The organism is Levilactobacillus brevis (genome assembly GCA_021383565.1).
In the GTDB taxonomy this organism is placed as follows: domain Bacteria; phylum Bacillota; class Bacilli; order Lactobacillales; family Lactobacillaceae; genus Levilactobacillus; species Levilactobacillus brevis_B.
The window spans coordinates 1,960,833-2,191,518 of record CP079699.1; the positions used below are offsets into that span (position 1 = coordinate 1,960,833).

General features: G+C 51.3%; 188 protein-coding genes, 1 tRNA gene, 6 rRNA genes, 4 pseudogenes and 1 CRISPR repeat array (2 of these 200 only partly in view). Of the genes and pseudogenes, 113 read left to right on the forward strand and 86 right to left on the reverse strand.

From position 1 onward, the window contains the following. Together KB236_09180 and adhE are read right to left on the reverse strand one after the other, a co-directional pair. A protein-coding gene (locus tag KB236_09180; GenBank protein ID UIF28708.1) for a hypothetical protein crosses the window boundary here: on the reverse strand, nucleotides 1-408 show its 5' portion. It extends 63 nt beyond the left edge of the window; the window shows 408 of its 471 coding nt (coding positions 1-408); the start codon lies at nucleotides 406-408; the stop codon falls past the left edge of the window. Nucleotides 409-545: 137 nt separating this feature from the next. Next, nucleotides 546-3,164 carry a bifunctional acetaldehyde-CoA/alcohol dehydrogenase gene (gene adhE / locus KB236_09185; GenBank protein UIF28709.1) on the reverse strand — a complete coding sequence of 873 codons (2,619 nt, stop codon included), beginning with the start codon at nucleotides 3,162-3,164 and terminating at the stop codon, nucleotides 546-548. Between the two features lie 424 nt (nucleotides 3,165-3,588). Between adhE and KB236_09190 the strand changes: the two genes are divergently transcribed. After that, nucleotides 3,589-5,382 (forward strand): glycerophosphodiester phosphodiesterase, encoded by a 1,794-nt coding sequence (locus KB236_09190; GenBank protein ID UIF30335.1) that lies wholly within the window; start codon nucleotides 3,589-3,591, stop codon nucleotides 5,380-5,382. A 56-nt stretch (nucleotides 5,383-5,438) separates the two neighbouring features. Here KB236_09190 and KB236_09195 read toward each other — a convergent pair whose 3' ends face one another. After that, a complete protein-coding gene (locus KB236_09195; GenBank protein UIF28710.1) occupies nucleotides 5,439-5,963 on the reverse strand; it encodes a DUF1836 domain-containing protein in 525 nt (174 codons plus the stop codon). Nucleotides 5,964-6,108: 145 nt separating this feature from the next. Beyond that, complete coding sequence (locus KB236_09200) at nucleotides 6,109-8,448, reverse strand: cation-translocating P-type ATPase (GenBank protein ID UIF28711.1); 2,340 nt, start codon at nucleotides 8,446-8,448, stop codon at nucleotides 6,109-6,111. A 172-nt stretch (nucleotides 8,449-8,620) separates the two neighbouring features. Between KB236_09200 and KB236_09205 the strand changes: the two genes are divergently transcribed. Both KB236_09205 and KB236_09210 read left to right on the forward strand, forming a co-directional pair. Beyond that, complete coding sequence (locus KB236_09205) at nucleotides 8,621-8,782, forward strand: hypothetical protein (GenBank protein UIF28712.1); 162 nt, start codon at nucleotides 8,621-8,623, stop codon at nucleotides 8,780-8,782. Between the two features lie 108 nt (nucleotides 8,783-8,890). After that, the gene (locus KB236_09210) at nucleotides 8,891-9,739 is read left to right on the forward strand and encodes an aldo/keto reductase (GenBank protein ID UIF28713.1); all 849 of its coding nucleotides are present in this window, start codon (nucleotides 8,891-8,893) and stop codon (nucleotides 9,737-9,739) included. Nucleotides 9,740-9,879: 140 nt separating this feature from the next. Here the strand turns inward: KB236_09210 and KB236_09215 are convergent, their stop codons facing one another. After that, on the reverse strand, nucleotides 9,880-10,305 hold the full coding sequence (locus tag KB236_09215) for an Hsp20/alpha crystallin family protein (GenBank protein UIF28714.1): 426 nt from the start codon (nucleotides 10,303-10,305) through the stop codon (nucleotides 9,880-9,882). Between the two features lie 344 nt (nucleotides 10,306-10,649). Further along, a complete protein-coding gene (locus KB236_09220) occupies nucleotides 10,650-11,015 on the reverse strand; it encodes a hypothetical protein (GenBank protein UIF28715.1) in 366 nt (121 codons plus the stop codon). Between the two features lie 215 nt (nucleotides 11,016-11,230). On the opposite strand from KB236_09220, the gene KB236_09225 reads away from it, so the two are divergent. Beyond that, nucleotides 11,231-12,598, forward strand: a complete 1,368-nt coding sequence (locus KB236_09225) for a hemolysin family protein (protein ID UIF28716.1) — start codon at nucleotides 11,231-11,233, stop codon at nucleotides 12,596-12,598. 47 nt (nucleotides 12,599-12,645) lie between these two features. Here KB236_09225 and KB236_09230 read toward each other — a convergent pair whose 3' ends face one another. Next, nucleotides 12,646-12,825 (reverse strand): hypothetical protein, encoded by a 180-nt coding sequence (locus KB236_09230; protein UIF28717.1) that lies wholly within the window; start codon nucleotides 12,823-12,825, stop codon nucleotides 12,646-12,648. A 568-nt stretch (nucleotides 12,826-13,393) separates the two neighbouring features. Here KB236_09230 and KB236_09235 point away from each other — a divergent pair. Then, entirely contained in the window at nucleotides 13,394-14,317 is a 924-nt protein-coding gene (locus KB236_09235) for an AEC family transporter (protein ID UIF28718.1), read from the forward strand. A 123-nt stretch (nucleotides 14,318-14,440) separates the two neighbouring features. Next, nucleotides 14,441-15,775, forward strand: a complete 1,335-nt coding sequence (locus KB236_09240; GenBank protein ID UIF28719.1) for an MATE family efflux transporter — start codon at nucleotides 14,441-14,443, stop codon at nucleotides 15,773-15,775. Between the two features lie 98 nt (nucleotides 15,776-15,873). Here the strand turns inward: KB236_09240 and KB236_09245 are convergent, their stop codons facing one another. Then, nucleotides 15,874-17,307: a DHA2 family efflux MFS transporter permease subunit gene (locus KB236_09245; GenBank protein ID UIF28720.1), complete on the reverse strand. Its 1,434-nt coding sequence runs from the start codon at nucleotides 17,305-17,307 to the stop codon at nucleotides 15,874-15,876. 128 nt (nucleotides 17,308-17,435) lie between these two features. Further along, on the reverse strand, nucleotides 17,436-18,956 hold the full coding sequence (locus tag KB236_09250; protein ID UIF28721.1) for an ATP-binding cassette domain-containing protein: 1,521 nt from the start codon (nucleotides 18,954-18,956) through the stop codon (nucleotides 17,436-17,438). Between the two features lie 365 nt (nucleotides 18,957-19,321). On the opposite strand from KB236_09250, the gene nrdI reads away from it, so the two are divergent. From nrdI to KB236_09270, 4 genes are all read left to right on the forward strand, one after another. Continuing rightward, nucleotides 19,322-19,795 (forward strand): class Ib ribonucleoside-diphosphate reductase assembly flavoprotein NrdI, encoded by a 474-nt coding sequence (gene nrdI, locus KB236_09255; protein ID UIF28722.1) that lies wholly within the window; start codon nucleotides 19,322-19,324, stop codon nucleotides 19,793-19,795. Continuing rightward, nucleotides 19,788-20,540 (forward strand): NADPH-dependent oxidoreductase, encoded by a 753-nt coding sequence (locus KB236_09260; protein ID UIF28723.1) that lies wholly within the window; start codon nucleotides 19,788-19,790, stop codon nucleotides 20,538-20,540. The genes nrdI and KB236_09260 overlap by 8 nt, the downstream gene beginning before the upstream one ends. Before the next feature lie 237 nt (nucleotides 20,541-20,777). Next, nucleotides 20,778-21,065, forward strand: a complete 288-nt coding sequence (locus KB236_09265) for a type II toxin-antitoxin system RelB/DinJ family antitoxin (GenBank protein UIF28724.1) — start codon at nucleotides 20,778-20,780, stop codon at nucleotides 21,063-21,065. Continuing rightward, nucleotides 21,058-21,339: a type II toxin-antitoxin system YafQ family toxin gene (locus tag KB236_09270; GenBank protein ID UIF28725.1), complete on the forward strand. Its 282-nt coding sequence runs from the start codon at nucleotides 21,058-21,060 to the stop codon at nucleotides 21,337-21,339. The genes KB236_09265 and KB236_09270 overlap by 8 nt, the downstream gene beginning before the upstream one ends. A gap of 86 nt (nucleotides 21,340-21,425) precedes the next feature. Here the strand turns inward: KB236_09270 and KB236_09275 are convergent, their stop codons facing one another. Together KB236_09275 and KB236_09280 are read right to left on the reverse strand one after the other, a co-directional pair. Then, nucleotides 21,426-22,625 (reverse strand): AAA family ATPase, encoded by a 1,200-nt coding sequence (locus KB236_09275; protein UIF28726.1) that lies wholly within the window; start codon nucleotides 22,623-22,625, stop codon nucleotides 21,426-21,428. A gap of 215 nt (nucleotides 22,626-22,840) precedes the next feature. Continuing rightward, on the reverse strand, nucleotides 22,841-24,004 hold the full coding sequence (locus KB236_09280) for an MFS transporter (GenBank protein ID UIF28727.1): 1,164 nt from the start codon (nucleotides 24,002-24,004) through the stop codon (nucleotides 22,841-22,843). Between the two features lie 299 nt (nucleotides 24,005-24,303). Here KB236_09280 and KB236_09285 point away from each other — a divergent pair, with 299 nt between their 5' ends. Further along, nucleotides 24,304-24,531: a heavy-metal-associated domain-containing protein gene (locus tag KB236_09285; GenBank protein UIF28728.1), complete on the forward strand. Its 228-nt coding sequence runs from the start codon at nucleotides 24,304-24,306 to the stop codon at nucleotides 24,529-24,531. A gap of 28 nt (nucleotides 24,532-24,559) precedes the next feature. Then, nucleotides 24,560-25,123 (forward strand): DNA starvation/stationary phase protection protein, encoded by a 564-nt coding sequence (locus tag KB236_09290; GenBank protein UIF28729.1) that lies wholly within the window; start codon nucleotides 24,560-24,562, stop codon nucleotides 25,121-25,123. 152 nt (nucleotides 25,124-25,275) lie between these two features. Here KB236_09290 and KB236_09295 read toward each other — a convergent pair whose 3' ends face one another. Further along, nucleotides 25,276-26,259 (reverse strand): LacI family transcriptional regulator, encoded by a 984-nt coding sequence (locus tag KB236_09295; protein UIF28730.1) that lies wholly within the window; start codon nucleotides 26,257-26,259, stop codon nucleotides 25,276-25,278. A 234-nt stretch (nucleotides 26,260-26,493) separates the two neighbouring features. On the opposite strand from KB236_09295, the gene KB236_09300 reads away from it, so the two are divergent. The 3 genes from KB236_09300 to KB236_09310 all read left to right on the forward strand — a co-directional run bounded on the left by KB236_09300 (nucleotide 26,494) and on the right by KB236_09310 (nucleotide 32,746). Then, nucleotides 26,494-27,918 (forward strand): SLC45 family MFS transporter, encoded by a 1,425-nt coding sequence (locus tag KB236_09300; protein ID UIF28731.1) that lies wholly within the window; start codon nucleotides 26,494-26,496, stop codon nucleotides 27,916-27,918. A gap of 30 nt (nucleotides 27,919-27,948) precedes the next feature. Next, nucleotides 27,949-30,255: a glycoside hydrolase family 31 protein gene (locus KB236_09305; protein ID UIF28732.1), complete on the forward strand. Its 2,307-nt coding sequence runs from the start codon at nucleotides 27,949-27,951 to the stop codon at nucleotides 30,253-30,255. Between the two features lie 589 nt (nucleotides 30,256-30,844). Beyond that, nucleotides 30,845-32,746, forward strand: a complete 1,902-nt coding sequence (locus tag KB236_09310) for a heavy metal translocating P-type ATPase (protein UIF28733.1) — start codon at nucleotides 30,845-30,847, stop codon at nucleotides 32,744-32,746. Nucleotides 32,747-32,849: 103 nt separating this feature from the next. Here KB236_09310 and KB236_09315 read toward each other — a convergent pair whose 3' ends face one another. Together KB236_09315 and KB236_09320 are read right to left on the reverse strand one after the other, a co-directional pair. Further along, nucleotides 32,850-33,665, reverse strand: coding sequence for a hypothetical protein (locus KB236_09315; GenBank protein ID UIF28734.1), 816 nt, complete (start codon nucleotides 33,663-33,665; stop codon nucleotides 32,850-32,852). Nucleotides 33,666-33,868: 203 nt separating this feature from the next. Beyond that, nucleotides 33,869-34,714 carry a hypothetical protein gene (locus KB236_09320; protein ID UIF28735.1) on the reverse strand — a complete coding sequence of 282 codons (846 nt, stop codon included), beginning with the start codon at nucleotides 34,712-34,714 and terminating at the stop codon, nucleotides 33,869-33,871. Nucleotides 34,715-35,031: 317 nt separating this feature from the next. Between KB236_09320 and KB236_09325 the strand changes: the two genes are divergently transcribed. The 4 genes from KB236_09325 to KB236_09340 all read left to right on the forward strand — a co-directional run bounded on the left by KB236_09325 (nucleotide 35,032) and on the right by KB236_09340 (nucleotide 40,028). Then, entirely contained in the window at nucleotides 35,032-36,282 is a 1,251-nt protein-coding gene (locus tag KB236_09325; protein UIF30336.1) for a right-handed parallel beta-helix repeat-containing protein, read from the forward strand. A gap of 78 nt (nucleotides 36,283-36,360) precedes the next feature. Continuing rightward, complete coding sequence (locus KB236_09330; GenBank protein UIF28736.1) at nucleotides 36,361-37,203, forward strand: aldo/keto reductase; 843 nt, start codon at nucleotides 36,361-36,363, stop codon at nucleotides 37,201-37,203. 470 nt (nucleotides 37,204-37,673) lie between these two features. Further along, nucleotides 37,674-39,161 carry a glucose-6-phosphate dehydrogenase gene (gene zwf, locus KB236_09335; GenBank protein UIF28737.1) on the forward strand — a complete coding sequence of 496 codons (1,488 nt, stop codon included), beginning with the start codon at nucleotides 37,674-37,676 and terminating at the stop codon, nucleotides 39,159-39,161. Nucleotides 39,162-39,281: 120 nt separating this feature from the next. Beyond that, complete coding sequence (locus KB236_09340; GenBank protein UIF28738.1) at nucleotides 39,282-40,028, forward strand: lysophospholipase; 747 nt, start codon at nucleotides 39,282-39,284, stop codon at nucleotides 40,026-40,028. A 10-nt stretch (nucleotides 40,029-40,038) separates the two neighbouring features. Here KB236_09340 and KB236_09345 read toward each other — a convergent pair whose 3' ends face one another. Beyond that, a complete protein-coding gene (locus KB236_09345; protein ID UIF28739.1) occupies nucleotides 40,039-40,494 on the reverse strand; it encodes a GNAT family N-acetyltransferase in 456 nt (151 codons plus the stop codon). A 79-nt stretch (nucleotides 40,495-40,573) separates the two neighbouring features. Here KB236_09345 and KB236_09350 point away from each other — a divergent pair, with 79 nt between their 5' ends. Together KB236_09350 and gndA are read left to right on the forward strand one after the other, a co-directional pair. Continuing rightward, nucleotides 40,574-41,008 carry a MarR family winged helix-turn-helix transcriptional regulator gene (locus tag KB236_09350; GenBank protein UIF28740.1) on the forward strand — a complete coding sequence of 145 codons (435 nt, stop codon included), beginning with the start codon at nucleotides 40,574-40,576 and terminating at the stop codon, nucleotides 41,006-41,008. Between the two features lie 145 nt (nucleotides 41,009-41,153). Further along, complete coding sequence (gene gndA, locus KB236_09355) at nucleotides 41,154-42,593, forward strand: NADP-dependent phosphogluconate dehydrogenase (protein UIF28741.1); 1,440 nt, start codon at nucleotides 41,154-41,156, stop codon at nucleotides 42,591-42,593. Between the two features lie 426 nt (nucleotides 42,594-43,019). On the opposite strand, the gene KB236_09360 is transcribed toward gndA, so the two are convergent. Continuing rightward, nucleotides 43,020-43,283 carry a hypothetical protein gene (locus KB236_09360; GenBank protein ID UIF28742.1) on the reverse strand — a complete coding sequence of 88 codons (264 nt, stop codon included), beginning with the start codon at nucleotides 43,281-43,283 and terminating at the stop codon, nucleotides 43,020-43,022. Nucleotides 43,284-43,377: 94 nt separating this feature from the next. Next, on the reverse strand, nucleotides 43,378-44,019 hold the full coding sequence (locus KB236_09365) for an SDR family oxidoreductase (GenBank protein UIF30337.1): 642 nt from the start codon (nucleotides 44,017-44,019) through the stop codon (nucleotides 43,378-43,380). Between the two features lie 260 nt (nucleotides 44,020-44,279). Here KB236_09365 and KB236_09370 point away from each other — a divergent pair, with 260 nt between their 5' ends. Together KB236_09370 and KB236_09375 are read left to right on the forward strand one after the other, a co-directional pair. Then, nucleotides 44,280-44,624, forward strand: a complete 345-nt coding sequence (locus KB236_09370) for a hypothetical protein (protein UIF28743.1) — start codon at nucleotides 44,280-44,282, stop codon at nucleotides 44,622-44,624. A 192-nt stretch (nucleotides 44,625-44,816) separates the two neighbouring features. Next, on the forward strand, nucleotides 44,817-45,821 hold the full coding sequence (locus tag KB236_09375) for an aldo/keto reductase (GenBank protein ID UIF28744.1): 1,005 nt from the start codon (nucleotides 44,817-44,819) through the stop codon (nucleotides 45,819-45,821). A gap of 63 nt (nucleotides 45,822-45,884) precedes the next feature. Here the strand turns inward: KB236_09375 and KB236_09380 are convergent, their stop codons facing one another. From KB236_09380 to KB236_09425, 10 genes are all read right to left on the reverse strand, one after another. After that, nucleotides 45,885-46,448 carry a redoxin domain-containing protein gene (locus KB236_09380; GenBank protein ID UIF28745.1) on the reverse strand — a complete coding sequence of 188 codons (564 nt, stop codon included), beginning with the start codon at nucleotides 46,446-46,448 and terminating at the stop codon, nucleotides 45,885-45,887. A gap of 1,181 nt (nucleotides 46,449-47,629) precedes the next feature. Further along, a complete protein-coding gene (locus KB236_09385; protein UIF28746.1) occupies nucleotides 47,630-48,916 on the reverse strand; it encodes a cation:dicarboxylase symporter family transporter in 1,287 nt (428 codons plus the stop codon). 365 nt (nucleotides 48,917-49,281) lie between these two features. After that, nucleotides 49,282-49,398: ribosomal RNA gene (gene rrf, locus KB236_09390) — 5S ribosomal RNA — on the reverse strand. Between the two features lie 72 nt (nucleotides 49,399-49,470). Then, a 23S ribosomal RNA gene (locus KB236_09395) occupies nucleotides 49,471-52,389 on the reverse strand. Nucleotides 52,390-52,606: 217 nt separating this feature from the next. Then, nucleotides 52,607-54,169: ribosomal RNA gene (locus tag KB236_09400) — 16S ribosomal RNA — on the reverse strand. The 16S, 23S and 5S rRNA genes sit together here, the layout of an rRNA operon. Nucleotides 54,170-54,806: 637 nt before the next feature. Beyond that, nucleotides 54,807-55,091, reverse strand: a complete 285-nt coding sequence (locus tag KB236_09405) for a hypothetical protein (protein UIF28747.1) — start codon at nucleotides 55,089-55,091, stop codon at nucleotides 54,807-54,809. A 1,901-nt stretch (nucleotides 55,092-56,992) separates the two neighbouring features. Beyond that, nucleotides 56,993-57,109: ribosomal RNA gene (gene rrf, locus KB236_09410) — 5S ribosomal RNA — on the reverse strand. A 72-nt stretch (nucleotides 57,110-57,181) separates the two neighbouring features. Continuing rightward, nucleotides 57,182-60,099 (reverse strand): 23S ribosomal RNA (locus KB236_09415). Nucleotides 60,100-60,316: 217 nt separating this feature from the next. Further along, nucleotides 60,317-61,881: ribosomal RNA gene (locus KB236_09420) — 16S ribosomal RNA — on the reverse strand. A 490-nt stretch (nucleotides 61,882-62,371) separates the two neighbouring features. Beyond that, nucleotides 62,372-63,556 (reverse strand): MFS transporter, encoded by a 1,185-nt coding sequence (locus KB236_09425; GenBank protein ID UIF28748.1) that lies wholly within the window; start codon nucleotides 63,554-63,556, stop codon nucleotides 62,372-62,374. Between the two features lie 255 nt (nucleotides 63,557-63,811). Between KB236_09425 and lysS the strand changes: the two genes are divergently transcribed. Further along, nucleotides 63,812-65,323 (forward strand): lysine--tRNA ligase, encoded by a 1,512-nt coding sequence (gene lysS, locus KB236_09430; protein ID UIF28749.1) that lies wholly within the window; start codon nucleotides 63,812-63,814, stop codon nucleotides 65,321-65,323. Nucleotides 65,324-65,342: 19 nt separating this feature from the next. Continuing rightward, entirely contained in the window at nucleotides 65,343-66,854 is a 1,512-nt protein-coding gene (locus KB236_09435) for a UDP-N-acetylmuramoyl-L-alanyl-D-glutamate--2,6-diaminopimelate ligase (GenBank protein UIF28750.1), read from the forward strand. 63 nt (nucleotides 66,855-66,917) lie between these two features. Here KB236_09435 and KB236_09440 read toward each other — a convergent pair whose 3' ends face one another. The 3 genes from KB236_09440 to KB236_09450 all read right to left on the reverse strand — a co-directional run bounded on the left by KB236_09440 (nucleotide 66,918) and on the right by KB236_09450 (nucleotide 69,309). Then, nucleotides 66,918-67,811, reverse strand: coding sequence for an IS3 family transposase (locus KB236_09440; GenBank protein ID UIF30338.1), 894 nt, complete (start codon nucleotides 67,809-67,811; stop codon nucleotides 66,918-66,920). Beyond that, a complete protein-coding gene (locus KB236_09445; protein ID UIF28751.1) occupies nucleotides 67,784-68,266 on the reverse strand; it encodes a helix-turn-helix domain-containing protein in 483 nt (160 codons plus the stop codon). The genes KB236_09440 and KB236_09445 overlap by 28 nt, the downstream gene beginning before the upstream one ends. A 77-nt stretch (nucleotides 68,267-68,343) precedes the next feature. Next, nucleotides 68,344-69,309, reverse strand: coding sequence for a hypothetical protein (locus KB236_09450; protein ID UIF28752.1), 966 nt, complete (start codon nucleotides 69,307-69,309; stop codon nucleotides 68,344-68,346). Between the two features lie 298 nt (nucleotides 69,310-69,607). Between KB236_09450 and KB236_09455 the strand changes: the two genes are divergently transcribed. Together KB236_09455 and KB236_09460 are read left to right on the forward strand one after the other, a co-directional pair. Next, nucleotides 69,608-70,777 carry an acetyl-CoA C-acetyltransferase gene (locus tag KB236_09455; protein ID UIF28753.1) on the forward strand — a complete coding sequence of 390 codons (1,170 nt, stop codon included), beginning with the start codon at nucleotides 69,608-69,610 and terminating at the stop codon, nucleotides 70,775-70,777. A gap of 59 nt (nucleotides 70,778-70,836) precedes the next feature. Further along, entirely contained in the window at nucleotides 70,837-71,028 is a 192-nt protein-coding gene (locus tag KB236_09460) for a hypothetical protein (GenBank protein ID UIF28754.1), read from the forward strand. A 55-nt stretch (nucleotides 71,029-71,083) separates the two neighbouring features. Here KB236_09460 and addA read toward each other — a convergent pair whose 3' ends face one another. Continuing rightward, a complete protein-coding gene (gene addA, locus KB236_09465) occupies nucleotides 71,084-74,908 on the reverse strand; it encodes a helicase-exonuclease AddAB subunit AddA (GenBank protein UIF28755.1) in 3,825 nt (1,274 codons plus the stop codon). Next, nucleotides 74,892-78,512 carry a PD-(D/E)XK nuclease family protein gene (locus tag KB236_09470; protein ID UIF28756.1) on the reverse strand — a complete coding sequence of 1,207 codons (3,621 nt, stop codon included), beginning with the start codon at nucleotides 78,510-78,512 and terminating at the stop codon, nucleotides 74,892-74,894. The genes addA and KB236_09470 overlap by 17 nt, the downstream gene beginning before the upstream one ends. Nucleotides 78,513-78,804: 292 nt before the next feature. On the opposite strand from KB236_09470, the gene KB236_09475 reads away from it, so the two are divergent. Beyond that, complete coding sequence (locus KB236_09475; GenBank protein ID UIF28757.1) at nucleotides 78,805-79,947, forward strand: ArgE/DapE family deacylase; 1,143 nt, start codon at nucleotides 78,805-78,807, stop codon at nucleotides 79,945-79,947. Nucleotides 79,948-79,999: 52 nt separating this feature from the next. Here KB236_09475 and KB236_09480 read toward each other — a convergent pair whose 3' ends face one another. The 3 genes from KB236_09480 to KB236_09490 all read right to left on the reverse strand — a co-directional run bounded on the left by KB236_09480 (nucleotide 80,000) and on the right by KB236_09490 (nucleotide 82,202). Beyond that, nucleotides 80,000-81,019: a polysaccharide deacetylase family protein gene (locus KB236_09480; protein ID UIF28758.1), complete on the reverse strand. Its 1,020-nt coding sequence runs from the start codon at nucleotides 81,017-81,019 to the stop codon at nucleotides 80,000-80,002. Between the two features lie 126 nt (nucleotides 81,020-81,145). Then, nucleotides 81,146-81,511, reverse strand: a complete 366-nt coding sequence (locus tag KB236_09485; GenBank protein UIF28759.1) for a hypothetical protein — start codon at nucleotides 81,509-81,511, stop codon at nucleotides 81,146-81,148. A gap of 88 nt (nucleotides 81,512-81,599) precedes the next feature. Next, the gene (locus tag KB236_09490) at nucleotides 81,600-82,202 is read right to left on the reverse strand and encodes an SDR family oxidoreductase (GenBank protein UIF28760.1); all 603 of its coding nucleotides are present in this window, start codon (nucleotides 82,200-82,202) and stop codon (nucleotides 81,600-81,602) included. Nucleotides 82,203-82,370: 168 nt separating this feature from the next. Between KB236_09490 and KB236_09495 the strand changes: the two genes are divergently transcribed. Together KB236_09495 and KB236_09500 are read left to right on the forward strand one after the other, a co-directional pair. Then, on the forward strand, nucleotides 82,371-83,354 hold the full coding sequence (locus tag KB236_09495) for an aldo/keto reductase (GenBank protein UIF28761.1): 984 nt from the start codon (nucleotides 82,371-82,373) through the stop codon (nucleotides 83,352-83,354). A 216-nt stretch (nucleotides 83,355-83,570) separates the two neighbouring features. Next, on the forward strand, nucleotides 83,571-84,872 hold the full coding sequence (locus tag KB236_09500) for an NCS2 family permease (GenBank protein UIF30339.1): 1,302 nt from the start codon (nucleotides 83,571-83,573) through the stop codon (nucleotides 84,870-84,872). A gap of 143 nt (nucleotides 84,873-85,015) precedes the next feature. Here the strand turns inward: KB236_09500 and KB236_09505 are convergent, their stop codons facing one another. Beyond that, nucleotides 85,016-88,111 carry a YfhO family protein gene (locus tag KB236_09505; protein UIF28762.1) on the reverse strand — a complete coding sequence of 1,032 codons (3,096 nt, stop codon included), beginning with the start codon at nucleotides 88,109-88,111 and terminating at the stop codon, nucleotides 85,016-85,018. A gap of 258 nt (nucleotides 88,112-88,369) precedes the next feature. On the opposite strand from KB236_09505, the gene KB236_09510 reads away from it, so the two are divergent. Then, on the forward strand, nucleotides 88,370-88,846 hold the full coding sequence (locus tag KB236_09510) for a QueT transporter family protein (protein ID UIF30340.1): 477 nt from the start codon (nucleotides 88,370-88,372) through the stop codon (nucleotides 88,844-88,846). Nucleotides 88,847-89,256: 410 nt separating this feature from the next. Here KB236_09510 and KB236_09515 read toward each other — a convergent pair whose 3' ends face one another. From KB236_09515 to cls, 4 genes are all read right to left on the reverse strand, one after another. After that, the gene (locus tag KB236_09515; GenBank protein UIF28763.1) at nucleotides 89,257-90,915 is read right to left on the reverse strand and encodes a glycoside hydrolase family 43 protein; all 1,659 of its coding nucleotides are present in this window, start codon (nucleotides 90,913-90,915) and stop codon (nucleotides 89,257-89,259) included. Nucleotides 90,916-90,964: 49 nt separating this feature from the next. Beyond that, nucleotides 90,965-92,449, reverse strand: coding sequence for an MFS transporter (locus tag KB236_09520; GenBank protein ID UIF28764.1), 1,485 nt, complete (start codon nucleotides 92,447-92,449; stop codon nucleotides 90,965-90,967). A gap of 425 nt (nucleotides 92,450-92,874) precedes the next feature. Continuing rightward, nucleotides 92,875-93,780 carry an AraC family transcriptional regulator gene (locus KB236_09525; protein ID UIF28765.1) on the reverse strand — a complete coding sequence of 302 codons (906 nt, stop codon included), beginning with the start codon at nucleotides 93,778-93,780 and terminating at the stop codon, nucleotides 92,875-92,877. Nucleotides 93,781-93,935: 155 nt separating this feature from the next. Beyond that, nucleotides 93,936-94,514: direct repeats of the CRISPR family, unit length 28 nt; unit sequence GGATCACCCCCACACCTGTGGGGAATAC. Between the two features lie 205 nt (nucleotides 94,515-94,719). Next, entirely contained in the window at nucleotides 94,720-96,162 is a 1,443-nt protein-coding gene (gene cls, locus KB236_09530; protein ID UIF30341.1) for a cardiolipin synthase, read from the reverse strand. A 127-nt stretch (nucleotides 96,163-96,289) separates the two neighbouring features. On the opposite strand from cls, the gene KB236_09535 reads away from it, so the two are divergent. Next, entirely contained in the window at nucleotides 96,290-96,445 is a 156-nt protein-coding gene (locus tag KB236_09535; GenBank protein UIF28766.1) for a hypothetical protein, read from the forward strand. A gap of 54 nt (nucleotides 96,446-96,499) precedes the next feature. Here the strand turns inward: KB236_09535 and KB236_09540 are convergent, their stop codons facing one another. Further along, nucleotides 96,500-97,327 (reverse strand): DNA/RNA non-specific endonuclease, encoded by an 828-nt coding sequence (locus KB236_09540; GenBank protein UIF28767.1) that lies wholly within the window; start codon nucleotides 97,325-97,327, stop codon nucleotides 96,500-96,502. Nucleotides 97,328-97,564: 237 nt separating this feature from the next. On the opposite strand from KB236_09540, the gene KB236_09545 reads away from it, so the two are divergent. From KB236_09545 to KB236_09555, 3 genes are all read left to right on the forward strand, one after another. Then, the gene (locus KB236_09545) at nucleotides 97,565-98,107 is read left to right on the forward strand and encodes a hypothetical protein (GenBank protein ID UIF28768.1); all 543 of its coding nucleotides are present in this window, start codon (nucleotides 97,565-97,567) and stop codon (nucleotides 98,105-98,107) included. 182 nt (nucleotides 98,108-98,289) lie between these two features. Beyond that, nucleotides 98,290-98,457: a hypothetical protein gene (locus tag KB236_09550; GenBank protein UIF28769.1), complete on the forward strand. Its 168-nt coding sequence runs from the start codon at nucleotides 98,290-98,292 to the stop codon at nucleotides 98,455-98,457. Nucleotides 98,458-98,534: 77 nt separating this feature from the next. Further along, nucleotides 98,535-98,831, forward strand: coding sequence for a hypothetical protein (locus KB236_09555; GenBank protein UIF28770.1), 297 nt, complete (start codon nucleotides 98,535-98,537; stop codon nucleotides 98,829-98,831). Between the two features lie 440 nt (nucleotides 98,832-99,271). On the opposite strand, the gene KB236_09560 is transcribed toward KB236_09555, so the two are convergent. Further along, nucleotides 99,272-100,603, reverse strand: coding sequence for a C1 family peptidase (locus tag KB236_09560; protein UIF28771.1), 1,332 nt, complete (start codon nucleotides 100,601-100,603; stop codon nucleotides 99,272-99,274). Nucleotides 100,604-100,763: 160 nt separating this feature from the next. Then, complete coding sequence (locus KB236_09565) at nucleotides 100,764-101,945, reverse strand: NADH-dependent flavin oxidoreductase (protein ID UIF28772.1); 1,182 nt, start codon at nucleotides 101,943-101,945, stop codon at nucleotides 100,764-100,766. A 137-nt stretch (nucleotides 101,946-102,082) separates the two neighbouring features. Between KB236_09565 and KB236_09570 the strand changes: the two genes are divergently transcribed. Further along, on the forward strand, nucleotides 102,083-103,003 hold the full coding sequence (locus KB236_09570; GenBank protein ID UIF28773.1) for a LysR family transcriptional regulator: 921 nt from the start codon (nucleotides 102,083-102,085) through the stop codon (nucleotides 103,001-103,003). Nucleotides 103,004-103,064: 61 nt separating this feature from the next. Here the strand turns inward: KB236_09570 and KB236_09575 are convergent, their stop codons facing one another. From KB236_09575 to lepB, 7 genes are all read right to left on the reverse strand, one after another. Next, the gene (locus tag KB236_09575) at nucleotides 103,065-103,709 is read right to left on the reverse strand and encodes a TetR/AcrR family transcriptional regulator (GenBank protein ID UIF28774.1); all 645 of its coding nucleotides are present in this window, start codon (nucleotides 103,707-103,709) and stop codon (nucleotides 103,065-103,067) included. A 1-nt stretch (nucleotide 103,710) separates the two neighbouring features. Then, entirely contained in the window at nucleotides 103,711-104,910 is a 1,200-nt protein-coding gene (locus tag KB236_09580) for an ABC transporter permease (GenBank protein ID UIF28775.1), read from the reverse strand. Next, entirely contained in the window at nucleotides 104,888-105,631 is a 744-nt protein-coding gene (locus tag KB236_09585) for an ABC transporter ATP-binding protein (GenBank protein UIF28776.1), read from the reverse strand. The genes KB236_09580 and KB236_09585 overlap by 23 nt, the downstream gene beginning before the upstream one ends. 169 nt (nucleotides 105,632-105,800) lie before the next feature. Then, the gene (locus KB236_09590; protein ID UIF28777.1) at nucleotides 105,801-106,253 is read right to left on the reverse strand and encodes a MarR family transcriptional regulator; all 453 of its coding nucleotides are present in this window, start codon (nucleotides 106,251-106,253) and stop codon (nucleotides 105,801-105,803) included. 67 nt (nucleotides 106,254-106,320) lie between these two features. Beyond that, on the reverse strand, nucleotides 106,321-106,971 hold the full coding sequence (locus KB236_09595; GenBank protein UIF30342.1) for a hypothetical protein: 651 nt from the start codon (nucleotides 106,969-106,971) through the stop codon (nucleotides 106,321-106,323). 7 nt (nucleotides 106,972-106,978) lie between these two features. Then, entirely contained in the window at nucleotides 106,979-107,665 is a 687-nt protein-coding gene (locus KB236_09600; protein ID UIF28778.1) for a hypothetical protein, read from the reverse strand. Between the two features lie 176 nt (nucleotides 107,666-107,841). Beyond that, on the reverse strand, nucleotides 107,842-108,441 hold the full coding sequence (gene lepB, locus KB236_09605; GenBank protein UIF28779.1) for a signal peptidase I: 600 nt from the start codon (nucleotides 108,439-108,441) through the stop codon (nucleotides 107,842-107,844). A gap of 334 nt (nucleotides 108,442-108,775) precedes the next feature. Between lepB and KB236_09610 the strand changes: the two are divergent. Both KB236_09610 and KB236_09615 read left to right on the forward strand, forming a co-directional pair. After that, a pseudogene (locus KB236_09610) lies at nucleotides 108,776-109,984 on the forward strand (multidrug effflux MFS transporter). A gap of 237 nt (nucleotides 109,985-110,221) precedes the next feature. Further along, entirely contained in the window at nucleotides 110,222-112,462 is a 2,241-nt protein-coding gene (locus tag KB236_09615; GenBank protein ID UIF28780.1) for a glycoside hydrolase family 3 C-terminal domain-containing protein, read from the forward strand. 61 nt (nucleotides 112,463-112,523) lie between these two features. On the opposite strand, the gene KB236_09620 is transcribed toward KB236_09615, so the two are convergent. After that, a complete protein-coding gene (locus KB236_09620; protein ID UIF28781.1) occupies nucleotides 112,524-113,735 on the reverse strand; it encodes a hypothetical protein in 1,212 nt (403 codons plus the stop codon). A gap of 159 nt (nucleotides 113,736-113,894) precedes the next feature. Here KB236_09620 and KB236_09625 point away from each other — a divergent pair, with 159 nt between their 5' ends. Then, complete coding sequence (locus KB236_09625; GenBank protein UIF28782.1) at nucleotides 113,895-114,422, forward strand: acyl-CoA thioesterase; 528 nt, start codon at nucleotides 113,895-113,897, stop codon at nucleotides 114,420-114,422. A gap of 31 nt (nucleotides 114,423-114,453) precedes the next feature. On the opposite strand, the gene KB236_09630 is transcribed toward KB236_09625, so the two are convergent. Beyond that, nucleotides 114,454-115,032 carry a GNAT family N-acetyltransferase gene (locus KB236_09630; protein UIF28783.1) on the reverse strand — a complete coding sequence of 193 codons (579 nt, stop codon included), beginning with the start codon at nucleotides 115,030-115,032 and terminating at the stop codon, nucleotides 114,454-114,456. A gap of 122 nt (nucleotides 115,033-115,154) precedes the next feature. Between KB236_09630 and KB236_09635 the strand changes: the two genes are divergently transcribed. The 4 genes from KB236_09635 (at nucleotide 115,155) to KB236_09650 (ending at nucleotide 118,594) form a co-directional block, all read left to right on the forward strand. Beyond that, nucleotides 115,155-115,802 (forward strand): NAD(P)H-binding protein, encoded by a 648-nt coding sequence (locus KB236_09635; GenBank protein ID UIF28784.1) that lies wholly within the window; start codon nucleotides 115,155-115,157, stop codon nucleotides 115,800-115,802. A 95-nt stretch (nucleotides 115,803-115,897) separates the two neighbouring features. After that, on the forward strand, nucleotides 115,898-117,241 hold the full coding sequence (gene brnQ / locus KB236_09640) for a branched-chain amino acid transport system II carrier protein (GenBank protein ID UIF28785.1): 1,344 nt from the start codon (nucleotides 115,898-115,900) through the stop codon (nucleotides 117,239-117,241). A gap of 153 nt (nucleotides 117,242-117,394) precedes the next feature. Next, the gene (locus KB236_09645) at nucleotides 117,395-118,078 is read left to right on the forward strand and encodes a YjjG family noncanonical pyrimidine nucleotidase (protein ID UIF28786.1); all 684 of its coding nucleotides are present in this window, start codon (nucleotides 117,395-117,397) and stop codon (nucleotides 118,076-118,078) included. A 246-nt stretch (nucleotides 118,079-118,324) separates the two neighbouring features. After that, nucleotides 118,325-118,594 carry a hypothetical protein gene (locus KB236_09650; GenBank protein ID UIF28787.1) on the forward strand — a complete coding sequence of 90 codons (270 nt, stop codon included), beginning with the start codon at nucleotides 118,325-118,327 and terminating at the stop codon, nucleotides 118,592-118,594. 34 nt (nucleotides 118,595-118,628) lie between these two features. Here the strand turns inward: KB236_09650 and KB236_09655 are convergent, their stop codons facing one another. The 8 genes from KB236_09655 to rpmH form a co-directional block, all read right to left on the reverse strand. Continuing rightward, entirely contained in the window at nucleotides 118,629-118,859 is a 231-nt protein-coding gene (locus KB236_09655; GenBank protein ID UIF28788.1) for a type II toxin-antitoxin system Phd/YefM family antitoxin, read from the reverse strand. 64 nt (nucleotides 118,860-118,923) lie between these two features. Further along, a complete protein-coding gene (locus tag KB236_09660) occupies nucleotides 118,924-119,304 on the reverse strand; it encodes a hypothetical protein (GenBank protein ID UIF28789.1) in 381 nt (126 codons plus the stop codon). A gap of 461 nt (nucleotides 119,305-119,765) precedes the next feature. Beyond that, complete coding sequence (gene mnmG, locus KB236_09665) at nucleotides 119,766-121,676, reverse strand: tRNA uridine-5-carboxymethylaminomethyl(34) synthesis enzyme MnmG (GenBank protein UIF28790.1); 1,911 nt, start codon at nucleotides 121,674-121,676, stop codon at nucleotides 119,766-119,768. A 66-nt stretch (nucleotides 121,677-121,742) separates the two neighbouring features. Then, the gene (gene mnmE / locus KB236_09670; protein UIF28791.1) at nucleotides 121,743-123,137 is read right to left on the reverse strand and encodes a tRNA uridine-5-carboxymethylaminomethyl(34) synthesis GTPase MnmE; all 1,395 of its coding nucleotides are present in this window, start codon (nucleotides 123,135-123,137) and stop codon (nucleotides 121,743-121,745) included. Between the two features lie 234 nt (nucleotides 123,138-123,371). Beyond that, nucleotides 123,372-124,148 (reverse strand): protein jag, encoded by a 777-nt coding sequence (locus KB236_09675; protein ID UIF28792.1) that lies wholly within the window; start codon nucleotides 124,146-124,148, stop codon nucleotides 123,372-123,374. A 529-nt stretch (nucleotides 124,149-124,677) separates the two neighbouring features. After that, the gene (gene yidC / locus KB236_09680) at nucleotides 124,678-125,511 is read right to left on the reverse strand and encodes a membrane protein insertase YidC (GenBank protein UIF28793.1); all 834 of its coding nucleotides are present in this window, start codon (nucleotides 125,509-125,511) and stop codon (nucleotides 124,678-124,680) included. Nucleotides 125,512-125,513: 2 nt separating this feature from the next. Next, complete coding sequence (gene rnpA / locus KB236_09685; protein UIF28794.1) at nucleotides 125,514-125,870, reverse strand: ribonuclease P protein component; 357 nt, start codon at nucleotides 125,868-125,870, stop codon at nucleotides 125,514-125,516. 104 nt (nucleotides 125,871-125,974) lie between these two features. Continuing rightward, nucleotides 125,975-126,109, reverse strand: coding sequence for a 50S ribosomal protein L34 (gene rpmH, locus KB236_09690; protein ID UIF28795.1), 135 nt, complete (start codon nucleotides 126,107-126,109; stop codon nucleotides 125,975-125,977). 536 nt (nucleotides 126,110-126,645) lie between these two features. On the opposite strand from rpmH, the gene dnaA reads away from it, so the two are divergent. The 13 genes from dnaA to KB236_09755 all read left to right on the forward strand — a co-directional run bounded on the left by dnaA (nucleotide 126,646) and on the right by KB236_09755 (nucleotide 145,123). After that, nucleotides 126,646-128,013, forward strand: coding sequence for a chromosomal replication initiator protein DnaA (gene dnaA, locus KB236_09695; protein ID UIF28796.1), 1,368 nt, complete (start codon nucleotides 126,646-126,648; stop codon nucleotides 128,011-128,013). 268 nt (nucleotides 128,014-128,281) lie between these two features. Beyond that, nucleotides 128,282-129,421: a DNA polymerase III subunit beta gene (dnaN, locus tag KB236_09700; GenBank protein ID UIF28797.1), complete on the forward strand. Its 1,140-nt coding sequence runs from the start codon at nucleotides 128,282-128,284 to the stop codon at nucleotides 129,419-129,421. Between the two features lie 526 nt (nucleotides 129,422-129,947). Then, nucleotides 129,948-130,175: a S4 domain-containing protein YaaA gene (gene yaaA / locus KB236_09705; protein UIF28798.1), complete on the forward strand. Its 228-nt coding sequence runs from the start codon at nucleotides 129,948-129,950 to the stop codon at nucleotides 130,173-130,175. Continuing rightward, on the forward strand, nucleotides 130,175-131,329 hold the full coding sequence (gene recF / locus KB236_09710; GenBank protein UIF28799.1) for a DNA replication/repair protein RecF: 1,155 nt from the start codon (nucleotides 130,175-130,177) through the stop codon (nucleotides 131,327-131,329). Before yaaA (KB236_09705) ends, recF begins: the two co-directional genes overlap by 1 nt. 3 nt (nucleotides 131,330-131,332) lie before the next feature. Next, on the forward strand, nucleotides 131,333-133,279 hold the full coding sequence (gyrB, locus tag KB236_09715) for a DNA topoisomerase (ATP-hydrolyzing) subunit B (GenBank protein ID UIF28800.1): 1,947 nt from the start codon (nucleotides 131,333-131,335) through the stop codon (nucleotides 133,277-133,279). Between the two features lie 21 nt (nucleotides 133,280-133,300). Continuing rightward, on the forward strand, nucleotides 133,301-135,841 hold the full coding sequence (gyrA, locus tag KB236_09720; protein UIF28801.1) for a DNA gyrase subunit A: 2,541 nt from the start codon (nucleotides 133,301-133,303) through the stop codon (nucleotides 135,839-135,841). A gap of 178 nt (nucleotides 135,842-136,019) precedes the next feature. Then, nucleotides 136,020-138,788: a BspA family leucine-rich repeat surface protein gene (locus tag KB236_09725; GenBank protein ID UIF28802.1), complete on the forward strand. Its 2,769-nt coding sequence runs from the start codon at nucleotides 136,020-136,022 to the stop codon at nucleotides 138,786-138,788. Between the two features lie 344 nt (nucleotides 138,789-139,132). Further along, nucleotides 139,133-141,103 carry a BspA family leucine-rich repeat surface protein gene (locus tag KB236_09730; GenBank protein UIF28803.1) on the forward strand — a complete coding sequence of 657 codons (1,971 nt, stop codon included), beginning with the start codon at nucleotides 139,133-139,135 and terminating at the stop codon, nucleotides 141,101-141,103. A 328-nt stretch (nucleotides 141,104-141,431) separates the two neighbouring features. Then, complete coding sequence (locus KB236_09735; GenBank protein ID UIF28804.1) at nucleotides 141,432-142,286, forward strand: helix-turn-helix domain-containing protein; 855 nt, start codon at nucleotides 141,432-141,434, stop codon at nucleotides 142,284-142,286. Between the two features lie 376 nt (nucleotides 142,287-142,662). After that, nucleotides 142,663-142,959 carry a 30S ribosomal protein S6 gene (gene rpsF, locus KB236_09740; GenBank protein UIF28805.1) on the forward strand — a complete coding sequence of 99 codons (297 nt, stop codon included), beginning with the start codon at nucleotides 142,663-142,665 and terminating at the stop codon, nucleotides 142,957-142,959. Between the two features lie 41 nt (nucleotides 142,960-143,000). After that, the gene (gene ssb, locus KB236_09745) at nucleotides 143,001-143,567 is read left to right on the forward strand and encodes a single-stranded DNA-binding protein (GenBank protein ID UIF28806.1); all 567 of its coding nucleotides are present in this window, start codon (nucleotides 143,001-143,003) and stop codon (nucleotides 143,565-143,567) included. A gap of 28 nt (nucleotides 143,568-143,595) precedes the next feature. After that, the gene (gene rpsR / locus KB236_09750; protein ID UIF28807.1) at nucleotides 143,596-143,832 is read left to right on the forward strand and encodes a 30S ribosomal protein S18; all 237 of its coding nucleotides are present in this window, start codon (nucleotides 143,596-143,598) and stop codon (nucleotides 143,830-143,832) included. 181 nt (nucleotides 143,833-144,013) lie between these two features. Further along, nucleotides 144,014-145,123 (forward strand): glycerol dehydrogenase, encoded by a 1,110-nt coding sequence (locus KB236_09755; protein UIF28808.1) that lies wholly within the window; start codon nucleotides 144,014-144,016, stop codon nucleotides 145,121-145,123. Between the two features lie 280 nt (nucleotides 145,124-145,403). Here KB236_09755 and KB236_09760 read toward each other — a convergent pair whose 3' ends face one another. Next, on the reverse strand, nucleotides 145,404-146,588 hold the full coding sequence (locus KB236_09760) for an amidohydrolase family protein (GenBank protein UIF28809.1): 1,185 nt from the start codon (nucleotides 146,586-146,588) through the stop codon (nucleotides 145,404-145,406). 194 nt (nucleotides 146,589-146,782) lie between these two features. Next, nucleotides 146,783-148,384 carry a peptide ABC transporter substrate-binding protein gene (locus KB236_09765; GenBank protein ID UIF28810.1) on the reverse strand — a complete coding sequence of 534 codons (1,602 nt, stop codon included), beginning with the start codon at nucleotides 148,382-148,384 and terminating at the stop codon, nucleotides 146,783-146,785. Between the two features lie 725 nt (nucleotides 148,385-149,109). On the opposite strand from KB236_09765, the gene KB236_09770 reads away from it, so the two are divergent. Beyond that, on the forward strand, nucleotides 149,110-149,799 hold the full coding sequence (locus KB236_09770) for a hypothetical protein (protein ID UIF30343.1): 690 nt from the start codon (nucleotides 149,110-149,112) through the stop codon (nucleotides 149,797-149,799). A gap of 226 nt (nucleotides 149,800-150,025) precedes the next feature. Here KB236_09770 and KB236_09775 read toward each other — a convergent pair whose 3' ends face one another. Continuing rightward, nucleotides 150,026-150,787 carry a MerR family transcriptional regulator gene (locus KB236_09775; GenBank protein UIF28811.1) on the reverse strand — a complete coding sequence of 254 codons (762 nt, stop codon included), beginning with the start codon at nucleotides 150,785-150,787 and terminating at the stop codon, nucleotides 150,026-150,028. Between the two features lie 295 nt (nucleotides 150,788-151,082). Here KB236_09775 and KB236_09780 point away from each other — a divergent pair, with 295 nt between their 5' ends. The 4 genes from KB236_09780 to KB236_09795 all read left to right on the forward strand — a co-directional run bounded on the left by KB236_09780 (nucleotide 151,083) and on the right by KB236_09795 (nucleotide 156,800). Beyond that, complete coding sequence (locus tag KB236_09780; protein ID UIF28812.1) at nucleotides 151,083-153,098, forward strand: DHH family phosphoesterase; 2,016 nt, start codon at nucleotides 151,083-151,085, stop codon at nucleotides 153,096-153,098. 71 nt (nucleotides 153,099-153,169) lie between these two features. Further along, on the forward strand, nucleotides 153,170-153,628 hold the full coding sequence (gene rplI, locus KB236_09785) for a 50S ribosomal protein L9 (GenBank protein UIF28813.1): 459 nt from the start codon (nucleotides 153,170-153,172) through the stop codon (nucleotides 153,626-153,628). A 253-nt stretch (nucleotides 153,629-153,881) separates the two neighbouring features. Then, the gene (gene dnaB / locus KB236_09790) at nucleotides 153,882-155,273 is read left to right on the forward strand and encodes a replicative DNA helicase (protein ID UIF28814.1); all 1,392 of its coding nucleotides are present in this window, start codon (nucleotides 153,882-153,884) and stop codon (nucleotides 155,271-155,273) included. A 528-nt stretch (nucleotides 155,274-155,801) separates the two neighbouring features. After that, nucleotides 155,802-156,800, forward strand: a complete 999-nt coding sequence (locus KB236_09795) for an IS30 family transposase (GenBank protein ID UIF28815.1) — start codon at nucleotides 155,802-155,804, stop codon at nucleotides 156,798-156,800. A gap of 51 nt (nucleotides 156,801-156,851) precedes the next feature. Here KB236_09795 and KB236_09800 read toward each other — a convergent pair whose 3' ends face one another. Continuing rightward, a complete protein-coding gene (locus tag KB236_09800) occupies nucleotides 156,852-157,388 on the reverse strand; it encodes an NAD(P)H-dependent oxidoreductase (protein ID UIF28816.1) in 537 nt (178 codons plus the stop codon). Nucleotides 157,389-157,540: 152 nt separating this feature from the next. On the opposite strand from KB236_09800, the gene KB236_09805 reads away from it, so the two are divergent. The 4 genes from KB236_09805 (at nucleotide 157,541) to KB236_09820 (ending at nucleotide 161,662) form a co-directional block, all read left to right on the forward strand. Further along, complete coding sequence (locus KB236_09805) at nucleotides 157,541-158,719, forward strand: MFS transporter (protein UIF28817.1); 1,179 nt, start codon at nucleotides 157,541-157,543, stop codon at nucleotides 158,717-158,719. Nucleotides 158,720-158,790: 71 nt separating this feature from the next. Then, the gene (locus KB236_09810; GenBank protein ID UIF28818.1) at nucleotides 158,791-159,066 is read left to right on the forward strand and encodes a hypothetical protein; all 276 of its coding nucleotides are present in this window, start codon (nucleotides 158,791-158,793) and stop codon (nucleotides 159,064-159,066) included. Between the two features lie 463 nt (nucleotides 159,067-159,529). Continuing rightward, a complete protein-coding gene (locus tag KB236_09815) occupies nucleotides 159,530-161,140 on the forward strand; it encodes a peptide ABC transporter substrate-binding protein (protein UIF28819.1) in 1,611 nt (536 codons plus the stop codon). Nucleotides 161,141-161,425: 285 nt separating this feature from the next. Further along, nucleotides 161,426-161,662: a hypothetical protein gene (locus tag KB236_09820; protein UIF28820.1), complete on the forward strand. Its 237-nt coding sequence runs from the start codon at nucleotides 161,426-161,428 to the stop codon at nucleotides 161,660-161,662. Between the two features lie 39 nt (nucleotides 161,663-161,701). Here the strand turns inward: KB236_09820 and KB236_09825 are convergent, their stop codons facing one another. The 4 genes from KB236_09825 to KB236_09840 all read right to left on the reverse strand — a co-directional run bounded on the left by KB236_09825 (nucleotide 161,702) and on the right by KB236_09840 (nucleotide 164,040). Next, entirely contained in the window at nucleotides 161,702-162,304 is a 603-nt protein-coding gene (locus KB236_09825; protein UIF28821.1) for a hypothetical protein, read from the reverse strand. Between the two features lie 168 nt (nucleotides 162,305-162,472). Further along, complete coding sequence (locus tag KB236_09830; GenBank protein UIF30344.1) at nucleotides 162,473-163,228, reverse strand: matrixin family metalloprotease; 756 nt, start codon at nucleotides 163,226-163,228, stop codon at nucleotides 162,473-162,475. A gap of 476 nt (nucleotides 163,229-163,704) precedes the next feature. Beyond that, nucleotides 163,705-163,777: transfer RNA gene (locus tag KB236_09835), tRNA-Lys, on the reverse strand. Further along, nucleotides 163,768-164,040: a hypothetical protein gene (locus KB236_09840; GenBank protein ID UIF28822.1), complete on the reverse strand. Its 273-nt coding sequence runs from the start codon at nucleotides 164,038-164,040 to the stop codon at nucleotides 163,768-163,770. The genes KB236_09835 and KB236_09840 overlap by 10 nt, the downstream gene beginning before the upstream one ends. 355 nt (nucleotides 164,041-164,395) lie before the next feature. Here KB236_09840 and KB236_09845 point away from each other — a divergent pair, with 355 nt between their 5' ends. The 7 genes and pseudogenes from KB236_09845 to rlmH all read left to right on the forward strand — a co-directional run bounded on the left by KB236_09845 (nucleotide 164,396) and on the right by rlmH (nucleotide 172,689). Continuing rightward, nucleotides 164,396-165,112, forward strand: a complete 717-nt coding sequence (locus KB236_09845) for a response regulator transcription factor (protein UIF28823.1) — start codon at nucleotides 164,396-164,398, stop codon at nucleotides 165,110-165,112. Nucleotides 165,113-165,159: 47 nt separating this feature from the next. Next, a complete protein-coding gene (gene walK, locus KB236_09850; GenBank protein UIF28824.1) occupies nucleotides 165,160-167,016 on the forward strand; it encodes a cell wall metabolism sensor histidine kinase WalK in 1,857 nt (618 codons plus the stop codon). Further along, nucleotides 167,003-168,304: a hypothetical protein gene (locus KB236_09855; GenBank protein ID UIF28825.1), complete on the forward strand. Its 1,302-nt coding sequence runs from the start codon at nucleotides 167,003-167,005 to the stop codon at nucleotides 168,302-168,304. Before walK ends, KB236_09855 begins: the two co-directional genes overlap by 14 nt. 26 nt (nucleotides 168,305-168,330) lie before the next feature. After that, nucleotides 168,331-169,188, forward strand: a complete 858-nt coding sequence (locus KB236_09860) for a two-component system regulatory protein YycI (GenBank protein UIF28826.1) — start codon at nucleotides 168,331-168,333, stop codon at nucleotides 169,186-169,188. Nucleotides 169,189-169,341: 153 nt separating this feature from the next. After that, a complete protein-coding gene (locus KB236_09865) occupies nucleotides 169,342-170,169 on the forward strand; it encodes an MBL fold metallo-hydrolase (GenBank protein UIF28827.1) in 828 nt (275 codons plus the stop codon). 251 nt (nucleotides 170,170-170,420) lie between these two features. After that, a complete protein-coding gene (locus tag KB236_09870) occupies nucleotides 170,421-171,674 on the forward strand; it encodes a trypsin-like peptidase domain-containing protein (protein ID UIF30345.1) in 1,254 nt (417 codons plus the stop codon). A gap of 536 nt (nucleotides 171,675-172,210) precedes the next feature. Beyond that, nucleotides 172,211-172,689, forward strand: a pseudogene (gene rlmH, locus KB236_09875) (23S rRNA (pseudouridine(1915)-N(3))-methyltransferase RlmH). Nucleotides 172,690-172,932: 243 nt separating this feature from the next. Here the strand turns inward: rlmH and KB236_09880 are convergent. Then, nucleotides 172,933-173,343: an Rrf2 family transcriptional regulator gene (locus KB236_09880; GenBank protein ID UIF28828.1), complete on the reverse strand. Its 411-nt coding sequence runs from the start codon at nucleotides 173,341-173,343 to the stop codon at nucleotides 172,933-172,935. Between the two features lie 498 nt (nucleotides 173,344-173,841). On the opposite strand from KB236_09880, the gene KB236_09885 reads away from it, so the two are divergent. From KB236_09885 to KB236_09900, 4 genes are read left to right on the forward strand one after another with little or no spacing between them, the layout of a single operon-like run. Further along, nucleotides 173,842-176,472: a hypothetical protein gene (locus tag KB236_09885; protein UIF28829.1), complete on the forward strand. Its 2,631-nt coding sequence runs from the start codon at nucleotides 173,842-173,844 to the stop codon at nucleotides 176,470-176,472. A gap of 3 nt (nucleotides 176,473-176,475) precedes the next feature. Then, a complete protein-coding gene (locus KB236_09890) occupies nucleotides 176,476-177,936 on the forward strand; it encodes an LPXTG cell wall anchor domain-containing protein (GenBank protein UIF28830.1) in 1,461 nt (486 codons plus the stop codon). 21 nt (nucleotides 177,937-177,957) lie between these two features. Further along, nucleotides 177,958-178,740 carry a class C sortase gene (locus KB236_09895; protein ID UIF28831.1) on the forward strand — a complete coding sequence of 261 codons (783 nt, stop codon included), beginning with the start codon at nucleotides 177,958-177,960 and terminating at the stop codon, nucleotides 178,738-178,740. Continuing rightward, the gene (locus KB236_09900) at nucleotides 178,741-179,430 is read left to right on the forward strand and encodes a class A sortase (protein ID UIF28832.1); all 690 of its coding nucleotides are present in this window, start codon (nucleotides 178,741-178,743) and stop codon (nucleotides 179,428-179,430) included. Nucleotides 179,431-180,183: 753 nt separating this feature from the next. Here the strand turns inward: KB236_09900 and KB236_09905 are convergent. Beyond that, nucleotides 180,184-181,353: a DUF2075 domain-containing protein gene (locus KB236_09905; protein ID UIF28833.1), complete on the reverse strand. Its 1,170-nt coding sequence runs from the start codon at nucleotides 181,351-181,353 to the stop codon at nucleotides 180,184-180,186. 493 nt (nucleotides 181,354-181,846) lie between these two features. Further along, nucleotides 181,847-182,086: a hypothetical protein gene (locus tag KB236_09910; GenBank protein ID UIF28834.1), complete on the reverse strand. Its 240-nt coding sequence runs from the start codon at nucleotides 182,084-182,086 to the stop codon at nucleotides 181,847-181,849. A 167-nt stretch (nucleotides 182,087-182,253) separates the two neighbouring features. Here KB236_09910 and KB236_09915 point away from each other — a divergent pair, with 167 nt between their 5' ends. Continuing rightward, a complete protein-coding gene (locus tag KB236_09915) occupies nucleotides 182,254-182,847 on the forward strand; it encodes an NAD(P)-binding domain-containing protein (protein ID UIF28835.1) in 594 nt (197 codons plus the stop codon). Nucleotides 182,848-182,931: 84 nt separating this feature from the next. Here the strand turns inward: KB236_09915 and KB236_09920 are convergent, their stop codons facing one another. Together KB236_09920 and KB236_09925 are read right to left on the reverse strand one after the other, a co-directional pair. Further along, nucleotides 182,932-183,378, reverse strand: coding sequence for a GNAT family N-acetyltransferase (locus KB236_09920; GenBank protein ID UIF28836.1), 447 nt, complete (start codon nucleotides 183,376-183,378; stop codon nucleotides 182,932-182,934). A 21-nt stretch (nucleotides 183,379-183,399) separates the two neighbouring features. Beyond that, the gene (locus KB236_09925) at nucleotides 183,400-184,755 is read right to left on the reverse strand and encodes an FAD-dependent oxidoreductase (protein ID UIF28837.1); all 1,356 of its coding nucleotides are present in this window, start codon (nucleotides 184,753-184,755) and stop codon (nucleotides 183,400-183,402) included. A gap of 94 nt (nucleotides 184,756-184,849) precedes the next feature. On the opposite strand from KB236_09925, the gene KB236_09930 reads away from it, so the two are divergent. The 7 genes from KB236_09930 (at nucleotide 184,850) to KB236_09960 (ending at nucleotide 193,163) form a co-directional block, all read left to right on the forward strand. Then, a complete protein-coding gene (locus KB236_09930; GenBank protein UIF28838.1) occupies nucleotides 184,850-185,542 on the forward strand; it encodes an EAL domain-containing protein in 693 nt (230 codons plus the stop codon). Between the two features lie 411 nt (nucleotides 185,543-185,953). After that, entirely contained in the window at nucleotides 185,954-187,840 is a 1,887-nt protein-coding gene (locus tag KB236_09935; GenBank protein UIF28839.1) for an Ig-like domain-containing protein, read from the forward strand. Nucleotides 187,841-188,033: 193 nt separating this feature from the next. Further along, nucleotides 188,034-190,031 (forward strand): TetM/TetW/TetO/TetS family tetracycline resistance ribosomal protection protein, encoded by a 1,998-nt coding sequence (locus KB236_09940; GenBank protein ID UIF28840.1) that lies wholly within the window; start codon nucleotides 188,034-188,036, stop codon nucleotides 190,029-190,031. 143 nt (nucleotides 190,032-190,174) lie between these two features. After that, nucleotides 190,175-190,633, forward strand: coding sequence for a hypothetical protein (locus KB236_09945; protein UIF28841.1), 459 nt, complete (start codon nucleotides 190,175-190,177; stop codon nucleotides 190,631-190,633). Nucleotides 190,634-190,758: 125 nt separating this feature from the next. Further along, nucleotides 190,759-191,424 carry a type 1 glutamine amidotransferase gene (locus tag KB236_09950; GenBank protein UIF28842.1) on the forward strand — a complete coding sequence of 222 codons (666 nt, stop codon included), beginning with the start codon at nucleotides 190,759-190,761 and terminating at the stop codon, nucleotides 191,422-191,424. A 192-nt stretch (nucleotides 191,425-191,616) separates the two neighbouring features. Next, nucleotides 191,617-192,165 (forward strand): DUF1097 domain-containing protein, encoded by a 549-nt coding sequence (locus tag KB236_09955; GenBank protein UIF28843.1) that lies wholly within the window; start codon nucleotides 191,617-191,619, stop codon nucleotides 192,163-192,165. A gap of 110 nt (nucleotides 192,166-192,275) precedes the next feature. Then, the gene (locus tag KB236_09960) at nucleotides 192,276-193,163 is read left to right on the forward strand and encodes a proline iminopeptidase-family hydrolase (protein UIF28844.1); all 888 of its coding nucleotides are present in this window, start codon (nucleotides 192,276-192,278) and stop codon (nucleotides 193,161-193,163) included. Nucleotides 193,164-193,215: 52 nt separating this feature from the next. On the opposite strand, the gene KB236_09965 is transcribed toward KB236_09960, so the two are convergent. Then, nucleotides 193,216-193,656, reverse strand: a complete 441-nt coding sequence (locus KB236_09965; GenBank protein UIF28845.1) for a MarR family winged helix-turn-helix transcriptional regulator — start codon at nucleotides 193,654-193,656, stop codon at nucleotides 193,216-193,218. A 150-nt stretch (nucleotides 193,657-193,806) separates the two neighbouring features. Here KB236_09965 and KB236_09970 point away from each other — a divergent pair, with 150 nt between their 5' ends. Together KB236_09970 and KB236_09975 are read left to right on the forward strand one after the other, a co-directional pair. Then, nucleotides 193,807-194,244, forward strand: a complete 438-nt coding sequence (locus KB236_09970) for an OsmC family protein (protein UIF28846.1) — start codon at nucleotides 193,807-193,809, stop codon at nucleotides 194,242-194,244. 15 nt (nucleotides 194,245-194,259) lie between these two features. Beyond that, entirely contained in the window at nucleotides 194,260-194,673 is a 414-nt protein-coding gene (locus KB236_09975) for an OsmC family protein (protein UIF28847.1), read from the forward strand. A gap of 175 nt (nucleotides 194,674-194,848) precedes the next feature. Here KB236_09975 and yaaA (KB236_09980) read toward each other — a convergent pair whose 3' ends face one another. Beyond that, nucleotides 194,849-195,595, reverse strand: coding sequence for a peroxide stress protein YaaA (gene yaaA / locus KB236_09980; protein ID UIF28848.1), 747 nt, complete (start codon nucleotides 195,593-195,595; stop codon nucleotides 194,849-194,851). 150 nt (nucleotides 195,596-195,745) lie between these two features. Further along, on the reverse strand, nucleotides 195,746-197,296 hold the full coding sequence (locus KB236_09985) for a glycosyl hydrolase family 30 (GenBank protein ID UIF28849.1): 1,551 nt from the start codon (nucleotides 197,294-197,296) through the stop codon (nucleotides 195,746-195,748). 224 nt (nucleotides 197,297-197,520) lie between these two features. Here KB236_09985 and KB236_09990 point away from each other — a divergent pair, with 224 nt between their 5' ends. After that, a complete protein-coding gene (locus KB236_09990; GenBank protein ID UIF28850.1) occupies nucleotides 197,521-198,384 on the forward strand; it encodes an AraC family transcriptional regulator in 864 nt (287 codons plus the stop codon). 70 nt (nucleotides 198,385-198,454) lie between these two features. On the opposite strand, the gene KB236_09995 is transcribed toward KB236_09990, so the two are convergent. Then, entirely contained in the window at nucleotides 198,455-199,432 is a 978-nt protein-coding gene (locus tag KB236_09995) for an aldo/keto reductase (GenBank protein ID UIF28851.1), read from the reverse strand. Between the two features lie 95 nt (nucleotides 199,433-199,527). Here KB236_09995 and KB236_10000 point away from each other — a divergent pair, with 95 nt between their 5' ends. Further along, nucleotides 199,528-199,944 carry a MerR family transcriptional regulator gene (locus KB236_10000; protein ID UIF28852.1) on the forward strand — a complete coding sequence of 139 codons (417 nt, stop codon included), beginning with the start codon at nucleotides 199,528-199,530 and terminating at the stop codon, nucleotides 199,942-199,944. A 686-nt stretch (nucleotides 199,945-200,630) separates the two neighbouring features. On the opposite strand, the gene KB236_10005 is transcribed toward KB236_10000, so the two are convergent. Next, the gene (locus KB236_10005) at nucleotides 200,631-202,010 is read right to left on the reverse strand and encodes a DHA2 family efflux MFS transporter permease subunit (GenBank protein UIF28853.1); all 1,380 of its coding nucleotides are present in this window, start codon (nucleotides 202,008-202,010) and stop codon (nucleotides 200,631-200,633) included. Nucleotides 202,011-202,261: 251 nt separating this feature from the next. On the opposite strand from KB236_10005, the gene rbsK reads away from it, so the two are divergent. Together rbsK and KB236_10015 are read left to right on the forward strand one after the other, a co-directional pair. Then, nucleotides 202,262-203,185, forward strand: coding sequence for a ribokinase (gene rbsK / locus KB236_10010; GenBank protein ID UIF28854.1), 924 nt, complete (start codon nucleotides 202,262-202,264; stop codon nucleotides 203,183-203,185). A 153-nt stretch (nucleotides 203,186-203,338) separates the two neighbouring features. Further along, nucleotides 203,339-203,593, forward strand: a complete 255-nt coding sequence (locus tag KB236_10015; GenBank protein ID UIF28855.1) for a CsbD family protein — start codon at nucleotides 203,339-203,341, stop codon at nucleotides 203,591-203,593. Nucleotides 203,594-203,703: 110 nt separating this feature from the next. Here KB236_10015 and KB236_10020 read toward each other — a convergent pair whose 3' ends face one another. Then, the gene (locus tag KB236_10020; protein ID UIF28856.1) at nucleotides 203,704-204,894 is read right to left on the reverse strand and encodes an AraC family transcriptional regulator; all 1,191 of its coding nucleotides are present in this window, start codon (nucleotides 204,892-204,894) and stop codon (nucleotides 203,704-203,706) included. Between the two features lie 334 nt (nucleotides 204,895-205,228). Here KB236_10020 and KB236_10025 point away from each other — a divergent pair, with 334 nt between their 5' ends. Together KB236_10025 and KB236_10030 are read left to right on the forward strand one after the other, a co-directional pair. Continuing rightward, nucleotides 205,229-206,119 (forward strand): DMT family transporter, encoded by an 891-nt coding sequence (locus KB236_10025; GenBank protein UIF30346.1) that lies wholly within the window; start codon nucleotides 205,229-205,231, stop codon nucleotides 206,117-206,119. Between the two features lie 101 nt (nucleotides 206,120-206,220). Beyond that, complete coding sequence (locus KB236_10030) at nucleotides 206,221-206,817, forward strand: pentapeptide repeat-containing protein (protein ID UIF28857.1); 597 nt, start codon at nucleotides 206,221-206,223, stop codon at nucleotides 206,815-206,817. A 54-nt stretch (nucleotides 206,818-206,871) separates the two neighbouring features. Here KB236_10030 and KB236_10035 read toward each other — a convergent pair whose 3' ends face one another. Both KB236_10035 and KB236_10040 read right to left on the reverse strand, forming a co-directional pair. Then, a complete protein-coding gene (locus KB236_10035; protein ID UIF30347.1) occupies nucleotides 206,872-207,765 on the reverse strand; it encodes an IS3 family transposase in 894 nt (297 codons plus the stop codon). Next, complete coding sequence (locus KB236_10040; protein UIF28858.1) at nucleotides 207,738-208,220, reverse strand: helix-turn-helix domain-containing protein; 483 nt, start codon at nucleotides 208,218-208,220, stop codon at nucleotides 207,738-207,740. The genes KB236_10035 and KB236_10040 overlap by 28 nt, the downstream gene beginning before the upstream one ends. Before the next feature lie 132 nt (nucleotides 208,221-208,352). Here KB236_10040 and KB236_10045 point away from each other — a divergent pair, with 132 nt between their 5' ends. Beyond that, nucleotides 208,353-208,517: a hypothetical protein gene (locus KB236_10045; protein ID UIF28859.1), complete on the forward strand. Its 165-nt coding sequence runs from the start codon at nucleotides 208,353-208,355 to the stop codon at nucleotides 208,515-208,517. Nucleotides 208,518-208,555: 38 nt separating this feature from the next. On the opposite strand, the gene KB236_10050 is transcribed toward KB236_10045, so the two are convergent. Further along, on the reverse strand, nucleotides 208,556-209,455 hold the full coding sequence (locus KB236_10050; GenBank protein UIF28860.1) for a hypothetical protein: 900 nt from the start codon (nucleotides 209,453-209,455) through the stop codon (nucleotides 208,556-208,558). Nucleotides 209,456-209,859: 404 nt separating this feature from the next. On the opposite strand from KB236_10050, the gene KB236_10055 reads away from it, so the two are divergent. The 3 genes from KB236_10055 (at nucleotide 209,860) to KB236_10065 (ending at nucleotide 211,634) form a co-directional block, all read left to right on the forward strand. Continuing rightward, complete coding sequence (locus KB236_10055) at nucleotides 209,860-210,237, forward strand: nuclear transport factor 2 family protein (GenBank protein ID UIF28861.1); 378 nt, start codon at nucleotides 209,860-209,862, stop codon at nucleotides 210,235-210,237. Between the two features lie 68 nt (nucleotides 210,238-210,305). After that, nucleotides 210,306-211,163 (forward strand): NAD(P)H-binding protein, encoded by an 858-nt coding sequence (locus KB236_10060; protein UIF30348.1) that lies wholly within the window; start codon nucleotides 210,306-210,308, stop codon nucleotides 211,161-211,163. A gap of 39 nt (nucleotides 211,164-211,202) precedes the next feature. Continuing rightward, nucleotides 211,203-211,634 (forward strand): Rrf2 family transcriptional regulator, encoded by a 432-nt coding sequence (locus tag KB236_10065; GenBank protein UIF28862.1) that lies wholly within the window; start codon nucleotides 211,203-211,205, stop codon nucleotides 211,632-211,634. A 54-nt stretch (nucleotides 211,635-211,688) separates the two neighbouring features. On the opposite strand, the gene KB236_10070 is transcribed toward KB236_10065, so the two are convergent. Continuing rightward, on the reverse strand, nucleotides 211,689-212,219 hold the full coding sequence (locus tag KB236_10070) for a TetR/AcrR family transcriptional regulator (protein ID UIF28863.1): 531 nt from the start codon (nucleotides 212,217-212,219) through the stop codon (nucleotides 211,689-211,691). A 74-nt stretch (nucleotides 212,220-212,293) separates the two neighbouring features. On the opposite strand from KB236_10070, the pseudogene KB236_10075 reads away from it, so the two are divergent. The 14 genes and pseudogenes from KB236_10075 (at nucleotide 212,294) to KB236_10140 (ending at nucleotide 224,925) form a co-directional block, all read left to right on the forward strand. Beyond that, nucleotides 212,294-213,069: pseudogene (locus KB236_10075) on the forward strand (IS5 family transposase). A gap of 167 nt (nucleotides 213,070-213,236) precedes the next feature. Next, nucleotides 213,237-214,012: pseudogene (locus KB236_10080) on the forward strand (IS5 family transposase). A gap of 159 nt (nucleotides 214,013-214,171) precedes the next feature. Then, on the forward strand, nucleotides 214,172-214,801 hold the full coding sequence (locus KB236_10085; GenBank protein UIF28864.1) for a GNAT family N-acetyltransferase: 630 nt from the start codon (nucleotides 214,172-214,174) through the stop codon (nucleotides 214,799-214,801). A gap of 145 nt (nucleotides 214,802-214,946) precedes the next feature. Beyond that, nucleotides 214,947-216,833 carry a beta-galactosidase gene (locus tag KB236_10090; GenBank protein ID UIF28865.1) on the forward strand — a complete coding sequence of 629 codons (1,887 nt, stop codon included), beginning with the start codon at nucleotides 214,947-214,949 and terminating at the stop codon, nucleotides 216,831-216,833. After that, on the forward strand, nucleotides 216,817-217,764 hold the full coding sequence (locus tag KB236_10095) for a beta-galactosidase small subunit (GenBank protein UIF28866.1): 948 nt from the start codon (nucleotides 216,817-216,819) through the stop codon (nucleotides 217,762-217,764). Before KB236_10090 ends, KB236_10095 begins: the two co-directional genes overlap by 17 nt. A 312-nt stretch (nucleotides 217,765-218,076) precedes the next feature. After that, nucleotides 218,077-218,634 (forward strand): hypothetical protein, encoded by a 558-nt coding sequence (locus KB236_10100; protein ID UIF28867.1) that lies wholly within the window; start codon nucleotides 218,077-218,079, stop codon nucleotides 218,632-218,634. A 190-nt stretch (nucleotides 218,635-218,824) separates the two neighbouring features. After that, entirely contained in the window at nucleotides 218,825-219,478 is a 654-nt protein-coding gene (locus tag KB236_10105; protein ID UIF28868.1) for an NAD(P)H-binding protein, read from the forward strand. Between the two features lie 22 nt (nucleotides 219,479-219,500). Further along, entirely contained in the window at nucleotides 219,501-219,938 is a 438-nt protein-coding gene (locus KB236_10110; GenBank protein ID UIF28869.1) for a MerR family transcriptional regulator, read from the forward strand. 56 nt (nucleotides 219,939-219,994) lie between these two features. Beyond that, nucleotides 219,995-220,444 (forward strand): NAD(P)H-binding protein, encoded by a 450-nt coding sequence (locus tag KB236_10115; protein UIF28870.1) that lies wholly within the window; start codon nucleotides 219,995-219,997, stop codon nucleotides 220,442-220,444. 309 nt (nucleotides 220,445-220,753) lie between these two features. Next, entirely contained in the window at nucleotides 220,754-221,236 is a 483-nt protein-coding gene (locus KB236_10120; GenBank protein ID UIF28871.1) for a flavodoxin, read from the forward strand. A 15-nt stretch (nucleotides 221,237-221,251) separates the two neighbouring features. Beyond that, complete coding sequence (locus tag KB236_10125; GenBank protein UIF28872.1) at nucleotides 221,252-222,295, forward strand: zinc-dependent alcohol dehydrogenase family protein; 1,044 nt, start codon at nucleotides 221,252-221,254, stop codon at nucleotides 222,293-222,295. A 204-nt stretch (nucleotides 222,296-222,499) separates the two neighbouring features. Next, a complete protein-coding gene (locus KB236_10130) occupies nucleotides 222,500-223,840 on the forward strand; it encodes an MFS transporter (GenBank protein ID UIF28873.1) in 1,341 nt (446 codons plus the stop codon). An 85-nt stretch (nucleotides 223,841-223,925) separates the two neighbouring features. Then, nucleotides 223,926-224,528 carry an NAD(P)H-binding protein gene (locus KB236_10135; GenBank protein ID UIF28874.1) on the forward strand — a complete coding sequence of 201 codons (603 nt, stop codon included), beginning with the start codon at nucleotides 223,926-223,928 and terminating at the stop codon, nucleotides 224,526-224,528. Between the two features lie 34 nt (nucleotides 224,529-224,562). Beyond that, complete coding sequence (locus tag KB236_10140; GenBank protein ID UIF28875.1) at nucleotides 224,563-224,925, forward strand: nuclear transport factor 2 family protein; 363 nt, start codon at nucleotides 224,563-224,565, stop codon at nucleotides 224,923-224,925. A gap of 133 nt (nucleotides 224,926-225,058) precedes the next feature. On the opposite strand, the gene KB236_10145 is transcribed toward KB236_10140, so the two are convergent. Both KB236_10145 and KB236_10150 read right to left on the reverse strand, forming a co-directional pair. Then, a complete protein-coding gene (locus tag KB236_10145) occupies nucleotides 225,059-226,030 on the reverse strand; it encodes an AEC family transporter (GenBank protein UIF28876.1) in 972 nt (323 codons plus the stop codon). A gap of 212 nt (nucleotides 226,031-226,242) precedes the next feature. Then, nucleotides 226,243-227,901 carry an NAD-dependent malic enzyme gene (locus KB236_10150; protein ID UIF28877.1) on the reverse strand — a complete coding sequence of 553 codons (1,659 nt, stop codon included), beginning with the start codon at nucleotides 227,899-227,901 and terminating at the stop codon, nucleotides 226,243-226,245. 115 nt (nucleotides 227,902-228,016) lie between these two features. Here KB236_10150 and KB236_10155 point away from each other — a divergent pair, with 115 nt between their 5' ends. Further along, nucleotides 228,017-228,901, forward strand: a complete 885-nt coding sequence (locus tag KB236_10155; GenBank protein ID UIF28878.1) for a LysR family transcriptional regulator — start codon at nucleotides 228,017-228,019, stop codon at nucleotides 228,899-228,901. A 113-nt stretch (nucleotides 228,902-229,014) separates the two neighbouring features. Here KB236_10155 and KB236_10160 read toward each other — a convergent pair whose 3' ends face one another. After that, nucleotides 229,015-229,695: a hypothetical protein gene (locus KB236_10160; GenBank protein UIF28879.1), complete on the reverse strand. Its 681-nt coding sequence runs from the start codon at nucleotides 229,693-229,695 to the stop codon at nucleotides 229,015-229,017. A gap of 107 nt (nucleotides 229,696-229,802) precedes the next feature. Between KB236_10160 and KB236_10165 the strand changes: the two genes are divergently transcribed. Beyond that, a complete protein-coding gene (locus tag KB236_10165; protein UIF28880.1) occupies nucleotides 229,803-230,399 on the forward strand; it encodes a sugar O-acetyltransferase in 597 nt (198 codons plus the stop codon). A 109-nt stretch (nucleotides 230,400-230,508) separates the two neighbouring features. Continuing rightward, on the forward strand, nucleotides 230,509-230,686 hold the start of the coding sequence (locus KB236_10170; protein ID UIF28881.1) for a LysE family transporter. 437 nt of this gene lie beyond the right edge of the window; 178 of the gene's 615 nt are visible here — the first part of the coding sequence; the start codon lies at nucleotides 230,509-230,511; its stop codon lies beyond the right edge, outside the window.

Below are 230,686 nucleotides of genomic sequence, written 5' to 3' on the forward strand. Positions count from 1 at the left end.
ATCACTAATCGTAAAGTGACCGGTTGCTGCCCATTTCTCCAGATACGGCAAGCTCTCACTCACCCGACTACTAGCGCTGGTGACAAATGGAATCACCGTCACCCCCGTCAAGTCAGTTGTGGTCAGAAAATTGTGGACAATCCGAGGCGGCTGATGGTACCAGGTCGGGAAACCCAGGTAAAGTGTCTGGACGGTATCTAACGTCACGGGGTTAAATTCAGGGAGTTGTGATTTTAGGTTCTCAGCATCGGTTCGCGCGACCAATTGCTGGAAACCTGTAGTAGGATACGGTTGCTTAGCGGTTAGCGCCACAGGCGTTAGCTGGAGATACCGTCCGACGGTTTCCGCTGCCGTTTGCGTACGGCCTGAGACTGAGAAATACACCAAAGCTGTTTTCGATTGTGCCATCATGATTCCTCCTTAGATTAATTTACCACCTTAAGCATACGCCTTATCTCGGCTACTGGTCAGCATAATCCGTATACTATAGAAGAAACCGACAAAAAACGGCCGCTCTTCGCAGAGCGACCGTCGCGGGTTAACCGTTATTTTTCAACGTTTTTCCCGTCATATTCATCAATCATAATCTGTTTCAATTCTGAAACTAATGGTTCCTTCGGGTTAGCAGTCGTGCATTGGTCTTCAAAGGCCAATTCTGCCAAGTGATCAACGGCCTTATCGAAGTGGGCCTTGTCCACACCGTTAGCCTTCAAGCTCAGAGTCACGCCAACTGAATGGGCCAGGTCAATCACCTTCTTGACTAAGGCCTCCTTCAATTCTTCCTTGGTGTTCCCTGGCAAGCCGAGGTAACGGGCAATTTGCGCGTAATCTTCGTCGGCACGGAAGTACTCGTACTTCGGCCACATCGCCAGCTTCGTTGGTTCCTTGAAGTTGTACCGGATAACGTGCGGCAAGGTAATGGCAATCGCCAAACCATGAGGCAGTCCGAATTCACCACCTAATTTGTGGGCGATGGAGTGGTCTACTCCCAGAAAGGCGTTGGCAAATGCCATCCCAGCCAGCGTTGAAGCGTTATGCATTTCTTCACGTGCTGTCACATCCCCATTGTAGGAGTTGGTCAGGTTGTCCATCACCAGCTTGATAGCTTGTAAGGACCATGGCCGCGTGTAATCGGAAGCCATTGCCGAAACGTAGGATTCGATGGCGTGCGTCAAGACATCCAACCCAGAGTAAGCCACCGTCTTCTTCGGTACCGTTTGGATAAATTGAGAATCCACAATCGCAACGTCTGGCGTCAAGGCGTAGTCGGCCAGTGGGTACTTCACGTGCGTCTTGGAATCCGTGATAACGGAGAACGGCGTCACTTCTGAACCGGTCCCGGAAGTCGTCGGAATGGCCACGAATTGGGCCTTGTGTGGCTTGTGGAACTTGTAGGTCCGCTTACGAATATCCAAGAACTTTTGCTTGGCCCCAAAGAAGCTAGCATTCGGATCTTCGTAGAATAGCCACATGTTCTTGGCGGCATCGATTGGTGAGCCCCCACCTAAGGCCACGATGGTGTCTGGCTTAAACGTCCGCATCTGCGCAACCCCACGGTTAACCGTATCCGTAGTTGGATCGGGTTCAACGTCAGAGAACAGTGAGTATTCGATCCCATCCGGTTGGCGTTTCAATTCGTTTAAGACCGTGTCAACGTAGCCCAATTCAACCATAGATGGACTCGTGACCAGGAAAACCCGCTTAACACCTGGCATATCATCGAGGTAACGGACCGACGTCTTTTCAAAGTAAACTCGAGGTAATTTAATCCATTGCATATTATTTCGCCGCTTTGCAATCGTTTTGATGTTTAACAGGTCAAATGAGGAGACGTTGTGGGAAACGGAGTTCTTGCCCCATGATCCAGTCCCCAAAGTTAATGAAGGAATCATTTCGTTGTAGAGGTTCCCAATCCCACCAATGGCGGATGGCGTGTTCACCAGAACCCGGCTAGCTTTCATCTTAATTCCAAATTCGGTTGCCAGATCATCGTCCATCGTGTGGATGCCGGCCGTGTGACCCAGCCCACCAAAGTGGAGAAGTTCGTCACAAATCTTGAAGGCATCTTCGTGGCTCTTGGCCTTGAAGACGGACAAGACGGGTGACAGCTTTTCTTGGGAAAGTGGGAACTTAGGACCCACACCCTTCAATTCAGCTGCCAAGACCTTCGTCGTTGCGGGAACCTTAATCCCGGCAATCTCCGCAATCTTCTGCGCGGACATCCCAGCGATAGGTCCCTTCACACCGCCCTCTGGCCGGAACATGGCGTCGGCCAAAGCCTTTTCGTCACTCTTCTTAATGAAGAAGACGCCGCGATCTTCCATTTCTTTCTTAACCGTGTCGTAGATTTCTTGATCAATCACGGCACTGTTTTCAGAGGCACAGACCATCCCGTTATCGAACGTCTTCGATAATACGATGTCGTAAACGGAACGTTTGATGTTGGCGGTCTTCTCAATGTAAGCGGGGCCGTTACCAGGTCCCACCCCTAAGGCTGGCTTCCCGGTTGAGTAAGCGGCCTTAACCATGCCAGGACCCCCGGTAGCCAAGACACTAGCAACCATTGGGTGATTCATCAGTGCGGTCGTTGCTTCCAGACTAGGCTTGTCGATCCATTGAATCACGCCCTCTGGTGCTCCGGCAGCGATTGCCGCATCCCGGACTACCTTAGCAGCCATCACAGAAGACTTCTGTGCTTGCGGGTGAAAGGCAAAGATGATCGGGTTCCGCGTCTTTACGGCGATTAACGACTTGAACATGGCCGTCGACGTTGGGTTGGTGACGGGTGTAACCCCGGCCAAGATCCCCAGTGGTTCTGCGACGGTAATCAATTGCCGCTCGCGATCGTCCTTGATGATGCCGACCGTCTTGTCATGCTTGATGGAGTGCCAGATTTCTTCCGTGGCGAACATGTTCTTCACGGCCTTGTCTTCCATCACGCCACGGCCAGTTTCTTCGTAAGCGGCCTTGGCTAGTTCCATATGCTTGTCCAAACCAGCAATCGCCATCTGGTGCACGATGTGGTCAACTTTTTCTTGGGTAAAGTCATCCATGGCGCACAGGGCGTCGTGGGCCTTAGCGGTTAAACGGTCGATCATTTGGTCAACGGTTTCGCCGCTTTCTTCTTTTTTAGCTTTTGGGTTTTCTTTCACGTTTTTTAACATTCTTATGCCTCCATTTGAAAACATCTTGTTAAGTTCTTCACGAGTTAAATCATATCACCTTTTTAAAATTCTGCAAGAGGTTTATGTTAAAAAAATCACAACTAGTTGGGCTGACAAACAAACCCGCTAATATCACGGCTTACAGCCGTCAGTGATGTAAGCGCATACATAGGTATACAAAATTTTTTCAATTATTTTTTACGTGTGTTTTAAATCACAACCCTAGTGTTTTCTTTCATAATTCCCAGCCGAACCATCCATAACACTTGTCATTGCCAAGTTTTTCGCGCGAACCGACCGTTTTTCCGCCCCCGATCCACGCAGACTATGCTAAAGTAGGCTTATATTAAACTTTTGTTGGGCGCGTACTGCCACTTGTCATCTACATAAGCGCCCACTTTATCAATCAGAAAGCGTGATTTTTATGCGACCTTGGGCCTTTTGGCGCGACGCTACCCACCATTTCTTCAGCCACTGGGGAAGTTACGTGACCTTGGTTTTCCTGACCAATCTCGTGGTCAGCTACCTCGCTGTGCCCCTCTTTACGTGGCTGACCTCAGCCTTGATGCGTTGGCAACACGTGCCCTACGTCTCTTATACCAATATCGGTTCGTTAGTCCTGAAGCACCCGCTGGCCATCGTGGGGCTCGTCTTGATCCTGCTCGCCATCGTCACCCTGATTTATTGGCAATTCGCCTATCTTCTCCTGGGCATCACCAACATTCGTCGGGGACGACCCCAAACCATGTTCAACATTCTGGGGGACACCATCCGCAGCCTCGCCGGCGCCTCGCCCAGCACCTTTCTCTTCTTTATCGGCTACTTCATCGTCATCATGCCATTTGGGAGTGAATTATTTACGACGCCTCTGCTCAACAAGGCGAAGATTCCGGCTTTCATTACGAGTTATCTGATGGACAACAACCTTTTTGCCGTTCTGCTCGGCCTCTTCTACATCGGCGCGGCCTACCTCGGAATTCGTTTGATTGCCGTCCTGCCGCTCATGATGATCGACCATTACCACAGCCGTGAGGCCATTCGCCTCAGTTGGCAGCGCACACGGGGCCATTTCTGGAACTACTTCTTAAAGATTATCGTGACGTTGGTCGTTGTCAGTATCGTGGTCGCCTTCATCTATGCCGCACTGTATGTCGGCCAGGTACTCTTCGACAAAACCCACGTGGCGTTGGTCGCCGCAACCGTCAACCTCTTCTTGATGGAAGTCATCACGGAATTCATCGTCTGCTACGCCACCGTCATCTTCATGATGGTAATTCTCAGCAGTCACGATGTCCACCAGACCACACCATCCATGCTCTTTAGCTTCCGTGAACCGGCGAAGACACGACTTCGGACGCGGCTATTGATTGTGAGCGGTCTGGCCGTGATTAGCGCCGCACTCGTTGGGTTTAACCTGATTTATTTAAACGGACTCGCCATGAGCCGGCCGCTAACCATCGCCCACCGTGGCGTGGACAACGGCAACGGCGTCCAGAACACGATTCCCGCCATGGTCAAGACCAGCCGTGAGAAACCGGACTACGTGGAAATGGACATCCGGATGACCAAGGACCACCAATTCGTGGTCATGCATGACGGTAACCTGAAGGCTCTGGCTGGCATTAATCGCAAGGTCTCATCGCTGACGCTCAAGCAGCTCACCAACATTACCGTGACCGAGAACGGTTACCAAGCCAAAATTCCCAGCTTCAATCACTATCTCAACACGGCAATCCAGCATCACCAAAAATTACTGATTGAGATTAAGACCGGGGGCGCCGACACTCGGGACCTGCCAGAACGCTTCTACCGCCAATTCGGTGCTCGCATTCTGGCCAATCATGAGCAGGTTCATACCCTAAGTTATACGATCATGAACCGACTAAAAGAAGAGCACCCCGACCTGTTCGTGAGCTACATCATGCCGTACAATCTGACCTTCCCCCATACGCGAGCCAACGCCTACACCATGGAGGAGACCACGCTCAACGACACCTTCATCGAGCAGGCGGATCGCGAACACAAAAAGGTCTACGCCTGGGACATTGACGATGTCACCAGCATGGATCAGATGATGTTCATCGGCGTCAACGGCGTCATCACGAACAACCTGCACCTGATTCAGCAGGAAATTAAAGACAACACGGACCATCCGAGCTACGCCAACCTCTTACTCACGTTTATGAATGATTTGACGTTGGAAACGCAGACTCAATAATAATCCAATAACGCTAAAAGGCGCGCCAACACAATTGTGCTGACGCGTCTTTTCAATTACTTCTTTTCAATCTTTCGAATCGGTCGCTTGATCAAGTGTAGTAGCTTTTCGGATTGCAGGCGGGCAACGACGGCATCCACCGCAACCTGCATTAACTTTTCGTTGAGATCCTTGGCCGCTGGTTGGACCTGTTCCTCGCCTAGATGATGAAGGCGGTCTTCCAGTTGACCAATGAAGTTGTCATAGGCCTGCTTCGGATAGTCGCCGGCCGTGATCTGGTCGATTCCCGAGCGCACCGTATCCGTTTGGAACATGGGTTTCAGGAGGCTGATCATCAAAATATCCGTTAACTGCATGGTCTGATACTTCTTCTTGACGGGTGCCAAAATGACGTGGTGTTTCACGTAGTTATTAATCATCGCCGGGGTGATGGTATCAATCCCCAATGGCCCCAGAATATCATTAATCAACGCGGTTACCTGGTCCATATAGAGGTCAAACTTCGGTAAATCGTCCCATCGTGGTAACTTCGCCTTGTGCATCTGGTTCTCCCAGCGGGTGTATTGATTATAATCAGCCATATTTCTTCCCTACCCTTCCGTTTCTAGTTCTCATTATAGCATATTACCTAGTTACAATGACTAGATACGATTGAATATCATAATTTCAGCTAGCGTGCTGACGAGTTTCGATCGATTGGCTGATTATTTTGTGACTGAACGGCCCCTAACGCCAGCGAATACGACTGAGGATGCGTTTACCCAGGATTTCTTGCACCAGGATAAAGACCGGCTGCACGCTGACCATCAGCGGCAAGTAAATCAGCGCCAACTTCCAATTAATCAGACTGACCAACGAGAAGATCGGCCCCAAGAACAGGAAGATGACCGCAAATAACCCCGCCATCAGTGCGATCAGACCAATCTTGAACCGGTTGAGTGGCCGGGCCACCATAATCAACGCATTGAGACTGATCAACCCAGTCATTAAGACACTCAGCGTCGAGGTTGTCGCGAAGCTCAGGCTAAATTGCGTACCTAGCCCCATAATCACCAGAATATAGCCCACCACGCAGACTGCGGCCGGTGCGGCAATCTCCATCACTTGTTTCATAAATCGGTCGGCAATCCGCGCATAGTTAGGCTGTAGCGCCAGGAAGAATGTGGGAATCCCCACCATGAGCGACGAGATAGGCGTTAATTGAATGGGTTCGAACGGATAGCTACGACTCATGAAGATAAAGATCAGTGTCAGAACCACGGAATACATGGTCTTAATCAGGTAGAGCGAGGCCACCCGCTCGATGTTATTGATGACCCGGCGCCCCTCATTGAGGACGTTAATCATCGCGTCAAAGTTCGAATCGACCAGGACAAAATCGGCCAGACTCTTCGTGGCCTCACTCCCGGAAGCCATGGCAATACTGCAGTCCGACTGGCGTAGGGCCAGCAAATCGTTCACGCCGTCTCCCGTCATGGCAACGGTGTGCCCCGCCGTTTGATAAGCCTTGATGAGGCCCTGCTTCTGTTGCGGCGTGACTCGACCAAAGACGTTATAGGTTGCGACAAGCTGGTCATAATCTGGTTCAGCGCCGACCTGACTCATATCGACTAACCGCTTAGCGCCGGCGATACCCGCCCGATCGGCAATACTAGCCACCGTGACCGGATTGTCCCCGGAAATGACCTTCAAGGCCACGTCCTGATTGGCAAAGAAATTAAAGGTATCCTTGGCCCGTGGCCGTAATTCGTCGGTGATTAAAATGAGGCCTAGGGCTTGCGGGTCGGTCGGCTTGGGCGTGGTCAATGCCGCCACCTTAGCCAGCAGCAAGACCCGATACCCCTGCGCAGCCAGCGTGTGAATTCGCCGCTGAATCGTGACAGGCACCGTCTCAAAGATGAACTCCGGTGCCCCCATCACGTAGGCACCGTCCGCGAGTTGGGCGCCACTCCATTTACGACCGGACGAAAACGGCAACACCTGCGACGCGTCCACGGTGGGCGTTCCCAACGCCGTCTTGATAGCCGTGGCCGTTTCGTTATCGTCTCCCGTGGCAGCAACGAGTTGCGCCAAGATGGTATTCAACCGCTCCGGCGACTGGTCGCTCAGCGCTTCGACGTTTTCCAAAACCAATTTACCATTCGTGATCGTTCCAGTCTTGTCCAGACACAGAACGTCCACGCGCGCCAAGGCTTCAATCGCGGGTAGTTCCCGGACGAGGACGTGGCGGCGGCCCAGGGTAAATGCTCCCGCCGCCAAGGCGACCGAGGTCAGCAACACGAGGCCTTCCGGAATCATCCCCACCATCGAGGCTACTGTCCCCAAGATGGCCCGATTTTGGTCCTGCCCCCGCATCAACGCCGAGATAAAGAGTCCGGCCCCTAGCGGAATAATAGCGAACGTTAACACCTTGATGATTCGATTAATAATGAGCAGGAGTTGGCTAGCTGACCGCCGTTTTTGCTTAGCGGAATGGGCCAACTGCTTCACGAAGCTACCGCTACCCACCGTGGTCGCCTGGACAATTGCCTTGCCCCCCAAGATGACGCTCCCGGAAACCAATTGATCGTTCGTATTCTTCACGATTGGCGTCGACTCCCCAGTAATCTGGGATTCATCGACCTCCATGCCGGCCGTCTCTCGGATGAGCCCGTCCACCGGTAACTGATCGCCCCGACCAATGGCCAAGAGATCGTCCTGCACAATCTCATCCTGATGGCGCGGTGTTAGCTGGCCCTCACGCAAGACGTCCAGTTTACCTTCCGACAAGAGCGCTAGCTTATCGACTTGGCGTTTAGAACGAATTTCCTGGAAGATCCCGATCCCCGTGTTGAAAACCACGACCCCCAAGAATAATAAGTTTTTATAGCTTCCCGTAAACAGCACGAGGCCGCCCAGGAGCACGTTAATTAAGTTAAATAGCGTTAATAAATTATCCCGAAAAATCTGTTTGACACTCCGCGTTAGGGGTGGCAACGGGTCGTTCTTTAAGCCAGCCGCCGCCCGTTGCTGCACCTCGTCTTGCGTTAGGCCTTGGTCTAACGGCGGTAGGTAACGGTCTGTCATTTGGGCGTCCTCCTTTACCGATTCGTTACCCATATTGTAACCGATAATCCGCTTTCATAACGACTAATCTATTGTCTTTTTCGTGATTCTTAAGTGAAACGCTAGTAGTTCACAGATGCCGCCACTCGTGGTTAAATGGAGGTGGACCTAATTATCCAAGGGAGGCTTTACGATGAATCATAAATCATCTGCGGTTATTCTATTCATTCTTTACATTATCTTGTTGGGGTGCATGTTGGCGCATCAAGACATGCTGGCCATGTGGCTCATGACGTTGGGCATGCTGATTGAGGCGTCCATTAACCTGTATGATCAGTTCAAAACCAAAAAGTAAGCGTTGCCAGTTCCGCCAAATTGGCCTACCATATTCTTTATAGGCAGGATAACGGCTCGGTCCGCAACGCCACCGTTACCCGCACGAGAACGCCAAGGAGGAAAACTAATGACACTTACTAGTCTTGCAGATACGCTTAAACTCGCCGATGGCCACGAGATTCCCGGCTTCGGCTTTGGGACTTACCTCATCAGTGACCAAGCAGCCATGGATACCACCATTAAGACGGCTTGGGTTCAGGGCTACCGGCTATTTGATACCGCCATGCTCTATCGCAACGAGGATCTTTTGGGCGAAAGCCTACGCCGCCTTGAGATTCCACGTCAGGAACTCTATCTGACGACCAAGGTCGCCGAAGAGGTCCAGGGTTACGACCAAACGTTAAAATCCGTCGAAGGCTCGCTGAAACGCTTGGGCTTAGATTATCTGGATCTCTTGTTGGTTCACTGGCCAGTTCGCGAACACTTCTTCGACACCTGGCGCGCCTTTGAAAAGCTCAAGGCGGATGGCAAGGTAAAGTCCATCGGGGTCTCGAACTACACCGCCGCGCACTTAGACCTGCTGGCCACCAAGGCTCAGGAAATGCCCGTAATTGACCAAGTGGAATATCATCCCTACCTCAATCAGCTAGCCCTGCTGGCCTACAATCAGGAGCATCACATCATCACCGAAGCCTGGAGTCCGCTGGGGCGGCGTGCGGTGCTGGGAGATCCCATGATTGCTAAGATTGGCCACCACCACGACAAGACCGTCGCACAGGTCATTCTCCGCTGGGAACTGCAACACGGGATCTTACCGATTCCCAAGTCCCAACACGCCGAACGTATTGCGGAAAACGCGCAGGTCTTTGATTTCACATTGAGCACAGATGAAATGTCCATGATCGACCTATTAAACAAGTATCAACGCACGGGAAACGAACCGGAAATTGTGTACGAAACCGGCAAACAATATTAACACTTTCAGACTCACTAACCCCTCGCCCTTGGGTGCCTAGTGGGTCTTTTTGCGTTCTCCCATGTCTCACCGCCAACTCACACAAAAACGCGCGTTCCGGAATCCGACCAGAACGCGCGCCACAGTATGATTGATTGAAATTAGTCGATATTGATTTCGTGATGATCCGCAACATCAGCTTGCTTTGGCAAGGTCAACGTCAAGACCCCATCGGTAAAGCCAGCCTTAACTTGCTTCAAGTCAATGTTTGGCAGGTAGAAGGAACGTGCCACATTTTGGCTGTGACGTTCTTGCCGCAAGATCCGGCCGTCGTCATCCTTGGCAGCTTGGCTAACTTCGGACTTCCCGGTGATCCGCAACGTATTATCGCGGTAGTCCACGTGGATATCATCCTTCTTAAAACCCGGTAATTCAGCCGTAACGACATAATCCTTGTCGTGTTCGACAACATCCGTCTTCATTTCGTTATCACCACTGAACATATCGTGACCTAAGTTACCCACTTCATTAAAGAAATTCATTGGATCAAAGAAATCAAAGTTCCGATTCATAACATCATTAGCCATAATCAATTTCCCCTTTCTGCTGTACTGCTTTACTTGATTACATTTTCTATATTAGTCAGTATTGGTCAGAAATGCAAATAATTAGCACTCAATTTTTAGAGTGCTAATTTAGCCACTTGATTCCTATCATATTGGCATTCGCTTTTGCTAGCAGTCTAGTCGTTAAATTTTCAAAGGTCAAAGAATTCATTTAAAGGTCAAACACTTTTTATGCCCCGATACTCCTACTAATGTAAAAATCGGCCATTTAGTTGCAGGATTACCGCCGGCTTAATCAAATCTTTAATTGTCAAAAAAGACTCCCAACATTTCTGCTGGAAGTCCGTAACCATTGAAACATGGTCTTAATAAGTTGTCTGGTCATTATCCTTAGGGACAACCACCTTTTCACCTAACGCATCGGCCAAGTCTTGCAAAGCCTCTTCACGCGTGGGCACAATGTCCATGTTGAAGAGAATCGAGTCGATGTCACCACCGGCGAAGTCGAATTGTTCGAAGTAAACGTAAGGATCGTGATCATCGTCATTTTCCAAGAAATGCTTAGTCACGGCCTGTGAAAGTGCGGTTGCCCAGCCTAAATCGTTCATCTTTGGTAGATCGCGCTTTGTCACATACCCCGTCGTCAATATTAACTTTGCCGCCTTTTCCACGTCATCCGTTGGAATCTCAATAGTCGGTTCAATCTTTTCGTCCTTTGGTGTATCTGCCATAATTCAAATCTCCTTTGATGTTACTACTTTTAGTCTAGTCCTTTTTGCCAAAAACGTTAAGTAACTCATTCCCCAAAGTTAATCCAATTATTTTCCGTTGTTCGGTTGCCAGATAGCCGCTTTGAGCGTAGAATTTGATTCAATCTACTCACTATAAAAAGGCGCGCAGACGCGCTATAATAAAGATATAGAATTAATGAAATGAGGAATGATGTGTGGATAGCGGTCAGATAGTTGTGAACCTAATTATTATTTTAATTACCTTCTTCTTTGCAGCTTTCTTTGTTGCTTGTGAGTTTGCCTTAGTCCAGACGCGTCCCAGTGCCCTCGAAGAAAAGATCGAGGAACTGGACAAACCGTCGACTAAGCTCAATCGGGCCATGAAAATGGTCACCAATTTAAATGAATATTTATCAACGACGCAGGTTGGGGTTTCTCTGGCCGGGATTATCTTAGGGTGGATCGGTGAATCTTTCTTCGTCGATCTCCTGTTGGATGGTCTCGCACCCGCCCACCTGAATACGGCAACCACGCACACGATCAGCGTGATTGTCGGGGTCTTACTTTTGACCTATCTCGAAGTGGTCTTCACGGAAATTGTACCGAAGAACATTTCGATCGATATGCCAATGAAGGTCCTGATGCTGATCGTCACACCGCTGCACTACTGCCACATCTTGTTCTACCCGTTCGTCTGGTTACTCAACACCAGCGCGTCCGGCGTTGTTCGCCTGATGGGCTTGAAGGTCGCCAACGAAAGTGACGAGGTCTTCTCCCAAGCCGAAATTCTCAACCTTTCACGGAGTGCCGTGGAGGGTGGCGAACTGGAAAAGAACGACTTGGTCTACATGCAGCGGGCGTTCGAGTTAAACGATAAGGTCGCTAAAGACATTATGATTGACCGAACGCAGCTGGAAGTCATCGACATCACGGCTAACGTCAAGGAAGCATTGAACGTTTACCTACAGGAACGCTTTAGCCGGTTGCCGGTGGTCGCAGATGGGGATAAGGATAAGATCCTCGGCTACGTCTACAACTACGACTTGATTCGCCAACAACAGGTGGATTCCAAGGTGCGGGTCGACAAGTTGATTCGGGATATCTCGACGACACCGGAGACCACGCCCATCACCGAAGTGCTCCAACAGATGATTAAGAAACGTACGCCAATCGTGGTGGTCGTCGACGAATACGGGGGAACTTCTGGGATCATCACCGATAAGGACATCTACGAAGAGCTCTTCGGGACCGTCCGCGATGAGATTGACGATGCCAACGATCAATACATTTTCAAACAACCGAACGGCACTTTCCAAGTCAACGGGAAGATGACCACCTACGACTTTGAACGGTATTTCAATACCGATATCAAGGGCTTCGAGACGACAGAAACGGTCACCATGGCCGGGTTTATCATCGACAACTACCCGAACGTCAAGGTCAACGACGTCATTCACCTGAAGAACTTCGATCTAAAAGTGCTAGACTACGAGAATTCATTTATTAACTGGTTGGAAGTCACGGTCAATCCGCCCCAAAAGCAGATTGCCACGACCGAAGCCCATTCTGACGATAGCAAGTAAAACTGGTACGAGAAAAGCCGCCGCCCATTTCGGGTGACGGCTTTTTCCTACGAACGCTTCACAAAGCCAGCCAGTGTGTAGCCCACGCCACCCACTAGGCAAGCCAACGAAACCCACCAGAAGACACTGGTGAAGCTCACCGACAGGACATTAGGCAACATTAGGCCAATGACTACTAGCCCGCTCCAGAAGCGTACAGTGCGGTAAAAACGATGGTTCCAGGACATCAGTTTTCCTCCTACAACTTTTTCTCCACTATTGTAAGCCCGTGACGAGACAATTGCACTGGCCAGTTGACAGCACGCAACGACTATTCCCATAATAGGACGGTAAATTTATTTATCTAAAACTTGAAAGTTCGCGAACACGCTCTAGACCCCAGCTGGCAAAGTTTACCGCCATTAAACGAGTCATCAACACCACCTGCGGCTGCGATGGTTGAAAGCCACTAAACACACGGTGAAATCGCTGGCGTGGTAACGTTCAGCCAGCTTAATTGGATACCCTTCACGTAGCCGTGAGTGAGTCAAATTTGGTCTCAGCCGTGGGATTTTCCAAGTGTTCTACTTTGAAAATGGCGTCTTTAAGACGTGGGTCATCAGCTCAAAGCGAGGAAAGAGACCGCCCTTTGGCTTTTTCCGATCCTGCCCACAGCGATCCAGACCAAATTTGGCGAACGGTAAGGCGGCCAGTACGCGACTAGCATATTATGATGGATGGTATCCTTGTCACACTACGGATTCTAGCTGTTTTATAGCTTTCAAGCTTTAGTTATTTAGAAAGGAAGCGCCCAACATGGCTATGGGGCAATTAGCGAGTCAAATTATCTTAATGTTTCTTCTGATGGGGGTCGGCCTGCTGACCAATAAATTGGGCTTCATGCACGCCCAGACCGCCACCGATCTCACCAACATCTTGCTCTACATCGTCTCGCCCTGCTTGATCGTCAACGCTTTTGAGCAGCGCTTCTCAACCAGTCGTCTCCAGAGCCTCGCCCTCGTTTTGCTGGGGATTCTCCTCACCTATGGATTGATGGTGCTGATCACCAAGCTGGCGTTTAACCGCGTCGCCGACCCCAACTTAAAGCGCATCATGCAATTCGGCGCAGTCTACTCTAACGCCGGCTTCATGGGTGTTCCTTTGGCCAGTGCCCTCTTTGGGAGTACTGGGGTCTTCTTTGCGGTCGCCTCACTGGCCGCCTTCAATATCTTCTGCTGGACCCACGGCATCGCCCTCTTCACACCGCACCAGAAGGCCGACCCCATCAATTGGCGACAGATTCTGCTAAATCCCAACATCGTCGCCATCGTGGTTGGTCTGGCAATTTTTATCAGCGGCTTTCACCTCCCCGGCCTGCTTGACCACACGGTGACCGCTGTCAGTTCCATCAACACACCGCTGTCCATGATCGTCATCGGAAACAGCCTCGCCGCAGTGAAATTCAATCGCCAGGCGTTCAATTCGCAGCTGTGGTGGCCGCTACTCTGTCGTAACCTTCTCTTTCCCGTAATTGATATCGTAATTCTCCGCGCCTTTGGTATCAGTGGGATTCCGCTATACACGACGGTCTTGATGGCCGCCTGCCCCGTCGCCGGAAACGTGGTCCTCTTCACGCTGAAGGCCCACGGTGACACCAGCCCAGCCGTCACGCTGATGAGCATCTCCACCATCTTTAGTGTTGCCACCATCCCCATGGTCTTCGCCCTCTGCACGCTCTAACCACGTACGAAAAAGATGGTGGGCCAGTGAATAGCCAAAAACTAGCCACTGATCGGTTACTTATTCACCATTTAACTGATATACTAGTTGGTAATGAAAACGCTATCAAGTAGGAGGACATCTATGGCACCCCTGAAATTAACCGAGGGCCGCCCCATTAAGCAGATTATTCTCTTTTCACTGCCTCTAATCGGTGGCTCCCTCTTCCAACAGCTCTACAACTTCATTGATACCCTGATCGTCGGTCGTCTAATTGGCGTGGACGCCGTGGCCGCGATTGGGGCCTACTATCCGCTAAGCTTCCTGATTATGGGCTTCGTCCAGGGAACCTGCATCGGCTTCAGTATTCCCCTGTCTCATAGCGTGGGTGAGGAAAATCACGCAGCCGTCCGCCAATATCTGACTAACGCGGTATGGCTCTGCGTGGTCCTCGCAGTCGTCCTGACACCGCTGATGGTGGTGTTGACACCGACTCTCCTGACCGCCCTACATACGCCCCACCAGATTTTACATTTGACCATCATCTTCACGGCCATTTCGTTTCTGGGGATTCCAGCTAACATCCTCTTCAACTACTCAGCCGATGCGCTACGGTCCTTCGGTGATGCGGTCCATCCGCTCTACTTCCTAGTGGCTTCCCTCGTCGTCAACGTGATTCTCGACCTAATCTTTATTCTGGTCTTTCACTGGGGCATTGCCGGGGCGGCCATCGCTACGGTCATCAGTGAATTCATCGGTGGCTTGCTCAACCTCACCGTCTTTCCAAAATTCCATCTCGGCCTGACGCGTAAGGACTGGGCCATCAACTGGACGCGGATGAAGAAGATGAATCTGATTGGCCTACCGATGGGCTTTGAATACTCGGTCTCCGCCATCGGGGCCATCGTCATGCAAGACGCCATCAACCTACTGGGAACTAGCATCATTGCCGCCCAGTCGGCCGCCGAGAAGATCCGCCAACTTTTCACGTTACCAATGGAAAGCGTGGGGGCCGCCATGGCGACCTACCAGGCCCAGAACTTCGGGGCTAAGCAACGCAATCGGATGAAGCGTGGAATCGTCGATGGGGTCTGGATTCAGGTCATCTATTCTGCGGCCGCCTTCATCATCATTAATCTAGCGAAGACGCCGCTGGTGACCGCCATCATCGGACCGGGCCACCCCGACATCATCCGTGAAGCCAATTACTACATCATCATTATCAGCTGTTATTTCCCAGTTCACGGCATCCTGATGATCTTCCGAAATACCCTGCAGGGCTGGGGACACAGCTTCTACGCCATCTTCTCCGGGATGGGTGAGTTGATTGGCCGGACTGCGGCCGGTTGGTTGTCCATTGCTGGGCTGGGCTTTACCGCCATTGCCTACGCTAACCCCCTGGCTTGGGGCTTAGCCTTGGCCTACTGTATCTTCATGGTTGTCCGCGTGTTTCGGCGTAAGAACTTCCTAGATGAATAATCCGCGCGACATGAACGCATGAAAAATGGGTCGCAAGTCCACTTCGGATTTGCGACCCATTTCATTAGCAATTAAATTGACTGTTTCACATGAAACAATTACCGGTTCGCCTTAGGAATCCGTAAGGCCAGTAAGAAGCCGACCACGGCCAAAGCAAAGGTGAAGAAGAAACCGTAGTGGGCCCCGTTAACGAAGGCCCCCGCTGCGTGATTGGCGCCAGAAGCCATGTAGGCTGCTTGACCAATCCCCAACAGGCTGGTCGCAATCGCCGTGGCAATCGCGCCGACAATCTGTTGTAAGGTGTTCATGATGGCACTCCCATCGGCCGCAATTGGACCGGTCAGGGCGTTCAACCCGTACGTTTGTGAGGGTGACATGGCCAGTGGTGCCCCAATCATCAAGATGACGTGGGCTAAGATGACGTACCAAACCGCACTCTGCGTAGTGGTGAAGGCCAACATTAAGGCCCCAACCATTGAGATGATAAAGCCGATCCGGGCTGGCATTTGTGCGCCCACGTGGTCATACATCCGGCCAGAAACGGCGGAAACCACAGCGTTCATCACCCCACCGGGGAACATGATGATCCCGGTCAAGGCAACGGGAACCAACAAGCCCTTTTGAATGTACATTGGTAAGAGGTACATTGCGGATAGGATAATCCCAAAGTTAATCATGACCAGACTGGCCCCAATCCGGAAGCCCGGAATGGCAAAGGCCCGCAGGTTCAAGATTGGGTTGTCCATCGTCAATTGCCGATGGGTGTACCAAGCCAAGACGATAATACCGACGACTAAGGCACTAATGACAGCCGCTGAGCCCCAGCCACGGTCACTGGCCAGACTAACACCGAGCACTAAACTTCCGAAGCCGACCGTTGACAGGAGAATGGATAAGAAGTCTACCTTAGGACGGGAGACTTCCGCAATGTTCTTCAAGGATGTCACGGCAAAGATAAAGGCAATCAGTAAGAATGGCACGAACAGCCAGAAGATCCACCGCCAAGAAGCAACCCCGAGCACGATACCGGCTAAGGTTGGGCCAACGGCAGGGGCGAACATGATAACCAGTCCGACCATCCCCATGGCAGCGCCTAGTTTGTAAGGCGGGAAGATTTGCATGGCAACGGTAAACATCAGCGGCAGGATCAGCCCAGTGGCAATCCCTTGAATCATCCGCCCGAAGAGTAAGACACCGAAGCCCGGTGCGATGGCCGAGATAACGGCCCCGACCATGAAGTCAACTAACGCAAACAGGATGACCTGCCGTGTAGTGAACCATTTCGTAATAATACTGGACAATGGCAGGACAATCCCGACCATCAACATATATCCGGTGACCAACCACTGAACCGTGGCGGTCGTGACGCCTAACTGCGCCATCAACTGTGGTAAAGCAATATTTAAGGATGTTTCAGAGAACATCCCGACAAAGCCCCCGATTAGCATCCCCATCATGGCTAGCATTGGGTGAGCAACTTGTACTCGAGCTTTTTTAGCCACATTAGTTTGGCTACTTTGTACAGAATCCATTTTGTTTTCACACTCGCTTTCATTTCAAACACAATGGATTACTCTACCAGAAAAAAACAGTCTTCGTAAGCGAAAATTATCAAAAAATTAGAGGTAATCGTTTTCATGACCAAATTCTTACCGATTCATTAGTTTTGACCTTGTTTTAGCGCCGCAATCTGTTCACGTAGCTCACGTAAGCGCTGGGTATCCAGCTCCGGAGCCAGCATTAACTGATCGTATTCAAACTGTAGCCGCGGAAGGTCCGTTGCCGGTACGCCTTGGGCCGCTTGCTTTGGATCGCGTAAACGGCGGTCGGTGAGGGTCAAGACCCGGGTGGCAACCTTTTGCCGGAACGTCTGGTCATGGGCAACGAACAACACGGTCCCAGGATAACCTATCAGAAAGTCTTCCAGAGCTTGGAGAGCTGGCAAGTCCAAGTAGTTCGTGGGTTCATCCAGCACCAATAGATTACTGGCACTCACCAGAATGGCGAGTAGTTGTACCTTCACCCGTTCGCCACCGCTGAGCTCCCCGATGAGTCGGTCGTAGAACTTGGCTTTGAGACCAAACGCTCCCATTAATTGCCGCGTTCGGTTGTCATCTAGGGCCGTCACGTGCCGCATCACCTGCCAAACTGTCTGCGTTATCGGCAACGTCGTCATGTCTTGATGGAAGTAACCGACCCGGGCACTGGGGGCTAGTCGAATCCCCGCGCGTTGGGCGAGAATCGCTTCAATCAAGGTGGACTTGCCACTGCCGTTGGGTCCGGCCAAGGCCACTCGCTCCCCTGGCTTAACGTGAAGTTGAACGTGTTCCAACAGATCGTGGCGGCCGCGTTGCAGGTGTAAATCCGTCACACTAATCACGTACTTTCCGGTCACTGGGGGAAGATCCGTCGCGACTAATTTGAGTGGTGCCACCTCATGCGGCTTGGTCGCGACCTTCTCACGGTTCATCCGATCTTTGAGGGCCCGCGCGCCCCGCTCCATCTTGGCGGCGTTCTGCTCACGCATGCTCTTAGAGTTTGCGCGTTCAGCCTCGCTCATGTGCCGACTCCCCTTGCGAATCCGATCGGCCTTTTCATGGCGGGCCTGAATGGCCGATTGTAGTTGCCGTCGCTCCTTTTGTTCCTGCCGGTAGCGGTCTTGGTCGTTGTGCCGTTCTTGGTCACGCAGGGTGATGTAGTCCGCAAAATTTCCGTTATACGGTATATAAACGTGGTCGGCCAGCGCCCAAATCTGGGTGGTCACGGCCGTCAGGAGTTCCCGGTCATGTGAGATGACAATCAGTAACCCCTTAAAGCGCCGGAGCTGACCAATTAGCCAGCGTTGGTGTTGGTCATCCAGGTTGGCCGAGGGTTCATCGAGAATTAAGATTTCCGGCCGTTGCGCCAAGGCGGTGCGCACCCGATCCAACATGCTCTGGCCCCCGGAGCGACCTTTCGTCGGCGCAATCTGGGGAACCAGTATCACGGGCGCCGTAACCGTCCGCTGACCGGTAAAGTCCGTGTCCGTCCCGGCAATAATGTGGGCTAACGTGGTCTTCCCCGTTCCATTGGCGCCAATGATGCCAACCCGTTCCCCTGAATGGGCGGTCAGCTGGTCCAAAGTAAATAGTGGTTCTCCCGCGACCGTTTTTGTGAGTTGTTTTAAGTTAAGTTGTGTCAAAGAGTCGTCCCCCTTTTGAAAGCAGGGATCGATGGCTGGCAAATAAAAAAGTGGCCGCATTTCCCATACGGAAATGGCGCCCACTGCTTACCTTTGGCAAGTCAGTCGGCGTAACCATCAATCCCAATTGCAGGCCCACTCCACCCCTCAACGGTGGTGAAGCTGACAAACATTTGAGAGTGATTAGTTACGCATCGGCTGAATACCTCGTTCTTTCTTAAAGTACGACTAGAATAGCATACCGCCGAGGCTTTGACAAGCGACCCCCGCAATTTGTCTAAATTGGGAAGCTAAACTTAAGAGCATTCCCGCGCAAATCCGAGTACACTAAAGGTAAATTAACCATCGAAATTGGAGGGAAATCCATGCAACCATTACGTATTTTATTTATCTCTATTGAAGGGAATACCCGCAACTTTGTGGAAAATCTGACGGCCTATGCGGCTAAGCAACACGCCCAGAATGCCGAAGCTCCCGAAATAACAGCCACCGAAATCAGCGAAGCCAGCGATTTAACGGCCGAAACACAACCGTATTTCTGCTTCGTCCCCACTTACCTCGATGGCGGTAACGGGATTGACAACGGCGTCAAGGAACTGATGACTAACGTCTTGGGCGAGTACATCGATTACGGCGCTAACGCGCAACACTTGATTGGCGTCGTCGGTAGCGGTAACCGTAACTTTAATGAACAGTACTGCTTGACTGCCAAGCGCTACGCCGAGAAGTTCAACGCCCCCTTCATCGCCAACTATGAACTCCGCGGGGTGCCGCGCGATGAACAGCGGGTCTACGATGCCCTCGTGGCGCGTATGAAGGAAGTGATCAGCCATGACTAATCCGACGTTAAAGACATTGCTGAATCACCGCAGCATTCGTCACTTTACCGACGAAAAATTAACGGCGGCCGAAATTACCACCTTGGTGGATGCCGCACAACACACACCGACCAGCACCTTTTCTCAGCAGTACAGTATCATCAGCGTGACCGATCCGCAAAAATTGGCGGTCTTGAGCAAGATTACCGGGCACTCCTGGCTGGAAAAGTCCAGCCACTTCTTCTTATTTCTGGCCGATCAGTACCGTAACGCCCAATTGATTACGGCCACGCCAACCGCTGTGGCCAACCTTCACAGTACCGACAAGTTACTCGCCGGAATCTTTGATGCTAGTATCGCCGTCGAGGCCATGGTCGTGGCCGGCGAGAGTCTCGGCTTGGGGAGCACCATCATGGGGAGTGTCCTCAATGATGTTCCCCAACTGATTGACCTCTTCCATTTGCCCGAACTCACCTTCCCCGTCTTCGGCCTCGCCATCGGTCATCCGGCAGAGGAACCTGAGCAAAAACCGCGGATGCCGCAATCACTGATCCACTTCACCAACGACTATCAACCACTTACCGTGGACGACCCGACACTAGCCGCTTACAACCAAGTGATTAACGACTATTACCAGGCCCGCGACAGTCACCAGCGGCCGGAGACCTTCTCTCACCACATTGCGACCGAACTGGCGCGGGACCCGCAACAACGGGCCAAGTTAAATCAGGCGCTGGAGTACCAAGGCTTTTTACAAAAACGCTAAATACCACTTTACTAAGGTCGTCTCAAGCACTTGCTGAGGCGGCCTTTTTAACCCACACTAAATCAACTTGCGTTAACTTTTAAACGTCAACTAAGCCTTGGGTGTAAGATTCGCCACAAATATCTTACAATCGGACTTTATTCAGTGGATCCGCGCGAAATTGTTATTTCTTTATTTTTGTGACTACTGGTGATAAAATCATCACCATAGGACACAGATTGGAGGTGAAATTAAGCTATGAAAAATCTTGAAAAAACCCGGGTTACTATTCGAATGGATATCGAGCGCAAGCGCAAGGCCGAACAGGTGGCCAATGGATTAGGCATCGACCTAACATCGGCTGTCAATTTATTTATCTCTCAAATGATTAAGGAGAATGGCCTACCATTCAAGCCAACCAACAATCCCCTAGAAGCCAATTTGCAACAAGCCTTGGACGATGTCAAGAATGGCGATACTACTGACTATTCTCTCGACGACTTCATCAAACATGTCGAGGATTCGGGTGAGTCGACCGATGATTAAAACTGTCAGAACCACAAAAATATTTGAACGTAACCTGAAGAAACTCAAGAAAAAACACTACGATACTTCACGACTCACCCAAGCCGTTTCACTCATTACTCACGGCGATCAAGAGGCCCTCATCCGCAAATACAAGTGGCACATGCTCAAGGGCGATAAAGCAGGTATCAACGAAATCCATCTAGATAGTAACTGGTTGCTACTATACAAAATCATCGATGACGATGTCGTTACCCTTTTATTGTTAGCCACTGGTCCACACGACCTACTTTAATCACCAATCTACTGGCTTCCGCAACTGGGAGGCCTTTTTAATTTCCGCAATCATCTGGTCGCCAAGAAACGCTGTCCGCCGCCTACTTACAAGCTCGGATCAAACGCCACCAACAAATCATGTGCGTCCACTTGAGGCATCGCACCGAAGCGACCGGCCAAGTAGTCCTCCAGCCACCCCGTCGCCGGCACCTCCGCCAAGTCAAACAACGAGACGAGCTGGCTCTCACCACGATAGTTCTTCTCGGCTAAGTAGACCTGATCGACGCGTAGGTGTTGGCTCATCAGCATGGGTTGATTGGTCGTCATCACGATCTGATTCGTGTTGGCTACCGAATTAAATAGCGTCAGCAGTGCGGCCAGTGCCGTCGGGTGAATGGCGGCCAACCGTTCATCGGTCAGAATCGTCTGGGGGTGGGCGGCGTGCTGAGCCGTAATCAGGGCCAGTCCTAAGGCGACCAGCTGGCGCATTCCCGTCGACGCATTACTCAACGGCAGTTCCTCACGCCCCGCGACCGCCCCCTCTTCATCGTATTTTTCATAAATGAGGTACAGATCGGGTCGCGTGAAAGCCGAGCCATCCAAAAACTGAATGGCCACCTTGCGCTGGGTGAGACCCGCCACCTCACTGCCGACGGCCCGTAAAAACTGCGTTAATTGGCTATGAACCCACTCGTCATCGAGTCCCGTGCCACTAGGATGGTCATTTAAGATCACCAGATCCTGGCTGAACCATTCAAAGACGGTAATCGCAGGTTGATAGTTCCAATTCTGAAAGGCATACAACATTAAAGCGTTGGGTCGGACCCGTTGTGCCGCTGTGACCAGGCCCTCGGGGATCACCGTCATGACGCCCTTCTCCCGGGCAAAGAGGACGTCGTAGTCATCACCCACGGCGACACTTAGCATCTCATCCATGATGCGCGTAGCCGTGTAGCTGAAGGAGTAGCGGTACTGGTGACCATCCCGATTGAAATTCACCATAAACGTCGTCCGCTGATTGGCAGATTCGTGGTCAAATTGAAACGGTTCGTAGGGAAGGTGGTCGGTAATCTGCTCAGTCGGTCCCGTCACCATTTGCCGCATGCGCTCTAGTCCGGCTAAAACGGCACTCTTACCCGCTCCGTTGGCGCCAAAGATGGCCGCACACTTGAGGACACTCAGGTCATCCGTCACGGGTACCGTGTTCTCGTGCTGCCACTGGTGAACGCCACCGCCACTCTCCAATGACAGTGTCGCGGTATCCTTGTACGATCGAAAATTGGTTAACGTAAAGTCGATTAACATCACACAACCTCCCCTTTTTCTAGCATGTTACGCTAGTTCAGCGGATAAGCAATCACTTAGATTCGAATTGGCTAAATCCGCTATTATAGAGTTTATAAAAGCGGTAACAATATGATAATACCAACCTCGATACCCCTATCCAATTACCGGTTAACCCCCCTCACGAAATGCATAAAAAAAGCAACTCCTCGAAGAAGTTACTCCCTAGGCTCGTCTTATTTCAGGCGCGCCTGATTGACCCGATTCCGAATCATCACGGCAGCCAAGGCCAACAACATCAGTAAGGTGACCGACCCGAACAGGTCGCGATAACTGCCATATTCAATCAATAGACCCCCGTACAACGGCCCAATCGCCCGGCCAAACGAGATGGCCATGTTATAGATACCTTGAAACTTCCCCTTGTCGTTATCGCCGGCCAGCTTATCAATCCATGCCGGAATGCCGGGGAACCCGATCATTTCACCAATCGTCAGGATGACCATGGTCAAGACAAACATCGCGTAGGTCTTGGCGAAGACCAGAATTAAAAATGACAGGATAAAGATCAGTGACCCCGCCGCAATCTGCGAGCTCATCTTGAAATACTCACCCAACCGGTTGGCAATTGGTTGGCCAAACACGATCATCAAGCCATTGAGCGTCCACAACAGACTGTAGTGCTCAAAGGAAATCCCCAGGTTAGTCATATGAACGGAGATGACACTTTCCCACAGCGTGTAGCTCATGTACAGGCAGAAAACCATGACGGCAATCAGCCAGATTAGGTTGAGTTGCGCCGGTTTGGCCGCCTTTTGCTGATGATGCTGGGTCTTGGTGGTAATCTTCATGCGGAAGTCCGCCAGAATAATCAGAAGCAACGCCGTATAACAGATGCTGGCGGCGATGAAGACCAGTTGGACCCCGTGATCCATCAAATAACCGACCATTAGCGTTCCCACGACGACCCCTAAGTTCATCCCAATATAGAGATAGTTAAAGACCTTCCGACTGCTGATGGACGTCACGTTGGCCGCAAACGAATTGACCACAGTCATGACGATCCCATCGCCCAGGCCAATAAACAGGAGCATAATCCCAAAGATTGGCCAACCGTGAAAGAAGATCAGAATCAGCATGGGGATAAAGGAACACAGCGTGCCCATGATGGCCGATTTAAAGGGCGACCAATTATCAAAGAGCCAGCCGCCCAACCAATTTCCTAAAATCATACATAGAGACATTCCCAATAGGGCAATTCCCGCCAGCGTCAGGGTCTGATGTAATTCATTATGCATGTAGACCGTGGTGAGTGGCCACATACACGCTGCGGCTGCGTTAAGCAGGAGCGTTGCCGAAAGAATTCCCACCAAACTGACTTCCTTATTGTTTTTCCACATTTCATGTCCCTCACTTGTTTGAATTCTGCTCTTCATTGTCGCATATTTCCTAGTGAAAGAAAACAACGACGCTCGCTAGCCTCCACTAATCCGCGGTTTTGTTTTTGAGGTTTATTCATTTTATGTATATTTCAAAAAAGATTTGTCAACTTGATTTGAGTCAAGTTTTTCTCGACCGCCTGCCCGTATACTAAGTTATGTAATCAAGGCAAGGAAGTTGCCAGCGATTAAGTCTACGGCGTCCGTGAGAGGTCGTATTAAACCGTAACGTTAAGTAAACCACTTAGGAGGTTTTTATAATGAGTAAAGTAACGATGAAGTTAGATGCACTGACCTGCCCGTCCTGCATGACCAAGATTGAAGGCGCACTGAGCAAGAAAGATGGCGTGGAAAACGTCAAGGTTCTCTTCAACGCCAGCAAGATTAAGGCCGAATTCGATGACAGCCAAGTCACCGCTGAAAGCCTAGCCGACACGGTCACTGACCTCGGTTACGTTGTCAAGAGTTCCAAAGTCAAAGCCCTCTAATCCCCCAAATACGAAAGGAAGTTACCCCATGACCACATCTACGATGACTGTTGAAGACCGCTACGCTGCCGAACAAGCCCAAACCGACCACGACCATCACGTCCCCACGGCCGGTGCCATGACCAACCACATCCTGGCCAATCTGCACATCTCAATTGTGAAGTTCCACCAAGTTCGCTGGTCAGTCAAGGGGCCGTTAGCCCTGAGCGTCCGGCAATTACTCAGCGATTACATCGCCACCTACCGGCAACAATTCGATGCCCTCGGCGAACTCCTGTTGGATGAAGGCGAGATCGTTTCCACCACGACTAAGGAATTCCACGACTACAACATGCTGCAGGAAAGTGGCGCCAAGAAGTATCTGACCGCCGAAGAACAAGTCAGTGAGCTGGTTCGCGACGCGGATACCCACAACCTCTTCATCGACCGGGCTATCAAGCTCGCCGAAAAGGAAGAACGTCCTGCCTTAGCCAGCTTCTTAACCACGCTACGGGGCACCAACAACCACATCATTCGTGAACTCCAAGCCGTACTGGGCAACGACGCCCGCGACGGTCTGGACGAAGAAGACGATGACGATGATGAAGACTAATCTTTAGCATTTTAAAGCCGTGATTCCACACTGCGAGGTGGAATCACGGCTTTTCATTTTGGGCGCGTTACCAGCACACCACCCAAGTTTTTGCATAAATATTTTTTCACCGCGACGCTAATTTTTTTAGAACGCCTTCGTCAACTAGTGACTTATGAGTGCACCAACCACCTCACACTGTCCCGCTCCGTCACGGTCACCGGCACAAAATCCACGGCCGGTTGTCCCAACACCCGGTTGACGCTCTGACTTCCTATTTGATAGAAGTCCTGCGTCATGCTGGTCAACGCGGGCGTGGTGATTTGGCAAATGATGGTCCCATCGATACTCATAATGGACAGGTCTTCTGGCACTCGAACGCCCTGCTGGTGAGCCGCCGTCAGTAAGCCCGCCGCCACCATGTCACTGGCCGCAATCACGGCCGTGGCGTTCTGGTCGCGGACCGCTTGCAGCAGGCTCACGCCGGACTCGTAACTATAATCGCCGGGCAAAACGGCCGGTGCGCTTAACTGGCTAGCCGCCATGGCCTCCCGATAGCCCGCCTGCCGCTGACTTCCCGTGTGGTAGTCGTCGATACCGGCTAGACTAATCCGCGTGTGTCCCCGGTCGATCAGGTACTGAGTGGCTTGGTAGGCCAGATCCCGGTTGTCCGAGCTGACGGCCAGAATGTCTCGCGTCCCCAAATAGAGTGATACGAAACAAAACGGAATCCGCGAGTCCTTCAACAACGCCAGATCTTCTTCGTCCGGCTCAATCGCCGCCAGCAAGATTCCCGTGACCGACCGTTCCAGGGCCGTGATGATGGCTTGGTGCTGGAGTGTGTGGTCCCGGTTACCGGCGTAAAGAATCATCACGCCCTGCCCCAACTCACCGGCGCGCTGCTGAATGCCGTCGATAATCTGCGTGGAGAAGTTTGTGGGCGTGGCGTTAATGATTAGGGCAATCACGTCCGTTCGTTTTCTGACGAGATCCACAGCTGCCGAATTCTTCCGGTAGCCCAGCTCCTTCGCAATTTTCAAAACTTTCCGTTGGGTCTTCTGACTGTACGAGCCCGTCTTATTGCCCAGCACCCGCGACACGGTGGCAATCGACACCCCTGATTGGGCCGCAATATCTTTAATCGTTGGTTTGGTCACGACTTCCACCTGACTTTCTTTATTTCCGTCGGGGCCTTCCCATTCACCATCGAAGGTCCTCTACCGAATTCACAATGATTAGTTCAATTATAGCGTTATTCGCGCTATTTTCCCAATAAAAAGAGTAAACGTTTACTTTACTGTTAAATAGGCATTGTAAACGTTTACTTAAAGTGATAGGCTATAGGCGTTGAAAGAAATTAGGTTTAAACTTTATCAAGGGGATGGCATACCATGAATCAACCAACAGCGCATGCAGCTGGGGTCGCCCAACCGACCGGAACTGCCACTAAGAAAACGGCACGGATCTCAAACTCCCTGCCAAACTTACCATTGAAGACCATATTCGCGATTACGTTTGGGTTTTGCGGGGTTAACATGGCCTTCTCACTACAATCGTCACAAATGAGTCGGATCTTCCAGACCATCGGGGCCGATCCAACCAATCTGGGGCTCTTCTTCATCCTGCCCCCACTCGCCGGTTTAATCGTGCAACCGCTCGTTGGGAAATACTCCGACCGGACGTGGTCACCACGCTTTGGGCGACGGATGCCGTACCTGTTGTTCAGTGCGCCCATCGCCGCATTAGTCATGGTGCTTCTGCCAAACGCGGGGTCCTTTGGCTTCGGCTACGCCTCACTGGCCGCACTACTCTTCGGGGCCATTGCCATTCTATTCATGGACCTGTCCAGTAACGTCTGCATGCAGCCGTTCCGGATGATCATTGGCGACATGGTCAACGAAAATCAAAAGGATAAGGCCTGGTCTTGGCAACAAGCCTTCAGTAACTTAGGCGGCGTGCTGGCAACCCTATTGCCGTTCGTCTTAACTTACTTCGGCGTTGCTAATACCGCTAGAAAAGGGGTTGTCCCCCTGTCCGTACGGTTAGCCTTCTATATCGGTGCCGCCATTCTACTGGGGATTTCGGCTTACACCATCCACTCCGTTAAGGAATACGACCCCGAGACTTACGCCAACTACCACCAGATTGATCCGCAAGCGCACAAGAATCATAAGTCCATCTGGCAACTCATCAAGGAAGCGCCCAAGGCCTTGTGGGAAGTCGCTTTAGTCCAAATGTTCGCCTGGATTGGGATTCAATACATGTGGACCTACACGACCGGCGCTATTGCCCAAAATGTTTGGAACACCACCAACGCCACTTCTGCTGGTTATCAAGCCGCCGGCAACTGGTACGGGATCTTAACGTTTATCCAGTCCATGGCCGCTGTGCTCTACGGCTTTCTGGTGTTGTCGCACACGAATCCCTTCAAGCGGAAGTTCTGGTACCGCTTCGGGATTGCCTGCTTTGCCATCGGCTTAATCTGGGTCTTCTTCATCCACAACCAATACTTACTGATCCTACCATTCTGTTTAATCGGGATTGGTTTCTTCACCGTTCACGTGGAACCCTTTAACATCTTCACCTCTTCGCTAAATGGGTCCAACGAAGGCTCCTACATCGGAATCTTCAACGGGACTATCTGCTTGCCACAAATCATTGCGTCCGTGGCTAGTTTCTTGGTCTTCCGCCTGGTCGGCAAGTCTATGCCCGGCATGATGCTGGTTGCCGGTGTTTCCATGCTGATTGCGGTTATCGCTATCAGCGTCTTGAAGCAGGACAAGCCACAAAAAGATTTGTCCGAAGATGTTCACTAGTTTTAACTTCTTAATGAGGAGAGAATTTCTATGACATTACCAACCTATACGCAAAATAAACAGACGGTTACCTTCGATTATCCGCAGCATTCCCTGCAGCTGACCGTGATTACCCCGGCCATCGTGCGGGTCTTTGAGAATCGCGGTGACAGCGGCCAGTCCTACGCCATCGACGGCAATAAGGAACAGCCGACCGACTACACCCTGACGGATGCCGGCGACCACTACGACTTAAAGACCAGTGCACTGACCTTAAAGTTAGATGCTGAGGGTCACGTGGACGCTTATGACGCCGCGGGCCATGCCTTGGTCACGGATTACCGCGGCGAACGTCACCTGCTGGACAAGGGCATCGACAAGGTCCACGAACGGTTAGTCGAGGCTGAGGGTCACAGCGTTACCAAGTCAACCGTTAAGTCCGCCACGGGCTATTATGAGGTCGTCAAAGCCTTAGCTCCCGACGAACATCTCTACGGTTTGGGCGACAAGACCGGCTACCTCGATAAGCGTGGCTTCGAATATGACAACTGGAACGTCGATAATCCGGCGCCCCAATTGGAAAACTTCCCCAATCTGTACAAGTCGATTCCTGTCATGTTGGGCTTGAAAAACGGCCATCCGTATGGTCTATTCTTTGACAACACCTACAAGAGTCACTTCGACATGGGTAAGGAAAACGACCACTACTACTTCTATTCCGCCGTTCAGGGTAACCTGGACTATTACATCATCGGCGGTCAACATTTGAAAGACGTCGTCACCAACTACACCTACCTCACGGGACGCGTGCCGTTACCGCAGAAGTGGACGCTGGGCTATCAACAATCACGGTGGGGCTACAGTGCCAGTCAGGCCGAGGTCCAATCGATTGCGGATAATCTGAAGAAATACGATCTCCCCTGCGACGCGATTCACTTCGACGTGGACTATATGGATGGCTATCGGGTCTTCACCTGGGATAAGCACAAGTTCGCTGGCGATCCGAAAGCCTTTGTCGCGAAATTAAAGCAACGCGGCATCAAGGTCATTCCGATCATCGATCCCGGTGTCAAGCAGGACCCCAACTACCAGACTTACGCGGACGGCGTGAAGCACAACTACTTCGTCAAGACGCCGGACGGTAAGGTCTACATCAACAAGGTCTGGCCCGGCGACTCCGCCTTTCCAGACTTCGGTCGCCCAGAAGTTCGTCAGTGGTGGGCCACGAACAATAAGTTCTTAACCGACATGGGCGTCGGCGGGGTGTGGAACGATATGAATGAGCCCGCCACCTTCGAGGGTGAAATTCCAGACGACGTGGTCTTCAGCGACCAAGAGACGCCGGCCACCCACGCCAAAATGCACAACGTTTACGGCCACAACATGGCCAAGGCGACTTACGACGGGCTGAAGGCCCAACAAGGCCGGCGACCATACGTCATCACCCGAGCGGCCTACGCCGGTACGCAGAAGTATTCGACCGTTTGGACCGGCGACAACCGGAGTATCTGGCCACACATTCAAATGATGATCCCGCAGCTCTGCAACCTAGGGCTCAGTGGCTTCAGCTTTGTCGGTACGGATATCGGGGGATTTGCCTCCGACTCCAATGCGGAATTACTGACCCGCTGGATCGAAGCCGCCATCTTTAGTCCGTTACTGCGGAACCACGCGGCGATGGGCACGCGCCGGCAAGAACCCTGGGCCTTCGGTGAACCGACGCTGTCGATTTACCGGAAGTACCTCAAACTACGCTACCGCTTCATCCCCTACCTGTACGACCTCTTCGCGCAGGAGAGTCAAAACGGCCTGCCCATCATGCGGCCCTTGGTCTTGAACGATGACGATGACCCGCGGGTTCGCGACCTCAACGATGAATACATGGTCGGCGATAACGTGCTGGTTGCCCCAGTTGTGCAAAAATCCCAGACCAAGCGACTCGTCTACCTGCCGGCCGGTAAGTGGATTGACTTCTGGAATAACCGCGAATACGACGGCCAACAAGATATCGTGGCCGATGCGCCGTTGGATAAGTTACCGCTGTTTATTAAGCAAGATACCCTCTTGCCTTGGGGCGCGGCGGTCGACCATATCAGCGAGGAACCCGATACGACAATGACCTTTAAGCTCTTCGGAGATACCGGCACCTACGAACACTATCAAGACGATGGTTTGGACTTTAACTACCAGAACGGCGAATTTAACCGCTACGAAGTGACGGTCCAAGACGGTCAAGTTGGCGTCAAGCTCCTGCACCATGGCTTCGCACCGGCCTATCGAACCATCACCATTGAATTACCAGACAGTAGCGTCACATTGGCTTACGATCAGGCTAGCGATGGCTATAAGTTGAAATAGGTCTAACGATTATCGAAGTATCTGGTGGTTGGTGCTGGTCGCCTTACCGTTCACCAAATTTGGTCTGGAACGCGGTGGGGAGGACGGCAAAAGCCAAAGAACGGGCTTTTGCCTCGCTTTGAGCCGATGAACCACGGCTGAGACCAAATTTGACTCACTCACGGCTACCTGACAAATAACGTGTTACCATGGTTAAACATCACCATACCAACAATGCGACTGTCACAGCTTCTCAAGCCATGGGTGATCCCCATAGCGTCGAAATCTCTGGCAGATACAGGTGGCCAGCAACAACTAATCTAGATGCCTTCACCCCCTGCTAGCTAGAAAATTTTCACTAGTTTGAATTTCTCGTCTTTAATTGCCATCAAAAAAATTAAAGCGCGCCATCATCGGCTACAAAGCCAGTGGTGGTGTGCTTTTTGTATTCCGTGAGATGGGCTAAATTCCTTATTTTACCAAGAAAAGCCAAATAAATCGGCCAACTTGATTCGCATCAAGTTAATCATTTCCGCTTCCAGGCATAATGGATACATAAACAAGGAACGAAACAGTTAAACCAAGCAAACAAAGAAAGGATCGTTATCTTATGGCATTCCAACGTTATATTTATGCTCACACTAATCCCATTACCTTCTGGTCGGCCGGGCTCATCATCCTCGGTTTTCTCAACACCTGGTTCACCAAGGTACCTTATGTGACCGACACCGCCTGGATCATTGCCTCCGTCATCGCCGCAGCCCCCATTGTTCTACGGGCTATCAGCGCGTTGAAGGCCAAGGTCTTCAGTATTGAATTATTGGTCGGCATCGCAGTTATCGGGGCGTTTGCGATTGGTGAGTTCGAAGAATCAGCTATTGTTACTTTCTTATTTCTCTTCGGATCTTACCTGGAACAAAAGACGCTGGCCAAGACACGGGGCGCCATCCAATCCCTGACCGAAATGGCACCAACTACAGCATTGCTGGTCAACGATGACGGCGAAACCGAAGAAGTCGACGTCGATGATTTGGAAGAAGGTAACGTGGTCCTGGTTAAGGCCGGGGGCCAAGTTCCCGTCGATGGTAAGGTTGTCAACGGTACCGGTTACGTCAATGAATCCTCCATTACTGGTGAGTCTCGGCCCATCAACAAGGCTAATGGCGATGGCGTCTACTCCGGTGCCATGGTTGAAAGCGGCACGCTACAGATTGAAGCCACACAAGTTGGGGACGAAACGACTTTCTCCAAGATTATCGAATTGGTCGAAGAAGCACAGGATACCAAGTCACCCGCTGAAAAGTTTATTGATAAATTTGCCCAATACTACACGCCAGCCGTTCTGGTGATTGCTATTCTGGTCTTCGTCTTCTCTCGTGACCTGCGCTTAGCCATCACGGTACTGGTTCTGGGTTGCCCTGGAGCCTTGGTTATCGGTGCTCCCGTCTCCAACGTTGCGGGGATCGGTAACGGGGCAAAGAACGGGATTCTGATTAAGGGGGGCGACGTGGTCGATAGTCTCTCCAAGGTTGATACGATTGTCTTTGATAAAACGGGAACACTGACCACGGGGAAGATGGACGTGGCCGGCATGAAGCAGTACACGGACGATGACAGCCTACTAGGAGCCGTCGCTCAGGTTGAACAAACCTCCGATCACCCACTGGCAACGGCGATTACGACACATCTGGCCGGTAAGATTGCAAGCGACGCGCCAACCATGACGACCGACACCATCAAAGGCCGCGGCATGATCGGCCAGTGGCACGACGAACCCCTCTACGTTGGGAACGCCGCTCTACTGAAAGACAACGGAATTACCCTAACCGATGCGCAATTGGTTGATTTACACGAGCTGCAAGACGATGGTCAATCCACGGTTCTAGTCGGCTATCAAGGTAAGTTGGCCTTCATCCTCGGGGTGGCCGATACGGTTCGGACCGAAGTCCCCGCCGCCCTCGCTGCTCTGAAACGCCAAGGAATCAAGCACCTGGTTATGTTAACGGGGGACAACCACGCAACTGCTCAAGCCGTTGCGGAATCACTGGGAATCGATGAAGTTCACGCTGATTTACTCCCAGCTGATAAGGTAACCTTCGTCAAGAAGTTCCAGGACATGGGACGGAACGTGGCCTTCGTTGGTGACGGGATTAACGATAGTCCTTCCCTCGCGACGGCCAGTGTCGGTATCGCCATGGGTGGCGGGACCGACGTCGCCATCGAAACGGCGGATGTGGTCCTGATGCAATCTAGCTTCACTGCCTTGAATCATGCGGTTGGTTTAGCCAAGAAGACGGCGGCCAACACCAAAGAAAACATCACCATCGCCATCGCCACCGTCATCTTCCTGCTGATTGGTCTAGTCTACGGTTACATCTACATGGCCAGTGGGATGTTCGTCCACGAAGCCTCCATCCTGGTGGTTATCTTCAACGCGATGCGCCTGATTGGGTACCATCCCCACGTTGACAAGCCAACGAAGCAACCCGTTCAGCAGTTGGCCACGAATTAAAACAGTTGAATAGAAGCCGATAAATTATCGAAAAAGAGTCCACCAAACGTTGGGTTATCAACGCTTGGTGGACTCTTTGGGTTTACCTGTTTAATGTTTCATTTTAGCCATAATCGTTAATGATCCCGGAGAAGTAGGGCTTGCTGTTGACCGTGTAATTATCCCAACTACCACCCCAATAGTCATCACCAAAGTAGCGGCGACCGGTGGTCTTCAAATTCTTAATCTTAATCTGATACGTATGCTTGCCAACCTTTTTGCCGGGTAGTCCCTTGATGTACTTGTTGTAGCGAACCGTGGTGGTGTTGCCCTTGACCGTGGTCTTGGTCATCTTGGCCGAGGCGGTCGGCTTGTAGACTTCCATCCCATTGCCAAACTTAACTTGCATTTCCCCACCGCTATCGTACTTACTCATCGCCGCACGACTGTAGTATTGGATGTAGTTGTCCAGCGTCAGATAAAACATGGGTGACGCAAAGCCACCGTGGCGATCTTCTTTGAATCCATTTCCTTGTCGCAGGACGGTACCGCGAATCGGCGCCTTTAGACTGACCTTCTTGAAGTTGGCCTTCGTTAAAGGTACCGAGTCCGTCATGGTAAAGGCCAATTTTTTCAGCCGATTGTAGTGCACCGCACCGGACGTAAACGAGGCCTTAACGACCGAACTTCCCTGATTCTGCGTAGAGCTCATCACAAACAGCAAGGATCCCTTCTTCTTGAGCAACGGACGATAGGTCCGCCCATGCTTCTGCGAGATGCCCACGTAAACGTTGCGTTTAGCCCGGACGTACGTGCCAAACTGTGGAGTCAAATACTTGCTGGATGCCTGTGCAGTAGTGGCTGTCGTGGCGATCCCCATCCCCACGAACGCACCAACCAGCGCGACCCCCGCAACTAGCTTACCTCTAAGATTTAACAAATCTAATTACCCCCTAGAATATATGTGTTACACAAGTATTATACAACGAATGGAAAGGGCTCACACAACCCAATTTAAAGAGCGAGAGTCACTCTTATTTTTTTCCGAAAGTGGACGCTCGCTGGTTAAACCCGAATAAAAACTGGCGATTTGTGAAAACACAAATCGCCAGTTTTTATTAATATACTATATAAAGCCTAAGCTTACTTCGTAAAAGTCCACTTAGCAGCTGGGGCAACGCCGGCCTTAACGGCAACGACCTTGTTCTTGCTGTTAACGATCTTGAACTTCTTAGCAGAAGTGAACCGTAAGTAAAGCGTCTTAGAAGTCTTGGAACCCTTAGGTGTGTAAGTGATCTTCCAGAACGTTGGGGTCTTAGCATTTACGCTGTACTTTGCGTAAGAAACTAACGTCTTAACCTTCTTACCATTCTTGTAAAGGTATTGGTTAAAACCAGTCTTTTGGCTGAAGACGATCTTTTGTGAATACTTGTTAGCCGTGTTGGACTTCCAAGTACCAGTAGGCGTCTTTACCGTAAAGCTAGCAGCCTTCTTGGTTGAAGCCTTTTTAGCCGTGGCCTTTTTGGCAGTCGTCTTTTTAGTTGTTGTCTTTTTAGTTGTTGTCTTTTTAGTCGTCTTCTTCGTAGCGGTCTTCTTAGTCGTGGCCTTCTTCGTAGCAGCGGCCTGAACCCGAATAATCCGGTAGAATGACGTCTTCGTCTTTGGATTTGTTGCGTAAACGTAGACGTTGGCGTTCTTCTTCAACGTCTTAGCTAACTTAACCGTGTATTTTCCAGTCTTCTTAGAAGCCGTTGCGCTCCCCAGATTAGCCTTAGCGTTCTTGCTCTTCTTGACCGTGATCTTAGACCCTTTAGTGGCCGTCCCCGTGATCGTCTTCGAATTGCTGTAGATCGCCTTTACACTCAAGTTTGGACCCACGTGCGTTGCGGCATGTGCCGTCGTAGCTGGCGTAATCGCCGTAGCGGGAACCGTAGCACCGATAGTAAATAAAGTGACCAAACCAGTCATCGCAACCATAAATTTCTTCATTGTTTTCCTGACCCCTTATATTAACCGACCAAAACGCCGGTAAATTATTTTCTAACCGCCTTGTAGTATAACAGATTTTTGACAAACTGGTGTCAATTTTATAACGAGGTTGGGGCTTCTTTAACAACACTTAAAACAAATTAACGACTTATCCATTCTTTAGCCGCTGATTAGCCGATAACGACCGCCATAACGGCCATAAGCGACGATTGTCCTTTAGTTCTGGTACCGTTTCCAAATTGTGGTAAGCTAAAGCTGAAATCTCTCCATTTCCACCCTAACGGAAACGAAACCTGCCAGAAAAGGAGTGTGGTTCTCTGATGAAAATTAATATTCTCGACACCGCCGTTTATGCTGAAATCAAGTCGAACGCTACCGCCACTATTCAGGCCGCCATTGACCAATGCGCCGCTACAACTGGCGGTGAGGTCACCATCCCCAGCGGACAATACGTGATCGACGGCCTCCAGCTCAAGAGCGGCGTCACCTTAAACCTGGAGGCGGACGCCATTCTACGGGGCAGTGGTCACGAGTCTCAGTACATCCATCGCCCAGGTCCCTTCGAGCTGAACCGCAATCAGACGCCAATCTCGGCTCTGATTCACGCCAAGGGCCAACGCAACATCGGCATCACTGGTGAGGGACAGATTGACGGTAATTATCAAGCTTTCATTTATCCCAATCAGCATGACGCCGTCCATCTCAAATTCTACAAATACCCCCGCCCCATGACCGTTTACTTTGAAAATTGTACCAATGTTACGCTGCAGCAGCTGACCATCACGAACGCCCCCTTCTGGACCATTCACCTCGTGGGCTGCCACAATACGGAGATTAGTCATATTGCCATCCACAATGAATTACGAATGCCCAACACCGACGGCATCGACATTGACCGGAGCCAGAACACCTACATCCACGATTGTGAAATTATCACCGGTGACGACGCTATCTGCCCCAAGTGTACCGAGGAGACCGCCCAATATGGAGATTGCACCGGCCTATTGGTTAACCATTGCTTCCTAAAGTCCCAGAGCGCCGCCGTAAAATTTGGGAGCAGTAGCTTCGGCAACTTTGAAAATTGTCAATTCCACCACCTGACCATCAAGGATACCAACCGCGGGCTGGCTTTCCAACTCCGCGATCCCGGTAGCGCCAGCAACATTCGGTTTGAAGATATTACCATTGTGACGAAGCCCTACAGTCAAGAATGGTGGGGCGCCGGCGAACCCATCTACATCACCCTCCTACCGCGTGATACGGCTACGGACCTCCGCCAGCAGTCCATTCGCAACGTCATCTTCAAAAACATCATGTGCGAAGCCGACAACGGGATTTTGGTCGCCGCCGACGTTCCCGCCGCCTTTAGTCAGATTACCTTCGAAGACGTGACCCTTAATCTCCGCCACAACGTCGACACCCCCGTGTCCGTTGACCTCCGCCCTTGGCAAGGTGCGGCAAAGCTTCAACGTCCCCTACGCTTGGTGACCAACTTGGCTGGTGCCGACTTAACCTTTAAAAACGTTCAGGGACGATTTCCGAACCGACTGACAGTGACGTTACCGTAACGGAAAATCAAAATGTTTGTATCTTACTTACAAAAAGTCTATCTTTATCATCAGACAAAAAAGGTGGTTCGATACTTAATGGAAAAAACATTTACTTTCGATAACGATTTAACGGTCAATCGCTTAGGCTACGGGACCATGCAGCTCCCCGGCAAGGGTGTCTGGGGGCCTTCCGCCGATCCCGACAATGCGCCTAAGGTCATTGAGACAGCGATCGACAACGGCGTCAACTTCATTGATACTGCCGATGCCTACGGGCCGTTCTACTCTAACCTTTACCTTCGAGAGGCTTTGCAAGCCCGTCCCGACAGCCACGTCATGGTAGCCACCAAGGTTGGCCAAACGCGGCAAGGTCCCGACCAATGGACCCCAACTGGTGTGCCCGCCTACCTACGTCAACAAGTGGAACTCAACCTGTTCACGTTAGCCCTCGACCATCTCGACTTGCTTCAGCTCCACCGGGTCGACCCCACGGTACCTTTTGAAGACCAGATTGGCGTCCTCAAAGACATGCAGGACGAGGGTAAGATCAAGCATATCGGGCTCAGCCAGGTCTCTGTTGACCAACTCAAGGCTGCCCAAAAGATTGCCCCGATTGCTTCTGTTCAAAATATGTACAACCTCAGCAACCGCAAGGACGAAGACGTCTTAAACTACGCCGAATCCCAACACATTGCCTTCATTCCGTGGTTCCCACTAGCTACCGGACAACTCATCACAAACCCAACGCTCACCAACATCGCCAAGAAGTACGATGCCTCACCCGCTCAAATCGCCTTGGCCTGGTTACTGAAGCGTTCCGACGTGATTCTGCCAATTCCTGGCACTAAGTCCAGCGAGCATGAATTGCAAAACATTCACGCCCAATCCATCGACCTTAGCCAAGCTGATTTCGATGCTTTAAAGGCCTTAGCCGACTAGTCCGCAAACTCAGATAACTTACTCGGCTGTCCTGTTGGGCCGTGACTTCTGTTGCCCAACACTAATTTTTCATGAAACTATTTTACTGATCTCAACTCGTCTAACGTTACTTAGGCGAGTTTTTTTGTTAGACTACTGGTGATAGCGATTTCATAAGCAAGCCCGGTATGGCCTGCTTCCATCCATTTTCAAGTAGGCTAATTTGGCTTTCATGAAAACGTAGAAATCGTGAAATCATTGTTTTCATAGCAATGCAACCGGTTGTCTAATTTTTAAATTCTTGGTTTAAAAAGGTCGCATTTCACGACAAAGGGGCGTATAATAACTTCCGAAGTGGTCTAGACATACTTTCTGGGCAACTCGCGGATTCCCGAATGGTTGCCCCCATTCGTGGATAACCGATGCAACAGTCAATTTTTGGTAGACACTGCTCATATAACGGATTTAAACATTTAAGGAGTGACGATCTCGTGGCAACTGAACGTAAAGCTGTATTTCTATTCTTCGGGGGTACCGGTGATTTAGCTTACCGGAAACTCTATCCCAGTCTTTTCAACCTGTATCGCAAGGGTAACTTACGATCCCATTTCGCCGTCATCGGGACTTCCCGAGCCAAAATGGACGACGACAAGTTCCGTGCTGCTATCAAGAAATCCTTGGCAGACAGCGGGAACCGGACCGACTCTAAGGAAGCTAACGACTTTATTTCCCATTTCTACTATCAAGACCATGATGTGACCGACACGGCCCACTACGCCGTCTTGAAGGACTTGATGGACAAGTTAGACAAGAAGTACAAGGCAGAAGGCCACCGGATTTTCTACCTATCAATGGCACCACAATTCTTCGGCACGATTGCCCAAGACCTGAAGACTCAAGGCTTACTGTCCGACGGCAAGGACGCCTTCAACCGTTTGGTCATCGAAAAGCCATTCGGCCGAGACTACGATTCCGCCAAGCTCTTAAACGACGCCTTAAGCAAGTCCTTCGACGAAAACCAAATTTTCCGGATCGACCACTACTTGGGTAAGGAAATGATTCAAAACATCGAAGCACTACGGTTCGGCAACACCTTGGTCGAATCTCTGTGGAACAACCGGTACATCGACAACATTCAGGTCACGTTATCTGAAAAACTAGGTGTTGAGGAACGGGCTTCCTACTACGACAACAGTGGGGCACTGCGGGATATGGTCCAAAACCATATCATGCAAATTGTCTCCCTGTTAGCCATGGAACAACCCGTGGCCTTCACGGATACCGATATCCGAGCTGAAAAGGTCAAGGCCTTACGGAGTCTACGCGTCTACAACGTGGCCGACGCCGCAACCAACTTTGTCCGCGGCCAATACGGTTCGATCAACGAACAAGCCGACTATCGGCACGAAGACAACGTCCCTCACGATTCAACGACTGAAACATTCGTTGCCGGGAAGTTGTTATTCGATAACTACCGTTGGTCCGGCACCCCATTCTACATTCGGACGGGGAAGATGTTGGCCGACAAGTTCACGCGGGTTGACGTCGTCTTCAAACGGCCACTCGTGGACATCTTCGCCTTCCCACAGAGTCAAAACACGCCGCTGGCCGCCAACGTCTTGACGATCTTCGTTGAACCGCACGCTGGGTTCTCCCTGCAATTGAACGCCAAGACCAACGACACTGGCTTCTCCACGGAACCAATCAAGTTGGACTACCTGGTTGACGCCCAAAAGTCTAAGGATACGCCAGAACCATACGAACGCCTGCTTCATGACGTCTTGAAGGGTGACGGGACCAACTTCTCCAGCTGGCCAGAAGTTTCCTACGCTTGGAAGTTCGTGGATCAAATTCGCCGTGTTTGGGACTTACAAGAACCACAATTCCCTAACTACACGCCACATTCCATGGGTCCAGCCGCCGCTGAAGAACTTATTCAACGCGACCACCGGGAATGGGTTTACCGCTTAAACAACTAGAACTTTTAACCAAAACTAAGAAGCCGGACCACGTCATCTCAAGCGATGTTGTGGTCCGGCTTCTGCTTTACTAATATCTACTACTTATAACTCGTAAATTCACTCACGGAGGTCTTTCATATGGAATTTAATGTTCAACGCGACGGCTTAACGCTAGCCGGCATTTACCAACCCGCACCCCAACCCAACGGCACCATCGCCATCCTCATGCACGGTTTCACCGGTAATCGGGGCTACACACCGACCGAACTGCTGGTCCAACTGGCCGAGCGGTTGCGTGCCGTAGGCGTGGGGACCGTTCGCTTTGACTTCAACGGTCACGGCCACAGCGACGGACGGTTCGCCGACATGACGGTTCTCAACGAGATTGCCGACGCCCAGGCCGTTTTAACCGCCGTCCAAACGCGCTTGCATCCCCAACAAATCGACCTGTTAGGCCACTCTCAGGGCGGCGTGGTCGCCAGCATGCTGGCCGGCTACTATCCTGACCTGATTCATAAGCTGGTCCTGCTGGCCCCCGCCGCCACACTCAAGGACGACGCGCTGGCCGGTCACACCCGCGGACTGGACTACGACCCCCACCACATTCCGGCCACCTTACCGCTATCCGCCAGTCAAACGCTCGGCGGGTTCTATCTCCGCACGGCCCAGCTTCTACCAATCTATGAAACCGCGCAGGCCTTCACCGGTCCCGTCTGCTTAATCCATGGCAAGGCGGATAAGATTGTCGCGCCCCGCGCCTCTCAACGCTACGCCGATGTCTACTCCAACGCGACGTTCCATTTGCTACCGGGGGCCAGTCACCGACTCGACGGCGATGCTCGACCGACCGTTTTGAAATTAGCCACCGACTTCATTCAAGACTAATTCGCCACAATTATTGCGCTAACCGTAACGCCGGCTTGTCCATGCGGACGTGCGGTGTCCCGTGAAAGTTAAAGCTTGCCCCCTGAGCGCGATACCCAAACTTTTCATAGAAGCCTTGCTTGTCGACCTGAGCTTCGATACTGATGGGTAGTCCCGGATAATCGCGACGAATCTCCGCTTCAATCTGGCTCATGAGCTGGCGCCCCAAGCCCTGACCCCGTGCTTCTGGAATCGTCAGTACCCGACCAAACGTCACGTGGCCCTGTTCCGTGAAAATTCGGGCGTATGCGACCAGTCGCCCGTCCCGAAAACCCATCACGTGATGGGCAACGAGATCGGTCTCGTCAACTTCCTGGTACACCCGATTTTGGGCAATCACAAACGTTCTAATACGTTCATATGCAACTTTATACAAATTTTCTGCGGATAAATCCGTAAACGTATTTATTAACCATTTGACTGTCATAATAAGCCTTCTCTGTGTTAAAATATGCTTATTAGCATCCCACATTTTAAATTCAAATGCAACTAAAAAAGGAGAAAACATGCCCAATTCTTTTCGGAGCATCGGCCTGATTGCCCGCGCCACCTCGGAGATTGGTAATCAACTTTTCCAACGGGCCGACCTTCAAAACAACCAATTCATCTATCTTATGCGGATCGTTGAAAATCCCGGTATCACCCAAACCGACCTCGCCACCCAACTCTACGTGGACCCGTCGACCTGTCTCCGAGCCGTGCGCAAGCTCATCGACCACCAGTACGTGACCCGCCAGACGGACGCCCACAACAAGAAGGCTCGGCCATTGATGGCAACCGCCAAGGGACGGGCCGCCTATCCCGAATTGCAGGCGTATGAACAGCAGATTCTAGCCATTGGAACCCACGGTCTATCGGCAGGAGAAGCCCTCCTACTAGAGGAATTACTGGCTAAAGTTGCGACCAATGTTCAGGAGTATCAAGCCACGCAGGACGACTAGGTGACGGAGCAACGAAATTTTTTTACAAAAAGATTAATTATTTTGAAAAAAACCAGTCAAATCAGTTCCTTTTTAAATTGTTCAATGCTACACTAGGAGTTGGTAAAACCGAAATCAATCTTAACAAAGTAAAGGAAGGTTTCTAATGGCAGAAAAAGCTAATATTGGTGTTGTTGGTATGGCTGTCATGGGCAAGAACTTAGCCCTGAACATTGAAAGCCGCGGATACACGGTTGGGATCTACAACCGCTCCGCCAACAAGACGGAACAAGTTATGAAAGACCACAGCGAAAAGAAGTTAGTTCCAAGTTACACGGTGGAAGACTTCGTTAACTCTTTGGAAACGCCACGGCGGATTCTTTTGATGGTTAAGGCTGGTAAGCCAACTGACGCCGTTATTCACGAATTGCTTCCTCTGTTGGACAAGCACGATGTCCTCATTGATGGTGGGAACACGAACTTCCACGACACGATGGCTCGTAACGCCGAACTGGACAAGTCCGGTATCAACTTCATCGGTATGGGTGTTTCCGGTGGTGAACTGGGTGCCTTACAAGGTCCTTCCTTGATGCCTGGTGGCCAAAAGGAAGCTTACGACTTAGTTGCCCCAATCTTGGAAAAGATCGCGGCTAAGGCTGACCAAGACGGCAAGCCATGTGTATCTTACATCGGCCCTAACGGTGCTGGTCACTACGTTAAGATGGTCCACAACGGTATCGAATACGGTGATGAAGAGCTGATCGATGAAAGCTACAACATCATGCGTAACGTTGCCGGCATTTCCATTGACAAGATGGCTGACATCTTCAAGGAATGGAACAAGGGTGAACTTGACAGTTACTTGGTTGAAATCACCGCTGACATCTTAACCCGTAAGGATGACTTAGGTGACGACAAGAACTTATCTATCTTGGACGCTATCTTGGACCGTGGTAACAACAAGGGTACTGGTAAGTGGAGTTCTGAAGACGCCTTAGACGTTCAAGTTCCACAATCAGTTATCACTGAAGCCGTTTATGCCCGTTACATCTCCATGTTGAAGGACGAACGGGTTAAGGCTTCTAAAGTCTTAGCACCTGCTGAAAAGCAAGGTAAGGTTGACACCGGTGACGAAACTGAATTCGTTGAAAAGGTTCGCCAAGCCCTCTTCTTTGGTAAGTTAATGAGTTACGCTCAAGGCTTCGAACAACTCCGGTTTGCTTCTGAAAAGAACAACTGGGACTTGAAGTTCGGTGAATTAGCACAAATCTGGCGTGCCGGCTGCATTATCCGGGCCCAATTCCTGCAAAACATCACGGATGCCTTCGACAAGGATCCTAACTTGACCAACTTACTCTTTGATGACTACTTCAAAGAAGTTGCTGCTAAGTACCAACAATCAACGCGTGACGTTGTTGCGATGGCCGTTCAAGCTGGTATTCCTGTACCTAGCTTATCTGCTGCTATCACTTACTACGACAGCTACCGTGCTGAAGTCTTGCCAGCTAACTTGCTGCAAGCACAACGGGACTACTTCGGTGCCCACACCTACGAACGGCGTGACCGCCCTGGTGACTTCCACTACTCATGGTACGAAGAACAATAAATCATTAAACCTGATTGAAAAAGACGCCGTTATGGCGTCTTTTTTTAGTTGCATCGCTGAAGGTTGAAAACCAGAGATGGAGACGCTGTAAGCTGACGTTTTGAGTCAACTTACAGCGTGGGACGTGTTTGGAGACTGGCGGATTTTGCCAGGCTTCGAACCGAGCCGGAGGACCGCTTCTCAGGCCACAGGCAGTCCCCACAGTGCCGGAATCTCTGGCAGCCGCAGGTGGTGTTGATGACTAGTTTGATGACGATTATCCCTGTCAGCTGAGGATCGCGGCTTGTTCGCAAACTTTCAACCTTCAGTTGTATAGCTGAAAGTCTCTTCAGCGCATAAAAAATGGGCCTGCCCTTTCCATCTGGAAAGAAGCAAGCCCGTTTTAGCTTTCACGATTCATTTTATCAACTACCACTTATTGGAGGCTCACTGCCGCGTGTGGCCGCGGTAAGTGGTCCCGGCAAGATTATCCGTCAACGCCATTTGAAGTGCGTGGAGGCTCTCCCAGTGGTCTATTTCGGCAGCTAGGCCAGCTTCCCACTGAGCCTTCTGCCGGCTCTTTTCGATGAACCGGTCCCAGTCGCGGTCCGCGGTCGTGGCATCAGCTGTCTGTCGCCACTGAGCCCATTCATTCAAGTGTTCAGCCAAGATTTCAGCTTGAGGTGGTGCGATCAGCAATTTATCAGTCATGGTCGTCGCCTCCTTTGGCAAAAAACTAAAGGACAGGTATCTTCTACTACGTCTTAATTATAGCATATAGAGTAAATCATTACGACTAATATCCTTACAACTGCTGCAGGACGGTCGCAATGGGCGTGTCCCCCTGCAAGAGTGGGATTGTCTTACCAATCGCCTGCGGAGCGTGGAGTGCAGCCACCAGGAAGCTCGCCAGATCGGCCCGTGGAATACTGCCCACGGCGAGCGGATCACTCTTGACCTTCCCCGTTCCCGGGTGAAAGGATAGCGCTCCCGGCTGCACGATGGTGTAGTCCAGCGTGGTCTGATGCACCAACCAGTTGTCCGCATAGAACTTCGCGGCGTACAGCGGCTTGAGTGGATCGGCCCAGCGATTTCGGTCCTCAGCGAAGAGCATGCTAATCATCAAAAATCGTGACACACCAGCAATTTCTGCGGCCTGCATGGTCTTAACGGCCCCATCTAGATCAATCAGTAAGGTCATATCGTCCTTGGTCCGCCCACCAGAACCCGCAGCAAAGATAATCGCGTCACTGCCCATCAGCGCTCGGGCAATCTTTTCTGGCTTACGGAGCAGATCGAGCCGGCGCACCGTAACCCCTTGATCTTCCCAGTCTTCACCATCTTCATCAGGGCGTAACCCGGCAATCGGTTCATCCCCCCGCGCCTTCAGTTGGGTCACAATCTTTCGGCCGGTCTGACCGTTGGCTCCCACGACAAACACCCGCATCACGCGTCACTTCCTTCGTTATCTTCTAGGCTTAGTATACACTAGTTTGTCGTCCACCTTGAGCCACTGAACAACCGCGTTAATTTTTTCATGACGGCGACCGTGAAAAATGACAATGGTAGCGCTTCAATTGATTTACACCGAAAAAATTTAGGTGAGTTTCCTTTACGCACGGCCAAAATGTGCCATAATAAAAAAGGGGCACCGATCGACTGACGACCGATACTCGCAGCAACACAGAATTTGAGGAGGTCTCCACTTTGCAAAACGATTTAACGATTACCGATCTGGACGAACACGCCCAATTAACCGCGCTTACTGATTTCGTCCACTTCTATCTTGAACATTATCGGACCAACGATCTCGAAATTTTATCACAGTTCAAAGTCGACTACGCCATGAACGACATTAACATGTACCTTTACGCAAACCGAAACTTCAGCCCAGACCAACTGGCCGCTGGCGTTCTGGCTTACAAGAAGGGACTCTTCGTGGAAATTATGAAGACCATCAATCTACCCTTTAACGAAAATGGCACGCTCAAGGAAAACACTTGGGACGGCTGGTATCAACAAGAATACGCTAAGATTCCTCAGGGCAAGTAACGCCTGCGGAATCCCCGCTCCCCACCAAACGCGATGAGTACCTCCGGGTGCTGGCCGCGTTTTTTCGTGGGTTTAATGAATTCGTTTTCAATTGAACGGGAAGACCCGTATACTTAAGAGTGACAACTTATGGTGTATGCAGGTAGTCATAACGTTCGACCATACACCTAATTGACTAATGGAGGTATTTATATGTACTTAGCAGATGCACACCGCTACGACGCCATGCAATACCGGCGCAGCGGCAATAGTGGCCTCAAGCTTTCGGCCATTGGCTTGGGTTTCTGGCACAACTTCGGCAGCGTCGATCCGTTCGATAATCAACGGGCCATCGTTCACACGGCCTTTGACGCCGGGATTACTTATTTCGACCTGGCAAACAACTACGGTCCGGAACCCGGTAGCGCGGAGACCAACTTTGGCCGGATCATGGCCAGAGACATGCGGCCCTACCGTGACGAAATGGTGATTACGTCCAAGGCCGGCTACCTGATGTGGCCCGGACCTTACGGCGAATGGGGCTCCCGGAAGAACATCATCGCCAGCGCCAACCAGAGTCTGAAACGGCTCCAATTGGACTACGTGGACATCTTCTACTCCCACCGTCCCGATCCCAACACGCCACTGGAGGAAACGGCCTTGGCCCTAGACCAACTGGTGCGGCAAGGTAAAGCCCTCTACATCGGCATTTCTAACTATGATCCCCAACAGACCCAAGAGATTAAGGCCATCTTCGACGACTTGCATACGCCGTACATCGTTCACCAAAGTCGCTATAGTCTGTTCGACCAGCACATTGCAGACAACGGGCTGTTAAAGACATTGGCCGAAGACCAGACCGGTCTAGTCACCTTTAGTCCCCTCGCACAAGGTCTATTGACCGACCGCTACCTGCACGGCATTCCCGCCGATTCACGGGCGCACCGGTCGTCTAGTCCTTTCCTCCACGAGGACAACGTGGAACACACGATTACCACAGTCAAGGCCCTCAACGAGATTGCTCAGCAACGCGGGCAATCCCTCGCGCAAATGGCGATTGCCTGGCTGCTCAGCCAGCCCGTGGTCACCTGTGTCCTAGTCGGTGCCAGCCGGCCTAGTCAATTGCAAGACAACCTAAAGGCCTTTACCAACACGACGTTTAGCCCTGCTGAAATCAAGCAGATTCAGCAATTACTCGCAAAAATGCCCAAAGCTTAATGGGTCTAAAACGAAACGCGGCCGCCTCAATGACGAGACGGCCGCGTTTTTATTTTAGAATCGTTAAATCTTACCAACCAAATCCGTCCCGGGCTTCAAGGTTTGTTCGCCCTTGTGCCAGTTGGCCGGGCAAACCCGGTCGCCGTGTTCCGCGACAAATTGGGCCGCGGTCAACGTCCGGAGAATTTCCGCGGCATTGCGGCCAATTCCCATGTCATTGATGGTGTATGACCGCACCTTCCCCGCGGGATCGAGGATGAAGACCCCCCGGTAAGCCTGTCCGGCGTCGGCATCCAGAACCTCGTAGTGCCGGGCCAAGACACCGGCTGGATCGGCAATCATGGGATAGGCCACCTGCCCAACCTCTGGACTCTGTTCGTGCCAAGCCTGATGAACAAACTCGGTGTCTTCAGAAACACTATAGATTTCCGCATTACTTTGTTTGAATTCTGAATAGTGGGCGGCTAAATCGCCTAACTCAGTCGGACAAACAAAGGAAAAGTCGGCGGGATAGAAGAAGAGCACCGACCAGTGACCCAAGAGGTCATCGCGGGTTAAAGCCTTCACTTCGCCGTTTTGAAACGCATTTACAGTAAAATCGGGTAACGCTGAACCAATAAAATTCATGATACTAACTCCCCTCATTTGGCAAATTTCGAATCATCCCTAGCATACCCGCTTATTCAGTCAAAATCAAGAATGATTCTAAACTAGGCGTTAATATTAGACGGTTTAACATTTTATTAATAGTTTGTTATTATAATTATTATTCGTTTTCCCTGAGCGTTTATGGTTGCTTTTTTTCAGAAAATCCGGTAAACTATGACTATAGAATAAATCAGAAGCTGTTAGGTGAGGCTCCTATACGGAAAATGCTACTGCTCAGAAACGTCGAGAAACGCCAATGAGTCAGCTGTTCAGGTCAGATTAAGGCCTGTTCTAATGTAGCTGTTAAAGAAACACTAACTACGCCGTATAGTGCTAAAACTCAACGACTGGCTATCAGTTCACAAACGCTTTTTATTGTGCGCTTAGCTAGTCGTGGCTAAGCGCTTTTAATTTATTCGCAGTTGTCACTGTCGACTAAATTATTGGAGGTGATTGAACATGACAACGCAGCATATAGATGATCCTGGAGCGTGTTATCACTCGCCGGTGGGAAAGTTGCAGTCAGTTCACGCCTCTTGGTTGACGCTTTGAGGAAAACTGCCCTCTAGCTTTCCCTTTCCCGGACCCCGTAGCTTGATGCGGCGGTTCGACTGGTAGACTTTAAACCGAATCAACCGGCCACTTTAACTCAGCCGCTGTCGGCGTTGTACCCGACTTAATCACGGCTGACCTTCCCGAATTCGTTCGTGCGCCGGTTGGATTCAAACCACTTAATGGAAAACGCAAGCTAGAGTTACCCAGTTTTTCTCGGCCCTATGACAACTATGATGCATTGACGTGCTAGTTCAATAGCCGCTTCACCGTTGGGGGAACCCAGCTGGGGAGGAAGACATTCGTAACTGACGCCGATTCAACTAGGCTGGTTTTTAATCTCTAATAGTCGATACGAAGACACACAATCCCAAAAACTTAATCCTGATTATCGCTGTTGAGGCAACACCATGGGCTGATGGGAATCACCCCGCAAGGTTACCCGCACACCGCTAATCTGGTTTCTGCAATTATCAATAACCCCCGCCGTTCGCGAAGAATGACGGGGGTTATTTTGAGGTTCTTTCAGCAACGTCTCCCACCGGGAGGGTTGCTTTTTTATTTTTGGCAGTAAAAAAGCCACTCCTTAACGAGTGACTTAGCCTAACCTATTTCGTTTTCGCAGCGCGTAGTTCCGTCAGATAATTCTGACTCTTCTCTTCACTGAATTCGTGTTCGGAACGACCGATAACCACCGTAGCCAACGAGTTTCCGACCACGTTAACCGCAGTCCGACCCATGTCCACCAACCGGTCAATTCCGGCGATAAACGTCAGCCCACTCATCGGAACCCCAATGGTAGAAACCGTCGCTAGCAGAACAACGAAGGACGCACCAGGCACCCCAGCCATCCCTTTACTGGTAATCATCAGCACCACCAGCAGGGTGATCTGTTGTCCCAGGCTCAGGTTGATATGGTAGGCCTGTGCCAGAAACAGTGCGGCCAGTGACTGGTAAATGGCGGATCCATCCAGGTTAAACGTATAACCGGTTGGAATCACGAAGGACACGATCCCCTGGCTGACGCCGAACTTATCCATTTTATCAATCAATCGTGGCAGGGTCGCTTCGGAACTAGCCGTGGAGAAGGCCAAGACTGCTTCGTCCTTAATGACGAACAGCAAGTCCTTCAGATGGAACTTAAAGAGCCGAGCCACCAAGCCCATGAAGACTACGATGAACAGTGCCATCGTCCCGTAGGCTAATAGGATGAAATAGCCCAATGGTGCTAACGCGGAAATCCCCATTTGCGCAATGGTTACCCCGATCAAGGCACAGACCCCGATTGGCGCCGTATGCATGACCCAGTTGGTCACACGGAACATCACCTGCGAGACGGCATCCAGGAAGTCGATGATGACCTGTCCCTGCTTACCAATTGCCGCGGTACCCAGTCCAAAGAAGACGGAGAAGAAGATGACGGGCATCATATCCCCCTCGGACAGTGACTTGAAGAAGTTGGTCGGAATAATCCCGAGCAACGTTGCCCAGATGCCTGAATCCTTGGCAGATTTGGCCGAGGAGACGTATTGGCTAATGTCTGAACTATGTAGTTGATGGATGTCGATAAACGTCCCAGGATGGAAAATATTCCCGATTAGGAGCCCTAGGGCAATGGCGATCGTGGTCATCACTTCGAAGTAGATGATGGTCTTACCACCGATCCGCCCCAACTTATGAATATCGCCCATATTGGCAATCCCAACCGTTAAACAAGATACCACGATTGGCAGCACAATCATCTGAATCAAGCTGATAAACATATTCCCGATGTTTTGCATCGCAGTGATGGCGAGCTTATTCTCGTAGAAAACGACCCCCAGCACGATCCCTAAAATCAATCCAATTAGAATTTGCCACCCCAGACTCAGGCGATAGCTCCGATATTTTTTCATAATTACTTTCCACCTATTTTCTAAAGATAGTCATTGATTGTCTTTTTCTCTTAATCTGCTTATACCTTGTGGTAACTCCACAACACTAACTATGATAGCACAAGCTATTCTGCTAACCAAGGCGGTTATTGCAAAGATATTCGAACTTCTTTCAATAATATGTTAATAATGTTCGCATAACGTATTCTAACCTGGTTTTAATAGAGTGATTAAATAACCCATGAGCGGCCAAATTAACCGACATGGTAATCATTATGGTCACTTACCGAATGTACGGGTCATCACTGACTAATTGTAAGCAACTAAATTTGGGGTAATTAAAAATTTATGTAAAAAAAGAACCCAATCACTGGGTTCTTTCGTTCGCGTGGCAACGTCCTATCCTCGCAGGGGGCGATCCCCCAACTACTATCGGCGTGCTAAAGCTTAACTTCCGTGTTCGGCATGGGAACGGGTGTATCCTTTAGGCTATCGCCACCACACTACTGAGAGCTTATTCTCTCAAAACTAGACATCATCAATTACTTTCCAACGGAAACAACCACGTTTTCAACTTGGTTAAGTCCTCGACCGATTAGTACTGGTCCGCTCCACGCCTCACGGCGCTGCTACTTCCAGCCTATCTACCTGATCATCTCTCAGGGGTCTTACTTCCATATAGGAATGGGAAATCTCATCTCGAGGCGAGTTTCACACTTAGATGCTTTCAGCGTTTATCTCATCCATACATAGCTACCCAGCGATGCGCCTGGCGGCACAACTGGTACACCAGCGGTATGTCCATCCCGGTCCTCTCGTACTAAGGACAGCTCCTCTCAAATTTCCTACGCCCGCGACGGATAGGGACCGAACTGTCTCACGACGTTCTGAACCCAGCTCGCGTACCGCTTTAATGGGCGAACAGCCCAACCCTTGGGACCGACTACAGCCCCAGGATGCGATGAGCCGACATCGAGGTGCCAAACCTCCCCGTCGATGTGGACTCTTGGGGGAGATAAGCCTGTTATCCCCAGGGTAGCTTTTATCCGTTGAGCGATGGCCCTTCCATACGGTACCACCGGATCACTAAGCCCGACTTTCGTCCCTGCTCGACCTGTCTGTCTCGCAGTCAAGCTCTCTTCTGCCTTTACACTCGACGAATGATTTCCAACCATTCTGAGAGAACCTTTGGGCGCCTCCGTTACTTTTTAGGAGGCGACCGCCCCAGTCAAACTGCCCACCTGACACTGTCTCCCACCACGATTAGTGGTGTGGGTTAGAGTGTTCACACAGCGAGGGTCGTATCCCACCAGCGCCTCACTCGAAACTAGCGTTCCGAGTTCTACGGCTCCGACCTATCCTGTACAAGCTGTGTCAACACCCAATATCAAGCTACAGTAAAGCTCCATGGGGTCTTTCCGTCCTGTCGCGGGTAACCTGCATCTTCACAGGTAATATAATTTCACCGAGTCTCTCGTTGAGACAGTGCCCAGATCGTTACGCCTTTCGTGCGGGTCGGAACTTACCCGACAAGGAATTTCGCTACCTTAGGACCGTTATAGTTACGGCCGCCGTTTACTGGGGCTTCATTTCTGGGCTTCGCCGAAGCTAACTCATCCACTTAACCTTCCAGCACCGGGCAGGCGTCAGCCCCTATACGTCATCTTACGATTTTGCAGAAACCTGTGTTTTTGATAAACAGTCGCCTGGGCCTTTTCACTGCGGCTACACTTGCGTGTAGCACCCCTTCTCCCGAAGTTACGGGGTCATTTTGCCGAGTTCCTTAACGAGAGTTCACTCGCTCACCTTAGGATACTCTCCTCGACTACCTGTGTCGGTTTGCGGTACGGGTAATTAATCACTAACTAGAAGCTTTTCTCGGCAGTGTGACATCTGGCGCTTCCCTACTAAAATTCGGTCCTCGTCACGCCTTGTCCTTAGCGATAAGCATTTAACTCATCGCCAGACTTGACGCTTGAACACACATTTCCAATCGTGTGCACACCATAGCCTCCTGCGTCCCTCCATCGTTCAAACATGATTAACTAGTACAGGAATATCAACCTGTTATCCATCGCCTACGCTTCTCAGCCTCGGCTTAGGTCCCGACTAACCCTGGGAGGACGAGCCTTCCCCAGGAAACCTTAGTCATTCGGTGGATCAGATTCTCACTGATCTTTCGCTACTCATACCGGCATTCTCACTTCTAAGCGCTCCACTAGTCCTTGCGGTCTAGCTTCGTTGCCCTTAGAACGCTCTCCTATCACGCGACCTATTGGTCGCATCCACAATTTCGGTAACATGCTTAGCCCCGGTATATTTTCGGCGCGGGATCACTCGGCTAGTGAGCTATTACGCACTCTTTAAATGGTGGCTGCTTCTGAGCCAACATCCTAGCTGTCTATGCAACTCCACATCCTTTTCCACTCAGCATGTATTTAGGGACCTTAATTGGTGGTCTGGGCTGTTCCCCTTTCGACGGTGGATCTTATCACTCATCGTCTGACTCCCGGATATAAATCTGTGGCATTCGGAGTTTATCTGAATTCAGTAACCCATGACGGGCCCCTAGTCCAAACAGTGGCTCTACCTCCACGATTCTTAACTCCGAGGCTAACCCTAAAGCTATTTCGGAGAGAACCAGCTATCTCCAAGTTCGTTTGGAATTTCACCGCTATCCACACCTCATCCCAGCATTTTTCAACATACACGGGTTCGGTCCTCCAGTGCGCTTTACCGCACCTTCAACCTGGACATGGATAGGTCACCTGGTTTCGGGTCTACGTCAATTTACTGAAACGCCCGTTTCAGACTCGCTTTCGCTACGGCTCCGGTCTTTCCACCTTAACCTTGCAAATTAACGTAACTCGCCGGTTCATTCTACAAAAGGCACGCTATCACCCATTAACGGGCTCTAACTAATTGTAGGCACATGGTTTCAGGAACTATTTCACTCCGCTTCCGCGGTGCTTTTCACCTTTCCCTCACGGTACTGGTTCACTATCGGTCACTAGGGAGTATTTAGCCTTGGGAGATGGTCCTCCCGGATTCCGACCACGTTTCACGTGTGTGGCCGTACTCAGGATACTGAACTGAGGGTCAACGATTTCATCTACGGGGGTATCACCCTCTGTGCCGAGCCTTCCCAGACTCTTCGATTATCATTGACTTTGGTAACTCAAATGTTCAGTCCTACAACCCCAAAGAGCAAGCTCTTTGGTTTGGGCTATTCCCCGTTCGCTCGCCGCTACTTAGGGAATCGATTTTTCTTTCTATTCCTGTGGGTACTTAGATGTTTCAGTTCCCCACGTCTGCCTCAACTCAAGTATGTATTCCCTGAGTTGTAATTACTGATTAAAGTAATTGGGTTTCCCCATTCGGAAATCTCCGGATCAAAGCTTACGTACAGCTCCCCGAAGCATATCGGTGTTAGTCCCGTCCTTCATCGGCTCCTAGTACCAAGGCATCCACCATGCGCCCTTCATAACTTAACCTAACGATTACGTCGTAATCGCTGATTAATTGAGTATTAGCGATATAAACTAATTAAAAAACTCAAAAATACGCAGTTGTTTCTCGGTTTAATTATCTTAATAATTAAAGGAAAATAATTGATAATATCTAGTTTTCAAAGAACAAGTTTGAGAGGTAAGCCCCTCAAAACTGACCATTGTTTCGACAAAGTATGTGTAGCCTCCGTATATTCCTTAGAAAGGAGGTGATCCAGCCGCAGGTTCTCCTACGGCTACCTTGTTACGACTTCACCCTAATCATCTGTCCCACCTTAGACGGCTGACTCCGAAGGTTATCTCACCGGCTTTGGGTGTTACAAACTCTCATGGTGTGACGGGCGGTGTGTACAAGGCCCGGGAACGTATTCACCGCGGCATGCTGATCCGCGATTACTAGCGATTCCAACTTCATGTAGGCGAGTTGCAGCCTACAATCCGAACTGAGAACGGCTTTAAGAGATTAGCTTGGCCTCACGACTTCGCGACTCGTTGTACCGTCCATTGTAGCACGTGTGTAGCCCAGGTCATAAGGGGCATGATGATTTGACGTCATCCCCACCTTCCTCCGGTTTGTCACCGGCAGTCTCACCAGAGTGCCCAACTGAATGCTGGCAACTGATAATAAGGGTTGCGCTCGTTGCGGGACTTAACCCAACATCTCACGACACGAGCTGACGACAACCATGCACCACCTGTCATTCTGTCCCGAAGGGAACGTCTTATCTCTAAGATTGGCAGAAGATGTCAAGACCTGGTAAGGTTCTTCGCGTAGCTTCGAATTAAACCACATGCTCCACCGCTTGTGCGGGCCCCGTCAATTCCTTTGAGTTTCAACCTTGCGGTCGTACTCCCCAGGCGGAGTGCTTAATGCGTTAGCTGCGGCACTGAAGGGCGGAAACCCTCCAACACCTAGCACTCATCGTTTACGGCATGGACTACCAGGGTATCTAATCCTGTTTGCTACCCATGCTTTCGAGCCTCAGCGTCAGTTACAGACTAGACAGCCGCCTTCGCCACTGGTGTTCTTCCATATATCTACGCATTCCACCGCTACACATGGAGTTCCACTGTCCTCTTCTGCACTCAAGTCTCCCAGTTTCCGATGCACTTCTCCGGTTAAGCCGAAGGCTTTCACATCAGACTTAAGAAACCGCCTGCGCTCGCTTTACGCCCAATAAATCCGGACAACGCTTGCCACCTACGTATTACCGCGGCTGCTGGCACGTAGTTAGCCGTGGCTTTCTGGTTAAATACCGTCAACTCCTGAACAGTTACTCTCAGGAGTGTTCTTCTTTAACAACAGAGTTTTACGAGCCGAAACCCTTCTTCACTCACGCGGCATTGCTCCATCAGACTTTCGTCCATTGTGGAAGATTCCCTACTGCTGCCTCCCGTAGGAGTTTGGGCCGTGTCTCAGTCCCAATGTGGCCGATTACCCTCTCAGGTCGGCTACGTATCATTGTCTTGGTGGGCCTTTACCTCACCAACTAACTAATACGCCGCGGGTCCATCCAGAAGTGATAGCCGAAACCACCTTTCAAACAAAAACCATGCGGTTTTTGTTGTTATACGGTATTAGCACCTGTTTCCAAGTGTTATCCCCTGCTTCTGGGCAAGTTACCCACGTGTTACTCACCAGTTCGCCACTCGCTTCATTGTTGAAATCAGTGCAAGCACGTCAATCAACGGAAGCTCGTTCGACTTGCATGTATTAGGCATGCCGCCAGCGTTCGTCCTGAGCCAGGATCAAACTCTCATCTTATAGATGATGTGCTTGAATAGCTCATCGATTGTTGTTACATTTTTAAAAGCGAATTGACTTCGCAAATATTGTTTGGGTTCGATATAAATATCAAACCGCCCTACACATATTTGGTTTGTCGAAACAATGTTCAGTTTTCAAAGGTCTACCCGTTATCCGCTCTCGCAGACAACTTAATAATCATATCATTTGAACTATATGATGTCAACAAGAAATTTTAAATCATTATTTCTTATCGGTTGCCGCTCTAATGAAGCAGCTCAGTTAATATACCATTTTGTTAACCTGCCTGTCAACAAGCAATTTAACTTTTCTTATTAATGAGTCGTCTTCGCCAATCGACAACTTTAATAATATATCATACGAAACTGATCACTGTCAACAAATATTTCAAAATAATCTAAAGTCCTGTGAAAGCTTGTGAAAAGGCTACCCTACTTAGGGCTTAGAATTCCGCCGATACGTGTTAACTCAGTCGTCACCCAATTCGACCGCTTCCGGCTAACGTTATCCGCAGCTTCATCATTATACCCAATATCTCGCTATCAGTAACTACACAGAAACTCAAGGCTGAACTAAACCACTGACCTTCTCTGATAGGTATTCATACCCCAACAACCCAGCATATAAAGCTTAATTACCGGATTCCTTCGACCACCTCAACTAAACTTGTCGCTTGGAAAAGATCAACTACCCCACACCGAGGAAGAACGGTATCCTCCCCCAAGGTCAACTGCTGGGCCTTCAAACGGAGCGTCGTATAATAACTAAGATTTCCATATTTCCACCGTAGAAAAAGCATATTAACCGGATCCCATTTTACGATCAGCAATAGAGACTTAAATGCCCGTATCAGGCTACTGGAAAAGCCTTCTCCCATAAGGAAAATACCAATTTCAATAGCAATGGCTGCACTCGTCATTTTGGCGACAACTTGCTAATAGAAGAAAGATGCTGATCACTAAGCGTCCACCGTATAAAACTAACAACACATTCGTCCCTAGATTGCCTAACCGGTGTTGATGATACACATAGGCCGTTTGCCAATGAATCGCTGGGTTCCCGACAGATTTTAAAGCGAGGACTATTGCCCACATGAGGAGGAAGGCACTATAGTTGAGAATTAATAAGAACTTCCCAACCTAGCTCTTGTGCCGTTGATTGATCCGAACCACTAATGGTTTAATCGTGCCGTAGTCAAATTTCATGGCCCTCCAGAACACACTAACGACAGACAATAACAGCGTGGCCCGCTGAAAACCAACACAACCCGACGAAACATACGATTCTTATTTGTCGAGTACAGTGCGACACGTGGCTAAAGCGAGGATTCCCATGAGAAGTCCTAGAACGATGAGGGCACCCAGGTCAGGGGCTAACATCTAACTTTAAAAATCTCTTGTTGTCGTAACCGCCACATAGTTACTCCCCCTCCTGGGTCAATAGCCGTAGTAGAATCGTTTCAAATTTTCCGTTTTAATAACAGGGGTAGCTCCACACTGTGTGATTTCATACTCCGTGCTTAGGATGTGCTGGCCAAGCTGATTATCCGTTGTCCGAAATGCCAGGACTAGGTGGGTCGATGTCTTAACCTGTACGCTGGTTTGCGGTAGTTGAACCTTTCCTTGCTCAATCTAAGTCACCCGATCAATGATCTTTTCCCGTTCACTTAAAATGTGACTGGAAATTAAGTAAGAAGGTTATTCCTACGTTTGCCAATCAGACAATTAAATCTCGTGGCCGCTTCACCGATTGTGAACCCAACTCACTAAATAACCCGTGATGGTTACCTTACTGGCACCATGGCGATTCCCAACTTTTGCTTCATTCCCAATGAATACCGTTTGACGGTTTGCTGAATAAGTCGTTACTTGCAGTGTCTGTGTGTTCTAAGCCAGTTGCGTTAATTCATTTGTCATCAGCTATAGGGGGTGTCCCCCATTCGAAATGGATAAATCACTGACCGCTCAATCAGGGATTCCACCTTCTGAGTGACAACTGTGTGATCACGAATCGAAACAGGCTAACCCGCGATGCAAAATGTGCTCAGCATCAGCTGAGATCAGTCCGAGTAGTGTTTTCATAATTGTCATTTTCCCAGCATCATTGTGCCCAACTAACCCTACAATTTCCCCTTAGAAAAGAAAAGTTGATAGCTTGTAAAATAACCTGATGACAAAAGAACTTTACGTAAATCACCCGGACATCACCACTATTATGGCGTCGACCTGACCACATTCCATACCGTTCCGGTGGCAACATAAGTCCACTGGTGGGGATTGGCTTTCTTTGCAATCATCAGTTTTATCAACGGGTACTTAAATGCTTTCCCAATGGACTTTGACTTCGCACCGACTTGTTAGGCCGTGAAAATCCGGTTACATATTGCTTAGAGAGTTGTGGCTGCCGCGATTCGCTAGATCATAATGCTTTAACATCACACAAGACCCCAGTCACATTCTCTAAACATCGGGAATATAACCGGGTTTGTTTGTTAGCATTAACCACTTGATTGGCCCTGAAGCAGTTTCACAGACACGGACTTGCAACCATTCAATCGTAGATGGCCAGTTACTCATTACTTACGTTTAAACTCAATAACTACTGCTTAAGGCCATCACTTTTTAGTTTACAGTTCGCTACAACAATCATTATGGGAGTACAGTTATTGAGCACCTAATGTTCCTTGCTTCAAATGATCTCCGCAATGAGTGGCCTCCGAATGACTTTCGACCAAATCCGATTTTTCTTACAGTTCTTATCTGTTCGGTAGCTTTTAAAAATCTACACAAAAAAGAACCCAATCACTGGGTTCTTTCGTTCGCGTGGCAACGTCCTATCCTCGCAGGGGGCGATCCCCCAACTACTATCGGCGTGCTAAAGCTTAACTTCCGTGTTCGGCATGGGAACGGGTGTATCCTTTAGGCTATCGCCACCACACTACTGAGAGCTTATTCTCTCAAAACTAGACATCATCAATTACTTTCCAACGGAAACAACCACGTTTTCAACTTGGTTAAGTCCTCGACCGATTAGTACTGGTCCGCTCCACGCCTCACGGCGCTGCTACTTCCAGCCTATCTACCTGATCATCTCTCAGGGGTCTTACTTCCATATAGGAATGGGAAATCTCATCTCGAGGCGAGTTTCACACTTAGATGCTTTCAGCGTTTATCTCATCCATACATAGCTACCCAGCGATGCGCCTGGCGGCACAACTGGTACACCAGCGGTATGTCCATCCCGGTCCTCTCGTACTAAGGACAGCTCCTCTCAAATTTCCTACGCCCGCGACGGATAGGGACCGAACTGTCTCACGACGTTCTGAACCCAGCTCGCGTACCGCTTTAATGGGCGAACAGCCCAACCCTTGGGACCGACTACAGCCCCAGGATGCGATGAGCCGACATCGAGGTGCCAAACCTCCCCGTCGATGTGGACTCTTGGGGGAGATAAGCCTGTTATCCCCAGGGTAGCTTTTATCCGTTGAGCGATGGCCCTTCCATACGGTACCACCGGATCACTAAGCCCGACTTTCGTCCCTGCTCGACCTGTCTGTCTCGCAGTCAAGCTCTCTTCTGCCTTTACACTCGACGAATGATTTCCAACCATTCTGAGAGAACCTTTGGGCGCCTCCGTTACTTTTTAGGAGGCGACCGCCCAGTCAAACTGCCCACCTGACACTGTCTCCCACCACGATTAGTGGTGTGGGTTAGAGTGTTCACACAGCGAGGGTCGTATCCCACCAGCGCCTCACTCGAAACTAGCGTTCCGAGTTCTACGGCTCCGACCTATCCTGTACAAGCTGTGTCAACACCCAATATCAAGCTACAGTAAAGCTCCATGGGGTCTTTCCGTCCTGTCGCGGGTAACCTGCATCTTCACAGGTAATATAATTTCACCGAGTCTCTCGTTGAGACAGTGCCCAGATCGTTACGCCTTTCGTGCGGGTCGGAACTTACCCGACAAGGAATTTCGCTACCTTAGGACCGTTATAGTTACGGCCGCCGTTTACTGGGGCTTCATTTCTGGGCTTCGCCGAAGCTAACTCATCCACTTAACCTTCCAGCACCGGGCAGGCGTCAGCCCCTATACGTCATCTTACGATTTTGCAGAAACCTGTGTTTTTGATAAACAGTCGCCTGGGCCTTTTCACTGCGGCTACACTTGCGTGTAGCACCCCTTCTCCCGAAGTTACGGGGTCATTTTGCCGAGTTCCTTAACGAGAGTTCACTCGCTCACCTTAGGATACTCTCCTCGACTACCTGTGTCGGTTTGCGGTACGGGTAATTAATCACTAACTAGAAGCTTTTCTCGGCAGTGTGACATCTGGCGCTTCCCTACTAAAATTCGGTCCTCGTCACGCCTTGTCCTTAGCGATAAGCATTTAACTCATCGCCAGACTTGACGCTTGAACACACATTTCCAATCGTGTGCACACCATAGCCTCCTGCGTCCCTCCATCGTTCAAACATGATTAACTAGTACAGGAATATCAACCTGTTATCCATCGCCTACGCTTCTCAGCCTCGGCTTAGGTCCCGACTAACCCTGGGAGGACGAGCCTTCCCCAGGAAACCTTAGTCATTCGGTGGATCAGATTCTCACTGATCTTTCGCTACTCATACCGGCATTCTCACTTCTAAGCGCTCCACTAGTCCTTGCGGTCTAGCTTCGTTGCCCTTAGAACGCTCTCCTATCACGCGACCTATTGGTCGCATCCACAATTTCGGTAACATGCTTAGCCCCGGTATATTTTCGGCGCGGGATCACTCGGCTAGTGAGCTATTACGCAATCTTTAAATGGTGGCTGCTTCTGAGCCAACATCCTAGCTGTCTATGCAACTCCACATCCTTTTCCACTCAGCATGTATTTAGGGACCTTAATTGGTGGTCTGGGCTGTTCCCCTTTCGACGGTGGATCTTATCACTCATCGTCTGACTCCCGGATATAAATCTGTGGCATTCGGAGTTTATCTGAATTCAGTAACCCATGACGGGCCCCTAGTCCAAACAGTGGCTCTACCTCCACGATTCTTAACTCCGAGGCTAACCCTAAAGCTATTTCGGAGAGAACCAGCTATCTCCAAGTTCGTTTGGAATTTCACCGCTATCCACACCTCATCCCAGCATTTTTCAACATACACGGGTTCGGTCCTCCAGTGCGCTTTACCGCACCTTCAACCTGGACATGGATAGGTCACCTGGTTTCGGGTCTACGTCAATTTACTGAAACGCCCGTTTCAGACTCGCTTTCGCTACGGCTCCGGTCTTTCCACCTTAACCTTGCAAATTAACGTAACTCGCCGGTTCATTCTACAAAAGGCACGCTATCACCCATTAACGGGCTCTAACTAATTGTAGGCACATGGTTTCAGGAACTATTTCACTCCGCTTCCGCGGTGCTTTTCACCTTTCCCTCACGGTACTGGTTCACTATCGGTCACTAGGGAGTATTTAGCCTTGGGAGATGGTCCTCCCGGATTCCGACCACGTTTCACGTGTGTGGCCGTACTCAGGATACTGAACTGAGGGTCAACGATTTCATCTACGGGGGTATCACCCTCTGTGCCGAGCCTTCCCAGACTCTTCGATTATCATTGACTTTGGTAACTCAAATGTTCAGTCCTACAACCCCAAAGAGCAAGCTCTTTGGTTTGGGCTATTCCCCGTTCGCTCGCCGCTACTTAGGGAATCGATTTTTCTTTCTATTCCTGTGGGTACTTAGATGTTTCAGTTCCCCACGTCTGCCTCAACTCAAGTATGTATTCCCTGAGTTGTAATTACTGATTAAAGTAATTGGGTTTCCCCATTCGGAAATCTCCGGATCAAAGCTTACGTACAGCTCCCCGAAGCATATCGGTGTTAGTCCCGTCCTTCATCGGCTCCTAGTACCAAGGCATCCACCATGCGCCCTTCATAACTTAACCTAACGATTACGTCGTAATCGCTGATTAATTGAGTATTAGCGATATAAACTAATTAAAAAACTCAAAAATACGCAGTTGTTTCTCGGTTTAATTATCTTAATAATTAAAGGAAAATAATTGATAATATCTAGTTTTCAAAGAACAAGTTTGAGAGGTAAGCCCCTCAAAACTGACCATTGTTTCGACAAAGTATGTGTAGCCTCCGTATATTCCTTAGAAAGGAGGTGATCCAGCCGCAGGTTCTCCTACGGCTACCTTGTTACGACTTCACCCTAATCATCTGTCCCACCTTAGACGGCTGACTCCCGAAGGTTATCTCACCGGCTTTGGGTGTTACAAACTCTCATGGTGTGACGGGCGGTGTGTACAAGGCCCGGGAACGTATTCACCGCGGCATGCTGATCCGCGATTACTAGCGATTCCAACTTCATGTAGGCGAGTTGCAGCCTACAATCCGAACTGAGAACGGCTTTAAGAGATTAGCTTGGCCTCACGACTTCGCGACTCGTTGTACCGTCCATTGTAGCACGTGTGTAGCCCAGGTCATAAGGGGCATGATGATTTGACGTCATCCCCACCTTCCTCCGGTTTATCACCGGCAGTCTCACCAGAGTGCCCAACTGAATGCTGGCAACTGATAATAAGGGTTGCGCTCGTTGCGGGACTTAACCCAACATCTCACGACACGAGCTGACGACAACCATGCACCACCTGTCATTCTGTCCCCGAAGGGAACGTCTTATCTCTAAGATTGGCAGAAGATGTCAAGACCTGGTAAGGTTCTTCGCGTAGCTTCGAATTAAACCACATGCTCCACCGCTTGTGCGGGCCCCGTCAATTCCTTTGAGTTTCAACCTTGCGGTCGTACTCCCCAGGCGGAGTGCTTAATGCGTTAGCTGCGGCACTGAAGGGCGGAAACCCTCCAACACCTAGCACTCATCGTTTACGGCATGGACTACCAGGGTATCTAATCCTGTTTGCTACCCATGCTTTCGAGCCTCAGCGTCAGTTACAGACTAGACAGCCGCCTTCGCCACTGGTGTTCTTCCATATATCTACGCATTCCACCGCTACACATGGAGTTCCACTGTCCTCTTCTGCACTCAAGTCTCCCAGTTTCCGATGCACTTCTCCGGTTAAGCCGAAGGCTTTCACATCAGACTTAAGAAACCGCCTGCGCTCGCTTTACGCCCAATAAATCCGGACAACGCTTGCCACCTACGTATTACCGCGGCTGCTGGCACGTAGTTAGCCGTGGCTTTCTGGTTAAATACCGTCAACTCCTGAACAGTTACTCTCAGGAGTGTTCTTCTTTAACAACAGAGTTTTACGAGCCGAAACCCTTCTTCACTCACGCGGCATTGCTCCATCAGACTTTCGTCCATTGTGGAAGATTCCCTACTGCTGCCTCCCGTAGGAGTTTGGGCCGTGTCTCAGTCCCAATGTGGCCGATTACCCTCTCAGGTCGGCTACGTATCATTGTCTTGGTGGGCCTTTACCTCACCAACTAACTAATACGCCGCGGGTCCATCCAGAAGTGATAGCCGAAACCACCTTTCAAACAAAAACCATGCGGTTTTTGTTGTTATACGGTATTAGCACCTGTTTCCAAGTGTTATCCCCTGCTTCTGGGCAAGTTACCCACGTGTTACTCACCAGTTCGCCACTCGCTTCATTGTTGAAATCAGTGCAAGCACGTCAATCAACGGAAGCTCGTTCGACTTGCATGTATTAGGCATGCCGCCAGCGTTCGTCCTGAGCCAGGATCAAACTCTCATCTTATAGATGATGTGCTTGAATAGCTCATCGATTGTTGTTACATTTTTAAAAGCGAATTGACTTCGCAAATATTGTTTGGGTTTGATATAAATATCAAACCGCCCTACACATATTTGGTTTGTCGAAACAATGTTCAGTTTTCAAAGGTCTACCTAAGTGATTACCAACGTAATCAGCTTAATTATCATATCATGTTGCTGATGTGATGTCAACAAGAAGTTTGATTTAACAACGTTTCTTGCTGGTGCGTCGTTTTAAACGCGACAACTTAATTACTATACCATTTCATCAACATCTCTGTCAACAAGTAATTTCAATGTTTCAAATTGGTCTAGCTAAGTGGCTCACATGACAACGGATATAACTATACCAAGCCAGACGCCTGTCGTCAATGGAAATCATGAATAAATTGCGTCTTTTTTTCAAAAGCGAATGACCCTAGTGAAAGCTTCTAACTTGGTACGGATAGACCGTGTGTTTCGTGGCAAAAAGACTACGATGGTTCGTCGGCCTTTCGTAAAGCCGGCCGGACAACCACCACCAAAACAACGACAATGACCACATTAACAACCCCACACAAGAGAAATAATCGTGAAAAAGCTTGCGTCGAGCCAATAACAAGCCCCCCCAGCACCGGACCCGCCGCCTTTCCCAGCGAAGAAAAAGCATTAACTAAGCCTTGATACTTTCCCTCATTACCGATCGTATAGGCGTTAATCAGGGCCGGAACCCCCGGAACATAGATGGCTTCACCCAAGGTCAATAGCGTCATCGCCAAAAAGAGGACGGACACACCCGTTGCACTACTTAATAGAAGAAACGAACCACCAATGGCCACCAATCCGAGGACGATCTGTACCGGTAAAGTCTTGGTACGACTGACTTTGGTCATCAACGACTGCACCACAATGAGGAGCAACCCGTTGTACACCCACAAGTGACTGTACAGCCGAATCGGCAAGCCCTGATCCTGAATATAGACGGAAACATTACTCATCCACTGAGCATACGTTAGCCACATCAGCGTCAGGCTCAACAAAATAATTGCAATCTGAGTAGCTCCCAACACGGCGGGCTTGGCTCCCGTCGTTGTGACAGCCGCCGTGGCCCCAGTTCCCCTAGCTGGTTGAACCAGTCGATCGGCGTAGTTTAGCCATAAGACTGTCGCCAACACATAGCACCCAATCAATAGTAAGAAAATCGGTCGCAGGCTACGATGAAACAGAATGCCAATGCTAGCCGTCCCCACGACCAAGCCTAAGTTAATGAAGATGTAGAGGACGTTAAAGAGCCGGCCACTCCCCCGACTGAGGTGCGCAGCCATGGCCGTAATTAGCGTGAGCATTCCGCCCGTCAGCAAGCCAAAAATCACCAATACAATGGGATAGGCCACACGACCGTTCCAAATTAACCCGGCGACGGCATCAACGACTAGACCCAGCAGCATCATCAGGCCTACGCGTTTCACCGGAAAACGGTCCGTCAGCACCCCACCGAGATAGCCACCTAACACGTTGAAGCCGGAGTAAACCGCCAGAATCAAGCCGCTCATGACTAGACTGAGTTCCAAATTATTATGCAGATAAATCGTCGTTAGTGGCCACATCACGCTATAGGCCGTGTTCACCAACAACCCCAGTACCAATAGCGGCCATAACGAACGAACCATTTTCCCCATCATCAATTCCTCCTAACAGTAACCATCAGTCTATCATGTTTCCCCGGTGGTCCGAAACCGTCGCCGGCCGAATAATTAAACAATTTGTATTAAACCGTTTTCATTGTCAGTGCGAGCCGATTTTGCGTTTCTAGTTTCGCTTTTTTCCTTATTTAACGGGCGATTAGGCTTGCTTATTGACCGAAAATCAACTAAATTTAAGGGAGGTCTGGATTCATAGAACTTTTGAATCAATACTTAATAGGAGGACACAACATGGGTAACAGCAAAAATAATAATGCCGCACCGACCGATCTGAATGATCAGATGCAGGTCCGTCGGGATAAAATGAACAAGCTACAAGAACAGGGCATCGCGCCTTTCGGTCACCGCTTCGATAGAACTGACGACAGCCAGTCACTCACTGAAAAATACGATAAGTACGATAAAGAAGAGCTGATGGAAGACAAACATTATGTTGCTGTTGCGGGTCGGATTACCGGTAAGCGTGGTAGTGGCAAGGCTGGCTTTATCGATTTGCTCGACAGAACTGGTGTGGTCCAAGGTTACGCCCGTCAAGACGAACTGGGCGAAGACAAGTACGCCCTCTACAAGACGTTAGACTTAGGGGACTTTATCGGTGCCAAAGGTTACGTCATCAAAACCAACACCGGCGCCTTAACGTTACGTTTCACTGACTTCGAATTCTTATCCAAGTCATTACGGCCATTGCCTGACAAGTACCACGGTCTGACGAACCCTGAAACTATCTACCGTCAACGCTACCTGGACTTAATCTCTAACCGCGACAGCTTCGATCGCTTCGTCAAGGTTACCCAGGTCAAGCGGGCCATTCGTGAATACCTTGACAATGCCGGCTATCTCGAAGTCGACACCCCGGTTCTTCAAACGGAAGCCGGTGGGGCTGAAGCGCGGCCATTCGTGACCCACTCCAACGCCTTTGATATTCCTTTATACCTGCGAATTGCTACGGAACTTTACCTGAAGCGCCTGATTGTTGGTGGGATGGAAAAAGTTTACGAACTGGGCAAAGACTTCCGGAACGAAGGGACCGACTTACGGCACAACCCTGAATTCAACATGGTCGAAGTCTACACGGCCTACGCCGACTACACCGACGTCATGGACTTAACGGAAAACATCTTCCGCTACGTGGCCAACAAGGTAAATGGGTCCGGCAAGTTGACGTACCAGGGCAAGGACATCGACCTAGACAGCGACTTCAAGCGGGTTCACATGGTTGACGCCGTTAAGGACGCCACTGGTATCGACTTCTGGCAACCAATGTCTGACGAAGACGCTCGGAAGTTAGCCGAGGAAAATGGTATTCACTGCGAACCTTATTGGAAGGTTGGCCACATCATCAACGCCATCTTCGAAGAAAAGGTTCAAGACAACTTGATCAACCCAACGTTCATCTACGGTCACCCGGTTGAAATCTCACCACTGGCCAAGAAGAACCCGAAGGACCCGCGTTTCACCGACCGGTTCGAACTTTACATCAACGGTAATGAATTTGGGAATGCCTTCACGGAATTAAACGACCCTATCGACCAACGTCAACGGTTCGAAGCCCAAGACGCCGAACGGGCAGCTGGTAACGAAGAAGCTCACGGGATTGATTCCGACTACATCGAAGCCATGGAATACGGAATGCCGCCTACTGGTGGTCTGGGAATTGGTATCGATCGGATGACAATGTTAATGACCGACTCCGCATCTATCCGTGACGTCATGCTTTTCCCAACGATGCGTCCAAACGACTAATCTGAAAAGAGGCAATTGTATGCGCGTAAATCAGCTGATTGCTCTACTTCAAGAGCACAACCTGTATCAAGGCACAACACTGTCTGACGACGTGACGTTCGAAGGCCTAGCCTATGATTCACGCAAGGTTAGCGCCAACAGTCTCTTCGTGTGCAAGGGGTTCAACTTCTCCGTGGACTATCTTCACCAGGCCATTGAGAACGGGGCGATTTGTTATCTCGCTGAACAGGATTATCACCTAACCACGCCCGGCATCTTCGTGACCGACGTGCGTAAGGCACTGTCTCTGGCGGCACAGCTGTACTTTGGCTTTCCACAAAACGACCTGTTCGTGATTGGCTACACCGGCACCAAGGGGAAGACGACCTCCACCTATTTCACGCGAAATATCTTGGAACAGACCTTCCCACACCAAGTGGCGATGTTCTCTACAATTAATCACATCTTGGGACCCAAGCCCGAAGACCAGTTCAAGGCCCACCTGACCACGGCGGAATCGTTCGACATCTTCCGTGAGATGCGGCAGGCTGTGGAAAATGGCCAAAAGATCTTGGTCATGGAAGTCGCCTCGCAGGCCTATTTGCTGGACCGCGTTTATGGTTTGAAATTCAATGTGGGCCTGTTTCTGAATATCACGCCCGACCACATCGGAATTAATGAGCACCCCAACTTCGCCAACTATCTCTTCTGCAAGCAACAGTTGATGATTAACTCAGATAACTGCATTATTGATGCGGATATGAATCATTTTGACGACGTGTTAGCGGCGGCCAAGGTCTCCACGGCTCCCGACCATATCTTCACGTACGGCGTCAACCAGCCCGATGCGACCGTCTCACTGACCAGTGAAGCGGCCACCCTGACGGATAGCGAATTTCGCCTGACCGTGAACCATGCGCAAGACCGCTTCGCCGATTTGGCGACCACGTACAACGTCTCGGTTCCTGGCGACTTTAACCAGAGTAACGCCACCGCGGCGATTCTGGCCAGTTCACTAGCCGGCGCTCACGTGGCCGACATGCAAACAGGGTTGGCCAACACCACGATTCCCGGTCGGATGGAAGTCTTGACGACGCGCCAACACGGGACCGTCTACATTGACTACGCCCACGACTGGGGTAGCATGAACGCCCTCCTCCATTTCTTACACGCGCAGTTCCCCGATCACCAGATTAAGGTGGTTCTGGGGAGTACCGGCGATAAGGGTGAAGACCGCCGCGAAGGCTTTGCCAAGGCGCTCAACGATTACGCTAATGTTGCCTTTCTGACGACGGACGATCCCGGTCACGAGGACCCAATCGCCATCGCCAAGGAGATTGACAGCTACATTGACCACACCAAGGTGCACACCACCTTAATCCCACAACGGGAGGAAGCCATCCAACACGCCATTGCCTCCGCAACCAATGACGATCTCGTTATTCTTGCCGGCAAGGGGCAGGATGCCTACCAAAAAATTAATGGCGTCGACACCCCCTACGCAACGGACCCTGTCGTTGCTCAGGAAGCCATCGACGACCTTGAAGCTTAATTTGTATCTAAAAAGGAGATGTCCGGACCACTTGAAGTGAACCCCATAAATTGGAGTGAATTTCTAAGCTACTAATTGGCTGGCATGTTCCCGGTATTTTACCGGGGACATGCCGGCCAATTTTGTTTTTATCCGGTGGTAATTGTAATAACCTACGTATTCGGTTATTGCTGCCGCAAGCTCTTGATAACTGCTATAACTGTGATTATGAACAGTCCCTACCTTGAGAATGTGGAAAATACTCTCTGCTACGGCGTTATCAAGGCATGTGGCCTTGCGGCTCATGCTTTGAAAGACTCGAGCTTCTTTGAGAATACTGATATATCGACAGTTCTGGTACTGGAATCCTTGATCCGAGTGAATAGTCATTCGATAAGGCACTTTGGGTCTTCTTACTATAAGGCGTTCTAAGGGATCAGTGACGAATTTAACTGTTGGATGCTGACTAATTGCCCACTCAAGAATTTCTCCGTTATAAAGATCAATGTAGGCAGTGAAGTATGCACGTTCATTGACGGTCTGATGACCCCAACGCACTTCGGTGACATCAGTCACGATTTTTTGAAAAGGGCGATTGGTCTTAAAGTTGCGATTTAGACGGTTTCTAGCGATTTTACCGACAGTACCTTTATACGAGTTGTACTTCTTTGTTTGCCGTTTAAAGGCAGTGCACAATAAATTATTTTCGCGCATGATTCTCAAAACCGCCTTATGATTGACCAGTATGCCTTTATTCCTAAGTGCTAAGGTTACAGTGCGATAACCATAGTCTGGATTGTTTTGTCGAATCTTTTTGACCTCTTCAATTAACGTTGAAGAGGTGTTTTGATACTTACGATGACAAGCATCATGATAGCTACTGCTCGACATCTTGGCCGCTTTCAATACCACAACTAATTTGACGTTGAATTTACACCTTAGCTCAGTGATTAGCTGGGCTTTTTCTTGGTTTGAGATTTTTTCTGTGCTAAGGCTTCGAGTTTTTCCAAGTAGGCTACCCGAATGCGTAAAATTTCATTCTCTTCTTGAAGTTGTTTGAGTGTTTTAGAATCCTTTGATTTGCCTGTCACTTTTAAAGACCGTCCTTTGAATGGCTTCAAACGTCCCTCAATCAGCTTTCGCTCCCAATCCCATATTGTAACTGGGTTCTTTAGGCGGAAGTGGCTTGCTGTAGCTGGATATGAGGCATGATGAGTCTGTCGCCATTTGATGACTTTAATTTTAAAGGAATAGTCGTAAAAAGTCTTCTCTGAATGGTTCTCCAAGCCCGGAATACCAAACAATTTAAAATTGGCTAACCATTGATAAATGGTCGCGGAGCCTTTGATCCCATACTCTTGCATTAATTTTTGTGGCGATTTTCCTTGAAGATATTTAGTTAAGACTTGTTGTTTTATTTTAGCTGAAAACATAGTAAAACCCCTCGAGTTGGATTTACTCCAATTCGAGGGGTTCACTTCAACTTGGGTCTGGGACATCTCCTTTTGGTTTACCGTTTTTTCCGTCGGTTGCGCCGGCGTTTTTGACTGTATTTTAAGTGCTTCGCTGGCCGCTTCTTCGTCAGTTGTTGATCCGTCGTGAAAAGCGAACGGCCCATGGCGGGATGTGCGTTCAAATAGTCCTGCGTAAAGGCATCTACCGCGGCATGATCATTGGCATCAACGTTGGCCCGCCGCATGGCCGAAGCCAACTCCTCGTAGAAGCTCTCAAGTTTGGGATTGTACATGGTGACCAAGGCCGTATGATTCTTAGCGACCCAGGCCAGCAGTTGATCGGCATCCTTAAGCTGATGCTGCGTTTTCAAATAATTGAAGAGCGTGGTCAGCGCAAACGGCACCAGATTAAACAGTGCAGGAACCCGGTCTTGTTCATCCAACAGGTGAGTAAACGGCCCAAACATGATCGATGAAATTCCCGCCACATCCCAGTCAGCGGGCTGGGCTTGTTTCCCGGTAATCATGAGTTCGGCCGTTGTATGTACGATGGTCACGAAGTGCTGACGGTCCTGTTCGCTAAGGTTGGTCACTTCGGGTTGGGTTCCCATGGCTTGGAGCCACTCTTCGACCAGGGCCACGACACCCTCGTAAGCCTGCTGGGCGTCGTCGGCCGCCGCGTGTTTTTCGACCAACGCCGGCCGAGCTTGTTTCAATGCCGCCAGCAGATCCTTGAGGTTGACCGCGGCCTGCGCTTTAAAGTACGCCGTAAGCACGGGCGTCACCGCCACGTAGTAGACGTGCGGACGCTCAACCAGAGTTGGCAATGCGGCCAAGGTCCCGATGAGTTGTTGCGCGGACCACGCACCAGTTCCCAAATCGACCGTCTGCCGGGCGTGAGTCACGTCGGCCAAGATGGTCTGGGCGTATTTTTGCTGGTTGACGGATAACCGTCCTAAATGCTCCGGGGTCAAGAACTCCGTGGGTGTCATTAGTTCGGCTGATGCTTCAGTTTCTTCCATAACTACAATTCCCCTATCTGTCTTGAATTCCACCTTCCATTATAAGCGATGACCGCGCGAATGAAAAATAAGAATCGACGGGGTGGCGGACTGTGGCGCTCGCACCCGTCATTGCTACCGGTCAATTATTAATTATTATTTTAGGAATTAAATGAACTTCTAGCACATTCACAACGCGTGGCGATTCCTTAAGAAATGCCGAAATCTATGGGTAACTACGGCTGAATCCAAGACAAAATGGGTAAAGTCGGTTATATTTAAGGTTCGGAGACTTATCGGAAAAGGAGAAAGAATTTACATGGCAGAAGAAGTTGTAATTGTTAGTGCAGTGCGGACCCCGATTGGCAAGTTTGGCCGTGGGCTCCGTTCAGTTTCCGCCGTCACCCTGGGCAGTATCGCCGCGCAGGCCGCCGTCACGCGCAGTGGCCTCGATCCCGCCATGATCCAGCAGACCATCTTCGGGACGGTCTTGCAGGCCGGGGCGGGCCAGAACATCGCCCGGCAAATCGAACTCAACGTTGGCCTCCCAGAGACCAGCACCGCCATGACCATCAATCAAGTGTGCGGCTCGAGTCTCAAGGCGATCCGGCTGGGCCAAAGCGCCATCCTCATGGGAGACGCCGACGCCGTGCTAGTCGGGGGAACGGAGAGTATGAGCCAGGCGCCCTATTTGAATCATCAATCACGGTGGGGCCATAAATTCGGCGACGTGACCCTGACGGATAGTCTGACCCGCGACGGGTTGACTGACGCCTTCACCAACGTGCCCATGGGCATCACCGCGGAAAATGTGGCGGAACGCTTCAACGTCAGCCGCGAAGACCAGGACGCCTTCGCTCTGGCCTCACAACAAAAGGCCGTGCAAGCCCAAGCTAACGAACAATTCAACGACGAAATCGTGCCGGTCCCCGTGGGTAATGACCTGGTTACCCAAGACGAAGCGGTGCGGGCCAACACGTCGCTGGCTAAACTCGCAACACTTCCACCGGCCTTTCGCGAAGATGGAACCGTCACGGCAGGCAATGCCGCGGGCTTAAACGATGGTGCCGCCGCGATGGTGCTCATGCGTAAATCAGCCGCCCAGGCGGCCCACATCCCGTATTTAGCCACGCTGACGGGCTATCATGAAAACGGGATTGACCCCGACATCATGGGCTACGCGCCGGTCTACGCCATCCAAGATGTCCTCGATCAACACCACCTGCGGGTTAACGATATCGACCGCTACGAAGTCAATGAAGCCTTCGCGGCACAATCGGTGGCTGTGGCTCGCGATCTTAAATTACCCAGCGAGCGGCTCAACGTCAACGGCGGTAGTATTGCTCTTGGCCATCCCCTGGGCGCGTCCGGTACCCGCATCGTGGTCACGTTACTCCACGAACTAATTCATAGCGACAGCCACCGGGGCTTAGCGGCCATGTGCGTCGGCGGTGGCATGGGGATTGCGTTACTGATCGAACGGGATTAACCGCGGTCCAGACTCCTTTCTGGTATAATGACGACAACGATTAAAAAAGGAAGCGCGCCATGTTAACTACGGATTTCGACGTCAAACTTAAACTCATTATCTTAGCGGTCGTCGGCCTACTTGCCTTGGCCGGCGTCCTAGGTTACGTCTACCACCTCGACCACCACTTCACTCGCCGCCTCATTGGCGTGCTGGCAGTCATGGTGGTGCTGGTTTTTATTTTAATTTCACTACTCATGATTCATCAATAGCTAGAAAAGGGGTTCTCGCAATGGCCGGTTTGGCGTTGTGAGAACCCCTTTTTCATTACATTTTTAATGGTCGTGCCGGCACGGCAACCAGGTTACCCGTCGTTAAGAGATAGAGATACTGCGCCGTTACCGGTTGGCCGGTCATCTGGCTTAAGGCGGCGGCATACAGGTTCACCTGACCGCTGTACCGGTCCACAATCTTCGCGGTGCTTTGCGCCACCGCTTGGGCATTCACGTGATCGGTCTTGTAATCGAACAGAATGATCCCCGCCGTCGTTTGCAAATAGCCATCCACAATCCCGTGGACCAACACCTGCGAGTCGGCTTCCTTGAAGTCCTGAAAGAGGCTCTTGGCCGGCATCAGTAACGAGAACGGCACTTCCCGATGAAGTTGCGTCGGGTGCGCTAGGATTTGCTGCCCCAGCGGCGTGGCAAAGAATTGAAGGATCAGATCGGCCCGGACCTGTTGTGCCACCGCACTCGTCAAGACTTGGTTAGTTACCAATCGGTCAATGACGGCTTGGATGGCTGTCAAAGTCGGCGGTACGGTCACATCCAGTTGTTGGAGCACCAGATGCGTGGCCGTTCCAATTTCAGTGGGCAACGGCGCCCGCACGGTTTGCAAGAATTCCGGTCGCGCAAAATCGTGGGTGACAAACCGATTCCCGTGTTGGCCATTTCCCACCGGTTGATATTCGCCAATAGCGGCGTTATCTGGATCCTCAAATAGTCGCTTGGCTTCCGAAACGGATTGATAGGCCGTGGTCTGTGTGGCCGCCTGATGAGGATATTGGAAGTCCATAATCTGATGAAGTGTCGCCACGTCACTGTCGGTGGCCGGCGTCATCGGCGTCGCCGGCTGATTGGCCTCAAGCCAGTCGGCCGTTGCCTCCTGGGTGGTCGTAATGGCGCCCAAATCAGCGGTCGTCACGAACTGAACCTCAAAGTTTGCGGGATCACCGGCCAAAGCCGGTAAGGCGTCTCCCATCGGTTGGTCGTCCACCTTAAACTTCGCGTCACGAACCAAGCACATCCCCACCCAATCCAGGTAATTGGCCGCCGTAGACTTTTCGCGTAAGGTGGCGTTTAGAACTAGATCAGGGCTTTGAAAGGCCTGTTGCCAGGTGCTCAGCGCCTCTTCTTGCGTCTTGTGTGAGCCCACAATATAGATCTGAGATTCCGCGCGCGTCAGGGCAACGTACAGTTTTCGCATTTCTTCGGCAAGACTCGCCCGGGAAATGGCCTGCGCCGTCACCAATTTCTGCAGACTCGGCGCCTTAATCCGACTAGCGGCATCTAGGTAATCAATCCCGATACCCTGCTTGCCGCTCATGACGTAACTTCCCTGTTGGTCCTGCCGGTTGAATTGGCGCGAGGCATCCATCAGAAAGACGACGGGAAATTCCAAACCCTTGCTTCCGTGAATGGTCATCACTGAAACGACATTTTCGGCCGCCTGTACCGGTGCACCAGCTAAGTCATCGTCCCGCTCCTGCAGCCGCTCCACGAAGCGAACAAACTGGAAGAGCCCTTTGAAACTACTGTGTTCATAGCCTTGGGCCCGCTCGTACAAGGCATGCAGATTGGCCTGACGCTGCTCACCGGCTGGCATCCCCCCGACATAGTCCAAGAAACCCGTGTCCTGGTAAATGCGCCAGATCAGCGTCACCAATTGATTCTGGCGCGCAATGTCTCTGAAGGTAGTCAGCTGTTCCAAAAAGTGATTAACCTTATCGGCGAGTTCCTGCTGGAAATCACTGGCACTATCGGCCGCATAACGCTGCTGGAAATGCAGCAGGGCTTGATAATAGTCGCCCGTTCGCTGATTGATCCGTAACGCCGCCAACTGATTTTCATTCAACCCCACAATGGGCGAACGCAATACTGCGGCCAACGGAATATCCTGATAGGGATTATCAATAATCTTCAAGAGTGCCATCATAATCTGAATTTCGGTCGTCTTAAAGTAACTCTGGGCGTCATTCACAACCACGGGAATTCCAAGTCGCCGTAGCTCATCCGTGATAATCAGATTATTAGTTCGCGTGGGCGTCAGTAGTGTAATGTCCCCGTACTGCATGGGGCGAACTTCATGGGCATCCCGGTCATAGATCGGTGTCTTCGCCGCAATCAATTGCTGAATTTTCTGCCCCGCAACCAGGACTTCCCCTTGATGCTTGTTGTCGACCTGAAATTTTTCGTCCATGGCCTCCTGGTCTGAATCGGGCTGGTCCGAATCAGTCGCGTCGGCGTCATCACTCAGGTAGACCAGCAGTTCAGCCTTACTCTTCACGTCTTCGGGGTAATACGTCGCACCAAACTTGAGCTGCGCGGCACCGGTATAATCAATCTCACCCAGCTGACGGTCCATCAGTTGTTTAAAGATCAAGTTGGTAAAATCATCGACATTTTTCATGGATCGGAAATTATCGGCCAAAACGATGAGCTTACCGGCCTGCTGATCGGCCGTATAGCGGTCGGTCTTATTCATAAACAGCGTGGGGTCGGCCTGCCGGAAGCGGTAAATGGATTGTTTAACATCCCCCACCATGAACAGATTCCCGGTTGGAGCCGGTTGGGCAATCGCCGTTAAGATGGCCTCCTGCAGCCCGTTGGTATCCTGATATTCATCGACCATAATCTCGGCATACTGTTGCCGTAACTGAGCCGCTACCTGCCGCGATTGGTCCGTGTCACGCGTCAGAATTGCCAACGCCGCATGCTCCACGTCGGCAAAATCTAAGACGTGACGCCGTTGCTTTTCAGCAGCATATGCCTGGCGGAAGACCTTAACCACACGCGCTAATTCACCCACGAGTGCGCCGGACTTCTTGATGGTGGTCACCGCCAAGTCTTCGGGCTGGATGAGATATCCCTTCTGTAAGGCCGCCATTTGCTTCCGCGCCGGATCGTAGTACGTGGTCTTCAAGCGATTGTAGACGGGATAGTCTTCATTCGTTTTTCGAATGCTAGGCATCCGCCCCCAGTTAAAGTCACTGACGGCCGCTCTAAGCGCATTCCAGCTACCATGGTCCACACAGTCAAGAACGGCATTTAAGTCGCTCAAAATGGGTTGAAGATGGTCAAATTGCTTGGTGAGATTGGCCTGCTCAGCTAGTTGCTGGGCACTGGTTAAATCCGCCTTAATCTGCTGAAGCTGTTCCGTGAACAAGGGTTGGAGTTGCTCATGATAAAACGTTGTGTCGGTCAAATTGAGACTGTCCAGTTGATAGGGTGCGGTTAGGCCATCCAGCCAGCCCTCGGGATCGGCCGTGGCGTTGGCAAACGTATTGGTCCGCTGAACCAACTCGGCTAAGCCGTCATCCCCCCGGTCACCCGAAAAGTTTTCCGTTAATTGCGCAAACAGGCTGGGTTCACCCGCGGCCAAGAGGGCCCCCTTAGCCGGAGCCTGTTCTCCCGCCGCGTAGAGCTCTTCGCGGACGTCCGCCCACACCTCATCACGGAGTAAGCCATTCTCCGTTTCATCGGCTAGTAACCGGAAGACCGGATCAAAGTCAATCACGTAGTAATAATGCTGGAGAATCCGCAAACAAAAGGCATCGAGCGTACTGATGTCGGCAACCGGTAATTGATTGAGTTGCCGCAAGTAAAATTGCTGTCGCTCACTATCACCCTGACTAGCCGCTAACTCCTGCCGTAAGGCGGTTTGAATCCGATCGCGCATTTCAGCGGCCGCGGCCTTGGTAAAGGTCACAATCAACACTTCATCAATGCCTGTGCCAGCCTTAAGCTTCTCAATCACGCGCTGCACCAGCACCCGGGTCTTTCCGGAACCGGCCGAGGCCGATACCAATAGATTATGGCCAGAATCATGAATCGCCTGGTCTTGGCTAGGGGTAAAACTAAATTTTGCGCTCATTAGGGTCCTCCTTTGCTAACTCGTTTTTGATCCGCGTCATAACATCATCCTTCTTCAGCGGTGGTAAATCCCGATAGTTATTTTCGGTCAATAAGGGGTCAAACTGCATGATCGACTTGTACGGCGAATACTGTAAGGCGGTCTTGTTCTGCTCCCGTGTTGGTGCCAAATCAACCTTACCATCAAAGATTTCGTTAGCCGCTCGCTTAATCAATCCTTCCGTATGCTGAAGCAGGAGATCCAATTCGGTCGGATTCACCAGCATCTTGCTATACGAGGTGTAATTGCCCTTAACACCGCGCCGTAAACCACGGAAAAGAAGGGAACTGCCGTGATAATCTGGTGAGGCAAAGAGAGAGTCTAAGTTCTCCAGTAAGTCGGGGTCGTCGAGCAACAGCCCCTGGTACTGTTCTGCCTTTAAAAGCGCCAGCATGGGGTCATCGTCCAAGACGTCCGCTGCCCGCAGAATTGGATTTTGTAAATGCAGGTACACGGCTCCCGCCAATTCGGCTTGCTGGACATCCACCTGTGAATCGGCCAACAACTCCGGCAGGTTTTTCTTAACCGCGTCCAAGTACGTCAGCATCTGCATGGCTTGACCATAATAGGCGTCTTGATAACTGAATTTATGTTCAGAACTCTTGTAATCCACGATGCCCAGGTAGGCCTTCGGGCTGTCCTTGAGCTGCAAGGCATCCAACCGGTCAATCTGGCCACGAACCGTCACCTTGTGCTGGTCGCCGAGATCAAACGACAATGGTTCTAAGCCGTTCGGGTCTCCCAGTCCAAACTTCAATTCCATTTGTTTGGGCCGCAAATGGGTCCGACCGCTCTGTTCGCGCAAAGTCTTGGCCATCTGGCGCATCGTCTTAATCAGTTGTGCGCGGATATATCGCATCCGTGCCGACCGCTCCAGAATCGCAAATTGCGGATTAACCGTCGGGTCCAGCACCCGTTTAACCGCGTCATCCGTGAGTTCTTGTAATTGCTGATCGTCAAATTCGGCCAGGTCCAAATGCTCAGCCTTTACCTGATTCATCAACCCCTCTAGCGTGGCGTGGAAGAATTCCCCGGTGCTAGCCGGCGTCAGGTCAAAGACCTCCCGTTCCTGTAGCCGCAGGCCATACTTCAAGAAATAGGCGTACGGATTGGCATAGTACTCCTCTAGCTTTGAAATGGACGTACTGATCTTACGCCCGTATAGCTGAATAACCGTGTCCTTCGTCAACTTCGTCGGCACGTTCTTGTAGGATAAACTGCCCATCAGCCGCTGGGTTAAGCGACTATAGTTTGGATCTCGCCGGAGCATTTGCCAAACATACTGCCACGGCTTTGACAGCGCAACTTCCCGTAACTGGCCGTCGTGACTCGCCTGAACCAGATGCCGGAGAGTTGTCCGCCGTGTTCCGACAAACGGTAGGATATCCGTATCCTCGGCCGCGGGCGTGGCTGCCGCCTGAATAATTGGCAAGTTAAAATGCTGCCGAATCCGTTCAACGTAGGGTGAAATTTGCAAGCCATTGTGGTTGTCGTCGCTCGTGGCCGGATAACTGAAGATCAAGCGCTCACTACCACTCAAAAAGGCCAGGTAGTTGAGGTACGGCTCGCCCGCCAGTTGGGTCGCGGCATCGTCTCGCAAGTAACTATCCTCATCCACGGTCTGAAGCTGCTCGCTAAGGTCGTGGCGATCGTTGTCGGCTAACAAGCTCGTCGGTATCTGATCATCGGGCATCTCATCGGCCGTGGCTCCCATCAGGAAGGTCACCTTGCGATTGTTGGCCTGTACAATACCACTTTCGGTAATCGTCACCTGGTCGAGCGTGGATGGAATCTGACTGAACTTAGCTCCTTCGAAGCCAGACTGTAGCAATGCCTGAAAGTCTGGCTGCTTAAAGGCCATCGGGCCCAAGATGCTGTGACATTCGTCTAACATCTGACAGAAAGTGGCCCACGTCTGTTCCGGTTGGCCGGCACGCATCAAGTCACCATCCGCGATGGCTTGATCACGCCAAGCCATCAGCTGCGCACTCACCCCCGCGTGATCGAGGAACTGATAGAGTACTGTCGCCGCGTCCGTATACGTCTTGGCCGCCTTCAACCGGGCAAAGAATGGCGGCAAGGTATCTTTCACGAAGCGACGAATCGTATTAATCTGCTGAGACATCTGGTCATTGTGCGTCGTTTGAACCTCGTCATCTCCGGCCGAAAAGCGCAGATAAACCCAGTCGTCTTTTTGGGTCCACCAGTGCTGCCCCTCAAAGCCATTCTTTAAGACGAAATTCTCGGTCAACGCGAGTGCCTGTCGGTAGGCGGGCAACGCCATCGGTTCACCCGCCGCATCCCGTGGTAGTAGCAACTCCGACTTTAAGACACGGAAGACATCGGCATAACGATAATTCCGTCGGTCAACGTCGAAGAGTGCATTGATTAATTCCACAAAGGGATGGTCGGCCATCTGAACATCCGCATCATCAAAATACGGAATCTCTTGGGCCTTAAAGATGGGATCAATCACCGTCTGATAGTGGTCCAGATGCCGCGCCATCACCAGAAAATCTTGATAACGATATTGACCACTGGCGACCAACTGGCGAATCTGAGTCGCCACCCGAGAAACCTCCACGTACCGATTGGTGGCCTGGACGACTTGGATCGCCGTCGGCACTTGGTCTACGGGTTGTGGTTGCGGACTCATGGTATTCGAGGCTTGCCAAAACTCATCCAGCGCAACCAAATCGGCGGTCACCCGCGGCTGCTGGGTTCGTTGGTCGGTCAGCACTGGTACTGATGCTGCGCGCGCAATACTATACAGCTGATGGTAGAGCTTACCCGACTGGAAGAAGAGACTGGTGGCCTCGGGCAAGTCTTGGGGGTAACCCTTATCCAAGTTCAAGGCGACCGTAACGCTGGCTGCACGTTCAATGAGTGCGGCCGTTAATTTACGTTCCTGCGCACTTAATTGCGAGAAACCCTCAAGATAAAAATGGGCGTGGCTCAAATCCACCTTGCTGATTAAGAAATCCGCCAACTGATTCAGCAGGTCCGTATTTTCGACGTATTTGCCTAACATTTGCTGCTCAAAGGCATCGTAAATCACCATGAGATCGTGAAGCTTGGCTTGGAGATCCGCGTTCGTCGTGGATAATTTATCAATTGCCGTCATCAGATCGGCGGCCGTCACCTGACCGACCTTCAATTCCGCCAATTGTGCCGTTAATTGACTGACGAACCCCGGCCGATCCACCTCACCCCGAAAGATCGTCAATTCATCGGCATGGCTCTGAACAATTTGATAAATCAGCATATTTAATCCCGCCGTCGAAATCCGTGGGACCTGATAAATGGGTTCATTCTTCATGAAGAACCAGGCTAACCGCGTAAACGAAAAGATCTGAACCCGCGTCTGGGCAAACAACGCCTGGTCCGGCGCAATCTGGTCCTTCAATGCCGCGAGCACATCCACTTCCGTTTCAAACTTAATATGATTGGGAACTATGTAATAACATTGGTCCGTGGGCTGTGCCGTGACTTGTTGCGCCATGGCCGTCACCATGGGGGTTCGATGGTCCTGCCCCGCACTTCCCAGAATAAATTGTAGGCTCACTCTGCCAACCTCCTATTATCTCTGACTTCACTGCTCACTCATCGTATCCGCCATGAGCGGCATCATGTCCATCGTTCAACCGCTGACAACAAAAGCGACGCTTTCTTTTTAAACCAACGGGTCATCTTAACTTGATTATATTCTAGCATAGATTTAAGCAAAAGCGAACATATGTTTGCTACAAATTTTATTGTATTGGACCTCTTTCCCACAGATTAGTCGCCATCCGAAACAGACCGTGCTACACTAATATCATGATTAGAAATCAATGAGAAAGCGAGTTGTTTACCTTATGGAAGATAGCGAAAAGATTCAGATTCTCCAGCATTTAATTCAAATTAATTCCGTCAATGGTAATGAAGCCGCGGTAGCCGACTACATTCAAAAACTCTTCAACGCTCACGGCATTAGCGCGAAACAGATTCCTTATGCCCAGGGACGCAGCAACCTCGTCGCAGAGATTGGCAATCCATCGAGTGACAAGGTCTTCTCGTTGTCTGGCCATTTAGACACGGTGGCGACCGGTGACCCTGACGATTGGCAATTCGATCCCTTCGCCGCGCACATTGAAGACGGCAAACTTTACGGCCGTGGTAGCGCCGACATGAAGAGCGGCCTAGCCGGAATGGTCATTACCTTCCTCACGTTGGCCGACCAAAAAACACCACTGAACGGCCGTCTCCGGTTTATCGGTACGGTGGGCGAAGAAAATGGGGCCATGGGGTCGCGGATGTTGACCGAACAAGGTTTGGCCGACGATCTGAGCGCGATGGTCATCGGTGAACCGACGGGAGGAAACATTGTTTACGCCCACAACGGATCGCTGAACTACCACGTTTATTCCCAAGGACGGGGCGCCCACAGTTCAATGCCGGAGAAGGGCATCAACGCCGTCACGAATTTAGCGAAATACATCGCGGCCGAGGCCACAGCCTTCGACGACGCACCGGTTAGCCCAGAACTCGGGCCACTGGTTCACAGCGTGACGGTCTTTAACGGTGGCGAACAGGTCAACAGCATCCCCGCCAAGGCCGAACTCCAAGGCAACATTCGTCCGATTCCAGAGTTCGACAACGCCGCCGTCATCAAACGGCTCAACGAAATTGTCGACCGGCTCAATACCGAAAAGGACCAGCACCTGGCCTTACACGTCGACTATAGCTTCAAACCCATCATTAGTCGGCAAGACTCCCCACTGGTCCAGTTAACCAAGCGCATTGCCGACCAAGAGTTCGATCGGGAGACGCAATTACAAGTCATTCATGGCGCCACCGACGCCTCTGAGTTCACCAAATCGACGAATGACTTCCCCGTCATCGTCTACGGAGCGGGCGAGTGGAGCGAAGCCCATGCCACCAATGAGTTTGTGGACCTCGATCAATTCATTCACGTCCAGCACGTTTACCAAAAACTTGCGCAAGAATTTTTAGCCTAAATAAAACGATTGATTCTGCGATAGACGCGTGGAACCAATCGTTTTTTGATCGTTATTTACCGGCCGTGCGGTAGTCGTGCGCCCCGAAATACTGTAGACCCGGCAACGCCTGATAGTTCAGCAATTGACTGACCGTGACCAGCTTGTAGCCCTTCGCCTTGAGTCGTTTGATAATCGTCGGTGCCGCAGCGACAGACTGCGAGTGGATATCATGCATCAAAATAATATCACCACCGCGTGTATCCTTCATCACTTCATTGATATCTTTGTTCTTGTTCAGGTAAGCCCAGTCACGTGAATCCACGGACCACCGCACGATTGGCTGTTCAATCGCCCGACCCTCGGCCGCAGTGATATTGCCATAAGGTGGCCGCACGTACTGTGGTAGGATACCCGTAGCCTGATAAATTGTCCGGTTCGTCCGCGTGACTTGGTTGACCGTCTTAGCCGTTCCAATGCTATTGAAGTTGGGATGGTTCCAGGAATGATTGCCAATTTCGTTACCCCCAGCAACAACGGCCCGCGAAATCTTTGGATAGCGGCTGACATTTTGTCCCGTTTCAAAGAAGGTCGCGTGTACCTTATATTTCTTCAACGTCTTCAACAATCGTAGCGTCAAGGTCTTGTCCGGCCCATCATCAAAGGTCAACGCCACCATTTTGGTGGTCTTAACACTCTTGGTCCGGTTAGCCTTAGGCAAGTAGCGGTTCAGGACCTTCCCCTTCAGTTGGGTGTACGGAATCGTAATCTGTTTAACCTTAAACGAATTCGCTAATAAATTCATCCGCAACCCTTTAGGCGTCAACGTCGCCTTCTTGGTCATGTGCGTCGGTAATTTCACCTTATACACGGCCGTGACCTTACTACTCTTAGCCTTGGTCTGCTTTAAGATCTGCTGCCGCGCCGCCTGCCGAATGGCCGCTAAGCGGTGGGTATTTTTATTCGTCAACTGACCGAACGTAACGGTCTTATTCGTCGACTTCGCCTGTGCCGGTAGGGCGCCCATCCCCGTGACTAAAGCCAATACCGCAACTAATAGGCCTACGTGACGCCATTTTCCTTGTCGCATCATAAATCCCTCCTCAAATGTTACTCCCCTGAAACTACCTTAATTTTACCAGTTGGTCGGCAAAACTGACCACGAAACGCCTTACAAATTTGCCAATAAAAAAGCAGCCTAACGTAAACGTTAAGCCACTTAATTTTCGTCGTCATCCGGTGGATTAACGGCTTGTTTGTTTTCCTTTAAAACTTCGTTGGTATAGTATTCCAGATCGGCCAAAACGGATTCATTATTGGTCTGCTGCGCGGCCATATTTTCCGCAATCGCCCACCGTGCAAGCGCGTCAGAGATCGGCACAATGTCTTGAATGATTGTCATATCGGAATCGGCGGCGTGTTGCTCCTGAATGGCCCGGAAACTCTCGATATCCGTAATCAACCGCAGGACCTTACCCGTTCGTTTCTCAATGGATTGAAAAATAACGAAGTGGGCGCGCTGGTTCGCTTCATCCATCCGTTCTCGAATCGCTTGTAGTTGCTGATCGTCTATATTTAATGCCAATGCCTTCACCCCACTGTCCCTATTCTAACAAACAATTGCTGACAACAGGCAATAATTTACGGGCAAACGGTAATCTTTGCCCAAGATTTTAGCAAATCGCTAGGGATTGATAGTCATAACCCCCGTTGACTAGAATTTGGGCCGCAACGGTGGCGACTGTTTCACGTGAAACACGACCTGCAGGGACGGCTGCTCCCTCGGCAATAATCCGTGGCGTCGTCGCTGGTGCATCTGCTAGCGTTACCGGGCGCAGAATGGTGTAGGGAAATTCCGCTTCATCGACTAATTTTGCCGCATACCGCTGCTGGTTCAAATACTCCTTAACATCGGTAATCTCGGGATAGTCCAAATCCCCCGTGACCTCGTGATCGACCCCCGCGGTACTCAACATCACGAAACGTGTTAACACCAGGCGCTGGTGATATTGGGCGTCAAACAAGGCCTCAAAGGCTAAGTCAACATCCATCCCCGTCAACGCCGAAAAGATAACCGGTTGATCCTGCAAGGCCGCTTGATAGGTGGCCTCCTGCGTCAAATCCCCGGTCAGTTCCGTAACCTGTGCCGCTAACGCAGCGGGAATCGCTTCATCCGGGGCATGTAGTAAACGGACGGGGCCCGCCGCCTGGTCCAGCAAACGTTGCGCCACGCTTCGTCCCAGCGGATTGGCGCCAATCACTAAATAAGTTGTCATTGTTGATTTCGCTCCTTTTTTCTTTGCCTCCCAGTGTACCAGAAAGTCGCCGTCTACCGATAGTCGACTGGCAAACTTTACCGTTTTTTGCCCCCGATTTCCGGCAAAATCCAGTATAATGGAAGCGTAATTGAATCCGGTTCCACGATCTATATTAGGAGGTAAATGATGACACACACAAACGTAAAAATTGGCAAGACGGACGTTGTCGCCACACCCTTAGGCCTAGGGACGAACGCGGTCGGTGGGTACAACCTCTTTCCTAATTTGAAGGACGAAGACGGGATCAATCTGGTCAAGGCCGGGCTGAACCACGGCATCCAGCTACTGGACACGGCCTTTGTCTATGGGTTGGGCCATTCCGAAGAACTGGTGGGCCAAGCCATGCACGACTTCGACCGCCACAGTTTTGCTCTCGCCACCAAGGGCGCTCAGGACTTCTCGACCGGTGAACAGGTGATTAACAACGATCCGGCCTTCCTGACCCAGCAAGTCGAGGCCAGCTTAAAACGGTTAAACACGGATTATCTCGACATCTACTACATTCATTTCCCAGATAAGCAAACGCCTAAGGCCGAAGCCGTGGGTGCCCTCCAACGCCTGCGCGAACAGGGAAAGATTCGAGCCATCGGTGTTTCCAACTTTAGCCTCGATCAGGTTAAGGAAGCCAACGCTGACGGCTACGTGGACGTCGTCGAAGACGAATTCAGCCTGCTTCACCGGGATCACGAGGCCGACCTGATGCCATATCTACGTGACCATCAGATTAGCTTTGTTCCCTACTTCCCGCTGGCTTCGGGCCTATTAACCGGAAAGTACGATCAAGACGTCACCTTCCCTGCCGACGATATTCGCAGCCAGATCAGCGATTTCCAGGAACCCCGGTACGGACAAGCACTCAAGGCCCTTGCCCAGGTTAAACCGATTGCGGCAGCCCATCACGCCACCGTGGCACAGACCGTGTTGGCGTGGTATATGCAAAATCCACTGGTCAGTGTCGTCATCCCCGGTGCCAAGCGAGCCAGTCAGGTTGAGGCTAACGCCCAGTCATTAGACGTAACGCTCAGCTCTGCCGACTATCACACCATCGACGACGCCTTTGCGGGCTTTAAAACCACGGCTAACGGCAAGTCGTTGGCCGATCCAGACTAAACCTTTAGAACTCATCCGATCAAAGTAGTGGTGCTGTTGGCGCCACTGCTTTTTTATTTACGAACTTTATATTTATAAATTAATTTCTAATTCGTGATTGCAATCGTTTAAAAATGATGTTAAGCTCTTTTAGTAGTGATTAGAGAGAGAAACCCGAACGATATGTGTGAACGTTCGGGTTTAATATGTTTTAAGGGAGCGCATAAGATGCAGAGAATTGCCAAGTTTTTTCAGTTTGAGGAATTAGGAACCAACTATAAAACAGAAATTTTAGCCGGGATTACGACCTTCGTGTCAATGGCCTATATCCTGTTCGTGAACCCCCAGGTATTAGGCGCTTCCGGCATCAGTCAGGGGGCGGTCTTCACCGCCACGGCCTTTGCTTCCGCCTTCGGGTGTGCCCTGATGGGAATTCTGGCCAACTACCCCATCGCCATTTCCGCAAGTCTAGGGATTAACGCCTTCTTCGCCTACTCCGTCGTCATCGGGATGAAGGTCCCTTGGCAAACGGCCCTCGCCGGTGTCTTCGTGGCCTCGATTCTCTTCATGATTTTAACGGCCTTCAAGTTGCGGGAAAAAGTCGTTGACGCCATTCCCCGTGATCTGAAAATGGCCATCAGTGCCGGAATTGGACTATTCATTGCCTTTATCGGCCTGAGCCAAGGCGGTCTGGTAGCTGCCGACAAATCCACGGTGGTCACACTGGGCTCCTTGCAAGTCGGGAGCACCTGGCTAACCATCTTCGGTTTACTGGTCACTTTAATTCTGATGAGTGCCAAGGTTCCCGGTGCCATCTTCATCGGGATGGTTGCCAACTCCATCTTAGGGTTGATCACCGGATTGATTCCCATGCCCGCACACATCGTTGCCGGCATTCCTAGCATTAGTTCCACGTTTATGGTGGGCTTAACGCACGTTGGTAGCATCAATTCCCTACAGCTAATCGTCGTCGTATTGACCTTCCTGCTGGTGACCTTCTTCGACACGACCGGGACCTTGGTCGGGTTAGCCGAACAGGCTGGCTTGGTCAAGAACAACAAGATTCCGCGTATCGGTAAAGCCCTGATGGCCGATTCGACCACGATGGTTGCCGGTTCCTTACTGGGAACGTCTCCAATGGGGGCCTTCGTCGAGTCTTCCGCCGGGATTGCGGTGGGTGGTCGTTCCGGCTTCACTGCCATCGTCACGGCGATTCTGTTCGTGCTGGGGGCCTTCTTCTCCCCACTGCTGGCCGTGGTAACCAACCAAGTGACGGCACCAGCCTTGATTATCGTCGGGGTGCTGATGGCCCAATCTTTGAAGAATATTCACTGGGAAAAGTTTGAGGTAGCCGCCCCAGCCTTTCTAATTGTCCTGGGCATGCCCCTGACCTACAGTATTTCCGATGGGATTGCCTTAGGATTTATCACCTACCCACTGACCATGATTGCCGCCAAGCGCGGCAAGGAAGTTGGCCCGATGATGTACGGTTTAGCCGTCGTCTTCATCCTCTTCTTGTGGATCTTAAATGCCGACTAAGCAATCAAAATAAGCGCGTTGAACGCGGTCTCTCAATGAGGACCGGTTCAACGCGCTTTTCGTTTGCTCATATTTTTTTGAAATATAACCCGGGTTAATCTCAAAATTCTCTGAAAATTTCCCGGGTTATCATGACCTGCAATTTAGTGCCGCCGTTGCGGATGATGCCACCATCGCCAGCTTCCAGCAACGATTAGGCTGACCAGTCCCACGGCCGATAACCAACTTCCCAGAATAAAGCCCGGGGTATGGTAGGTTAACTGAATGTGGTGTACCCCAGCCGGTAACCGGGCGCCGACGAAGCCATCATTCACCCGTTGCGTATTTGTTTTCCGGCCATCAACCTTCAACTGCCAGCCAGTGGAATAAGGAATCGAGGTCGTCATGACACTCGTCTGGTCCGTCGTCAGATTCCCCGTCACGCGATTGGCACTCACCGTCGCGTTCTGTAGGCCGCGACGTTGAATGGCGTGAATCTGGCGGTCGTACGTCGGACGGTACGGCATCGCGACGAGCTTAACGGACTTGAAATCAATCTGCCGGGTCGCGTTAAAGGTGATGTCAATCGTCTGTCGCCGTTGTTTGGAATAACCCAGATTCAAGAGCATGCGATGCTTGGGTTCATAGTCCGAGAGATTATCAATCCCGAATTGTGAAAAACTATTGGTGGCATTCCGGGTCTTGGCCTTAATCCAGTAGTCGCCCATATCGGGATTCCGCACGGCCGCCCGCCAATCATTGAACTTGGTCAAATTCGACCGCGGTGTATTGCCCAAGATACTCGTATTATCCTGATCCTTCAGTTGATCGGCGGTCGTCAACCGTTGCGCGCTAATACCATCCAAGACCAAATACAACTCCGTTCCCTGGGCCTGCTTGGGCCGCTTAAGGGTTAACGTGTATTTGAGCTGATGACCCTGAACATCGCTGGTTAGTTGCCGCAGGCCATGTTGGTTCGCCGTTTGGGTATCCTGTAAGACCTGTTGGTTCGCCGTCAAAACGCGGTCCAACGCCGTGCGATTCCGGTTCAGTTGGACTTGTTGTGCATACTTTTTAACCATCTTCTGGCTGATGAGGCCCTGCTGATCAACGGTAAGATCTGGCAATTTCACAGAGTTTCCGTAGAGATCGACCTGCTTATCGTTCAGCCCCTTCTTCTGGCCGGCCAACGACTGTTGTAGGCGATACTGAACGACTTTATTGGGACTATCCAATACCGGTACCGCGTCAGCCGCCACGGTATAACTCAAGTTACGGGCCGGTGAATGATACGTCGCCGATTGCACCCCGGCCATTTTACGAGACGTCACGGCAGCCTGCGTCAGACTGCGCTCACGATCGACACTCGACAAGCGCCGCCATTGTTGCTCCGTCAAGGCTTGCGGCTGACTATAGACCAGCGGCAAGGCTAACGAAGTCGTTAGCTTCTGCGTGCCTTCCCCGTTGGATAACCCATAAACCGCCTGCTCTGGAAAGACTTTCTTCTCAGCGTGATAACCGTAGGGCAACGCCCCATGATTGGCGACTTGATCCTCACGCGCGAAGATCGTCTTAACACCTAACACATGGTTCAACGTCGACCGATCATCCCCCTGACCCACGGGCGAATTCATGGCGTAGGCCGAGTTTTGAATATCACGGTTAAATTTCCCCACCGCCCCATTTTGAACAGAGAAATAAGACATTACTCCGTGCAGGCCGTGAGCCATTTCCATATTGTTCCCCACCGTTCGAAAGAGGTTAAAGTATGGTGACGTGTTAACTCGGGAGAAGGTCTGCTCATCTTTGACCGACCGATCGGCACCATCATAGTAATCCTGAATATAGCGGGTCGCATCCCCCTTGCGTAGTTGCTGGGTGGCCTGTTGGCTGGTATTGGGATTGTAATACCCCCAGGCATTGTTGATGAGATTCAACCCTACCAAGACGCTCACCAGCGTCAGGGTCACGCGAGCAGGCTGCTGCGCACTTCCGACTAACACCACCGTTGTGGCGAGCAATAACCCATACGTAATCAGGTTGCGGGCCGGATTACTGAAGACGAAACCATTGCTAAGATACACGACGGCTAGTAACGCCGCCGTACCACCAGTTAGCCACCACCGATCCACTTGGGTGAGGACCGTTACGTGATCCAGCAACACCATGGTCGCTAGGCTAAAGGGAACGGTGGCCAGCAGTAGCCACCGATTCGAAGGCGTCGACAAGACATTGAAGAAGGCCGCTACCGCGGGAAAGGCGAGGCCGATGGCGATTAACACCAGCGTCCCGGCTAACGGCCGATATTTTCGCCAATGAACTAGCGTGTAGACACAACCGAGAAAGGAAAATCCTGTCATCCCCAGGACCGCCCAGTAGCTCAAGGCGTTCCCCGTGGTCAAAACGGCATTGCCCAGCTTGAGGTAGTAGCTGAGTGGATAGAGCCACAGACCGTTAGCGAAGATAGTCCCGGTACGTGTGGAGTCTAGCATCATCAGAATGGAGGGTAATAATAAAATTCCCGCCAGTAGAATCCCCGTAACCGCAGCCAGTAGCAATCGTCCAACCAACCGACCGCGTTTAACGGTCACGACTCCTCGCTCCCGTAACGTCCAGTAATGGATGACCGCATAGATCAGACTCCCCAATCCCAATATGTATGCAAAATAAAAGTTGCTGAGGATGGTCAGCCCCGTCAGGACACCTAGCGCCGCCCACCCCTTGCCCCGCAGAACCCGATCGATTCCCCAAAACAGTAGCGGCAACCAAATCATGGGCATGATGAAGAAAGGATGGTGGACGCCAATCATCAAAGCATACCCGGCAAAAGCGTACGTGAGCGCCCCGAGTAGCTGACTGAATGGCCGAAAGGTATAACAGCGGGCCCAAAGCAAGAAGGCCAGACCAGAGGCATACAGCCTGAGAATGATGAACCACCCATACCCGGCTTCCATGAGATGCGTGGGCAATAACGCTAGCAAATACGCAAAGGGATCACCCAGAACGTAGTACGCCAGCGTCGTGAGCTTATCTGCCCCTAGCCCAAACGTCCAGGACCACCCCGTCACGCCGGCTAGGCCACCCTTGGCTAACAGCCGATGAAATTCTAACATTAACGGATAATGCTGGGTCACACCATCCATATTCCAAATCAACGTGCGATTAGCCATCACAAATACCCCAAAGCTAAACGCCGCAATCACCATGAACGCTGCGGTATACAGCACCCACAACGGCCACCGGTGGTTTGCGATTTTCATGATGAGACCTCCAGTAAATTTCGAAATTAAGGATTCACGAATGAACCACTATGCTTCCAATTTACAAACCTACGCGGGCGGTGTCAATCATTCTCGGCAAACGATACGGCATTGTAATGTTTCATGTGAAACAAGTTTTGCCAAACCCGCCAAATTGCGGTAATCTTACAACAGCGTCAAAAATCGAATCATTAGCAAAGGAAGGAATTTCTCGTGAATTCTAAGAAAAGTTTTCTAGGCATCGATGGCACCCGTGGCATGGTGCTAGCGGCCCTAGTTGCTGCACTCTACGTCGTTGTCACGACGGTCTTGGCGGCCTTTAGCTTTGGTGTGGTGCAAGTCCGGCTATCCGAGATGTTCAATCATCTGGTAAGCTTCAACAAGCGCTATATCGCTGCCGTCACGCTAGGCGTCTTCATTGCCAACGTTATCGCGTCACCGTTGGGTATTTTAGACATTGCAACCGGGACCCTGCAAACTTTACTGGCCCTACTGGTCATGTACGGGCTAAGCCGCGTGGTCCACAATCGCATTGCCCAAATGGCCCTGAACACGGTGGTCGCCGTCTTCTTTATGTGCATGATTGCCTGGGAGATTGCGATCGTTGCGCAGACGGCTTTCTGGCCGACTTTCTGGGCCAACTGGTTGTCAATCGGTATTGGCGAACTGGCCAGTATGATTGTTGGTGGGATTATCGTCTTTTTGCTTAGTCTCAAGATTGATTTCACCAAGTAGTCTTCAAAATCCTCTGGCACTCATCTAAATGGTGGGCCGCCAGAGGATTTTTGCTCATCTCGCCCTTTTCGATTCGCTGATCTCAGCCTACCAGATGGCACCGTCACGACCTAAACAAACGACTTGCGATTAATTTAACCCTCTATTCATCCGCCGAAACGACCACTTATGGGGCGGCAACATCCTCGCTTTCTCCTAACCACTCCTGTAAAGTCAAAACTAACCTTAAACGACAGAAAAAGTCCCACCGATTGCTCGATGGGACTTTCGCTACATATTCCATACTTTTTCTGTTGCTAGCGCCAGGTTAAGCGCCGGTGAACTGACCGCCGTGGCGGCCTCAATCCAGTTCAGCGTCTCTTATTCTCAGCGCCATCATCATACACCCTACTACGGGAGCTGCCAATCAATTAGCTTTCAGAGACTAACTGACTTTCTGAAGAAACTTTATCTGGCAGTTCTTGGTAATCGAAGTGATCAAACGTTGCGGTTTGGCCGTAACCGGCATAGTCGACGGCGTACAGTCCAACGAAGGCCCCCGTGAAGAAACCACCGGAAGTTTGCAGAACGTAGTCGTCAGAGAGAATGGCAGCATCCAGTTCAACCGGAACCGTTTCCCACTTCTTACCGTCGAATGAGTATTCGTAAGTGTATGACTGCTTGCGAACCTTCGTCCGGAACCAAACATATTCCGTACCTTCAGGAATGGCAATTGCGTCATCTTTCAGGTAAGACGTGTAGTTGTTGTTGTCATTTTGGGCAACTTCGATGACGTGGCCCTTCTTCTCATCCCAAGTAATGAAGATGGAAGAATAGTGCTTGTCGTTGTAGAAGTTAGCCAAGCCGGCCATTTGTTGATACGTAAATGGATCGAATTTGACCTTCGTTTCTGCATCGAAGTTGAAGGCTTGCCAACGACGAGCAACATAGGAAACATCGAAGGTGCTGGATAAGGATTGGTTACCCACTAACTTCAATTCACCGTTGCCAACCGTTCCCAATTTCTTGGTAAATGGTTGCCGTAAGGTGTTCCAGTTCAAGTCTAATTCTGGTTTGTCGAATTCGTCGTGTTGCGAGTGATCCTTAGGGGCTTTCGTTAAGATGGCATCCTTAGGGGCTTCAACCTCAACTTGGCCACCATGACCGCCGACAACGCGTGGCCAGCCAGCATCGTCCCATTCAACCTTTTGAATAGACGTTTCCCGGCCAAGTGTACTCCACCCGCGAGGATCATAAGCGGATTCGTTCTTGTGGTTCCAAGGACGAGAGACCAATGAAGCGTAGTACCATTCGCCACCTGGCGTGTTAACCAGAGCACCATGACCTTGCTTCTGTAAGTAGAAGTCCGGCGTGTCCATGTTGGTGATGAATGGACCATCTGGTTCGCTTTCGAAGGATAACTTGTCAAGCGTCTTGGAACGTGCAACCACTTCTTGGTGAGTAAAGACTGTCCCACCTTGGGCAGCGAACAGGTAGTAATACCCATTGATCTTGTACAGATGTGGCCCTTCAACCAATTTAACATCGGTCCCATTATACAGGTTCCGTGCCGTTTCTGGCTTCAATTGCATCGTATCCGTATCGAATTCAGTCAAGGTAATCCCGTCAAATGGGTGGTGGTATTCACGGTGATCCCAGGTTTGTTGAACCAGGTACTTGCGACCGTCATCATCGTGGAAGAGGGAAGCATCGAACCCAACACCGTTAACTCTGATTGGATCGGTCCATGGTCCCCGGATATCCGTCGCCGTCGTCAAGTAGTTGGTCATGTCCTTGAAAGGACCATCCGTAATCTTAACATCGGTGTAAATCAACCAAAACTTACCGTCAGCGTAGCTCAGATCTGGTGCCCAAATCCCACCAGAAGCTGGGTTACCAACCATGTCCAGCAATTTCGTCGTGGATAGCGGTGAAGGTAACAAGTTCCAGTGAACCATGTCCTTGGATTCATGCAGCCGAACACCAGGGAACCATTCAAACGTTGAGTTCGCAATGTAATACGTGTCATCAACCCGAATCATGCTAGGATCCGCGTTAAAACCAGGTAAAACGGGGTTTTGAATCTTCATAAAAGAATCTTCCTTTCCTTAACAAAATGTATGAATAGAAGCTTGTAACCTAGACTTCGTTTGCCTTCCGTTCAGCGTTAAGCTCTTCGTTCATCTTCTTAACGTCGTCGTCAGACAAGGTGTACTTGCTCATGATCCACATCGCAACCAGAGCCAAGATGATTGGTAACCAAACCATTGACCATTGGATACCCATCAAAGCACTAGAGGTTTGGGTCGTTTTAGTCCCATCAAACTTGAAGAAGGCGTTGATGTAACCAGGGATGATCCCACCAAGAGCCAGCCCAATCTTGAAGAACAGTCCCATGATGGCGTTGATAATTCCGGCAACCCGCTTCTTGGACTTGTATTCGCCGTAAGAAACAACTTCTGGAACCAATGACCACATGTAACCAGTAGCAGCCGTAATCCCCCATTGTTGTAAGAAACGACCAATGTAGCCCAGAGCCGTTGAATCTTTGAAGGAAGGCATTGACCATACCCACAGAACCAACGTCCCAACAATGAACAGCGCCAAGAAAGCGTAGAAGAATTGACGTTTCCCGATCTTCTTACGGATGATTGGCCATAAGAATACCAAGAAAATACCAGGAATAGAACCAACCAAGTTAATGGAAGCCATCCATTCGGAGTGACCAATGTTGTATTGCATGTAGAATGGCCATACGGTGTTCCCGAAGAACATGAAGGTAAAGCCAATCAGGAAGAAGGAACCTAACACTTGCAGTGGCTTGTTTTGCTTGAATTCATACCACAGGTCGGAGTATTTAACAGCAGCGGATTCCTTTTCAGTAGGTAAGACCCGTTCCTTGATTCCGAAGTACGTGCACATCAGCATAATGAAACCAATGATCATGTAAATTCCCATGACCAGGAAGTAAGCCTTCCCAGCCTTTGGTGAGGTGTAATCCCCTAAGTTCATGTGAATCCCGAAGAACCCAATATCTTTAGATTGTGGGTTAGGAGAAGCCATCTGAACAAATAATGGCAAGAACGTGTAAACCAGTAAGTTCCCGATGTTAGCTTCCGTCATCCGGACGGTCGTTAACGTCGAAACTTCATCGTTATCCCGCGTCAGTGAGGCGTTCAAGGCCCCATAAGGGATGTTAACGAAGGAGTAAATCAAGGCCGTTGCCAAGTAGGTGATGAAGGCATACATAACGCTGCCTCGAACCGCATCGATTGGCAGGAAAAGCATGGCGGCGAAGATTGTCATTGGAATCCCACAGTAAACCAGGTAAGGCCGGTATTTTCCGGACTTGAAGTTGTGCTTATCGACGAAGGCACCAACCCACGGATCCCAGAAAACATTGACCCAACGAACAACTAAGAAAATCGTGGCACCGACTGCGGCGGAAATCCCGTAAACAGTGGTTAAGTAGAAAAGTAACATGGACCCAATCGTACCAAAGATTAAGTTTTGCGCTAAATCCCCAGCACCATAACTAATTCGCTCACGCCAAGAAAGCTTGGCGAACTCGTCATTGGCATTGTCTTGAGTCTTTACGGCATCAGCCTGACTATTTGAGGCCATATGCGAAAACTCCTTTCGAAGGAAAAAGTTTGTAACGTCTTGGTAAAGACATTTGCCTTACGAAGACGTCCGCTAAAGTATGTGATCTGGTTGGTAGAAGCAACCAACCAAGGTAGGTAAAAAATTGCTGAATCTCAACAATGTTTCGAACAACTGACTCATTTAGGTCCCAGCGCTAAGTGGTCTTAAATGAATCCCACTCTCCTCTCCTTTTACCGAGTTGAGAGCTACGAGCTTAGTATGGCCAAACACTAACCCGCTGTTTTGTTTCGTTAGCTAACTACAATTGCATTGTAATCGCTTTCAGATAGAATGGCTATCTTATTTCGTGACTGTTTTTAGTTATTTTGTGACCTCCTCCACAAAATAAAAGCCCGGTAAATTAACCTTTTACCGAGCCGACCTGTCGCTTTGTGCACGTTAAACTACTCGAAGTAGCCGCCTTCCTTAACTGTTCGTACCCGCCGTTTTTGCTTCATCTGTCGCTGGTATTTACTAGGCGTTGTGCCAGACCATTTTTTAAATTGTTTGCTAAAGTTGGAAACGCTACTGGCGCCCATTAAATCCGCTACATCCTCGATAGAATGCTCCGGTGAGCCCAGCAGCATTTTAGCCTTATTGTACTTTTGACTTTCGATGTAATGAAGCGGCGTGACACCATAAACTTTCTTAAACGTCCGGTGGCCGTAACCACTACTGATTCCAATCTTTTGACAGATATCCCCGAAGGTAAAGTTAATTGCCTCGTCCTGCTCAATACGTTCTTTAATCAGCGTCGCAATTTGTCGGCTCGTCTTCGCTTCATTTTCCGTATACCGTGCCCCACGCCGCGTATCATACTCCTGTAAGCCCTCCGTTAAATCATAGAAGAATTCCAAAACCGCAATCTGAATTTTCAAATTGACCTGTTCCTTGCTGAGCTTCTGGTTGGCACTGTAAGCCACCATGCGTTTGGCAGTACGCACCGCAGATTTGGCAATCGGCTGATCGGCTGAAATGACCGTGTTCGCAATCTTACCAATGATTTCCGACTTTAGCGCTAGATTTTCAATGTTGAAATGGAAACAAATATAAGTCATATCCTGCTCAGCACTGCTATTTTGATTTGTGTGTACCGTTCCTGGCGAAATGATGATGGCTTCACCGGCGCCATAATCATAAGTCACCAAATTTTTTATTTCCGTCGTTTGATGACCATCAATGACCACCATCAATTCAAACGCTTGATGCTTCTGCTCAAAGAACTGCCAACCACCGGGAACTGTTCGCATGTGTCCACCGAATAAATATAGACTAGAATCCACGACCGGCAACGAAACAAAGCGTTTCATGCTAAAACCTCCTCACATCGTCGATCTACCGCTCTCGTGTAACCGCTTCACACTCTAACTATTATTATAATCAACGGGTTGGTAAAAATAAACAACCAACTTCTGGGATCTATGTAATGATCTAGTTATACGATAATTTATATTTTTCCATAATCGGTTCATCCCTACACTTGTGGGGAATACTTGACACACATCACCAGCCGGTCATCAGCGTTGGGATCACCCCCACACCTGTGGGGAATACCTGAACAAACTAAAGAAACAGAAGCAACTGAAGGGATCACCCCCACACCTGTGGGGAATACGATTCGCTGAAAATAATAGTCACCCAGCCACGGGGATCACCCCCACACCTGTGGGGAATACTTACGTGTAGCCCTGCCTTAACCGCATTGGCGATAGGATCACCCCCACACCTGTGGGGAATACGGGTTGAATGAGATGTTCGAATGAACGATTTAAGGATCACCCCCACACCTGTGGGGAATACATATCGATGATCCGCCATTTGCGGCGGCTGATAGGATCACCCCCACACCTGTGGGGAATACCCCAGCGGCGGTCCACATCTCCTTGCCACCTTTGGATCACCCCCACACCTGTGGGGAATACGCTCCCTACTCGCCCGGCTTGATACTTCCCGCGGGATCACCCCCACACCTGTGGGGAATACCATGAGACGGGGCGTAGTGGTCACTGATCCCAAGGATCACCCCCACACCTGTGGGGAATACACTAAACAATCCCTGTCACACCGGCATTCTACTTTTCCAAATACCTCTATTTTAGTCAGTTTGTTATTTCCAGCATACAGCAGTCATCCGTGATTCACAATAAAAAGGCCCGTCATTTTCACTACCCTATCCGCCATAAAAAAATACCAAAAAACGCCTCTCAATATTAAGCAAAATTGCTTCAATCAAGAGACGTTTCTCGCCACTATAAAATTGGGGATAGCAACCGCGAAGCCGTCTGTTTGAACTTCAAATATAGCGACTGTTGGTCAAACATTTCCGGTGTAATCAGCTCGCTATGGGCCATATCCTGTTCAAAGATATTCTCCAACTGGCAAGCGATGCCCTCGTCATAAATGAAGGCGTTAATTTCGAAATTTAACTTGAAACTCCGATAGTCCATGTTAGCCGATCCCACCGAAGCAATTCGGCCATCGACAACGATGGTCTTGGCGTGAATAAAGCCATTATGATAGTAATAAATCTTCACACCATCGTCGGCCAGTTGCCGCGCGTAATACTGCGTCGCCCGGTAAACAAACGCGTGGTCTGGTTTATCCGGAATCATAATCCGCACGTCAATCCCCGCCATCGCGGCAATCCGCAGGGAGTCCAACACACTATCATCGGGAATCAGATATGGCGTCTGAATCCACAACGTTTTTTCCGCCGTTTGAATCAAGCGCATATAGCCCATTTTGATTTGCTGCAGGTCGGAATCCGGCCCACTCGACACAATCTGTAGACTGGTATTCCCCTTCACCTTGCTGAGTGGGAAGTAACGCGTATCAATCTTCCGGTCATTGAAGGGATGGTCCTTATCCGTGGCATTCCAATCCAGCATGAAGCGCGCCTGCAGGGAAAAGACACCGGACCCCACGATTCTCAGATGCGTGTCACGCCAGTAGCCGAATTTTTCCTTCCGGCCGAGGTACTGGTCGCCAATGTTAAAGCCGCCAACGTAACCTACTTGGCCATCAATCGTCACAATCTTTCGGTGATCCCGGAAGTTCAGTCGAAAGTCAATGACGGCCGAACGGGTGCCCAGAAATGGCTCAACGTGGCCACCGACCGCCATCAGCGGCTTGAAGAAACTCTTCCAAGTGCCCATCGACCCCCAAGGATCGTAAATCACCCGAACTTCCACACCCGCGGCGGCCTTTTTAACCAGTAAGTTTAGAACCTCATTTCCAATCTTATCGTTATAAAAGGTGTAAAATTCAATATGAATACTGGAATGGGCACGTTCGATGTCCTCCAGCATGGTATGAAATAACGCGTGGCCATCGGTAAAAATTTTCACTCGATTCTGTCGAGCCAGAAACGCCTGATCCGTTTCCATAAACATGTTTACCATATTGATAACCGAGTGGCTAATCTTATCAGCCGGCATAATCTCGGTCCCTAACTGCTCGCGCTGCTGGGTCAAGCGTTCATTTAGCTGAACGGCCACTTGATGCTGCAGGCGAAACATCCGGCCTTTCGGTAATTTTCGACCAATAAAGGCGTAGGCAATGAAGCCCACCACCGGCAGTAAGACGAGCACCAACATCCAGGCCCAGGTTGCGGCAATATCGCGCTTTTCCCGAAATACCGTCACGAAGGCCAAGGCCGCGTTAATCACGACGACAATTTCAAAGATTAGCATGTAGTTCACGCTCACGGGAAACCCTCCTCTACTCTCTGTCTTTTTTATCATACCCCAATTCATTCAAATGTCTTTACTTTTTTTTAATTTTTCCTGATAATCACTATAAATCATTTGGAGGCCAGCTATGTTTACTCAGTTTTCTTCTTTAATTGGCGGCTTACACGGTCTACATTCCGTCCGCATCTTTCACTGGATCTTTCGTGAAAACCCCATGATCGGGACCATTTTAATTGTCGGTCTCGTGCTGTACCTGATCTACCGCTACATGAATCGTCGTTAGTCCCCAAAAGGACGCCACCGCCTCACTTGTGCGGTGACGTCCTCTTTGTTGGCCTTAAAAGGCTGCGGCCGGGTTCCCATACTGACTGGTTCCCGTACTGTAATTAATCTTCACGCCGGCCTGAATGTTAAAGATATAGACGTTATAGGAAACGCCCCGACTGCCGACGGATTTGGCCTGCATGTGCACGCCCCGTGCGACGAGTTCATTGCCCCGGAAGACGGGCTCAACCTGGTAACGGACATAATCGTTAGGATGGCTCTTCAAATAACTCGCTACCGGATTCTCGTACGCCGTCATCCCCGGGTCGTTCAACGACCGGGTCCCGGTCATTAGATTCTTCAAATTATTGTTCTGACCGGTCAACTGGTAGCCAATCAAGTGACTCCGGTTGTAGAGATACCCCCGTTTGCCATTAACCGTATAGGGCTTGTTTTTCCAACCGGTTGGGCTCACGTAGAGCGGCTCGCGCTTGGCGGTGGGCATCAACTTCTTATTCAACAACGCATTAGCCGTGGTCACCCGGTTCAGGTTATCCAGCGCACCGTACGTTGCCCAGCCCCCCTTCTTCGTTGACAGCTGAGCTGCGGTAAACGTCGGTCGGTTGTGGTTGACCGCCACAATCTGTGTCCCCGTATATTTCTGCTGGGCCAACGCCTTAGTCGCGACCGACTGCTTGGGCGTGCTGACCGCCGAACTACTGGCCGACCGGTCACTAGACGACGTCCCAACCACCTTGTTGACGGCCGTGGTCAAATGCCGCGCCGTTGAGTTGCCTTGACTGCCCATACTTCCAATGGCGCCAATCGCAATCAGTAAGATCGCCGCATAAATAGATAGGCGACTCCCCCGCCGGCCACGCCGATAGTGCCGTTTACTCATGATCAAACTCCCCTCTCAAATCCGTAAATCTTCTGGCTTTCATTTTACCAAAAGAACATGTGTTTGTCTTTAACTTTTTTAACGTTCGCGACCTTTGTTACCGGAACTTAACGTTTTTTTAACGCCAGCCGACGGATTTTGCTGCGGTCAACATGCTATACTGTGGGGAGGATGGGGAGCACGCTATTTGTACGCGGACTCTAAAACTGTTATCATTTTTGATGAGGTGATTGGATTATGAAGAAAACCCGGACACTGACTGTCGTCTTTAGCCTTTTGGCCATCTTGACCATCGGCTTAGCCGGCTGTAGCAGTAAGAGTAGCAAATCGGGGAATACGCAACAGGCTAGTTTTAAAAACAAAACGACGAAGAAGGCTGACGTCAAGTCGACTTTGACCAATTCAAAGCAACTCTGGTACGTCACCGGCGCCGTTAACGCCAAGAGTAACTCTGGCATGGAAGCTTACCGCTTTAACAAGAACGGCAAGGTCACGGTCTACAACGTCAACAAGTTCTACAAAACTTACAACGCCGCTAAGAAGGCCAAGGCCTTGAACAAGTCTGGCATCTTGAACACCACCTTTAAGACCAAGGGTGACGATACCGTCATCAACTTTAAGGGGAAATTGTCTGACATTCCAATGACCCAAAAGTTCACGGTTAAGAAGACCTTAACTGGGACCAACAAGGCCACAAAGTTGAAGGTCGCCGGTTACCACATTGCCCGCGACATCGATAAAGATGTTACCCAGGCCGTTCTGGTCAAGGTAGCCAACTAAGCTTTGGTAGTCATGTAATCCGAAACGAGGCCGATTCACGGTCTCGTTTTTTATTTGAGTTTGGGACAAAACTTCCCCAACTCTGGTGTTCCAATTTAGCTAGCCGAAACGTGCGCCAAAAGGTAGACGGTTCCGACTAATCGCCTTTTGGCCCACTCTCTTTTATTTTGGAGGCAGTCCCCATGAAAAATTTTCTCCCGGCACTCGGTGGTTTGGTCGTGATTGGCGGCGTCCTACTTTACCAGCAATTTCGCCACGTTAGCGGCATCGCCATGCTTGAGACAGCCATTCTTGGTATTGCGGCCGTATTAGGCGTGCTACACCTGATCAGTCACTGGCGGAACCGTTAGTTTGTTTCACGTGAAACACAACGACTGACAGCGCTCTCGCTTTGGGTTATGATAGGGCCTAAAGGAGCGTGATTCTGATGTTAAAACATAAATGTCTAACAGCTGTCGCCACCCCACTCGATCAAGACGATGTTCACCGCTTTGCCGACCTCATTGATGAGAATCCCTGGCTGATTCCGGCCACGGTGATGCTCGAGATTATTCCGATTACCGTCGTGGCTCACGGATTCTGGAAGAACCGCCAACTCAAGAAGCAATTACAGATTGAACGTGAACGGACGAAGCAATTACAAATCAATCGCTTCCGGCCCGGCCACCATGACGGTCAACCACGCCCTCTCACCGAACATCTCCACGGACCCTTTCATCATTAATCTTTAAAACCAAGATCGTTGCCGAAAAAAGGCGACGATTTTTTATTTTCTGTCATTTTGTTTTTTGTTATGATATGCATAAAATCTGGCTAAAGTTCACGGATTCGGCCGGTACTTTTCCCCCAGATTTTGTCATTATCCCATCCTAACGATTAGTAAAAAGTAATCGGAACGCTGATTTAGCCGTATTTTTACCAATGCCAAGATTAAGCTTATGGTTTACATTCAAATTGAATAAATCATCTTCATAATTTCTTCACATTTTCGTTTTATGATAACGGTAACTCAAAAATCGTTTTAACCAACCGATTTTGTCATTAACGATGACCCCGTTACCCTAACCAAGTAGCGGTCGCCGCCTCCTAACCAGGGGCGGCTTTTTTTATGCTGACCGCAAAAAACGCGCGGCTCAAGAACACCACGCGTTTATAATCACTTTTCTATTGTAAGGAATCCCAAGCAGGCAATGCTTGCGGTTGCGTTGCCAGCACGGCTCGTTGGTCAGCCGTTAAGAACCGTTTGTGGACGACCACTTCGTAAACGAAATCATCCATCCAATCGTCCGTCATCACAAAGTAGCCTTTCTCACCGTTCTTTTCACCCCAGCTGTTCTCAACCTTCCAGCGGGTAGGTTCGTCGGCGACCAGGTCGACCCCCGTCAACGTCATGGCGTGGGAAACCTCGGCCTCCCCCGTTGCCAGGCGTTGAGCCTTCGTCAAGCTCAGATCGATGCCAAATAAATCCGCGGTCTTGTACAACTGGCTGTCCAAGAAACCCCGTTCCCGGCTCATCTGCTGGAGGACATCGTTGCCGAACCACACGGCCTCGCCGCTCTGCAGCTGGGCAATCGCCGTACGCTTTAAGTCCGCCATTGGCAGATTCAGGAAGGTAATGTGCTTCCCGCCCACGATATTATCCTGACTAGGCAAGCTGTACAGGCGATCAAACGGCTTATCCGGTGAATTGGAAATCACCACGTAGTCATCCAAGTCAATCTCGAAGTATTTCTCGAAAAAGCCTTGCGGTGTCAGGCCGGCATCGCGGTGGTACTGGTGCTGATCGTCCTTATATTCCAAGTCAAACGTTGCGGGCGGTTCACCAAAGGAATAGGCCGCCATCCGATAGACTTCCTTTAGAGCCTGAGCTCTGGTTGTGGCAATCTGCTCCTCGGTAGCCCCCGCTGCAACTAACGCCCGCAGTGCCAAGGCGTCCTTGCGTAATTTCAGATTCAACGTGGCCGCAAAGCCAGTCGTATCGTTGGTGTTAAACGATTCTGGCATGGCACTGGCCGGGACAACCCCGTACTTCTGAACCAGCGCTGCCCCCATGGCCCACTGTCCGCCATCGTCGCCGGGGCGACTCAGATAAAAGGCCACTTCGCGGTCGTCGAGCGGCTTATCCGCCGTCCGTAAGATGTTGTCGTAGAAGATATTCGCGCGCTCGACCTTATCCCAGAAAAACAGGTAACTCTGCGAGAGCTCAAAGTCTTTGACGTGATACTTGGCAGCAAACTGATGGCGAATCGTATTCAACGTCGAAAATAGCCAGCACCGGCCGGAATGCTTCTGGTTGGAAACTTTCCCCGTATCCAATTCCACGGAGAAGGTCCGGTTCAACCGGACGGCGGCTTGGGGATCTTCGGCTGCGGCTAACACCCCATTCTTGATGACCGCACGACTCACGACGTCGTGAGCGGGTTGCTGCTGCAGATCCGCGTGTAAGGCCGCCGTTTCAGCCGCAGTTAATTGATGTTCAGTCTGTGTTTCTGACATAAAGTGCGCCTCTTTCTTCCTCAAATGAATAATCTCATTAAAATCTCATATTTTAATTTAAATTTATTCTAACTCTTTCAGGGGGTAGGTGCAATTTTTCCGGTAAACTTTTGTTTAAAAAAGGATCGGTCCCGCGACCGATCCTCCTGCTACCCACAACCTAGGCCCCTTCGTGCGGCGCTAGTTTGTGATCAAACTGATCTTTATCATAATCTGGTTGATTGGAGATGTGCATGGCTGACTTCAACCGCACCGTCAAGAAGTGCCACATCGCCGGCGTAATGCCCAGTTCGTCCAGATCTTGTTCGGAAATCGTGTACCGAATGCCGGCTTCATCATGGGCGGCAACCTTCTGAACCCACTTGGGGTCACGCAGCAACTCACGGCCCAATGCCACGAAGTCGATGCCTGCCGCCATCACCTTTTCAGCGTCCGCTGGCTTCTCAACCGAGCCCACCGCAATCAATGGTAACCGGCCCGCAACCTGCCGCTTAATCTTCAAGATTAACGGCTCCTTGTCGCTGTCATCGTTCAACGAGGTTCGCCAAGCGTAGCCCATCGAGATGTGCAGGTAATCAAGGGGCTGACCACACAGAACATCAATGAATTTCAACGTATCTGCCAACCGAATCCCCGGTGTTTCAATCTCTTCCGGTGAGAGTCGGTAGCCCAGGATAAATGGTCGGTCGGCATACTGGTCAATGACGGCGTGACACCGCGCAATCACAGCCAGTGCGAACCGCATGCGGTCGTTGACGTCGCCACCCCATTGATCGGTTCGGCGATTGGAATGCGGGGAGAAGAATTGCTGCAACAGGTAGGTATTGGCCCCGTGCAGTTCAATCCCATCGAAGCCCGCCTGAATTGCCCGGCGAGTGGCTTCCCCAAAGTCGGTAATGATCTGCTCAATCTCGTCTTCGGTCAACTCCCGCGGCGTTTCGGCGTGGGGACGTTCGGCCGCCACCGCACTGGCGCTCACCGTCTGTTCACCCCGCAGAACGTGGGAGTTGGACATCCGCCCGGCGTGGAAAATCTGAAGAATCGCCTTGGTTCTGTTTTGCTGCATGGCATTAGCCATCTGCGTCAATCCCGGTAAGAAACGGTCATCCGTGATGGACAGTTCACCTTCGAAGCCCTTGCCACTGGCCGAGACGTTGGCTACCGGCGAGATAAATAGGCCCACGCCACCGCTGTGAATCCGGAAGTACCGGAGCTCATCGTGGGTGATAGACCCCTCTTCAAAGGCCGAGGCCTCAGTCATTGGTGGAATCACCACGCGGTTCTTAACGGTGACGCCGTTCGCAAAGGTATAGGGTTGTAAAAATTGATAATCTGCTGCCATTTCTAACGCACCTTTCTGTTTGCCCGCCGTAACACTGACGGTTTACCCTTAGTATAGTTCGGTAAATCACAAAGTCGAATACTTTTCTGATAACGTTTTCAGAACAAAATGGTTATACTATTAGTGAGGTGATTCCTATGGCATCCAGCACCAACCGACTGGCCGAAATCCTATCGGCCGTCAACGACCTGGGCAGCATCACGGCTGCCGCGCAACGCCTATTCGTCTCGCAACCCTATATCAGCCGGACGGTTAAGGAGACTGAACAGCAACTCGGTATCCAACTGATCGATCGTACGGCGAAACCCACCCGCTTAACTTATGCCGGGAGACAATACTTGATGGGCTTGGAAAAGATTCACCGGCAACTCACGGATCTCGACCAGACTATGCGCGAGCTTGCACAATCTAAATCAGGCCACATTTCCATTGCCCTCTCCGAAAGCATGGCCACGCAGATTCTCCCTGAACTGGGCAGTCGCTTCCTTCAGCAGTATCCTCAATACCACTTGGATATCCACGAGATGCCCTCTGCGGCGGCAGAACGCGCCGTGACCGACAACCAAAGTGACGTCTACATTGGCCCCAAGTCTCCCCATCGTCGGGACTTTTTCTATCGCATCATGCGCGCCCAGTCCTTCAGCGTTTTACTCCCCCAGACCAGCACCTTCTCACTCCCTCGCATCGAAACGGCCCAGCAGCTAAAACCACTCCTGACCCATCCCTTCATCGGCTACGACCTCCAGATGGTCCTCGGCGAGATTATCCGCGACTTCATGGCGACCCACCACCTCTTCCTCCAGCCGGAGCTCACGCTAAATAACCTAGACACCATTCGGCAACTGGTCGAACACGGTGGTGGCTGGACCATTCTTCCCACACCCGTCGCCACCAGTGCCCGCGTCATCCCCATTACCAGCAACCTGCTCACCTACCAACTCATCATGGCCCATCGTTCGAGCAAGGAAAATACCCCAGAGATGATGGCCTTTCTCCGCGTTGCGCAACGCGTCTTTGACATCGACCCCCAGCAACAGTTGAAGCGCCGTGACCGCTAAACAAAAAAAGCTTGGGAAAAAGCTTCCCAAACTCTCGTGTTCCAAACTTAGATAGCCGACCTTATTCCGGCGCTAACCCTTTTTCTAAAAATTTTATAATAGTGGGGATTGCCGTGGCAATCTCTTCTGGCACTAATAAACTACGAACAAGTTCCGTCAGCATCGTACCAATCATGAACTGCGCAATACGCGAATCGGGCCAGTCAACCAGCTCCCCACGGGCCTTTAACCGGTCCAGAACGGGAAATAAGTTATCCTCGAGCAATGGTTCAGCCCGTCGAATAAATTGACTTCTCAAGTCTTTTCTTACCGAAACCTCTCGAATTAAGATCCGGAGAATCGGGCCATTTTTTTGAATAAACGCGAGTCGATCTTCGGCAATCGACTGAATCATTTCGTGGCGGGTCAGGTATGGCCGACCAACTACGCTCTCGGCAAACTCCGTAATCAATTGGGGTAAGACTTGAGTGACAAATGGCGCCAAAATGGCCGCTAACAGTTCATCCTTGGTCTTGTAGCGCCGGTAGACCGTCCCCTCCGCGACGCCGGCCTTCGCGGCAATCTGCTTCGTCGTCGTGTTGGCAAACCCCTGCTGGGCGAAAAGCTCCAGACTTGCCGCAAGCACCTGTTGTTGTTTTGGCGGAATATCACTGCTTGCAGCCATCACCGCCTGAAAAGCTTCTTGAATATTGGTTTCTTCTGCCATATTAGACCCTCCGATAGCGTTTCATTCCGACGACGTTTAGACTCGTGAAGAGAATGGCGAATAACGCCAAGATTCCCAGTTCAAACGCAATGCCGCTGAAGCCGACGCCACGAGTCGCCACGTTCATCAGCGCGTTGCCCCCGTAATAGAGCGGGAAGATGTGGGCAATCCACTGTAGCCAGTTGGCCATCTGGTCGACCGGAATCAGGCCGGAGAAGAAGACCTGAGGAATCACCAGAATGGGAATGAACTGCATCATCTGGAATTCCGAGTTGGCGAAAGTGGAAACGAAAATCCCCATGGATAGCGCCACCAACGCCAACAAAAAGTTAATCAGAAGAATCAGCCAAACGCTACCAATCATGTGGATCTGGAAGACCGTCAGCGCAAACGTCACGGTAATTACCGTTTGTACCAGCGCGAAGAGACCGTAGCCCATTAGATAACCCGTAATGATCTCGCCACGCCGAATCGGCGTCGCCAGGAGTCGCGTCAACGTCCCTGTGGTTCGCTCGTTGAGTAGTGAAATCCCCGAAATCAGAAAGACAAAGAAGAAGACAAAGAATCCTAACAGAATGGGCAGGAAAGTATCGAAGAAAGTCGAGTCCGAACTCCCATAGAGATAATGGCTGGTCACGCTGTAGGTGGTCGGGGCCTTAAGGGTGGTCTGCTGCGACTGCGGCAAGGTGCCTTGAGTGGCGGCTGAACCGGCCCCACCTTGGGCGGCCATCATCTTTTGCTGCTGGGCGACGACCGTCTTAAGTACCTTGGCCTGTTGCTGAAGAGCCTTCTTCTGCGCCTGTGTGGCCGCCGCTAAAGCCCGCACCTTAATCTTGGTCAAGCCCCCCTGTAACGCTTGGCGCACCAGGGCAGAATCTCCCGGCTGGCTGTTCTGGTAGGTTACCGTGAGTTTACCGTCTTTTTGCTTAATGAAGGCGGCCAAATTGTCCTCCCGTACCTTGTCCTTGGCCGTCGCTTGCTTGCTGTAGTGGGTTAACGTCACGTGCTTATTCTTGATGGCCTTCACCACCGTCGTGTCCACGTTGCTTACCCCAATCTTCGCTACCGTATCCGAACTGGTATTGAAGAGAAAATACATCAACGTCAGGATAAACAGCGGTGCGATAAACATCAAGGCTAACGTCCGCTTATCCCGTAACATTTCACGTAAAACTCGTTTAAAGATTGCGATGACTCTCATCTTGTAGCCGCCCCGCTTTCAAAAAGACTTGTTCAATCGTCGTAACCGCATAATCCTGTTCCAACTGCTGCGGCGTACCTTGCGCTAACGCAATTCCCTCGCGAATCAACATCAGGTAATCACAGCGCTCGGCCTCGTCCATGACGTGCGTCGTCACCAGCACCGACTTGCCCTGCGCCTTGAGCTGATAGAGTTCCGCCCAAATCTGCTGCCGCAGTTCCGGGTCAATCCCAACCGTGGGCTCATCTAAAATCAACAATTCCGGGTCCTGTACCAACGCAATCGCCAGGGACAACCGCCGTTTCATCCCCCCGGAGTAGGCCGAGACTCGGCGGTCCAAGGCGTCCGTCAAATTGACGACCTGCGCCACGTGGTCGATAGCGGTGGCCAACTGGGTCTTGGGGACACTCATCAACTCGGCAAAAAAGCGAATGTTCTCGCGCGCCGTCAAATCCTCGTAAAGGGCATCGCTCTGGGCCATGTAGCCGATGCGCTGCATGATCTTGCGGTTCGGCATCGCCGTTCCCAAGACCGTGGTTGTCCCGGCATCGACCTTTTCCATCCCCAGAATGGCCTTGACCAGGGTAGTCTTGCCGGCTCCGGAAGGGCCAATCAACCCCATAATCTGCCCCACTGGAAGCTGCAAACTAATCTGTTTCAAGACGGGATTGTCGCCGAACTTCTTGGCCACGTCCCGCACATCAATCGTATTGGCTGCCATCTTCATTCCTCCTGACGTGTTCCAATTGTGAGTGTGCACTCACTCATTTACACCCCCATCATACGACTACATCTCAGGGAAGTCAACCCATAAATGTAGCCGCTTACAATTGGGTGTATTCAAAAAGTGGCCACCCCGTGGTAGCCACTTCCCTACGTTTAATATTAAATTAGTCGCCCTCACTCGGCGTCTCGTTGGCCACGGCCGTCAACGCCAACTGGCGAATCTGCGCGGCCAACTCATCATGATCGGCCGTGATATCCGCGAGGAGGTTATCGGCGACTTCCTGCCGTAGCTTCACAATCTCCGGATAGAGTCGTTCGCCGCGTTTGGTCAGCGACAGCTCATAGACCCGCCGATCCAGCTTCGACTGACGCTTGCGCACGTAGCCGAGGTTCACCAGCTGATTCACTGCCCGCGTCACGTTGCTGGGGTTCAGGTACGTTAGGCTAATCAGCTTATCCTGAGTCAGCCGGGGATGCTCATGGAGTCGCAAAATATAATAGTACATGCTGGCATTCAAGCGGTAGGGCTGTAACCGCCGATCTAGTGCGATTCTGGTGTACCGGTTGGCGATTGAGAGCCATTTAACAATGTCTGAATCCTTTTCCGTGGTGGCCATGAGCCGCCTCCTTCTCCGTAAACTACGTGCGCAAGCATATTCTAAAACCTGTTAAAAGTCAAGCGACCTACCGAGCCGACTTGGCCCGAAAGTTGTGGTGTAATCCCGGCCAAACTAAGCGATCTGCGAGGCCAATCAGCGTGCCGTTAAAGAGCAGCGTGAACAATGTCCCCCAGTTCACCGAGTAAAGTTGATGGGTATTGAGCCAGCAGACCAGGATAATGATGACCGGTGGCGTAAAGGTCAGTAGCTGGGCCACCACCACGTTATTGTGGCAGTAGAGGAACCGCAAGATATTCGTGGTGTCATCGTTGGGGTGCATCACCAGGTTGGCCCGCTGGTACATCGAGATGGCCGCACAGAAGATAATAATCCCGGTAATCGCCAGCAGAAGCCGCACCCCCGCCGACAATTGCATGATACCCAGTCGCGTAAACGTCGTGGAAAAGATATCGACGAAATAGCTAAAGAACAGAACAAAACCAACCTCGCCTAACAATCGTGGAAAATCCCAATGACGCAGTAGCAGTTGATTAACCAACGCGGCCAGACAGCTGACCACGAAGATTGCTAAGCCCACACTGGTCCCCAGCCAGCGACTGAGATTGACTTCTGAGGCCGTCCAGGGACTGGTTCCCATGTTGGACGCCACCGAGAGACCATTGCCAAAGGCGTTGACCACTAGGCCTAAAAACAAGGCCAGCCAACGTTGCGTCAGCGTATTTTTAATGATGAATCGCCTCCTTAACTGGTTTCACAGCGAAATTATGCTTCAGGCCGGGCCAGATGAAGCGGTCCGTTAGGTTCACTAGCATGCCGGTAAAGAGCAGCGCGAAGATCGTCCCCAGATTGATCGCAAACAGTTGCCGGGTCACGATCCAGCTCACGACCGTAATGGCCACGGGGGCAATGAAATTCAGCGATTGCGCCCGCAAGACGTTGCCGTGGCAGTACATAAATCGCAGAATATTCGTCGTATCATCGTTGGGGTGCATGACCAGATTGGCCCGCTGGTACAGTGACATCCCTATACACAAGATGACGACCCCCACCATGGCTAGCACGCCGCGGGTCACCACCGACCAACTCAGGATACCCAGGCGATAGAAGAAGCTGGTGAAGAAGTTGACGAAGTAACTCACGAAGAACATGTAGCCAATTTCACCGAAGAATCGCCGGGCATCCCAGCGGCGTAAGAGAAATTGATTGGCCACCGCCGCTAAACAGCTGACGATGAAGACCGGCCAGCCAATCTCCACCTTCAGCCATTCACTCAGATTCACTTCCGACGCCATCCAGGGACTCGCCCCCATGTTGGACGCCACGGTGAGGCCACTGCCCATGGCATTGATCACGAGCCCTAGAATCAAGGCAAGCCAACGCTCTTTCAACGTATTTTTGATAACGGTCATCTCCCCGACATCGGTCTTATTTTTTCACAATCTTTACCCAGCATCTTTCATATACCCTCTACAATACGCCTATCCTTGTGAAATGTAAGCGGCTACTTCGAAAAAAATGGCTCCAACTAGAAAAAACGTCGCGCCCCTCCCAAATTACGGGAAAGCCACGACGTCTCAGTTTAAATTTAATAAGCCAACGAGTTGATGTTGACACGCTTGGTCTTGCTGGAGGCCCAGAATGGCACCTTCACAACGCCGACAATCTTGTCTTTGTCCACGAAGCCCCAGTAACGGCTATCGTTGGAAACACTCCGGTGGTCACCCAGCACGAAGTACTTGCCCTTCGGCACTACCGTGGCAATCTTACCGTTCTTGCCACCCTGCCAATCATTTTGGCGTTGCAGGCTGGCTAACGTCCAGTTCCCGGTACCGGAGGTCTGTTCACTCTGGCTGATGAAACTCTGGTTAATCCGCTTGTTATTGACGTAAATGTACCCATTCTTACTCTTCACCGTATCGCCCGGCAACCCAATAACCCGCTTGACGTAGTTGGTGTTGGGCTTAGCCGCTGGGTCTTCACCGTGGGCATCGAACACAATAACGCTAAGGTGCTTGACCTTCGACATCTTCCAGGCGAAAACCTTTTCGTTATTGTCCAGATTGGGTTCCATGGATGGCCCATCGACCCGCACCCGCGTAAAGACAAACTGCTTGAGGGCTAAGGCAATGGCCAGTCCAATCACGATCGGCACAATCCAACTCAAAACTTCCTTTAGATTCTTCATGTTGGCACTCCTTATTTTCGGGAATCTCTAATTATGTTATTATCATACACCACCCACCGCCGTTCGCACATTTATTTTGGCTGGCGCGGGTCATTTTCAATCATAACATTTACGTTCCCGTGATCCCACGCTTTACACAAACTTTACGCGTTTGAGAACAAACTGAAAGATTCTTGTTACGTTAGGTCTTGCAAAATCCCCCATTTCCAGCAATAATGGAGCAATACGCTTTTACCGTACACAATGACCTGGGCCGCCATTCTGCAGTAGAGTGGCGGCCCAGCGCCGTCTTCACTGGTTATTGCGAAATTAATAATTATACCGAAAGGGCTGACTGCTTTTGAATCCTACGCTTACTCGCCGCCGGCAAATCTGGCTAACGCTACTCTTAGGAACCGTCAGTGCGACCGGTCCCTTGGCCATCGACCTCTATCTGCCAGCCTTGCCGCAGATGCGTACCCAGTTTGCCACCAGTGCGTCGCTGATGCAACTGAGCATTACCGCTTGCTTGATCGGGCTCGCCTTGGGCCAACTGATTGCCGGGCCACTCTCTGACCAATACGGCCGCCGGCGGCCCTTGATTGCGGGCTTTGTCATCTTCGGCTTGGTCTCGTTGGCTATGGCCTTTATTCATTCAATCACTTTATTAATCATCCTGCGTTTCATTCAGGGACTCGCCGGAGCTACCGGTCAAGTCATGGCGCGCGCCGTGGCCCGAGACCTCTTCTCCGGGAAAAAATTGACCCGGTTTTACGCCCTGCTCAATACCGTCAACGGGGTCTTTCCGATCATCGCACCAATCATTGGGGGCTTCATGATTCACTACGTCGACTGGGAAGCTATCTTCATCCTGCTGGCCGTGATTGGCCTCGTCATCGCGGCTGCGGTCGCACTAGGCTTGCCCGAATCCCTGCCAGTTAGCGAACGCCAGACCGGCGGCTTCCACAGCTCACTGGGCGCCATGGGACGGTTGGTCGTTCAACCCGCCTTTTGGCCGCTCATCTTGGCCACCGGACTGGTCTATGGTGGCTTGTTCAGCTACATTTCTGCCTAAACCTTCGTGTTCCAAACGGGATTTGGCATGGCCCCACAAACCTTCAGCCTGCTCTATGCCTTTAACGGCCTGGGGATCGTGGTTGGCAGCAACCTGCCAGGTCAGCTGTCACGGCGCTACTCCAACCGCCAACAGGTTACCAGCTTGCTGGCAATCGCTGTGGGCGTGAGTCTGGTGCTTCTGGCCAGTCTGCTCTTCCCGCCTAACGTCTGGGTCGTCAGTGGTCTAGTCTTGGCCATGGTCATCTTGATTGGGGCCTTGTTGACGCTGACAGTGACGATCATCATGGACCAAGCCACCAAGAACGCCGGGGGCGCCTCCGCCGTCATTGGACTGGCACAGAACGCCTGCGGTGGTTTGGCCTCACCGCTAGTCGGACTGACCGGACAATCCTACGCTGCCATGGCCGTGATGCTAGTCGTCTGCAACGCCGGTGCGCTGGGATTGGTTCGACACCAACAACGAGCAGTTAGCACCAACACTAAATAAATTTTGAACCGTCTCTCGAACCTGGGAGACGCAAACAACGCGTCCTACCGAGTTTTGGTGGGGCGCGTTGTTTTATGGGGCTTTTTGCTAATTAGGGTAGCAGTCGGCTTCCCACTGGCATTGTCTCAGGTCAACTTAAGACCGTTACGCTTCTGATTAACCGCTTTCACATCGCTACCAATCCTGATAAAATGATTATGAAAACGCTTTATATATTAGTTAAAAAGGAGCTTCTTTATGACATCACCAATCACACACAACTTTATTCAACAGTTAACCCTGACCGAAAAGGCTAGCCTCGTTTCCGGCAAGGACTTCTGGTTCACGGCCGGGATTGACCGGTTAAACCTCGAGAAGATCATGATGACCGATGGCCCATCCGGCTTACGGAAACAGGCCGACAGTGCGGACGCCTTGGGCTTGAACCAAAGCGTCAAGGCCATCACGTTCCCCGCCTCCGCCTTAACCGCCGCTTCCTTTGACCGGCAAGCTCTAACCACCTTAGGCGAGAACCTCGGAGAAGCCGCCAAAAATGAAGGCGTCAGCGTCCTTTTAGGACCCGGGATCAACATGAAACGTAGTCCCCTCGCTGGCCGGAACTTCGAATACTTCTCCGAAGATCCCCTCGTCGCCGGTGAACTAGGCGCGGCCTACGTCGAAGGCGTTCAAAGCCAAGACGTCGGCGTTAGCGTTAAACATTTCGCCGCCAACAACCGGGAAAACCAACGTTTCACGTCATCGTCCAACATGAGTGAACGGGCCCTTCGTGAAATCTACCTGTCCGCCTTCGAACGGATCGTCGTCAACGCCCATCCAGCAACGCTGATGTGCTCATACAACGCCATCAACGGCACGCTAAACTCCCAAAACTTTAAACTTTTAACCAAGATTTTACGGGACGAATGGGGCTTCGACGGCGTCGTCATGTCCGATTGGGGCGCCGTTGCCGATCACGTGGCCGCGCTTCGAGCCGGACTCGACCTCGAGATGCCCGGGAAAGGCCCACAATCCACGACCGAAATCGTCGAAGCCGTCAAGCACGGCGACTTAACCGAAGCCACTCTGGATATCGCCGTTAAGCGCGTCCTGCAAATGGTCCACGACTGGCACGTGGACAGTCAACCTAAGGCCTACGACAAGGACGCCCAGCATGAATTCGCGCGTAAGCTTGCTGCTAACAGTATGGTTCTGCTGAAAAATGACGACCAGACGCTGCCACTAGCATCGATCAAAGACGTCGCCATTTTAGGTGAACTGGCGGACAAACCGCGCTACCAAGGGGGCGGGAGTTCCCACGTCAACGCTTACCGGATCACCACGCCACTAGCAGTGGCCCAAGCCGCTGGCAATGCCAACTACCAAGCCGCCTACAGCCTAGACGCCACCGAGTCAGACGCTGATCAGCTTGCAAAAGCCGTCGCCACTGCCAAGCAAGCCGCTAAAGTTGTGATCTTCGCCGGGGTGCCCGAAGCCTTAGAGTCCGAGGGCTTTGACAAAACGACCATGGCGTTACCGGATAACCAAAACGAGTTGATTAAACAGGTCGCCGCGGTCAATCCCCATACCATCGTCGTCCTTCAAAACGGATCCGCCGTTGAGATGCCTTGGGCCGACGACGTTGCGGCGATTCTCGAAACCTACCTAGCCGGTGAGGCGGTGGGTGAAGCCACTTGGGACGTGCTGACCGGTGCCGTCAACCCTAGTGGGAAATTAGCCGAAAGCTTCCCGCTCAAGCTCGCCGACAACCCAACCTTTGGGACGTTCAACGCGAGTCCTCTGACCGAAACCTACCATGACGATATCTTTGTCGGCTACCGCTACTACGATTTGAAACAACGCGCAGTGCGTTTTCCATTCGGCTACGGCTTAAGCTACACCCACTTCAGTTACCACGACTTAACCGTTACCGACCGCGATCAGAGCGTCGAGGTCAGCTACCAGATTACCAACGACGGCGATGTCGCCGGCCAAGAAATCTCTCAAGTTTACGTGGCCAACCACGCTAGCCAAGTGGAAATGCCCGTTAAGGAACTCCGCGACTTTGCCAAAACGACCTTAGCCGCCGGTGAAACTAAGACTGTTACGCGGACACTTCCCCGGCGCGCCTTTAGCTGGTACAACGCGGACACCAGCAACTGGCAAATGGACGATGGCCGTTACACCATCCTTGTTGGCCGGTCCTCGCGTGATCTTGACCTGCACCAAGACATCACGCTGGCTTGGAATCCGCAAACAACGGCACCCATCACCACGAACACTTACATCGGCGCCGTGATGAGCCGGCCCGAACTCCGATCGGCCCTAGAAGCGACCGGTATCGCGAAGAACTTTGACGCGCTAGCCGGTGATGACACCAACAGCGAAATGATGAAGAACATGCCGTTACGTTCCGCCATCATGATCGGCGTCAGCACCGAACAACTCGACGCCTTTCTCAAGCTCGCGAACCAGCCGCAACAGCCCGAAACCGTTCGTTAAACCAGCTTCTACATTTGACTAAAACAACGCGTCCTACCCAGCTTGTGGTAAGGCGCGTTATTTAGTTGCCGTGACTCCACTGATTGAGCTGGGTCACCACGTTTTTTAGAATTTTAATGCCTAACTGATAATCCGGTTCCGACCCCAACATCCGAAAGGCAAGCGTCCACGCATCGTGGTAGGCACTGACCGTCAATTGAAAGTTCGGCATGGTGCGGTAGGTCCCCGCAAAGTAAATCTGGGTGACCGGGATATTGCCGAAGTTCAGCCGCGTCTGATCGACGTGTCCGAAGTTAGCAAAGGAAATCGCAGCGGACTCCCGGTGCTTTCCCGCCAATCGCCGCACCAGTTCTGGCGGTAGCGCTCGACTCATTCGGTTGATTTCGACCAATGGCGGCAGATAGGCCAGGCTCTCGTGAAGCCGGGTCATCGTCGCTTGGGTTCGTGCCACCACGTCCTGTAAGGTATCGGCCTCCCTTACCGTGATGGTCACCGGCATCTGGCTGGTCAGATTGGCGACCTGAACCACGTTAGTAGCCGCGACCGGCCCGTGCAGTCGCAGGTCGACCTGATAGGGGATGACCAGCCGACGCTCACCCGTCAGGGAAAACAGCGCCAGCGCGTACGCCGACAGAAGCACCGCGTTCATGGTCACCCCTTGTTGGCGTGCCAACCGCCGGAGCTGCTGGCTTTCGACTCGTGGAATCAACGCCTCACCCTTGTGATGGTGCACGTTACCCGCCAACTGAGGAAAGCGCTCGGCCGCTGGGGCATCGCTACTCTGAGGCAGTGGCCGGTGGGGATGCCGCAGATAATTCATGATTCGCCGCACGCTACGTTCATTGACAAAGTTCGTCAGATCTTGGCCATCATAGGCGGCGGCTAACAGATACAGGTAGTGTTTGAACCCCTCGCCATCCGTTAACAGACGGCTCATAACCAACCGCAACTGATCGTAATCCGCAAAGTGGATCACCTGAATCTTGAGTTGTGGGCCCTGCAAGACGTCCAGTTGCCCGCGGCCCGGATCACGACTGGCATCGTATTCCTCAATCACCTGTTGGGCGTCGATAGACTGGTCTTCAAAGCGATTCCAGCGTAGGTTATAGCGGCTTAGCACCTGGGGCACCACCGTCTGGGTCGTCTTCACGGCCACTTGGAGGCGCGCAAGGTCGACGGGCGCGCTCAGGCTCAGCGTGCACTCTAATAACGGATAGGCCTGCGCCAAATCCAACGTTGGAATCAAGTCCAACGGTTCACCACGATAATTCACACGATCACCCCTCCTGCTGTATTTAGCTTCAGTATAGCAAAGCGGTCCGGTCAACCTCCACGAATCCCCTCAGATATTGCGAAAAGTTAATAATCCTGTAACCTAACGGGACGTCTGGTAAAATAGGGGGCGTAGCTCTTTATGAAATGGAGGATGTCTATGACCACTCAACTTACACCCGTTCCCTGTAACGCCACGCTGATTGTGACGACACATCGGGTCTTTCAACCAGATTTAAATGAACATCAAACCGTTTTCGGCGGCAAAATTCTCTCGCTGGTCGACGACAGTGCCTCCGTCGCGGCGGTTCGCCTCACGCACAAGACCGTTGTGACCGCCTCGTTCGACCACGTCAGCTTTCTGCGGCCCTTTCACCTCGACGACTCCATGATTCTGGAGGCCTACGTCAGCGGCACCGGTACGCGGTCGCTAGAAGTCTTCGTGAAAATCATTGGCGAAAATCTCGCGACCGGCGAGCGGTTCGTCGGCTTCACCTGCTTCATTACCTACGTAATTGACGACAAGTCCGTCACCGCACCGCTTCCCAGCGTCACCCCGGTCACGGACGAACAACGCTACCTCTGTGCCGGTTACCCGCAGCGAACAGCCCAACGAAAGGAACGTCGCCGTGAACAGGCGGGGCTCAACGCGCACGTCACGACGAATTCGCCGTGGCCCGCGGGCTAAATGTTTCATGTGAAACACCACCGGCGACGCGTTAGTCGGTGGTGGTGTTTTCATCCGGGATTGTTCCACGTGAAACAGCCCACCATTCCTGCGCTAAGATACCGAATTGATACAAATCCAGCCACTGACCGTCCTGATAAACGGCCTCACGGTTGATGCCTTCGCGAACGAAGCCGACCGCATTGTACGCCCTAAGTGCCGCTTGATTATTGGCGTTCACGTCCAGGGTTACCTTGTGTAGGCCCAGTTCATTGAAGGCAAACGACAAGATCGTATTGAGCGTATCCACCCCGTAGCCCTGACCGCGATCGCTAGCCACGGGCAACGCAATCCCCAGTTCCGCCCGGCGATTCTTAAATTGAATCTCGTCTAACAGGACCCAGCCTAGCAGGCCATCATCGGCATTAGCCCGGACCATGAAGAAGAAATGGTCGTCACTGTCGGGATCGGCAGCGAGTTCGGCGTACTCTGCGGCCGTCCACGGATGTAGAGCATCGGCCGATAAGTTGCGCAGCAGGCCGGGCTCCCACTGCGTATCCTGCAACCACTCGGCATCCCCGTCTCGCATTTCCGTTAAGTGTACCAACTGTCCTTGAACCACATTTTTCATTCGATTGCCCCCTCGGCGTTTTCTCCTACTCTACCACACCTGCAACCACGATGAGGCTTAATTGTTGGCGGTCACCCTAAAAACCGGTATACTGATCCCAGCAAAATATGGGAGGTTCCTTTATGAAAATAACAATTATTGGGGCAACTGGGATGGCTGGATCGGCTCTCGTGGCGGAGGCTTTACGGCGCGGCCACACGGTCACAGCGCTGGCGCGTTCGGCGGATAAATTGGCTCAACTGCCAACGCATCCCCAACTCACGACCAAGGTTCAGGACGCCTTTGCCCTGACCACCACCGACTTGGAGGCCGCCGACGTGGTCATCGACGCCTTCGCCACTGCTCCTAGCCTGGCCTTTCAGCATGTCGACCTCGCCGCCAATCTGATTGCCAAGCTACGGACCACCACGACACCCCGAGTGGTCTTCATTCTGGGGGCCGGGAGCCTGCAAACGGGAGACGATCACCACTTGTTCGTCCACGACATCGCCAAGGACCCCAATGCGGCCAGTTTTCTCAGCGTCCCTCAGAACCAATTGAAGGAACTCAACTTTCTGCGCGATGTGGACAACGTCAACTGGGTCGGCGTTTCACCAGCCGCGGATTTCCACCCCGGTGAAGCGACGCCTTACCTGATGGGTGACGACGACTTGCTGGTCAACGCCGAGCAACAGTCTGGCACATCCGCCGGAACCATGGCCGTGGCCATTCTCGACGAACTGGAACACCCGCAACATCACCAAACCCGGTTCACCGTCGCTGATAAATAAATTTGTAAGAGGTGCCCGTTTCATTGGGCGCCTTTTTTTGCTATGCTTACCTATGGTCTGCACGACCGTACTTACAATAGAAAGTTGCGATTACTTTGAAAACTCGATTATCTTGGCGGGAACTGCTCTTCATCGGCATGATGCTGTTCGGCCTCTTCTTTGGTGCCGGTAACCTGATCTTTCCCGTTTTTCTAGGGCAACAAGCCGGTCAAAACGTCGGCCCAGCCATCATCGGCCTCCTGCTCACTGGGATTGGCCTCCCCTTACTGGGGGTCACCGGGATCGGCCTGACCCGCAGCGAGGGCGTCTTCGACCTGGCGACGACCGTCAACCGGCCGTTTGCCTACGCCTTTACGGTGCTCCTCTACCTGACTGTGGGGCCTTTCTTCGCCCTGCCGCGACTCGCTACGACGTCGTATCAGATTGGCCTCGCGCCGTTCGTCAGTCGGGCGCATCAGGGTCTCGTCCTAGCCAGCTTCTCCATCCTCTTCTTCGTGCTGGCTTGGTGGCTCGCGCGGAATCCGGGAAAGCTGATGACCTACATCGGTAAATGGCTCACACCCATCTTCTTGATTCTGCTAGGGTTGCTAATTCTCGCCACCTTCATCAAACCCATGGGCGGCTTTCACTTCGCCGCCCGGGGCGCTTATGCGGCCAGTCCGCTGGCCACCGGCTTTACTGAGGGTTACAATACGCTGGATGCCTTGGCCTCACTAGCCTTCGGGATTGTGGTCATCGACAGCATTCGCGCGCTGGGCGTCACCGAACCCGGACAGATTGCCAGAGACGTCATCAAGGCCGGGACCATTAGCGTGATGCTGATGGGGCTGATTTACACCCTGCTGGCCTTGATGGGCACCATGAGTCTGGGCAAATTCGCCGCCGCGGCCAACGGTGGGATTACGCTGGCGCAGATTGCCAACCAGTACTTCGGCGTCTTTGGTAACCTGCTACTGGCGTTAATCGTCATCATCGCCTGTCTGAAGACGGCTATCGGCTTAATCTCGGCCTTTGGCGATACCTTTCACGACATGTTTCCGCGGCTATCCTATCCGTGGCTGATCGTCTTCGCTAGTGCCCTCCCCTGTCTGTTCGCCAACGTCGGGCTGACTAAATTAATCAGCTATTCGACGCCGGTTCTGATGTTCCTGTACCCCTTGGCCATCGTCCTGATCGTCCTCGCGGTGCTCTCACCGCTATTAGGCACGAGTCGCTGGTTGTTCGGCTTAGCCATGTTATTCACACTGATTCCGGCCATCTTCTCGGCCGTGGCCGCGCTCCCCACGAGCCTGCAACAGGCCGGGTGGAGTCGCGCCATTCTCGCGGTGAACAATCAGCTTCCCTTAGCCGCTCAAGGGTTCAGTTGGGCGGTTCCGGCGCTCGTCGGCATCATCCTCGGGTGGTGTGCGGGACAGCTGGCGCAACACAAACCAGCTTAAATTTCGAAGCATGGGTCAATCGCCTTTGGGCGCACGACTAGTTTCAAGACACCAGCGTTGGGGACAGCTCGTTCTCAACGCTTTTTACTTTGATTGGAACTTTTCGCGATAATTTGCTAAAATCAGGAAAACTCATTCGAAAGGTGCGCGCCCATGAAAAAATATGCCATCATTGATTTAGACGATACCCTGCTTGACTTTACCCGCGGTGAAAATGAGGGGGTCACGCAGTTACTTCAGGAAAACGGCGTCACCGATGTCCAACGCGGCCTGGCTACCTATGTGCAGATTAACCGCAACATCTGGCACCAGATTGAACTGGGCGCCGACCGCAAACCGTTGCTAGATCGCCGCTTTACCCAAGCCTTCGGCGCACTGGGGGTCAGGGTCGACGGACTCGCCTTGGAAAAGCAGTACAAGTCGATGCTGGATCACAACTATTACACGTTACCCGGCGCGACCACCTTTCTCGCTGACCTTAAACGCGCTGGTGTAACGGTCATCGCCGGCACCAATGGCACCAAGTCCATTCAGCTTAACCGCCTACGCGGATCTCGTCTGAGCGGCTACTTCGACAACGTCTTCATCTCCGAAGATGTGGGCTTCGACAAACCAGACAAGCGCTTCTTTGCGCCCATCTTCGCCCAGTATCCGACCATGTCCGCAGCCAATACCGTCATGATCGGTGACAGCCTACACTCCGATATTCTCGGAGCGACCAACGCCCATCTCGACAGCATCTGGTTCAACCCCCGGCACGTGGCCGGCTCGGCTAACTATCACCCAACGCATGAGGTTGACTCATTCACGACGCTCAAGCAACTCTTGTTGGCCTAACCCCCGATAGCGGGTGGGTCGCCTTACCGTGATACCACCAGTTAAAACTGAAGCCTTTATCCTTAAAATTGACACGAATCGCCCGTTAACGTTGAATGGTCTAGCGCTAGCGGGCGATTTTTTCGTTCGGTGATTTATTTTACTTTTGAGGCATTAACTTCCCCCTTTAACCAGAATTTCTGGTATGATGGTACCAAGTTATAATTGAAATCTCATATTCTCATTTAACGAAACGAGGTGAAGACCATGACCGAAACACGTTTTCCAACCACCCCAGCTAAGGTTATCGTTCCCATTCTGACACTGGTTCTGTTAGTTGCCATGCTTACTCTTCAGACGCCCCAAATCGTTGCTTTTCTCTGTTTTAGTTCATTGATTACTGCGATGCTGCACTTTAATGTCTTTGAGAGCACGACCGACAGAAACCCGTTGAACCGAATCGACTTTACCCTGCAAATCATTTTCTTAATTTCCTCAATTGCCCGGGCATTCATCATGGGGAGTGGCAAATACTAAGACCTGTAGTCGCGCGATCTCGCGCGGCTTTTTATTAGCCCCACTCAATCTTGTCGAGATCGAGAACGGCTTCCTCTCGTACAGGCTGCTGGGCCGCTTCGAGTGCGGCCTTTAAGGCTTCCCATTCATGTTTGGCCACAATGACCGCCGAATTGGCATCATTGCCGTCCGTTGGTGTCACCACCACGGTTTCTTGCTGGTGGTTCACCTCGTCTAAAATCTGCAGCAGGGCTTGTTGCGCCGCTGCTGGTGAATAACGCTTCATCTACTCGTCCCCCTGAAAATTCCCGTTCATTTTACGTTCACGGGTACTCCAAATAACCAATTGCTTACACTGGCACGGTGGCCAGCGTCCCCAGTAACACAGCCGCCAACAATAGCTGGCTACCAACTAAGTACCACGCTTGGCGTCGCCACAAGTCACGCGTCGCCGGCGGATAGGTGCGTTGCCGATGCTGATAGTAACTTGTTCCCGTCGCCAATACATCGACCAGTAGTAGCAGGCCGATCACCCGGGCGTCCAGCCAAGCCGGCCGCCACAGGCCAACGGCGACGTACAGTAACCCTAAGTATAAAAAGCCATGGTACACCGTGCGGCTATGTGTGGGCCGTACGGTCGTTGCTTGTTGCAACTGGCGGAGCGTGCGGTGGTGTAACCCGTGGCTCACTAGAACCAAGACAATCCCTAGACTCAACAGACCAATTCTCATAACGTAAAACTCCCTACTCGAGATTTAATTCCCCAGTGTTCAATTTTACCGAAGGTCGGTCGTGATTCCTAGGTATTTCCACGCTTTTCATTACCTTACATAGGCGGTCTTATCTCACGACCAGAAATATCGTTTACGTACGCCTATATCCGAGCTTCTCACCCTTTGAAATCACGTGTCTGACCAGTTGCCTTTGCCGAAGAAGCGCATCTCCTTGTCACCATCGCCGCGGACTGTGCCCCGATCGAAAGTGAAGACCACTTTCACATCTCGCCCGATGCCTCGTGCATTTCGTTTAAGCCTGGTCATCATTCAGGTTAACCAACCAACGTGTTGTTTCTGCAAAGAACGTGTAAAGGTTTTGTATCACTATTATTAATAATTTTATAGTTATTAATAACTAATCCAATGATTACAAAAAGGACGATCACCCATTTTTGGTGATCGTCCTTTGCTTTATCTTATTTGACTTTGGCAATCTTTCCTTGCTCGATGTACACGCTCAGAATCGCGATATCAGCCGGGTTAACCCCGCTGATTCGGCTGGCCTGCGCCAACGTCTCGGGTTGGATCTTCTTTAGCTTCTGGTGCGCCTCAGTGGCTAAACCATCGATGGCATCGTAGTCGATGTTCGCCGGAATCGCCTTGGCCTCCATCCGCTTCAACTTCGCCACGTTATCCTCGGCCTTCTTAATGTAGCCGGCATACTTCAGCGAAATCTCAATTTCTTCCACGATGTGGCGGTCAAGCGGCTGCTCTGGCGCCGGAATAAAGTCGAGGAGCGTCTGGTAGTCCACGTAAGGCCGCCGGAGGAAGACCGCGGCTAACACGCCGTCTTGGAGCGGCTTGTCGCCATGGCTTTCGATAAAGGCGTTGATACTCTCGTTAGGCTTGATACGGATGCTATTCAACCGGTCAATTTCTGCCTTCAGGGCCGCCTTCTTGGCCAAGAAGGCTTGGTACCGGTCGTCGCTAATCAAGCCCAGTTCGTGCCCCTTGGCCGTCAAACGCAGGTCGGCGTTGTCGTGACGCAAAATCAAGCGGTATTCGGCCCGGCTCGTCAACAAACGGTAGGGCTCGTTAGTCCCTTTGGTCACCAGGTCATCAACCATGACCCCGATGTAGGCATCGGAACGCTTCAACGTGAAGCCCGGCTTGCCGAGAGCCCGCAAACCGGCGTTAATTCCGGCCAACAGTCCCTGACCAGCGGCCTCTTCGTACCCAGACGTCCCGTTGGTTTGCCCCGCCGTGAACAGGTTCTTCAGTGGCTTGGTTTCCAAGGTTGGCCGTAACTGGTAAGGCGACACAACATCGTATTCGATGGCGTAGCCCGGCCGCATCATTTGGGCATCTTCCAGACCCTTAATGGAGTGGAGAATCTTCTGCTGAACCTCTTCTGGCATGGACGTTGAGAGCCCCTGAACGTACCATTCGTCCGTGTGCCGGCCCTCTGGTTCCAAGAAGAGTTGGTGCCGAGGCTTATCGGCGAACCGGACGATCTTGTCTTCGATGGATGGGCAGTACCGGGGACCCACACCCTCGATAACCCCCGTGAACATTGGCGCGCGGTCCAAGTTGGCCTTGATGATCTCGTGGGTCTTCTGGTTGGTGTATGTCAGCCAGCAAGACAGCTGGTTCTTCAGGTCCAGGTAGGCGCTATCCGGCGTGGTAAAGCTAAAGTGGTTGGGTTCCTTGTCCCCTGGTTGTTCTTCCGTTTCATCGTAGTGAATGGTGTTGCCATCCACCCGTGGCGGCGTCCCGGTCTTGAACCGTTCCAGATTGAAGCCATACTTCGGCAGGTTGGCCGTCAGCTTATTGGCGGGTTGGGAGTTGTTGGGACCGGATGAGTACATCAATTCCCCGATGATAATTTTGCCCCGTGCGGCCGTCCCAGCGGCAATCACGACGGCCTTGGCCTGGTAACGGGCCCCGGTATTGGTGATGACCCCCTTGCAGACGCCATCTTCGACGATCAAATCATCCACGATCCCCTGACGCAGGGTCAAGTTGGGTTCGCGTTCGATGGTGTGCTTCATTTCGGCGTGGTAAGCGTGCTTATCCGCCTGGGCGCGTAAGGCACGGACGGCCGGGCCCTTCCCAGTGTTCAGCATGCGCATCTGCACGTAGGTCTTGTCGATGTTGCGGCCCATTTCACCACCCAAGGCATCAATTTCTCTCACGACAATCCCCTTGGCAGGGCCCCCGACAGAGGGGTTACATGGCATAAAGGCCACCATGTCTAGATTGATCGTCATTAACAGGGTCTTGTTGCCCATCCGCGCGGCGGCCAGAGCGGCCTCGCTACCGGCATGACCGGCTCCGACGACGATAACGTCGTAGTCCTGTCCCGGATATTCAATTACTTCAGTCATGGTTCTTTCCCTCCATGCCCGATCGTCGGATTGGCGGCGGTCAAGCGGTCTCTTAGTGGTTTTAACTTATTTTCCTAAACAAAATTGGCTAAATAGCTGATCGAGTAGCTCATCTTGATAGCTGTCCCCGGTAATCTCACCCAGTAAATCCCAGGCACGGGTCATGTCGATCTGCACCAGATCCACGGGCATCCCCGCGGCAATCCCGTGCATCACGTCGTCCAAGGCCGCGCTGGCCTGATGAAGCAGGCCGATGTGCCGGGCGTTGGTGACCATCACCGTGTTCTGACTGGACTCGATGCCCTCGTCAAAGAACAGGTGAGCAATCGTTTCTTCCAGCTTATCCAGTCCCGCACTCTGCAGGATGGATGTTTCGATGATGGGGCTATCGCCAGCGGCTTGTTTGAGCGCCGTCATGTCGAGCTTCTGCGGTAAGTCCGTCTTGTTCAAAATCAGGATGCGCTGTGTGTCGGCGGTCGCCGTCAGGAGCTGTTCATCCTCGGCAGTCAACGCCTCGCTGGCATTAAGCACCAACATCACCAAATCGGCGGTGTTAATGGCCTTACGCGAACGTTCAACCCCAATCTTTTCGACCTTGTCCGTCGTATCGCGGATACCGGCCGTGTCGATTAATTTCAACGGCACTCCCTTGACATTGACGTATTCTTCAATCACGTCACGCGTGGTCCCGGCCACGTCGGTCACGATCGCCTTGTCTTCGTGTAGCAGATGGTTCAGTAGGCTACTCTTCCCGACGTTAGGCCGCCCGACAATCGCCGTGGCAAGGCCTTCTCGCAGGACCTTCCCCTGCTTAGCGGTGGCCAGCAACGCTTGAATCTGCTTCTTGACCTCCTGGGCCTTCTCCAGCAGCATCTTCGTGGTCATGGTCTCCACGTCGTCGTATTCAGGATAGTCGATGTTGACTTCGACTTGGGCCAAGGCGTCGAGAATGTCCTGACGCAGGTGCCGAATTAATTTTGACAAGTCCCCGTCCAACTGGTCTAAGGCGACCTTCATGGACTTATCCGTCTTCGCTCTGATCAGATCCATCACGGATTCGGCCTGAGTCAGATCAATCCGTCCGTTCAAAAAGGCCCGCTTGGTGTACTCACCGGGTTCCGCCAGTCGTGCGCCGTAGCTCAGGCACAGCTGTAAAATTCGGTTCGTTGCCACGATACCACCGTGACAGTTAATCTCGACGATATCTTCTTTGGTATAGGTCTTAGGCGCCCGCATCACGGTCACCATGACCTCGTCGACTTCTTCGTTCGTCTCGGGGTCCATGATATGGCCGTAATGAATCGTATGGCTCGGCACCTTGGTTAAATCCGCACCCTTGAACAACTTACCGGCAACGGCGAAAACCTCTTCACCGCTCAACCGAATAATGGAAATGCCCCCCTCACCAGGCGGGGTCGAAATCGCTGCAATCGTATCAAATTCTGTTGTGGTGACTGCCATGAGCCATCCTCCTTTTGTGTTCTCTTCTGTCGTTTGTTCTCGATCAAGTTCCGTCAGTCGGACCGGAATTTTCCGTTCTTCGGCCCGGGCGTATCATTTAACGCCATAAAAAAAAGCACCTACTCCACGCCACCTAACTGTGCGTGGATAAAGTACTTTCACTACTTTATCGTAAACTTGATAAGAATGATTGTCTTCACTATAAGGGGTAATCGGCCGTTTGTCAAACGAAAGTTATGCCGGCTCGATCACGACGGCGCGGTGGGGTTCCTTCCCCGCCGAATAGGTCGTCACGTACCGGTTCTTGGCCAGGACCGCGTGAATTTGCTTGCGTTCAAACGACGGCATCGGGTCCAAATAAATCGGCTTACCCGTGGCCACCACCTCACGCGCCGTACTCTCCGCCAAGCGCGTCAACGTGGCCGCGCGCCGTTCCCGGTAGTTCGCCACATCCAATTCCAATTCCACATGGGCGGCCCCGTGGTGATTTAAAAATAACTGGCCCAGACTCTGTAGCGCATTGATGGTCCGCCCGTGCTTGCCAATCAACAAGCCTTCCTTATCCGTGGTGAAGACCAACCGCACCTGACGATGGCCCCCCGCCTCAGCGTCTATCGTGGCGTCTATGCCCAATTGTTCGACAATGGTTGCCAAGTAATCCTGCACGGCATTAATCGCCGCCTCGCGTCGTTTACGGCGTTCCTGGGGCGTCACCGTTGGTTCGGCTGGGGTGGCTGATTGCGTGGCCGCCTTGGCGGGCGTCGCTGTCGCAGCGGCCGCTGATTGGGCCTTGACTGCTGGCTTAGCGGGTGCCGACTGCACCGGTGCCGCTGAGTCCTCAGCCACCGTCTTCAAGACCACGTCAACCATGGCCTCACGCCGACCAATGCCCAAAAATCCCTTCCGTGGAGTGGCGACCACCTTGGTAACAACTTGGTCGCGACGACTATTTAGTGCGGCCAATCCCGCCGCAATCGCCGCTTCTTCCGTTTTCCCCGTGTAGATTGTCATCGTCCATTCCTCCATGTCTTTTTCGCTAAAATTTAGTATACCATAACGGTTGCGGCGCGCCCGGTAATCCGTTTGAAATTTGTGATTTTCCGGGAAACCCGCTTCGTGGCAAGCCACAATGTTTAAGGATTGTCTAAGCTCTTGGAAATCGCGCAACAAATCTCGCTGAAATAACATTAGTAGTAAGTATAGGACGCTGATTGGGAGGTGAGGCAATGTTGGTTATTTAAGGGAATTTAGTGGGTGGTGGTGTTTAGGTGGGAAAGATTGGTCGTTGCTGGTTATACTGGTTCGACTCGTTTAGTTGGTTCTTTGCTTAGATGATCCGGAAACTGGCGGCCTTCGAAACGCGTTTCGCAAGCCAGATTCTTCCGCTTAGAAAAATAAGGCGCTCCTGTCCGACATAGCCGAACAGAAACACCTTATTTCCCTAATGCTCGGAATCTAAACGGCTTGCTGCACGCTCTTACACAAAAAGACCCACAACCATTTCTGGCCGCGGGTCGATAAAATGCATTTATGCGTTCTGTTACTTGCGTTTGCTTTGCTTGGCACGCCGGATGGCCTTCTTGACCGCCCGATCGTGATCTCGCTTTTCCTTATCCTTGGCATCGCGTTCCGCTTGGATCTTCCACGGATTTTGAATTAACAAGGTTTGACCAACTTGGAACACGTATGAGATTGTCCAGTATAGGGACAGAGATGATGGCACGTTCAAGGCCGTGAAGAAGACAATCACGGGCATCCCGACAACCATCATGGTGCTCATCGAGTTCGATTCTGGCATCGACTTGGTGCTTAACCACGAACTAATCATCGTGGCGACAGCGGCCAAGATCGGTAGGATGAAATACGGGTCTTTGTGACCCAATTGGAGCCACAAGAAATCTCCGGACCGCAACACGGCCGTCCGCCAGATCGCTTGATACAAGGCCCAGATGATTGGCAACTGAACCACAGCCGGCAGGCAACCCAACATTGGGTGAACGCCCGCTTCCGAATACAGCTTCTGCTGTTCGGCCTGCATCTTTTGCATCGTTTCGCGATCTTTAGAGGAGTATTTCTTTTGTAAGGCTTTTAATTGTGGCTGGAGGTCTTGCGTCTTGCGCATGCTGCGGGTCTGGAAGATCATCAGCGGCAATAAGATAATCCGCACGATAATGGTAAAGATGATAATCCCGACACCGTAGCTTCCGCCGAACATGTGCGCCAACCCGATAATGGCCCGGGAGAAGTTCAGAACGATCCAGCCGTCCCAAATCCCGGTACTCTTATCCGTGATTGGCGTGTTGCTACAAGCGGAAAGGATAAAGACCAAACTCACAATACCTAGCATAAGTAGGGTACGTTTGTACTTTTTCACTTTTATTCCTCGCTATAGTTGGAATCTAGCAGTTTTGCCAGCTTCAAAACATGAATCAGGCTGCTCTTCGCATCGGTCATGGAAATGCCGTCTGCCCGAGGCCGAGCAATCACGAGAAAGTCCACATCTTGCTTCAAATGTGGCTTTAACTCGAGTAAGCTCTGCCGAATCCGGCGTTTCACCCAGTTACGGTGGACTGCGTTACCAATCTTTTTACCGACCGAAATGCCAACTCGAAAATGTAATTGATCAGGCTTTTCCATTGAATACACCACAAATTGCCGGTTAGCGACTGAATTTCTGGTTTCAAAGACCTGCTGAAATTCCGCTTCTTTCTTAATGCGGTAAGATTTTCGCATGGTGCATCTCCAAAATTCTCAACGATTTGTTGAACAGTCCGCGAGCGATTAGAGTTCCAGTCAACTCGCAGATAAAATAAAAAGACCACTGAACCATCAGCGGCCTATGCAGACAATACTTTACGTCCCTTTTGACGGCGACGTGCTAATACTTGACGGCCATTGCTAGTGCTCATACGCTTGCGGAAGCCGTGGACACGTGAACGGTGACGTTTCTTTGGTTGGAAAGTGCGCTTCATCGTAAAATCTCCTCTCTTAACTATGACTATTTTTTATCTGGTGAAGCCAGACAAATACTAAATGCATTTCCTGAACATATTAGCATAAATTCCGGAGAATGGAAATAGGAACTTTGAATTTCCAAGAAAAAGTTGTCCCCGGCGAAATTTGTTTCATGCACTTCAGCTGTGGATAACTCTAAATTTAGAAAAAAGTTTTTCCGGACTTTCCCACCAGGTTATCCACTGTTCCACAGCCTGTTTATTTCTAAATTTTAGGCTCGGTTGATTCTGTGGATAACTTGTGAAACACTTGATACTATCGCGTTTTAAGATAACACTTCCCTGTGCATAACTCAGTTAAAGCAAAACTATCCACAGCTTTTGAACTGCCTGTGGATAACTCTATTCACTTCCTGTGAAACAATTATGCACAACACAAAATGACCTGTGGAAAACTTTTTTTCTTCATGCTACACTGGACTTACGTTTTCGTTTGGGCCTCGTGCGCCCATCTGGAAAATGACATTCTAAAAAAATAATAGGGGGATTCATCAGTGCCAGATATGTCAACTTTATGGACTGATATCAAGGCGTTATTTGAAGAAAATAACACACCAACGACCTACAAGACTTGGATCGAAACGGCCAAGCCCATTGCCTTAGAGGGCAATCAATTGACGTTGGAACTTCCGTCACCCCTGCATCGTGATTACTGGACCCATCAACACCTGGACCAGCAATTGGTAGAATACGCATACCAAGCCGCTCACGAAGATATTCAACCCGTTTTAATCATTGAAAGTGAACGCCAACAACAGGCGACACGTAAGGCGAAGACCGCCGCACCAACGGCGACCACGGTCACCGAGACCGGTGAGCCGACACCCACTTTTATGAAGGAAACGGCGCTGAATTCCCGCTACACTTTTGACACTTTCGTCATCGGAAAAGGCAACCAAATGGCCCATGCTGCGGCCTTGGTCGTCTCCGAAGAACCCGGCGTGATGTACAATCCGCTGTTCTTCTACGGTGGCGTGGGCCTTGGTAAAACCCACTTGATGCACGCGATCGGCAACAAAATGTTGGAAGATCGCCCGGATACCAAGGTTAAATATGTCACCAGCGAAGCCTTCACGAATGACTTTATTAATGCGATTCAAACCCGGACGCAGGAGCAGTTCAGACAGGAATACCGTAACGTCGATCTGCTACTGGTCGATGATATTCAGTTCTTCGCTAATAAGGAAGGAACCCAAGAAGAGTTCTTCCATACGTTCAACGCGCTTTACGACGATGAGAAGCAGATTGTCTTGACTTCCGATCGCCTACCAAACGAGATTCCTAAGCTCCAAGACCGTTTAGTCTCGCGGTTTGCCTGGGGGTTATCCGTGGACATTACGCCACCGGATTTGGAAACGCGGATCGCCATCTTACGGAACAAGGCCGATGCCGATCAGATCGACATCCCCGATGACACGCTCAGCTATATTGCGGGTCAGATTGACTCCAACGTGCGTGAATTAGAGGGCGCGCTGGCACGGGTTCAAGCCTACCACCAGCTGATGCACCAACCGATTACCACCGACTTGGCCGCCGAAGCGTTGAAGAGCCTGAACCTGGCTAACGCCACCGATGCAATTACCATTCCGGTGATTCAGGACCGCGTCGCCAACTATTTCCACGTCTCGCTCAAGGATCTGAAAGGGAAGAAGCGTAAGCAAGCGATTGTGGTCCCCCGGCAGATTGCCATGTACCTGTCGCGCGAGCTAACGGAGGCCTCACTACCCCGAATCGGCAACGAGTTCGGCGGTAAGGATCACACCACCGTCATTCACGCCTACGATAAGATTCAAGATTCCCTCAAGACAGACGCCGAACTTCAAAAAGATATTGATAATCTGAAAGACGAACTCCGGCGTTAGGACGAAACCGTCCGAGTCGACGCTAACCAGCAGACTCGTGACGGTTTTTTAGTGACCACTTGCGGTATGATAGAACTAGGGCCCACGGAGCGTGTGGATAAAAATGGAAAAGGGCTAAAGTTTTCCACAAGTTATCCACAGGTGGAAAAGCTAGTAACACAAGTGGTTCTTCAAAGTTATCCACAGAATACACCGCTCTACTACGGCTACTGTTTTTTCTTTTAATTAAGTCAACTACGCACCACTAAAAAAAGGAGTGTCTCAACTTATGAAATTTTCCATTAACCGGGCGGCCTTCATTAAGGAACTCAACAACGTCTCACGTGCCATTTCATCAAAGACCACCATTCCCATATTGACGGGCATTAAGATTGTGGCCAGTGATGCCGGGCTCTTGCTCACTGGGTCTAACGCCGATATTTCGATTGAATCACTCATTCGTGCGGACGATCCCGATATTGGGTTAAGCATTGACGAACCCGGATCGATTGTCCTCACAGCGCGTTTCTTCAGTGAAATTGTTAAACGTTTACCGGAACAAACCATGACGGTCACGGTCAAGGACGGGTTCCAAACCGAAATCACGTCCGGGTCTGCCGCCTTTAACATTAACGGTCAAGACGCCAACAACTATCCGCATTTACCAGAAGTTGACGCGGGGGATTCCGTCGTGCTATCCGGTGCGGTCTTCAAGGAATTGATTAGTCAAACGGTTATTGCCGTATCCAACCAAGAAAGTCGACCGATCTTGACGGGGGTGCACTTCGTCTTGGCTGACAACCAGTTCTTGGCGGTCGCCACGGACAGTCACCGGCTATCTCAACGGCAAATCGAACTGCCAACCCAAACGGATGCGGCGTTTGACGTGATCATTCCCGGGAAGAGCCTAACGGAACTTTCCCGGATGATCGGGGATGACGACAGCGACGTGAAGATGCAATTCTCCGAAAACCAAGTGTTGTTCCTATTGGGTGACACGTCGTTCTACTCTCGGTTGCTGGAAGGCAACTACCCGGACACGTCACGGTTAATCCCGAAGGAAGCCTCGACGACCGTTGAATTCGAAGCACCAGAATTGTTGGCCGCGGTGGAACGGGCCTCTCTGTTGTCTCACGAATCGCGGAACAACGTGGTTAAGCTGACGTTGACACCGGCCGACAATCAGGTCACGATCTTCAGTAATTCCCCAGACGTCGGGAACGTGGAAGAAGAGTTGGCACCCAAGGAGATTACGGGGAATGACCTCGAGATTTCCTTCAACCCCGACTACATGAAGGACGCGTTACGGTCATTTGGCCAAACGACGATCCGCGTGGCCTTCACCTCCGCGCTGCGGCCATTCACGTTGGTCCCAACGGAAGACACCAGCAACTTTATCCAACTGATTACGCCAGTTCGGACGTTCTAAAGTTAACGTTAACGTTGCGTCACCTCGATTCTTGAGGTGGCGTTTTTTGGTTAAAGCGTGTAGAACCAGGCGATTAGCCAGTGCGCCTAAACGGAGACTTACCGGCAAGCTGGTAGGGACCAGAGAACGCGCTACTTTCATGCCCGCTTGCAAAGCCCCCGGCTAGCCGTCAGTTGCCGACCAAATTCCCCGAATTGACCAATCCGCGCAATGAGGCGGAAATTGGGCCAGTAACTTCCTGAAAATAACTGGGAAAATCCCGCATTTTTCACGTGAAACGGGCTAATTGCGTGCGCATATGCTTCGTGATTTTCATAAATTTCCAAAATTGACTGAAAAAAGGCTTGAAAAAACAAAAAAATCGATATAAGGCCGTTATTTTTGGATTAGAGCAAATTTACCGACTTTTTACCAAAAATATCAAGAATGGCTTAGATCGGCTGAGAACGCAAAAATCAAGCAGTTAAACTGTACTTTTCCCTAAAATGCGGTATAATATAAGAGAAGAATACTAAGGGGTGAAATTGTGAAAAAAGAAGTTTTCATTGAGACGCCCTACATTACTTTAGGCCAGTTACTCAAGGAAGAATCCATTATCAGTACTGGCGGTCAAGCCAAATGGTATTTGCGGGAAAATACCGTCAATATCAATGACGAGCCGGACAACCGGCGGGGCCGCAAGCTGTATCCTGGTGATACGGTGGAAGTACCTGATACAGGATTATTTTTTATACGCTCAAAGCAGGGTGAATAATGTATTTGCAAGAGTTGCAGCTGCGGCATTTTCGGAACTATACCAGTGCTGATCTCACGTTAGGTCCTGGGATCAACGTTTTATTGGGCGAAAATGCACAGGGCAAGACCAATCTATTAGAGGCCATCTACGTGCTTGCGTTGACGCGCAGCCACCGCACGGCCAATGATCACGATCTCGTGAACTGGCAGGCCAAGACGGCCAAGGTCAGTGGCCGCGTGGTCAAGGCCGTGGGGACGGTACCACTAGAATTAACGTTCTCGCGTCAAGGAAAGCGCGCCAAAGTGAATCACCTTGAGCAGGCGCGACTGTCACAGTATGTCGGGCAGCTCAATGTGATTTTGTTTGCACCGGAAGATCTCGCCATCGTCAAGGGCGCCCCAACTGTTCGGCGGCGCTTCATGGACATGGAGTTTGGCCAGATGAATCCGCGCTACCTGTACAATCTGAGCCAGTATCGGACGCTACTGAAGCAGCGCAACCGCTACCTCAAGGATTTACAGCATAAGCAAAATCGTGACCTGTTGTTTCTGTCGGTGTTATCCGACCAACTGGCCGCGTATGGCGCGGAGATTATTGCCCAGCGGCTGCGCATGCTACATAAGCTGGAGCACTGGGCACAGGCGATTCATGCCGAGATCTCCCAGCAAAAAGAGATGTTGACGTTTCACTATGCGACCCAGGTTCCCGAGGACCAACTGACGAACCCGGAGACCATTTGTGCGGCGTTGACGAAGCTCTATCAGGAGCACCAAGAAAAGGAGCTGTACCGCGGTACCACGTTGGTTGGACCGCACCGTGACAACCTGCACTTTCGGGTAAACGAGAAGAACGTGCAGACGTTTGGCTCTCAGGGGCAACAGCGGACCACGGCGTTAAGCGTGAAGCTCGCCGAGATTGACCTGATGAAAGAAGAGACCGGTGAATATCCGGTCTTATTACTTGATGACGTGCTTTCTGAATTGGATGATGCCCGACAGACCCATCTGCTCAAGGCCATTCAGGATAAGGTACAGACGTTTATTACCACCACCAGTCTGAGCGGGATTACCCGCCAGCTGATCAAGGACCCGACCATTTTTCACGTGGACAATGGGACCGTGGTGGCCGATGGATCGGCCGCAAGTGGCGATCCGGCAACAAAGGAGGATTAATCAGTGGCTGAAAAAGAACACGAAACTAAGGCGGAACAAGCCAGAGAATACGATGCCAGCCAAATTCAGGTCCTAGAAGGTCTGGAAGCGGTGCGGAAACGGCCTGGGATGTACATTGGCTCGACGAGTGCCCAAGGTCTCCATCACCTGGTTTGGGAAATTGTGGATAACGGGATCGATGAAGCCTTAGCGGGCTTTGCGGATACCATTCACGTCACGGTTGAAAAGGACAACAGTATTACCGTTACGGATAACGGCCGGGGGATTCCGGTCGACATCCAAAAGAAGACGGGGAAGCCCGCTCTGGAAACGGTCTACACGATCCTGCACGCCGGCGGTAAGTTCGGCGGTGGCGGCTACAAGGTCTCCGGTGGCCTGCACGGTGTTGGGGCGTCCGTCGTTAACGCGCTGTCCACCCACTTGGAAGTCCAAGTCATTCGTGGCGGCAAACGTTACGGGATTACCTTTGAACGCGGCCACGTGAAGAAGCCAATGTACGTGATGGAAGAGGGACTGGATCCAGATCGTCACGGGACGATCGTCCACTTCCTGCCGGACCCAGACATTTTCCGGGAAACGACGACGTTTGATATCAAGACGTTGACGACCCGGGTTCGCGAACTGGCCTTCCTGAACAAGGGCTTGCGGATTACTATCCGTGATGAACGGCCGGAAACGCCAACCGAGGACGACTTCCACTATGAAGGTGGGATTCGGCACTACGTTGACTATTTAAACGAAAATAAAACCACGCTCTTCGAACCGCCAATCTACGTCGAGGGGGAAGAAAACGGGATTACCGTGGAAGTGGCCCTGCAATACACGGACGACTACCACAACAATCTGTTGACCTTCACCAACAACATTCACACCTATGAAGGTGGGACGCACGAGGAAGGGTTCAAACGGGCCTTAACGCGGGTCGTCAATGATTACGCGCGCCAAAATAAATTGATGAAAGATAACGAGCCCAACCTGACCGGGGATGATGTCCGTGAAGGGATGACGGCCGTAGTTTCCGTTAAGCATCCGAATCCGCAATTCGAAGGCCAAACCAAGACCAAGTTGGGAAACTCCGATGCTCGGACCGCCGTGGACCATACGTTTGCGGATCATTTCATGCGGTATCTGATGGAACATCCCGACATTGCCCGCAAGGTTGTGGACAAGGGGACGTTGGCCTCCAAGGCTCGAGTTGCGGCGAAACGCGCCCGGGAAGTCACCCGGAAGAAGAGTGGGTTGGAAATATCCAACCTGCCCGGGAAATTGGCCGATAATACGTCCAAGGACCCGGCCATTTCTGAACTGTTCATCGTCGAAGGGGACTCCGCCGGTGGTTCTGCCAAGCAGGGCCGTTCGCGGTTGACGCAAGCCATCCTACCAATTCGGGGGAAGATTTTAAACGTCGAAAAGGCCTCGATGGACCGGATCTTAGCGAACGAAGAAATTCGGTCGATGTTTACGGCGATGGGGACTGGCTTCGGTTCCGACTTTGATGTGTCAAAGGCTAATTACCACAAGCTGATCATCATGACCGATGCCGATGTCGACGGCGCCCACATTCGGACGCTCCTGTTGACGCTGATTTACCGCTACATGCGGCCATTATTGGATGCCGGGTACGTGTACATCGCTTGCCCACCGTTATACCGGGTGCGGCAAGGGAAGATGCAACGTTACCTGGATTCCGACGATGAATTGAAGGAATTGTTGGGCCAATTGCCACCCGCACCGAAGCCGCAGATTCAACGGTACAAGGGGCTGGGGGAAATGGATGCCGAACAGCTCTGGGAAACGACCATGAAGCCGGAAAATCGGCGCCTCTTGCGCGTCGACGCTAAGGACGCCATCAACGCGGACCAAGTATTTAGCATGTTGATGGGCGACAAGGTTGCGCCTCGACGGGAATTCATCGAGGACAATGCCACCTTCGCCGAGTTGGATGTTTAGTGAAGAACGGAGGGTAAAAATTTGGCTGATCAAGATTACAATATAGGTCGGATTACCGACGTTGACCTTTCACAAACCATGCGAACCTCCTTCTTGGACTACGCGATGAGTGTGATTGTGCAACGGGCACTACCGGACGTGCGGGATGGCTTGAAGCCAGTCCACCGCCGGATTTTATACGATATGCACGAACTCGGGATTACCCCCGATAAGCCATTCCGGAAGTCTGCCCGGATGGTCGGGGACGTCCTCGGGAAATACCATCCACACGGGGACTCCGCCGTGTACGAATCCATGGTGCGGATGGCGCAAGACTTCTCGTATCGCTACATGTTAGTGGACGGTCACGGGAACTTTGGGTCCGTCGATGGTGACGGGGCCGCTGCCATGCGGTATACCGAAGCGCGGTTGAGTAAGATCGCGATGGAAATGCTGCGCGACATTAATAAAGACACGATTGATTTTCAAGATAACTACGATGGGTCCGAACGCGAACCCGTTGTGCTGCCATCACGGTTCCCGAACCTGTTAGTCAACGGGGCTTCCGGGATCGCCGTGGGGATGGCGACGAATATTCCGCCACATAACCTGACGGAAGTCATCAGTGCCCTACACATCTTGATGAAGAACCCCGATGCCAGTCTGGCTGAGTTGATGGAGGTCTTACCAGGCCCCGACTTCCCAACCGGGGGGATCGTGATGGGTAAGGCTGCTATTCGCCGGGCTTACGAGACCGGGAAGGGCACCATTACCTTACGGGCGAAAGTTGATATCGAAGAGGAAAAGAACGGCAAGCAACGGATCGTGGCCACGGAAATTCCGTACATGGTCAACAAGGCTAAGTTAATTGAACGGATTGCCGAATTGGCCCGCGACAAGCGGATCGAAGGCATTACCGACGTTAACGATGAAACCGACCGGACCGGGATGCGGATTGTGATTGACGTGCGGCGCGATGCCAGTGCCGAAGTGATTCTAAACAACCTCTACAAGATGACGCTCATGCAGACCTCGTTTGGGATTAACATGTTGGCCATTGTCAACGGGGCTCCTAAGGTTCTGGGCTTGAAGGCCATTCTGCAGTACTACTTGGACTTCCAATTGGAAGTTATCCAACGCCGGACCAAGTTTGAGCTGAAGAAGGCCGAAGCCAGAGCGCACATCCTGGAAGGATTGCGGATCGCCCTCGACCACATCGACGCCATCATCACCATCATTCGGCAGTCCCAGACCGCCGAAGTGGCGAAGAATGAATTGATGACGCGCTACAGCTTGTCGGACAAGCAATCGCAGGCCATCTTGGACATGCGGTTAGTTCGTCTGACCGGTTTGGAACGCGAAAAGGTCGAAAAAGAATACAACGACGTGATGGCGAACATCAAGGACTACAAGGATATCTTGGCCTCCAAGGAACGCCAACAGACCATCATTTATGATGAATTGATGGAAATTCAAAACAAGTTCGGGGATGCTCGCCGGACCGAATTAATGGTCGGTGAAGTGTTGAGTCTAGAAGACGAAGACCTCATTGCCGAAGAGGACGTCGTGGTCTCTCTGACCCATAATGGCTATATTAAGCGGTTACCAACGTCCGAATTCAAGGCGCAAAACCGTGGGGGTAAAGGGGTTCAAGGCATGGGCGTTCATGAAGATGACTTCATCGAACACCTCGTGGCAACCTCAACCCATGATATGCTGCTGTTCTTTACCAACACCGGGAAGGTCTACCGAATGAAGGGGTATGAAATCCCTGAATACGGGCGGACGGCCAAGGGAATCCCCGTGATTAACTTGCTGGGGATTAACAATAATGAACACGTTCAAGCGGTCATTAACGTGGCTAATCCGGGCGAAAACGCCGACCAAGACCTCTTCTTTACTACGGTTCAGGGGACGGTCAAACGGACGCCGGTTGATGAATTTGCCAACATCCGGAGTAACGGACTGAAGGCCATTAACCTCAAGGAAGACGATGAGTTGATTGACGTGGCCATTATTAGTGGCGAGGCCAACATGATTATCGGGACGCACTTGGGGTACGCCGTTAGCTTCGCGGCTAAGGACGTACGGTCGATGGGCCGTTCAGCAACTGGGGTGCGCGGGATTCGCCTACGTGACAACGACTTTGTCATTGGCGCCAGCGTGCTTCAGCCGGATAGTCGAGTGTTTGTCATTTCCGAAAAGGGTTATGGCAAGCAGACGCCGGCTAGCGAGTACCCAATCAAGGGCCGTGGCGGTAAGGGAATTAAGACCGTCAACGTGACCGAGAAGAACGGACCGTTGGCAGGCCTGACCACCTTAGATGGCGACGAGGATATCATGCTGGTCACCAACAAGGGGGTCATGATTCGCTTTAGCGGTAGTGACGTTTCCGAGACGGGTCGGGCAACCTTAGGGGTTCACCTGATTCGGTTAGGGGATGACACCGCTGTAGCCACCATGGCCAAGGTCGATAAGGAAGACGACAGCGATGAGGCGGATAAGACCGATGCGGCGAGTGAAGACGCGCCGGCAACGGATGCCACACCAGCTACGACAGATTCCGATGCACCACAAGCTTAAGTTAAATGTCAGCGAACTAGTCTTGTCCAAGTGGGCAGGGCTAGTTTTTTTGTGTCCAGCGATAGGCGGTGAATATAATTTAAATTGTAAACGATTTTAGTGGTATTCTGGTTGTTCAGTGACTATACTTGGTCTAGACCATAATTTTCGACAATAACTTAAGTTGGAGGAGAAAAACGTGAAAGGACTAGGGACGTTCCAGGAACAACAGCGGATGGTGGTTATGCTAAAGATGGGGCTGATTCTGAGCCTAGCAGCAGTGGGAGTGATGACGTGGTCGCAGCCAGTACGGGCCGAATCGACAACCAAGGATAAACCGATAGCGCAAGTGAAAACGACGAGGGCGGCCAAGTCGGCGGCTACGGACATGAGTGGGGTCTCCGGAACTTGTTCATGGAAGATTGAATATAGCGTGCTAACGATTAGTTCGGGGACGTTGGGGAGAAACGCGAGATGGCCAAAGGATAAGATTACCGAGATCGAATTTACCGGTCGTGTGGTTCTCCCCGAAGAGTCATATACGTTATTTGCTAACTTTCCCCGTTTACAAGTCGTGATTGGGACGGCTAACGTGGATACCAGTCACGTGACGAACATGAGCAGTATGTTTTATGACGATAAGCAATTGGGGGCGCTGGATCTTCGGAGTTGGGATGTCAGTCATGTTGAGCGTATGTCAGATATGTTTGAGCGTACGGAGGAGCTAGAGAATTTACAAGTGGGTACTTGGGATACGTCGCGGTTGACGCAAGCGGACGACATGTTTGGTTACTGCGGCGCGCGGGCCCTCGACTTACGCCATTGGAATGTAGCAAGAGTTGAGAGCATGAGTCTTATGTTTTATAGTATGTTTAACTTAGTCAGCTTGAACCTGAGCGGCTGGCATCCGGTTAATAATACGTCGATGTTTTGGATGTTTGGCGAAGATGACAATTTAAGATATTTACAGCTAGGTAATCGGTGGGACACCAGTCAGGTCACGGATCTCAGTGGTGTTTTCATGCATACCCGAATCGAGAGCTTGGATTTACACACGTGGGATGTCCGCAAGGTGACCACGATGAGACAGCTGTTCTGGCGTTGCTACTGGCTAGATCATATCAACCTCTCTGGCTGGCAGACGACTAGTTTACGAGATTTGGCACTGACGTTTCGGGGTGCGCCTACCCGGTATTTAGATATTGCAAACTGGGACGTCCATCAAGTGACGACGATGGAACAGATGTTGGGGCAAAGCGGTGCTCAATATTTGGACTTGCATAAGTGGGATGTTCGCAACGTCGTCGATTTCGAGCAAGTCTTTGCGGAAAGTGACCTTAAGAGTTTAAACATTAGTGGTTGGCAAACGCCACGTGCGGCCTCAATGAATGCGATGTTTTGGAACACCAAGGTTAGGTATCTAGATTTGGCTGGTTTTGACATGAGTCATTTAGACTATAATAATAGCTATCAGTATTGGGGCAAACGAGTGGAGAGGATGCTCGGCAGCATGCCGAACTTGTCCTCGTTAACGTTGGGACCGAAAGTCAAATTAAAGAGTGACGATGGCGCGACGACTGGATTAGGCATGACGGAGGAAAACTACCCGAGCACCCCTCACGCTAACGACTTCTGGCACGCCATCGGCTCAGGAACGGCGGATCATCCGTTGGGACCGCAGTTAACGGTGCCGGAATTAGAAGAACACTATACGCCGGCGATGGCCGGAACCTACGTCCGGGAGGTGCCGAGTGCGCCCGTAACCGTGAATTATATCGATGCTACAACTAACGAGGCTATTCGACCAGCGAAAGAATTGCGGGGGATCATCGATAAAGACTACACGATTAAGCCGGACTTGGAGGGCTACCGATTTGAGTACGCGACGGGCTCATTAACGGGGACGTTTGCACGAGAAGGCCGTGAAGTGACGCTTTATTTTGTGAAGAAGGGGAGTAATTTAGGCATCGTTAGGGTTCGCTACCACAATGCAAATTGGGGAGGATGGCTAAAACCGGACCAAATTTTAGTGGGAAAGATTGGGCAACGGTTTGTGGTCGAGGCGCCAGAGTTTGACGGCTTTTATCTCGACACGGAGTTGCCACAAGACGGCCGCTTCACTGCGCAACCACAGCTGATTGAGCTGACGTATCGCCTCCTGGGGCAGGTAACGGTGAACTACGTTGATGAGAAGAACAAGGTGCTCCACCCTGCACAGATGTTTGAAGGCAAGCCAGGAACACCGTATCGTACGGAACAATTCATGACGGGAATAGCGGCCGACTTGGCGGGATACACGCTAATCAATACAATTGGTCTGCCAGGTAGTTATAGTGAGGATGACGGGGAGGAAGTCACGCTGATTTTTAGCCAGGAGAGCGCAGTGACGCCAGGGCCAAACCCAAACCCAAACCCAAACCCAAACCCAAACCCAAACCCAAACCCAAACCCAAACCCAAACCCAGAACCTACGCCCGATCCGGGGCCGACGACGCCCCCAGCACCGACCCCGACTCCGACCCCGGAACCGAATCCAGGTCCGGGACCAACACCGAGCCCTAATCCGGCGCCTCAGCCGACACCTAATCCAGAACCAATACCGACCCCGGAGCCCAAGCCCCAACCGGCACCCAGTCCAAGACCGGCACCGGCGCCAGGGACAGAGCAACCGACGGCGCCAGTCGCAGTGGTCACAAACGGTGGGGATGGTGATCGGATTCAGGAAGCGTCTCGGCCAATGGCACAAGCCAATGGCGCGGCTGATCTGGGAGAGCCAGGACCATCAATGACGAAGCATCTTAGTCGTCAGCGTCGACAACCGCAAACTAGGGCGCCCAAGCGCAGTGTTTCTCGGCGTCACAAGGCGACCTTACCGGCAACTGGTGAGCAACGTCAGACTATGGCTGTCCTTTTGGGTAACTTACTCGTGTTGGGACTGAGCTGGCGATGGTGGCGGAAGCGGCCATAAGAGCTGTTATGAAAGGCGAAATGTAAAAATAATCGTAAAGGGAATTTACTAATTGATGAATTCCCTTTTTTTCGTGGCTTAGTTGTGAGGAGTTGGTTGGCCACAACGTCCAAGCTAATTTAATTATCGGTTGATAACGTTGCGAGAATGTGTACAATCGGCGTTTTGTAAGGTGGCTTTCATAACGGAATCATTTATCGGTTATACTTTTATTTCATTTCACCAATAATTATAGAAATGAAAATAGATGTTAATTGTTAAGCAGTATAGACAGTCTGCTAAATGTGTCCTATACTATAGTCAGACAGATATTGAGAAGTGTTACACATGAAAGGGGTAGCGTCATGCTTAACAAGTTGGGGAGTAAATCGAAACAAAAGTTGACGACTTTAGCCATTTTGGGTGTTATCGCTGGCGTGGGATACCAAGTTGACACGGCGCAAGCGGATACGCAGCCAGGGAATGATAATAATGCTGAACAGGAAAATACGCAGGTGGCACCAGCGGCTAATGATGTACAAGCACAAGAAGCTTCGCTCAAGAGTTCACAAGAAGACAATAATCCGGTATCTACTGAGGAAGCCAATACTGGCACACAGGATGTAATACCGGGCGAGAATCAGACGTCAGAGCCACCAGCTGCTCCGTCAAATGATGGGACGCCGCCTGTTCATAAGAATGGAGACGGCTTTGTTAAGGGCGATGACAATGTTGACCCCGCCCCAGAGACACTGGCAGTAAATACTCCGGGACAAGTCCAAACAGAAACTGAATCAGAAACGCCGACGTCTGGACAAGAGCCTAATAATCCAGCACCTGCAAAGGGGCCCAACATGAATATAAAAAGGTTAGCTAAAGAAGTCGCGGCTCCCACAGTTCAAACCGGTACCTGGGGAACGAGTACCTGGACGTTGGACAACCAAGGTGTTATGACCATTGGGGCCGGGACGTTGGGATCGGCGGCCGAGATGGACAGTGTGAAGGGCAACGTCACACAGGTTGTGTTCGGTGATAAGGTTGTTCTGCCTTGGAATTGTCGGGAGATGTTTTATGATTGGAATAAGGTTAAATCTTATGAGGGCCTGGACAACGTAGATGCGTCTAAAGTCAACTTAATGACGAGTATGTTTGCCTTTAACTTTGCGCTGGAAAGCATTGATCTCAGTAGCTGGAACATGGCCAACGTTAATAACATGCTAGCCATGTTCCAAGGCCCCAATAACGAGCCAGAGTTTTCGTTGGGCGGCGAACAATACATGCATTTGACCAGTGTTAAATTAGGTAATAGTTGGGGCAAGAGCAGTCCTAATCTATCCGCCTTGTTTGAAGGTGACCAGTTATTGACGTCTGCGGATGTTGAAAATTGGAACGTTAGCAAGACGAGTATGATGGCGAATATGTTCCGGGGGACGGGCTTTACGTCATTAGACCTTAGCAATTGGCAATTGCGGGCGGGGGTTCAGACCATTCGGATGTTTGCCGATATGCCTAATTTGACTAGTCTTAATTTGGGAACCATGAACTTTACGGGGCTTGTGTCTGGTTTGGTGGAGCATGATACGAACCTCACGACGCTTGACTTAACGAATGTGACGTCAAAATTTGTAACGGATGCCTTAAACGGAACAACTGGGCTTAAGGTTTTAACCTTAGGTGAGAAGACGAACTTGGTTAACGTTGGCTACCCTGGATTCGAGTACGACGTTGCCCTTCCCGAAATCACACCATCCGCTGATTACACTGGTCTCTGGCAGTTTGTCGGCACCGGGACGGTCGACCAGCCCAATGGCCCAACTTACACGGCCGCTGAATTGATGGCGACTTACGATGGCGCCACGATGGCGGGGACTTACGTTTGGCAGAAGGCTGAAAAGACGCCAGAACCTGATACGGATACGGGAAATACCACAAATCCGACAAATCCAGACCCAACAACGCCGGACACGACCAGCCCGACAACGCCAGACACGGATACCAACGTTGATGATGGTGCTGTCGATGTTGTTACCGGTGGTGACGGGGCCACGATTGACGGCGGAGACGCCGATATGGTAAGTCCAGCGAAGAAGACGACGCCAAGAGCCATTAAGCAGGCGACTACACGGACAGCAACGAAGGCCGCACCAACCGTCGCCTTGGCGAAGACGCATCAGCAAGCCTCAGCGACAAAACTCGCGGAACCAGCCACGCGGCAACAGAGTCAAGAGGCCACGTTGCCACAAACCGACGAACAATCAACGGGCTGGCTGGCAACCATTGCCGGTGTACTGGGCTTGAGTTTTCTGGGATTGAATTGGTTCAAACGGCAAAACTAACTTGGGTAATCAGGAATGAAGGATCGTTCAACTTGCGTTGGGCGGTCCTTTTTAAATTGCGATGATTCTGTTAGTCTATTAACCCATATTTTGCGGCGGTATACAACCCCTATTTTAGTCGTTTAGCCGTAAGCTGAATGGGGAAACGATAAGGTAAAACGTTATTATAGGGGCTTGGTACGGCTAAATATAAATACCACAATTCAAAATATTTAAATAATTGTATATAGTTAAAAGTATTTACTTTATTTGGTGGATCTGGTAAGCTCAACTCAACATCGAATTTGGTGAGTTGCTGGGCGCTTTTTATGGGGAGGATTTTTAGGCCATGACGACGACTATCTCGGATTTTACGACGACGGTGACACGACTAGGACACCTTTTGCAGGTTCGGCGTCAGGCAGTGGGGATGCCTCCGGCCGTGTTAGCCGCGGGCATTTGCGCGCAATCCATGATTACGCAAATCGAACAGGGGACGGAAATTCCCAATGCCATTCTGTTGGCCCGGTTATGTGATCGGTTAGGGTTGCCATTGGCACAGGGGCTTAAGCAGAACTATCCGATTCGGCGCCTTCCCATATTTAGCCGCAAGGTCCACCGACTCTATGCGCAACGCAAATTTGCGGAGCTGATGGCCTACATGGAGAAGCCGGAGAAGGTGAAGGTTTTGAAAACGGACGAGGACTTGAAAACGTACTATTACTACTACAGTTGTGCAGTTTATCAGGCAACGCAGGACACGGCGACGGCTTTACGCAACTTACATACGGCCCGGACCATGATGATACCCCAACGGCCCAATCGTTATCGAACGCTGGAACTTTTAATCATGGCAATGGAAAACAGCCTACAGGCGCTAATCACGAATAAGCCTGATTTCAGTGTGTTTGATGATCTTTTGCGAATTATTCGGGAGAAACGCTTGCTGGAGGTCAATGAAAATATCGGAATTATTTATAATCAGTATGCGCGAACTTGCTTGGCATTAAATCAGCCTGAGCGGGCGATTCCAGTACTCATTGAAGGCATTAAGTGGACAGTCGCCCAGAACTCGCAGTATTTATTACTAGACGACTACTATCTGCTGGTTCAAGCCTACGCGGGAACCCAACCGGTAGCGTCAGCAGCAAAAGAAGTGGCGACGACGTTCAAGCCAGCTGCCGATCAGGGGGAATTGTCATGATGAGTGAATGGGCAGCCATCCAAGAAACGTTATTTTTGATGAATGATGGTCTACCGCGGGATGCGCTGAAGGCGGAAGATACGGCAACGCAATCAGCAGGATCCGCCAAGAAAGGTAATTAGACCCCAGCCTGTCGCGGTTTGGTCGTGCTACACATGACCGAAAGTTAATTAATTTTAAAAAAATAAAAAATTTAACGCCTTTTTGCGGAGTTAAGGAGTGTAACATCAGGCAGCGCTAGTCGGTCGGCCCCGATTTGCCTAACTAAATGTTTTATGCTATACTACTAGCTTGTGAGTATCTGGCTTTCGCTAGAGTCTCTCCTTGCTCCCGCATTGCAGCGGGGGCCTGAAGTCCATAAGGAGGTGTAACATTCATGGAAACTACTAAATACGAAATTACCTACATCATTCGTCCAGACCTTGACGATGCCGCAAAGACCGCTTTGGTTGAACGCTTCGACAAGTTGCTTAAGGATAACGGTGCTGACATCCTTGATTCAAAGGATTGGTCCAAGCGTCGTTTTGCTTACGAAATTGGCGGTTTTAACGAAGGTATCTACCACGTTATCACGTTAAACGCTAATGACGATGCAGCCTTGAACGAATTTGACCGTTTATCCAAGATCAATGACAGTATCTTACGTCACATGATCGTTAAGCGCGAAGACTAATTTGACTTTAAACTTTTAATTTTGAGAGGAGTTATTCAGCAATGATCAACCGAGTAGTACTAACTGGCCGACTGACACGGGATGTTGACTTACGATACACCCAAGGCGGTGCTGCTGTTGCCACGTTTACCTTGGCCGTTGATCGGCGGTTCACCAACAAATCTGGTGAACGGGAAGCTGATTTCATAAGTTGTGTCATCTGGCGCAAGTCCGCGGAAAACTTTGCGAACTTCTTCCACAAGGGTTCCCTTGTTGGGATTGAAGGTCGGATTCAAACCCGGAATTATGAAAATCAACAAGGCCAACGGGTTTACGTTACCGAAGTTGTTGTCGAGGACTTTTCATTCCTCGAACCACGTTCTCGCAACGCGAACAACAATGCCGGTAACAACAACTACGGCGGTAACCCAGCGAATAATGCTCCTCAACAGAATCAGAATCAAAATGCCAATCCATTTACGAGTGGGAACCCGTCCTCGACGGCCCCAGCGCAAAATTCGAATCCGGCAGCGAACAACAACGGCAACAATGCTGGGAACAACTCAGCTGATCCGTTTGCGAACACTGGCGATTCAATTGACATTTCCGATGATGATTTACCGTTCTAAACACTAAAATACGAGGAGGGAATTTCTCATGGCAGGACAACGTCGTGGCGGCCGTCGCCGTCGTAAGGTTGACTTTATTGCAGCCAACCACATCGAATACATTGATTACAAGGATACTGACTTATTACGTCGGTTCATCTCCGAACGGGGTAAGATTTTACCACGCCGGGTAACTGGTACTAGTGCCAAGAACCAACGGAAGTTAACTATTGCTATCAAGCGTTCACGGATCATGGGCTTAATGCCATTCGTTAGCGAAGAGTAGTCGATTAAGGACTGACACTTAGGTGTTGGTCCTTTTTTTTGGCCAAAATTTAAAAACGCAACTAAATTCGTTAGTTGCGCCCAGCCACTACCCCAATTCCCAATTAAATAAGTATTTAGCTTAGCTTCTGGCCCGTTTTCAGTAGACTGAAGGTATCAACTTAACATTGGAGGTCTAGGAAATGATTACTGCTTTTGCAAGTCCCTCGACGTATGTTCAGGGAGATCGGCTGTTGCCTCACGCCGCGCGGTATATCGTGCCGTTTGGGGATCATGGGCTCATAATTGCTGATGACATTGTTTGGGAGTTGATTGGTGGGCAGTTCTATCAGAACTTGACGGCAGATGGATTGAAGATTGAACACGTTCATTTCAATGGTGAAAGTTCGCCGGAAGAGATCGCGCGGATTCAGGCCATTGGGCAGGAAAAAGACGCCAAGTTCGTGATTGCCCTGGGCTGTGGTAAGACCAATGACACGACCAAGGCCGTTGGCGACAAGCTACACGTGCCGGTGGTCATCGTGCCAACCTTGGCATCTAACGACTCACCCTGCACGCGCCTGAGCGTCCTGTACTCGGCCAACGGGGAGTTTCTCAAGTATCAATTCTACGATAAGAATCCCGATCTCGTGTTGGTCGATTCGACCGTGATTGCCGGTGCGCCGGTACGGTTCTTAATCGATGGCATTGCCGATGCCCTGTCGACCAACGTCGAGGCCCAGACGGTTGCCCGAGCCCGCGCGACCACGTTACTGCCGCTACAGACGGATCAGACGGCGGCCGGCATTGCGCTAGCGGAGAAATGCGAAGATCTACTCTTTAAATACACGCAACAGGCCGTTTCCGCCGCGGCCAACCACGTGGTGACGCCGGCGCTCGCCCACATTATCGAGGCCAATATTTTGTTGAGTGGGGTCGGCGCCGAAAGCTCTGGTCTGGCCGCGGCTCATAGCTTTCAAAACGGTTTAACCGCACTGTCGGGAGACGTTCATCGCCTCTCACACGGGCAGAAAGTCGCCTTTGGGACGCTAGTGAACCTAGTACTCGAGGGGGCCAGCGACGATCAATTCCAGCGTTATCTGGAGTTTGAAGCCAATCTGGGGCTCCCGACCACGCTAGCGGACCTGCATTTGGACGAGGCGACCGATGACGATCTCATGAAGGTAGCCAAACTCACCGTCCAACCCGGCGAAACGATTCACAACATGGGCTTTGCCGTGACAGCCCGCGACGTCTTCTGTGCGATCAAGGCGACCGATGAGCTCTCCCGCCAAATCTTACGCCAATTCTAAATCGTTATCCCAATTTTAGCTGATTTATCGGTCTAATTTAGAAGTCGCTGGTCACTTGCCAGCGACTTCTTTAGATCACGGCTTATTTCTGTCACTGCACCCATCCTATCCCTGAAACTGAGGAAGTCTTCCTCAGTTTAACGGAAATAAGATGAATGTCAACTGGTAAATCGTTAACATAACGAAATAAATATTTAGTCAATCAGCGATAACCAGAAAAACGCAGTGCAAGCGCACCAGGGGTCGGATCCCGTGTGCCTGCACTGCATTTTAACGTGAGTTAGAATTCCCGGTGACCGCCCAAGTAGACCTGTTTATCGGCTTGAACAACGGCGGCGGTGTCGGCCAACGGATCGGCCTTGAGCACCTGGAAATCGGCGAATTTGCCAACCTCGAGGGTCCCGTATTCCTGATCAACACCCATGAGCGCGGCGGAATTGCGGGTGGAACACTGGTAAGCCTGCGCCGGGGTCATGCCTAATTTGGTTAGGAGACCGAACTCCTGGGGGGTCAGGTCAAACCCATTAAAGGGCGTTCCCGCGTCGGTGCCACAGGTGAACTTGACTCCCAGTTGAAAGGCGCGCCGCATGTTGACGTAGGTATCGTCCAGCGCATCGGCGGCCTTCTTGACTTCCCAATCGGGCAGCACGCCGGGGCCTTGTTCGGGGATAACCCATTCGGCGATGAGGGTTGGCGTGAGGTAGGTGCCCTGTTGCACCATCTGGCGGGCCTCATCTTCGGTGACGTAGAAGCCGTGTTCTACAGAGTCCACGCCGGCGTCCAAGGCGTTTTGGATACCCGGATTTCCCTCGGCATGCGCGGCCACGACCCGACGTTTGTGGTGGGCTTCCTCAACGGCGACGTGCATTTCGGCGACGGAGAGCTGGGCGTCCTCCATGAAATCATTCGGCGTCATGACGCCGCCGGTCGCCATAACCTTGATGCTTTCGGCCCCGTTCTTAAAGGCGGTTCGGACCGCCTTACGCATTTCGTCCGGAGAATCGACCGCGTGACCACCATGGGGTGAATCGCCATGGCCCCCGGTCATCGAAAAGGCCTTGCCCGAGGTCAGCATGTGGGGCGTGTGGGGGAGTTGGCCGGACTGTTGGAGTCGCTTGAGTTTGACGTCGGCATCGTAGCCGGTTCCGCATCCCCGCACGTAGGTCACGCCGGATTTAAGTAGCGTCTGAAGATTGGTAAAGGCGAGTACACCCGCCTCGGCCTCGGAATGTTCCTTGCCCTGAAGCGACTGGGGATCGGCGGTGACGTGGACGTGAACGTTCATAAAGCCCGGCATGACATACTGCCCGTTGAGGTCCACGCTGGTGTCGGCGGCTGCGGGCGTGCCCTGCCCACGGTCGACCAATTTGCCGGAGTCATTATCGACGGTGAACCAGGCGTTGGCTTGGTTCTGGTCGTTGGTACCATCGAATAGCGTAAGGTTAAAGAATGTGGTTTTGGTCATAAGATTGCCTCCTGAATATTAGGGATTAAATGAAGACGGTCAATAAAATCTAGTCTGGTGGGACGCCGCACAGCCCCGGTATTTCCTAGAATCAACACCACGAAAAACATTTGAGGATGTCGGTGTGGTGCGGGTCGTTGGAAATGCGGATACGGGCGGCGTTGCCGATGGCTTAATCGTTTAGCGGATCGACTTTACTTCCAATAAGCATATTTATACTGAGCGGCGTGGAGCAGGGTGTCCTTGAGACCACCAACATCCTTGCTGACGAGCTTGGCTTGGGACGGCTGATACAGGGGAATGTAACCCTTGACGGCCATGAGCCGTTGGTTAGCGTCCATCAGCGTGTTGTAGCGCGTGAGGCCCGTCTCGTTTTCCGCCTTGGCGAGCAGTTGATTGAAGGTCGGGTCGTTCCAGCCCGTGAAGTTGACCGAGTTCCCCTTGGCCGCCAAATCAAGGAAGTCTGAGGCGTCGAGTAAATTGGTGGACCAGCCTGTCAGATTGAGATCAAAGGTGCCGGCGAAGTCTCGCGCCACGTGTTGCGCGTGGGGGATGGAGGTCGTGGTAACCGTGAGACCCTTGAAGTTTTTCTCCATGACGGATTGAAGGTAGGTGCCCACGTGTTTGTCATCATCGGTATCGTCGGTCAACAGATTCAGTGTGACCTTAGTCTTACCGGTCTCCTTTAAGTATTTGGCCCAGTAGGTCTTGGCCTTGGCAACGTCAGTGGGGAGAAGATTGCCCAGTTGGGTGGCCATGTCTTCGCCTGTCTTCGGGTTGGCCTGATCCCCGCGGGGAACGGCACTGAGGGCGGGCTTGGACCCGTCTTGGAGTACCTTGCTAGTCAGCGTCTTTCTGTTCGTCACGTAGGAGATCGCTTGGCGCAGATTCTCAGAGTTCGTTGCGGACCGCTTACTGTTCACGTAGAGGTACTGGAGTCGACCCTGCAACGTCTGATGGAGCTCGCGGTTATTGGCGTTGGCTCGGACGTATTGGCTGCTAACGGTGGTCTCCTGGACCTTACCGCTCTTAAATAAAGTGGCTGCGGTGCTTTCATCCTTGGTGACGGCGACCTTGACCTTCTTGATCTTGACGTCCTTGGCGTTCCAGTAGTGGGTGTTCTTCACGTACGTCCAGGACGAGTTGCTTCCGGTCCAGCCGACCAACTTGTAGGCACCGTTACTCATGGTCTTGGTGGCGTTGGTGCCGTACTTCTGGCCGTATTTCTTCACGGTGGCGGTATTCAACGGGTAGTAGTCGGAAACGAGGTCGTTGAAATAAGGGACGGCCTTACTGAGGGTGATTTGAAGTTTAGTCTTGCTGAGGGCCTTGACGCCTAGCGTTGAAGGGTCGGCCTTACCATTCTGGATGGCCGTGTAGCCGGTGATGGCCGACAGCTTGTTGGCGTACTGGGCCTTGGTCTTCGGGGCGACCCAGCGACGCAGCGAGGTCACAAAGTCTTGGGCGGTGACGGCCTGACCGTTAGCCCATTTGGCGTTCTGCCGTAGGTTAAAGGTGTAGGTCTTGCCGTGGTTGGTGGGCGTGACGACCTTGGTGGCTACGCCCGCGACGATTTTACCGTTTTGATTGTAAGTGTAGAGACCTTCCATGGTTTGCGAGATGACGCTGCCACTGTTGGTGTCGGTCGACTTGTTGGGGTCGGCGGTGGCGGGTTCGCTGGGAAGGGTAACGTTTAGCGTCCGATTCTTGGTGGTGTTACCGGCAGCGTTGCCGCAGCCACTCAGGGTGACGAGTAAGAGTAGGGCAAGCGGCGCGGTTAGAGCAAGATGTTTCATCGAAAAACCTCCTAGAATACCAACTGATTAGAATGGTTCTGAAATAAAAAAGCACCCTTACGGAAAAAATTCTCCGTAAGGGTGCAGTCTGCACGGTACCACCTTATTTTTTGCTACTCAAAAAGTAGCGCTATCCATGAACGGCGAGCTTCCTAGAGGGACGGCCCCAGAGTCTAGGATCTACTGGGAAATCGAACCACACTCGCGATTCACTGCATTGATAACGGTTGCTACCGGTATAGACTTACTTTATTTTCAGCAAACAGCTCCGAAGGGATGTTCGCGCCGAAACCCTTGACCCGCTTGCACTAAACCGGGTTCGCTAACAAGGGGAAAATCGGTGCTACTGGACTTCATCATCACTTTTTAATTTTTCTAATCAATTGTTAATAATTGCTAGTTTAGCACGAGAATTCAGAAAGTCAACCGGGATTTTAAAATTTAGTTGGCGCTTGACGACCAATTTAGCTGGCAGTCTATAAGTAGTGTTTCACATGAAACATTTTCTGAAGGGAGATAATCTCCCGCAATAAAACTATCTTTTTACCCCCAAACCTCGTACACTGATCTCAGGAGGGGAGTACATGAAAAAAATACATAAATGGGCCCTGGCACTCGCCATCGCTTTGCTCGCGGTGGGCGGTCACGTGACGGCACAGGCGGCCACTAAAACCAAGGCCAAGGATTTACCGCTCTACACGACCTACGTCCGGACCAAACACGCCATGGATATCGGCGCCAAGGAGAAAACCAAGACGGGCTATAAGCCGATTCACGTGAAGAAGAATAAGTTGCTACGGGTCGACGGGATTGTCTTTTACGGTAAGTACCCGAATGCCTATACCAAGGCGACGCTGATCCTCGGGCCGATTCACTACGCGCGCTACCACCGGATTAAATACAGCAATAAGCTTATTCGTTTTAACACCGCCAACTTTACCTACGTGAAGACGTTGCGAGCCCCGATCCGGACGCAATTGCTACGGCAGGGTAAGGGCTTCGTGATGTCTACGACCCAGTTTAACCAGCCGACCTACTCGGCGGCGCTCTACGTCACGTTGGACAATTACATTCAGACCTACACCAAGGCTCGGATGACGCAGATTGACGACAACTGGCTGACCCGGAATGTGTACAACGACTTTGCCGAGCAGAAGCCCACGGATAGTGTGAAGATTACCAAGCTGGTGAAGAAGGGGACCAGCTACAAGATTGACTACCGAACGCCACTGAAGGGTTTTGCCGACCGTAAGATTGGTCCACATCATTATCGGCTGACGATTAAACAGGGGAGCAAGCAATCTCAGGGCTACACGCCGGTCGATGACACCTATGATACAGCCGCTAGTTGGACGAATTTCAAGGTTAACGGTCGCGCTTACTTTTCTGGGGATGCCGAGTGGGGCCTGAATTAAATGGTTCGCGTGAACCATAAGATAGTTCGACCACCTCAAGCTGACGGTCACAAGAGTTTGGAACAAAATTTCTCCAACCCTTGTGTTCCAATTTAGATAGCCGAAACGTGCGCCAAAAGGCAGCCGGTTCCGCTTAAAACTGACAACCAAATCATCCAAGACCGGGATTATTCGCTTATCAGCCTTAATGCTCACCGACTAATCGCCTTTTGGCGCACTCTCTTTTTTAGCGCGCGTAGCGTTGAATAATGGCCGCTAACGTTTCGGTAGCGGTGGCCCAGCCCACCCGCTGGTTGTAGTATTGGGCGAAACGCTCATCGGCTAAATACAGTTGCGCCAGGCCGCGATGTTTTTCCGGGGTGTAATTGTTCCACGTGAAACATAGCCACTGACGATGCAGCCGATAGACTTCGTGAGCGGCCGCGCTGCCTAACTCTTGGCTGACGGTTACTGCCTTTAGCTGGGCGATTAAGGCCGCCTCCGTTTCCTGCATGGCCTGGTAGTCGGCGGCACTTAGCGCGGCGAATTTTTGCTGGCTGGTTGCGACGGCGTCTTGGCCGTAACGTTGGCGGGCTTCGTCACCGAACTGTTGCTCGTTATCGGCGAGGGCTTGCTGTTTAAACGCGGCGAATTTTTCCGAATCTGTCATTTGGGGACCTCCAGTGCGGGCCGCTAAGGTACGGTCCAGGGTATTCAGCAAGGTCGTGAGGTGGTCGCGTTTGGCCTGAAGTTTGGTGCGTTGGGTGGCTAGAACGACCGTCTGCTCGGCGGGGGATTGGGCCATGAGTACCTGAATCTGGGCTAAACTAAAGTCGAATGCCTGAAAATAACGAATCAGTTGCAGGCGGTCCACGGCGGCTGGCGAATATTCCCGGTAACCATTGGCCGGGTTGCGGTGGGCCGGTAAGAGACCAATTTGATCATAGTAGCGCAGCGTGCGGGGACTGACGTTGGCGAATTGGGCCAACTGTTGAATGCTGTAGGTCATGGCGACCACCTCCTTCTTGCTTAGAGCTTATGATAAGGGCTGACGTCACGTCAAGGTCAAGGCTTTTGGTAAAAATCAGTGGGTTAACGGTTCCGTGGCACAATTAAAGTTATGATCCCCCAAAGATCAAGGGCAAGCCCGCCACGTCGCGGTTTAGTGCGGAACGTTGATTTTGTGATTAGGGGCTAGTGTGATAAAATATAGGTATTATTTGTAACTTTTTGCTTCCCCCGTGAGTCGCTTGCGATGTGGGAAGTAAAACGAATTTTCCCAGATGAATCAGATGAGGAGCAAAATGAAAAAATTATTTTCGCGAGCCAACATACCCGAGTTCTTACAGAACCGGCGTCTGCGTGGCATCGCTATTATGACGGCTGCTCTGGCCATTCTTGGAATTGTTCTGTCGTTTCTGCTGAACTGGATCTTTGGGATTGTCGTCCTAGTTCTGGTTGGCATCGCCACGCTAATGGTCTTCAACACCATGGCGGAGATTGGCGACGACACCACGCAGTACATTTCCGATCTGTCCTTTCGGATTCAGCAGGGTGAACAAGAAGCCCTGTTGCGGATGCCACCAGGCGTGATGATCTTGGGAGATAGTGATCAGGTGGAATGGGTCAATCCCTACCTTCAGCACTATTTCGGCGATACCGATGTTTTGAGCCGGTCGATTAACGATGTCGACGCGGACTTGGCGCAGCTGATTAATACGGCTGAACCCAAGACCATGACGACCGTGAAATGGCGCGATAAACGGTTTACGTTGTTTGTGGAACCCGATTTCCATGCCGTTTACCTCTACGACATCACGCATTACCAGTTGATTCAGGAACAATACGATAACGAAAAGATTGCTATTGGTCAGGTCTTCTTGGATAACTACGATGAAGTTACCCAGTCGATGACCGACCAGGATATCTCTAACCTGCGAAACTACGTGACCAACGAGCTGTCGGCCTGGGTTCAGCAGTTCGATATGTACCTGAAACAATTGGATGATGACCACTACTTCGTGCTGGCCTACGCCAAATCGTTGGCGGCCATCGAAGCCGATAAATTCAAGATTCTGGATACGATTCGAGAGACCACGTCTAAGCAAAACTTCCCGTTGACTCTAAGTATTGGGATTGCATATGGCGATCCCAACCTGAACAAGCTAGCCGACCAAGCCCAGAGTAATCTGGATTTGGCGCTGGGCCGGGGTGGGGACCAGGTCGTGGTGAAGGCCGCCGACCAGGAAGCCCGTTACTATGGTGGGAAGACCAACCCGATGGAGAAGCGGACGCGGGTCAGAGCGCGGATGATTTCCCAAGCACTACAGGAATTGATGAACGAGTCCGACCAGATCTTTGTTCAGGGGCACACGCAACCCGATATGGATTCGCTGGGCGCCTGCCTGGGGATTCGGCGGATTGCCAAGATGAACCACAAGACCTGTTGGATCGTCTTGGATAAGGAAACGGTCCATTCCGACGTGCAACGTTTGTTGGATAACCTGAAAGCCTATCCCGACATCGACGCGGCAATTATCTCCCCGCAGGAAGCTTTGGAAAAGGCCACCGCGCAGAGTATGTTGCTGATGGTGGACCACTCGAAGCCGTCCATTTCCATCTCGGCGGACCTCTACCACCGCCTGGAGAACCGCGTGATGATCATTGACCATCACCGGCGGGGCGAAGAATTCCCCGAGAACCCCCTGCTGGTCTACATCGAACCGTACGCCAGCTCGACCTGTGAGTTAATCACCGAAATGTTTGAGTACCAGTCCCAAGAGGGCGAACCAATCAACAAGCTGGAAGCCACGGCGATGTTGACGGGGATCTTCGTGGACACCAAGCACTTCTCGTTGCGGACCGGGACCCGGACGTTTGACGCGGCCAGTTACTTGCGGTCTGCCGGAGCGGATTCTATCGAGATGCAACAGTACATGAAGGAAAATGTCGACAGCTACCTGCAACGCAACCACTTAATTGAAATGGTTGAGTTCGTGAATGAAGACATGGCCTTAATTGCGGGCGAAGAGGACCAAACCTACGATCCGGTCACGGCGGCTCAGGCGGCCGATGACCTGCTGAATATGTCCGGCGTGGACGCGTCGTTTGTCATCACCCGTCGCGCTGACGGTCGAGTCGGCATTTCCGCGCGGTCACTGGGTGAGATCAACGTCCAGCTGGTCATGGAAGACATGGGCGGTGGCGGTCATCTCTCCAATGCGGCGACCCAGATTAGTGATAAATCGGTCGCTGAGGTTAAACAGCAGTTGCTGGATATTCTGAACCCAACCGAGGAGCCGGTTGACGCGGCTAAATAGTTAATTGCTTCTCGCTGGGTTTCGGCGTAGGATTAATAATAAGCATGAATTAAAAGTGAGGAGTGACCGACGTGAAAGTCATTTTTATGAAGGATGTCCGCGGTAAGGGTAAGCGCGGCGAAATCAAGAATGTTCCTGATGGCTACGCCCAAAACTTCCTGATCAAGCGGGGATTGGCCAAGGAAGCCAATCAGGCCGCGATGAGCCAGTTGAAGGGTGAACGTAAAGCAGAGGAACGGCGCGAGGCGGAGAACTTAGCCGAAGCCCAGGACCTGCAAAAGCACTTGGAAAACGACAAGACAGTCGTTGAGATCGTGGCAAAGGCCGGAGAAGATGGCCGTTTGTTCGGGTCTATTCCTAGTAAACAAATCGTGCAAGCCTTGCAGAAGCAATTCGATTTGAAGATTGACAAGCGCAAGGTGGAACTCCCAGAACCGATTCGGTCGCTGGGCTACACCAACGTGCCGGTCAAGCTGCATTCCGAAGTCACCGCGAAGATTCGCGTGCACGTGGCGGCGAAGCAAAAATAATGAGATTAATGAAGACCGTTGCGCTTGCGTGGCGGTCTTTTTTCGTGGGAATTTTACGCGGTGGGCGTTTATCTCTGCCGGGGTGGGCAAAGTAGTGTATGATTCAAGATGAACGGTCATGGCGGGCGAGCATGAATATTTACCTGACCACCCGTTACATGGTAGAATAGATGTCTTAATGCTTGCGTTATTTTGGTAAGCGCGAGGAATTGGAATGTTGTCTAGGCACCAGTGAAGAGGTAATTAGTTAAGCATGGATAATAACGTACTCACAGACCATACCCCACCACAGAACCTCGATGCCGAAAAGGCCGTCCTCGGGGCGATCTTTTTAAGTACCGATGCGTTGGTGGACGCGTTGGAATACCTAGCCCCGGAGGATTTCTACCGCCGGGAACATCAGATTATCTTTCAAGCGATGATCGACCTAAACGACCGCGACGAAGCCATTGATGTGGTGACGATCACGGACCGATTAACGGCCAAAAATGAATTGGATGACGTCGGCGGGATTACCTACATCGCCGATTTGGCGGGCGCCGTACCCACGGCCGCCAATGCCACGTACTATGCCAAGATTGTCCAAGAAAAGGCGATCCTGCGGCGGTTGATTCAGACGGCCACCAACATCGCCACACAAGGGTACCAGCAGGACGAGGACGTTTCCGACCTGCTGGATAACGCCGAACGTGACATCATGAGTGTGGCGGAAACCCGGAATCAGTCGGGCTTCAAGCCGATTCGCGACGTGCTGAATACCTCCTTTGAAGAGATCAATAAGCTCTCCGAACAGGGCGATATCATTACGGGGCTGTCGACGGGCTACGCCGAGCTGGACAAGATGACCACCGGGCTACATGACGACGAGTTGATGATTTTAGCCGCCCGGCCGGCCGTGGGGAAGACCGCGTTTGCCTTGAATATTGCGCAAAACGTCGGCACCAAGACGGATAAGACGGTCGCCATCTTCAGTCTGGAAATGAGTGCGGAGTCGCTGGTCAACCGGATGTTGTGCGCGGAAGGCTCCATCGACGCCAATCACCTGCGGACGGGGCAATTGTCCGAAGACGAATGGCAAAACTTGATTGTGGCCATGGGAAGCCTGGCCAAGGCCAGCATCTACATCGACGATACGGCCGGAAACAAGATCACCGAAATTCGGGCAAAATGTCGGCGGTTGGCGAAGGAAAAGGGTAACCTGGGGCTCATCGTCATCGACTACTTGCAGCTGATTGAAGGTACCAACCACGAAAGTCGCCAACAAGAAGTTTCCGATATTTCGCGGCAGTTGAAGAAGCTAGCCAAGGAACTCCACGTGCCAGTCATCGCGTTGTCCCAGCTCTCACGGGGCGTGGAACAACGTCAGGACAAGCGGCCGGTGTTGTCCGATATTCGGGAATCCGGGTCAATCGAACAGGATGCTGACATCGTTTCTTTCCTCTACCGGGACGACTATTACGAGCGTGACGGTGATGAGGATGGCGGTGGCGACAACGACAGTGATCCACGTGATGAGGGCGATCAGGATGTCGGGGAAGTCGAAGTCATTATTGAGAAGAACCGGTCGGGTCCGCGGGGAACCGTCAAGTTGCTCTTCGTAAAATCATTCAATAAATTTTCATCGGTGGCCTATACGCCAGAATAAAAAAGTGAAGCTGTCGATCGGGAGACTGGTCGGCGGCTTTATTTGATCGCGGTGTGACAGGACCAAAAGGGTGAACTGGTCTAGAGAACTTGCTGGGAGATTTATGCGGATAACTTGATATGAATCAAGTTGATGTCCCGAATTAATGTGAAAATTGAAAAAATAAGCGGATAAATGGTGTTTAACCGTAAAATTCATAGGGTTGTGCTAGAATGTTCACATTTTCGTCATATTTACAGATTACTATATGAAGCATAGAAGTTAACCAATCGGTTGCTTCTACCAAAGATTAACAATCTTTTTTCATGTACTCCTCCTCCCCTGGAATAATGAAAAAATAGTTAACGTCATTGTTATAAATGACGTTACCCCTACTCCGATGACCATCGCTTTCCCCGAGCGGTGGTTTTTTTTGTGCGACGAATTTACAATTGAAGTGCAACAAGTAAGAAGATAAAAAAGGAACTCATAGCCTGAGTCCTGTAAAATGAAGTCACCACAACAATCATTTAAAGGAGATTTTAGGCTATGAGTTCGTACAAACATCTTACCTTAAAAGACCGAGAATGCATACTGTTAGGCGTCACTTTAAACGATAGCTATCAAGTTATTGCGGAGAAAATTGGCTGTTCTAAAGCCACTGTATCACGTGAAGTTACACGCAATGGCGGTCGTGATGCATACTCAGCTGTCAAAGCACAAGAGAGCTACCAAAGGCGCCGACTGAAGAGCCGCCGTCCTAGACTCCTAACTGACCTGAAATTACGAGATTTTGTCCTTCGCTGCATCGTTCAATACCAATGGTCTCCCGAACAAATCTCAGGGCGTTTACTTCACGAAAATAGTGGATGGCGAATTAGTTACAACACCATTTATCGCGGAATTGAACGTGATAATTTGGGAATTAAACGTAAGAGTCGTGGCGCTCGTGGTTTTGCCCGTAAACTCCGCCATCGTGGCAAAACTCGCAAGGTCAAAGGAACAATCAATGAACGACGGGGGCGGTTTAATGATGTTCCTTCAGTCCATGAGCGGCCAGTGTCGTGTGATAACCGGAGCTGGTTTGGCCATTGGGAAGGTGACACCGTTCGAGGTAAGACTGGACGTTCAGCTTTAGTTACGTTGGTGGACCGTAAATCACGTTACTTACTATCTCAACGAGTTTCCAAAGTAAACGCCAAGAACGTTACACAAGCTATGATTGACTTATTGCATACTGTGACGCCCAAACGAGTTCGTACGCTTACGCCGGATCGTGGGACTGAATTCGCAAGATATCGTGAAGTTAGTCAAGAGCTAGGTATTCCGGTCTATTTTCCAGATCCACACGCACCACAGCAACGGGGAACTAACGAGAATACAAATGGTCTTATTCGTGAGTATTTCCCAAAAGGAACTGATTTAGATCAACTCACTGACCAAGATATCTGTCAGTTCATTGAAACATTAAATAACCGACCACGTAAGGTCTTAGGCTGGAAGAGTCCATCAGAAATTTTCTTTGGAATAAAGTTGCGCTTGACTTGACAATTTGTCGCCTAAAAATACGCGCGCGGACGAGATGTTTCACATGAAACATTATTTCGTTAGTGTCAGAAATTGCCGACGGAGGGCCAGACAACTTTCCGGGAGCGTCGAGCGGGCCGCCACGTCATGGGCGCCATCGGCCGTGACAATACCGGTGCCCTGAAAGTCCATCTGAAGCCAATCGCAGGAGGCGCGTACGGCATCGGCAATGCCCGTGGCCTTGCGTTCGGGTTGATCGGCACCGACGATCAAGAGATAGACGCGTTTACCGGCGAAGGGGAAGTCGTGACTAAAGCTGTCAAACCATCGATCCATGAAGACCTTGAGTTGGCCCGTCATGCCGTACCAGTACACGGGTGTCCCCAGCACGATATCGCTGGCTCGGGCAAAGTCCGTGCGCATGAAGGCCTCGTAGTCGTCGCTAGTGTCGCGCTGGTCGCGGTCGGTCTCCCGGTCATCTTGGACGAAATGCAACGTGTAATCCGTGAGGTGTCGGGTGGTGTGGGGACAATCGGTCAGTAGGCGTTCACCAAGGGTCGCGGTGTTGCCGTGACGCCGAGGACTGCCGTTGATGAATAAAATGGTCATACTAGAAAATCTCCTCTGTAAAGGTTACGTAAATTTCGATAAGTCTACTTCGTTAGGATTGGAAACGTTTTCTTGAAATTAGTGGGTGGTCATTTTCCGAAGGCTAGTGCTAGAATGTAGCTTAACGTACTTTTGGGAAAGGGAGGGTCACGATGAAACAAGAAATTCGGTTGCGCTGGTTACTGCTCGGCGCGCTGTTCAGTAGTATCGGCATGAGCTTTATCTGGCCATTGACGACGATCTACATGCACAATCGGTTGGGAACCTCGCTTACGGAAGTGGGGATTATCTTACTGTTCTATTCACTGGCCAATGTCGTGGGAAGTGTGCTGGGCGGCCGGCTATTCGACCGGCTCAATCCCTATTATTTGACGATCGGTGGGGTCAGCGTGTCCCTGCTGACGTTGGGCAGTCTGATCTTCAATCACGGGTGGCCGGCGTTTCCCATCTCGCTTATCTTCCTGGGGTTGGCCTCCGGGTGGACCCTGACGATGGTGAATTCACTGGGAACCACGATTCACAGCCGCGATGGTCGATACATATTTAACATGTTATATTTCGCGCAGAACTTAGGGGTCGTCTTGGGGACGGCCATGGTGGGCTACGTCTATAATACCAGTGTAGCCCTGCTGTTTGGCATTGCGACGAGCCTGTTTGTGCTCTTTCTGATCGTCGCGGTGCTCTGCTATCATGCGCCGGCGGTCATGCAGCGGCAGGTGGTTCAACAGGAACGGCACAGCGTCCACATTGCGCTACCGAATCGGCGGATCATGGCCGGCTTCTTCATTTCGCTGGTGGTGATCTGGATCATGTATGAGCAGTGGGTCTCCAACCTCTCCGTCTATATGACGGGCATGGGGATTCCCATGAAGGATTACAGCCTGTTGTGGACGCTTAACGCCGGGCTGATCGTGGTCTTCCAGGCGCTGATTAACTGGTTCTCGCACTATTTCAGCAATCTCTATTTGCAGGTGTACGCCGGCATCTTTTTCGTAGCGGTTTCCTTTGTCACACTGATCTTTGCCAAGGACTACCTGCATTTCGTGATTGCCATGGTGATTCTGACGATGGGTGAGGCGACGGCCTTTCCGGCGATTCCTGCTATCGTCAACAACCTGACGCCGACCGCGGTTAAGGGAAAATACCAAGGCATGGCCAACGCCTGGGCCTCGGTCGGTAAGGCGGTCGGTCCCTTATTCGGGGGAATCGTGATCGACCACTCCTCCTATACGTTGCTCTTTATCATTGCAGCGCTGGCCAATCTGGTGATTCTGGGGTTGAACGGCGTGATTATTACGGGCAACCAACACCGTGTGGAAACTTTTAAATGAGTTCTGGAGAGAATGGTGTATAATAACACTAGGTAATTGTCAGAATCATTAGGGAAATCAGGGGAAAGCACATGAAAAAAAGATTGAGGGGAATCGGTGGCCTGCTGATTGGTTTAGTGGCGGGGCTGTTGCTATTTGTGCAACCGCCACACAATCAGTCGACGATCACCGACTCCGTTGTCAAACCCACTTCGGGGCAGACGGCGGTTCAAGTTACGAATACCACGGGGAGCGGTCACGTCGAGATTAAGACGCAGACCACGACGAGTCAAGAGGGGAAAATGGTGAGCCGGCAAACGACGACCACCACGCCGGTTCGACAACAGCAGAATCGGACGCATCACTAGTGCATACGCGTTAAATTTTTAGCAGAATAATACTGATTGAACCAGAGATATACAGGAGAGCTAACCTACAGGGATAAGGGTTAGCTCTTTTTTTACCCAAATATTCAGAAAATATACATAAAAATGAATGTTTATAAAAGCATTGACATCAGTAATGAATGATGATAAATTAAATATCAATAAATGAGACCAAGCAAAGAAGAGTAGCCTTAAGCAATGTGTCCAGCGAGTTCGGGATGATGGAAGCCGAATCCAACGGTTAAGGTGAAGCGCATCGGAGCGTCGGGACAGTGAACGAGGTAGTTGTCCCTGAGTCGTGCCCATTACCGCACGGGAGCTGATCAGTGTCAGCGCCATGAGAGATAAAACAAGGTGGTACCGCGAGCCATTCGCCCTTGTTGGTTTGAAAAAACCAACGAAGACGAGTGGCTTTTTGCATTTAAACGAAATGAGGGATTGGCATATGAAAAAATTAGTGGGATTAAGTTTCGGTTTATTGGCCATCGTAGCGCTGGCCGGTTGTGGGACCACACAGGCAAAGAGTAGTGCAGACAAGGCGTTAGACGTGACGATGGTTGGGAATCCAGCCACGGCCAACCCCGCCATTTCGGGGGATTCTAACAGTTCCAGTCTAATTGCCCAGACGCAAGAGGGCCTGTACACGTTGAACGAGAACGGTAAGGTCGTGGCCGGCGTGGCCGAGAAGGTCGTCAAACCAACGAAGAATGGGACTGTCTATACATTTAAACTGAAGAAGGCCGCAAAATGGTCCAACGGCGATCCCGTGACGGCCCAAGACTTCGTCACCTCCTTTCAGTGGCAGGTTAATCCGCAATCTAAGTCGCAGGTAGCCAATAAGCTGAAGTTCTTAAAGAACTACGACGCCGTGCAAGCCGGTAAGCAACCGGTCTCTGCACTGGGGGTTAAGGCGTTGGATAAGTCGACGTTACAATTAACGTTGTCCAAGCCGCAACCTTGGTTGCCCGATATTCTGGCCACGGCCGAATATCCAATGAAGACCGATTTATTTAAGAAGTATGGGAGTAAATATGGCACGTCCGCTACGAAGACCATGTCCGAAGGGGCCTACAAGTTGGTCGGTTGGAGCGGTACCACGGATAGTTGGTCCTACGTGAAGAACACTCATTACTGGAATGCCAAGAACGTCAAGATTGGCAAGGTTAACGTCCAGGTCGTTAAGGATCCCGGCACCTCCGCCAGCCTCTTCAAGTCCGGCAAGGTCCAAGAGACTGTTCTGTCCGGTCAATACATCAAGCAAAACGCCAACAATAAGGAACTGAAGACGACGCTGAACAGTTCGATGCGGTTCCTTGAATTTAACGATAAAAAGACAGTTACGCACAATACCAAGGTGCGGCAAGCCTTCTCCTACGTGGTAAACCGGACGGCCTTGACCAAGAATGTCTTGCAGGATGGTTCGGCGGCCGCCAAGAGCCTGATTCCTTATGGTGATGGCAACGACCCGACCACGGGGAAGGACTTCTCCGAAGATGTAGGTAACCTGCTCAGCTACAATCCCCAGAAGGCAACGCAGCTGTGGAATCAAGCCAAGAAGGAACTGGGAATCAAGAAGGCCAGTCTGGAACTGCTGACGGCCGACACGGATGAGCAGAAGCACACGGCCCAGTACCTGCAACAACAGGCGCAGAAATACATGCCGGGCTTGACCCTAAACATCAAGTCCATGCCACTGGCCCAACAGATCGCTAAGGGGTCCGCAGGGAACTTCGACATCGACTTGGATGGTTGGACGACCGATTGGCGGGATCCATCCGACTTCTTACAAATGGCCGATGGCACTAGTTCCGTGAACTTCACCAAGTGGAACAACACCCACTTTACGAATCAGATGAAAGAAATTGATAACACCTCCGCGTACACGACCCAGCAACGGTGGGATCTGATGAAGCAAGCCGACAAGTACGTGACCCAACAGGCCGGTTTGGTCCCTCTGTACCAACAAGCCAAGGCCCACCTGGTCTCCAGTCAGGTTGGTGGTTTGAAGTACACCATGATGACGGATGCCCAGTACAAGTACGCCTACTGGAAGTAGCACAAAATGAAGCCGTGAGTGTTCGCCCAGAGAGACCCCACTCACCCGCTAAACCAACCCCTATCTTGAGAGCCGACCCGCAGCAATGTGGGTCGGCTTTTGCAGTTTAATAACTGGGGAATAGTTGTATGGGAAGACTAATCAGCTGGCGATTGGTTTATTTTACTATGAAAGTAAGGTGGATCTCGGGGAACCGTTTCGGTCGATTATTTGGGGGATCGCAGGCTTTAGCCGGCAACAAATAGCGACTGAATGGGGCAGATCCGACTTGGAGGAGGCGGTCTAATGCGTTTTCAAAAAATATTGCGAGATCAAATTGGACAAACGGTTGATTTGTTAGAAATTTTTATATGTTTACTCGTGCCGGTGCTCTTGGTCAAGGGAATGATTGATTTTATTTCCCAAAGACAGGTGTTCTGGCTGAGAGACATCATCCTTTTCTTAAAGAGTGTGGTGGGCTTCATTGCGTTATCGATCCCATGCGATCTCTTCGAAGCGGTTCACCGCTATCGGTCACGCTGAACAGGTAACGGCGGGTTCACAACGGAACGCGCTGTTTTTTTAGGCCGGAAAGTCTAAGCCAATCTTGCGATGCAACGGTTTACTGGTCTTCTTGTGGGGTTGCTTGGCCGTCAGGGTCACGATTTCTTGGCGAAAGGCCTGATCGGTCGGTAGGGAACGCACGGGAATCTTAAACGTCACTTGCGTGTGATTCTTACTGGCGACGTGATAGGTCTTTCCGCGGAATTTAAGCGTGACGCGGCTGTGTTTGGGAACCGTAACGGTTGGTTGCCAGATTTTCTGTTGCGCAGGTGTCTTGGCGGCGTGTAGAGCCGGTTTCTTGGTCGCATAACGCTTGGCGGCGACTTTCCTATTCAGATGGCCATTAGTGACCTTAAACGTGCCGTAGCCGCGAAATTTGACGTCAAACTGGTGATGCTTGGTGGCCGTCGTCAATTTGGCCAACTCCCGGCCCTTGTAGGTTACTTTGAGCGTCTGAGCGCGGGCTGATTTAACCTTGAGGTGGAGTTGATGGGTGTGCCCGTTGTAGCGCGCCTGGGTCACGGTGAAATTGGGGCTGGCGGTACTGGACTTGATGGTCACCCCCACGGCGACCGTGGCGATGGTGAGGGCGATGAGGCCCCCTAAGGTCAATTTATTCATCAGCGAGATTCCTCCATAATATTTAGTTTTCAGATTACGGAAATTACACTGCCAAGTCAACGTTTTGCCACTTTATACAGTGAATTGAATACAATTTCGCTTATAGCAAACCTAATGAGGCTAACAAAACGGCGGCCCACAACTGAACGTTGGGTCGCCGTTATCTAGTTAATGGAGCATATCTTCTGTATAAATGGTGTGGTCCGAGACGTGTTCAAATAGTTCATGGCCATTGTTGTTGTGGGTATCCAGAAACATGCCTTGGCCGTCATTAATCACGTAATATTGGCCGTTGGTGTTCTTGGCCAGCATGACCAGGAGATTTTCATGTTGCGGGAGAATCTCGCTATCGGCCACGGCCATGGTTTTGGTGCCCCCTTGGGTAAACGTGATGGTGCGACCGGTCGTCCCCTTAAATCGCTGGTCAATATGGAGCGTTTGGGTGGTGTAGTAGTTTTTCGGTGCCTTGTGATGACTGACACTCTTGGTAATTTCACCCTCGACAATCACGCTAGCGGCCTTCTTCAGGTTCTGAAGCCCATTGAGGCCGTCGTAGTCCCTGACATGGTCAACTTCCAGTTCCGGTTTAGCGGTGGCTGTCAGCGTGGCGCGGGTCTTAACTGGCGTGCTGTAGGCCTTCTGGACGCCCTTAACGTCGCAGTTGCGAATCGTATATTTGCGGTTGGTCGGCCCCATAACGCTGACGGCACCGGCGCTGTTGTGGGCGAGACCCAACCCGTGGCCCAGCTCGTGAATGGCCACGTTGCCCCGTTGCTTCTTGGTGTAATGGTACTGCTTCAGGACGTAGCGGTTGAGATACATGCCGGCCCCCGTTTGATGGCCGTTTTGATCAAACGACTTCCCGCTATAGGCCATGCCGGTGGCGTTGGTCCAGATACCGGTCTTCTTGCTGACTGTGGTCACGTAGGAGCGCGAACGCTTATTTTTGGTAGTCGACCACTTGAAGGCCTTGGTTTTGTTCCAGGCCTGTTGCGCGGACTTCCAGACCGACCGATAGTACTTGCTGGTCGATTTGGTATAGTAACTGGCCCGCTTCGTTGCGTAGCGGTAGTTGTTAATGGGCGTGGGGTTCTTAGTCGCCGCGGCTGCTGAGATCGGGCTGAACAGGGCACAGCAGCCGACAAGCCCGAGCCAATATTTCTTCATCATAAATAGAACCAATCCTCTCCGGTCGAAATCTAGATGGGCCGCGTGACCAAGATACATTAGCCATTAAATAGTCCAAATAGCGTACGAGTTAAGATTAGTCCCATTCTCGGGGTCTGTCCAGCCGTGTTGGTCAAACTGAATAAACATAAGCAAAACGGATATTTATAACTTGAGGACACAAAAAAATCAGCAACCACGAAGATGTCTTCGTGAAAGCTGATTAGTAGTTATGGGCAGTCAGGGGATCGAACCCTGGACCCACGGATTAAGAGTCCGTTGCTCTGCCAGCTGAGCTAACTGCCCATGTGATTAAGTTGTTGCTGTTGTATGTCTTCCATATCAACGAGAACTATCATATCATGGGGATGGGGGGTGCGCAACCCCTTTTCGAAAAAAAGTTGATTTTTATTCAAAAAATTGGTTATTGAGGGGGCTACATTTCCTGATTTACCGGGAATTAACCGGATTTTTGAAAAATAAAAATTTTTTTGAAAAAAAGTGCCATAACGGTCCAAATCGCGGTGAATGGGGAGTGGAACGCGGCTAAAAAAATATAAAACGGACATAAAGTGCTGATTCGTCTAGTACTGAATGCCATTTCCCGGGAAATACTTGTTTAACACAAGCTTAACCCCTACTGCGGTCTGAACTGAAAGAAACTTTATGATGTGTTATAATTCAAGTAGCGTTGTTTTCCCGTCGCTGGAAGTTTATCAGGACGGTCAACGCACCTTAAAAAACACGGGTCAGTGACAACGACTGATCCATTATTCCTTGACTTTAAACGATCAACACAAAACCGTACAAAAATCGTAGTGGCCCCGTTGACGATGGTATCGTGACATCCAACGGCTGGCCTGCCGGTAATCCTGCAATTACCGGATCGGACTGTATTTCCCTTTAAGGAGGAAATTTTTAATTATGCCTAAAAAAATTCTAGTTGTCGATGACGAAAAGCCTATTACTGATATTATGAAGTTTAATTTGGAAAAAGAAGGATACGAAGTGGATGTCGCCTACGATGGCGAAGCCGCCATTCAACAGGTTGAAGACGGCAATCCAGACCTCGTCATCCTGGATTTAATGTTGCCCAAGGTCGATGGACTGGAAGTTGCCCGTGAGATTCGTAAGAAGCATGACATGCCCATTATCATGGTAACGGCCAAGGATTCCGAGCTCGACAAGGTGTTGGGCCTGGAATTAGGGGCTGACGATTACGTGACCAAGCCGTTCTCTAACCGGGAACTGGTGGCCCGGGTTAAGGCTAACTTACGCCGGCAGAACACGGCGGCCCACGCCCAACCGGAAGAACCCGAGAACCAAGACATCGAGATTGGCGACTTAACCATCCATCCCGAGGCGTACTCCGTGTCTAAGCGGGGCGCTAACATCGAATTAACCCACCGTGAATTTGAACTACTCCACTATTTGGCGCAACACATCGGCCAAGTCATGACCCGGGAACACTTGTTACAGACGGTCTGGGGCTATGATTACTTCGGTGACGTTCGGACCGTGGACGTGACGGTTCGGCGCCTACGGGAAAAGATTGAAGACAGTCCTAGTCATCCTACTTGGTTGGTGACGCGCCGGGGCGTTGGTTACTATTTGCGTAACCCCGATTCTGATCAGGCTTAAGCTAGCGGTTTGCCGCTAAATCTCGCATTGGAGGAGTATGTGACTTCGTGAATAGCAAAATTAAATTTTTCCAGTCGATTCACTTTAAAATCGCGCTGGTCTTCGCGCTACTCCTATTACTAACGCTGGAGATCGTGGGTGCCGTGTTCGTCCGGCAGCTGGAACGTCAAAACTTGAACACGTTTAAGTCCCAACAAGTGGTGCAGACGTACATCGTCAACCGCTTGTCGGACGAGCTGTCGACCACGAATACCACCAAGGCCGATAAGAAGATTAAATCGACACTCTCGGAGATCAACAATACCAATAATGCCCAGATTCGGGTTATCGACAACAAGGGGACCATTCGGGGAACCAACGAAGTCGATAATCAGGGGATCGTTGGCCAAAAGACCACCGACAATAACATTAAGAATTCGATTTATAACAACCGTGATGTGGTCCGCACCACGTACAATTCGCAAAATAATAGTCGTTACTATACGACGATTACGCGACTAATTCGCACTCAGGGAAATAATAGCGAATTAGTCGGGGTTATTTACATGCGGTCTAGTCTGGATTCCGTCTATCAAAATATTAATCAAATCACGCTGATCTACTTCTCCGCAACGTTTGTGGCGATTATCTTGGGACTCGTGATGGCGATCATTATTTCCCGGGCAATTACCCGACCGATTGACGAAATGAAGAAGCAGACGCTACGGATTGCCCGGGGGGACTACTCCGGACACGTGCGAGTCTACGGAACCGACGAACTGGGCCAATTGGCCAGTGCCGTCAATAACCTGTCTGTCCGCGTGGAAGAGGCGCAAGAATCGACCGAATCCGAACGGCGGCGGCTAGACTCCGTGATGTCCCACATGACCGATGGGGTTATTGCCACCGATCGGCGGGGAAATGTCACCATTATTAACGAAACGGCCACGAGTTTCTTGGATACGGATACCGACAGTGCCGTAGGAAAATCCATTCTGGATCTCTTGGCGATTCGCGACGACTATACGTTGCGTGAATTGCTGGAGGACCCGGATGATTTAGTCTTGGACTTTTCAACCAAGGACCATGATCTCATCCTTCAAGCCTACTTCTCCCTGATTCAGCGAGAATCCGGCTTCATCTCCGGGCTGGTCTGTGTGCTCCACGATGTCACGGAACAACAGAAGATTGATCAGGACCGGAAACAATTCGTGTCCAACGTGTCTCATGAGTTGCGGACGCCGTTGACCAGTGTCCGGGCCTACATCGAATCCCTGTCCGAAGGCGCTTGGAAGGACCCAGAGGTTGCCCCGCAATTTCTGAAGGTCACCCAGGAGGAAACGGACCGGATGATTCGGATGATCAATGACCTATTGACCCTGTCACGGATGGATTCCGGGACGCAAAAGCTTGATTTAGAAATGGTTAACTTAAACGAACTGTTCAACTACGTGTTGGACCGGTTCGATATGATGTTGAAACAAGACGACCGGCCGGAAAAGACCTATACGATCAAGCGCGACTTCACCAAGCGCGACCTGTGGGTTGAAATTGATACCGACCGCTTTACCCAAGTGCTGGATAACTTGATGAACAATGCCATCAAGTATTCACCGGATGGGGGCGTCGTGACCTGCCGGCTGTTGGAGACCCATAATAACGTGATTCTCAGCGTGTCTGACCAAGGTTTAGGGATTCCGCGTGCGGATATTCCACGCATCTTTGACCGGTTCTACCGGGTAGATAAGGCCCGTTCCCGGGCACAGGGTGGTACAGGCCTCGGCTTGGCTATTTCCCGGGAAGTTGTGCAACTACTCGGTGGCCGAATCTGGGTCGATAGTCGTGAAGGACGGGGGTCAACGTTCTACATTTCTCTGCCTTACAAGCCGTATGAAGAGGAGGATCTTTGGGATGAAGATAACTAAAGCCCTCTTGCCACTTGGATTAGCCGCGGCCGTTACCGTCAGTGTGGTTCTGTCCGCGATGATTTGGACGAATCCGGCGCAGTACGAACGCAACCGCCAGCGCAGTTCGAATACACCCACGACGGAGCTTAGTACGCGCCCGCAAAAGGATGTGTACCTCCCGACGCAGGTGGTCTACAGCGACGTGAACGGCAATCAGGAATTACTGAACAACCGGAAAGTTAACCTGACCACGGAACTGCGTGAAGCGCTGACGAAGTGGCAGTTTAGCCGCGTCAATCGCGTCAACGTCTCGTCGAAGGCGGCCTATATGCGCTACCTGACGCGCAAGAGTAGCCTGCTCCTGTCGTATGCCAGCCCGATTAACGTGAAGATGTTTAACACGGTGTTTGGTAGCAATCTGAACAGCCGGACGACGCAATTCTCTCGTATTCTGGTGCCGCTCAATGATCGGGACCATATCTATCTGCTAGACGACAAGCGACAAGATGTCTATCAGGTGACGGTCAAGTCCTCGGACACCCAGGCGATTCGTAAGATTATGAAGGAAAACCTCTTTCGGATTAACGTGACAATGAAGTGGCTGAGTCAATCGGCCACGGCGTACGTGAAATCCGGGGTCACGGTGCCTTCGTATAGTTATCTGGTCAACCAGCAGTCGACCGATTACTTCACCACACGGCTCCTGAATAAGGGGGAATCGACCAACGTGTCGGCGAAGAAGACCAAGGATAGTACGATTTACGGTGATGGGGCTTCCCGGCAGTTGACGGTCTACAGCAAGCAGGGCACGGCGCTGTTTGAAGATTACAGTGCGTTGCAGTCCTCGTTGACGTTTAGTCAGGCATTGAAGGCCAGCTACTCGGCCGTGAAGACCATTGGGATTCCGATGGAAAACTTGCGGTACTACGGCTATAGCGCGAAGAATTCGACGGTTACGTACCGTAGCTTTGTGGAAGGCTTCCCCATTTTTAACCAGAGTAACTACGGCGCCGCGCGGATTCAGATGCTCTCGCAGGGCGTGCGCCGGTACAACTTCTCCCTCTATAGTCTGCAAGTTCCCGTGCCCACCGATAAAAAGTCGGTGACGTTGCCCGGGACGCAGGCGGTCATTGATCAACTGGTCGCGGCGGGTTATCGTAAAGATAAGATTAGTAGCCTCCAGGTGGGGTATCAGTGGCTGACGTCCACCTCGTCGGATAAGGTGGTTAACCTGACGCCGACGTGGTACGTGCACTACAATGGGAGCTGGAAGACCTACACGCAACTGTTGAAGCAACAACAGTAATCCGGTGAAAGGAAGGGCGGTCCGGCATGGATTTTCGGCGAATTGAGTGGCTATTTTTAGTCGCGTTTATCGCAATTGATATCTTTTTGTTTGCGGCGTTCCAACACGACACGACGGGACAAACGGATGCGACGACGAGTCGGTCCGCGGATAGCGATACGACCATCATCAAGGAAATGCGGACGGACGATATCAAGTTCGGTACGCCGTCCAAGAAGAGTGGCGAGGGGTACTACGTGTCTACCAGTAATGACGATAGCATCAAGAGTAGTCTGACGTCGCTGTCGGATCAGACGGTCCGTTATCAGTCGGATGGGACGATTAGCTCGACCTTCAAGACCGCCATTACGGGCGTGAACCCCGATCATCCGGATAAGGCTCTAGATACGGTGGTGGGCAACACGGCGCTGATTCTCAATGGGAGTCAGTATAAATATAACCAGCAACTGTCGAGTCGTAACACGGTGGTCTACACGCAACGCGTCACGGACGGTCAGATTTATTCCAAGTATGGTGAAATTCGGTTTAGCCTGACCAATGCAGGCACCGTTACCGGCTATACGCAGGGGTATCTGACGGACGTCACGACCTTGCGGGAAAAGACGGAAACCATTTCAGAACGAAAAGCGCTGATCTGGCTGTACCAATATAACCAGATCGCCAACAATACCAAGATTGTGTGGACCAAGTTGGCCTATACCCGCTACTTTAACTTGAAGAACAGTAGCGTCTACATTCCGACTTGGGTCATCGCGGTCAAGGCCAATAGCGGTAGCAACGCGGGCGTCTTGCAGCTGAAGCACGTCAATGCCTTTACGGGGGCCATTCTGACGTCGGATAGCAACGTCAAGACCGTCAGCGGAACGGCCACAACCAGCGATTAGAAGAAAATAAAGTGTGAGCAAATACAGCTCAGCTAAAGTTCGGCGACACAAGGAGTCTGGGCGGGTCCCAGACTTTTTTAATTGGGTGAATAATAAGTTACAAGTCCGCCGAAATGCGGTATTATAACGGTATTGAATTTAAGGAGAGGTCGAATGGATTTGCGGACGGAAACAGCAACAGCGGATGACTTACGCATCAGCGTGTTATCTAGCGGTAGTACGGGAAACGTGTGCTACGTGGAGAGTCCCAACGAACGGATCATGATTGATGCCGGGTTGAGTGGGAAGAAGATTGAAAAGTTGATGGGCGATATCAACCGAAATATGCAGGACGTCAACGCTCTGCTGGTCACCCATGAACATTCGGACCATCGTCAGGCCGTGGGCATTTTGGCGCGGCGCTACGAACAGCTCAATGTCTATGCCAATCAGGGAACGTGGGATGCCATGAGCCCGAAGATTGGCAAGGTCGACTTGGCGCAGAAGCACCTGTTTGCCCCAGATACCGTCCAGACGTTTGGCGATATTGACGTGGAGAGTTTCTCGGTGTCCCATGACGCGGCCGAACCCCAATTCTACGCGATTCACTATCACGGAAAGACCTTCGTGATTTTGACGGATACTGGTTATGTGTCGGAACACGTGGAAGGCGTGATTGCCGACGCGGACGCCTACCTGTTGGAATGCAACCATGACGTGGAAATGCTGCGGATGGGCGAATACTCATGGCCGTTGAAGCAACGGATTCTGGGCGACAAGGGTCACTTGTCCAACGAAGAGGGGGCCGACGCGTTGATGGACGTGCTGGGCAACCGCACCAAGAAGATTTACCTGGGGCACCGTAGTCTGCACAATAACATGCAGTCGCTGTGTCATTTAACCGTGGCCTCCATGATGGAGAACCGCGACTTCGGCGTGGGCCACGACTTCCAGTTGATCGATACCAACCCGGAGGAGGCCACCCCCTTAGTGGCTTTATAAAGAAACCGTAAACTTTAGGACTTCGGCAAGCATTTGTCAAAAAAAATTCACACAATCCAGCTATTATAAGAGTTATCAAAAAGTTGCGGTTGGTGGCCTGATGCCCTGACCGACGAATGAGGAGGGTTAGCGCGTTTCTGCGCAATGCTATGGATAACAAAAATAATAATCAAAATAATCAAGCTAATGATAATAACCAGGCAACACCAACACCCACGCCGGAACCCCAACCACGTAAGCGGCGGGGCGGCTTGACCTTAACTAAGGTGGCGGTCACGGCTGCGGTCGCCGGGTTACTGGGCGGCGGGGTCGCCTACGGTGGTATTAATTATATTAATAATAATGGAATTAATGATACCGCGGTACCGAGTGGCAGTAACTCGACGGGGAACACCAAGACCTCGAACGTGACGGTCAACGTTTCCACGCAATCGACCAAGGCCTTTAACAAGGTCAAGGGGGCCATGGTCTCCGTGGTCAACCTGCAAAAGCAGAATAGTAGTAGCAACACCTTGGGTCAATTGTTCGGGGAAAGTTCATCCTCGAACTCCAGTAAGTCCAAGTCCGAATTGGAGGAGGCTTCGGAAGGCTCCGGGGTGGTCTACAAGAAGGACGGTAATACCGCCTACATCGTGACCAACAACCACGTGGTCTCCGGCTCATCCGCACTGCGGGTGGTCACCAGCTCGGGTAAGCAGCTGCAGGCGAAGTTGGTCGGGAAGGATTCCGTGACCGACTTGGCCGTGCTGAAGGTTAACGGCGCGGACCTGAAGACGGTGGCCTCGTTCGGTGATTCCGATAAGATTAAGGTCGGCGAGACGGCCTTGGCCATTGGGTCACCGCTGGGGAGCCAGTACGCGACGTCGTTGACGGAAGGGATCATTTCCGCGAAGAAACGGACGATTGAGACCACGAACTCGGCCGGTACCCAGACCGGGAATGCCACGGTTATCCAAACCGATGCCGCGATTAACCCCGGGAACTCCGGTGGGGCGCTGATTAACGTCGGCGGTCAAGTCGTGGGGATCACGTCCTCGAAGATTGCCAGCGATGCTGAAGGGACCAGCGTTGAGGGGATGGGCTTTGCCATTCCATCTAACGAAGTCGTCAACATCATCAATCAACTGGTGAAGAACGGTAAGGTGGTTCGGCCGGCGTTGGGGATTACCTACGTCGACTTGGCCAACGTTTCCAGCGCGCAACAGAAGTCAGTGTTGAAGCTGCCGTCTAGCGTGGATGCAGGGGTTGTGGTCATGAGTGCCTCGTCCGGTTCACCGGCGAAGAAGGCCGGTCTGTCCAAGTATGATGTCATCACGGAGTTGGGCGGTCACAAGATTTCTGACCAATCGACGCTGCGGGATATTCTCTACAAGTACAAGCTGAACGATACTGTGTCGATGACTTACTACCATAATGGGAAGAAGCAGACGACGAAGGTTAAGTTGACCGAGAGTAGTTCGCAATTGAAGAGCACGACCAGTACTACCGAAAACTCAGAAAGTTAGACGAAATGAAAGCGGTCGTTGGATTTTTCCAGCGGCCGCTTTTTGCGTATGATAAACTAGTCAATGAAAAGCCGAAGTTTAAGGTCGGCTAAAGTTAAATGAAAACGTACCCGGTGGTTGGCCGCCCGAACGAACTAACCGGGAGGCGCACGGGTAATTCAGGCCGAAAAATAATTGAAATTATGTCTGTGGATAACTTGGGGGATAACCAATCCATCTAGTCAGTGGAAAAGTTATGAACAGGACTGGAACGGCAATGAGAGCGGTGCAAAAGTTATCCACAGGTGCTGGGGATAACTGTGGATAGAAAAAAGATGGCGCAGATTAATAGGACTGAAATGCTGGTGTGGTACGGATTGTAAGCGGAGACGCCGAACGTCCGTTTCGTAAATGACCGGTGGATAACTAAATAGGGATTGACTTTTTTACAAAAAATAGATGTCGTAGGTCGGAACTGATTTACCCCCAACATCTAGGAAGATAGGTTGTCCACCTGTGGATAACTTTGTGGACAACCTGTGTACAGGAGGATAATTATGAACATCAAGTTTGTCGTCGTTGGGAAGTTGAAGGAAAAGTATTTCAAACAGGGAATCGCGGAGTATGCCAAGCGGCTCTCCCGTTTCTGTAAATTTACCATCGTGGAGGTCCCCGATGAAAAGGCGCCGGAAAGCATGTCGCAAGCCGAAATGGACCAGGTCATGGCGGCGGAGGGGCCCGTATCTTAAGTAAGATCAAGGACCGCGAATACGTCTACGCGCTGGCCATCCTGGGCAAGGAACGCTCATCGGAAGAGTTTGCCAAGGAAATCAAGGATCTGACTACCTACGGCCATTCGGACATCACCTTCGTCATTGGGGGCTCGCTAGGTCTGACGCCGGCCGTCCTGAAGCGCGCGGACACCCAGATTTCATTTGGCCGCTTCACGTTGCCCCACCAGCTGATGCGGTTGGTGCTGACGGAGCAGGTTTACCGGGCGTTTATGATTAATGAGGGGAGTCCTTATCATAAGTGATGGTATAGCAGATATGAAAAAATGTAGTCAGTGTAGACGACGGGGAAATGGGGATTATGGACTATCAATTGCCGACGATGAACAACTGGAATATGTTCCTAGCCTTATGAAACAGGCTTGGTGAAAGCATATTGGAGAGTAAAGACTAGTATGCTATATGATATTCTGAGCTTTAAAATTAATAGATTGTAAACTAAAACGGCGCCCCGCAGTCCATCCCGACTACGGAGCGCTTTTACTTTTCTAAATCATCTTAATATCGTCCATCAACTGCCCAATCGTAATCCCCTGAAGATAGGCAATCGCCTGGGATTCGGCGTCGCCCAGAATGCTTTCGAGCGTCTCCTGAAATCCGGACACGTCCAGCCGTTCCTCGCCTTCTGGGTAGTCAAATTCGACCTTATCTTTCTTGGGGGTAGCATCGGCGCCCACGGCCAAGTAGATATCGGCCAGCGTGATGTCTTGCGGCGACTTTTCCAAGTAGTAGCCGCCGTCGCGACCGCCTTTAGACGCGATGATATCGGCCTTACACAGAGACGTCATGATCCGGCGAACGAAGGTAGCATGGGTTTTGACACGGTTAGCAATCATGGAGCTGCTAATGATACCGCCGCTTTTTCCCAGCCAGACAACCGCTTGGATGGCAGTCCGCAAGCGTGGTGGGCCGAGGTGAATATTACGCGTTGTGATGGGAATCCTCTCCTTTGTCAATCTAACCGCAGTACACGAGACTTTAAAAGAATATGCAACAATTCTAAGCACAATTAGTGTGAAAGACTAACTGCAACTTTTATAAGCACAGTATAGCACGCTGAATTTTAATTGCAATAATTTTAAGAACATATTTAATTTGGCCTTTTTAAAGGGATGTCGGAGCCTTTATGTTGCGGGTAGTTTCAGATTGATTTTTCGGTGAAGAGCCCCAATCATCTAGCAGATACTGGCGGTTAATGCTTTGAACGGGATGATTTAAGCTGGCAAATCGAGAGTTAATAACATTCCGGTCTTGCTTCACTATATAACTAGATAACCAAGTTAATGTTATTATAAAATACATATGGAGTTCATAAGTTATTCACACTTCGTTGCTATTCTAAAAATATTCAAAAAAGAGGACGGCTCGCACCCCACAGGGAGATGGAGGATTACCGCATGAAGAAGATAATACGAGCGATCATGATATTGGGATGTTTCTTGGGATTGGCGTCATTGCTACGTATTCACGCGCAGCAACGGGAAGATATCATTCAAACGGCGGTTCTCCAAGACCGAACGGGGAATGCTGTTAAAGAAGTCACGAGTCATCAACCGCAGGACTTGCAGATGGCCCTGACCGTCAAGTTGCCAGCGGGGGAGACGATGGTAACGTTAGTCGATCAGGACAATGCTAAATTTAAAATCGGTGATATTTCCGACCTACAGCCAGAAGAGGATATCACAGCACGCGTTGACCGACAACACCACCTTTTGCTCAGAAATGATCAAGATGAAATGCGAAAGGTGGCTGTGATCGTCCCGCTGGAAGTCACGAACCCCTTGCTCATTGCCAGTTTACAACTAGAATTACAAGTTGCTGATTCGGTGGAAACCTTCACGCTGCCTGAAGTCACGGTGACTGCTGATGACACCGAGGAAGCTGTAAAGGAATCGACGAAAGACTCTGCAAAAGAGTCGGTCAAAGCGTCCAGCAAACAGCGACCAGCCGACTCGGCAAAAGACACACAGACCAAGGAGTCGATTGTCAAAGAAACAACTAGTGAGGATACAATCAAGGAATCGGTGGCCTCGAGTGATCAAAAGGCCAGCGAAAATAAACGGCAAGGTTCGCAAACTACTGGAAATGCACAGTCAAAAGAATCGACCACGTCCAGCGAGTCAGTAACGAAAAAAGCAGTGAGTGATGAAGTTGCCAAAGTCGCAAACTCTACGCAAGCGAAGAATGTGCAACGCTTGGCGACGATTAAGTCAGCGCTGGCGAACGAAGAAATCGCCGTTCATCGGGCGCAGATCCAAATGGAAAGCTGGTCGGATGAGTTGATTATGGGCGGAACGATCTTGGATAAGGATGTCACGCTCTACGAAAAGAAATTGGGAGAAGACCAAAATATTACAGTAGGTGGCTATTACGGTGGTACCAATTTCAACAACTTCGAGACGCGTTACCACTCGTCTTACCTACAAAAGAACGGCGGGGAGAAGGCCTACGCCATCGCAATTAATGGGCAACCAACTTTGGACAAAACCGACACCATCGAGGTCTACTATCCCAATGTTGGCGCATATACCACATCAACCACGGTGGAGACGCCGACGGAACAGATGGGCGTTCTCATTCAGATTTCAAATCTTAAGTACCATGAAAAGATGGAGAAAGCCAATGCTGGTCGAGCCTACTTTGACTTCTCCAACAATTTCTACTCCGGCATGGTGTATAACGGCATTTACGAGTTCGACATCGACATGACGTTTACCAATGCTGATGGGACGAAAGCCTTACGCTTCCCGGGGAAGAATGCTCAGGACGACTATCAGACCCACTTCACGTTCGGGTCATTAAATGGTAATGAGTCCAATCAACACGAATGGGCCGGTACTCGGTCGAACTTGGCGGGTAAGCTGGCGCCCCAGGCCTTGATTAAAGAGCACGACAAAGGTTGGTATGAAGGCATTGGTATCGGTGTGACGCCAGGAGAGGATCACAGTGGTGACCAATACTGGGGTGACTACCTCGGTTCCAGCGACTACGAACTAGGGGCGGTGTCCTTCCCGATGGTTGGGACGACGCAGCTCTTTAAGCTCCGAAGTGAATTCGGCTTCACGTGGCAGTCATTCTCCAGTGGCTACATCATGCCTTTGGAACCCGCAGCGCCACAGAAGACGGTTCATCGGACTAGCGAGCTAGGCCTGGGAAACAACAATCTTGATGGTGTGACCATTGACCGGGATGTCGATGATCTCAATAGCTTCTACTACACGATTTATCAACCAACGTACAGTATCCCCAACGAGTCCATCGCCAAGCCGAATGAGATTATCTTCCGCGACCGACTGCCACAGGGCGTCACCGTCACGAAAGAAAACATTCAGTTGTTCAACACGGATGGCAAATTAATTGACGTCGGTGGTGGCGATATCACCATTTCCGAAGATGGGACGGTCGTCTATAAACTGTCTGACCAGGAGATTGAAGCGTTGACGTTCGACGGAAAATCCTTTGCGGTTCAACTGAAGGTGACGCTGGCCGATGACTTCGTAGGAACACTCAAGAACCGGGCCAGCATCGAGTTTAACTCCGGCGACGGTCACACTTGGCGCAAACGCACGAATCGTGTGGTGACACGGTTCTTCCGCGGCTACCCGCATGAGTTCCAAAAGATTGATGGGACCACCAACAAGCCGCTGACGGGTGCGGAATTCATCGTTCGAAACGCGGCGGGCGGGTACCTAACGTTTGATCGGAGTGGCAAGTTTGAAAAAGTGGTGACGGATAGGGCGGCGGCTACCCGGCTAACGGGCGACGATACCGGCAAGTTTAGGATTACGGGGCTCCCGCGTGGCGAGTACACGTTGATTGAAACGCAGGCGCCGGAGGGCTATGTCATTGGCTCAACCACTAAATTTACGATTTCGGACAAGACACAGAGCACCCCGCAGCAAATTAAAAACGATCCGTACAGTCTGCCCGTAACTGGGGGACATGGCATCTTCTGGTTCATTGTGATTGGGCTCACGCTCACCCTATCGTCGATCGTCATTTGGCGCACACACCCTAGAGGAGGATAATCCATGAAATTCACTAAAGTACGACAACTATTACTCGCGGCCTTTGCTGTTTGTGGTTTGGCCCTTGGTGGCCGCGCCGTGGCTCACGCTGATGATACGGCTCCGTCCACGGTTTCGATTAACCTACACAAATTAGACAATCGAACGGACGAAGCCGAGACGCAGCCCGAAGATTCGAACAAGGTGATTGAAAACACCGGGGATGAACTGAAACTACCGGATGGTGTGACCCCCTACGATGCTCAGAAATTGGGGGATGTGACCTTTGGCATCTATGATCTGACGGCATTTCTGGCAACTAAGAATGTCGTGAGTGGCCAGACCTCCGCCGAAGATTTTGAAAAGGTCCGCGACGATGTGATTGCGGAGATTATCGGTGATAAAACCGATCCGGCCGAAGTTTTACAAGCGCAGCAGGATTTTGTAGAGAAGTACAACCTACAGCCGGTTCAAACGAAAAAGTTGACCGACTCAGCGGGTATTTTAACCTTTTCTGACCTGGCAAATAAGGGATTTTACCTGATTATGGAAACCGCAGCGCCAACCCATCATTTGACGGGGCTCTCAGCGCCCATGATTATCGGACTGCCCCTGTCTAACAAGGCGACCATCCACTTATACCCCAAGAACCTAGTAGCCCGGGACGTGGACCCCGAGATTCACAAGGTCGGGCGTAACCCGGAAAGGCCAACTAGCGGGAAGTATCTGGGCTTGAAAGGCGTGGAGTTTACGTTACAACGGGCGGACGGTAAGGGCGAGTCGCGAGAATTGGCGACTGATGAAAAAGGGAACATTGCCTTTGGCAACTTGGAAGTTGGGACCGAATACGTCCTGACGGAAGCTGACAACTCGCTATATCCTTACTACAATCAGGCCAGTGCCAAGGACCATAAGACAGCGCTAACGTTTACCGTGGACAAGGAAGGCAACGTTAAGGCGGTTAAAATGTTGCCAGATGCCAAGCACTTTGTCATTAAAGGGTCAAAGATTAGCATTTTAAATGACCTGACGCTGGGTGGGGCGAAGTTCAAGAAGGTTGATTCCAAGACCGAAAAAGGGCTAGCCGGCGCGAAGTTCAAGGTGCAGAAGGTCGATTCAAATGGGAAAATCTTCTGGGCGGTCTTTAACCGCGGGACCTTTGTGAAATGGGTCGACAATAAGGCTGACGGGACGACGCTGACCTCTAACCAGCATGGAAAATTCAAGTTCAACGGGGTGCCCTACGTGTACGATGGCAAGGTGACGTATAATCTGATCGAAACGCAAGCGCCGGCCGGTTATGCCTTGTTGAAGGAAGCAACTGAATTTGAAATCGATGGTCAGGTCCACATTGAGACCATTAAGAACCATAGCTACGCGCTTCCGGTTACCGGGGGAATGGGCATTTGGCTATTTCTCCTCGTCGGGGGACTCCTGATGGGTGGCGCGGGTTACCTGTACTACCGGCAACGGCGGTCAAGCTAACTAGAGAAGGGAGGACTCCCGATGCGCAAATGGCTTGTGATCCTACTGGGATGTTTAGGTCTAGGCGTGATTGGTTATCCGGCCGCCAGTAACTTGGTGACCGGGTGGCGTCAGCAGGGGGTCCTAGTGGCCTACAAGAATCAGCTGAAGACGGCGAGTCGGGACCACCGGCGATCTCTTCAGCGGTCCTTGCAACGACAAACGACGGCTACGGGAATGGCGGTTATTGACCCGTTTAAGACCGAGACGGCCCGTTTCATGGAAACGACGCCGTTAGCGCTGGTGGCGATTCCCGAAATTGACGTGGAACTTCCCGTGTTTGTCGGAACCAGTGATGCGGTGCTTCAGAAGTATGCGGGATTGGTCCACGGAACGGATGTCCCGCAAGGTAAACGCAATCAACATAGCCTGATTACTGCGCATCGTGGGGCGCCCAATGCAACGCTATTCACGGACCTTCCGCGGCTGAAGCGCGGCGACCGATTCTACCTGAAGAATGCGTACGGGCTGATGACCTACGAGGTAACGACCATCCGGACCGTCAAGGCGGCCACGCGTCAGCCGATTCTCCGGTCGACAAGTAAAAATCAGGTAACGTTGATGACCTGTACGCCGTATATGGTGAACACGCATCGTTTGCTGGTGACGGGGGAGCGTATCCCCAACGAGACGCAAACGATTCCTAAAGGTAGATTCGTTTGGGATTGGTATAAGATAGGCTTACTGGTACTGGCGGTGCTGCTGTTGGTTGGCGGTGCGTGGACGGGTTACCGCCGTTATCGCCGGGTGAAGGAGGGAAAATAAATGGCCAAACGTAAGCGACGATTTAGAAAAAGTTCCCTCTGGCTGCTGGCGATGTTCCTGGTGGGGAGTGGACTGGTGCTCCTTGGTTTGACGCAAAAGTCTTCCATCACGCAAATGGGCGAAACGGCGCTGCGGGGGATGACGGTGGAAAGTATCCAGCAGGCTAAGCAGGCGTCCCGTGGTAAGACGACGCCGTTTAACTATAAGAAGACTGCGCAGCTGACACCACTGACGGTTGGTGGCTACGGGTTACGCGAGTTGGTGGGCCACAGCGGGTACGATGGCGCGGTCGGTCAACTTCGCGTCCCGGCAGTGGGTTTGGACCTGCCGATTGGCGTTGGCGTCAGTAATGCCGTGCTGGTTCGGGGAGCGGGCACGCTCAAGGCGGACCAGCAGATGGGTCAGGGGAATTACGCGCTGGCGGGACACTATATGACGGCCAAACGCCTCCTGTTCTCGCCACTCAAGGGCGTTCGTCAGGGGGATAGTATCTATCTGACGGATAAACGGCAAACCTACCGCTACAAAGTTACTCGCGTTCAAGTGGTTGATCGCCACCAGATCGACGTCATCGATGATGTCCCCGGTAAGCGCCTCGTCACCTTGGTAACCTGTGCCTCCGCGAGACGCGGCGAACCGAAGCGACTGGTGGTTCGTGGAGAGCTGCAGACGGTGAAGCGGGTGGTGTGAGGTGCGGGTAGTGAGAAGGAAAAGGCAGTTCTGAGACTGGATTGGATTCCAGGTCGGAACTGCCTTTTTGGTGGTTGGGTGGAGTGGGGAAATTTGAAAAATGTTTCATGTGAAACAAGAATATTTCAGGTGCGGGGAAATACTGATTAAAAAAGCACCTAGTCTCCTATTAGGGACTTACCCCTACATCTGTGGGGAATACTTGATTGGCGTGCCGGCATTAAAGTCATCTGGAGGATCACCCCCACGTCTGTGGGGAATGCCGCAACAATGTGCTGGCGAATAAGCAATATTTACAAGACCACACAAACCGATCAGTTTACTCTTACAGCATACAATGTTGAGGATAGATTAACAATGAATATGACGGGACTTAATTATAAAGATCGGCAATGCTTCTAAAAGCTACAGAAGAGATATCATTGGAATATTTAAATTTGGAGTATGTTGTTATTTAACAAGTCAGGTAGGAATCCACAACAAGTATATTTTGGAATTCAATAAGTCTCTTTTGAGGACTCATGCCAAAGTTGGAATAATCAAGCAATACTCCACCTGATACGAAGTAAGTTGGGTAATTTCGGAAACCCACTTGATCTAAATAAGACGGGTATACTAGGTTTTAGAAAACATGGGATACGCTCCAATGGGCTTATTTAATCTTGAAAAGCATCACCCAAGACAAAAAGCTCCCCCTAGCCAATGGTAACCGCTAATTAGAGGAAGCTTTACACCAATGTATTTCAAGAAAAACTATTTCCCAGTCGTTCCCAATTCCAACAATCGGTGGCGCAGTGCATCGTCGTAGGCCGTCAGGTACAGGCCGTACTTACCGCGCTTCATCAACACGTTCAGAACGTTAGCGATGAAAGTCTTGTACTCTTCTTGGGTGAAATGCCGGTCCTTACGCTTCTTGAAAATTTCCTTGTGGGAGTATTTTTCAGGAATGATAGTCATCGTATCCGTCTGTGGGTCGTAGCCAAAGGACGGCCCGATAATCATGCCCACGTAGTTCAGATCAAAGCCTTGTAGCGTGTAAATCGTGCCGACCTGCGTGATGGAGCCTTCTCGCTTGGCCCAGTGGGTACGTTGCGGATCCCATTCGTCCCACGGAAGATTGAAGCTATCCATCTCCACGTTGTGCCGGCCGTCGATTCGCGGAAAGCCCGAGGTGGCAACCATCCGACTCATGCCGACTTCTTTATTCCGTTGCTTAATCTTGTCAAACATGGCGCCGGCCGTGTCGAACATCTTGAATTCAAAACGACTATCGTCCGGGAAGGGTTTCATGGGTTTCTCGGCGGTTAAGTCGTCCATCCAGGCGATCTGATCGTCACTGGCGACCATCCGATATTGGAAGTTCATACTAAATAACTTATGTGGATGGTTACCAATCGTCTTATAAAGTAAGTTCTGGTCCCAATACATCTTAGACTGGAAGACCTGATCAAAGTCGTAAACGACCACGACCACCTTGGCCAGATTCATCAAGTCTGTCAACTGGTTTTGCCCGCGATAGTGCGCGTACGGTTCAGACTTGGAGTAGAGTAGGTGGGCTTCATCAACGAAGATGATGTCGTATTTCTTATGGTTCTTTTGTGCGTAGTTAATTAGCGACGTTGGACGCCGAATCTCGCTGGCTTTCATGTTGGGAATGGAGGCGGCCAGGTCGCGATAGGCCTTATACAGCTCCGGGTGATTGACCACCAGTGAGGTCTTGTAGTGCCGGTCGGTCATGTACTGCCGCACCAGCTCCATCAGGACAACTGATTTACCGGTCCCCGCAGCGCCTTCGATGATGGCCACGGAAGACGTGTCACCGGTCAGACCCTGCTTGATGTAAGCGTTGAGGTTGGTGATCACCGATTTTTGATCGTCCGAGAGATCATCGACAAAGAATTGTTCTTGTAAAATTTTATTCATGTGTGCGTGATAACTCCTACTATAAAATTTAGTTAGCCGTTCGTAAAAAAGCTATTGCTATTATAGCAGTTACGAGGGGAATTGCCGTCGCTTTCCGGGATTTAGATACCAAATTGTAAGTGAAATCGTTTTCGAAAGAATTGATCTTTCGAAAATAAAACGCCCACCAAGACTTGAAATTTCTTTCAAGACACAGTGGGTAGGTTATTTTTAAGTGAACAGATAAGCAAATGCGTTGCGCTAGCCCTTGTCACCGGCCGAACCAATACGAATCAGATGATACATCTTGCCTGTTTTGGCATCGATGGCATGGGATTCGTAGTTCCAGTAAGGTCGTTTGGAATGCTTGGGCCGAACGAGGTAAACGCTGATAAAGGTATAGTAAGTAGTTGAACGCTTCGTTTGATGCTTGACGTGATTGGTATTCGTAAAAATATTGAAAGTACCCGAATAGATGGTATGTGACCGCCCATCGTAGCCGTTATAAACACTCTTATAGTATTGTTTTGTAAAGGTTGCTGGAATAGGGCAGGTGGTATTTCTTACGAAGCTGTTTCATGGTGTACCGGGTCTTACCAACCTTGTATGTTTTGGGTCCCTTTTTCTTCTTATGGACCTTTGCCTTCTTGGCGACTGCGTAGGCGGTCGTTGTGGCCGATAGCGTGGCGCCCAATCCTAACAAACAGGCGGCGTTTACTAGGATAATGGTTAAGTATTTGACTGGTTTAAACACCTAAATCCCCCCTCAATTGGGTTTAGTATGACGAAAGTCGGGGGCTTTTTCAAAGCTAGCTTTCCCCGAATTATGCCTTGTACAACGCCAAAGAGGCAAATCACTTCTCTTCGCCACCAAACTCCCGTAGACTAGTCCTAGCAAGTCTTACTGAAAGGGTGATTTCTATGAAAATTGGGGTTGTAGGTTCTGGTACGGTCGGCACGATTTTGACGCAAACGTTTAGTCGCGGGGACAATACGATTATCCTCAGTCACGCCGGTGGAGCGGCCAGTCTGGCGGCGCGGCATGCGGAATTTGCCGACAACGTGACGTTTGACGAGGTGACCGTGGCCTTGCAGCAACCACTGGTCATCATCGCGGTGCCCTTTACTGTCGCGCCCGATGTGCTCCGACAGGTGACGGACTACCAGCAACGGATCGTCGTGGACGTGACCAATCAATTTACCGCCGATTTCAAAAAGATTGATACACGACCATTGACCGGAAGCGAGGTCATCGCCGCCGCGGCCCACAACGCGCGAGTCATCAAGGCCTTCAACACGTTGCCGCACGAGCTCATGACGGGGCAGGTCGCCGGTCCTGGTCGCCGGGTGCTCTTCTATGCTGGGGATGATCGTGAGGCCAAACGCACTTTCGCCGACCTGGTGAAGCCCCTCAATTTCCGGCCAGTTAACCTGGGCAAACTCCGTCACGGTGGCAGTGTCATGCAAGTTGGTGGCGGTCTCGGACACACGGCCTTCGTCCAGTTGGATGAGTAAGCCGCCTTTGAAATGTTTCATGTGAAACATGACTTCAAAAATAGCGCGCCAGTCTGGTAACTTCTCCCGACTGACGCGCTTTAATTAACTAAGTTTTTTATACAAGATACGATTCAGCCGGCCAAACTGATCTTCTCGGCGATCGACCAATTCGTAATCCAAGTGCTCGTATAGACCCACGTGGCGGGTAACGATGTACAGTTCGTCGATACCTGCCGCCTGGGCCGCCGCTTCCGCCTGCTGGACCAAACGCAAGCTGATCCCCTGACCGCGATCATCGGGACTCACGTAGACCGAGCTAACAAACGGAGAGTAGGGCGTGTCGGGCACGATGTCCGTTGCCAACAGCGCGCAGAAGCCGGCCATTTTATCGCCGTCCGTGGCATAGACGACGCGTTCCCACTGTTGCCACGTGGCGGTCTTCATGCGCTTCGCGAGGTGGGCGCCGGCTGGCCAGTCAATCGTCCCGATCTGTTCGGCGGCGGCCAACCAGGTGGCGCTGTGTGGCGTTAATAAGTGGTAAGCAGTCACGGTGATTCCTCTTTTCTTCAGTTAAGTTCTGAGATACCCGTTTTCTTGATCTACCGCCTTTTGTGCGGCGAGATTTAGGTAGTTGAAGGGTTCGTTGAAGTTGGGTGAAAATAACATGTCCAGCATGGCCAGTTGGTCGATGGTCCCGCCGTTTTGCATGACGCCCGACACGGTATTAGCCGCCTGCGAGACGTCGTGTTCACACATCAGCTGGGTGCCCAGAACCTTTCGTGTATTACGATCGTAAATTAAAATCACGGTAATTGGGTAGGCGTCGGGCATGAAGTCTGGACGGTAAGGCCCCGTGTAGGTGACGCTCGCCGCATTAATCTTGGCTTCCCGCGTCCGAGAAAGCGTCAGGCCGGTACAGGCGACCGTGTGATTGAAGACCAACATGCCCGTCGTGACCTGGGTGCCAATCGTTCGTAGTCGACGCTCAAAGACGTTGATACCGGCCAGCGCACCCTGACGGATGGCGTGAGAGACCAGCGGCGCATAGGTCACCGTCTTAATCGGATTGTAGTGGCTCACGGCGGCGTCCCCGGCGGCTAAAATGTCGCGGTCCGAGGATTGCATGTAGTCATCGGTTAAAATCGCCCCGTTCTGGGCCATGGCAACCTGACCCTGGAGAAGCTCCGTTTGGGGGATAACGCCCGCACTGATGGCGGCCATATCGACCTCGAAGTCGCCGGCCTCTGAATTTAACAGGAGCTGACCATCCGGCGCGTCCTGAAAGCCGGTCACTCGGGTGTTAGTGAGAACGTGAACGCCCTTATCCGTGAGCAACTGCGCAATCTTCTCAGATAGCTCCGGCTCAACGTAATCGTCGAGTAGGTGCGCGGGCTGTTGAATTAAAATGACCTCGTGCCCGGACTCCCGATACCCTTCGGCTAGTTCAATGCCGACGTAGCCGCCCCCGATAATGGCGACCTTTTGTTTTTGAGCGGTATAGGTACAGATGTTATTGGCCTGACTGTAAGTCTTGCAGAGCAGGACGCGGGGATTCTCGATGCCTGGAATGGCGGGAATCGCCGTGATCGAGCCGGTCGCCATGATGAGTTTGTCGTAAGTCACGGTCGTCTGGGCCTTGGTGATGAGGTTCTGGACCAACAGGGTGTGGTCGTGAGCGTTGACGCGGATGACATCATAATTTAGGTTCAGGTCGACGCCGCGGCGCGTGAAATCAGCGGGTTCCTGGTACTGGGCGTCCGACAACGCGCGGACGGTCCCCTTAATATGTAAATACGTGGCGCAAGACAAATAAGAAATGTCAGACTGGCGCTCATAGACGACGATTTTCGCCTGGGGATAATTTTTAAGAATTTGTTTGACCGCAGCGATACCGGCGTGCGTGCAACCAATAATCACGACTTTCATTTAGACAAGCCCTTTCTTTTTTAACTTATTTCGGTCTTTTATAGTATACTGATGTTATAGTTAATGCAAACCATCCATTTAGGGGGTATTTTTATTGAAAATCACGTATCGTTATTTCGTTCAACCACAGATTGATACGGCCACTAAAACTATTTTTGGCTACGAGCTGTTGATGAAACAACTTACCCCTGATGGCTGGCGACTGCCAGAGTCCTTTTCCGCCATCGACCCGCAGATTATCGCGGATCTTCTCGTGGAGACGACCAAGGTGTTATCACTCAAGGTCCGCTACTGCTCGGTGAATGTGAGTCGCGAGCAGTTGATGACCACGCCGATTACCAACGCCATCATTAAGAGTCAAGAACAACTCTACCCCACGAAACTAGTGGTGGAGTTAACCGAAGACGATGGTCCTCAGAAGTACACGATGGCCGACCTGTTGCCGCAACTCAAGCGGTTCATCGACCAGGGAATGGAACTGTCCCTCGATGATGTGGGGACGGGTGATAATTACTTTAAGGATGTTCAAGAACTATTGCCGTTAGCCTCAGAGATTAAATTTGCTTTGCAGAACTTCAACCGGGATTTCAAAGATCCCCATATTTTACAGAAACTCCACTTCTGGCACGCGATTAGCGCGGAGTATGGTCTACGCCTCGTTTTAGAGGGGATTGAGGACCAAGCGGATAATCGCCTCAGCAAGAAGCTGGGGATTCGGTTGAAACAAGGCTACTACTTTAGTAAACCACAATTGTTGAAGTTACCACAAGATACTTGCTTGACCTAAATGAAGATTTTGACCCATTAGTGGGCAAGAGTAGGGCTACTGGTCGAATTGGCTGGTAGCACTACTTTTTTATAAATAAAATTATAATAGAATACAATAAAAATAATTTACAATTCTAATGGTCTTTGGGCGTGATTATCTGGTATACTGGAGTCAGAGAAAAAGTGAAGTTGATATTCTGATGGGACTAGCCGGTGAGAACTAGGGGTTGGTTAGTCTGATTAGGTTGAGAAGTTTAAACAGAAGGATGAGCGTTGGGCCTACGACAATTAAATTGATGGTAAACCTAATTAACTTCTAATCCAGCTAAGCGTTGGTTGAAAGAAACGGAAAATGCGCTCAAGGAAAGGATTACATACAGAGGAGGCATTTGTCATGATCGTGGGGAGGATGGTTCGGCTGCTTGTCGCAATGCTGGCTGTCTTAGTGATGATGGGGATTCGTCAGCAAATGGCGCAGTCACGCGAGGTTGTTGTGTACGCGGCGACGATTCCGGGGATGCAGAAGCCTAGCCCGGCACCGATTGGGATGTTGGGTTTGTATTTGAATACGGGATTTAATTTACAACCCGCGGATGTTTATACCTCTGTTGGGCATGAGAAGATGTTGAGTACAGGAACTGCTCATTCTGTACTTGATTTACTTTATCTTTATGCTACGGATCATTTCCAATGGGCACAGTCAGAAGATGAGGGGGTTAATTGGAAAGATATGCCGGGAAAAGACGGCGCTAACTTAATGGTGACGCCTGAGAAGGTAGGGACAGTCTACTATCAACAAAGATTTAAGTACTATCATATTATAAATACGTGGCCGCAAGTTGTTACACTTCCGTTAGTACCAACGACCTACTATTCACGTGTCGCTGCCATAACTACCTTTCCAGTCCCAATCTCTGCAACAGATTTAACCGTAACAACTGATAACGACTATCTGTATAACAATCAGAAAGATGCGCAACAAACTTATGTCCATGCCACGCCAACGCCGGTAAATGCCACTGGGGACATCATCTGGTCGAGTTCGGATACGAGCCTGGCAACCGTTTCTGAACACACGGGTGAGGTGACGGCGAATATTAGTGGTGAGACCGGAGTCGTCAAGATAAAAGGGACGCTGACCAATTCAGATGGGACGTCTGTTGCGGCTGAGGTACCGATTACGATTGGTGGTGGCCTAGACTCGCAAACGGTTGATGAGGGGCAAACGGCAACGTTTACGATTCGGGGAAAGTTCGATCAAACACCCGAGAATATCACGTGGTATCGCGTGGATAATCAAGGACGCAGTACAAAGATTAACGGGCAATCTGGCTTGAGTTACACCACGCCGGCGTCTACTCAGGCGGATAATCAACAACACTACTATGCCGTGGTGACCATTAAGGATGCCGGTGATAAACTGCACCCGATTACGACTAATCAGGCCCTACTAACCGTAATTCCAGATCCAACGCCAAAGGTGACCGTCACGAATACGGTGGAAAATTTAAGCACGAATAGTAAGCCGTCAACTACGCTCGATAACGTACACTATAATGATATCTGTCAGATAACAGGGACGGTGACGGATACAAATGCGGCGTCTAAACTAGATGATGGTGACTTTTCCATTAATTTACCGAAAGATGCGGACGGCATCCTTGTAGAGGTGGATGGGAAACCAGCTGGATACAAGACTACAGACAATGGCGCGCAGAAAAATTACTTGGCGACTGGTCAGAGTTTCAAGGATGAAAAGACGCATACGTTTAGTGTGTCATTCATAAACCATCAGAAGCAAAATTTAAGATATTCAACCGGCGTTACATTTCAGGGATACGCCGATAAGAGTCGCAGTCAGTCACTGGGTACCTTTACAGGGAATGATGTCCAGCTAAACTTTACCGATGGCAAATTGAAGGCCGTTGCTAATGATGTCGATTTCGGCCGCCTAACGATGCAAAATCTCGGGCAAAATTTACCAGGGAAAGCCGCTGGGGATGGGGAATTGTTGGATATTACGGATAATCGGCAAAATAAGGCCGCTACTCGCATCGATTTACGCCAGTCGGCACCGTTAAACAATGGGCAAGCGAATCTGGCCGCTACGATGAGTTTTGATCCCGGGAGTAAACAGGCGCGGTTACCTTTGTCGACTGCAGACCAGACGCTTGTGACGACCAAAGCTGGCGATACCTTGTCTTCAATCGGCGGGGCACAGGGGCAAGGGCTAACCATTAAGGTGACCACTGGCGACTTCCAGCCAGGGACGACGTACACGACCCAATTAATCTGGAGTATTGTCACGGGACCATGAGATGTTTCATGTGAAACAAGTTGTCACCGGGAGATGAGGGCCGAGTTGATTTAATCCAAGTGAAACTCAGAATTTCGTTAATCTTGGTAGAGATAGTATAATAGTTAAGAATGACGGTTGTCGAAACAAGACGGCGGTCGCTACGTACCAGACTTAGCGAATTAAATGAGCAATTCGAAGGAGTAAATCAACCATGAAGCACATCGTAGCGGGAATTATTGCCCACGTCGATGCCGGGAAGACCACGCTGTCAGAGGCGTTGTTATACCGGTCCGGCGCGTTGCGGCAATTGGGGCGCGTGGATAACGGCGACGCCTTTCTTGATCCCGATGATCTGGAAAAACAGCGTGGCATTACGATCTTTTCCCATCAGGCGAGTCTCCAGCACGGTGACCTCGATCTCACGTTACTGGATACCCCGGGGCACGTGGATTTTGCCTCCCAAACGGAACAAGTTTTAAGTGTCCTCGATTATGCCATCTTAGTGGTTTCGGCCACCGATGGCATTCAGGGGTATACGCGGACGTTGTGGCGCCTGTTGCAACATTACCGGGTCCCCACGTTTATCTTTGTCAATAAAATGGACGCGGATACCGCCGACCGTGAGCGGGTCTTGGCCCAGCTCCAACAGGTCTTTTCGCCGGGGTGTATTGCCTTTAACGATGAGACGACTGCGGACGGGGCTATTCCAGCGGCGTCCTACGAGGATCTCGCCATGCAAGACGACGCGGTACTGGCGGACTTCTTGGATAGCGGCACGGTGGCTGATGCGACCGTGCGTCAAATGATTCAGGCACGTCAGGTTTTCCCCTGTTACTTTGGGGCGGCCTTGAAGTTGGCTGGGATTGACAGCCTACTGGCGGGCCTCGAACAGTGGACGCAGGCCGTGACCTACCCCGCTGAATTTGGCGCGAAGGTTTTTAAAATTTCTCACGACGATAAGGGTGAGCGACTCACGTGGTTGCGGTTAACCGGGGGCGTTTTAGCCAATAAAGACGTGATCCTCGACGAACAAAAGGTGAATCCGCTACGGGTGTATGACGGGGCTAAATTCACCATTCAGTCCCAAGTGACTGCGGGTGAAGTCTGTGCCATTCCTAACCTGACGGCGACACATCCGGGTCAGGGGTTGGGTCAGCAGGCCGCGGGACGAACGCCGGAAATTCAGCCGGTGTTAAACTACACGTTGGACCCCAAGGACAATGATATTCACACGTGTCTGACGATTCTCCGCCAGCTGGAGGACGAAGATCCTCAGCTTCACGTGGCGTGGTCCAGTCATTTACAAGAGATTCGCGTTCAGATCATGGGCGCCGTTCAATTGGAAATTCTCCAGCAAATCTTACGCGAACGATTCAACCTCGACGTCGGTTTTGGCGCGGGGAGCATTCTCTACAAGGAGACGTTGACCCAGGCGGTAGAAGGCGTGGGCCACTTCGAACCGTTGCGTCACTACGCTGAAGTTCACCTCCTCATGCAACCAGCACCGCGGGGCAGTGGCGTCACCTTTGCGGCCGACTGTGACTTGGAAATTCTCGGGAAAAACTGGCAGCATCAAGTGCTGACGAGCCTGCGGGCCAAGGAACATTTGGGTGTCTTGACGGGCGCCCCACTGACGGACGTCAAGATTGCCTTGGTGACCGGTCGTGCCAGTATCGTGCATTCGGTGGGCGGTGACTTTCGTGAGGCCACCTGGCGTGCGGTACGGCAAGGTTTGATGATGGCGCAGGCAGCTGGTCACGCTGAACTGCTGGAACCATGGTATCGTTTCCGGTTGGAGGTCGGTCAGGAGCAGGTCGGTCGAGCGATGACGGATATTCAGCGCATGCATGGGCAGTTTGATACGCCCGACACAGCTGCTGGTACCAATGCAGCTGCGGGCATGACGGTTCTGACGGGAACGGCCCCGGTCAGCGAGATGCAGGGTTACGTGCAGGAAGTCAATGCCTACACGCACGGTCAGGGCCAACTGGAATGTTTGATCGACGGCTACCGACCGTGCCACAATGCGGCGGAAGTCGTTGCGGCCGCGGATTATGATCCGGTCGGTGATTTGGATAACACGCCGGGGTCCGTCTTCTGTGCGCACGGCGCGGGCTACCCCGTTCACTGGGATGATGTCCCGGGGATGGCGCACGTGGATTATGCGTATTCGGCGGCTGACTTGGCAAAATTAAAAATAACGGAATAATTCCCTAAACGGCGTGATTTATCCTCAAAATCACGCCGTTTTTAGCCCCAACGTCACCATTTGGCGCCCATAACTTGTATAATCAGAGGCGGAGTTGGCAGGGAGAGTCTCCAACTTCAAAATGCAGGAAAGTAGGGGATGTTATGTTCAAGAAGTTACTGGGATTAAGCACACTACTCGCCGTGGGGGTCGTAGGTGGCCTGCTGGGTCCCGCCCAACCAGCCGCTGCGCGCTCGCCTAAAACGTTGCGGGGAATAGCCTACACGCACACCACACCGGTGCGGTCGCGGGGAACCTGGTACAACTGGGACAAGGAGATCGGTGCGAACAAGATTATTGTAAAGAAGCACCAGGTCAAGTGGTATTACCGGCAACATAAGCAGGGAAAGTGGCATCACGAACAGACCTTAACCGGCAAGAAGCTCTACGTTTATCACCAGACGTTACAGCATAAGAAATTGTTTGGCTTCTACGCAGCTTATGAAGATGACTTTAACTTCTTTTACACGGGGACAAAGAAGATTCACGGCAAGTCCGTCAAATATCTCTCCTCGGCCGGACTGTATACGTATTATCATGCGTGGAAATATGCGACTCGTTAGCGCTACCAAGCAGTCCTAGTCTGACGTAAGTTTCATGCGCCGCGCTACTGTGCTATACTATGGCCATTCTAGGGATTTGCAGGCGATACCCAGGCTAACATTGCCGTCGATGGAAAGGAATTACCATGCGTCTAAATGTTTTGCAACACACGTCTGACGAGGGACCCGGAGCCATTGTAAGCTGGGCTCGGCAGCGAGGATATACGCTGTACACGTATCATCCCGACCAATTCGGTCAGTTACCGACGGCGGATGAGACGGACCTACTCGTTGTTTTGGGTGGTCCCATGAGTCCTAACGATGAGTATCCTTGGATCAAGCAGGAGCGGGCCCTCATTAGGGAGCTTTTGAACCGCGACGTTCCTATATTCGGCGCATGCTTCGGTGCGCAGCAGATTACCAAGACGCTGGGGTATCCGGTAACCAAGGCGCCCGCTAAGGAGGTGGGCTGGGCCCCGGTTTATCGGCAAGGTACCGTGATTCCCGGGTTATCCGCCCAACTGAATGTTCTCCACTGGCATGAAGAGATGTTTACCTTACCGGAGACGGCCCAGCTACTCTTTTCTAGTGATCGGGTTGCCAATCAAGGATTTGTCCTGAATCATCGGGTCGTGGGGCTACAATTTCACATCGAACCGGAGGCCGCTAATGTTTGCGAAATGGTCATCAATGACTTCCCTTACATTGCGGGCTCCGTACTCCAGCAAACGGCGGCAGATATTCTAGCAACGCCAGTCCCCGCGGAGAATCGGCGGGCTTTATTTCAAATCTTAGACTATATCACGTCTTAATTGGCCAATCCAAATAGTGGTGAACTGAGAACCAGTCAGTTTGCCACTATTATTAATAATTAACGATTGATAATTAGCATCAAACCAATTTGTTACAACGTTTTACCCATTTCCCTTGCCCTCCCATCAGCTATCCTGTAAACTGACAATTACACAAATTATGCAAACGTTTTAACGTAAAAGGGGTAGCTCATGAAAATTAGTAAAAAAGTCTGGTTCGATGCGCTTGGCGTTGGGCTGTTCACGCTGGTCTACAGTCTGATTATGGGGGGCTTGTCGCTATGGATGGGATCCGCGGCCTTTATTGCCGTCTCGTATTTCTTTGGCGCCGGTTTTCCCAAGGACAAGCTCTGGAACATCCTGCTGAGCTTTGCGCTGGGGATTGTCTGGGGGCTGATTGCCTTTCGCCTGCTACAGATTCCCAGCCTTTCGTCGCTATGGCCCAGTGCCGTGATGTTTGGCGTGATGACCTTTATCGTCTTGTTTCTGCAGGGGACCATCATGAAATTCACCGTTGTGCCGGCCTGGCTCATTGCCTGGGGGACCACGATGCTCATCATCACCAATATCACCGTCCACAACTGGTCACTCTTTGTTGTCCAACTCTACGGGTCCATGTTGCTGGGGATCTTCGTGATCGGCTACGCCTCGGACGCCTTTAACTGGGTGATGTTCCGGCTATTTCCGGATAAGAAAGCAGCTAAGTCACCAGAAACACTCGCCGAAGATGAACAGGATTAAATACTAAGGGGCAACGCCAAAGACTGGCGGTGCCCCTTTTAATTGGCAGCATTTCACCAGATTCTGTCTTTCTTCTCGGGTTTTTGCTAAGCTGAAAGGGAGGTGATTTCATGCAGATACAAGAAGGTTACATGCCGTTTCAAACGTACCACACCTACTACCGAATAGTGGGGGACCTGCACAACGGGCAAACGCCGCTGTTACTGTTACACGGCGGTCCCGGGTCGACCCACAATTATTTCGAAGCGTTCGATGAACTGACGGCCACGACCGGGCGGCCCATCGTGATGTACGATCAACTCGGTTGCGGGCAGTCGGACATGCCGGACGACCCGCAACTTTGGCGTGCGCAGACCTGGGTGGCCGAGCTGCAGGCCCTGCGTGACTATCTCGGGTTGACCAAGATTCACCTATTGGGACAATCGTGGGGTGGCATGCTGGCCATCATCTATCTGTGTGACCACCAGCCACGGGGAATTCAGAGCCTCACACTGGCCAGCACGCTTTCGTCGGCCCAGCTCTGGGCGCGAGAACAGCACCGGATGATTGGATTCATGAGTGTCGCGGACCAGTCGGCTATCGCGCAAGCCGAACGCAGCGGGGATTTCACAACACCCGCCTATCAGACGGCCAATCAACATTTCATGACGCGTCACGCGGCCGGCCCCGTGACGGCGGACTCGCCGGCGTTCTTACGGCGGGCTAAACGGCCGGGCACCGTGGCCTACAACACGGCCTGGGGACCCAACGAGTATTTTCCCACGGGGACCCTCAGAGACTACGAGTACACGGCCAAACTCGCTCGGATCACGACGCCCACGTTGGTCACCAGTGGTGTCAATGACCTCTGTACGCCGCTTATCGCCAAGACGATGGTCGATCACCTGCCAAACGCCGAATGGACGCTGTTCGCCCACAGTCGGCACATGGCCTTCATCGAAGAACCGGCCGCCTATCTGGCACGGTTGACGACGTGGTTGGCACAACATGATGCGTAAATTAAAAATGCCCACTAACTTAATCGAAAGTTAGTGGGCGTTTCGCTTGGTCTTAAAGGTCGTTCGCGTTAGCCATCATCTGTTCCATCACCCGATCGAGCGTGTCCAGATCGGCTTGCGGAATGCCGGCCGTCACCTGTTCGCGGAAGGCTTCAGCTAGCGGAATACTTTGCTTTAACAGGTTTTCACCTGCCGTCGTCAGCGTGAGTAGGCGGGCACGGTGGTCCTTGGTACTGACCGCCACCGTGATGAGCGCGTCGGCCCGCAACTGATTGACGATTTTGACCATGCTAGGGCCGGTGATGCCGATGAGCTCGGCCAGATCGCGCTGCCGGATTTGGGCCTGCTGATCGATGTAGTAGAGGGCCATCCAGGCGCTGCGGTTGATGCCCATGGGGGTCAACGCGTCGTTGAATTTATTGGCGAAAAGCTTACTACTGCGGGAAGTAATGCACATGATACAGCTGTCCAAGTCGAATTGAGATGTTGCCATTGAAGTCACCGCCCTCGAAAGAAATTAGATGCCTTATTATACCATGTATCGAATTAAAAGATAGATAGTTAGCTAACTATTTACTTTGCTCAGCTGTTCATTATAATGAAGTTGTAAGCGCTTATCAAAACGAAATAGGGGGCTACACCAATGGAAAGATATCAAGCAACGGCCAGAAAAACCATGTCGGGTCTACAAGTTGACGTTCATTCTCGTGGCGTACATACCACCATCGACGAGCCGCAGAGCTTGGGTGGGACGAACACGGGGATGAATCCAGTGGAACTACTCTTGAGCTCACTGGGCACGTCCCTCCAAGCAACGGCGGCTGAATTGGCGCCGGAAAACAAGTTTGAATATGAGCAAATGACCGTCAATCTAGAAGGTGATCTGGATGCTGCTGGCTTTATGGGTGACCCAGACATTCGCAATGGATTTCAAGAAATTCGGTATACCCTTCAGTTCAAGACGCAAGCCTCGCAAGCCGAATGCGGCCGCTTTGCGGATTTGGTAGCGGCTAATTGTCCGGTCGAAGATATGCTGAAAAATGGGGTCACGGTCGCATTAGATCAAGTTGAGATTGTTTAAAAGGAGGCCGTCAACATGGCAATGGAGACGTTTAAAGTTCAGGTAACCAGTACCGACCAACCGAAAGAATATCAAGCAACCGTTCGCGATTTTACGGTAAAATTAGCGCCTGATTCCACGACGGCCAACAGCCCTCACGAGGCGGTGTTACAAGCGCTCGGGGCCTGCGAGGCCATCGTGATGGCGTCCTTCAATAAGCAACAGGGCTTCACCTACCGGGATGTTTACTACACCCTAGAAGGGTTAAAATCTAGCGATGCCCAGCGCCCGGGACTGGAGCGCATCGGTGTGGCCGTTCATTTGGATACGCCCGAGTCGAAAAAAAAGTGTCAGGAATTTATGACCTTTACCGAGAACACCTGTCCGGTCATGGACAACTTAACCCATACAGTTCCGGTGAAGCGGACCGGTGTCACGGTCGTTGCATGACATCATCGCACCAAGCTAGGGGCCTGAGACCAAACGTCTTGGGTCCTTTTTTGTCGCCAATGTTTCACATGAAACATTGGCGGTAATTCTAAAGAATAGTTAAGGATTCGCCCCGGCGCGCAACCAAAACCAGATTTTTTACATTAGTAAGAGTATAGGGGGAATGTGCGGCCTCCTAGTGCCGATAAATAAACACCAGCTCACTAGCCGTCGACCGGTCCGGTGCGTACTGCCAGTCGGGATGGTCGAAGCGCGTGACGGCCGCCACCGTCTGGACCTGATGCTCGGCCAAGAAGCGGACCATTTCACCGCGGGCCATCTTGGCCAACGTCGCCTTCACCTTGAGTTGGCCGTTGACCAGACTACCGAAGACGACGGTCACAAAGGGTTGTTGTGGCGCGAGGTAGGGTCTGATGGTCTTGGCGTATTCCTGTGAGGCCAGGTTGATAATCGGTTCTGGCGTCGGCGTCAGCGCACGGTACAGCTGACTACCCCAGAAGGCGTAGAGGTTATGGTGATGATTAACGGATAACCGTGACTGCATTTCCAGCCGGTAGGGGACGACGCCGTCAAATGGTCGCAGAATCCCGTAAAAACCGGAGAGAATGCGCAGGTTGGCCCGCACGTATGCCAGTGCCGGTGCGGTAAACAGGTCGGGGGCCATGTACTGGTACTGAATGCCGCTGAAGGCCAGCAAGGCCGGCGTCAACTGGCGGGTTAAGTCGAGTTCTTGCAGCCAGGCGTAGTTCGGCCGGGCCAGCTTGTTGCTACAGTGCCAGAGCGCCTTGGCTTGGTCGTAGTCGAGTTGCCGCAACCGGATCAAGATTTGGCGTGTCTGGTCCAGATACTGCGGCCGGCCGTCACAGGCAAAGGTGTCGGGATCGACAACCATCTTTTTGGCGGGCGCAATGATGATTTTCACGGCAGAGACCTTCTTTCGGAGAGATTTCGATTCTAAGCGTAGCATAGTTTCGCAGTTAAGACGCCAAAAAGAGCTCGGACCGGGGCCCGAACTCTTGGGAATCAAATTTAATTCAGCGAGACATAAACGTTGCGCTTAAAGACGTTAGGCTTAAACGAGCTGGCTACCGGCACTCTGGCCAGGCGCCACGTCATCGTGGTTGGCCGGCGTCGGGTTCAGTGCAAAGTCATCGTCGGCGGGGATGGTCGAGGTGTTTATCTCGCCATCGGACTTGTGTAGCGTGACCGTACCGTAAGCGGGGACCGTCGCGATTTGCCAGTGATCGCCATCGCCGTTAACCGTCACGGCCGCCTTGATGGGCGTGTCCGTTGGGTTGTAGAGGTGGGCCACGATGTCGCCGTTAGCGCCGAGAAAGGCCACGGAACCGAGACTACCGGTATAGCCGTCCTTGGTGTAATTGGTCGAACCGATGACGGTCGAGCCAGTCGGTACGTCTTGGCCGAAGTTACGCAGCATGAAGTACTCGAGGTTCCGCTGAACCTTCCCGGTGGTGTGGTCGATGGTGACAACCCCTTCCCGGCCGGTGGAATCCGCGGCGTTTGGCAAGCCCCGTTCATCCAACGCGAGGTTCCAGAGCGTAATCATGCTCAGGCCGTTGTGAACCAGCCAGTTGCCAATCACGCTGAACATGATGTGAGCGGACTCTTCGGGGTCATCGGTCATCATGCAGCGCCGTTCGGTCATGACCACGTCCCAGTTGGGATAGGTCCGGTTGGCGTTGTAGAGGTTCTCAAATGGCCCGGAGTAGGTGTGAACCGCCAGTCCGTCAAAGGCGGCGGCCTCGGCCGGCGTCACTTCTTCTTCGATTGGCTTGGTCAACGCGTGGAAACTGTCGTCCAGCAGGTATAACTTGGTGTCGGGGAAGGCGCGATTCAGCGCTGGCCGCAGATACTTGTAGCCGAAGCTGGCCAATTCAGGAATCGTCCAGATCATGGCTGGCCAATGAGCGGCGTTCGAAGGTTCATTTTGAATCGTCAAGCCGTAGATCGGAATCCCCAACTTGCGATATTCTTCAATGTAGCGAATGAAGTATTGGGCGTAGATGTATTCGAAGCGGTTCTCTTCGGTGTAGCCGTTGCCGGTAAATTCGCCAAAGCGCAGATGACCACCGTGGGTCAAGTGACCGGTGTTTTTCATCCAAGCGGGACCGGACCACGGGGAGGCGATGATCTTCAGTGCCGGGTTAATTTGCAGGATTTCCTGTAAAACGGGCACGATGTTCTTTAGGTCTTTCGTCGCATCCGGTGCACCGGGTTGGCCTTCGCCAATGGAGAAGTGTTCCAGCTTGTTGTCGTGCTCGCCGTAAGGCATGTCGTCGTAGGTGTAGTAGGCCTGACTCTGGAAGTCACACGACCCTAAAGGTACCCGGACGCTCGAGAAGCCGCCTTGCTCAGGATCGAAGAGTTCGGTCAACAAGTCGTGACGTTGCTGGGCGTCCATGTCTTGCCAGAGTAAATGTGCGGCGGAGTCGGTGATGGCGGCTCCGGCCCCTTTCCAGTCTTGGTGCTTGTCGGTCGGATCGATGATGATCTTCTTGGCCGTCGCCGCGTCGGTCTGGTAATCCGGGGTGGCCAGCGGTGCACGCCGTTGGGTGAGGTCGCCAGAAGTCGTGGTCCAAAATTCGTGTTTAAATTTTCTCATAACTAAACTGCCTCCAATAGGATTCGATGATTGTGCAATAATGGTATAAGCGGGTCGAAACTCCAAGAAATAAGCCCGGGTACTCTTTTATCGTAACCGCTTACAGGAAAATCGTCCATGGCGATTACTACCTTGAATTTGTCCAAATGGAAACCAAATGGGATTGCCGCAACAAAGCCAACATGGTAGGCTGGAGCTAAGCTTTTAGAGAGGGGACGGGTTGGATGGCTCAACAATACTTGTTTCAGACCATTGAATCGAATATCTATCTGTATGCCGGTCATTTTCAACGGAACTTTCCCAGTTGGCACTATCCCCGGGAACAGCACCAGTTATTTGAGCTGATTACGGTATTGCAGGGGAGCGTGACCCTATTCATGGGACCGCGTCGGCTGGTAATTAAGGCCGGCGAGGCAATCATCATCACGCCGGAAACGCCCCACGAAAGCTTCAACTTTAGCGGGGATCGACTCCAGTTCTTCTGCTTCCACTTTAACGTGGGGGACTTAGAACTCAAGACGCAGATTATCAAAAATCTTGGAAACGTGGTGGCTCCTCGGGACTCCGCGGTTAGCCGCGCGGCGCACCAGTTCATCCAGTCGCTCATGGAATTGGAAGACCGTGATATTCAGGGCACGGCCCGTAAATTTCGGCTGGAGATCTTCTTTTTGGAGCTACTGACGACGTTGTCTCAGGCACAGCCGGTGGTGACGGCGGCGCAGGAGTATCCGGAGCGCGAGGTGGTCCTGGCACAGAAGCTGGCGAGTGGGCTCTTTCGCGATGACGGAACGCGCCGCACCTTTCAGGCGGTCTGTGCCGCCCGCAACGTCAGCACCACGTATGGTCACCGGATCTTCAAGCGCGTCTATGGCATTACGCCCAGTGGGTATGCGCACGAGCGGCAATTCAGCCGGGCCAAGGTGCTACTGGAAATCGGGGAGAATTCCATCGAAGACATCGCCCTACAGCTTAAGTTTAGCAGTCAGGCCAGCTTTAGTAAGCAGTTCAAGAAGTGGTCGGGAATGACGCCCAGTGCGTTTCGCAAGACCCAGCAACGTGACCACCAGTCGGCCGACTATCTCGTTTAGCCAATGTTTCATGTGAAACATCGGTGGCAAACAAAAAGCAGCCGGCCTAGGCCAACTGCTCTTGAAGACATTACCACATGTATTCGATGGGATCTTTGATGTATTTATTGTAAACATCGGTCACAACGGCCATCTGATCCGCCGTCAGGGGCTTAATCTCGGCCGCATGAGTGTTGCGTTCGATTTGACGAGGATTGCTGGCTCCTGGAATGACGGCCGAAACGGCGTCAAACATCAGGATGTACCGTAGGGCGGTATCGGCCAAGTTGTCGGTGCCGAGGCGTTCCTTTAGTTCTTGGGCCGCCTTGACGCCGGTCAGGTAGTCGACGCCGGAGAAAGTCTCGCCCTTGCTGAAGTGCTGGCCGTCTCGGTTGTTCATCCGGTGGTCGGCGGGATCAAAGTGCGTGTCCGCGGTGAATTTACCGGTTAGAAGGCCACTGGCCAGAGGGACCCGTGCTAAGATTCCCACGTTGGCCTTTTTCGCCAGGTCAAAGAAGAGTCTGGCCGGGCGGAGCCGGAACATGTTGAAGATGATTTCGACGCTGGAAATGTCATAGTCCAGCGACTTAATCGCCTCTTCGACCCGTTCAACGCTGACGCCGTAATTGGCAATCTTGCCTTCCTTTTTGAGGTCGTCCAAGGTTTTAAACGTTTCGGGTTGGTAGTAGATGCTCATCGGTGGGCAGTGTAACAGGACTTGATCGAGCGAATCGACTTGCATGTTTTGCAAGGATTCCTCCACGTATCTTCTGATGGCCTTGGGACTGAAATGGTCCGCGGTCAGGGGCATTTCTTTTCGCCCAACCTTAGTCGAGTAGTGGACATCGGGGTGGCGCTTAATAAATTGGCCGACGACCTTTTCGCTCATGCCATCTTGGTACCCATCGGCCGTGTCAAAGAAGTTAACGCCGCGGTCATAGGCGGCTTCCAGGGTGTCGAGGGCGTCCTTTTCGTCAAAGGGTGCGCCCCATTTGCCCCCGAGTTGCCAGGTGCCGAGTGAAACTTCGCTGATGTTGAAACCGGTTTTTCCCAACTTTCTAAATTCCATAGTGGTTAACCTTCCCTTCTGATTTATATTTAGCATAGCACTTGAAGCGCGCTTCAAGTAAAGTTTTTTATTTCGCAAGATAGGACTGATCAAACATGACAGAATTGACGATTTCAGAAGTTTCCCAACAGTATCACTTGGCGCCATCAACGTTGCGGTACTACGAGCGTTTGGGCTTGATTCCTAACGTGCAACAGCGGGGCAATCACCGCGTTTATAACGAGGCCAATTTGGAAAAATTAAACAGCATCGTCTGCTTTAAGAACTCGGGGATGAGCATGAGTGAGCTCCAAACATTGCTGAGCTATCAGGAAACGGGGACTGATTTGGATAAAATCTTGACGGTACTGAAAGAACACGAGGTCAGCGTCGCCCAGCAGTTGGCCAAACTGGCGCAGTATCACCGGCACATTACCCAGAAGGTCGCCTTTTACTCGGCTATTAAGGAAGCGGAAGCTACGGGCGCACCCCGGCCGGATTGGGCGGATTATAAGCCGGGGGATGAGCGGTAGGGGATTGGTGTTAGGTAGATTTGTGGTTGTTGGGACGTATGTAGAGGTAAGCCAGATTCTTCTGCTTAGAAAACTGAGTGTGCTCCGTTGATGGTTAGACTGGTTTAGAGCGTTAGATTTGCTCTTGTAGTTTATGTTACGGAGATTTGCGGCCTCTGAAACGCGTTCCCTCGGGCAGCCCCCTGCGCTTGCCCCCGATAAGCACCGGCGTTTGGCTGTTGCTAGTCACCCTCGTCCGACCCGTTTGATTGGTTCTTCGCGGGGATGATCCAGAAACTTGCGGCCTTTGAAACGCGTTATGCAAGCCAGATTCTTCCGCTTAGAAAAATAAGGAACTCCTGCCCGGCGTAGTTGCTAGTGGTTAGACTGGTTTAGAGCGTTAGGTTTGCTCTCGTAGTTTATGTTACGGAGATTTGCGGCCTTTGAAACGTGCTCCGTAAGCCAGATTCTTCCGCTTAGACAAATAAGCCGCTCCTGTCCGGCATAGCCGAACAGAAGCCCCTTATTTCCCTAATGCTCAGAATCTAAGCGGCTTACTCCGCACTCTTATACAAAAAAGCAGTCCCGCGTTCTACTCGGGACTGCTGTGGTAAGGTGCGGCGACCTTCGGAATGCTTACGCACCGATCGCTTTCCCTTACCTTGGTTTGGCACCATCAGCTAGTATCGCACGGGGCCGGTGGGAAGTCAACCTTCTTGGACGCCGCGGACTGTCATTAATTTGATGGACACGCCGAGCGCAATAATCAGAAAGGCCAGGCACATGGCAAATCCCGCTTGAATCCCCATCTGAGGAGCGTTGGGGTGGGACGTGAAAAACTTTGTCGCAAGGTTAATCGTCGCGATAATAATTGCCGTTCCAAATGACCCGGAAATTTGCCGCAACGTGTTGAACGTCGCCACGCCATCGGCCACGAGCCGGTTGGGCAAGTGCGTCAGGGCGTGCGTTTGAATCGGAATCAGGATTAACACCAATCCCAGTTGGCGGATAGTCTGCCCCACCGTCAACATGATCACCGAAGCATTAACGTCGATAAAGGCTTGCATGAAGGTCCCGAAACAGTCAATCAACAGCCCCGTGGTGACAATCACACGGACGGGGTAGCGGTCATACAGCCGACCACTGATGGGCGACATGACCCCCGTGAGGCATGCCCCTGGCAGTAGCGCAATTCCCGAGATAATGGGGCTCTGGTGCATGATGGACTGAATCAATAGCGGCAATAGAATGGTGTTGCCGTACATGGTCGCCACGATCAGCGCATTGAGGCTGGTAGCGGTGGTGAACTGCCCGCTCTTAAAAATCTTGGGGTTAATCAGCGGGTTGGCACTATGTAGTTGTTGCCGAATGAATGCGGTGGTAAGCACGATCCCAATCAGGAAAGGTACCACGACAAACGGTGAGGTCAGCGCGTACTGGCCGACATTTGAGAAACTCCACAGCAGGCCGAGGGACCCGAAGCTCACTAGAAACAAACCGAGACGGTCCAGCGTTGGCGATTCGTTCGTCGGGACGCTGGGTAACCGGTAATAGGCCAGAATCAGGTCGATCAGGATGAACGGCGCCACCAGAATAAACAGGTAGCGCCACGAGAAGTAAGTCAAAATGACCCCGGACAACGTGGGCCCAATAATGGGAGAAAAGTTGAAGGCAAGGCCGACAATTCCCATGACGGCCCCCTTCTTAGTGGGCGCGGCGTACCGAATGGCGAGGATATTGACCAGCGGCATCATGACACCGGAACCGGTGGCTTGAATCATGCGGCCGAGGATCAGCACCCAGAAACTCTGCGCCACACTGCCCAGGAGGGTCCCGGCCAGAAAGATGGCGGTAAACAGGATAAATAGCCGGCGAAACGTGAATTTCTTAATCAAATAGGCACTCACGGGAATCATCATCGCGCTGACCAGCATGTAGCCGTTGCTGATCCACTGCACGGTCGATGAGTTGACGTGAAAGACGGTCATGAACGTTGGTAACGCAACGTTCATCAGGGTGGAACACAGGATACCGAAGAAAGTGCCAAGTACCATGATAAATAACGATTGCTTGATTTGCTTGGACATTGAATGGCCTTCTCTTCTCTATTAAATTGCACAACTTCTCCAATCATACTGATAATTGAAAAGTTAGTCAATCGGTCTAGGCAACCGATGAAACGCGAATCACCGGCCAATTCGCCATTGGCCGATACGTCGAGGCGTTAGTGGTCAAATTAGTCACTTATTCATACCAGTTACGCTTTTGTGAAATATATTGTAAGCGTTTATATAAACGGTGAATTGTGTTAATTTAGAAAGTAAAGAGGTGTCCAGGTATGAAAAAAAGTGACGTGTTAGTAATTGGGTCCAACATGATTGATCTGACAACTTATATCAACCGCATGCCCGTGGCGGGTGAAACCGTGGAGGCCGCCGACTTCTCGATGGGCTTTGGTGGTAAGGGAGCCAATCAGGCCGTGGCTGCTGCCCACTTGGGGTCGCAGGTGAGCTTCATCTCGATGGTCGGTGACGACAACTTTGGCGAGCAGCAAGTCGCTAACTTTAAAGCCGCTAATATTGATGTGACGGGCGTTGGCGTGGGCCACAAGAGTAGTGGTGCGGCACCGATCTTCGTCGACCCGACCGCCGACAACCGCATTCTCATTATCAAAGGGGCCAACAACGAACTCACGCCGGCCGTTTTGGATACGCATCTCGATTTAATTCAGAATACAAAATTAATTGTTCTGCAACAAGAAATCCCACTGGAAACTAACTACCACGCGATTGATTTGGCCAACCAGTATGGGGTGCCGATCCTGCTGAATCCGGCGCCGGCCAATAGCCATTTGGACATGGAACACGTGCGACGGGTCGATTTCTTCTCGCCGAATGAAACGGAGCTGGCGACCCTGACTGGCTTGCCAACGGAGTCGATGGACGAGATTTCCCGCGCGGCCCAGCGCTTGGTCGACATGGGCGTCAAGAATGTTTTGGTTACGATTGGGTCGCGTGGCGTCCTGTGGGTCAGTGCGACGACCAGTCAGCTGATCGATGCTGTCAAGGTCGAGGCGGTCGATACCACCGGGGCCGGCGATGCCTTCATCGGGTCGTTTGCCCACTACTTCGCGCAGGGGGACACGGTGCCGCAGGCCTTGCGTCACGCCAACGAGTACGCCGCTATTACCGTCACACGGCGCGGCACGCAGAAGTCCTATCCCACGGCCAAAGAAGTGGCTCAGCTGTACCAACCGAGTTGAAGTTAAGTAAGGGTTGTCCGATCAGCAATTGATTGGGCGCCTTTTTAATATCAGCCGACCGTCAGTCTGAGCAGATTGATTGCGCCCGCGTACAGGCGTCCGTATACTTAAGGATAATCATTGTTAAGCCGAAGCCAAAGGAGGCAGTTTACCATGAAGAATCTACTACTCGGTGTCAGTCTGGCGGCCAATGTGGCGCTGGCCTACTTGGTGGTCGCCGATCGTGATCAATTCAAGGCCCTACAGTCCCGCGCGGATAGTGCGGTGGACCAGGTGGCAGGTAAGGCCCAGCAGTTAAAGGGGTCTCTGACCGGAGACCTCGGTGATAAGGTCAAGGGCAACCTGCGTGAGGGCCGTGGTGATGTAAAAGAAGTTATCAATGACGTGAAGTCGGAGTTTAAAGCGTAATTTAACAGTCAAACGGGTCGCGGGAAGTTTTCCCGCGGCCCGTTTGTGCGCTGTGTGGCCGTTGATGAGTTTTTAAGTATTAACTGATTTTAATAATCAATTATTAATAATTAGCCCACGTTGATGTTGGTGAAGTTATAGAGGTGCCAACCGTCCGTTAGATGCGGATTGTTGCGGGCTTTATTTGGTGGTACGCCCACGAAGCGTTTGAACTCGCGGGTCAGGTGGGCCTGGTCGGCAAAGTTTAGGATGGCTGCGATTTCCGAGAGCGGCAGGTTGGTCGTCTGGAGAATTTCAATCGCCCGGTTAATCTTGACGAGAATCTTGAACCGAGAGATCGTGACGCCGACCTCGCTGTGAAATAATGCAGATAGATAGTGGGGAGAAATTCCCAGCTGATTGGCGAGTTGGCCCATGGTGACGTTGGTTTCGGGACCGTTCATGATGATCTGATAGGCCCGCCGTACCGGAGCGGATAGATGGACGGCCTTGAGTTGGTGGACCCGTTGCGCCATGTCTTTGATCATGGTTTCAATGCCACTCATCACGTCGTCGTAGGTAGTCAACGTCTCCAGCGTCCGCACGTAATGGTCGTTGAGTGAATAGGCCTGATCAAAATCCATGCCGGCATGAATGGCCGCGCGCAGGGTCACCGACGTGCTGATGATGCCCCAATTCTTGATGTTTCGCAGATTACTGCCGTCCGCGAGAATTCCGATACGCCCAGAGTTCACCAGGCCGATGAAGGCGTCGTGAACCATCGAGGGTTTGCCCAACTCGACGGCTGTCTTCAACGCTTTTTCATAGGCGTAGCTGACGTGCGCACCCTCGTCCTCGAAGTTCACTAGAATCAGCTTGTCGTTGAACTGATTGGAGGGGATGGCCTGGTCAAAGGCGGTGGTGATGGCAGCCTCGCTCAGTGGGAGTCGCAGCAATTGCGCCAACACCAGAATCTGGTCAATGCACTGCTGCCGCGGAATCGAATAGGTACTCAGCACCTGCGGCAGATAAATGGTACGGGCGTCCGTACTGCTGGGCCGCCGACTGGTCACATCGGTGAGAAGGATGGGGCCCAAGATATAGGTGTGCTCGTCCTGAATCAGGCAGACGGAGAAGAGATTCTGACTGTGGCGAAAGACGGTGATGGCGGTCTCCCGATTGGGGATTTCATGGAAGATAGCGGTATAGGCGGCCGCCAGTAGTTTACCCTGCTTAAAGACGACTTCGGGGCGATGCTGAAAGGTCTTGAAGATGACGGCCGGCGCATTGATGGCCGCCAGATAACGGGTTACTAGACTCACGAGAACCCCCTCACTTTCGTTAAATAAAATTCAAAAAGTAGATATTTATTCAAAGACTAAGCAGAAAAGTCCGATTATGTAAGCGCTATATTAGTTATACCGTAGCTTGCGCAGAAATACCAGTGGGGGTTGCCTCGCGTATTGACTAGCCAGAGTTCAGATGGGGAACCTGCCCCCAACCGGTGTTGCCAAATTGGCTAGCCCAAGCGAGCCACCAAGGCCGCCGGGGTTACTTTACACCGGTCACGACAGTTTTACCCGATTATCTGCAGGCATCCGCAGTTTAGGAGGCGTATAATGAAAGGGTGAAATTTATTGAACGGGGTGAATGTTTTTGCGAAAGTTAGCACCATTCTTTGTGGCGTTGGGCGCGATTAGTTTTGGCGTCCCGGCCACACTGATGAAGATTGCCCGGAGTGAGGGTGTGGTCAACGGACCGCTATTATTCTGGTCATTTCTAAGTGCCGTGGTGATTCTCGGCGTGATTCACATTGCGCGGCGACGGTGGCTGCGGTATCAACATACGAATTGGAAGCAGATCTTGGCGGTGATGGCCGCCGGGACGGCCTCTGGTTTTACCAATACCTTCTATATTCAATCGTTGAAATTAATTCCGGTGGCGGCCGCCGCAGTCATGCTGATGCAGGCGGTCTGGTTGTCGGTCTTGCTGGGTAGCATTATTCACAAGCGGCGACCATCGCGGCTTCAGGTCATCAGCATTGTGCTGGTCCTGATTGGGACGGTGCTGGCGGCCGGACTCTTTCCGATTACGCAGTCGCTGTCGTTGTGGGGCCTGTTTCTGGCCTTTCTGGCGGCCTGCGCGTATGCCTGCACGATTCAGTTTACCGCGATGCTGGGGAACAACTTGGACCCGATGAGTAAGACGTGGTTGCTGTGTGTGGGGGCTTTCCTGCTGATTTCGGTCGCTTGGGGACCACAGATTGTCTCGGCACCGGTGACGTTTGATACCGTTAAATGGGCGTTTTGGATTGCCATCTTCTCCATGGTCTTCCCGCTGGTGGCCTACTCAATCTTCATGCAGTACCTAGACCTCGGAATTGGGCCAATTCTGTCGTCACTGGAATTGCCCGCCTCCATCACGATTGCCTTTCTGGTCTTAGGCGAACGAGTGGATTGGCTTCAGGTTGTCGGCGTGCTCATCATCATTGGCGCCGTGATTCTCCCGAACGTGTGGGGGATGCAGCGTCAGAATCAATTACGCTAATTGTTTCATGTGAAACAACAGAAGTCGCCCGCCGACATTGTCCGCGGTGCGGCTTCTTTTTGTGGTATTCTAGGTGCAACTAAAGTCAGGGGGATGAAAAAATGACGACGATCACCGAAGAAACGCTATCATTAGATGCCGTAGCGGCAGGAAATCAATACGTGGATTGCGAGTTGACCTACTCCAATCAAGACATTCGGGTTGAAGAGGTGACTTTTGACAAATGTCGCTTCCAGCAGACAGATTTCAAGGGCAGTGAGTGGCTCGACTGTAACTTTCGGGGTTGTCAGTTTCTGAATTGCCAATTCCAGCAAAGCTATCTGTATCGTTGCGCGTTCAATGCTTGCCAGCTCTTGGGTAGCGACTTCACCGAAGCACGGCTAAAGGATATGACCATCGTCGACTCGCGAGCGGACTACGCCAACTTCGCCGAGGCCGTCCTCACCGGGGTGACGCTGATCGACACCCGGTTGCTAGAGGCAAGCTTTCAAGCGGTGACGGTTAAACGGTATCTGAACTTCAACCGCTGCGACTTGACCCGCGCCGATTTTACGGAAAGTCGACTAAAATTGGTCGATTTACGCAGTAGCCAGATTACGGCGCTCGCCTTTACCCCCGGACTGGTCCGGGGCTGTCAGATTGACCCCCTGCAGGCCGTGACCTTTGCGGCGGCGTTGGGGCTAGATATTCAGGATTAAAAAAGTGAGTAGCGGCTGCGTACTGAAGTGAACCCCATAAATTGGAGTGAATTTCTAAGCTACTAATTGGCTGGCATGTTCCCGGTATTTTACCGGGGACATGCCGGCCAATTTTGTTTTTATCCGGTGGTAATTGTAATAATCTACGTATTCGGTTATTGCTGCCGCAAGCTCTTGATAACTGCTATAACTGTGATTATGAACAGTCTCTACCTTAAGAATGTGGAAAATACTCTCTGCTACGGCGTTATCAAGGCATGTGGCCTTGCGGCTCATGCTTTGAAAGACTCGAGCTTCTTTGAGAATATTGATATATCGACAGTTCTGGTACTGGAATCCTTGATCCGAGTGAATAGTCATTCGATAAGGCACTTTGGGTCTTCTTACTGTAAGGCGTTCTAAGGGATCAGTGACGAATTTAACTGTTGGATGCTGACTAATTGCCCACTCAAGAATTTCTCCGTTATAAAGATCAATGTAGGCAGTGAAGTATGCACGTTCATTGACGGTCTGATGACCCCAACGCACTTCGGTGACATCAGTCACGATTTTTTGAAAAGGGCGATTGGTCTTAAAGTTGCGATTTAGACGGTTTCTAGCGATTTTACCGACAGTACCTTTATACGAGTTGTACTTCTTTGTTTGCCGTTTAAAGGCAGTGCACAATAAATTATTTTCGCGCATGATTCTCAAAACCGCCTTATGATTGACCAGTATGCCTTTATTCCTAAGTGCTAAGGTTACAGTGCGATAACCATAGTCTGGATTGTTTTGTCGAATCTTTTTGACCTCTTCAACTAACGTTGAAGAGGTGTTTTGATACTTACGATGACAAGCATCATGATAGCTACTGCTCGACATCTTGGCCGCTTTCAATACCACAACTAATTTGACGTTGAATTTACACCTTAGCTCAGTGATTAGCTGGGCTTTTTCTTGGTTTGAGATTTTTTCTGTGCTAAGGCTTCGAGTTTTTCCAAGTAGGCTACCCGAATGCGTAAAATTTCATTCTCTTCTTGAAGTTGTTTGAGTGTTTTAGAATCCTTTGATTTGCCTGTCACTTTTAAAGACCGTCCTTTGAATGGCTTCAAACGTCCCTCAATCAGCTTTCGCTCCCAATCCCATATTGTAACTGGGTTCTTTAGGCGGAAGTGGCTTGCTGTAGCTGGATATGAGGCATGATGAGTCTGTCGCCATTTGATGACTTTAATTTTAAAGGAATAGTCGTAAAAAGTCTTCTCTGAATGGTTCTCCAAGCCCGGAATACCAAACAATTTAAAATTGGCTAACCATTGATAAATGGTCGCGGAGCCTTTGATCCCATACTCTTGCATTAATTTCTGTGGCGATTTTCCTTGAAGATATTTAGTTAAGACTTGTTGTTTTATTTTAGCTGAAAACATAGTAAAACCCCTCGAGTTGGATTTACTCCAATTCGAGGGGTTCACTTCAGTACAGGTCGTTACTCACTTTTGGTTCGCGATGACGGTTACCGGGGTAGGTTCGAGGGTCGTGGCTTCCGCGCGGGTGCTCCAGTGGCTCAGACAGATGCTGGCGGTGGCCCCGAGGATAATGATGGCGAGGATGATTTTGATGACTTTTTCGTTGATGGTAAGGGCCTCCTTGGTTGGGTCGAGGATAACAGGTTTGATGGGCGAGGGCAAGTCCTTTGCGAAGATGCTTACCCGACAGAGGGCTAGTTAAAAAGGATTGCCCAAATATGAGCAATCCTTTTTAGCTAGCCACTAACCCCGTCATATCCAATAAACGTGAAGTAGGTCTTGCCGCCAATGCGATAGAGACTGTCGAAGGTACCGGCAATGCCGTTGTCTTCGTTACCAGCGTTGTGTTGGGGGTCGTGTAAGTTCTTTAGCGTCACGCGATATTGATAAAGGCCGGCGTGACTGACGCGCTTGGTTTTTAAGCCCTTGATATCGTGGCTGAAATACAGCACGCGGTACGGGTCATGGAAGTCGGTCTTAGTGATCTTCGCCATGCCAGCTGGCTTTTGCATGAAGCCCAGTCCCGCGTTGGCCTTGGCGTCGTATTTCATATATTCGAGATAGCCATCGGGGGTCACGCGAATGCTGGCCGTAGTGGTCTCCTCGGAGCTCAGCGCGGCCTGGGCACCGCCGAGATACAGGTCACCGTGGCTGTAGCCGGGCATGAAGTCCGGGGCGGGAATTCGCTTAAACGCCGTCAATTTATCCGTGGCCTTGAGGGTCGCCTGGGGATCGTAAGCGCCAGCTCCAGGGTCGATCGTGTAGCCAGTCGGCGCGCTCTGCTGGATGAGCGGATAACTTAGCCGCGCCAAGTACAATTGAAGCGTGGGAACGAGAAAATCACCGGATTTGGTGCTCGTGAGATTTCCCGCCACCACTGTTCCGGCCGGGATGGTGAGATCGCGGCTGAGTGCGTGCCCCACTTTGTGCGTGGGGACGAAGTTGACTTTGACTTTGATGGTGCGGGTGACTTCGAAGTATTGACTGAGGTTCAAGAAGTCGGTGCTGGCCGTGAAGTTACCGACCTTAACCAAAGCGCTGGGCTTTTCGGTCTGTGCGTTGCTCGATCGTCCGCCGACCAGGAGCGCTGCTAAACAGGCCGCGATTCCGGCGCCAATTTTAAAGAATTTATGCATGCTGCCATCCGGCCTCCTACGAAATTTTGGATACGTTTAGTATACCGGAAAGCCCGTTATAAACAAACGAACAAATGTTCTTTTGTGGAAAATTTTCGAAGTTAACCCGGGTTATATTTCCCTAAAATAATTAGGGCCAACGGTCGGGGCGTTATCTCTTGTCTCGCGGCGTGGGCGGATTGGTCATTCTCGTGATGTTGCTGCTGGTACCTCAGGATGCCGACACGATTGTTGGTTTTTGCGCGGGGTTACGTGGCTGAATTAAGCATAACGTCGAAGAACTGACAAGAAATTGTCAGTTTTTTTGATTTACCTGTTGACTTAAAGTTAACAAGTCGTTATGATGATCCCTGCGCTTTAGAAAGTAACAACAAATTCAATTCATTTAAAGAGGCTGATAACAGATGACCAATAAACAACGCGCATTGGATTATTTAAAGGCGGCATTTGTCGACAAAGACTTAGCGAAGGTGGAGACTTTTCTGGGCGACCACTGGATACAGCACAATCCCAACGTGCCCGATGGTCTAGAGGCATTGCGGGGAATTATCGCCGGTAATGAAATTAACTGGCAACCTAGTATTGCGTTGGAAGAGGGCGATATCGTGGCGGTTCATGGGCGCTACACCAATTTCTTTGGCAAGACGATGATCGGTGTAGATTTTTTCCGCTTTGATGAAAACGGCAAGATGACGGAGCACTGGGATGTTCTACAAGAAGAGGTTCCAGCCGACAAGACCGCCAGTGGCAATGCCATGTTCCCGATTGTTCCGCAAAAATAACCCGGGAAATTTTTATCCTAGCTGTTGCAATCTAATTAACAGATGTTAAAATAAGGAGATAATTAATGATGAAGTATGCTATTTCTGCAGCGACTGGACATTTCGGTCAAATCGCCATTCAACACTTATTGAAGACCGTCCCAGCTAGCAATATTGTCGCGATTGTCCGTAACGCCAAGAAGGGCCATCTGGTACTACCAGATGGCATCACGATTCGCCAGGCCGATTATACGGACGAAGCCGCGCTGGAGACGGCATTGGCGGGCGTCGATCGCTTGCTGTTTATTTCGTCCGTTCCCGGTGGTGAGATTTCACGGCAACAACAGCATGCCAACGTGGTGAGTGCGGCACAAGCGGCGGGCGTTGAGTACGTCGCCTACACCAGTTTTGCCAAGGCCGATACGGCGCAATCACCGCTATCCAGGGACCATGTGACAACGGAGAAGTTGATCAAGTCGAGTGGATTGGCCTACAGTTTCTTGCGGAACGCTTGGTACTTGGAAAATGAAATCAGTTATTTGCAGGCTGGTGCCGCAAGAAAGTCTGGTGTTTACGCGGCCGGCGCGGGGCAGATTAGTTTCGCCCTGGAACGGGAATATGCCGAAGCCGCGGCAAAGGTCTTGCAACTGGCGAATCCACAACCAGTGTATGAGTTCGGTGGCCAGCCGCGGACCTATGCTGACTTAGCCAAGGCCGTCCAGCAGGCGACGGGCAAGCCCGCAGACTTCCAGTCGGTCTCCAGTGACGCGTACCGCCAAGCGTTGTTAGCCGGCGGTATGGCGGCGGAAATGGTCGATGTCTTTGCCAGCATGCAACAAATGATGAAAGATAATGAACTTAAGGTGACGGCCGCTGATCTAGAATCCGTTCTGGGACGGTCATTGACACCACTCCCCGACGCAATTAACGAGATTTTACAGCGTTAGGCAGAGGATGGGGTGGTCACCAAATTGGAGGACCGATTCATGAAATATTCTTACAAATTAAGTGATGCCATCCACATCCTAGTCTACATTCACATCGCGCCTAAGGGCCTGCTCGACAGCACAACCATCGCAACCAGTGTGGAATCCAATCCTAGCGTGGTTCGCCGGTTGATGGCGACCTTGAAAAAGGCCGGGTTGATTGACAGTCGAGCGGGGACGGCCGAGCCGAAATTAGCCCGACCAGCTACCGAAATTTCACTACTCGACGTGTTTCGAGCGGTGGAACCGAATTCGGCTTTACTGCACGTTGATCCGCGGACCAATTCGGATTGTCCAGTGGGCGCGCACATTCAGCAAACGTTGGATGGTGCCTACAGTCGAATTCAACGGGCGGCTGAAAACGAGATGCGTCAGCTGACGATTCAAGATATGGTTGAAGATATTCAGCTGCGGAATCACCAAGTTGGCTAATTTAACATGAATGAACGCAATCGCGGATTGACCAGTTGGCCGATCCGCGATTTTTTAGATACGTTCGATAATATTGGTGACGACAACCGTCAATTCTGCTTGCGAAATAGTTCCGTGACGCAGCCAATCTGTCATGACGCCGATGATGCCATTGACGGAACAGACGACGTCATAGTAATCTTGTGGGTTTTCGCGGTCGAGGTGTTCGAAAAATAAAACTTTTTCAACTAATTTTGATTTAAGTTGATCGATAGTTTGATGATTGCTGGATTGCGTGATTAGTTCAAAGAGTTCGCGGTGCGCCATCACATAGTGAATACTGGTGGTCGCTAATTCGCTAAAACTGGCTGTACTATCGGCCGGGTAAGTCTTAGCCAATTTCTGCAATAGTGTTGTAATTGTTTCACTGACAATCTGATTATAGCAATCATAGATATCATCGTAGTGGAGATAGAAGGTGCTGCGTGAGATGTCGGCTTGCGCGATGATAGCCGCTACACTGATTTTAGCCAATGGTTGCGTTTTTAATTGTGAAATTAAAGCATGTTTAATCGCATTTTGGGTTTTGCGAATACGACGATCCAAAGGAGTCCCTCCTAGGGTCTGTTCCTAAACATTGATTTCTGGTATACTCCATCAAAAACGGATTGGAGTACATCATGACTATACCAAAGCGCTATGAACTAACTGACGAACAGTGGAACCGCATTGAACCAATGTTTCCAGCCTATCGTACCGGTCGACCAGCCACCATTGATAACCGAACGGCTTTCAATGGTATTCTCTGGCTGATGCGAAGCGGAGCGGCATGGCGTGACGTTCCCGAGCGCTACGGTCACTGGAAGGCAATTTACAGCCGATTTCAACGTTGGTCAAATTCCGGTCTGTTTCTAAAAATGTTTGAAGAACTTTCTCAAGATCCAGACATGGAGAACATCAGCTTAGATTCAACCAGTATTCGGGTTCATCAAAAAGCTACCGGTGCTAAAAAAACGCAGTCAATGCAGAGTTCAACCAATTCATAGGACGAAGCCGAGGTGGCCTTACCACCAAGGTTCATGCGTTAGTAGATGGACTGGGCAACCCACTAAAATTCTTGCTTTCAGGTGGTCAGGTACACGATAGTATTGCGGCACCTGAACTACTTGAAACTGTTGATTTGACTAACGTAAACGTGATTGCGGATAAAGCATATGGTGCCGAAAAGCTAAGAGACCAAATTACATCAGCCCATGGGACCTATACCATTCCGCCAAAAGAGAATGCCAAAGATCCTTGGGACTGTGATTATTTCACCTACTGTGAACGTCACCTGATTGAAGACTTTTTTAATCAAATGAAGAACTTTAGACGCTTCGCAACACGCTACGATAAGCTAGCTACCAGCTTCTTGTCCACCATATACATCTGCGCCATCATGATTCTATTGAAATAGTTTGAGAACAGGCCCTAGTATAGCACAGAAATAAAAAAGGCCAATAGGGTATACCCTAATGGACATTGAACTAACTTAGCGAAAAAGAAAAAATTCACCTTCCTTTAGGGTCTGTTCCTAAACATTGATTTCTGGTATACTCCATCAAAAACGGATTGGAGTACATCATGACTATACCAAAGCGCTATGAACTAACTGACGAACAGTGGAACCGCATTGAACCAATGTTTCCAGCCTATCGTACCGGTCGACCAGCCACCATTGATAACCGAACGGCTTTCAATGGTATTCTCTGGCTGATGCGAAGCGGAGCGGCATGGCGTGACGTTCCCGAGCGCTACGGTCACTGGAAGGCAATTTACAGCCGATTTCAACGTTGGTCAAATTCCGGTCTGTTTCTAAAAATGTTTGAAGAACTTTCTCAAGATCCAGACATGGAGAACATCAGCTTAGATTCAACCAGTATTCGGGTTCATCAAAAAGCTACCGGTGCTAAAAAAACGCAGTCAATGCAGAGTTCAACCAATTCATAGGACGAAGCCGAGGTGGCCTTACCACCAAGGTTCATGCGTTAGTAGATGGACTGGGCAACCCACTAAAATTCTTGCTTTCAGGTGGTCAGGTACACGATAGTATTGCGGCACCTGAACTACTTGAAACTGTTGATTTGACTAACGTAAACGTGATTGCGGATAAAGCATATGGTGCCGAAAAGCTAAGAGACCAAATTACATCAGCCCATGGGACCTATACCATTCCGCCAAAAGAGAATGCCAAAGATCCTTGGGACTGTGATTATTTCACCTACTGTGAACGTCACCTGATTGAAGACTTTTTTAATCAAATGAAGAACTTTAGACGCTTCGCAACACGCTACGATAAGCTAGCTACCAGCTTCTTGTCCACCATATACATCTGCGCCATCATGATTCTATTGAAATAGTTTGAGAACAGGCCCTAATTTTTTAAAAGATATTTCTGGAAAATATGTCCAGAAACGGACAACTAGTCCGAAATTGTTCTGGCATCTGAGTCCATGGTGAGTATAGTACACAATTGTACAGTATTATACAATTGTTTTGAAAAAGGGGAGGAAGTTTAAATGGAATTTAGACCGGCAATTCGCTCTGACTTATCTGGCTTAGTCCAGCTATTAACACGAGCCTTTTACGCCTATCCAACATTTACCATGGCTTTGCGTTCGGAATTTCGGGGCACCACGGGTTACGATAAGTTTTTGAACGATTACTTTGTCATGGATTTATTGCTTTATTGGCGTAAGGGGAAACTTGTGGTGGCGGAAGAGCAAGGCCAATTAATTGGTGTTGGGGTCATGGCAGCGCCTAATGTTAGGCTTACATGGTGGGACTATTTTCGTTCTGGAGGTTTACGGTTAGTATGGCCATATTTGTGGCATCGCCGTGGTCGTTTGGCTGAGATTAGTCGTGCCGATGGGATGGCGCAACCATCCCAAGAGACATGGACTCTAGTGTACTTTGCGGTTGATCCTGATTTTCAAGGTCGTGGCGTGGGGACGCGGCTATTGAATCAACAGATCATTCCCACGGTACGTGCGGCGGGGGCTAAGAGTCTGACGCTAGTTACCAATACACAGCGTAATGTACGGTACTACTCTGATCAAAGTTTTCAGGTGGTGACACATCATCAGGTAAATAGCCAAGGTGTTCAGGTGTTTAATTGGCAACTTACGCGTCAGGTGACGATGTCGTAGTTTCTTTATGTAGCTGGAAGGATCACTTATTCTGGCTACTTTTTGTTGGTCTGAAAAAAATTTGGCTGGTTCCAAATTCACGTGACCAGCTGTGCGCTGTATAATGAACGTATTGTAACCGCTTCAGAAAGGAAGTCTCAAACAGATGAAAGCAGATTTAACGTGGCTGGATGATCCCCAGACCTTCCGGATCAATCAAGTGCCAGCGCACAGTGATCACCGAGGCTATGCAAGCTTAACGGAAGCCACGGCGCACCGTAGCAGTCTGGTTCAGAGTCTGGATGGCGCGTGGGCCTTTCAGTTTGCCCGCGACCCCCAGCACCGGCCGGTCGGGTTTTACCAACCAGATTATGACCGCCGTTATTTTGACCGCTTACAGGTTCCCGGCCACATCGAACTCGCCGGATACGGGCAGATTCAGTACATCAATACGGCCTATCCTTGGGAAGGTAAGCATTATCGTCGTCCCGCCTATAGTCAGGGTGCCGATCAGCCCGAACGGGGAATGTTTAGCACCGATCCTGAGAATACCGTGGGCGCTTACGTGAAACACTTTACGCTCGACCCGGCATTGCAGGGAAAACGGGTCAGCATTGAGTTTGACGGCGTGGAACAAGCCATGTTTCTGTGGTTGAATGGGCAGTTTGTCGGTTATGCCGAGGATAGCTTTAGTCGCTCGGAGTTCGATCTGACACGTTATCTGCAGCCCGGTGAAAATCTGTTGGCCGTGGAAGTGTTTAAGCACAGTACGGCCGCTTTCCTAGAAGACCAGGACATGTTCCGCTTCTCCGGAATCTTTCGTAGTGTCCGCTTGGTTGCCAAGCCCGACTTGCACCTAGAAGACTTGACGATCAGAGCCGGGGTCGATGCGGCGTTAACGACCGGACAATTGGCCGTGACACTGCGGTTGTCGGCGGCCAAGCAACTCGCCGGGGCGGTTCAGGTTCGGCTACTGGATGCGACCGGCCAATCGCTGTGGCAAGCCGAACGCGACGTTGCCGACACGGTAGCGTTGACCGCGGACTTGCCCCACATCCACCTCTGGTCACATCATGATCCATACCTTTACCAGCTACAGGTCACGTTGCACGACGCAACGGGGGCGATGGTCGAAGTGGTCCCTTACCCGGTTGGGTTCCGGCGGCTAGAAATGAAGGATCACGTCATCACGTTGAACGGGCAACGCTTGATTTTAAACGGTGTCAACCGGCACGAATGGGATGCGCATCGCGGTCGAGCCGTAACCTTGGCGGACATGCAACGCGACCTAGACATCTTCGACGCTAACCATATCAACGCCGTGCGGACCTGTCACTACCCGGATCAGCCGGTCTGGTATGGCCTGTGCGATCGTCGCGGCATCTACATGATGGCCGAGAACAATCTCGAGACGCACGGGACCTGGCAGAAGATGGGTGCCGTAGAACCCTCGTACAACGTGCCCGGCGACCTGCCGCAATGGCAACTCGCCGTGCTTGATCGGGCCAAGAGTAACTATGAAATGTTTAAAAATCACCCGGCCATTTTGTTCTGGTCGCTGGGTAACGAATCCTATGCGGGTGAGGACTTGGTCGCGATGGATGCCTACTACCATCACGTGGATCCGACGCGGCTGACCCATTACGAGGGGGTCTTCCAGAATCGCGCCTACGCCGACCGCATTTCTGATGTGGAGAGTCGGATGTACAACCCGCCGCGTGAGATTGAGAAATATCTGCAAAATGCGCCAACCAAGCCATTTCTGGACTGTGAATATATGCATGACATGGGCAATTCACTGGGTGGCATGGCCAGTTACAATGACTTGTTGGATCGCTATCCGATGTATCAGGGTGGCTTCATCTGGGACTTCATCGACCAGGCGCTCTGGGTCAAGGACGCCGTCACCGGTCGGCCAGTTCTGCGCTACGGCGGGGACTTTGATGACCGACACAGCGATTACGAATTTTCCGGAGACGGTCTGCTCTTTGCCGACCGTACGCCGAAGCCAGCATTACAGGAGGTGCGCTACTACTATGGCCAACATGACTAAATTAAAATTAACGTTTGGCGACGTGACGCTGGGGGTGAGTGGCGACCATTTCCGCTACCTCTTTGCCTACGATCGCGGCGGTCTGGAATCGCTGGTTCGCGATGGTAAAGAATGGCTGTACCGCACGCCGGTCCCGGCCTTTTGGCGAGCCACCACGGATAACGACCGGGGTAATGGCTTTTCTCGGCGTTCGGCTATGTGGCTGGGCGCGGATATGTTTACCCACTGTACCCACGTGGCGGTGGCGGTAAATGACCGTGCAATTCCATTACCGATTGCGCCCGAAAATAACCGGTATACCGACCACGAGACGGCGGAAAAGGTGGCAATCACCTTTACCTATACGACACCAACCGTGCCAACAACGACGGTTGACGTGACGTATCAGGTCAGCGCGGGTGGCCGCTTGACCGTGGCCGTCCACTACCACGGTGCGGCCGGTTTGCCAGAGTTGCCCGCATTGGGTCTACGGTGGGTATTGCCCACGGCTGCAAGTGGCTTTGACTATCAGGGCCTGTCGGGTGAGACCTATCCGGATCGCCTGGCGGGTGGTCAACCGGGAACGTATCACGTGGCCGGCTTGCCGGTGACGCCATATCTGGTGCCGCAGGAATGTGGCATGCACATGGCGACCGATTGGGTGACGGTGACTCGTGAGCAGACGCTGAATAACGCCGATCCGGACCATCAGGCCTTTCAGTTGACGGTCCGCAAACACGACCAGCCCTTTGCCTTCAGCTGCCTGCCTTATACGCCAGAAGAGTTGGAAAACGCCACTCATCAAGAAGAGTTACCATTGCCGCGGCGAACGGTCCTGACGATTTACGGCGCCGTCCGTGGTGTCGGTGGTATCGATAGCTGGGGCGCCGACGTGGAACCGGCGTACCATATTTCCGGGGAGACGGACCACGCGTTTCAGTTTGAAATCTAACATTCAAGGCCAACTGTGATGAGTGCAGTTGGCCTTTTTGGCTGCCGTGATGACAAGGATAATTATGGCAAAAGTTAGACCAATCGGCCCATTGCGGAAGTTGCTATGACGCTAGGTGGGGCGGGCAGTTAGACCACTACGCCTTGGCTGAAATTGCGCAGATTTAGGGCTTGCTCGGCCGTTCAGGGGATGCTATAGTTTAGCTAACCTCAAAGATACGGGATAGTAGCTGAAATGACAAATGAAATGCTTTATTTTTATACTTATAAATTGGTAAAAAGATGGGTTAACGTGATATAAGGAGGAACTGATATGCAGCGAAGCGGGCAACGACACCATGCGCGGGGGATTGCGATGTTAGTGGCAGTCTTGGCTTTATTAGTTGGTTTGGGCCTAGCCACCACAACGGCCGGTGCAAAGTCGGCCAATGGACGGAAGACGCACACCGAGAAAGTTCGGCTGATGAAGAAGAATAATCGAGTCTTAAAGGCCGCCACATTAAATGCGAAGGGCTTGTCGATCGCGTGGAAGGACGTGCTCCAGCACAAGGTTAAATTGTTAAAGCAACTGAAGAAGACGATTACCAAGGAAAAGGGCAGTGTGTATTCGGTCCGCCAAGTCAGGGCCCTCACGCATAAGATTGATCGGCTCAATAAGAAGTATACCCACAAGCTTAAGAAGCTAAAAGCCCACAAGGATCCGGCCAGTATTCACTATTCTTGGTATAAGGAGAAGAACGGCTACACGGCGTTCATGAAGGACAAGATTAAATGGGTCGGGAACCGTGCGTACGTTGTCTGGGGAATTCAAGAACATGATGGTAAATTTACCAATTATGGTGGCCACGGCAACGGCTTCACGACAGATTAATGGGGGATTAAAGGTCTGGAATTGCGTTTCCAGATCTTTTGCGTTCTTATGCGGTTGCGGTTCCCTTGAAGTGGTTATTGAGAGAGTCGGGTCAAAATTAATTTAATTTTTGGCAACTTTCTACTTGCCTTGAAGTCCACATGAAGGTTTAACCTAGGGTCATTCAAGTGTTCAGAAAGGAAGTTTCACGATGACCAAAAATGTTTTAATTCTAGCCGCAAACGGCCAAATTGCCCGGCTTGTTGAACAACGGATTCTAACGGAAGATGCTTTTGCCGAGGTCAAATTGACCCTCTTCTTACGTAACGCCAGTCGTTTACAGGATCTTCAAGATAATCCGCGGGTGGCGCTGATTGAGGGCGACATCACGGATGCCGACGCGGTCAGCGCGGCAATCGTTGATCAAGACTTGGTCTTCGTCGCCGTGGTCGATCACGACCGGCAAAACCGACTCACGAAAAACGTGATTGCTGGGATGCAGGATCACCAGGTGGCGCGGGTCGTCTTCACTAATGTATTGGGACTCTACAATGAAGTGGGCGGTGAATTTGGCCGCTGGAACCTCGAGATGATTGGTGCGGGCATGGCGCCAGCGCGGCAATCAGACCAGTTGTTAGCCGATTCTGGGCTAGACTATACTACCTTGCGTTTACCTTGGCTCAATGATCGGGATATTAAATACACGGTAACGACGAAGGAACAGCCGTATGACGGTGTTTCTGGTTCTCGGCGAAGCGTGGCCGATGTGGTCTTGAACATTATTGCTGACCCGACCCAGTACAGTCGTGATAGTATTGGGATAGCAGATCCAGCGACAGAAGGTCAATATCGGCCCGTTTACTAGGGCACAAGGAGTGTAAGCTAGGATGAATATTAAAGAAGCCAGTGAAAAGACGGGGGTCTCCTCCGCAGCCATCCGTTACTACGAAAAGGAATCATTAATTCCGGCGATTGACCGCACCGAGGTCGGTAATCGCGATATCGATGACCGGATTATTCGACGTATTCGGTTCGTCACGCAGATGCGGGCAGCTGGGATGAGCATTGAAAATCTTCGACGGTACATCGAATTATTCGATGCGCAGGAAGATAATACGAAAGAACAAAAGGCATTGTTGCAAGAACAACTGGAAGTTATGGAAGAAAAGCGCGATGACCTTCAGGCCGCGATAGACCACCTCAACTATAAGCTCAACCACTTCTACGATCACATGGAAGCCACGGAAGAGGAACTCCGTCAATTGGAGAAGCAACATGCAGAGAAGCTTGAGTCGACAGAACCAGCCGACGATGAACTGAAGTGATGATGAGGAGCGACTAGACATAATAGTCGCTCTTTTTTCACCAATGAGCTGGCTTTTTGGCTGGCCAAGATCTCGTGTTAGCCGATTTAGGTGGGACGTTTGAACCGATGGCCCAAAACATGGTGCGTGCCATGAGCGAGACGGGGGTTCAACGCTTACTGTATATTACGGGGCTGGGTCTGTACCATGAACTACCCGCAAAGTTTGACGCCTGGTTGGAACGGTCGATTGGGCACGCTGTCATGGAGGATACGCGGCGAGCGGCCAAACTGATCGAGGATTCGTCGCTCAACTACACCATCATTCGTGCTGGGTACATGACCAACAAGGATGAGATTGACTACGAGTTGACGGAAAAGGGCAAAACGTTCAAGGGAACCACCATCTCACGGAAGAGCATTGCTGATCTGATCGTGAAGATTGCCAAAAATCCTACCCTGCACAGCCGCAGCAGTCTAGGCATTGCGAAGGCTGGCACGGATGGTGATACGCCAGTATATGCCTAGCTAAAATTGGCAAGAGATGTTGGTGAATCCGGCAGCCAAGTTTGTAGCCACAACTAAAGCGGCCAGCTAACAGGAATAAAAATTTGTTGAGTGGTCGTTTTTAATTTAAGCCTTCGGTGCTTTCGGGCACATGAACTCACGCTGGCAAAGCGCCGATTGCTTTTTAGGCAAATTTCCTGACTAGCGATTATCAACGCTAAACTGTCGATAGGTTGTCGTTGATAACCTTGTTTTTCAAAAAAGCGCTTGCCTTAAAGTCCACTTCAAGGTCTAAACTAGAGTTATTGAATAGACAAAGGAGACCTGTACATGGCAACGAAGACGTTAATTATCGATTATTCATGGTCGGGCACCACCGCCAAGCTGGCGACTGCTCTTCAGCACGTGACGGGTGGCGATCGGGTAGACCTCACGGTGGCCACAGGAGTTTTTCCCAATGACATGTATGCCACGTCCGATGTGGCGAACCGGCAACTGGCAACGCATCAGTTACCAGCCTTAACCAATGAGCGCCCCGATATTAGCGCCTATGACGTGTTGCTCGTGGGCGGGCCCGTTTGGTCGGCGAAGGTATCCACACCGGTGCGGTCATTCTTGCAGCAACTTCCAAACTTTCGAGGCACTATCGCCCCGTTTTACACGGACGCCGGAACGCCGGGCGGTTACGAGGATGACTTTGCCAGCTTGGTCACCACTGCTACTGTGGCACCGGGCATCGGTTTGACGGCTGGTGAGCTCCCGGATGCCGACTCACAGCTTACCAGTTGGTGGCAGAATTTAAGGACTAAATAAATGGAGGCATTTCAAATGAAAACAGCAGTATTCTTAGAACCAGGCAAGGTAGAAGCTCAAGAATTACCTAAACCGGAAGTCAAGAACCCCACGGACGCCGTCTTAAAGATTGTGCGGGCCTGTGTCTGTGGCTCCGACCTGTGGTGGTACCGGGGCATTAATGACCGGCAGAAGAACACGCCGGTGGGTCACGAAGCTATCGGAATCGTGGAAAGCGTGGGCGATGACGTCACCAACGTTAAGCCCGGCGACTTTGTCATCGCCCCGTTTACGCACGGGTGCGGCCACTGTGCGGCTTGTTTAGCTGGCTTCGATGGGAACTGTGAAAACGCCCGGACCGATGATGAAATCGTCGGCTACCAAGGCGAATACTTACGGTTCAAGAACGCCGACTGGGCCTTGGTCAAGGTTCCCGGTCAACCCAGTGATTACGCCGATGCCCAACTCAACGACCTGTTAACGCTGGCCGATGTGATGGCCACGGGCTACCACGCCGCCGCAATTGCCGAAGTTAAGGACGGGGATACGGTGGTCGTCATGGGTGACGGCGCCGTTGGTCTGTGTGGTGTGATTGCCGCCAAGCTACGCGGGGCTAAGCGAATTATTGCCATGAGCCGTCACGCCGATCGTCAGGCGCTGGCCAAGGAATTTGGCGCGACCGATATCGTGGCCGAACGGGGCGATGAAGCCGTTGAACGCGTCATGGCGTTGACGGACGGTGCAGGGGCCGATGCCGTCTTAGAATGTGTCGGGACGGCGCAGTCCGTGGACACGGCCGTTAAAGTTGGCCGGGCCGGTGCCGTGGTTGGTCGTGTGGGCGTTCCCCAAAAGGCCGAAATGAATACCAATAACTTATTCTGGAAGAACATTGGTCTGCGCGGTGGGATTGCTTCCGTGACGACCTATGACCGAGAAGTCTTGTTGGATGCCGTTTTGAAGGGTGAGATTCACCCTGGCAAGGTCTTCACGAAGCGCTTTGATCTCGACCACGTGGCCGATGCCTACGCCGCCATGGACAAGCGGGAAGCCATCAAGTCTCTATTGGTTATTAGTGACTAGCCCCCAATAGTTTAAAATACGGCAAGACTGGGACAATTCGTTCCGGTCTTTTTTAGTTGAATCGAATTATTAATACTAATTATTAGGATCTGAAATCTAAATAGATGATTCTGCCAAAATAAATTTAAAATATGTCTTGCCTTGAAGTACAGATGAAGGTCTAAACTCCTAATCATTCACTTAAACGAGAGAGGTAAAGTACACATGGCAAAGCAGAAACGATTCGATTGGATTTTACTCGTTATCTTAATGAGTTACTTCATGATTCTCTTGGATAACTCAATTATCTTTACGGGGACGGTTAAAATTGCCCACGACTTGAGCCTGAATCAGGCCACGCTATCGTGGGTCAGTAGCGCTTATTCCCTGACGTTTGGCGGTTTCCTATTGTTAGGTGGCCGGGCCGGTGATTTATTTGGTCGACGACGGGTCTTCCAATTAGGGCTGATTATCTTTGGATTAGGGTCGCTCTTGGTAGGCTTGGCGATGAATGCGCCGATGATCATTGCGGCTCGGGCCTTTCAGGGAATTGGGTCGGCTATTCTGGCGCCCACCACGTTAGCAATTTTGATGGACACTTACGAGGGAGCCAAACGCGTCAAAGCTATTGCTTATTACGGGGCCATGGCCGGGATCGGCGCTAGCGTCAGCCTGGTCATTGGTGGCATCTTCGCTAGTTTATTGACTTGGCGGGTTGGTTTCTTCATGAACGTCCCTATCAGTATCTGGATGTATGATTTGGCGGTTAAGAAGCTCAGCGCAGACCGCGGTCAATCTGGCAAATTGGATTGGGTCGGGACCCTGAGCTCTTTGATTGGCATGAGCGCATTAGTCTACAGTATTATCGGGAATTGGGCCAAGTTGCCGGCCTTACTCTTGGCCGTGGTATTCTTGGGCATCTTCATTTATCAGGAACACCAAACGGGGCAACCCATTATGCCATTACGACTATTTACCGATCGCGAACGGATTGGCGCCTACGTGGGGCGTTTTCTCTACTTGGGGGCCATGATGGGCTTCTGGTTCATCACGCCACAGTTGATGCAGAATCAATTGGGCTTCAGCGCGTTGATGGCCGGAGTCGCGTTCTTCCCCTTAACCGTGGTGAACTTTATCATTGCCCTGCAGGTTGCACGACTGACGGCGAGATGGGGTAACGGTGGCCTATTGGTCATTGGGATTGCGCTTACGGCGCTTGGCATGCTCTGGCTAAGTTGGTTTACGCCCACGACCGGCTACTGGTGGGGGATTGCCGCGCCAATGGTCGTCATCGGAATTGGTCAAGGCTTCTCCCTGAGTCCCTTTACGGCGGCCGGAGTTGCACACACGCAAGGAGCCGACGCTGGCGCTGCTTCAGGGGTCGTCAACGTGATGCATCAGATTGGGGGCTCCGTGGGACTATCGATTCTGGTGACCACGCAAGATCTTTTTGGCGGCCAAGTACCAGGGTTCCAACACGCCATTCTGATGGGTGCCGGCTTGCTGCTATTGGCCTTATTAGCCGCCATCTTCCTGATTGTTCCCGGTGAGCGTCAAAGAAATTAAAAATAAGTCGAAATTGGCCTTGCCTTGAAGTAACTGCAAGGGGCTACACTGAATTTATCAATGAATGAATTGGAGGAAATTTATCATGACAAACGTTTTAATTATTGGGGCCACGGGGTCCGTAGGTAGCGTTACGCGCCAATATTTCTTGGACCACACAGATGATCAACTGACCTTGATGGCGCGTAATACCCGGCGCTTAGGTCAACTGTCCGACCGCGAACGCGCAGTCACTGGCAGCGTCACGGATACGGCAACGTTGACGGCGGCTCTCAAAGGCCAGGACGTGGTCTTCGCCGCCTTGAGTGGTAACCTTGCTGGGATGGCGAAAAGCTTAGTTGCCGCCATGGATGAGACGGGCGTCAAGCGCCTCCTGTTCATCGCCTCAATGGGGATTTACAACGAAATCCCAGCGAGCGTGGGCGCCAGTGGCAACTTGGCCACCAACCCAATGCTCCAAGGGTACCGCAACGCCGCCGACGTGGTCGAAGCGTCTGACCTGAACTACACTGTTATCCGGCCTGGCTGGTTTGACAACGGTAACGATACTGATTATCAGGTCACCAAGAAGGGCGAACCCTTCGGCGGCCACGACGTTTCGCGTCAAAGCATTGCCGATTTGGTCATGCGCTTGGCCCACGATGAAACGTTGGGAGTACGCGATAGCTTGGGCATTAATCGCAAGTAGACAACTGAGATTTAAAACTAAGGGCGTGTTGACCATGAATTCAGAAATTTTACAACTATATCGGAACTATAACCTCGCGATGGCCGCCGATGATGTCGCGGCTTTGGACAAGCTGTTGGCACCGAACTTCACATTGACCCACATGACGGGTTACGTTCAGCCGCGAGCGGAGTGGCTGGGTGAAATGCAACGGGGCACCATGCATTACTACTCTTCGGTAGAGGACCACGTCACAATGGTTGAGTTGGCCGCTGGTTGGCAAATCACCGGACAGAACCGCGTCGTGGCCAGTATTCACGGCAGTCAACGGCACGAATGGCCACTCAACACCGTCCTGACGGTGCAACGACAAGCGGGTCAGTGGCAGATTATGCGAGCCGTGGTCACCACGTATTAGGCTAAGTGGTTTTGAAAAGTGACAAGTTAGACTAAATGTTTCATGTGAAACATACGAAAATTAGTGTAAAGAAATAGCGCAGACTCACCAGATATTTCTATCTGATGGGTCTGCGCTACCTTGTTTTAATAGACTAAATAAATTGAATCAACGACATCAATACCGGCACCACAATAATGAACAATACCGTACTGGTCGTGACCACGTTGGTGGCGTATTCCACGTCACCGTGGGCTTCATTTGCCAGGATAGGCAGGACCGCTAGCATTGGCGTGGCGGACTGGACAATCAACGTTTGCGAAGCCAGCGTTGGGAAAGTGGCACCGAAATGTCCGGCGGCCAGCAACACGCCGACCATCAGAATTGGCGATAACACGAACCGTCCCAGCAGCGCCACGATGGTATCGCGGTCAAAGTGAATACTCTTCAACCCGGCATCGGCCAGCACAATCCCGATGTAAATCAAGGATAGGGGCGTGACCAGATTGCCCACGTAGGTCAGCGTGGAATTGAGGAAGCTGACCTTCAAGACGGGGATGTTTAACAGTAAGAAGATCAAAGCGACCAGGAACCCGACTAGTGGCATTGGAATGACTTTCTTCCAGTCGATGTGGTTGTGGTGCTTTTCCTTCGGCTTCGTCGGGTCGTCATTTGAAATCAAGAAGACCCCAAAGGCCCACGTGGAAACGGTGTTGACGATGTAGTAGACCAGAAAGTAAGTCATACTCTGGTCGCCGAACAGGGCGATGTTCAACGGTAACCCAATGAAGATGGTGTTGGCGTTGACCACCGCGTTGATGAAGATCCCCTTACGACCGGGCCGTACGTGCATCAGCCGCACCAGGCCAAAGGCGATGAGGTAGCCAATGATGACGGCGAGAAAGGCGTAAACCAGATAGCCGGAAAAGGAGACCAGCTGGCCCCGCGTCAACCGGCTCAACACGGAGACGAAGATTGAGGCGGGCAGCGCGATGTTCTTGATAAATTTTGAGATAGTGCCGCCGAACTTGTCATCGAACCAGCCTTGTCGCCGCAAGACAAAGCCGAGAATCATGATTAGAACAACAACGAGGACACTTTGGATGGAATTCCATAAAACAGCCAAGGGTAACGGCCTTCTTTCACATGAATTTGGTTAATTAGGTTGTTTGTTTCGATAAAATATTGTTTGGCACACGATTAAAACGGGTACAACTGGTCATGACGCACTGTGCCAGCAGGAATGAATGATGACCAACTCCTGCTGGCACAGATGGGCTTGCAATTCAGTTGTCTGGAAACAGTTAAGACCGCTTCAAGCGTGTTTTTTAGATCGGACTAGTCGATGGTCTTGTAGGCGGGCGTCCACTTCATGTCGGCCACGGCCTGCTTGGCATCGGCGATAGGTTCCTTGTTGAGCTTCTGATCGAGGACACTTTGCGCCACGATTTCGGCCAACTTTTGGGAGAATTCCGTCAGTTGTGAAACGGGAGGAAGCACAGCGGCACCGGGTTGGGTGGTGTCGACGATGCCGCCCAGCGCGTGGCAAGCTGCGGAGAGCGTTTCTCCATTTAGGACCTTGGCCTTGGCGGCGATTAAACCGAAGCCCAGGCCGGGGTACATCAGGGCGTTGTTGCCTTGGCCAATGTGGTAGGTCGTCCCCTGGTAGTCCACGTCGCCGGCCGGAATCCCGGTGGCGATCAGCGCCTTGCCATCCGTCCATTTGATCAGGTCGGCAGCAGTTGCTTCAGCCAACTTGGTTGGGTTGGACAGCGGGAAAATGATCGGCCGTTCCGTGTGGGCGGCCATGTCCTTGACGATGGCTTCCGTGAAGGTGCCCGGTTGTGTAGACGTTCCAATCAAGACAGTTGGGTGAATAGTCTTGACCACGGCAGCCAGCGTCGTCAGCTCATCGGCGTTGTCGAATTCAGCGCGATCGCGGGTGAATGGTTTCTGAGCAGCGGTCAGGTCCGGCGTGTCGGCAAACAACAGGCCTTGTTTATCGACCGCGTAGAAATGCTTGCGAGCTTCGTCTTCGGAGAGGCCGGCCCGTTGCAGTTCATCCAGGATTTGGTTGGCAATCCCCATGCCGGCCGTTCCGGCACCGAACGTCACGAACTTTTGGTCCTTGATGTCTTCCTTGGAAATGTTCAAAGCGCCCAGAATCCCGGCGAGAACGACCATCCCAGTTCCTTGGATATCATCGTTAAATGTAGCAATCTTATCCTTGTACTTATCGAGGATGACCTGAGCGTTGGAGCGCCCGAAGTCTTCCCAGTGCAGGAGTGATTCTGGAAATAGCTTCTGTTCTGCGGTTACGAAGCGGTCGATGACATCATAGTATTGGTCACCGTAGACCCGCTTGTGGTGGTTGCCCAAGTAGAGAGGATCGGCCAGAAGGGCTTCGTTGTTGGTGCCGGCGTCAATGCTAACGGGCAGCACTTGGGCAGGGTCAATCCCTGCAGCAGCGGTGTACACCATCAATTTACCCACGGCGATGTCGACCCCGTTGACGCCCCAGTCGCCCATGCCGAGGATTCCTTCGGCGTCGGTTACAACGACTAAACGGATATCGCGGCCGTCAGCGGCGTTCTTCAAGGATTCTTCGATGTGGTCGGGATCATCGACGGAGATGAAGGCGGCGTTCTGTGGATCGGTGAAGAGGTGGCTGTATTCTTCGATGGAATCGGCGACCGTTGGATCGTAGACGATTGGCATGAATTCAACCACGTGATCGTCCATCAAGCGGAAGAAGAGCGTCCGGTTTTCATTGAACAAGGTCATCAAGAAGATGCGCTTTTCAAGGTTGTTGGGCTTGCTTTGGAATTGGGCGTAAGCCTGGGTGGCTTGTTCGTCCAACGTTTGGACGTGACTTGGCAGCGTTCCGACTAAGCCGAGGGCTTGGCGTTCGGCTTGCGTGAAGGCAGTACCTTTGTTTAAAAATGGATTATTTAAGATTGAAGCTGTGGATTTCATCAATAGTTCCCTCCAGTTCATGATTAACTTTACAAGTCATACTATAGACGGTCGTTAAATGTATAGTCAAATCTGGCAGTTGTTATAAAAACAATTTATAATAGGCCTACTAAGACTGTCAGAAGGGGATGCCAAAATGAATACCAAAGACTTAGCCTATTTCGACCGCTTAATTAAATTGAAAAACTTTTCGCAGGTGGCCGCAGAATTTGGCGTGACCCAACCGACAATTACCACCGCCATCAAGCGGCTGGAGACGGAGTTCGCGGCGAAGCTCTTTCTCCGTGATCGCGTCCACAATGATCTTACCGTGACGGCCAGTGGGCAGCAACTAGCGATTCACGCGGCGGCGATCCTGAAGAAGCTAGATCTGGCGCATCAGGAGATTACCCACATCACTCAGCAACGGACCGTCCTGGGCTTACCACCGATTATCGAAAACCATTACTTTCCTCGCGTGGCCGCCCATCTCCAGGACCGCGGCATGCTGAAGAATATTGAAACGGTGGAGGGTGGCTCGATTCAACTGCGCAACGCCTTACGTGAGGGGCAAGTGGATTTAGCGTTACTGGGGTCCACCGAGCCCTTGTCGTACAAGACGCTGGTGGCTGAGGAATTTGACCGGCAACCGTTCAATATCTTTGTGTCGGCGGCACACCCTCTCGCGGCTCGCAAACGGATTTACTTTAGCGAGCTACGGCGGGAAAAGTTCGTACTCTTCAATAATAGTTTCATTACCAACGCGGCTTTCAATCAGTTGGCCCGCCGTAACCATTTTCGGCCGGAGGCGGTCTTCCGAGCCCGCGATACCCACATCATCATGAATCTCGTGGCCGAGAATGTTGGCGTAACCTACCTTCCCGGGCTAGTCGATCAACACCGCGTTGACGTGGTGCGACTGGACTTATTGGACGACGCGCAACCCGAGTTCATTTCCAGCATCGCCTACCGGGCCTCCCACGTCTTGACGCCCACTCAGGAGCAGGTGCTGGCCGTGTTGCGCGGGACGTTAGAGGATTAGTTTATCGCCATAAAACTAGTCATCAACACCACCTGCGGCTGCCAGAGATTCCGGCACTGTGGGGACTAAATAAAAAGAGCTTGAGATCAACGCTCAAACTCTTGTGTACGTCATTAGTGTTTTGGAAAGGGAATCACGTTGGACTGCCCACCATCGTGAAGGTCGCCATACGCTTGTTCCATAAACTTCTCGAATTCTTCAGGTGTATCGGGGGCGTCCTCGTCATAAATATCGTCATCGTCCGAGAGCTCCGTGTAGCAGTCATGGGCCTGGGCGTACTGAATCAGTTGGCTGACGCCCTCCAGGCTAGACTTGTAGGCGTACAATACGTGGTCAATCCCCAATGCTTCGGGGATGTGGGTGGCCTCCTCTTTAGTCAAAGGTTTCTTAATCTGTTTGTACAAATCGTTGGCAATGAAGGAAAGTGTGAGCGTCTTGGTCGTAATAGTGATGACGTCTTCCGTATTGGTTAGGTCCTGCAGGTCGCCGACGGTAATCGTAAAGTCTTCCCGTTGATTAGTGAGCAGATTCTTCATGACTAATTTGACCGTATCCGTGGGCTTGAGTAGGTTTTCCTGTCGCCGTTCTTGGGATTCGGCAAGTACGTCATTGACTAAGAATTCGAAGTTGTCGTCCGACATGTTCAAGACGTCCTGCGTGGCCTGTAGCGTCAGCATGAGTAAATCCCGCATGGTCTGGTCGTCGGCATACTGGGGCGTGTCCGGGGTAAAGGATAATTGCGGATGTCCCTCGTCGGTAACGCTGGCTTGAAAAATGATGTGATCACGGCTCATAGTAATCCTCCTGTAAGTCTAGTTTGGCTCTTATTATACGCGCTGAAGGGGACGGTTGATACTGATTTTCAGAACTTGTATGATTAAAATTAAAAGGAGTGTGGCTAATGAACTTACAGGAGAAATTCGCCTACATGGCGACAAGTAAACCGTACGACGACTTAGATCCGCTATTGATTGCGGCGCGGGACCGCGCAACGGCTAAGACCAACGCGCTCAACGCGACCGACGATCCGGCCGAACGGACGCGCCTCTTCACGGCGTTGGTGGGGAGTACCGGGGCCGATCCGGTGGTCAATCCCAACTTTCGCTGTGAGTTCGGCGCCAACATTCACGTGGGCCGCAACTTTTACGCCAACTATGACGTGGTGATGCTCGATGGCGGTAAGATTACAATTGGGGATGACGTGCTCTTTGGTCCGCGCGTCGGCCTATACACCAGCAATCACCTGTTTGATCCGGTTGAACGGCAGACGGGGGGCTGTATCGCCAAGCCCATCACGATTGGCAATCGTTGCTGGCTGGCCGCTAACGTATCCGTCATGCCCGGCGTAACCATTGGCGACGGGACCATCATCGGCGCCAACAGCGTCGTCACCCACAGCATTCCCGCCAACGTGATTGCGGCGGGCAATCCCTGTCAGGTCATTCGGCCCATCACGGCGGCGGATAAGACTGGCTTTGTGGGCCACGACTTCATCTAAGGAAGAGAATTAAGATTTACGGGACGTAGCAGCTCATCTCGGGGCTGCTTTTTTCATTCAGATGGTGTATTATTGGTAAATTAGTATAAAAAGAGAGGATTGGGTGGTTATGTCGATGTTTTTCCGCGGGCTACTGTTGAGTATCGCGCTGGTCTCGTCAATCGGGATGCAAAATTTATTTGTTTTTAACAACGCGATTAATCAGCGGTTGTCGCGGGCCGGAATCGTTGCGGTGATGGTCTGGTTTGCGGATACGGCGCTGACGTTGGCGGCTTTCTTCGGGATGG

Coding starts and splice junctions, on each gene's coding strand:
- adhE (UIF28709.1), bottom strand. CDS start 3,164: ATGTTAAAAAACGTGAAAGAAAACCCAAAAGCTAAAAAAGAAGAAAGC.
- KB236_09190 (UIF30335.1), top strand. CDS start 3,589: ATGCGACCTTGGGCCTTTTGGCGCGACGCTACCCACCATTTCTTCAGC.
- KB236_09195 (UIF28710.1), bottom strand. CDS start 5,963: ATGGCTGATTATAATCAATACACCCGCTGGGAGAACCAGATGCACAAG.
- KB236_09200 (UIF28711.1), bottom strand. CDS start 8,448: ATGACAGACCGTTACCTACCGCCGTTAGACCAAGGCCTAACGCAAGAC.
- KB236_09205 (UIF28712.1), top strand. CDS start 8,621: ATGAATCATAAATCATCTGCGGTTATTCTATTCATTCTTTACATTATC.
- KB236_09210 (UIF28713.1), top strand. CDS start 8,891: ATGACACTTACTAGTCTTGCAGATACGCTTAAACTCGCCGATGGCCAC.
- KB236_09215 (UIF28714.1), bottom strand. CDS start 10,305: ATGGCTAATGATGTTATGAATCGGAACTTTGATTTCTTTGATCCAATG.
- KB236_09220 (UIF28715.1), bottom strand. CDS start 11,015: ATGGCAGATACACCAAAGGACGAAAAGATTGAACCGACTATTGAGATT.
- KB236_09230 (UIF28717.1), bottom strand. CDS start 12,825: ATGTCCTGGAACCATCGTTTTTACCGCACTGTACGCTTCTGGAGCGGG.
- KB236_09235 (UIF28718.1), top strand. CDS start 13,394: ATGGCTATGGGGCAATTAGCGAGTCAAATTATCTTAATGTTTCTTCTG.
- KB236_09240 (UIF28719.1), top strand. CDS start 14,441: ATGGCACCCCTGAAATTAACCGAGGGCCGCCCCATTAAGCAGATTATT.
- KB236_09245 (UIF28720.1), bottom strand. CDS start 17,307: ATGGATTCTGTACAAAGTAGCCAAACTAATGTGGCTAAAAAAGCTCGA.
- nrdI (UIF28722.1), top strand. CDS start 19,322: ATGCAACCATTACGTATTTTATTTATCTCTATTGAAGGGAATACCCGC.
- KB236_09260 (UIF28723.1), top strand. CDS start 19,788: ATGACTAATCCGACGTTAAAGACATTGCTGAATCACCGCAGCATTCGT.
- KB236_09265 (UIF28724.1), top strand. CDS start 20,778: ATGAAAAATCTTGAAAAAACCCGGGTTACTATTCGAATGGATATCGAG.
- KB236_09270 (UIF28725.1), top strand. CDS start 21,058: ATGATTAAAACTGTCAGAACCACAAAAATATTTGAACGTAACCTGAAG.
- KB236_09275 (UIF28726.1), bottom strand. CDS start 22,625: ATGTTAATCGACTTTACGTTAACCAATTTTCGATCGTACAAGGATACC.
- KB236_09280 (UIF28727.1), bottom strand. CDS start 24,004: ATGTGGAAAAACAATAAGGAAGTCAGTTTGGTGGGAATTCTTTCGGCA.
- KB236_09285 (UIF28728.1), top strand. CDS start 24,304: ATGAGTAAAGTAACGATGAAGTTAGATGCACTGACCTGCCCGTCCTGC.
- KB236_09290 (UIF28729.1), top strand. CDS start 24,560: ATGACCACATCTACGATGACTGTTGAAGACCGCTACGCTGCCGAACAA.
- KB236_09300 (UIF28731.1), top strand. CDS start 26,494: ATGAATCAACCAACAGCGCATGCAGCTGGGGTCGCCCAACCGACCGGA.
- KB236_09305 (UIF28732.1), top strand. CDS start 27,949: ATGACATTACCAACCTATACGCAAAATAAACAGACGGTTACCTTCGAT.
- KB236_09310 (UIF28733.1), top strand. CDS start 30,845: ATGGCATTCCAACGTTATATTTATGCTCACACTAATCCCATTACCTTC.
- KB236_09320 (UIF28735.1), bottom strand. CDS start 34,714: ATGAAGAAATTTATGGTTGCGATGACTGGTTTGGTCACTTTATTTACT.
- KB236_09330 (UIF28736.1), top strand. CDS start 36,361: ATGGAAAAAACATTTACTTTCGATAACGATTTAACGGTCAATCGCTTA.
- KB236_09340 (UIF28738.1), top strand. CDS start 39,282: ATGGAATTTAATGTTCAACGCGACGGCTTAACGCTAGCCGGCATTTAC.
- KB236_09345 (UIF28739.1), bottom strand. CDS start 40,494: ATGACAGTCAAATGGTTAATAAATACGTTTACGGATTTATCCGCAGAA.
- KB236_09350 (UIF28740.1), top strand. CDS start 40,574: ATGCCCAATTCTTTTCGGAGCATCGGCCTGATTGCCCGCGCCACCTCG.
- gndA (UIF28741.1), top strand. CDS start 41,154: ATGGCAGAAAAAGCTAATATTGGTGTTGTTGGTATGGCTGTCATGGGC.
- KB236_09360 (UIF28742.1), bottom strand. CDS start 43,283: ATGACTGATAAATTGCTGATCGCACCACCTCAAGCTGAAATCTTGGCT.
- KB236_09365 (UIF30337.1), bottom strand. CDS start 44,019: ATGCGGGTGTTTGTCGTGGGAGCCAACGGTCAGACCGGCCGAAAGATT.
- KB236_09375 (UIF28744.1), top strand. CDS start 44,817: ATGTACTTAGCAGATGCACACCGCTACGACGCCATGCAATACCGGCGC.
- KB236_09380 (UIF28745.1), bottom strand. CDS start 46,448: ATGAATTTTATTGGTTCAGCGTTACCCGATTTTACTGTAAATGCGTTT.
- KB236_09385 (UIF28746.1), bottom strand. CDS start 48,916: ATGAAAAAATATCGGAGCTATCGCCTGAGTCTGGGGTGGCAAATTCTA.
- KB236_09405 (UIF28747.1), bottom strand. CDS start 55,091: ATGACGAGTGCAGCCATTGCTATTGAAATTGGTATTTTCCTTATGGGA.
- KB236_09425 (UIF28748.1), bottom strand. CDS start 63,556: ATGGGGAAAATGGTTCGTTCGTTATGGCCGCTATTGGTACTGGGGTTG.
- lysS (UIF28749.1), top strand. CDS start 63,812: ATGGGTAACAGCAAAAATAATAATGCCGCACCGACCGATCTGAATGAT.
- KB236_09435 (UIF28750.1), top strand. CDS start 65,343: ATGCGCGTAAATCAGCTGATTGCTCTACTTCAAGAGCACAACCTGTAT.
- KB236_09445 (UIF28751.1), bottom strand. CDS start 68,266: ATGTTTTCAGCTAAAATAAAACAACAAGTCTTAACTAAATATCTTCAA.
- KB236_09450 (UIF28752.1), bottom strand. CDS start 69,309: ATGGAAGAAACTGAAGCATCAGCCGAACTAATGACACCCACGGAGTTC.
- KB236_09455 (UIF28753.1), top strand. CDS start 69,608: ATGGCAGAAGAAGTTGTAATTGTTAGTGCAGTGCGGACCCCGATTGGC.
- KB236_09460 (UIF28754.1), top strand. CDS start 70,837: ATGTTAACTACGGATTTCGACGTCAAACTTAAACTCATTATCTTAGCG.
- addA (UIF28755.1), bottom strand. CDS start 74,908: ATGAGCGCAAAATTTAGTTTTACCCCTAGCCAAGACCAGGCGATTCAT.
- KB236_09475 (UIF28757.1), top strand. CDS start 78,805: ATGGAAGATAGCGAAAAGATTCAGATTCTCCAGCATTTAATTCAAATT.
- KB236_09480 (UIF28758.1), bottom strand. CDS start 81,019: ATGATGCGACAAGGAAAATGGCGTCACGTAGGCCTATTAGTTGCGGTA.
- KB236_09490 (UIF28760.1), bottom strand. CDS start 82,202: ATGACAACTTATTTAGTGATTGGCGCCAATCCGCTGGGACGAAGCGTG.
- KB236_09495 (UIF28761.1), top strand. CDS start 82,371: ATGACACACACAAACGTAAAAATTGGCAAGACGGACGTTGTCGCCACA.
- KB236_09505 (UIF28762.1), bottom strand. CDS start 88,111: ATGAAAATCGCAAACCACCGGTGGCCGTTGTGGGTGCTGTATACCGCA.
- KB236_09510 (UIF30340.1), top strand. CDS start 88,370: ATGGTGCTAGCGGCCCTAGTTGCTGCACTCTACGTCGTTGTCACGACG.
- KB236_09515 (UIF28763.1), bottom strand. CDS start 90,915: ATGAAGATTCAAAACCCCGTTTTACCTGGTTTTAACGCGGATCCTAGC.
- KB236_09520 (UIF28764.1), bottom strand. CDS start 92,449: ATGGCCTCAAATAGTCAGGCTGATGCCGTAAAGACTCAAGACAATGCC.
- KB236_09525 (UIF28765.1), bottom strand. CDS start 93,780: ATGAAACGCTTTGTTTCGTTGCCGGTCGTGGATTCTAGTCTATATTTA.
- cls (UIF30341.1), bottom strand. CDS start 96,162: ATGCTAATCTTTGAAATTGTCGTCGTGATTAACGCGGCCTTGGCCTTC.
- KB236_09535 (UIF28766.1), top strand. CDS start 96,290: ATGTTTACTCAGTTTTCTTCTTTAATTGGCGGCTTACACGGTCTACAT.
- KB236_09540 (UIF28767.1), bottom strand. CDS start 97,327: ATGAGTAAACGGCACTATCGGCGTGGCCGGCGGGGGAGTCGCCTATCT.
- KB236_09545 (UIF28768.1), top strand. CDS start 97,565: ATGAAGAAAACCCGGACACTGACTGTCGTCTTTAGCCTTTTGGCCATC.
- KB236_09550 (UIF28769.1), top strand. CDS start 98,290: ATGAAAAATTTTCTCCCGGCACTCGGTGGTTTGGTCGTGATTGGCGGC.
- KB236_09555 (UIF28770.1), top strand. CDS start 98,535: ATGTTAAAACATAAATGTCTAACAGCTGTCGCCACCCCACTCGATCAA.
- KB236_09560 (UIF28771.1), bottom strand. CDS start 100,603: ATGTCAGAAACACAGACTGAACATCAATTAACTGCGGCTGAAACGGCG.
- KB236_09565 (UIF28772.1), bottom strand. CDS start 101,945: ATGGCAGCAGATTATCAATTTTTACAACCCTATACCTTTGCGAACGGC.
- KB236_09570 (UIF28773.1), top strand. CDS start 102,083: ATGGCATCCAGCACCAACCGACTGGCCGAAATCCTATCGGCCGTCAAC.
- KB236_09575 (UIF28774.1), bottom strand. CDS start 103,709: ATGGCAGAAGAAACCAATATTCAAGAAGCTTTTCAGGCGGTGATGGCT.
- KB236_09580 (UIF28775.1), bottom strand. CDS start 104,910: ATGAGAGTCATCGCAATCTTTAAACGAGTTTTACGTGAAATGTTACGG.
- KB236_09585 (UIF28776.1), bottom strand. CDS start 105,631: ATGGCAGCCAATACGATTGATGTGCGGGACGTGGCCAAGAAGTTCGGC.
- KB236_09590 (UIF28777.1), bottom strand. CDS start 106,253: ATGGCCACCACGGAAAAGGATTCAGACATTGTTAAATGGCTCTCAATC.
- KB236_09600 (UIF28778.1), bottom strand. CDS start 107,665: ATGACCGTTATCAAAAATACGTTGAAAGAGCGTTGGCTTGCCTTGATT.
- lepB (UIF28779.1), bottom strand. CDS start 108,441: ATGAAGAATCTAAAGGAAGTTTTGAGTTGGATTGTGCCGATCGTGATT.
- KB236_09615 (UIF28780.1), top strand. CDS start 110,222: ATGACATCACCAATCACACACAACTTTATTCAACAGTTAACCCTGACC.
- KB236_09625 (UIF28782.1), top strand. CDS start 113,895: ATGACCACTCAACTTACACCCGTTCCCTGTAACGCCACGCTGATTGTG.
- KB236_09630 (UIF28783.1), bottom strand. CDS start 115,032: ATGAAAAATGTGGTTCAAGGACAGTTGGTACACTTAACGGAAATGCGA.
- KB236_09635 (UIF28784.1), top strand. CDS start 115,155: ATGAAAATAACAATTATTGGGGCAACTGGGATGGCTGGATCGGCTCTC.
- KB236_09645 (UIF28786.1), top strand. CDS start 117,395: ATGAAAAAATATGCCATCATTGATTTAGACGATACCCTGCTTGACTTT.
- KB236_09650 (UIF28787.1), top strand. CDS start 118,325: ATGACCGAAACACGTTTTCCAACCACCCCAGCTAAGGTTATCGTTCCC.
- KB236_09655 (UIF28788.1), bottom strand. CDS start 118,859: ATGAAGCGTTATTCACCAGCAGCGGCGCAACAAGCCCTGCTGCAGATT.
- KB236_09660 (UIF28789.1), bottom strand. CDS start 119,304: ATGAGAATTGGTCTGTTGAGTCTAGGGATTGTCTTGGTTCTAGTGAGC.
- mnmG (UIF28790.1), bottom strand. CDS start 121,676: ATGACTGAAGTAATTGAATATCCGGGACAGGACTACGACGTTATCGTC.
- mnmE (UIF28791.1), bottom strand. CDS start 123,137: ATGGCAGTCACCACAACAGAATTTGATACGATTGCAGCGATTTCGACC.
- KB236_09675 (UIF28792.1), bottom strand. CDS start 124,148: ATGACAATCTACACGGGGAAAACGGAAGAAGCGGCGATTGCGGCGGGA.
- rnpA (UIF28794.1), bottom strand. CDS start 125,870: ATGCGAAAATCTTACCGCATTAAGAAAGAAGCGGAATTTCAGCAGGTC.
- rpmH (UIF28795.1), bottom strand. CDS start 126,109: ATGAAGCGCACTTTCCAACCAAAGAAACGTCACCGTTCACGTGTCCAC.
- dnaN (UIF28797.1), top strand. CDS start 128,282: ATGAAATTTTCCATTAACCGGGCGGCCTTCATTAAGGAACTCAACAAC.
- recF (UIF28799.1), top strand. CDS start 130,175: ATGTATTTGCAAGAGTTGCAGCTGCGGCATTTTCGGAACTATACCAGT.
- KB236_09730 (UIF28803.1), top strand. CDS start 139,133: ATGCTTAACAAGTTGGGGAGTAAATCGAAACAAAAGTTGACGACTTTA.
- KB236_09735 (UIF28804.1), top strand. CDS start 141,432: ATGACGACGACTATCTCGGATTTTACGACGACGGTGACACGACTAGGA.
- rpsF (UIF28805.1), top strand. CDS start 142,663: ATGGAAACTACTAAATACGAAATTACCTACATCATTCGTCCAGACCTT.
- ssb (UIF28806.1), top strand. CDS start 143,001: ATGATCAACCGAGTAGTACTAACTGGCCGACTGACACGGGATGTTGAC.
- rpsR (UIF28807.1), top strand. CDS start 143,596: ATGGCAGGACAACGTCGTGGCGGCCGTCGCCGTCGTAAGGTTGACTTT.
- KB236_09755 (UIF28808.1), top strand. CDS start 144,014: ATGATTACTGCTTTTGCAAGTCCCTCGACGTATGTTCAGGGAGATCGG.
- KB236_09760 (UIF28809.1), bottom strand. CDS start 146,588: ATGACCAAAACCACATTCTTTAACCTTACGCTATTCGATGGTACCAAC.
- KB236_09765 (UIF28810.1), bottom strand. CDS start 148,384: ATGAAACATCTTGCTCTAACCGCGCCGCTTGCCCTACTCTTACTCGTC.
- KB236_09770 (UIF30343.1), top strand. CDS start 149,110: ATGGATATCGGCGCCAAGGAGAAAACCAAGACGGGCTATAAGCCGATT.
- KB236_09775 (UIF28811.1), bottom strand. CDS start 150,787: ATGACCTACAGCATTCAACAGTTGGCCCAATTCGCCAACGTCAGTCCC.
- KB236_09780 (UIF28812.1), top strand. CDS start 151,083: ATGAAAAAATTATTTTCGCGAGCCAACATACCCGAGTTCTTACAGAAC.
- dnaB (UIF28814.1), top strand. CDS start 153,882: ATGGATAATAACGTACTCACAGACCATACCCCACCACAGAACCTCGAT.
- KB236_09795 (UIF28815.1), top strand. CDS start 155,802: ATGAGTTCGTACAAACATCTTACCTTAAAAGACCGAGAATGCATACTG.
- KB236_09800 (UIF28816.1), bottom strand. CDS start 157,388: ATGACCATTTTATTCATCAACGGCAGTCCTCGGCGTCACGGCAACACC.
- KB236_09805 (UIF28817.1), top strand. CDS start 157,541: ATGAAACAAGAAATTCGGTTGCGCTGGTTACTGCTCGGCGCGCTGTTC.
- KB236_09810 (UIF28818.1), top strand. CDS start 158,791: ATGAAAAAAAGATTGAGGGGAATCGGTGGCCTGCTGATTGGTTTAGTG.
- KB236_09815 (UIF28819.1), top strand. CDS start 159,530: ATGAAAAAATTAGTGGGATTAAGTTTCGGTTTATTGGCCATCGTAGCG.
- KB236_09820 (UIF28820.1), top strand. CDS start 161,426: ATGCGTTTTCAAAAAATATTGCGAGATCAAATTGGACAAACGGTTGAT.
- KB236_09825 (UIF28821.1), bottom strand. CDS start 162,304: ATGAATAAATTGACCTTAGGGGGCCTCATCGCCCTCACCATCGCCACG.
- KB236_09840 (UIF28822.1), bottom strand. CDS start 164,040: ATGTCCGTTTTATATTTTTTTAGCCGCGTTCCACTCCCCATTCACCGC.
- KB236_09845 (UIF28823.1), top strand. CDS start 164,396: ATGCCTAAAAAAATTCTAGTTGTCGATGACGAAAAGCCTATTACTGAT.
- KB236_09855 (UIF28825.1), top strand. CDS start 167,003: ATGAAGATAACTAAAGCCCTCTTGCCACTTGGATTAGCCGCGGCCGTT.
- KB236_09860 (UIF28826.1), top strand. CDS start 168,331: ATGGATTTTCGGCGAATTGAGTGGCTATTTTTAGTCGCGTTTATCGCA.
- KB236_09865 (UIF28827.1), top strand. CDS start 169,342: ATGGATTTGCGGACGGAAACAGCAACAGCGGATGACTTACGCATCAGC.
- KB236_09885 (UIF28829.1), top strand. CDS start 173,842: ATGAAGAAGATAATACGAGCGATCATGATATTGGGATGTTTCTTGGGA.
- KB236_09890 (UIF28830.1), top strand. CDS start 176,476: ATGAAATTCACTAAAGTACGACAACTATTACTCGCGGCCTTTGCTGTT.
- KB236_09895 (UIF28831.1), top strand. CDS start 177,958: ATGCGCAAATGGCTTGTGATCCTACTGGGATGTTTAGGTCTAGGCGTG.
- KB236_09900 (UIF28832.1), top strand. CDS start 178,741: ATGGCCAAACGTAAGCGACGATTTAGAAAAAGTTCCCTCTGGCTGCTG.
- KB236_09905 (UIF28833.1), bottom strand. CDS start 181,353: ATGAATAAAATTTTACAAGAACAATTCTTTGTCGATGATCTCTCGGAC.
- KB236_09915 (UIF28835.1), top strand. CDS start 182,254: ATGAAAATTGGGGTTGTAGGTTCTGGTACGGTCGGCACGATTTTGACG.
- KB236_09925 (UIF28837.1), bottom strand. CDS start 184,755: ATGAAAGTCGTGATTATTGGTTGCACGCACGCCGGTATCGCTGCGGTC.
- KB236_09935 (UIF28839.1), top strand. CDS start 185,954: ATGCTGGCTGTCTTAGTGATGATGGGGATTCGTCAGCAAATGGCGCAG.
- KB236_09940 (UIF28840.1), top strand. CDS start 188,034: ATGAAGCACATCGTAGCGGGAATTATTGCCCACGTCGATGCCGGGAAG.
- KB236_09945 (UIF28841.1), top strand. CDS start 190,175: ATGTTCAAGAAGTTACTGGGATTAAGCACACTACTCGCCGTGGGGGTC.
- KB236_09950 (UIF28842.1), top strand. CDS start 190,759: ATGCGTCTAAATGTTTTGCAACACACGTCTGACGAGGGACCCGGAGCC.
- KB236_09955 (UIF28843.1), top strand. CDS start 191,617: ATGAAAATTAGTAAAAAAGTCTGGTTCGATGCGCTTGGCGTTGGGCTG.
- KB236_09960 (UIF28844.1), top strand. CDS start 192,276: ATGCAGATACAAGAAGGTTACATGCCGTTTCAAACGTACCACACCTAC.
- KB236_09965 (UIF28845.1), bottom strand. CDS start 193,656: ATGGCAACATCTCAATTCGACTTGGACAGCTGTATCATGTGCATTACT.
- KB236_09970 (UIF28846.1), top strand. CDS start 193,807: ATGGAAAGATATCAAGCAACGGCCAGAAAAACCATGTCGGGTCTACAA.
- KB236_09975 (UIF28847.1), top strand. CDS start 194,260: ATGGCAATGGAGACGTTTAAAGTTCAGGTAACCAGTACCGACCAACCG.
- KB236_09985 (UIF28849.1), bottom strand. CDS start 197,296: ATGAGAAAATTTAAACACGAATTTTGGACCACGACTTCTGGCGACCTC.
- KB236_09990 (UIF28850.1), top strand. CDS start 197,521: ATGGCTCAACAATACTTGTTTCAGACCATTGAATCGAATATCTATCTG.
- KB236_09995 (UIF28851.1), bottom strand. CDS start 199,432: ATGGAATTTAGAAAGTTGGGAAAAACCGGTTTCAACATCAGCGAAGTT.
- KB236_10000 (UIF28852.1), top strand. CDS start 199,528: ATGACAGAATTGACGATTTCAGAAGTTTCCCAACAGTATCACTTGGCG.
- KB236_10005 (UIF28853.1), bottom strand. CDS start 202,010: ATGTCCAAGCAAATCAAGCAATCGTTATTTATCATGGTACTTGGCACT.
- rbsK (UIF28854.1), top strand. CDS start 202,262: ATGAAAAAAAGTGACGTGTTAGTAATTGGGTCCAACATGATTGATCTG.
- KB236_10015 (UIF28855.1), top strand. CDS start 203,339: ATGAAGAATCTACTACTCGGTGTCAGTCTGGCGGCCAATGTGGCGCTG.
- KB236_10030 (UIF28857.1), top strand. CDS start 206,221: ATGACGACGATCACCGAAGAAACGCTATCATTAGATGCCGTAGCGGCA.
- KB236_10040 (UIF28858.1), bottom strand. CDS start 208,220: ATGTTTTCAGCTAAAATAAAACAACAAGTCTTAACTAAATATCTTCAA.
- KB236_10050 (UIF28860.1), bottom strand. CDS start 209,455: ATGCATAAATTCTTTAAAATTGGCGCCGGAATCGCGGCCTGTTTAGCA.
- KB236_10055 (UIF28861.1), top strand. CDS start 209,860: ATGACCAATAAACAACGCGCATTGGATTATTTAAAGGCGGCATTTGTC.
- KB236_10060 (UIF30348.1), top strand. CDS start 210,306: ATGAAGTATGCTATTTCTGCAGCGACTGGACATTTCGGTCAAATCGCC.
- KB236_10065 (UIF28862.1), top strand. CDS start 211,203: ATGAAATATTCTTACAAATTAAGTGATGCCATCCACATCCTAGTCTAC.
- KB236_10085 (UIF28864.1), top strand. CDS start 214,172: ATGGAATTTAGACCGGCAATTCGCTCTGACTTATCTGGCTTAGTCCAG.
- KB236_10090 (UIF28865.1), top strand. CDS start 214,947: ATGAAAGCAGATTTAACGTGGCTGGATGATCCCCAGACCTTCCGGATC.
- KB236_10095 (UIF28866.1), top strand. CDS start 216,817: ATGGCCAACATGACTAAATTAAAATTAACGTTTGGCGACGTGACGCTG.
- KB236_10100 (UIF28867.1), top strand. CDS start 218,077: ATGCAGCGAAGCGGGCAACGACACCATGCGCGGGGGATTGCGATGTTA.
- KB236_10105 (UIF28868.1), top strand. CDS start 218,825: ATGACCAAAAATGTTTTAATTCTAGCCGCAAACGGCCAAATTGCCCGG.
- KB236_10110 (UIF28869.1), top strand. CDS start 219,501: ATGAATATTAAAGAAGCCAGTGAAAAGACGGGGGTCTCCTCCGCAGCC.
- KB236_10120 (UIF28871.1), top strand. CDS start 220,754: ATGGCAACGAAGACGTTAATTATCGATTATTCATGGTCGGGCACCACC.
- KB236_10125 (UIF28872.1), top strand. CDS start 221,252: ATGAAAACAGCAGTATTCTTAGAACCAGGCAAGGTAGAAGCTCAAGAA.
- KB236_10130 (UIF28873.1), top strand. CDS start 222,500: ATGGCAAAGCAGAAACGATTCGATTGGATTTTACTCGTTATCTTAATG.
- KB236_10135 (UIF28874.1), top strand. CDS start 223,926: ATGACAAACGTTTTAATTATTGGGGCCACGGGGTCCGTAGGTAGCGTT.
- KB236_10140 (UIF28875.1), top strand. CDS start 224,563: ATGAATTCAGAAATTTTACAACTATATCGGAACTATAACCTCGCGATG.
- KB236_10150 (UIF28877.1), bottom strand. CDS start 227,901: ATGAACTGGAGGGAACTATTGATGAAATCCACAGCTTCAATCTTAAAT.
- KB236_10155 (UIF28878.1), top strand. CDS start 228,017: ATGAATACCAAAGACTTAGCCTATTTCGACCGCTTAATTAAATTGAAA.
- KB236_10160 (UIF28879.1), bottom strand. CDS start 229,695: ATGAGCCGTGATCACATCATTTTTCAAGCCAGCGTTACCGACGAGGGA.
- KB236_10165 (UIF28880.1), top strand. CDS start 229,803: ATGAACTTACAGGAGAAATTCGCCTACATGGCGACAAGTAAACCGTAC.